We start from the raw sequence: 230,686 nt of genomic DNA, 5'->3' as shown, positions 1-230,686 counted from the left end.
TGCCAATGCGGGTTTCGTCGGCGCGCCGATCAACCTGCGCGGGGCCATTCAATACATCAAGTTCGACCAGCCGACGCTGCCGCCGATGGCGTTCACGATGTTTTGCCTGAAGTACGAAAACGAGTGCAAGCCACATCGCATGGTGTTCAGGGGCGGTCGCCTGAAACTGACGCCGGAGCGCGTGGCACAGCTTCAGGACGTGAACCAGCAGGTGAACGCAGCGATCCGACCCGAACCCAATCTGGAGGGGCTGCGCGGTGAAAAGTGGCTGCTGCACCCGACCAGCGGAGACTGCAACGACTACGCTGTGACAAAACGTCACGACCTGATCCAAAAGGGCTGGCCGGCCCGCTCGGTTTTGCTCAGCGAGGTCGTGACCACCTGGGGCGAGCATCACCTGGTCGTCGTAGTGCGAACCTTTTCCGGCGACCTCGTGCTGGACAATCTCACCGGACACATCCTGCCGTGGTCGAAGAAGCCCTATCGTTGGGTGCGCATTCAGACGCCGAAGAACCCGAACTATTGGGCGTCGCTCGGCGATCGCAATGTCTGACGTTGAGGCCGTTATCGTGAGGACTGGCTGATGCTTTGCGACAGCCCAAGTCCCACGATGACCGAAAGGCACAGGATTGCCGCCGGTCGCAGCAGTCCAGGGCCGGCAAGGGCCTCGACAAGCGCAAAGCAGAGGCAGGCCGCGGCAGCCGCCGGGAAGAACGAATCGCGGCCTCGCGTCAAGGCGCCGAAGAACAAACGCAGCAGAAGAGCCGCCGCAACCGCGATCACGGCTACGAGACCGATCCAGCCCATATCGGCAAAGACCGCGGCGGCGGCCGAAGGCGCGGCCAGCGATTGACCCGCGTCACTTTGGTAGATCCGCGCCAGGGCTGCAAACCCGCCAGCGCCGCCGCCGAACCAGCGTGTATCGGCCAGCATCCGCTCGAGCGCGGATTTGGCGTCCCCGGCCAGTTCTGATGAGAGCCGCAACAGGACAGAGCCGGAGCCTTTCTCGAAGATGAAGGCAAGGACGATGCCGACTCCGATCAGGGCGGCAGCCGCGAGCGCTGAGGCTGCGAGCGGTGAAAGGTCCAGGCGACGAATGATCAGGACCAGCAAGAACAGCACGATACCGAAGCTCATTGTGACCGCGCTGTTGGTGCTTGAAAATCCATAGACGGCCAAGGCGGTGATCAGCGCGCCGACCAGGCCGTAGAGGCCGATCGCGATCGAACGCGACAAGGCGTGACGTGTCTCCGCCCGCTCGGCTGCCAACTGCAGGAGCGCGAGATTGAGTATCAGACCAAAGCCGCCGAGGGGAGCCGCAAGGCTGCCGGTTGAGCCGTCCGCGAGTGCGGGCGAGATGCGGAGATCCAAGACCAGAGCCGACAGCGTGGTGACCCCGCTCAATACGAACAAGATCAGCTCGGCGCGGCGGCGGTCGCGTGCGACGACGATGGTCACGCCGAGCAGCGATAGCGCGGCAAGCGCCAGGAACAGGGCATTCAGCGTCAGGCCGAAATCGGCTGTGATAGAGCCGAGCGGCAAGCCGCCTAGCGCGTCATGGGCGCTGGTCCAAATCGGGTGGGCCAGGGCAAGCCAGACCGGGAGAAGTTGGGCGGCAATGCAGATCGGGATGACAATCAGAACCCAGCGAATCCAAGCGGTCGCCCGCAGATAATGGTCGTAGTCGGCCTTTCCTGCATTGAGCGAGGCGGCCAGCAGGCTTAACGCGGCAGCCGCCATCCCGAGCTCTGCACCAGAGGTGGCGCCAGCGATTTCAAGGATGGAGGCAGAAACGACGGAAAGAATGAGGGCGAAATAGGCGAGAGACAAACGGCGCGCTCGAAGAAATGCCTGAACCAGCGAAAGGCCACCATACAAGCCGTTAGTCCGTTTTCAAGCGGCGCCCGCCATCACACCCTGCCCCGACGCGCAGATCATGGCGGATGAAATCAGCGCGCGGTCTTCAACGGGCGCGCAAACACGCGAGAGGCACGTGCTGCGGCGAGCCAAAAACGTGCAAGCGATCCGAACAGATAACCGCCTTGAAGCGCGAGAGCACAGAACGCGAAACCTTTCAGGCCGTCGAAAAATGCGAGGTGAGCAACCAAGCCGACCGGAATCGCGGCAAGCCCCATCGCAAGTGTCAGCGGCAGCAGCACCATGACTCGAAAGCGCTGCCCGAGCACCGCACCGACAAGAAAACTGAAGATCAAGAGCCCAGCCATCCGAAACACTCCCGTGTTCCGGACATTAGGTTCCAGACCCCTAAGGCTCGATTAAGTTGCAAGAGCAGATTGTTCGCTATTGGCTGCAGCTTGCGAGCAGCGAAGCATAGGCCTCGCGAAGCCCGCCGAGTGTAATCACGCCTTTGATTTCGCTGTCATTTTCCTTCACGCTGACGGCAAGCGAGGGCGTCGTCTGCCACTTGCCTGCGGCAAAGGCCGATACCTCGTCCGGCAAAAGGACGGCGGTGCCGGCGCCCGCCATGCTGGCTTCGAAGGTCAGCGAGCTGCCGCCGGCGGCAATCGTCACCTGAGGGCGGCTCCGCGGCGGAAACGGGCGAATGAGGGCGATCAGCACGTCGATCTTGCCCTTGGGCGCGCAGCGCACGATGAGGCCGGCGAAGTCCAGATCGGACTGAACCGTGTCCGCCGTCTTCATGATGGCGGCAAAGCTCTCGCCGTCTTTGGTCCCTTGGGTGCGCGTGAACTTCCAGCCAGAGGGCGAGGCGACCTGAACCAGGGGCGGCCCCGGGCAGGCGGTTTCCGAACTCATCGCGAGGCGACAGCCAGCTTCCAACCGCAAGGGCTCAACCGGGCCGGTCGTCCCCCTCAGAAACAGTCCGATCAGTCCGATGGAGAAAACAGGCACGTCCCGGTGGTCCATCGCGCGGGGGAGGGCTTCCTCGGCGTGAGGTCTTCCTATCAGAGACCGGCGACCTTTGGGAGCCGCGCACACTTATGACGTGGTCTGCTCGCCATTCAGGCAAACGAGTTACACCAAATGGTCACAATGGCTTGACGGTGGTTCCCCTAAGTTGCAATGGAGCAACACCCGCCAACATACAGCGGCGTTAACCCCGCTCAACCGCCCCGACAGCTTGCCGCACCGCCCGCGAGCCCGTACCAATTTCGCCAATTGGGAACTATTGGGCGCGCTTCATGCAATCCTTTGCCAAGACTCGTATTTTTAAGCCGGCATTTTTGCTGGTCGCTCTGGCGCTTGGCGCGTGCTCCACCAATCCGGGTTCGGGTCCTCTGACCGATGACGTTAACAACCACGTCCAGACGGCCAATGCCCCGGAGTATGAGCTGGTCCCGCTTAACCCGGCCACGGTCAAGATCCTGCATAGCCATGAGCCCAAGGGGCTCGCAGGGGCGTTCACGGACAAGCGGCCGCCGGCCAGCATCGTGTTTGGCATCGGCGACGTCGTCAGCGTCACCATCTTCGAAGCCGCGGCCGGCGGCCTGTTCATCCCGGCTGAAGCCGGCGTCCGGCCCGGCAACTTCGTGACGATTCCCGATCAGACGGTGGACAATGACGGGTTCATCACCGTCCCCTATGCCGGCCAGGTCAAGGCGGCGGGCCTTACGGCGGTGCAAATCCAGCGCGCGATTGTGGAGAAAATCGCCAATCGCGCCATCGAGCCGCAGGTCGTTGTGGCGATGGCCTCGCAGCGGACGCAGCTCATCAGCGTGCTCGGCGAAGTCAATGCGCCGACCCGTTTCCCGGCGAGCGCGGCGGGCGCGAAGGACAAGGTGCTTGACGCCATTACCCGCGCCGGCGGCATCAGGGGCCAGGGCTTCGAGACCTGGGTCATGCTCGAGCGCCAGGGCCGGCGCGCCACCGTGCCGTTCGAAAACCTGGTCATGGCGCCCGAGAACAACATCTACGTGCGGCCGGACGACAGCATCTACGTCTATCGTGAACAGCAGAAGTTCCTGGCGTTTGGGGCCAGCGGCCAGAGCGGCGAGTTCAACTTCGACGCTTGGCGCATCAACCTTGGCGAAGCGGTCGGCAAGGCCGGTGGTCTCTTGGACGGGCAGGCCGATCCGGCCGCCGTGTTCCTCTATCGTCGCGAGCCGCGCGAGGTCGCAGCCCAGCTTGGCATCGACGTCAACAAATATACGACGGACACGATCCCGGTCATCTTCAACGTGAACTTCCGCGATCCGGGCGGCTTCTTCCTCGCCACCAAGGTCATGATGAAGAACGGGGACGTCATCTACGTGTCGAACTCGCGCAACGTCGAAGTCACGAAATTCCTGACCTACCTGCGGGTGATCATGGCGACCGGCGCCGATGCGGTGAACCTCGCCAACGATACGCTGATCTTCCGCAACAACATCAAGACCGCCCCGTAAGATCGGGCGATACGAACGACAAGGAAATGGCACCGGGGCTTTGTCTCGGTGCCATTTTCGTTGAGGGGCGGTTCGTAACTCAAAGGAAACCACATGCAAGGCTGCCAGCGGGACCGCGCGCTTGTCGTGATTGCCGCAGCGCTTTGGCTTGGCAACGGGACGGCGTCGGCTCAAACCAGCCTTGGCGTGCGGCACCGGATCGACGTGATCGTGTCAGCGGAGCCGAACGCGCCGATTCTTGAGCATCTGCCCGGTGCGAAGGGATCGCTCTCCTTTACTGTGCGTCTGTCAGCCAACTCGAAGGAGAGCCGGTTTTTCGGCATGCTGCGGCCGTCCTTTTCCGATATCGTAGCCCCAGACACCGCGGGCCAACCGCTGGTGAAGCAAACGAAGATCTGGGAGGAGGAGACGTGCCATCAACGTCGGGGCTTGCCGAAAGTCACGGTTACGCAGCTGACCGCGAGCTTTGGCGAGGGGAGGGACAAGGTCGAGATTTCCGCGATCAACCGCCACATCGGGCTTCTGGTGCCGCCGGACGAACTCAACCCCGGGATCAAACTCGAGCCGGCCAGCGATGACGGCGGGCCGTTTTTTGCCTTTCGGGCGCAAACCCGAAACAGCCGTTTGAACGTGGATTTGAAGATCTATCCGATCGATTGCTTCCTCTAGCTAAAGCAAAGCTCGCCCCCTGAACGACGATGCGCTTTTGGTCTCCCAACATCCGCTGGTCGTGGAGCTTGCCTGCGACCTTTGTCCTATTCTTCGTCGTGGCCGGTGCGCCGTTTCCCTTCGGCTCGACCAACGACCTCTCGATTGCGTTCTGGTGCCTGTGCCTAGGCGTTGCATTGGTGCTTGCGCCTACGCGCGAGCTGCGTGGCCCGCATCTGTGGATCATCGCCGGCATTGGTGTGATCATCGCCGGTTATACCTTTGTCCTGCATGAGCAGCTGTCCGACCATCCTTTCGTCGCGCCGTTTAACCCCATTTGGAAGCAGGTGTCGGATCTGTTGGGCGTGCCGATCGCGCCGTCAGCCTCCATCGTGAAGAACGAGGCGTTCTTTGCGCTGGGCGCGCCGCTTGCGAACATCCTTGCGATCCTGCTTGGGATCATCATCGGTGCTCAGCGCGAGCGAGCTCGCCGCATGGTCTGGGTGATCGCCGTCTCCGGCGCGGTTTACGCGCTCTATGGTGTCGCCTCGTTCCTGATCGAGCCCACCATGATCCTGTGGCGCGACAAGACCGCGTATCTCGGCAGCGTCACCGGCACCTTTATCAACCGCAACACGGCGGCGGCCTATTTCGGCTCCTGCGCGGTGATCTGGATGCTGCTGATTCTGGAGGACGTCCGCCGTCGCATTCCGGAGCGCCACATCGACTGGAAACGTCTGCCGCGGGATCTTGTGGAGATTCCTCCGCGGGAAATCCTGCCGCAGCTTCTAGCGCTGCTGGTCTGCTTGATGGCAATGTTCATGACGACCTCGCGCGCCGGCGTCGGCCTGTCGCTGCTCGCCATGATCGTGTCGTTCACCGCATTTTTGCGCAAGGACCTGCCACAGCGCACCGGCATCTGGATTTCGCTGGGCTCGGGCGTGGTCGTTGCGCTTGGCCTCTTGCAACTGCTCGGCGGACGCGTCTCGAGCCGCTTCGATAGCCAGGGCCTGGTCGATGAGGGGCGGGTGGAGGCGTGGAAATCCACGCTCAAGATCATCGCCGACAATCCGTGGTTTGGGACGGGAATGGGTACCTTCCAGTGGGCCTTCCCGCCCTATCGCAGCCCCAACATCTCGATTCGCGGCATCTGGGACGCAGCGCATTCGACCCCCCTGGAGTTAGCTTCCGAGGTCGGCATCCCCATGGCACTTTTGGTGGCGGCGGCTTGGGCTATCATGTTCGCGATTCTCGCAAAGGGCATATTCGGACGACGGCGCGACGTCATCATCCCGCTCGCGGCCGCGGCGACCGCTGCGCTGTCGCTCTTGCATTCGTGCCTGGACTTCACGCTCCAGATCCCGGGCTACAGCATTCCGTTCTTTGCGCTTTTCGGTGCCGGTTTGGCCCAGTCCTTCCGCTCGGGCGAGGTTCGGCCGGAGGTTGAGGCGCAGGTTGCAAAAGGCCTTCGGGGCGCACCGGATAGAGCGAGGAAAAGGGCCTCGCGACGCAGGCCTGATGTTCATAAAACCGTCTATTTTTGAAGCAGTTGCCGCCTTAACGGAGTTTTTAGAATAAATGGACAGCCGAGGGTTGTTCGGCTAGGTTCCGCGTTGCACGCGTCATTTGCCCGCGGCAGGGGGCAAGCTGATATTTTGGAGGTCTATTATGCGCGCACTTCGATTGGCGCTTCGGTTGGCTGCGGCCGCGGTTCTGACAGCTGCGATTTCAACGGCCGCGAGCGCTGCCGTTTATCCGCCGCAGCGGCAGCTGCCGGCCCAGACGATTTCCGATTTCAAGGCCTCCCCGAACAGCCTCCTGCAGCAATATCCGACCGGCGGCGCGCAGATGATCTCGCGCGTGCGCGACCTCGGCGCTTCCGACCCCACGACGGTCCCGGGTTTGATTGCGCTCCTGAAGGATCCCGCGACCACGAAGGACCAGATGCGCGCGATCGTCACCGGCCTTGCCCAGCTCGCCCGCATGGCCGCCCAGAGCGACGCGGCCTTTGCCGATGAGATCCAGCGCGGAATCGCCGGCACCAACAGCGCCGACGTGATTGCCGCCTACCAGGCCGCAATCGGCGACGTCGAGATCGCCGCGACCGGCGGCTCCGGCGGCGGTGGCTCGACCGGCGGGGGCATTTCACAGGGTGGAAACAACAATGGGCAGGGATCGTTCGGCAGTTCGTCTACCCCGAACGCGCAGGGCAACCTGCAGCCAGGTCAGGTCGGCAGCTTGACAAGCGTTAGCCCGCGCTAAGTCGGCTAAAGCTGCCTCATCAGATCGTCACGACAGCGGCGCCCTTGAGCGCCGCTTTGCTTTGGAGCCGTTAAGGTTCATAGAAGGTGTAACGCGCGTGTTGCGCCGCGCTCATCAACGACGTTCAATTTTAGGTGGCATTGTGCTAGCTTCCGGCATGAGACGTTGGGCACGAGATTTGCTCCGAACGCCGTGGGGCTTTTGGGCGGGCTTCAGTGTTAAACGCCCGATTGATTTCAGGAATCGATAGATGTTGCAGGTGAACAAGCCGACCTCGGAGATCAATCGGGATCTCGGTGAGATCGACGGCGCTCGCTCCCAGATGCTGACCTCCTATCTCGACATCACCCGCCGCCAGTTCCCGACCATGGTGGCGATCGTGTCGGCCGGCCTGATCCTCGCGCTGCTCTATCTCTTCACCGCCGCGCCGCAATTCACCTCGACTGCGACGATGGTGATCGACACCCGGAAGGTGCAGCTGTTCCAGCAGCAATCGGTGCTCGGCGATATCGCAATCGACTCTGCGACCGTCGAAACCCAGGTGGAAATCCTGAAGTCCGAGAATATCAGCCTCGCCGTGATCCGGGATTTGCATCTGATCGACGATCCCGAATTCACGGGCAGCGGTGGCGGCCTGCTTGGTGCGATGATCGGCTCGGTCACCGGGGGCCATGTCTCCTCTGAATTCGAGCTGACACGAAAAGCGCTCCAGCGCTTCGAGCACAACCGGACGGTCAAGCGGTTGGGTCTCACCTATGTCATGGAGATCGGCTTTACCTCGCGGGATCCTGCCAAAGCCGCACGGATCGCCAATGCGATCGCGGATGCCTATATCGTCGATCAGCTTGAGGCGAAATATCAGGCGACGCGCCGGGCCAGCGTCTGGCTCCAGGACCGCATCAAGGAGCTGCGCACGCAGGCCTCCACGGCGCAGAAGGCGGTGGTGGATTTCAAGATCGCCAACAACATCGTCGATAGCGGCGGCCGGCTGATGAACGAGCAGCAGCTCGCAGAGGTGAACAGCCAGCTGGTGCTGGCGCATGCGTCTACCGCCGAGGCCAAGGCGCGCCTCGACCGCATGAACGACATCCTCAAGCAGGATATCCCGGACGCCAACGTCACGGATGCGCTGAAGAACGACACGATCGTCAAGCTGCGCGCCCAGTATGTCGACATGGCTTCCAAGGAGTCCATCTGGTCAGCGCGATACGGCTCTGACCACCTCGCCGCCGTAAACCTCCGCAAGCAGATGGCGGAGATCAAGAAGAACATTACGGACGAGCTGAGGCGGATCCAGGAATCCTACAAGAGCGACTACGATATCGCGGGGACCCGCGAGGAGAGCATCAAGGCGAGCCTCGCCAACGTCGTCTCGGAATCGCAACTCACCAACCAGGCGCAAATCCAGCTGCGTGAGCTTGAGAGCAACGCGCAGAGCTACCAGGCGATGTACGACAATTTCCTGCAGCGTTACATGGAAAGCGTGCAGCAGCAGTCATTCCCGATCACGGAGGCGCGCGTGATTAGCGCGGCAACAACGCCCCTGGTGAAGAGTTCTCCGAAGAGCATGGTTATACTTGGTGCTGCTTTGCTCGGCGGATTGATGCTGAGCTTTGGTGCGGCCATGGCGCGCGAGCTCACCGACAAGGTGTTCCGGACCACGACGCAGGTTGAAGATGTGCTGGGTGCCAGCTGCATCGCGATTCTGCCGACGCTAGACGCCGCAGCTTCATCCATCCTCCCCGGCAAACTCGGCAGAAAATCAGACAACCCGCAGCCCAACCTCTTACGCTACGTCGTCAACACTCCGCTCTCCCGCTTTGCGGAGGCCGTGCGTTCGCTGAAGGTGGCAGTGGATCTCAATTCCATTGTGCGAGAGAATCGGGCGCTGGCAGTCACCTCGACCCTGCCGAGCGAGGGTAAGAGCACGCTCTCGAGCAATCTCGCGCAGCTGATGGCGCATAGCGGCGCCCGCGTCATCCTGGTGGATGCCGATTTGCGCAATCCCTCGCTGTCGCGCGCACTGGCGCCGGACGCAGAGATCGGCCTGGTCGACGTCATCGCGCAGAAGGTGCAGTTGGACGATGCGCTCACAGTCGATCCCGAAACCAGGCTGTCAATGCTGCCCGCTGGCAGAACCTCGAAACTGCTGCATACCAACGAGATCCTCGCCTCTAAGCAGATGCGCGATCTCGTGGCGCTGCTCCGCTCGAAATACGATTACGTCGTGCTGGACATGCCGCCGATGGCGCCGGTGGTGGACGTGCGCGTCACCTCTTCGTTCGTCGATTCCTATGTCTTCGTGGTCGAGTGGGGCAAGACCAAGATGGACGTCGTCAAGCACAATCTGCGCAATGCACCGGCGATCCAGGACAAGTTGCTTGGGGTCGTTCTGAACAAGGCCGACACCAAGCTGCTGGCGCGCTACGAGTCCTACCACGGTCGCTACTACTACCAGAAGTACTACGCTCGTTACGGGTATGTGGAATAGCGGCCGGATGGCGCTGCAAGCGTGGAAGCGCGCGCCGATGCTGCTGCTTGGCGTGGTTAGTGTGCTCTGGTCGTTGGACGCGTTGCCGTCGTTCTGGCGAGTGATGCCGGCTCGCGAACTGTCGAGGCAGATTCTACTGGATGACCGGTTCAAGCCTGGTGTGCTGAGTAAGGTGCTAGTGCGGATCGAACAGCAGTCCGCTCCGATCCTTTTGCCTTCTGAGCTTGCGCGAGCGGAAGCCTTGGTGCGCCTGCGTGTTGCCGAGGAGGCAACGGAGCGGGCGAGTTCGGAGGAAGCTGATCGCGAAGTCGCCTTGGCCGTGGAGAAGGTGAGGTCCTCTCTGTCGCTGAATCCTACGGATTCCTTTCTTTGGCTGATGCTCTATTCGGTGGAGACTACCCGCAACGGTTTCGATCTCAATAGCATCAGCTACCTCGAGCAATCCTATGCGCTGGCTCCGCGGGAGGCTTGGATTGCGCTCCGGCGCAACAAGTTGGCGCTCGCGATCTTTCCGAAGCTCAGTGAGGTGATGCAGGTAAAGGCAGTTTCGGAATTTGCCGGGATGGTTGATGGCGATTTCATTGAGGATGCGGCGATGAATCTAACGACGGTGGGTTGGCTTCGTCGGGACCGCCTTCTGGCGAGCTTAGAGCGCGTGGATATCATTCAACGCAAGTCGCTCGCGAAAAGACTGGTTGGTGATGGCTTGAAGGTCAGGGTTCCTGGCGTTGAGATCGATGAGAGGCTATGGCGGTGATCATCAAAAGTTATTACCGATCGGTTCGTGCAGCGGCCATTTATTTCGCTTTTCTGCCGTTATTGGCAGCCCAAGCGCAAACAACAGGCCAGAGCTCGTCTCGGCTTACGCTGCAGGGCCCGGCCGAACAGTCTGACAAGCCTGTGGTCCGCGACGCACTGGGACGACCTTGTCTGGACGTCGAAGCCGCTGCTCGCGTCCACGTCGTCAATCCGACCCTAGTCGATCACGTTGTCAGCCTAAAGAATAGCTGCCCGCGATCGATAAGTGTCAAGGTTTGCTATTTGAACTCGGACAAATGCAACGCTTTTGATGTGGCCCCTTACAAGCGTGTCGACACGATTCTTGGAACGATAAGCGGAATAAAAAACTTCAAGTATGTCCTTTTGCAAAAATAGTTGTGTTGGGGCAAGTTGCCTGCAAGCCGATTTGCTCTCCTGCTTTCCGGACTTGAACATCCGTTGAAAGCTGGCGCTTGACCGCGATGCGTTGCTCCGGCGGATCGACGTATTTCGCCTCTAAGCGTTGCCCGAGAGGGACGGTGTTGTGCATGCAGGCTTGGAGAGTGGATTTGCGCAGAGAAGCGCACCACAACCAAAGAGGATAAATCACAATATCGGAATGAGCTGTTGAGCAAAATCATAGTGCAACGTTCAGAGAACCAGGTAATTCTTCCCTGTCGCTGCGTCGCCTCCCTCAACTGATATGCAACGCACCTATCGCAGGAATCTCCAAGTGGCTCGCGCACGATCGCGGCGAACTGTGAGAGGCGGACAGCGGCGGCTTACGCTGCTCATTCTTGCTGCCATCGCGGTTGCTGGCGCGGCGATCCTGACGCTCACGCGGGAGCCGCTGCCTGTGACGGGGCGGATGGAGGGGGCCGCGCAACTAAGTCTGCTGCTGGATGGCCCATTCGGCGCGCCGTTCGCTGGGGAAATGATCGCTGAAAAGCAAGGATACCTCGCTCCCAACGTCACGCTGCGCGCCGATCCAAACGATCCCGATTTTGTTGCGACAGTCGCACGCCAACATGCCATTGGCGTGACGAGCGGCCATAAATTTCTGCTGGCGGCCTGGCGCGGCGTCCCGGTGACCGCTTTCGGGGCAAGCTTTCTCGATACCTCGGTCGCGATCTTCACGCTCGAAAGCTCGGGATTGCGACGCCCGGCCGACCTCGTCGGCAAGCGGCTAGGCTATCGCAGGGCAAGCGAGGGAGACGTCATCTTTGATGCCATGATGGCCCAGCTCGGCTTGCCGAGGAGCCAGATCACGAAAGTGGCCGACCGCGACACGTTCGACGCCCTGCGTACCGGTCAGGTGGACGCGATCATCGCCGGGCTCGGACAGGAGCCGTCCGAGCCCGGTTATGTCCGACTGAATGTCATCAAGCCACAAGACTACGCGATTCACGTCCCGGGAATGGTGTACTTTGCGAGTTCGGATTTGGTTCATGATCGCCCCTCAGCCATCGCGCAGGTGCTCGGAAGCCTCATTAAGGGCTGGCAATTCGTCTATAGTGACTATACGCGCAGCGTACCGGTTCTCGTTGGCTTTGACCCGGAGCGGCTGAACCCGGACCGTGTCAGATTCGAGCTGCAGCAACAGCGCGGCCTGGTCCTGCCGCCGGGTGGGCGGATCGCCGACTACGACGAACGCCGCTGGAGAACTCTCCGTGACATTCTGATGTTTGCCAAGCTTGGGCAGGAAGAGGTGCCCCTCGCCCAGTCGGTCAACTACCAATTGTTGCGGGATGTCTATCGTCGCGCGCCGGATCCTACCGCACCCCGAGCGGGGAGCGGCGAGAACTAGGTCGGACATGCCACAGTTCCAGGCTATTTCGCCTCAGGGGACGATTTGGTCAGGTGCTACGGTTGCCTAATGACCCGGCGGGTTGGTAATCTGCCTTTGTCTAATGTGACCTGATCTCTGGGTTTGTCTCAGAGTTCGATCGCCGTTAGGCCCATTCGGTTTGGAATCAAGCGGGCCATCAGCGAGTTCGGTTGGGGCAAGGGAGCTTTACGAATGTTGCAGACGTTCGCGCGGGTTGGTCTTCTGGGATTGGCTGCATCTTTCTGTGCAGCGAGCGACGCAAGCGCTGCTATGCAAATGTCTGCGAGTGCAGCTCTGCTGACAGGCGAGAGCCGGGCAACGCCTGTCACGTTCTGGGCGCAGCCTTATCCTTACCGCTATGTGCCGTCGCGCCGCTGCCCGCTGGTGCGTGTTGAAACGCCGTACGGCTGGTACATGGATCGCGTCTGTGCGCCGGTAGGCCCCGTCCTCCGCCGCGCGTACTGATCGTCGAGCCCTGCACGATTAGCCACTTATCGAAGCAGCAAACTCTGCTACGCGCTGAGGCAATCTCTCGAGGCAAGCAAAGCCGCTAAGAAGACCCGTTCGCTCCACCGACTTGCTTGGCGGTGGGGCCGTGCGTTTGCGGGCGCCATCCGCGGAGCCTCGCCACCAAATTCGGTGCTTATTTGGATGAGGGGCCGGACCCCGAATCTATAGATTGCACTTCCGGAAGCGGATTAAGCCGGCGGACGCTCTTGGGCGCCTCTCGATGTGATTAACTCTCAATAGTACAAGCCCCTGCTTCAAATGTGATTTAGATCGATAGTAGCCCTCTCATAAAAGTAATGGGCACATACCGCGAACGGAAATAACGCTGACCACAAATGTGCCACCCATCATGGGAATGATACTACTCGCTAGATCTTGCTAGCGATCTGGCATGGGGGCAGGCAACCAGCGAAAGGGCCTGCGTTGAGCGATACGTCCAAAGTTACTACCCTGGCGTTGTTGAACCTCATCCGGCTGCTGGCTGCCGAATTGGTTGCCGGAGAGCATCGGGATGACTGCACCAAGTTGATCGAGGCGATGGATAGACAGTTGACCGCGACGCCCTTGCCGCGAGGTATCGATGTCAACGACGCTCGTGCCGGCATAGAGGATGCGCGAAAGCTTCTGCGCCCCTACATCAAGCACGTTCGAGATCAGGCCCAAGCCGTGCGAGCTCGCGATCAGGCAGCGCAGCTCGAAGGTAATCAGGTCTCGACGGCTTTGCCGAGATCGAAATTTCTCCAATAGTGCAGCAACTCGTGGCCCTGTTCGAATGAGCGAGGCTCGATCGGACGGCTAGAGGCTTGCGCTGTCGATCGCGACTGTCAGACCGATATTCGGCGTGCTCGTTGCAATTCTTCGACGATTGAAGTCGACGACGAAATGGGCTCGCTCCGATCATCCAAGGGCTCCTGACTTCCAAAGGGCGTGTTTCCTCATCCTGCGCTTAACGAGCGATATTATCGTTACTACCCAAGGTTGTTTGGCTTGGCAAGACCGTCAGGTCGCCGGCAGACGGGGGGCGTGCATCGCTTGCTGGACTGCCGCAAGTATAGGCTCGCTCAGTCCGGCAAGCTCCGTCGAGATGGCGTAACCTCGGGGCAGCGTGCCAGCAGAGAAGGCACGGACGTAAGCGAGCCGCGAAGCAATTGGACCGCAGACCGTCTCTCCCAGTTCGCCTAGCGCCTCCACGATTTGCTGGCCTTCCAGCGTTCGGGGATCGACCCGATTGGGAACGAGAAAGGTCGGGACGTCGGCGTCGCGTTTGCTGCGGGCGAAGGCGATGGCCGAAATCGTTTCCTCCGTGGCGCTCAGGTCGAGCCCCGAAGGTGTACAGGGCAGAACGATGATGTCAGCGACCGCGACCGCAGCGCCAACCGCGTATTCGTGCGGCGGCGTGTCAATAATGGTGACGCTCCCCGGCGATGAGCTGATGAGCTTGGCCCAGCGGGCTGCCTCACCATAATGCAGCGGCACCTCGGAGACCCGAAAGGGAAGCCGTCCAGGCGCGGCCCACTCCGCGGCGGATCGCTGTGGATCGGCGTCAATAACATCCACCAAGATGCCGCGCCGGTGCAAATCGCCCGCCAAGCTTATCGCGATGGTCGTTTTGCCCGCCCCGCCTTTCCGCTGGACGATTGAGATCACCGAGCGCATATGCCTTTTCTCTAGTCGAGCAGAGCGCTCTTTCCGCCGATCGTCTCCCATCAATCCAACGAATGATTTTCTCATTCAAGTCTCGGTAGGTTGCGCAGAAATTTTGACAACGGAGTGTTGCATTCTTGCCTGTCCAGGCTTCGTCCGGGGCGAGTCGGGAGCGGAGAGCGATACCGCATCACAGCAAACGACTCGCCAAACGTTTAAGTTGTCTCTATAAGGCGAGCTCAATTTTTCCTTAATTCGGTTACAGCTGAGTCATTCTTGTGGCTGACACTACCGACTATCGGCTGTCCCGAGAAGTAGGGGGCGGGGCCAGGGGCTCGGGCCTGCGGCTTGGCATTCCCGGCTACTTGGTTGGTCCTGCGGTATTTTTCGCCGATCTTTGCCTGTTGATCCTTGCGAGCGTGGCCTCTGCGGTCGGCTACCATCGCATCATGCTGCAGGAGGTCGGAGATCTCACGACGTTCATGGGCCTGGCCTGCGCCGTATCCTTTTATCTCACGATATTTCTGACCTACCGCGGCAACTATTCCGTGCGACGGCTGATGCAGCCCGTTCTCCAGTGCCGCGAGGTCACGATGGCGTGGATCGCGGTCTTTCTCATGCTTGTCACGCTGGCCTTTCTGCTGAAGGTCGGTCCCAATCTCTCCCGTGGTGCGACCATCGCGTTCTTCCTGACCGGCTGGAGTGCGCTGGTCGGCTGGCGCGCGCTGCTCAGCGCGCAGCTGCACCAGGCTCGCGCCATGCGCGTCATCGCGCCGCGGCAGGTGGTGGTCGTCAGTGATCGGCGCGTCGAAGAGGCGCGTACCTACCTGCAGGATCTCGCCTTTCACGACTACGATGTTGCGCGGTTTCTGGTTCTCCCGGCGTCAGACGACTTTGACGAAATCGGTCGCGAACTGATCGACGCTGCTGGCCCGGAGCATCGCATCGACAGCTACTTTCTGCTCATGGATTGGGGCAGGCCCGATCGCATCGGTCGGCTTGCGGAAATCCTGCGTGCGGTACCGCTATCGGTGCGGCTCTTTCCAGATCCCAAGGTTTCGCGCCTTCTTGGACGGCATGAATTGTCTGTCGGAGGCGTTTGGGCGACCGAGATCCAGCGCGCCCCGCTAAGCTTCGAGGAGCGTCTGGCGAAGCGCACGCTCGACATCGTGGTCTCGGCCGCGCTGCTCATTCTGGCGTCGCCATTGATGCTGGCGTCTGCGCTGCTCATCAAGCTTGGCTCAAGAGGACCTGTGTTCTTTACACAGGCCCGGACCGGTTTCAGCGGAGTGCCGTTCAGGATTTTCAAGTTTCGCACGCTCACCACGATGGATGATGGTCCCACGGTGAAGCAGGTCTCGCGGAATGACGATCGTCTGACGCGTGTGGGGCGCTGGCTGCGACGGACCAGCATCGATGAGCTGCCGCAGTTGATCAACATTCTGCGTGGCGAGATGTCGTTGGTGGGACCGCGGCCCCACGCTGCGGCGCATACGGATTATTACGGACAACTCATCGCCAACTACGCCTATCGGCATCACGTCAAGCCTGGCCTGACAGGTTGGGCGCAGGTCAACGGCTTCCGCGGTGAGACCACGCTCTCGCAGATGAAGGCGCGTGTCGATCACGACCTCTGGTACATCGACAATTGGAGCTTGTGGCTCGACGTAAAAATCCTGCTCAAGACCTGTGTCGTCCTGCTCATATCCCCCGCTTATTGAATGCGGCTAATTGTTGGTATTTCCTAGCAAATCAACCTAGAGATGCGTTTTGGCTGCGCTTCGAATAGTGAAGGTTCCGCGAATCGTATGTGCGCTATTCGGTTCAAAAGCAATGCTTGCAAATTAAGCGAGTTGCACGCGTGTGCGGCAGCGTCCGATTGCAGTCCCTAATAAGCCACGGAGAACAAAAGGAAATTTTCAAGATCGCGGTGCACAATTCTACAGGTTGACTCCGAAACCTTTACCCGGGTATGTAACCAGTAGTTAAGCATAGCTCGTGATCAACCCTCCCCTTTGGTGCAAGGGAGGCACTGGTGAGTCCGAGAGCCGACATTGTGGAAATGAACCGGGGGTTGTCGTAACCTTCGGTGGAAGGGACAGTAACATGTCTACCTATGACTATACCGAAGCTCAATTTAATGCGCTCATTGGACCCCATGTCGATTCAACGACGCTTACTGAAATTGATAACTATCTGATATCAAAGGGATTCTTCCCGACTGCCGGTGATACAATCCGAGTTGAGAGCCTGAACGGCTACAAGGCAATTGACCCGAGCGCGAATGTCCTCATCGAAGGCGACACACCTGCCGCCATTACGACCGACTCCAACGACGCGCTGATTGTCATCGAACCGGGTGGCAATCTGACGCTGCGCGGCACGCAGAACGTCGGCATCGTGGTCGCAGATGGTGGGCCCGCCAAAGTTACGCTGCTCGATAGCGGCAGCGATGTGGTCTGGGGCTCGACGGATAACGATACGATCACCGCAGGCGGCGGCAACGACACGATTCATGCTGGCAATGGCAACAACGTTCTGATCGCTGGCACCGGCAATAGCTCGATCTACGCCGGCACCGGCAACGACCTGTTCGTCGACAACAACGGTGGTAACAACCACTTCTTCGGCGGCGGTGGCGACGACACGATGTTTGGCGGCTCGGGCAACGACACGCTTGAGGCATCGGGTACCGGCCACAACTACCTCCAGGCCGGCAGCGGCAACCAGACCCTGATCGCCGGCAATGGTGGCGACACGCTGTATGGTGGCGCCGGCAGCGACTCGCTGGTTGGCGGCACGGGCAATGATCAGATCGTTTCGCTCGGCTCTGGCAATAACACGCTGATTTCTGGCGGTGGTGACGACAAGCTCCAAGCCACTGGTGGCAACAACTTGTTGCTGGGCGGTTCTGGCAACAGCACGCTGATCGCGGGCACGGGCAGCGATACGCTCACCGGCGGCACCGGCAACGAGCACTTTGTGTCGGAGCAGGGTGGTAATACCACCATGACCGGCGGCGGCGGCAACGACACGTTCGAAGCTTACGGCACCAGCAACGTGTCAATGACCGGTGGCAGCGGCAACGATACAATGTACGCTAACGGCAGCGGCAACGACACGCTGGTTGCCGGCTCCGGTGCAACCGTGATGTACGCGGGCGGCAGCTCGGGAACTGACACCTTCACGCTCAATGGCAGCGACACCTTGTTCGGCGGATCTGGCATCGACGTCATCAATATCAGCGGGTCGGGCAACCAGGCTCATCTTGAGGGGGCCTCAGTTGCGGTCGCCACTATCACCGGCGGCGGTGCCAATACGGTCTGGGGCGGCTCAGGCAGCGACACGATCAATGGCAGTGCTTCCACGGGCAGCAACCTCTACATCACGGGCACAGGCAGTGCCTCGATCACCGGCGGCTCCGGCAACGATCAGTTCGAGGTCACTTCGATCACGAACAGCACGATCGATGGCGGCGCGGGTTCGAACGTGGCCTTCATGGATGGCCTCAACTCGACGGACGTCACGATCAGCACGACGGCGGGGGTCACCACCATTACTTCTGGCGGCAACACGATGACCTTCACCAATGTGCAGGACATCATCTTCAACGACACCGACTACAAGCCGACCTAACCCCCATAGCGAAAGATACCGCAGCGAACGCCCCCGGTTTCGGGGGCGTTTCGTTTTTTGCCAGGATGATTGCTCCGAGCGCCTTCGCGCTCAACCGTGGGCGCCGGGCGGATCCCGGTGCCGCCCTACTCGGTGAAGTCGAGCCCGCCGTTGCGTAGCTCCCCGAGGATTTGAGGCTTGTCGGCATGTGGCATCAAGGCCAGCGCATAGAAGTCGTAGCAATTGCCCTTGATCACCAGCACTTCATCGAAGCGGGCCTCCAGGAGCAGTCGTGCAATGACCTCTGCCGTGAAGCCGCTGTTGTGAGCCATGTAGAGATTGCCCTTCTCGATCGACGCGGCGTGGCCGTAGATCATGTCGAGTGCGGTAATCGGCCCAAGCGGTGATTCGTAGGCGACTTCCTCTCCGCGCCCCTGTGCGACAAGTGCTGCAATCGGTTCGAGATCCGGCGAGGTGATGAGCGCAAAGCCGTGCAGCTTGAGCACGCGGACGATGCCGCGGAGCGCAGAGCGGACATCGTGCGGATGAAGGTGCTCGAGACTGTGCGAACAAAAGACCGCATCAAAGCTCTTGTCCGCGACGGGACTGAGATCCTCGAGTGAGCCCACAATGTCCGGGGCGACTCGCGGGTCGACGTCCATTCGCACTTCCTGCCAGCCGCCGTTCCGGAAGGTACGCTGTAGCCGCTCGGGATTGACCGGCCCGCTTCCAGCGTTGAGGACCTTCTTTACCATTGCATCAAACCTACGAAATGAATGGCTTCTGCAGCCAGTCGTCTAAAACACGTGCGGTTACACACTATTCCTGAAACTCTGGTGTCGAACCGCGGCGGACCTCATGCCGGTCGAAAAACCGCACTGCCCGGTGCAGCTAGAGAAAGTTGCGTTGAATTTCAACGGCATCGGTCAGAATCCGGGTGGGAGTTCAACAGCGAAGGGAGGCAGATTGACACGGGGCGACCGGTCTCGTGGCGGCCAGGCCAGTGCCGAAAATGGTACCGCGTCCAGCGAGAGGTTGGGGTTGTAATAGGGGTCCTCGAGAAGATGTTCGCCCCATTTGTTACGCAGATTGCGGAGCTCGCGCTCGAAGCGCGCGGCCTTGTCGCCGACCTGATCGCGCCCGCGGCTTGCCGATTCATGATGGTAAAGCCGCGCGGCTGGCGTCCATATGACGCGCTTGCCCCGGCTGCGTAAGCTCAAGCAGTAGTCGACGTCGTTGAAGTTTATGGGAAAGCGCACCTCATCGAGCCCGCCCGCGTCGAGGTAGTCGCTACGCCGGGTCAACAGGCAAGCCGCCGTGACTGATCCGCATTCGCGAGCAACCTTCAGCATGTCGCCATAACCGGGATCGCTGGCGAGCCGGTCGTTGCCGATATGTTGTGCGGCGAAACTCGCACCGAGCGTTACGCCGGCGTGCTGGATCATGCTGCTCGGCCACAGCAGCAGCGCACCGACGGCGCCCACGTCGGCCTCTGCAAGCCGGCCCTGCATCTCGGCAAGCCAGGCGGTGTCCATCGCCCTGATATCGTTGTTCAGCAGCAGCACATCGTCGCTATCGCAGGCTTCCACCGCGAGATTGTTGAGCCGCGCGAAGTTGAAGGCGCCGGGGACAGCGAGCACATCCGTACCGCTGCGTTTCAGTGTTACGAGATAGTCGATCATGTCGGCGTCACTCGAGTCGTTGTCGACGACCAGAACACGCGCTCGCGCTTTGGTCAGTGCCGGCGCGATGCTGGAAAGGCAGGTTGCGAGCAAGTCCTTGCGGTTACGGACCGGGATGATGACGGTGAGCGTGCGTGGCTTGGGCTTCCTGGTCACCCAGGCTGCCGGCAACAGCGCGCCGCGCTGAGCCTTCGTCTCCGCCGCGATGCCGCGCGCGGCAAGATGGGTAAGGCTTGCCTTGGCTAGCAGACGGCTGTGCACAACCACGTCCAGCGGTGGCATTCGCCCGAGCGGGATTGGGACATGGACGACCTGTTTGTTGCGCGACGCGTTGCTGTCGTCGAATTGGCTGTTGAACACACGATAGAGATTCGTTGGCCTTGCCGCGAGCGCGGCCAGAACCGTTGCGCGGTCCATGGCAAAGAGCTGCGCGCAATAACCCTGCTCGAGCATCCGTTCATAGTCGAAGGCGGGAAGAGCCAGCGGCCATGGGCGAGCATCCTCACCGGAGATCTCCAGATCGCAATAGACCGAACGAGCTTGCGGGATCGTCACAAAGCCCTGCGCGAGCCCCTCCAGCGCAAGCTGGTCGAATACTGTGCCGGTCGGCGCGAACACCACGATCTCCGCATCGCGGCCGTCACGAGCGAGAAAGTCGCGCAGCTCGTCCGGATCAAAGCTTCCCGGTCCCTCCAGGGATGGGAGAACGGCCGCGACCCAGTTGCCGTGCTGTTGCCGGTCGAGGCTCTCCAGCGAGATCTCCTCATTGCCTCCGGCGACGAGTACCACGGCCGTGGGACGATCGACGGTCACTATCGGAGAAGGCGACTGAGCTCTTTCATCCCAGCGTTTGCGCCAATCTACATAGCTCGTGAAGGGGGCAGATGCCGGCAACAGCCGATCGAGCATCTGGCCGCGCAAGCGCTCGGATTCCGTCTCGCTGAAACCTGCAAAGAACCGTTCGACTGTATCAGGAAAGGCCACGAACGTCACAGGCGCGACCGTCAACTGCAGTTCATCCTCGGTGATGAAGTGGACGCGGCGGACCCGTCCATCCGCGTAATCGCCCGGCAGATGAAGGTCGAAGGCTTTGACCAGATTGGCATTGTCGATACCGCCAATGTGACTGAAGCCGCTCGCCCGCGCCTCCGCGATCGGCTCGCCGTCGACGACGGCCCGCACGATCGGCGATTCCGTTGCCGGGCAACGCACCCATCCGCGAAACCGCAAGCCGCCCATCCATTCGACAGCTCCAAGGCCTCGGCTGTCGGTCGAGACTTCCGCGGCCTCTCCGAGCTGAATTGAGGTGCCGATCGCGTCGGAGCCATTGGCAAGGCGGACCTCGGCAAGCAGGCTGTCGCTCAATAGTTCGGGCGTCAAAGCGAAGGAGAAGCCGTAGCAGGCATCGCCAATGGCCTTCGCGGCGAGCTTAGGAACGTAAGCCTCCGCGCGTGCAAGTCGGACAGGCAGCCCATCGAGGAGGAGCTCGACCACGAACCGGCGAGTCAGGTCCTTCGGGTCGTAGATGAAGCCCGAAAAGCCGGTCTCCTCGGTGCGCGCAAATTCATGGCGCAGCTCCCCTGGAAAAGGGGACGATGCGGCGGCGCTGACGCCAGCGGAACGGCGCACCTTCACCATCGGCCAGCCATCCAGCCCAAAAGGTCTTCTGCCGTGGTGGCTGCCTCATTCGAAGGAGCCATCGGCAAGTCGGCACCATGAGGGCGGACACTGCCAAACGTCCAATCGAAGAAGGCCAGTGGAACATCGACGTCGCTGAAGGCTGTCATGATCAGGGGATGGCCAAACGAAGGGATACGCCGGACAATCAGGAGGCCACCCAGACGATGCAGTGCTGCCATGTCACGCAACTCCTCCGCCTGGACGCGCCCCGTGACGGTCACATTGCCGAGTGCCATCAGCGCCAGGTCGTCGAGCGTTTCGCCCAAGACGACGATTCTCGCGTCCGGGCGCTGCTGCCCCAGGCAGCGCACAAGGTCGCGCAGGAAGGCGAAATCGCCGGCCCTGTGCCCAACGGGAAGCAGGCCGAGCGTCTTCCCGCGCGAGGCTACGGTTTTCGGCCGCATAGGACTGCGGCCGTCTGAACGAGTGACGCGCCGTACCCGCTTGGCGAGGCTTGAGGGGAGGCGGCGACGCAAGAAGGCCTCGGCCGTCATATCGGGCGCGAGAATGCGGCCGTCCCGCGTCAGCAGGTCGACCCAGCTCTCGATCGCATTGCCTCCGCAATCGCAGGTCTTGCCACGCAAGAGCGCAGCGCAGAGGCGGCCCGTTTGATCAAGGACGCCGCGACGGCACAGCAATGCGCCATCGGTGACCAGAAGGTCGAGCGTCGTACCGTCGCCGATCAGATCTCGCACACACGTCGTCGGCATGTTCGCAGGATCCGCCAACACAACGCGCGATGGGGCGATCGCGGCGATGGCCTCCGCGAGGTCCGATTGCTCGGCCGGAAGTGTGAAATCGAGTGACTGCGGAAAGTCGTTGCCGGCATCGCGCAGCGCGAGTGTCGTGCCATCCTGGTTGAAGAGCGCGAGAAGCGCCAGTTCGTCGGCACGGCCTGCGAACTGCGCTGCCACATCCGCTGCGGCGCCCGGGCCGGAGAACACGATGGTCGTTCGTTTGCGGTGGCCGATGAGTTCGCGTTCGATGGCGCTGCGGCTAGGCTTCAGCGGATCGAGCGCTTTGAAAGTCGCGCTCTCGCTGCGATAGGCGGGAAAGCGCAGGCGCAGCCTTATGAGATTGAGCACCACCAGGGAGCGCTTTTCAGCTTTGAACGAAGCCGATCCGGCATGACCGACATAGACTGAGGCGGCGCAAACGTTGCGAAAGCCCTGCTGGCGCGCGCGCAGGCAGAGATCGACGTCCTCAAGATAGCCGCGATGGTAGTGGTCGGATAATCCCCCGACGGCTTCGAGACATGGACGCGTGATATAGAGGCAAAAACCGATGCCGTCGGGCATGTCGATCAGGCGGCCGGCATTCGCGCGCGCTGCGATCGCATCGAGATGCGCGACCTCTTCGACAGGGGGTAAAGGATTGGCGGTGAAGGCGAGCGGCAGGCTGGTGGCTTCACCATTGTTCGACAGCGGCGTCACGGTGCCGATGTCGGGCGCTGCGTGTGCGGCCTCGCTCAGCCGTAGGGCAAAACCCTTGGGCACGATGGTGTCGGCGTTGAGCAGGATCACGTCACCGGAAGGCGTGGCATGCAGCGCGCGGTTGACGGCGCCGATGAAGCCGAGATTGTGGGCGTTGCGGATCAGTCGAACTTTGGGTTTGCTTGCGATGGAATCAAGCAACGCCGCGATGCGCGTGTCGGGCGTCGCATCGTCGACCAGCACGAGCTTGATCCGATCGTGATCGGCGACAGCTTTCATCAGGCATTCGAGGCAACGACGCGTCGCTTCGAAGTCATCGTAGATGGGAACGATGATGGTGATTTCGGCGGCCGGGCCTCTCGTCGGGAGGAGGTTCTTTTTTTTCGGTGCCCGATGCGTGTCCGGACGGACCGCGAGCGGTGCCGGAAACACGCTTTGCACGACGGTGCGCCGGCCAAGCCTCAAGCTCACCACTCGGCGCGTCGTCGAGGTTGGAAACGCAACACTGAAACTTGCCGCATGCTCGGCTTTGCTGGTCAGGACATGCTGCGGATCGCTCGCAACGGAATGAGTGACGGCTCCTCCATCATTCTCGATCTGCAAGCTTATCTGCCCGCGGCCCTGCCAAGCGGCCCAGCCTGTGATCCCGTCGCCGACACGATGGATCGCACCAAGTGCAGTCTCGCCGCGGGCTTGCAGATGCCGCACTGCTTCGCCGATCACGGTCATGTCGCGGTCGAGATCGATCAGACGGCGCGCAGCGGCGGTGCGTTGCTCGTCGTCGCCCCATTGCATCAGGCGTCGGTTGGCGGCGAGGTCATCCGGCGCGAGCTCGAGCGCCTTGCCGACGTCCTTGAGCGCGGCGGCCGCAAAGCCGGATCGATGAGCGATCTCGGCGCGCAACGTGTAGTGGCGCGCCTGGGCTACTGGAAGAATACGACAGCGTCTGTCGGCAAGGTGAAAGGCTTCGTCGAGTTCGCCGCGGTTGAGGCTTGCAATGGCGGCCCGCTCCAGCGCAGCAGGATGTTGCTCCGCATCGAGGAGAGCTGCAGGTCTTTCGAGCACGGCGCCCATCGGCTAGCGCTTGCGGCTCGCCGCGGCCCGCTTCGGCCGTGCGGCGCGGCCAGGGGCCGCGATCCTGTAGAAATCGATCAGACGCGGCAGGCATACCGTTTCGAGGTCGTAGCGGCTGACGACGGTCTCCCGCGCCGCACGGCGCATGCCGGCAAAGCGCCGCGGATTGGCCAACGCTTCGATGACGCGCTGGGAGAGCTGCTCGATGTCGAAGAAGGGCACCAGGATGCCGTTGCTGCCGTCGATGATCTCGCGCAGGGGTGTCGTGTCCGAGCCGATGACCAGACAGCCGGCGCTCATCGCCTCCAGCAGTGACCAGGACAACACGAAGGGATAGGTGAAGTAGATATGAGCGCTCGAGATCTGGAACGCCTTGAGGAAGTCCTCTCGGCTCAGATCGTCGGTGAAATGAATGCGGCTGCTGTCGACCTTGCCTTCGACCTCGCGGAAGAAATAGGAGCGCCAGCTGTGGCCCTCCGGGGGCGATAGGCCATAAGGCGTGCCTGAGCCGCCGACGATCAGGATCTGCGCCTTCGGCCGCGCCTTCATGATTGCCGGCAGGGCCCGCAGGAAGCAATGGAAGCCGCGTAACGGCTCGTGGCTGCGGGTGGCAAAAGTGACGACCTCATCCGCTTTCGTCAGCACCTTGCCCGAGCGCAGCGTCAACGCCGCGTCGTCGCTGGGGCGGATCGTCTCGGTGTCCACGCCGTCGTGGATCACTTCGATCTTGCTCTGGAAAGCGGCGGGATAGGTGGAGCGCTGCCAAAGGGTCGGCGAGAGGCCGGCGTCGGCGTCGTCGAGCGCCAGCAGGGTTGCGGCGTTTTTCAGGTGAATGCGAACGTGACCGTCGACGCCCATGTTGGGGAATTCGGCATCGAAGCCGACGTCCTGGCCCTCGGACCGGTAGTAGAATTCGCAATAGGCGACGATCCGCGCCGCGGGAAACAGCGGTCGCAGGGGGAGCATCTCGCCCCAGCCGGGATGCGCGACGACGAGGTCCGGATCGAAGCCCTGCTGCTTCAGATTGGAGGCCGAATAGAGCACTTGCTCGGCGCGCCGGCACTCGGCCTCGAAGCGCCGCGCAAAGGGATGCGCCGCCGCCAGTTCCCCATCGGGGATCATGTACTTCTTCAAGGACACGCCCGGCAGGGCGCGCGCCGTCGGCGACCCGATCGCCGCCATCTGGATGTCGTCGCGGCCGGAAAGCGCTTTACACAGCGGCAGAAACTGCGCAGGAAAATTATTATGAACAAAGAGAATCTTCTGCATGGGTCCTTCGCGCTCGCCTGCAACCTCAAGTCTTAGCACCTGAATCGCGGCCGTGCAGGGCTGATGTAATTTAACGGTAAAATGTGTTTGCTAACCCACAACTGGTCCGCATATTGCCTTTTAGTCTGCGATGTCGCTATGGTGCGGGCGTTTCCGGGGGCAACAAATGAAATCGACAACGCTGCAGAAGACGCTTGATCTGCAGAAGGGCCTATTCCTGATCCGTTACGAGTCGGCGGAAGACGCCGCGCAGCCGCCGAAGGTGAGCCTCTCGGTCGATGCCAGGAGTGCTGGCGCGGTTGAATTCCTTTTGCCCCCTGATGTCGCGGAGCCGGTTCTTTGGTCGCCGGGGGGCAATGTGGTCGTCCGGTTGTCCGCTCCTGCTCGCCTTCAGGTTGAGCTGAGCGCGAGGTCGGCGGGCGGTTCGCTTGGCGCCCGCATCCAAACGGCTCAGCTTTCGACCGATCCGCTCGGCCTTGCGGCCCTCGACGAGGCGCCGGTCGATTTTGCCGGTCTTCGTCTGCTCGGTCACCTCGCCGGCCGTGGCGACACCTTTGTGGGTCTAGGAGATTGGCTTGGCGGCCCGATGGCACCGACCCGCATCGAGGGCCTCGGCATCGACTGGGCAGAGCGCCCGCAGAATTTCGCATTGCGCCATTCGGTTCGTGTCGGTGGAGCGGGTGAGCCGAAGGCCACCGAATTTGTTGAGGCCGGAGGATATTCGGGAACGCGGGGGCGGGCGTTGCCGCTGGTTGGGGCAACTTTCGAAGTGCATGGTTCTGGTGCCCAGCATTACGAGATCACGGCTGACGCCATTTTCCTGGGGTCGCCGCAGATGAAAGTCTCCGGCCAGCGTGTTGTGGTCTCGGGTCCAACCGGTCGAGAGCCCTTGGTCGGATTGCGGCTCCAGATTGCCTCGACAAGAGTTGCGCCCGTGCCTTTGGCGTCTCCTGCCCGATCTGCGCCGGCTGCAACCGAGCCGGCATCCAAAGAGCCGGTCCGCAATGGCAGCGGGCGCGTCCGCGTCTTCCGCAGCCGGGCGGGGGCAAAGGGTTAAAATCCCAAGGAAATTTCTTGCGCTGCGGCATGTGTCGCGAGGGGGCTCGGCGCGGGCTAGAATGGGGGCGATTTGCCCAGAGCTCAAACCGAGAATTGCCTCTTTGTTCAGCCGTTTATGATGTTTCGAATACTATCAGAGTGGGCCTGCTCGCAGAACGGAAGCATTTGGTTTTCGGCACGCAAAGGTGTTAAGGTCTCGCTAGATTGCTTCGCAGGCGCACAATTAGGGATGCGCGGGGCGGATTGGTCCGTGGGGATTGATTCCTGCGGATTGCACAAGCAGAGGTTGGCATGACGGTCGATGTTTCATCCGGCAAGGCTACGGATGACTTTCTAACCTCGGTTGAGAACCCCGAGCCCACGGGTCTCGCGGCGCTGGTGATCGTGGCGCGGCAACATGGTCTGCATCTGACTGTCTCGCAACTCGTCCATGAAAACGTACTGAGCGGCGGCGAGGTTGCGCCCTCTGAGATCATCAAGTGTGCCAACAATTCGGGGATGCGGGCGAAGCTCGTCCACCTCGACTGGGACGGACTGAGCCACCTGAAAAAAGCGTTGCCGGCGATCGTTTGCCTCAAGGACGGCAGCAAGATGGTGCTGCTGCGCCTGGAGGGCGACGAGAACAGCCCGCGTGTCGTCCTGCGCGATCCAAATGTCGGCGAAGACGCGCTGCTCGTGATCGATCGTATCAGGTTCGAGGATGTCTGGACGGGCGAGGTCGTGCTCGTCAAGCGCGACTATGAAATCTCCGACGAGACGCAGCCATTCAGCTTCGGCTTTATCACCGCGTTGATCTTCCGCGAGCGTCGGATCGTACGGGATGTCGCCGTCGCCGCGCTGGTGCTCGGTCTGCTCGCCCTGGCGCCAATCATGTTCTGGCGGCTGCTGTCGGACAAGGTGATTTATTACAAAGCGTTCAACACGTTCTACGTGTTGTGTCTTGCCATGGTGGTGATCGTCGCCTTCGAAACGATGTTCTTCTTCTTACGACAGTATCTCGTTCACAATCTGACCGCGCGGCTCGATGTCAAGCTGTCGACCTACGTTTTCGAGAAGGTCCTCAACCTTCCGATTGATTATTTTGAGCGCAACCAGATCGGCCTGATCGCGCGCGACATGCGCGAAATCTTCAGAGTGCGGACGTTCCTGATTGGACAGCTGTTCGGGACCGTTCTGGATTCCACCACGCTGATCTTCTTTCTGCCGGTGATGTTCTTCTTCAGTCCGCTGATGACCTTCATCGTTCTCGGCTTCTCGGGACTGATTGTGGGCTGGCTCATGCTGATGCTGCCCTACTACCGGAAGAAGTCCGCGGCTGTGCTTGCCGCCGAAGGCGCGCAGGGCGCGTTCATGGTGCAGAACCTGAGCGGCATACGGACCGTGAAGTCTCTGGCGCTTGATGCGCGCCAGAAGCATATGTGGGATGTCCACGTTGCCCGCGTTGCGAAAGCAAGATTGGCCGAGGGATTGGCGGGGGTGACGATCCAATCGGTCGTGAAGCCGTTGGAGCGCCTGACCGTCAACGGCGCGTATGCCGTTGGCGTGTATCTGGCGATCACCTCGTCAGACCCCTTCTATATTGGTGCGTTGTTCGCTTTCCTGATGCTGTCCCAACGCGTCGCGGCGCCGCTGATGCAGATGGCGCAACTCGTCAATCAGCTGGATGAAGCTCGAATGGCGGTCGGCATTGTCGGCAACCTCGTGAACCAGGAGCCTGAGGAAGGGCGCTCGGGACACGGGGTGCAAACCCCGCTGCAAGGGCACGTCGAATTTGCGAACGTGACGTTCAAGTACAAGGGCGCGGTGTCGCCGGCGCTCAATGGCATTTCGTTTGAAATCCCGACGGGCACCACGCTGGGTGTGATGGGCAAGAGCGGGTCGGGCAAGACGACGATTACGCGTCTGTTGCAGCGGCTGCACTCCGAGTATGGCGGGCTGATCAAGATCGACGGCATCGACGTGCGCGAATACGATGTCGATCACCTCCGTCGCAACATCGGGGTCGTGCTCCAGGAAAACTTCCTGTTCAGCGGCACGATCCGCGAGAACATCTCTGCAGCCAAGCCTGATGCCACGTTCGACGAGGTGGTGCGGGCGGCCCGGCTGGCCGGTGCGGAAGAATTCATCGACAAGCTGCCGCGCGGCTATGAGACCTACATCTACGAAGGCTCACCCAATTTGTCCGGCGGCCAGCGCCAGCGCCTTGCCATCGCGCGCGCCCTGATCGTCAATCCGCCGATCCTGATCCTGGACGAGGCGACAAGCGCGCTCGATGCCGAGAGCGAGGCGATCGTGAACGCCAATATCTCGCGGATCGCGCACGGCCGGACATTGATCATCATCTCGCACCGGCTGTCCTCGCTGGTCGATTGCGATGCCATCCTCGTGCTCAATCGCGGGTCGGTGGATGACATCGGCAAGCACGAGGAGCTGCTGGCGCGGAACGAGATCTACGGCAGCCTCTGGCACCAGCAGAACAGTCACGCCATGGCGGCGGCGCGCCGGCCGCGCGCGAGCGTTGGAGGGCCGACCCTTGTCTCGTAATTCCACGGCGCTCACCACCGTAAGGCAGTTTCAGTCCGAGACCGATGCGATCCGCGAGGCTGCGGAGCCGCTCGTCGCGCGCGCGACCCTGTGGGTTCTGCTGGCCTTTCTGGCCTCGCTCGTCGCAATCATGTTTCTGACCCGGCTTGATCGCGTCGTGTCCAGCGTCGGCGGCAAGGTCGTGCCGCTGGACCAGATCAACGTGCTGCAGGCGCTCGATCCATCGATCATCAAGACCATCGACGTGCGCGAAGGCGAGCAGGTTCAGGCCGGGCAGTTGCTCGCAACCCTCGATTCGACCTTCGCCTCGGCCGACGTCACCCAGTACAAGCAACAGGTCGCAAGCCTCGAGGCGCAGGTTCTGCGCGACAAGGCGGAGCTCAGCGATTCAGTGCTTGTTTTTCCGGATCGGCCGGACGCCGAGTTCAGGAACTACGCGACCCTTCAGAAGGCATTGTACAACCAGAGGAAGGCGCAATACGCGGCCCAGGTCTCGAGCTTCGATTCCAAGATCAGCCAGACCGAGGCGACGATCCAGAAGCTCCAGAAGGACGATGAGCGCTATGCGCAGCGCGCCGAGATCGCCGGCAAGATCGAGGACATGCGCTCGACGCTCGCCGAAAGCGGCAGCGGGTCGAAACTCAATCTCTACCTCTCGCAGGACACCCGCCTGGAGCTCTTGAGGACCATCGACAACACGCATAACAGCCTGCTCGAGGCGCAGCACCAGCTGGACTCGCTGAAGGCGGATCGAAAGGCTTTCATCGAGCAGTGGAACGCGCAGCTCAGCCAGGATCTGGTGACCACGCAGAATTCGCTTGATGCGGCAAAGGCGAACTATGACAAGGCCGTCAAGCATCAGGATCTGGTGCGCTTGACCGCCGAGGAGCCTTCGGTGGTGCTGACGCTGGCGAAGCTGTCGGTGGGCTCGGTGCTGAAGCAGGGCGATCCCTTCATCACCTTGATGCCGCTGAAGACGCGGCTGGACGCCGAGATCAAGATCGCCTCGCGGGACGTCGGGTTCATCAGGCCCGGTGACGCCTGCACGCTGAAGATCGATGCCTTCAATTATGCCGAGCATGGCACCGCGGAAGGCAGGATCCGCTGGGTCAGCGAGGGCGCCTTCACGACCGATGACAACGGCCAGCCGGTCGACGCGTACTACAAGGCTCGCTGCTCGGTGGACAGGACCAATTTCGTTGACGTGCCGGCGAATTTCCGCCTGATTCCCGGCATGACGCTGACTGGCGATGTCCATGTCGGTACGCGGTCGGTCGCAATGTATCTGATCGGCGACATGCTGAAGGGCCTGGGCCAGGCCATGCGCGAAGCGCAATGAGCATGGCGGCGAGCATGCGCAGGCCCGGACTTTTGCATCGCCTGAAGCCATGGGCCGCGCTTGGCCCCGAGGCGCTCGTTCAGCGCGGCGCCGCCGCCCATGAGCGCGGCGCCTATATGGACGCCTTCGAGGCCTGGCGGCGCGCCGAGCAAGCCGGCTCCGCCGGTGCAGCGTACAGGATCGGCCTGCTCTATGTGCACGGACAGGGTGTGGTGCGCTCAATCCCGGATGCCGTGGCCTGGTACGAGAAGGCCGCCGAGGCGGGGCATGTCGAGGCTCAGCATCAGCTGGGCAGGATCCTGCTTGACGGCGCAATAGCGGGGCTTGGCGGCAACTCACCGGAAGGCTGGCGGCAGGCCGTCGAGACCAAGGCAGGCAATCAGGTCTCAATCGCAAACGTGATCTTCCCACGCGGCCTGTCGGTCGAGAAGCAGCCGGAGCGCGGCTTTGGCTGGGTCGCCAAGGCTGCCTCGGCGGGCAAACCGGAAGCCCAGGCGCTGCTTGCGGATCTCTATCGGCAAGGGCGCGGCTGCGCGCAGGATCTCGCGGCAGCGCGGGAGTGGTACGAGAAGGCTGCCGCGCAGAACCTTGCCGCCGGTGAGTTCGGCCTTGGCGACGTCTTCTATCAGGGCCTCGGGGTCCCTAAGGATCCCCAGCTCGCCGTGGACTGGTATCGCAAGGCCGCCGCACGGGGTCACGTTCGCGCTCAGGTCGCGCTCGCCTTCCTGCATCTGAACGGCTCGGGCGTCGCGCAGGATCGGGCCGAGGCGGCGCGCCTATTCAACGAGGCCGCGCAGCACGAGGATGTCACCGCGCTCTACAACATCGCCCTGATGCATCTTGCCGGCGACGGCCTGCCAAGGTCCGTCGACAAGGCCGAGACCGCGCTGCGCAAGGCCGGGCGGCGCGGGCATCTGCCGTCGATCCTGGCGCTCGGCGAGTTCTACTCCAAGGGCCTCGCCATCGAGCCGGACCTGCGCGAGGCTGCGTACTGGTACAATCAGGCGGCCGAGCGCGGCGATGTCCAGGCGCAGTTCTTCACCGGCCGCTTCCATGCCACGGGCCAGGGGGTGGCCCCGAGCGTGCGCGAAGCCGCCAGATGGTTCTTGCGCGCGGCGGAGAACGGGCACCCGACCGCGGCCTATAACGTCGCCGTCTTCTATCTCAAGGGAACCGGCATCGCCCAGGATATCGGCGCGGCGATCAAATGGTTCGAGTTCGCCGCCAATGCCGGCATCCCGGCGGCGCAAGTCCAGCTCGGCCAGCTCTATTCCACCGGCCATGGCGTCGACCGCGATCACAGCCTCGCCGAGCAGTGGCTGGAGAAGGCCGCGCGCGGCGGCGATCCCGAGTCAAGGCTCGCCTATGCGCTGTTCCTGCTGCAATCGGACAAGAGCACTGAGGCCATCGCGCGCGCCACGGACCTGCTGGCGCAGGCGGCCGAAGCCGGCCACGCCGCAGCCAGCTTCCAGCTCGGCAATCTCCATGCCGGCCGCTTCGGTGGCACGCCCGACTGGCCGCAGGCCGCAAAATGCTACGCCCGCGCGGCCGAGGCTGGCCTGCCGGACGCAATGCTGGCCCTCGGCCATCTCCATCTCGATCCGGCCACCGGTCTTGCCGATGCAAAAGCCGCCGCCGCCTGGTTCGAGAAGGCGGCGCGGGCCGGCCAGCCGCTCGCCCAATTCCAGCTAGGGGTGATGTATTGCACCGGCAACGGCGTCGAGATGAATCTGGAGAAGGGCGTGTTCTGGTACGAGGCCGCCGCCAAGCAGGGCCACCTGCTCGGGCAATTCAACCTGGCCGTGATGCTCTCCAAGGGGCAGGGCTGCACCCGGGATCCCGAAAAGGCATTCGAGTGGTTCGAGAGCGCCGCCGAGCACGGCATGGCGGCGGCGCAGCTTAGCGTGGGCGATGCGCTCTATTCCGGGACCGGCGTGGCGCAGGATCTTGAGACGGCCAGGGCCTGGTATGAGAAAGCGGCGGGGCAGGGGAATGAAGTGGCGCGGCAGAGATTGGCAGCGATCGCGTCTTCGCAGAACGATAACATTGCTGATGGCTGACACAGCGCGAAGTTGAGCGGCTAGCCGGCATTGCAGCTCACGGACTGGTGGATGACTCTTGGGCGAGCCGATGCAAGTTCGGGCAGCATGACGCCGCTTTATGAGCAGAGTTAAGGTTAGCTTTCATGTGCGTGACAGCAACGTTGCTCTAATGTAGTGATTGCGAATAAGACCGAGACTCGATCAAAGATTGTATGGAAATGGCTGACTTCCTGTCAAAGCTCGCCCGGGATGCCGGGCAAAAAGAGCCAAGAGCCAAGCGCGTAGGTGTCAGTAAGGTTCAATCAAAAAGCGCTTCGAAACCAGGCGCGGCCAACGAAACTACGTCGGATGCGACGGCGCAAGCCGAGCCGCTGAAAGCCGAGTCGCCGAAAGCCGAGCCGGTGGTCGAGAAGTCGGCTGAAGATCTCTCTGCGATCAGGCGCTACCTCGAAGCGCTGGGGCTCTTCGACGAGACGTTCTATTCCGTAACCTATCCCGACGTCGTGGCGGTCGGTGCAAATCCCTTCGAGCACTTCTTCCTCTACGGCTTCAAGGAGGGACGAAAGCCCAATCCCATCTTTGATCCGATGTGGTACGTCACGACCTATCCGGATGTTCAAGAAGCTGATGTTCAGCCGCTGTTGCATTATGCAAGGCACGGTGAGCCCGAAGGTCGCCGTCCAAGCGCTTACTTCCAGCCCGCGTGGTACCGGGAAAAGTACGCCATTCCGGCGACTGACAGCCCGCTTGCGCACTATCTGAAGAACCGGATCGGCCCTTTCAGCCCGATCCCCGAATTTGACGCGCAGTATTATCTCGAGACCTACAAGGACGTCGCCGAGGCGGGCGTCGATCCTTTCGAGCACTTTATTTTTCACGGCTACAAGGAAGGCCGCAATCCTTCTGCCGAGTTTGATACCAAGTTCTATATTCAGCGGTACTTCAAGGGAAAGACCGATCAGAACCCTCTCTTGCACTACCTGGAGCATCGGCACGAAGAGGGCATCTTCCCGTCGCCGCCCGAGAACGAAGCGACCATTCCGGCGGAGATCAAGCGCTTCACCAAGCCGAGCGCGCTGTTCGAAGAGTTGCGCCCGCTGCCGCCAAGCACCAAGCCGCGTGCGAAGGTGCTGGCCTACTACCTCACGCAATTCCACGCCTTCCCCGAGAACGACAAATGGTGGGGGACGGGCTTCACCGAATGGACCAACATCAGCCGCGGCGTGCCGCGCTTCAAGGACCATTACCAACCCCGCGTTCCGCGCGACCTCGGCTTCTATTCACTGCTCGATCTCGAAAACATGCGCAGGCAGGTCAAGCTCGCGCAGGCCGCCGGAATTCATGGCTTCGTCTATTACTACTACTGGTTCAACGGAAAGCGCCTGATGGAGCGTCCGCTGGAGCAGTTCCTGAAAGCGCGCGACATCAACATGCCGTTCTGCCTGATGTGGGCGAACGAGAACTGGACGCGCCGCTGGGACGGCATGGAGAGCGAGGTCCTGATCTCGCAGGATTATCTCGACGACGATGACGAGCGCCTGCTCGGCGACTTCTGCCGCCACTTCAATGACCGCCGCTACATCCGGGTGCAGGGCCGCCCCCTCCTGATGATCTATCGTCCGCGGCTGATCCCCGATACCGCCAACGTCATTGCGCGATGGCGAGCGGTCTTCAAGAAGAAGTTCCGCGAGGATCCGATCATCATCATGAGCCAGAGCTTTGATGATTTCGATCCGACTGTGATGGGCCTCGATGGCGCGATCGAATTCCCGCCGCACAAGATCACCAAGTTCACCCCAATCGTCACGTCCGAAGCGAAGATCCTGGACGACACCTTCTCCGGCCAGATCTACGGCTATGACGATGTCGTCAAATACTCGGTCGACGAGCCGCGGCCCAACTTCCCGTTGATCAAGACCGTCGTTCCGAGCTGGGACAACGACGCGCGCCGGCAGGGCACAGGTCTCGTCATCCAGGGCTCGACCCCGCAGAAATACGAAACCTGGTTGTCGACGCTGGTCGAGGAGGCGCAGCGCCACACTTTCTTTGGCGAGCCCTTTGTCTGCGTCAACGCCTGGAACGAGTGGTGCGAAGGCGCCTATCTGGAGCCCGATCTGCACTTCGGCTCGGCCTATCTGAACGCGACCGCGCGCGCGGCGACCGGCCTGACGCGGGACCTCTCGCAGCCCAAGATTCTGCTCATCGGCCACGATGCGTTTCCGAGCGGCGCCCAGCACCTGCTGCTCAACATCGGCAAGACCCTGCGCAGCGCCTTCAACATGGAGACCGAGTATCTGCTGCTGGCCGGCGGCGCCATGGAGGCGGAATACCGTGCCTCGGCGCCGCTGACGGTGCTGAGCAAACTCTCGGATCTCCCGGCCGCCCTCCAACACTTCAAGGACAAGGGTTTTTCGGCGGCGATCATCAATACGACCGCAAGCGGCCGCGCAGTCAAGCTTGCCGCCGAAATGGGCTTCCGCGCCATTTCGCTGGTGCATGAGCTGCCGCGGATTCTCCGCGAGAAGAATCTGGAAGACGACGCGCGAATGGCGATCGGCAACGCGCAGAAGGTGGTCTTCGCTTCGGATTTCGTTCGCGACAAGCTGGCCGACGCGCTCGAACTCGATGCGAGCGACGAGCGTTTACTGATCCGTCCGCAGGGCAGCTACAAGCAGATCGCGGAAGCGCCGGATGAAGCTGCCGCCATCCGTAAAGAGTTCGGCCTTGCGCCGGGCGACAAGATGGTGCTCGGCGTCGGCTATGCCGATCTGCGCAAGGGTTTTGATCTCTTTCTTCAGGTCTGGAGGCTGGTCCGGCAGGACAATCCGCACGTTCATTTCTGCTGGGCCGGCGGCATGGATCCCGGCCTGCAGGAATGGCTCGGCCCCGAGATCGAGCGCGCCAGGGCGACCGGTCGCTTCCATTTCGCGGGCTACCGCTCGGACATGCAGGGTCTCTATTCAGCCTCGGATATCTACGCCCTGACCTCGCGCGAAGACCCGTTCCCGACCGTTGCGCTGGAGGCGCTGAGCATCGGCGTTCCCGTGGTGGCCTTTGCGGATTCCGGCGGCATTCCCGGCTTCCTTCAGAAGGAAAAGGTCGGTCAGGTCGTGCCCTATTGCGACGTGCCCGCGATGGCGGATGCGGTCTCGCATTTCCTGCAATGGCCGCCGTCGGGCTCCGATCGCGAGCGGATGGCCGGTCTCATCGAGGCGAACTTCGCGTTCCCCGATTACGTTCGCGACCTGCTGCGGCTCGCCGTTCCGTCGCTGCCAACGATCTCGGTTGCCGTGCCGAACTACAATTACGCGCACTGCCTGCCCGAGCGGCTCTACACCATCTTCGACCAGAACCATCCCGTCGAGGAAGTCATCGTTCTCGACGACTGCTCGAAGGACGACAGCATCTCGGTCATCATGAAGGTGGCCGAGGAGCGCCAGCGCGACCTCACGCTCGTGGTCAACGAGGAGAATTCCGGCTCGGTCTTCGCGCAGTGGACCAAGGCGGCCGAAATGGCCAAGGGCGAGTTCCTGTGGATCGCGGAGGCCGACGATCTCTCCGAGCCGACCTTCCTCTCGAGCCTGCTTTCGCTGATGAAGGGCGACCCGAGCATCGCGTTCGGCTTCACCGACTCCAAGTCGATCGACGCCGAAGGCCAGCACGTGTATGCGAGCTACAAGCCCTACTACGCGAGCATCGAACCCGGCGCGCTTTCCAAGACGGAAGTTTTCGACGGGCGCGAGTTCGTCGCGCGCTTCCTCGGCGTGAAGAACACGATCCTCAACGTCTCCTCCGTGCTGTGGCGGCGCGACGCCCTGCTGCGGGCGCTGGAGGCCTGCCGCAGCGACCTCAGGGACTTGCGTATGGCCGGCGATTGGCGCATTTACCTGGAGTGTCTGGCCGCACCCAACGCCAGGATCGCCTACGTCGCCGATCCCCTCAACGTTCACCGCCGCCACGCCGCGAGCGTCACGCACTCGCTGAAGGCGCAGAAGCACATCGAGGAGATCGACAGCATGCACCACGTCGCGCGGGAGCGGTTCGGGTTCTCGAAGCGCGAGACGGCGGGGCAGGAGGCGTATCTTGAGGAGGTCTCGGCGCAACTGCTGGGAGGGGCCGCGGAGGCGGAGAGATCAAAAAAGTCGATAAATTCAGCGTCGCGTGCGCCAGCTAAGACATAATCTTTCCGAATACACTTAGGATAACGGGGACAGAAATGTTTGTACCTTCTGCCGAATCTCTGATGAGCGCACTCAGCGCCAACAAATCGGTTCTGGATGGGAATGGGCAGGTCAAAATACCCGCTCGACTCTTGAAGCTATTGTTGCAGGTCGCGCTTGCCGCAGCGGATTTCGATGAAGAGAGCTACCTTCGCGAAAATCCGGATGTGGCCAAGGCTATCTTACGCGGCGAAGTTGAGAGCGCACATCTTCACTATATTGGCTTCGGATATTTCGAGGGTCGACGCGGTGCCGGTCCCGTTGTGGATGCTGACTGGTACCTGAGCAAATACCCCGACGTTGCGGCGGCAGTGAGGGAAGGGCGAATAAAGTCCGCCGAAGCTCATTTTCACGCTATCGGCGGGGGAGAGGGTCGTAGCCCTGCTCTGGAATACGAATCCGACGCAGCTCAGTGGAAGTCAGCGATTAGGGGCTTGTAGCGGAAGAATATTCTTGCTGACTAAGGGCGAGTCGCTGAAAAACGATCACCGGGCGAGGACGAGAATAGAGCCGGGGTACTCCGGATTACGAAACAGAACTGCCGGAGGAGAGGCCTGTGAATATTTTCCTGCTTGGAGCAACACCCAGTATCTCAGCGGAGCCTGGAGAAGATCCGACCTCCAAGCTGACAAAAACCGGAGGTAACACGGGCAATCAGATGATTGCCCATGGCCTGTTGAGCCAGATTGACTACCAGAACATTGCTTGGGACTACCGCATCGATCCCAAGGAGGTGCGCGAGCGCTTCGATATGATTGTGATCGCGGCAGCGAATTTTCTGTTTCCGAAGTTCGATTTCGGCGGCATGGCGGATTATATCGAACGCGCCGATCTGCCCGTAGCAATCGTCGGCTTGGGTGCTCAGTCGAACAACTACGATCCGAACATTGAACTCATGCCGGGAACCGAAAGGTTCGTTAAAGTCATCGCTGAACGCGCCGCAAGTATCGGTGTGAGAGGTCCCTACACGTTGGACGTCCTCGCTCGTCGCGGCGTGCATAATGTCACTGTAACCGGCTGTCCATCTTACTATATGAGCGGGGCCAAGGGGCCCGTGATTGCAAACCGGCCGATGGAGGGTTTCAAGCGGATATCGATCAACGCATCACGAGATGTGATCGGCCATTCGTTCGACAAGGACAAGATGCGGCGGATTGTTCTTGAAATCTACAAGGCCGGGATCGCCTGGAATGCCGATTTTATCGCCCAAAGCGAGCTGGCGGAGATTCGGATTGCGGACCGTGAGCCAGGAACAGGGGTAGAGGAATCCTTGAATGCGATCTGCACATTTTTGAAAGACGTTGTGCCGGATGATGATGCGCGAGCCTGGGCAAGCTCGCACGTGAAAGTTTTCTTCGATGTTGATGAATGGCTAAAGACTATCGAAGAATACGACTTCGTTTTCGGTAGCCGTTTCCACGGCTGCATGGTCGCACTGCAGCGCGGTGTTCCTGCCGTTGTTGTCTGCCATGATACCCGGACAGAGGACATGTGTCGTTTCCTGGCCATCCCGTATGTGACCATCATGGATCTTGAGCGTGTCGACGTGAACGCGCTGCACGCAATAGTAGATCGCGACGCGCTCACGCGGCGTTATCGCGAATTGTATCCAGCCTACGTGGAATTTCTTAAGTCCAACAGACTCAAGCCAAAGAGTTAAGATACCGCGTGATGCGGACGACGGTTGTTCGATTCGAAGCTAGGGAGCGCCGGAGTTGAAGCAGGTCTAGTTGCTTGGTTGCTGCTTGCCGTTTTGGCGGAAGGGTCGAACTGGCCAAGAGAGCCATTAGCTCAGATCTGAGGGAGTGGATGTTTCGTCCCAGCTAGCACTTCGATCAGATCGGCCCTTATGCCCATGTCGATATCATGGATTTGTACGAGTATAACGTTGAGACCTGAAAAACTCAGGTTCGGTAGAGATCACTCCACGAGTCTCCTCTAAAGAGATCGAGGGGCGACAAATTGCTGTCCCAAATATCTAAACGATGTCAGCACATCGCTTATAGCCACTCCTATGTCGTCCAACTAGGAAGCGCATCCTTTTCGTCTGTCCACGGATATTGGAACGCGTATCCACCATTGCAGTGGATCGATCTGTGATCCCATTGTTCCGACGGAATCTTCCAACTGTCTGGATAATCGGCGAGCGACGTATAGTGCGTGACGTAGGATTTACGCGTCAGTTCCGGGTTCTTAATAGCAGTTCCCGCGTGGGGCATGTTACCGTGCCAAATTAGAACGTCGCCCTTCCTCGGGCAGAAGACAACAGGCACGATCCCAGCTGCTTTGACTCGCTCTTCAAGATATTTTGCGAATTCCATTGAATTCTGCATGCTGTCGGCACCCTTGATGATGTCACCATTACCCCAATTGAAAAAGCCGGAGATCGCGATTTTGTGCGCTCCTGGGTAATATTCTAGGGGGCCAGCTTCAGGCGAGATATCTTCGAGCGGAATCCAAGATGCGGCAATGTATGCCAATCGCTTCTGTCGACACACAAACGGATAGTCGATGTGAATTGGCTGCTGACTGCCGCGCCAAAAGGTCAGGCTTTGCGTCACTGCGGCGGGCGCCTCGAAAACAATTTGAAGGAATTGGGAGACCGCTGGGACGAGGCTTAACTGCGCTGCATACTTCGAAACAGTGTGAAGGTGATTAAATTTAACACCCGGATCATTTAGCTTATCAGGTGCGACGGCTCTGGTGTAGGTTTGCTTGCCTTGGAGTTCGATCGAGATGTTCCGATCGTGACTATGCGTACGAATGTACTCTATTTCTTCCTCGAATTGGTCCAGAAGACTCTTTTCAACGGCGTTCTCAAATACGACAAACCCATTCTCTTGCCAGAATAGCAGCTTCTGCTCGACATCGAACGGAGCGGCAGTCTTCTTGTTTGAGAGATATGCGCGGACGTTTGCCCCAGGGCGGTCGATCCACGGAAGTTCTTGGGTCCATTGATTGGTCGGGAGTGTTTTCACAATCATCTCATGGGTGCAAAACTGATTTAGTTCTACCTGTAAAGATTGGCTAGTTCAACAAACCTGCAGAGGTTCACTGTTCGATCCCACATTTAGGATTAGGGGTCGAGCGACCAGGGGCTAGTACATCATGCAAAACTTCCAGACGTTGCGTGTTGCAGGGTACCGTTGGCACGAGCCAGCCCCCCTCGTCATTTTCATTCCAAGCATACATTAGGATGGTCGGTGCCCTGTGGTCCCCTTGCCTCGACACAAACCGAATAGCCTGTCTCAGATGCTCAGCTATTTGGTCTCCGGTGGGAGTATCAAAGTGGAATTCCGTGCCCACGCCCGGCTTTTGACTGTGCTCCCAAGGCACGGGGTGCTCAATTCTTGGTCTGCGGTCCCATCCCGTGACCACCGTGGGAACGACCGGAAGTCCATAGCGTGACATTGATTGCCATCTCTGCTCGACCAAGTGTGTCAACGATGCGTAGTCCCCGGTGCCCCGCGGGTCGCTGATCGTGTAAGCGCCGGTAGCATCTCCCCCCAGGAGTGACCAGTAACCGATTTCTGAGGATGTTCCTGCGAGGACAATGTAAGGATTGCCAATTCCGGATGCGACGCACTGTGCACGGAAGATCTCTATTTGACCTCGCATTTGCTCGCTGCTTCCCCATCGCTCGGTGACTAATTTTTGGTCGATGAATCCGAGATAGTAGAGGGGCCGCCCATCGAGCACCCGCACATATTCCGGACGCTTCATCAGCGAAATGTGCTCAGAAATCAGTTGCGCCGGTTGGCTCGAAGTTCCCCAACGATTAAGTTCTGTGAACATGCAGAACTTGATCCGATCTTTGAATCGGCTCGCCAAATACTTAGAGAGTGCAGCCGACATCGGGTCCTCATTGCTGTATGCAAGGAACGCCCAATAGTCGAGCCCAGCAAAGCTCGCTTGGCGAATCTCTAGGTCCATCTCTGCTTGGGAGATCGGTGGCAGCGTTGGCTCTCCGCCGGGATGAACCTCAGCAAAGAAGGGAAGACGCCAACGGTACTTCTCTGGTCGTAACGACGTTTGCACGGCATTGGTCGTCACGGACCCGGGCACGTACCATGCATCCCATCTAATCGCGCCGACGAGCGGTCGTGATCCCTGGGACTGCTGGGAGTGAGCTGCGCGTTGCCAAATAGCGGACGCTGTAAGCGACGCGAGCACATTGCGACGAGTGAGGCTCCTTGGAACCTTCATAGTACTTACTCTGAGTGAGCTCCTAAGCAGATCATTGGAGCATGTCCAAGTAACCAAAAGAGTGAATTGATGCCGTGCGTCCTGTGAGACGCCTTCCTCCAGAACACGTCATCCGCATCAACGGCATACATCTGCTCCGTGATCACTCGCTCCGCGCGAAAATCTAAGTGGAGTTACCTCTGTGACCGGAATTGGGTCTCTTTGCATCGTTTGATCCAACGGGCTGGGGGGATTTTTCCCCGATTGCGTCTTCCTGCTAATTTATCTATAAAAATCAATGTGTTGTGAGGGTTGAGCGCTCGAAATGCGCCCAAGCCTCGACCCCTTTGCATGGGGTTGTTTTTCAATTTTTGATGGCCGGCCCTTAGAGCGGGTTAGTTTTGGGCGGCTACTTGCTCAATCCCACCCGCGTCGCCTGATACCCCCGCTCCAGGATCGCCTGCCACCACGGCTTCTGCTCGATGTACCAGCGCACCGTCTTCTCGATGCCGGTCTCGAAGTTCTCCTCGGCCCGCCAGCCGAGCTCGCGCTCGAGCTTGGTGGCGTCGATGGCGTAGCGGCGGTCGTGGCCGGGGCGGTCGGTGACGAAGGAGATCAGGCGGCGGTGCGGGCCGTCGATGCTCGGGGCGAGGTCGTCGAGCAGGTCGCAGATCGTCTCCACCACATGCAGGTTGGTGCGCTCGTTGCGACCGCCGACATTGTAGGTCTCCCCTAACTCGCCGCGCTCCAGCACGAGGCTCAGCGCCTTGGCGTGATCCTCGACGAACAGCCAGTCGCGGATGTTCTTGCCGTCGCCATAGACGGGCAGCTTCTCAGCCCCCAGGCCCTTGATGATCATGTGCGGTATCAGCTTCTCCGGGAAGTGATAGGGCCCGTAATTGTTGGAGCAGTTGGTCACCAGGGTCGGCAGCTCATAGGTCTCCCGCCAGGCGCGTACCAGGTGATCGGACGATGCCTTGCTCGCCGAATAGGGCGAGTTGGGCGCGTAGGCCGTGGTCTCCGTGAACAGGCCGTCATCACCGAGCGTGCCGAACACCTCGTCGGTCGAGATGTGCAGGAAGCGGAAGCGCTCGCGCTTCTCGCCCGCGAGGCTGCGCCAGTGGCGCAGTGCTTCCTGGAGGATCGTGAAGGTGCCGACGATGTTGGTCTGGATGAACTCGCCGGGGCCGTCGATCGAGCGGTCGACATGGCTTTCGGCGGCGAGATTCATTACCGCGTCGGGCTGATACTTTTCGAACAGTTCTCGCAGTCCCGGGCCGTCGCAGATGCACTGCTGCTCGAAGGCATAGTGCGGATTGCCTTGCGCGCCGGGCAGCGAGTCGAGATTGGCGGCGTAGGTCAGCTTGTCGATGTTCACCACCCGCGCATGCGTATCCCGCAGCAGGTGCCGCACCACGGCCGAGCCGATGAAGCCGGCGCCGCCGGTGACGAAGATCGTGGAACCCTTGAAGCGCATGCGTGCCTCCGGAAAATGGATCAGCGCGCGTAGGAGCGCGCGACGGATTTCAGATATTCGCCATAGCTGCTCTTGGCAGATTTCTCGGCGACAATCTCAAATTGCCGCAGCGAAATGTAGCCTTGGCGTAGCGCAATTTCCTCGGGGCAAGCGATGCGCAGGCCCTGGCGCTGCTCCAGGATCTGCACGAAGTGGCTGGCCTCAACCAGCGAGGCGTGCGTGCCGGTGTCGAGCCACGCAAAGCCGCGGCCGAGCACTTCGACGAAGAGATCGCCGCGCTCCATATACGTCCTGTTCACATCGGTGATCTCGATCTCGCCCCGTGTCGACGGTTTTACGTTGGCCGCGATATCAAGCACGTCATTGTCGTAGAAATAGAGCCCTGTCACCGCGACGTTGGATCTCGGCTGCTTCGGCTTCTCCTCGACCGAGAGCGCGCGCCCGGTCGCATCGAGCTCGACGACGCCATAAGCCTGCGGCTCGTTCACGACATAGCCGAACACGGTTGCGCCCGTCTTGCGGAACGAGGCGTTCGACAGCATGCTCGGCAGTCCGTGGCCGTAGAAGATGTTGTCGCCGAGGATCAGGGCGACCGAATCCGAGCCGACGAATTCACGCCCGACGATGAACGCATCCGCCAGCCCGCGCGGCGTTTCCTGTGTGGCGTACTCAAACCGCAGACCGAAGTCCGCGCCGTCGCCGAGCAGCCGCTGAAACAGCGGTTTGTCCTGCGGGGTCGAGATGATGAGAATGTCCCTGATCCCCGCCAGCATCAGCGTCGAGAGGGGATAATAGATCATCGGCTTGTCAAAAACCGGAAGTAGTTGCTTCGAGACCACGGTCGTGACCGGATAGAGACGCGAGCCGGTGCCCCCGGCGAGAATGATCCCCTTCATAACCCCTCACAGAAATTTACTATTCAAAGGTGTAGCAGATAGCGTGCACTGCACAAGTTTGTTTGTTATAGAGCTAGAGTAAATTGATGACGCCGAGGCGTAGGCGCTGCAGATGAATGTAGTTTCGACAGATCTTCCTGAAGTCCTGATCATTGAACCGAAGCTGTTTGGCGATCAACGCGGTTTCTTTTTGGAAACCTACCAGTTGCAACGTTACGTAGAAACGGGCATACATCGTCCTTTCGTTCAGGACAACATGTCCCGCTCGGCCCGCGGCGTGCTGCGCGGTCTGCACCTGCAGAACCCCTTGACCCAGGGCAAGCTGGTCAGCGCGCTCCGCGGCCGCGTGCTCGACGTTGCGGTCGATGTCCGCGTCGGCAGCCCGAATTTTGGGCGGCACGTTGCCGTTGAATTGAGCGAAGACAACCGGCGTCAGTTATGGGTGCCTCGCGGCTTCGCCCACGGCTTTGTCGTACTCTCCGAGACGGCAGACTTCTTCTACAAATGCGATGACCTCTATAGCCCCAAGGATGAGGTCTCCATCCGCTGGGACGATCCCGCGATCGGCATCAAATGGGGCATCGACGATCCCTCGCTCTCGGCCAAGGACGCGGCCGCCCCGTTGCTCGCCGACGTCAAGAATCTTCCAGTCTACGGGCAAATCTGATGCGAATTCTGCTGACTGGCACCGCCGGACAGGTCGGTGGAGCGCTGCTTCCTCTGCTGCGGGATCAGTATACGGTCCTTGCGCCGGCGCGTGCAGAGTTCGATCTGTCAAAGCCGGAGTCGCTCGCCAGCAAGCTTGATGCGCTCAAGCCCGATCTCATCATCAATCCGGCGGCCTATACCGCCGTCGACAAGGCCGAAGACGAAAGCGCGCTCGCTTTCCTGATCAACGGCGACGCGCCGGCGGTTCTGGCGCGCTGGGCCGCAGCGCGCGGCGTGCCGATGGTTCATTTCTCCACCGACTACGTATTCGACGGCAGCGGTCGCGAGCTCTGGCGGGAGGAAGATCCAACCGGTCCGCTCTCGGTCTATGGCCGCAGCAAGCTTGCAGGCGAGAGCGCCGTTCGCGCGGCCGGTGGCGCCCATCTGGTGGTGCGAACCGCATGGGTCTATGCCGCGCAAGGCGCAAATTTCATGCGCACCATGATCCGGCTCGCCAGCGAGCGCGACTCGCTGCGCGTGGTTTCGGATCAGTGGGGAACGCCCACGACGGCGCGCACCATCGCGTCGGCCCTCGTTGAAATCCTGAGGAAAGGCCAGGCAGACCTGCCCGATGTCTTCGCGCGCGCGAAAGGACTCGTCCACCTCACCAATTCGGGCTCGACCAGCTGGCATGGCTTTGCCAGCGCCATCGTCGAGGGGCTGCGGTCCAGGGGCGTGCCGCTGAAGGTGGCCGACGTCGTCCCGATCGCCACCAAGGACTACCCGACCAAGGCCGCGCGCCCGGCCAATTCCCGTCTGGATCTCACGCGCCTCAAGGAGGCCTATGCGCTTCTGCCGCCAGCGTGGGACATTGCTCTTGCGGCAGAACTAGACGCCTTCGTGACCTCCGAAGAATGTGGTGGCCGTTGAGAGCAGAGCGTGCGCGAGGAGCTGGATGCCTTTCTGGAGGCGGTTGGTGCAGCGCCTGGGCAACAGTCGGGCGTTCAAAGGGCCTGACGGCACGAGTCGCTGACGAACTCGTGAAATTAATCTTTTGAACTTGGTAAAAAGTCGTACAGACTTACGTGTCGGATAAGGAGATTGTCGGGAGGCGTCCGGGGTGCCGTTTCCTGCAAGACTTTTGAAGCGTTCATTCTCATCGCCTGACTGGGACTTTTCGAACACGGAATGCTTTTCTGAACAGACGGGGCCTGCGGGGGCCATCAGCTTAATTTGATCCTGGATGACAGCACGTGTGCTTTCCGCGTGTCACAACCATGTTGCTGCCATCTAGCTATGAAGAACTGGCGCGAGCTTTGCTGAGTCACGCAAAGCGAGCACTGATGTGATTAGGGGCGTCTTAATGAGTGGCAGAACTGTGCCAGAGCGGATCAATGAATTCCTCGTCCGCTGTGCCGGACGGGCCTATTGCGATCACTGCATCCAGGAACGCCTTGGGCTGCGTTGGCGTCAGCAGGTGCAGCTCGTCACGGCCACGCTTGGCGTTACCTCCAGCTATCGCCGCAGCATGTCGGAATGTTGCACCTGTCAGGAGACAAAGCAGGTCACAAGCTTTCTTGCGCCGAGCCTGCCTTCGCGTCCGAGCACGACATTGTCCCTGCGTGGTACGGCACACAGAAACGGAAAGCGTCCGGTCGAATCATCTCGCTCGCAACGGAAAGCTGAGGACAGATCTGTGGACCTCTAATCAGCGTCGTGGTTAGCCGGCTGGGATCGGCGAAGCGGGCATTTCCATTTTTGAACCTACGGCCGTTAGAATACGCTTAAGAGCCTAAAGCGGCGACGGAGCCTCATTCTCCCGCACGCTTCAAGCTCCGGCTTTGTCGGCAATCGGCACTCGTCGCCCCCAAAACGTCCGCTCGATGCCATAGGCGAGGAGGAGCGGGCCGATGCAGAACAGGAAAAAATCAAGGATTTTATAACCGCCGTCCCGGGCCCACTGAAGCAAGAGCCCGACCATCCAAAAATATGCGCAGTAAAAATAAATCGAAATCCGCGGTTGGCAGAACCGCCGAAACATTGCTCCGAAGAACCATCCGCACAAGCTCAACGTAATGACTACGCCCGGGTAGCCGAAGCTGATCCAGCCATCTCCGACGAGCGAGGTGGTTCGAGAGGTGAAGTGACCGTAGGCGTCGAGATTGACCCACACTACGGGCGAGCCGACCGGCTTGTCCGGCCACAGTATCCGCGGGATCGGTTGGGTGAACATTCCGAGATACTGTGTAAAGTATGAGTAGGTTCCGCTGACGGCGGGTACTTTGGCAATGACATAGGTGAGGAAATCAAAATTGGCGAAATCGGGGTGGGCGCCGAACGAGGACTTTGCAATGTCGAAGTCGAATTCGACCTCGCCGGTGGTCAGAAACTTGATCAGGCTGTCGCGATTCTGGCCGATCATGACGAACAGCGCAAGAACGACCGCCATCCCGGAGTAGTGGACCCAGGTGAAGGCGCGTCGTTTGTAGATGTAGAGCGTCATCATGCTGGCGACCAGCCCCGAAATCACAATCTCCCATCTCTCGCCGAGCTGGAGTGCAATCAGCGCGCAAAAGGATATCGCTAGGTAGGACCACCACCGCGCACGCGTCACATGGATCAGGAGCGCCGCGAATGGAAAGGCGAAATTGCGGGCATTGACAACATAGGCGGTGGTATCGGCAAACAGTTTCTGGCCCGTAGCCGGATCAACAGTCATGTTGATCTGGCCTAATTCCAGAAGCACTCCCACGCCATAGGTCTGGCGCATGGTGAGGGCGAGGAGGAAGGAATAGAGGATCAGCGGGAGGAGTGGCGCGAAGGCGATCAGGAACGAGCGCGCTTCGGACTGCGTGACGCGGATGTAGTTGAATGTCGGTTGGATCGGCTTGAAACCGAGCGACGCAAGGTAGGCCAGGATAAAACTCAGCAAGCCAAGGTCGGTCACGAAGAGGGTTCGCAGGAAGACCTCGTCCGTCGGCATGTACCTCATGAACTCGAACTCGGACCGTATGTCGAACAGGTAGACAACCAACGGCCGCTGCACGAAGACCATGAAATGAAAGGCCAAGTACAACATTAGTCCGGAATAGATGTTGAGGAAGCCTCGTGCGCTCAGTCCTGCAACCAGAGCGACAAAGAAAACTATGTGAGCTACGAGAGCGATTTCGATCATCTGATTTGTCTTGGACCCTGCGATGGAGGGCGCTCAAAGCCAGAACCCGCCTCAGGGTAGTGGAATCTCGCCTGCGAAGTAATTAAAGTTTCCGGTCTGGCCAGTGTTCGTGATAGGGAATTCCAGCTGCTTTTCCGCGATCGACCGGCCCTGATCGATGATCGTCATGACTATGGGACCTTCGGACATTTCGAACGCATAGTGGTGGACACCTGCCGGCATCGTTGCCGACCGTCGATGGCCTCCCACGGTCACATCGACCGTTAGAGGCCGAGGCAAAAAGGTCGTCACGCAAATGCAGTCTACGAGGTCTTCCCAGCCCTTGGGGCGCCCTTGCTCGTTGGTGTCGGGAGAGGCTATGCCGTAGGCAGACTTGGGATGGAGGCGATAGAAATAGTAGATTGATGGATGGTCGATGCGCGGGCGCCGCGATGACTTGAACCAATCGATATAATAGCGGCTCGCCTTCAGGAATGCCTCGTGGCTCAGAAGTGGACCCCAGTGGTAATTCCATAGATCCTGACGCCTGATGTCGCCATAGGGCGCGACATAGGTGGATTCGCCCCAATCATTCCACGTAACGATCTCGATCCAGTCTGCCCCCGATTCGATGGCGGCCGTCCATTGTGTCGCCATGCCCTCGAAGCCTCCGCTCTCGAAAACGCGAAAATTGCCGCGCAGGCCTCGATAATATGGGCTGATGCCAATCATCGAGAGTTTGCCCGCAAATTTGCTCCGCGCGGCCACCAGCGGTCCGTCTGTCGGTGGTTTTGCGTAGCCGAGATCGGGGCCGAAAACGAAATAGCCATTGATGTCGGGATGGCCGCGAAAAAGGCTGTCGAGGAATTGCGCCGTCGGGCGGCTGTAGTTCCGCGACCAGACTCTGTCCGTGAGATACTGGTAGTTGGGGACAAGGAATGGCCTTACTCCAGAGGAAGACAGCCGCTCCCTCAAGGCCGCGCCCCATTCTGGCGTGCCCGAATAGGTGCTGACCACTGGACGGCCTTCAACCTGCAGATAGGCGGGACTGGCCGAAAGCTCGATCAGCATCGTTGCGCTGTCACTGACGGGGGCATCGTCGAAGGACAGAAAGAGCTTGAACGATGGGGCAGACCGTTCTGCGGCTGCAAACATCCGCCGACTGATATCAAGATAGTGAGGCTCTCGTGACCAACCCGGCACATTCAGGGCAAACCCATCGAGTCCATAAGTTCTTGCTATAGCGATTTCGTGCTCAAAGTCCTCGACGGTCGCGCCGAGCCCATTCGTAGGGCAACAAACCATGTAGTGGGCGAAGACCATTTTGGGCAAAGATAGCCGATCTTCCGCGCAACTCGTTTGGCTTAGTGCTATCCACGCAGAGACCGTCGCGAAGAGCAGCCGGCCGACAGTGCTCAGCATGATCGTTACCTGGTAAGGGTGTTGATTGCCAGTGAATCGCGGCGGAGTTCGCCAGGGGCCAACGGTTTGAGGGCTTGATACGAATCTCCTAGTCTTTAGGCAAGCAGGGACGCCGTAGCGGCGAATTGGATGTGGGCCTCGGAAAACGCAATATCGTAATCTCAGCCGCCTTCCCACCGCCGCTCCACGGCTTGTCGAAGATCTCCCATTCGATTGCTTCGGATCTCGCCAAGCTGGCGGATGTTCATCGTTTTGACCTGTCGTCGCGTTCTCTTGCGCGGTCTCCGGTCTATCATTTGCGAAGACTGTGGGCCGTCCTTATCGCAGCCGGTGGCATCCTGCGCAACGGCCTGCGCCCAAATCCCTGCCTTTACATTCCCGCAGATGGTGGGTTGGGCCTTGTCTATACGCTTTTCCTGACGGCGCTTGCGCGGGCTTCTGGCCAGGCCATCTTCATTCATCATCATAGCTTTTCGGCGATCGACCGACGGCAGCTATTGATGTCAGTGCTCGTTTCGGTTGCCGGCAGGCGTGCGACCCATATATTCCTATGCCAGCTAATGCAGCGCCGATTTCGCGACAACTACTCCGGCGAATGGAGGGGGGTGATTTCGTCGAACGTGGTGCATGTTCCCGCCACCTCGGAAATGCCCTCCCGCGCCACCGGCAGGATCACGGTTGGTCTGCTGAGCAATCTGACACAGGAAAAGGGACTTCATCTGTTTCTCGACCTGCTGCGGGCTTGCCAGCGCCGCGGCGTGCCGGTCAGGGGCCTGCTCGCAGGACCGATAGAGAACTCCGCGGATGCAGTCATGGTCGAAGCTGCGCGGTCGGAAATTGGCGAACACTTGAGTTACCTTGGCCCCCTCTATGGGGCCGAGAAGAACCGTTTTCTTTCCGAGCTCGACATATTCGTCTTTCCGACGAGGTATCGCAACGAGGCGCAACCCAATGCCGTTTTCGAGGCGATGTCCGCGGGGGCAGCCGTTGTGGTTTTTGCCAGGGGCTGTCTCGGGGAGGATGTCAGCTCCGACTGCGGGGTTCTCGTCGAGCCATCGGCCGATTTTATATCGGCTGCCTGCGAGCAGTTTGCACGATGGAACGAGGATCGAGCAGCACTCGCAGCCGCCAAGACGGCTGCACGCCAGCGATTTGCCGAGTGCAAGGCTGCTGCCGTCGAAGGCTATCAGCAATTGCTTCTCGCAATCGCCGATCGCGAACCGCCCGCTCGCTTGTAGAGCTCCTTCCCTCTCACATTGAAGGTCTGGCAGGGTTCCTTGCCGCGTAGGTTTGACGATAGGCTGCTGTTATCTGCTGCACTGTTGTCGCCATGTCCGGGAAGGTCTCGCGGCTTGCGATTGCACCCTGTCGAAGGCTCTGCTGGAGCGACCGAGAAGAGTAAACTTTCGAAATTGCTTCGGCAATTGCTTCAGCCGATCGTGGCGGAACGACAAATCCGTTCACACCGGGGGTGATCACGTCGCGAGCTCCGACGTGCTCCGTTACGATCGCCGGAACGCCGCAGGCAAGAGCTTCGGTTACCACGAATCCGAAACCATCTTGAACCGAGGGCAAGACCAAAAGCGAGCTTTCCTGATAGAGACGAACGAGATCGCTGCGTCCGAGAGGACCAAGATAGGTGAATTGCCCTTCATAGCGCTTGAGAACCGTCTTCATCTCCCGCCTCATGGTGCCCACGAAGATCAACTCGGCGTTCGCAAGCTTGAGCGCCTTCCAGGCCTCGAGCAGATAGACGTGTCCCTTGATTGGATTGAGTTCTGCAACGCAGAGCACCCGAAAGGGTAAGTCCTTTGCAGAGGTTTGCGCAGGAACGAACGTCTCAAGGTCCGTAGGCAACTGGATAATATCGATGGCGTCCGCCGAAAAGCCTGCGGCAACGAAACTGTCGCGAACCAACCCCGAGAGGCAGAAGATCCTATCGCAAAGCTCGATCTCCGCGAGAGTGTTGATAGTATCAGCGAGGTAGGGGCCAGGCGCGATCGATAAACGCTCAAGTTCGATCCGCATTTCGTGTTCGAAGAACGCAGGATGGCATACGATGGGGTGCCCCAAAATGACGGCGCCCTCCCGTTTGGCCCGTTGCAAAAGGCTCAAAGCTTTCCCTTGGACGACGGCGTGCAGTACTTCACAGCGCTCCCAGGCGGCATGTGCGGCCGCAAGCCATATCGAGTCGTAGAAAGGATATATCGTATTTGCGAAGGCGTGATTCAGGTATCGGGCATGAAACTGAAGAAGATACTCTTTCAAGAAGAGATTCCGCGCCTGGGATCGATCGATTTGAAGACGCGCGGCGTTGCTCGACAATCGCGAGGCGTAATAGACGCGGCCCAGATCCGCGATTTTGTTCAATTCGGGAATGAGCTGAAGCTGCTTGAAATCACCGCAGACCGCAACATTGACCGTCGGTCCGGCGACGTCAGCCATTCTTGCGCCCGCGGCTGGCGACTTCGATAAGTCTCGCTTCGAACTCGCTCAGAATGGTTTCCTTGTGCCAGCGCGCGCATGCCAGCGCGCGGGCGTGCTCTCCCATGCGCATTCGCAAGCCGTGGTCTTTGGCAAGCTTCAAAATCGCTTCGGATAGTGCCTGTTGGTCAGACGGCGGCACTGCAATGCCGGCGCCTTCAATTTCGGTCGCCAGCTGAGTGCCAGGGTATGCCATCGCGACCGCTGGTCTTCCGGAGGCCAGAATAGGAGCGAGCTTGGAGGGTAGCATAAAATCGGAGACCTGGGCCCGTTGGGGTATCAAGTGGATATCTGCGGTCGCAAGCAATTCTTGCATTCGCTCGTCTGGTTGCAAGTCGAGGAACCTCACATTCGATAGGGGAGCCGCGATCTTGACAAGATGCTTCAACAACGCCCCGCCACCACAAAAAACGAACACGACCTCAGGCGCCTTGGCCTGGAGCTCCGCCGCGGCCTGCGCAAGACTCTCGATGCCCTGCTTGGCTGCGATGCTTCCTGCATAGAGAGCAACGATGTGGCGATCCGACAAGCCGAGCTGCTCCCGGAATCGGGTCTGTCGATCGGCTGGACTGATTGCATCCGTGTCGACCCAATTCCGGAATTTTACGGTACTTTCGGGCGCAGCGCCCTTGGTATGCAGCCGATCCATCATGCGAGGCGAGATCGTCGATACCCGATCAAACTTGCGCAAAATGACAGATTCGACGGACATCGCCGCACGCCGGAGATTGCTGCCTGTGAGCATGCCAAGTTCAAAGGCGGCATCAAGCTCGAAGTCTTGAACGTGGAGCCAGCTTGGAGTCCTAAACATTCGCGAAACCGCCAGAGCCATGGGCGCGATAAGAAACGAGGGTGTCACGGCCAGCAGGACATCCGGCCGCAATTTGCGTGCCGAGGCCATCAGCTTGGGGACGCTGGAAATTGCGAAAGAGGCATGGCTCAAGATCCGGCCGCGCTTGCCGGTGGGTACAACCCGGGGCAAATAGAGCGGGCAGCGGCGGACCTTGACCTGGTTCCTGACTTCATGCCGGTAGGACCGGTTGTCGTAACCTTCGGCAAGCACCCAATTGGGGTAATAGGGGTGAGCCGTCACAACTTCGACCGTGTGACCGCGCCCGGCTAACCACTCGCAGAGTTCGCTGGAATATTTCCCGATTCCGGTCAGCTCAGGAGCGTAATTGAGGCCGTACGCCAAAATCTTCATGAAAAAAGGTCAAATTGGGCAGCGCCACCTGCACAAGAAACACCCCTCAGCCTTAGGTTGTGCGGTCAGGAACACCTGGTAAACGCGCAGTAAAACAGGATTCCGGATGGCCCCCACCTGCCGACGACCAAAGGGTCAGCGTAAGCACATCTTTAGATGGTATGTTCCATGAGCGAAAGGCCCATTTTAGAGCATTCCGAACGATTCGGATGGGTGGTTACCAGCAGCCGCAAGAGCGTTTCCAAGATGCCAGATGCAGACAGCGTTCGCGTTCAGGATCTTTCCAGGTATGCAAATCCCAAGGGGCTCCGCGGCCGGTCGGCCCCGTTTGTCCAGTTGTGGTGGATCGTCGAGGCGCTGCTTTTCCGGCCGACGCCGCAGATCTTCTTTGCTTGGCGAAGACTTGTTCTGCGGCTCTTTGGCGCCAAGATCGGCCCAGGTGTACTGATCCGGCCATCGGTGCGCATAGTCTATCCCTGGAAAGTGTCGATCGGAGCGAATTCCTGGATCGGGGACGACGTGCATCTCTACAGTCTTGGCGAAATCGAGATCGGTCATGACGTCGTCGTGTCGCAAGGGACTTATGTGTGTACGGGTTCGCACGATCACCGGACCCCTGACTTTCCAATCTTCGTCCGTCCCATCGTCATCGAACCCGAGGCTTGGGTTGCTGCACAATGCTTCATCGCCCCGGGGGTCAGGATTGGTCGTGGCGCCGTCGTGCAGGCCCGTGCCGTCGTGATGCGGGACGTTTCCGCCGGTACAATCGTGGGCGGTCACCCCGCCGCTGTGATTGGCTCCCGGCGTCCGGATGGGCGCCCGTAAACTGTGGTTCGCATCGGTCATTCATTTCCAGCCAAGCTGCCGCGCCATCTGCGCAAGTATCCGATGACCAGAGAGCACGCCGCCGATTTCGGGCAGAAGGAGACAGATCCCAATTGTCCCTAGGCGTCCGGTCCATGGCAGCAGGATCGCGGCGCCTACGATGCCAAGGAGAAGGCCCGTTGCGTAGCCAAACGAGATCAACCCGACTTGATTGAGAGCGCTTGCCGCAAGGAGTGTCCCGTCGAAATAGCAGCCCAGTAGCGCGACGACCGCGAGCGCGATCATGAGCTCCCAGTTCAGCGGGATATGTCCTCCAGTCCACCGCGGGATAATCGTAGGCGCTAGAACCAACTCTGCCACCAGCAATACCGCAGCGAGCAAAGTCGCATTGCGGAGCATTCCCCGAACCAGCTGACGAACACTTTTCGTTTCGCCGATGGCCCACAAACGACCGATTTCCACCTGGGTCGCTTGCGAGGTCATGGTGGCAAGATTCCTGGCCGTCTTCGTGTACGTGGCCAGAACGCTGAAGGTCGCCAGCGCCACCGGCCCCAGACTGTGCGAGACCAGCAAACGTGGCATGTAGACGCCCAGAATGTTGACGCAGACGTAGATCAGAAAAAAACCCGCAGCCGACCGCCAGATGCGGGTCAGGAATCCAAGATCGAAGTTCGCCAGCGAAAATGAAAGCCATGCCACTCGGCGAAGTGCCCAGACCAAGTGAAGCGTGACGTTCAGCATGGCTCCTGCGAGCATGATTGCGGCGACCGCGAGAGGACCTGCTCCAACACGAAGCATGAATCCGATGCAGACGAGCTCGATCGTCTTGGAGATTGCTGCAATTGCATTCGGCACAGCGGCGCCTTGCGCGGCCGAAAGAGTGCCGGCGAGGGGCTCGCTCAGAAATGTGATGAGTGTGGCTCCTGCAAGGATGACGACCAGAGGCCCCGGCGTAGGCATTTCATCGAGCACTATCCCTGCGAGCGCTCGTAGGTCGACAAGGGCAAGGAGAAATCCTAGAACGATTAGGCCCGCTATGATGCTCGCCAAAATTATGAGGAGCGATGTGACGACGATACACGATGCCTTGCTAAACTCGTTCCGCGTTGATTGCAGAATGACTTCGGCGGCGGCTGCTTGTCCAACTCCGAGATTTGCGATTGCTGCAAAGCCGGCCAGGGCCGCGAGCGCGAGCCATTCACCGTATGATTGGGCCCCCCAGCTAGACAGAAACAAGGGGACGAGAATGATTTGTTCGGCGACCCGAATGGTTCGCGCGAACAAATAGGCAGCGAATGCGCTGCGAATCCGTCGCCGGACAGCGGCGAAGTTAAGGACGACGGTTGTCACTGCGCTTTGTCCCCGAAGCCTCTTACGATATTAATCCAAATTCGGCAAAACTCAGAGAAGCTAAGCGGGAGTCTGATAGGCTAGCTACGCTGTCGCTAGTTGGTATGTCTCTAACAGATCGCAATGGTGGTCGAGAAATCGCAATTTCGATGGTTAATTTGGTTCCGTCTCATCTGCTTGCTCTTGCTAAGAACCTAGTGGCCCCCGCGGGTCGGAGCCCGCGGCGCGTTAGATCTGGTCTGTACAAGGACATCGTGCTCGATCTCGACTTGCGTTCACAGACCCAGATGGTGCTGGGACTTTGGGAGAGGGAGACCTACTCTTTCGTGCAAACTGCCGGGGCAAACGTCCAATGGTTGATCGATATCGGCGCCGGTAGTGGAGAAATGACGCTGCACTTCCTACGCCAGCCCCACTTGATCAGGGCGATCGCAGTCGAGCCGGACCCGGCGGAGGTGGATGCGTTTCGACGCCACCTGAAACTCAATGGATTTTCTGAGGATTCCTGCCAAATCGTTAATGGCCGTATCGGCAGCGGTGAAGGAATGGTGCCGTTGGCGGACCTGATTAACCTTCTGCAGGGTCGGGGCTTCATCAAGATCGATGTCGATGGCGCCGAGATGGAGGTTCTCGAGAGCGCAGGAACCCTTCTCGACGAGGGAAATGTTGCCATGTTGATCGAAACCCACTCGGATCAGTTGGAGACCGACTGCATGGCGTGGCTGCTCAAACGCAACTACAGGACATCGATCATCAAGAATGCCTGGTGGCGACGCATTCTGCCGGACGGGCGGGTGATTGCGCACAATCGCTGGCTGTCCGCCATCCGGTAGATCACCCGACGTGGATCATCCTTGCATAAGTTAAGTCTTACAGGCGCTGCGGGCCATATGGCAGCAGCTGTCCTCGGCGTAGGCTAGCGATGGCAGACCGTTTGGCACGGTTGGAGCGGCCCGGCTGCGGCGCCGCTGGTTTTTAACGCCTATGCGTTGATTCCGAATTCGTATGGTCAAGCACAATCCGACCAGCGAACACAGTGGAGCCGCTGCCATTGTGGCTCGAGCTGCCTTGCGCGCAGAAAGCAGGGCAGCGGCCGGGCTTTTGATTGTCCGGATAGCAAGATCTCGGAGCGTAATTCCCGATGTGGAGGGTTGACCCAGACGGCCGATATGGCCAGATGGGCTTCATACAAGGAAACAGCGCTCGGGCTATCCGCCAGACGTGTTTGATGGGAGCCTGGCTTGGGATGAGAAATCGAGTCGACTTGATTACCGGCGTCACCGGACAGGGCGGCCTATCTCGTCGACAACGGCATCTTGGCCTCAAACGGCATCCTGTTCAATCACGAAAGCCGGTCCTCGGCGAGACCTTCGTCACCCGCAAGATCACCCGTGGCGTTGCCCGCATCGAGGTCGGCTTGGATGCTCGTCCAGGAGATGGTAGCGAGCGATCGAACCGAGGCGAGACGGGAAGTCGCAAATGGCAAACGTTCCCTTTGAGCTGAAGGGCAAGAGCGTCTACGTCGCCGGCCATCGCGGCATGGTCGGCAGCGCGCTGTCGCGCCGGCTCGCGCTGGAAGACGTGAAGCTCTTCACGACGGAACGGAGCGAGGTCGATCTGCGCAACCAGGTCCAGGTGTTCGATTGGTTCGCCAGAACCCGCCCGCAGGTGGTTTTCATCGCCGCGGCCAAGGTCGGCGGCATCGTCGCCAACGACACGCTGCGGGCCGAGTTCATTTACGACAACATCGCGATCGCCGCGAATGTCATCCACGCCGCGCATCTGCATGGCGCGGAGAAGCTGATGTTTCTCGGCTCCTCCTGCATCTATCCAAAGCTCGCGGCCCAGCCGCTGCGCGAGGATATGGTGCTGACCGGCCCGCTCGAGCCGACCAACGAGCCCTATGCGATCGCCAAGATCGCCGGCATCAAGATGGTGGAAGCCTATCGGAGCCAGTACGGAAGCGACTTTATCAGCGTGATGCCGACCAATCTCTACGGCCCCGGCGACAACTACCATCCCGAACATAGCCACGTGGTCGCCGCCCTGATCCGCCGCTTTCACGAAGCAAAGGTCTCAGGCGCTGCAAACGTCGTCGTCTGGGGCACCGGGACGCCGCGGCGCGAGTTTCTCTATGTCGACGACATGGCAGATGCCTGCGTCCATCTGATGAAGACCTATTCGGGCGCGGAGCTCGTCAATGTCGGGACCGGCGAGGACATCACGATCGCCGAGTTCGGCCGCGTTGTCGCTGGTGTTATCGGCTATCGCGGCGAGATCGCCTTCGACACCTCGCACCCCGACGGTACGCCGCGCAAGCTGCTCGACGTCAGCCGTCTGGCGAGACTTGGGTGGCGCGCGCAGACATCGCTCGAGGACGGCATCAGGCGCACTTACGAAGCTTATTTGTCTGAGCAGACGGCCGCCGCTCACTAGCGTCAGTTTCTAGGGGCGCTCCTGGGACCGGCAACAGGCGAGCGAAGCGACCGCCTCGCGGCGGCCCGAAATTGGTGCGAGCAAAGGGCCACGATTTTTGGGCGTGGCTCGAGTCCGGCGGCAAGACGCCACTTTGCCAGGGGATCGATGGGACCGGCGGACCATCGTTCGGCGGTGGGCGGAAGTCGTGGCAGGCGAGTCCAACTCAACTGGGAAAGAGGATAACGACAACGTTGCACTGCCGGCGGAGGATGCGGTTCGTGCGCCCTGAGCTGTCTGGCGGGTAATCAGCAGATCAGATCCGCTTCGGACCGAGGCCGACAGATTGGCGTTATTCGGTGACTTCAGCCTTAGAGCGTTAGCCGATCAGATTGCAAATAGCCGGCGGCGGCGAAGTAGTTCCTAGACTCTGCGGGCGTGTAGGTGTCGACGATGCGCCCGATCGCATCCCAAAGGCCGCCGATGGTCCGTTCGGCGGCCTTTCGCAAGTGTGCTTTGAGCTTGGCGAAGGCGTTCTCAATCGGATTGAGGTCGGGGCTGTAGGGCGGGAGATAGAGGAGCGTGGCGCCGGCCGCCTCGATCATCTTGCGTATGCGTGGTCCTTTGTGGCTGGACAGGTTGTCCATGATGACGATGGCGTGTTCCGGCAGCTCGGGGACGAGCACTTTTTCGACATAGGTCTCAAAGGCGTCGCGGTTGATGGGGCCATCGAGCACCCATGGAGCGATGATGCCGTTCGTGGTGAGGGCGGCTACGCAGGTTGTCGTTTTCCAGTGACCGTGAGGAATGCTGGCCCGCAGGCGTTCACCGCGCCGGCAGCGGCCGTGTGTTCGCGCCATGTTGGTCGATGCCCAAGTCTCATCAATGAAGACGAGGCGATCCCGGTCGAGCTTGTCCTGGCTCTCGCGCCAAGCCTCGCGGTCCTTCAAAACGTCCGGACGGTTCTGCTCTGCGGCATGGGCAGTCTTTTTTTGCGCGTGATCTTGTGACGTTCGAAGAAGCGGCGGATCGTGCCATAGCCAAAGGATAGGCCTTGTTTGCTCAAGCTGTGCCGCAATTCCTCAATGGTGATATCGGGCGACGCCTCGAGCAAAGCTATGATCGCCGCCTGGTGAGCATCGATCCGGTGCGATTTGCGATCACCGCCTTGAGCCTTTGGCAGAGCATCGCCTTGCTCCCGCTCGCGCGTTCGCCAACGGCTTACGCTGGCCGGGCTCACTCCAAATCGCTCAGCAGCCTGCCGGCCTGAAACGCCGCTCTCAATACAGCTAAGAACACGTTCGCGAAGATCCATCGACAACGGTTTCGCCATGCTCGCCGGCCTCCGGTCCCGGCCAACAGCTTGAATCAGGAAACCGCTGATTTGGGAATCCCCAACGATTCAGTAAGATGGGCTACCGCTTTAGACGCGCTCGAACAAGATGTCGAAATAGGCGCCACCAGACGCACGCTTCGCAAACCGATCCTCGCGGTTCACCCGAAAACCAAAAGATTTCAGATAGGAGCATAACTGGTCAACGGTCGCACAATTTCGATACGACTCGAAGTCCGCTGCTTCGGCCTTAATAAATTTGAACTGCCCCAGGAGTTCTTCCGCGCCCCGCAGAACCAGCAACTCCGATCCCTGAGTGTCCAACACAAGGGCATTGTATTGACCAGGATCGATCCTCCACATCTCAAGAGCCGTTTTCAACGTCGAAGAATTGATCGTTATGTCGCGGACGTAATGCACATCCGGCCAGATGTCCTTGTGGCCCCGCAAATCCAGAATAGATGATGACAGGCCATCATTATTCGAGACATGGAAAGTGTAGGATTTGCCATCCGTATCGGCGATCAGCGCATTGATTGCTCGCTGCTCAGGTAAGGAACGGATGTTTTGTCGGAGCGCTTCAAATTGTTCCGGAATAGCCTCTATCCACACAACCTTCAGCTTGTGTCGGGCATAGAGGTCGCGTTCTTGGCCAGCATTTGCGCCGACATGAATCACGCCGGAACATAGTTCCAGATAGGAGTTGGGATCGCCGTAAAGGCGGCGGTAGATGTAGCGGTGCAATCGACCGGCAAGGTGGAGCGGCGCCGTGAGCATGACGAACTCGCCTGTTCTTGTCGCCCGAACAGCCCAGAGGGACAGTTAACCCTCCGCACGAAAACAGGTCAACCAGCTCTACGCATAAGCAAGCCAGTATTCCCAATCGTCGAAAAGAATTGACGGCAACGCGGCAAGCCGGTGCAAGATCAACTGAAGAAGGCCAGAAAGTACAAGAAGGTATGGTCGCGATCGCGCGCATAAATTCGAGCGTTCGAGCAGCGAGTCGGGATGGCGACTCGCAAATGTGGCGGCGTGGAACCCCGCGGGCGCCGGTCGCATCTTTGCAAACCCCGATGAGCGATGGGCTTGACGGGGTCTATGGCGCGGCGCCGTCCGGAGGTGTCGATATGGAAGGGGCAGGCGACACGCGATTGCCCTCGTGAAATAGCCGGAAGTAAGCGCCCGCGATGAGCGCTCACTTCTTTTGTCTCGCTTATGACAATGGCTGGGGCCTACACCGCCGGATTACTCGTGTCGCGTGAAATAGCGGAAGCCGTGTTGCTTGATCAACTCGTCCCGCTTCGCCGATTCAACATCTTCCTTCATCATCTCCCGAACCAGGCTTTCGAAGGAAGTCTTCGGCTCCCAGCCGAGCTTCTGTTTCGCCTTGGTGGGGTCACCCAGAAGGGTGGCGACTTCGGTCGGTCGGAAATACCGCGGGTCCACAGAGACAATGCACTTGCCAGTTTCTGCATCGTATCCCTTTTCGTCCACTCCCGTGCCTTCCCAGCGGATACGCACTCCAACTTCGCGGGCCGCGACATCGACGAATTCTCGCACCGAGTGCTGCACGCCGGTAGCGATGACGAAATCGTCCGGCGTCTCCTGCTGCAGCATCAACCACTGCATCTCGACATAGTCGCGGGCGTGGCCCCAGTCGCGCAGTGCATCGAGATTGCCGAGGTACAGGCGTTCCTGCAGTCCCAAATGGATCCGCGCCATGGCGCGGGTGATTTTTCGGGTGACAAAGGTCTCGCCGCGGACGGGAGATTCGTGATTGAACAGGATACCGTTGCAGGCATACATGCCGTAGGCTTCACGATAGTTCACCGTGATCCAGTAGGCGTAAAGCTTGGCGACGGCGTAGGGGGAACGCGGGTAGAAGGGCGTTGTTTCCTTCTGCGGGATCTCCTGCACGAGGCCATAGAGTTCGGACGTCGAAGCCTGGTAGAAACGGGTCTTCTTCTCCAGGCCGACGATCCGGATCGCCTCTAAAATCCGAAGTGCGCCCAGCGCATCTGAATTCGCGGTATATTCCGGTTCCTCAAACGAAACCGCAACATGGCTTTGCGCGGCGAGATTGTAGATCTCATCCGGCTGCACCTGCCCGACAATCCGAATGAGGCTCGACGAATCCGTGAGGTCGCCGTAGTGCAACCGGAACGCCGGGTCCGGCTCATGCGGATCAAGATAAAGATGATCGATACGATCGGTGTTGAAAAGCGAAGTCCGGCGCTTGATGCCATGGACTTCGTAGCCCTTCTCAAGAAGCAGTTCGGCCAGATAGGCACCGTCCTGTCCCGTAACACCGGTTATGAGTGCGCGTTTTCTGGTCATGCAAGTCTCGTCGATATTGGCAGGTGTTCTTAGCCAAAACCTTTGGTCGGGGCTACCCGAAACAGAGCGAAATTTCCGAGCGGATTGGCCGCTAATGTTAACAGACCCGACATTTTGAAGGCCAAAGTAAGCTCAGACCTGCGGCAAGTAGCGGCAAGGCGAGCGTGTCGGGTGAGCAAGCGGCGGCGGCCAGATCTGCTAACGCCGATCCTGCTCTCTACGCGAAAAGGCAGTGCTCATTGCAGGCGCGCTTCTCAATTTTGCTTGCCAAGAGTTTGGCGCGACGCGAGCCAGCATTATGCCCGACGCCGCTCCCGCAACCTTGGTCATTGCATCTACCAGGCGACGTAGCTGTGATTAAACCGGCACTTGGCCGAGTGATTCCGATTCACTAGTCCAAGCCTACCTAGGTATGGCCACCTCATACCCGTGCGCAATGGCGCCAATCGCGTGCCTGGTGCTACCTGTAAATCCAGAGTGATGAAAAGCAACGGAACCGGTCCTGCAAACCGGCAGTTGCAGGGGAGGGTCGGCGGCGCCGCCCGCCTCGCGTTGCCGCTCAATTGGTGTCGATTGCCACGGTTGGCTGCAGAGAGTACGCCATGAGAAACATCGCCGATCTCCTAATGCGGATTTGGCAAGGGAGCCAGCCCGCGTCCAATACTCAGGTTGCGGCTATGGCCGAAAACCGAGATCGATCCAGCATGGCTGATTTTGTCCGGATCCTGCAGTCCTACGATCAAGACCAGTCCGGCAGGAGTTAGGGGCGACTGCGTCAGTCCGTGATACGATTGTCCGAGCAAAGCAAAGCTCAGGACTTGAGACCGCACCGCGTCCAGTTTCTTGTGTCTGCCGCGTCTGTTCGGGTCAAAAGCGCCGATGCAGGATTGTGGTAGATGGTTTCCCCGCTGACAGCGGACCGCCGAGCGACTTCGCCCCAAGGGCTAATAGGCGACCTCGTTACTCCGTCTGCAACATGGACAACTGAACGTCCATCTCTGCCTCACCCGCGGCCGCAAAGGATCGGCGACAATGTTAGCAAGTTAGCCGTTTAATGGGCAGAATGACAACTGCCTCTTGCAGCCTCAATAGCTGATTTTGCCTGGCGCTTGTCGTGGTCTTCGGCTCTGTTGCCCCACTAGGCCGGCAAAGACCAGCGCGACGACTGCGACCGAGATGACGATGATCGCGCCTGAAAATGCGTAGATGGTCGGCGAGGCACCCGAATTCATCGCGGCGAACATATAAAGCGGAAGCGTGTTTTGGCGACCGGCGAGGTAGTAGGCGCGCGCCTGCTCGTTTAGTGAAAGGAGAAATGCAAAGACGAAGCTTGAGATGAGATTGGTGCGCATAAGCGGCAGGGTTATGTCGACGAAGGCCCGTATCGGCCCGGCGCCGAGGTCGCGGGCGGCCGCGATGGTGCTGGGCCTGACCGCCGACAGGCCGATGAGCGAGACCACTGCGGCGAACGGCAGCGTCCACAGAAGATGTCCGATTGCTATGGTGACCCAAGAGGGGGCGAGACCGACAACTCTCAGAGTCGCCGACAGGCCGAGGCCCTCAATCGTACCCGGGACGAACATGGCCGAGAGAATGACGAGGAGGAATACGCCGCGCAGGCGCTTCATCTCCCGGTAGGCGAGCGCAGCAGAGAGGCCGATCGGCGTCGCCAGTGCGGCTGTTGCGAGCCCGACCAGCGCGCTTTCCTTGAGAGCCCCGGCGAGGCGGCTATCGTCGAGAAGCGCGAAATACCATTTGAGGCTATAGCGGCTCGGCGGAACGAGTCCAAGCTGCGCATCCGGGTTCAGCGATGCAAGCAGCAGGTACAGTGCCGGCGCATACATGATTGCCAGGCTCAACGCCGTGATAGTAGTGAACAAAAGCCGGCCGCCGCTGGTGCGTCCCGTGACGATTGCATCGAAGCTCATATGCCGAGGCTTTCGAACAAGCGCGACAGCCTGAGCGCGCGATTTGCGATGATGATGAGGACGGTAAGCAGAGTAGTGACAACCGTAGCGATTGCGAAGGCGAGGGGAAAATTCACCACTCTCAGTACATCGTTGATCATGATGGAAATGGACGAAGCCCCAGCCCCTCCAAGAAGCTCGATCTCCATCGATGCGCCAACGGCGACGACGAATACGAACAGGAAGCCCGCCACGATTCCTGGCAGGACGAGCGGTAAGACGATGGTTGCGAGCACGGTCCAGAAGCCTGCACCAAGGTCCTGGCTTGCACGAATCACTGAATGTTCGATCCGCGCGAATGCCAGCACAATGGGAACTATCGCGAATGGCAGATAGGCGGCGACCATGCCCAGCACGACCGCAAAATCGGAGAACAAAAGCCATTCGACTGGAGTCGCCACAATTCCAAGGCTCATTAGTGCGTTGTTGATAATGCCCTGCCGACCAAGCACGAGGCGCCATGCAAAGGCGCGCACGAGGCCGCTCGTGAAGAATGGAATGGTGAACAGTGCGAGGAGGAGCGCAGCCCGGCGCGGTCCGCTCAACAGACCGATGACCGCCGCGGCCGGAACCGCGAGCAGCGTGGAAGCCGTAGCCGTCAGTGCGGCGAGGCCCGCCGTGCGCAGAAAGACGGTTGCTCGTCCGTTCTCGAGGAGGGCCGCATATGACGCGAACGACCAGGCGGGCTTGATCCAGTAGGTGTCGGGATCGAAGCTCCAGAAACTCCACGTCGCGATCAGTACCAGCGGAATGAAGCCCACCCCAACAAAGACCGCGAGCGACGGGAGCGCGAGGAGGAAGCCCGCCGGCCGCCAGCGGACTCCCAGGCTTTCGTCAGGCCCCGGTTCGCGAGGCACTAAGCGTTCCTCAACCTCTGCCACCATGTTTCATAGAGCTGGAAATTGTCCGGCCGGGTGTTTTGCCAATAGACCTTGCCGGCAAACTTTTGCTTCACATGCTCGGCCAGTTCCCGGACGTCCGCCGGATCGAAAGCATTCGCATGAGTCGTCGCGTAGGCGACGTTGTTGTCGGTGGGAACGACATAGCCGCGCAGCAGGCCGAGTTTACAGCCGTAGAATCCCGAGAGAAGGGCATTGACCAACTGATGGGCCGTCTTTGTACGCCCACGGACCACCGCGCCCTTCAACAGGATGGTATTGTTAGCCCATCCCTCGTAGCCTTCCTTCGGCACGGCATAATAGCAATCAACACCCCGCTTCCGCGCGGCATAAACAATGGGTTCCCAACCGGTCATCACCCACACCTCCTGGTTGGCCACGAGCTGGAGACCCTGTTCCCAACCGTTCCAGAATGTTCGGAACTGGCGCTCCCGCTTGTGCTTGATCAGGAATTCCATGACCAGCCCGAGCTCGTCAGCGGTCAGGTTGCCGGGCTCGGCGATCTTCGCATTCTCTGAGTTCTTCAGATAAATGGCGGCAAAGGTGACGCTGTTGATCCAGGCGTCTTCCATTGCGGTCTTGCCTTTCAGCTTCGGATCAAAGATGACGCCGTAGCTGTCGACGCTGCCAGCCTTGTCCCTTATGGCAATGATGGAATCGGCATTGATGACGGTCGGAATTCCATAGATCTTGCCATCGTGGGTTAGGTAAGGAATGTCCTTCGCCCACTGCCACACGCTCGCATAATTTGGGATTTGCGAAATGTCCCAGGGCGCAATCAGACCGCGTTTCGCCAGTTCCTTTTCGCTGCCTCCCTGCAGGCCTCCGACATCATAAATGTCGGTTGCGTTGCCGGCCGCCAGCTTGGCAACGACCGGCCCCGGGTCATTGCCGTTATCGGTGAAGTCGACTTTGACGCCGCTGTCGTTTGCGATGGTCCTCCAGCCGTCGTCGCCGATATCGAGCGTGCCGGTTGCCCAAAAATTGATCTCATCTAACGCTCGGGCGGCGCGCGGTAGGCCCAAACTTCCGACTGCCAGCGCGCCAGCACCAAGAACACCGTTCTGAACCAGCTGGCGCCGTGTCAATTGGGCGAATACACCCGGTGGAGAACCATTCCCGATGCTGTGCGCCATTGTCCAAGCTCCTCGGGAGCTTCCCAGCTTGATGCATATCATAATTCAGGCGCCTTTGCAGAGGCGGCGCTCGGCGGATATCAGGGCTCGACCAGCGTGTCCGGTAGCAACAGCGGCTTCATGGGTTCCCAAACAATCTCGATGCTGCTGCCTGATGCGGGTACCGCGACACCCGGATCTGCGGAGATGAGAAATTTGAGCGCTTGACCATCAACCAAGCGGCTCTCAACCTCGACGTCTCGGCCCTTGTAGGCGGTGGAAATGACCGTGAGCGGCCCGAGATCACTTCGCTCTTTTGGGTGTGCGATCCTGATCCGCTCGGGTCGGAGGACCAGCACATAACCGTCCGCCGGGTCACGGCTGACGGGCGGTTCGCAGCGGATATCTCGTCCAGCAACGCGCGCATGCCAGTCGGCAATGCCGGAGTCGACGCGCTCTGGCTTCAGTATTGCGTCGAACCCAATGAACCGCGCGACGAAGGCATTGGCCGGTCGTTCGAAGACGTCGCGTGGCGTACCAATCTGTTCGATGCGGCCCGCTCGCAAGACTACGATTCGATCGCTTAGAGACAGAGCCTCATCCTGATTGTGAGTGACGGCAAGGATGGTCGCGCCGAGCCGTCGGTGCAGACGACTGATCTCGCCGCGCAGTTGCTGACGCAATCGCTCATCGAGCCCCGTCAACGGCTCGTCGAGCAGAAGAACCGCAGGGTCAAGCACCAGCGCTCGGGCCAGCGCCACGCGTTGGCGCTGGCCTCCGGAAAGCTGGTGTATGCGGCGTCGTTCGTAGCCTTCAAGGGCAACGATAGCGAGCATCTCCGCGGTGCACTTGCGCCGCGTGGCTGGGTCGACGCCGCGCACCTTGAGACCATAGCCGACGTTCTCGGCAACAGTCATGTGCGGAAACAGGCCGAGGTCCTGAAAGATCGTGTTGCATGGCCGCTTGTTGGGCGGAAGCGCCGTCATGTCCGTACCTGTGAAGAGAATACGGCCTGCGGTCGGCTGCAGGAAGCCACCGATCATTTGTAATATCGTGCTCTTGCCGGAGCCGGAAGGCCCCAGCACCGTGACGAAGCTTCCCTCCGTCACCTCCAACGAAATGTCGGACACGACAGGTTTGTCGTAGACCTTGGTTACACGATCGAGCGCTATGGCGGCTGGCGAACTCATCCGGCCTCCTCGTTCGCCAGAAAACCGAAACGGTCAATGGCTGACGTTGCGCGCGTGTGCAGTATCCAGCAACCCGACCGGCAGAACGAATTGGACGCGCGCGCCGGTCTTGCCGTCTGACGATGCCGAAAGTTGACCGCCGTGACGCTGAACGATCATGCGGCAGATCGCGAGGCCCAATCCCATTCCATTCGCTTTGGTCGTGACGAATGCATCAAATATGTTGTTCAGACGTCCAGGATCAATCCCAGGTCCTGAATCCTCAACTGCGACCACGATTGTGTTGTGGTCCCGGGGCTGTGTGCTCACCCGCAGCAGGCGTGATTTATCCGTTGTGGTGGCCATGGCATCGATTGCATTGTTGACCAGGTTGAAGACGACTTGTCGCAACTGACCCTGATGCCCGTCGACCAGCGGCAGATCGGACGCAAGCTCGGTTTCGGTCGCGACGCCGTGATCCCTCAACTGGCCGTGAAGCGATTGCAGCACGCCACGTGCAATCTCGTTGACATCGACCGGTCGTCTGCTGTGATCGACTTTCTTAAACAGGGCGCTGATGCTGTCGAAGACCTCGCTCGCATGACGGCAGTCGGCGATGATCCCATTCAGAATCGCCCGCAACTCGTCAAGATCGGGCGGCGTCATTTCAAGAAATCTTATTGCCGCAAGGCCGCCTATCGCGATGGCCCCCAGGGGTTGGCGTACTTCGTGGGCGATGGATGCTGTCGCCGCCTCGACATTCAGCAGTTTGTTGTCTCGTTCGCGCTGCAGCGTCTCAACCGCCTCGCGCAGGGCGCGTTCGGTCCGTCGCAGGTCCGTTATGTCTGTCGAGATGCCGCAAATTCCCTGGACTTCGCCGTCGTCTGAAATCAGCGGCACCTTCTTGGACAGGAGCAACCGGTCACCTGCAGGTGTCTTCGACATTTCCTCGGATTCCGACAGCTTGCCCGTCATCATGGCCGCAACGTCATTGGCTCGATACTGCTGAGCGATTTCTATCGGAAAGACGTCAAAGTCTGTTCTGCCGAGGCACTGCTCCCGAGTCACGTTGCACAGCAGCTCCATGCCTCGGTTGAGGAAGGTATAGCGACCATCTTTGCGTTTGGCGTAAATGCTCGCGGCGCTGTTTTCGAGGACGGTGTGCAGGAGCAGATGGTTTTCTCGCAACGTCTCGTAGAGCGTTTCGATCCGCTGCCTCACATCTGCAAAATGCTTGCGTGCCTTTGGCTCCGCGAGATCCGCCTCAAGAGCATCAATCTCTCGCTTCAGTGCGGCATAGTGCGCTTCAAATTCCGGTTGCAACATTGGGACGCTCGCGCCAACCGGTTTCACGACCTCATATCGAAGCACCCACCGGAGTCCGCCTTGCGGCCGCCACGATGACGCTGATGCTTAAAGGTAGAAAGTTACTACGATTTTGGCGAATATTCAATCTGGCGCGCGGATCGGCACGGAGGTTTTGCTGATGGTAGGTTCGTACCAAGACTCAGCCGCATTGCGAGCCTGCGTGATTGGTTGTGCAGCGGACGAAGGTAGGGTCGCGACGCCCATTGGCGAAGAATGATTGTTTTGCAACCGCGCGCCCACATGTGCAAAGCCGATTGGTCCACAATCGCCGGTCCGCGGCGCGAGGGTGTGGGTTGGGTGGGAGGGGCGGGTGCGAGGCGCCAATAGCCCTGATGAGCCAGCGCTTCGCTCTGCGGCAACTCTGGCCTCGTCGACTCCCAGCCTTGTACAAATACCACCAGTGTTCTAAAACAACCCAGCAATGGCAAAAAAAGCTCTCATTGCGATTGTCGACGACGATCAATCAATTCGCCGCTCAACGACAACGCTCATGACGGCGTTCGGATTCGCGGCTCGGGGTTTTGCGTCGGCTGAAGAGTTTCTGCAATCGCCCGAACTCGGCGAAACGTCCTGCGTCATTTCCGATGTTAACATGCCAGGCATCGGCGGTCTCGAGTTGCAGAGCCGATTGGCGTCCACACATCGTCGAACACCTGTCATCTTTATTACCGCTTTTCCGGATCCTCGAATCCAGGAGCGGGCGCTCGCGGGCGGGGCCATCTGCTTTCTCACGAAGCCTTTCGACGGAGAGACACTCCTTCAATGTGTCGACCGCGCCCTCCACCAGTCCAACAGTTGAGCGCATTTCTCACGGGCATTCTGGCGAGCCGAGCGCCACACTCAGCAAGCTCTCGGGCGGGCCCCGAAGAGGCCACGCTTGGTCAACAGCGCCGTTTGGACGGTCGTCCGCTTCCGGTCTACCCCGATAAGCCGACGAATTAGCGCTTCACCCGGCCCTCGCGTTTGGGGCACAGAAGCCGACATACGGTTTCTACCGATCGATGAATAAAGGTTTGGCGTATTCCTCGCCATCACACGGATTCCGCTATTTAAGCCGGACAGTCTCCCGCCAAAGCGTCCAGATCCAGCCAACGAAGGTCGCGACCAGCACGGGATAGGCGTAGGTTGGCATCGGTGCGGACGTTGGCTGTAGCGGCTCACCCCAGAAAATTCTCGCCGCAGTGACAATAAACAGGATCGCGCTCACGATGCCGAGGATTCGGATCGGCATCGCGAATAGCTTTGGAACGCTGACAAGGAGGAGCGCCGTCCCCCAAAGAGCGGTGCCAGCGGCAAACGCCGGGATGCTACCGGTAAGACCTGCCGCCGGGGCCGAAAGCAGGATCAGCCCCTCGCCGATGGCAAAGACCAGAAAGCCGCCGGCCACAACGTCATTTCCCGTTCGAAAGTATTTTGTGGCGAGCATTGCTGCGGCCATCACAAGTCCCGCGCCGTCGATCGCCCACAGGATTCCCTGCACATTTTGTCGCGTTACCATGGCCCCTGCCATGCCCAGAGCCCCACCAAGTGCAAGGCCCACGGCAGCGATAACATTGATCGAACGATGCATGTTGTCCTCCCCGGCCGTCCAACAAAACTATGCTGCCGATAATGGGAGAACAAGGGTTGATCAATGTTGCAGTTGGGTCAAACGCGCTGGTCGAGGACAGCGGCACCGATGTCCGGTCCATCCTCTCCAGCGCACCTGCGCCTTCCGACCATCTTCGCCTTCGGACCATCAGACATGAGTTGCGATGAGCGCCGATTTCAAAGCCGATTGAGTTAAGATCCGGGCGGGATTTCAAACGCAAACATCGACAGAATTACATCGGGGGAAAGTACGAACGGTGTGGCGCCTTGTACCCCGACCAGAGCGACGAGACGGGCCGACGCTCTGCTTTCAGTGCCCGCACCTTCTCGACCGATTGAAGATGCGGATCATAGATCGCGGCCGGATAGACATCAGCCAAGATACGGAGTCGGTCTCCCACGAAGCGAGCAGGCCGCCGACGCGCTGACCGCCATTGCGAACTGTAGCGTGCAAGGACACATCGTTCTGCGAGTGCGGTGACGAACGTGAGCCAAGCCTCTATGACTTCGGGAAATCGGCAGGCAGTTGTCCGAAACGTGCCAGCACTTTCCCGATGGCGGATGGTTGGCCAGTTGGTGATGAGGGAGGCCTAGGTTGGCGGCGAGGTCGAGGACCATTTCTCGGCCGGCGCGGTGCTGATGGGTGCCTGCACTCGATCTTGCTGCGCTTGCACACCAGGTCCAGGCCGGAAGGATGGCGCGCCAATCACCAAATTAAGAACGCACCGGCTTTTCCGGACAGCGAAATGCTGTAGGCTACGGATTGCGTGGGCTCAGGCTCGGCACTTCAATAAAATGTACACGGGAGGGACCTATGGACTTTCGAAAGCTTGCGGTAGCGGCCGCGTCGGCTGTCGCCTTGTGCGGGTGGTCCGGTGTCGCCGGTGCCGGCCAGTATGATGGCATTACGATCAACATCCTGACGCGCCCGGGACCCGTCATCGCCGGCGCAGTGTCCCAGCACGGCAAGGAATTCGAGAAGCTGACGGGTGCCAAAATCATCGTCAATGAGGTGCCGTATGCTGAGATCTTCCCGAAGGTTCAGCAAGACTGGTCCACGGGAACGAATTCCATTGATGTTGCCGTCTTCGCCGCCGGCTGGGGCGTCGAGCTCGCAGCGGCAGGGTTGCTCGAAAACCTCGATCCCTACATAGCGAAGGACGGGAAGATCGACCTCCAGGACATCGCTCCCTATTTCCGCGAATTTGCCCAGAAGATCGGCGGGCATACGATGGTGATTCAGGTCGATGGCGACTTCCAGATGGTCTATTACCGGAAGGACATCCTGGAAAAGAACAACCTGCAGCCGCCCAAGACCTGGGACGACTATCTCGCCATTGCCAAGGCGATCAACGGCCAGGACATGAGCGGCGACGGCAAGCCAGGCTATGGCTCCTGCATCTTCAAGAAACGGAACGCGCAGAGCTATTTCGCCGTACAGACGATCGCTTCGACGATCGTTCAGACCCAGGGTACGGCCCAGGGCTTTCAGTTCGAAAACGCCACAATGAAGCCCCTTGTCAACAATGCCGGCTGGAAGAAGGCCTTTGAACTCTACAAAGAAACAAGCAAGTACGGACCGCCTGAAGAACTGAACATGGACATCGGCGACACCCGTGCCTTGTTCAAGTCGGGCCGCTGCGGCCTCCTGATCGAATGGGGCGATCCGGGTCCGCTCCAGCTCGAAGACGACGCAAAGGTGATCAAGAACAAGCTCTACGCCACCAATGTCGGTTCGAAGGAAGTTTTGGACCGCAAGACCGGCAAGCTTGTTCCTGTCAGCAAAGAGTCGGCACCGAATGCGATCGATGGCATCAACTATGCTCCGTTCTCGGCCTTTGGCGGCTGGGGCGGTGCCGTCAACGCCAAGTCCGATCCGAAGGTAAAGCAGGCGGCCTACGACTTCTTGTCATTCATGAGTCAGAAAGAGCAATCCAACGTCGACGTGACCCTGGGCTGGACAGGCTTCAACCCTTACCGCCTCAGCCAGCTCAAGAGCACGGACCTTTGGGTGAAATCAGGCATGGATGAGGGCCTTGCCAAGAACTACATGGGCGCCATTAATGATGCCCTTAACAACCCCAATATGTCTTCGGACCTCAAGATTCCCGGTGCGCAGCAGTACACCGCCGTCGTGCTCGACACCGAGCTGGCGCGATATATGGCTGGCGAGATCACGGTGGACGAGGCCTTGAAGAACATTGAGGCCGGTTGGGAAAAGATCACCAGAGACTTCGGCCGCGACGAGCAGATCAAGCAGATGGCACTCGCTGTCGGACCTGCAAAGTGAGCGAGCCTGATGTCTGATGGGACCGCTACGAGCCAGCCGGGGATTTCCCCGGCTGGACTTTCTCGGGGTGAAAGCTGGGGCGAGTGGTTTGACCGCCAGTCGAGAACGTTTTTCATCGCTCCGGCCGTTACACTTGTCCTGCTCTTTGCGATTTTCCCAACCTTCTACACGATCGTCTTTGCGATCAGTCACGTAAGGTTCTCGGCCACCGGTCTCAAATTCCGGACGGTTTGGTTCGAGAACTTCGCGGCCCAATTTACCGGCAACCAGCAGGTCCACTTCCTTGGCCGCTTCACGAGCATGAGCACCGCCGGCTGGGTATTCAGCCTCGTGACTGCTGGCGCTCTGCTGTGGTGGCTTTATCGCGCCTTTGTCAGCGGAGCAACCTGGGTCGGTTTGGCCGGGCGGGTGATAAGCGCTGCAATGGCTATGTTCATTGCACTTCTATTCGCCGCCACCCTGCTCTCAGGTAATCAGTGGGGCACGCTGCTCAATACCCTGTTCTATGTTGTCGTCGGCTGCTCCATCCAATTCGTCATCGGCCTCATGCTAGCGTTCCTGTGCTCGCAGCCCGTTATCGGCAAGAATTTCTTCCGGGTCCTGTTCTTCATCCCCCTCATGATTACCCCGCTCGGTGTGGGCTATGCCTTCAAGATGATTCTGGATGTGACCAAAGGTCCGTTCCAGCCATTCTGGAAATTGGTCGGTCTCGGGAATTGGGCGTGGTCAACCGATGCATGGGCCGCTCGCTGGTTTGTTATCCTGGGGGACTCCTGGCAATGGATCCCCTTCATCTTCATCGTTTTGCTGGCCGCTCTGGAGAACGTGCCCAAGGATCATGTCGAGGCCGCTCAGGTCGACGGTGCCTCCAGTTTCCAGATCTTCCGCGAAATCACCTGGCCGCAGATTCTTCCAGTCGCGGCAACCGTCATGCTCATTCGCATGATCGAGGCGTTCAAAATCGTGGATCTGCCAAACATCATGACAGCCGGAGGGCCCGGGATAGCAACCGAGTCAATGACACTGCATTCTCTGTTTCTTTGGCGCGCCAATGATATGGGCGATTCTGCTGCCGTGGCATATCTTCTCCTGATATTGACCGTCGTCGTGTGCTCCTCGTTCTTCAACTATGTGGTCCTCAAACGGTTACGCAAGGCGCGGGCATGAGCGGGGCGACTTACAAGATTTTCAGGAAGGACCGGTCCTTCAGACAGCGGCTGTTCGAGCCGCCTGCCGTTGGCAAGATGTCCCTTTTAGCCAACCTTGTGGCCTGGGCCATCCTGTTGTTTTGGTCGCTGTTTGTGCTCTTTCCGATCTATTGGGTGGTCATAACGGCCTTCAAGGATGCCGCGACCGTCAATAACGGGCCGTTCTTTATCCCTTTTGTCGATTTCCAGCCGACGTTAAAGGGTTGGACTGCGCAATTCGCAACAGACCCCTATTGCGATGCCTATTCCGTCGGCCGCCAGCTTGTCCTGCTGGTCTACAATCTGTTCGTCTTCATTCTTTCGCCGATTATCAAGATCGAAAAAATGGAGCCGCAGATTTGCAAGGTCTACCTGGCCTACATGAATTCCTTTGTGATCAGTATCGGCGCCACCGCGCTTTGCATTGCGGTCGGGTCCATGGCTGCATACGCACTGGCGCGCATTAGCTACAAGCCGAAGTTCGGGAATATCGTGATGTTTGTGCTGCTGGCCCTGTCGGCCATCGTCGGTTCAAATTATTTCGATGTTCATTGGGCGATTTCAGGCTCCGTTGCCCTCGCCCTATTTTACCTTCTTGCCCGCACTTTAGGGCGGCGTTTCAAGTCCACGCTCGGAAATGACGACATTCTGTTCTGGATCGTATCTCAGCGCATATTGCCACCGATCGTTGTCATTATTCCGGTCTACATGATGTTTCAGTCGGTCCGCATGATCGACACGCACTTCGCACTTATCATCGTCTATGCGGTAGCCAATCTGCCAATCGTCGTTTGGCTCATGCATGACTTTTTCGCGAATCTTCCCGTTGAACTGGAGGAATCGGCACAACTCGATGGCTCATCACGCTTCGAAATATTTTGGGACATCGTGTTGCCCTTGACCCGACCGGGGCTGGCTGCAACCACCCTGCTGACGCTTATTCTCAATTGGAACGAGTATCTCTTTGCGATCTTCCTCACGACCGCTCGGGCCCAGACCATGCCGATCATGGTTGCCGCCAAGAACACGGGCGAGCGGGGCATTCTTTGGTGGGAGATGTGTGCCATTATCATGATCATGATCCTTCCGGTGATCGTCATGGCTGTCGTGTTGCAGCGCTATATCGCCAGGGGCGTCTTGCTTGGTGCGGTTAAGGGATGAGCGGATGAACAAGACGATTTCGGGCGCCGCTCACCAGGTCCCGGTCCGTTTCGACAAAGTGCGGAAATATTTCGGTACCGTGAAGGTACTCGAGGAATTCAATCTGAACATCGCGCCGGGCGAATTCCTGGTGCTGCTCGGCGCTTCCGGCTCGGGAAAGACCACCGCGCTCCGCATTCTCTCCGGCCTCGAGACGGCCACGGCCGGCCGCGTGCTGATCGGCGACCGCGACGTTACCGACATCTTGCCGAAATACCGCGACATCTCGATGGTGTTTCAGTCCTACGCGCTCTACCCGCACAAGACCGTGGCCGAGAACATTGGCTTTCCGCTCAAGGTTCGCCGCGTTCCCGAAGCCGAGCGTGCCGCTGCGATCAAGGAGGCTGCCGCTCAGGTTCAACTCCAGACCCTGCTCGACCGCTACCCCCGAGAGCTATCCGGAGGCCAGCGTCAGCGGGTTGCGCTGGCGCGGGCCATCATCCGCCGCCCGTCGGTGTTTCTCATGGATGAGCCGCTTTCTAATCTCGATGCCAAGCTTCGTGGTCACATGCGCGCCGAACTGAAACACATGCAGCAGGCGCTAGGCATCACGACGATCTATGTCACTCACGACCAGATTGAAGCCATGACCCTGGCCCACCGGGTCGCGATTCTGGAAAAGGGAGTTCTACAACAGCTCGATACGCCGGTGAACACGTACAACGATCCTGCCAACCTGTTCGTCGCCCAATTCATCGGCTCACCGCCTATGAATATCATCCATGGAGCTCTGGACGGCAGGGACTTCATAGGCCACGGAGCCCGGCTGATGTCACCGGTGTCAGGCAAGATCGCCAAGGCCGTCCTCGGCGTGCGGCCTGAAGACTGCACGATCGTTGAGCACGACAAGGGCGATCTGAAGGGAGAAATTTACGCCAACGAGCTGATCGGCGACCACACGCTTGTGACGGTCAAAGTCGAAAATGACTTCATCGCCGTTAAGGCCCCCAAGCAGTTTGCCGGCAGGCAGGGCGAGCGCATCGGTGTCTCGCTGACGCCGTCACGCACATTCGTTTTCGATGCTGAAAGTGGCCTCCGTGTCCGCTGAGCGGACGCATTGTATGATCAATACCTTGCGGATCTGAGTTCGTATTTTCGAATATCCCGCCTTATTGAGACGACCACCATTTCTTTTTTTTCAGGCACTGACAATCCCGACGTGACCATCGTCGTCCTTTGTTGGGGGATGAGCAGACATCGGGCGAACGGGCAAAAAGTAGTGCGAGTGACCGGATCATCTCAGACTTTAGTCGTGATGGATCCTGCAGGCCGGTGAGGCCCCTTCACGCCACAACCTGCAAGACCTAGTTATTGTTTATCTTGAGCATGCCGATAGGTCTCGATGTCTTAAGCGAGAGGTCTTCCGATGACCATCACCCTCAACCACACCATCGTCCCTGCCCGCGACAAGAGGGCAGCGGCGCAATTTTTTGCGCGCATCTTTGGCCTCCATGCTGATCCGAAAGGCGGCCATTTCGCGCCGGTACGTATCAACGAAACGCTCACGCTCCTTTTCGACGACGACGAGGAGTTCGAGAGCCATCACTACGCCTTCCACGTCGACGATGCCGAGTTCGATGCCATCTTTGGTCGCATTCGCGAGGCGAAGCTCGCCTATGGCAGTGCACCGTGGAGCCTTGACGACGGTAAGCTCAACGACTGGAACGGCGGCCGCGGCGTCTATTTTCGCGACCCTGACGGCCATGTGCTCGAACTCATGACCGTGCCGCAGTGAGCTTCAACCGCTCCGCTGCAGCGATAAGGTGTTCGAGAAATTGTCCCTGTGAGTGCGCGAGTCAGGTCCCGACCCTTAGACTTCGTCAGGGCCGCTAACGCGCTTGGCGGCACCAAGGTATGGGCGCCGTAGCGGGCGAATAAGGATCTTTTCTGGATCAGGATGCCAATAGCGCCAGGAGCCTTGCTTCATAAACTGCCGCTTCACCATCTGCCGCGTGCATCGAGGCGCAGCGGATCGTACCCCGACCAGAGCGAAGAGACCGGCCGGCGCGCCGCTTTCAGGGCACTCACTTCCTCAACCGATCGAAGATGGGGGCCGTAGATCGCGGGCGGATAGACATCATCCCAGAAGACGGATCCCGTTCCGTAAACAGATGCAGACCTGCGCGCCGGGGAGATCGAAAGATCCGCAGCTGAGGCAACGCCGGCCGCGAGGATTGGCGCGCTGGCACAGAGGAATGCAGTCAAAGCAAGGGCGCGACGCTTCACGGGAATCTCCTGCTTAAAATGGCTCAAGTCCGGATAATGCGGTCTCCTACAGAAGGTTGCAAGGCTCGAGCAAGGACACAGTTGCTCAAATGTTCGGACGGTCTGCTTGAGAGAGCATCGCCAGCCGATCTTCACGGGCGACAATTTGAGGCTGATGTACAATTAACTATCGCCGCCATTTGCAGGACCATTGCTTCATTTCAACCAAAGTTGTTTGGAGCAGGCACAATGGCATCCTTTCACCTTGACTCCTCCGTCACTCAATCAGCTACACGCGCCGTTCCCAAGACTGCTGTTCTCACGTGTACCGCTACCAGTGCCCCCGACGTTTATGCTCACGCCATTTTGGTCGTCGTCGGCGACATTCGACAGTTCACGCTGCATGCCGGAGATAGCATGGTGGTCCCGGACGCCGCGACCGTGACGATCTGGTTATTCCGGAAAAACCCCGGCAAGAGCACCTGGACCGCGGATTTTGATCTCACCTAGCGATCGACACGCATTGTCGTTTTCTCAGCCAGGCCGGCAACGTGTGCCCGGCCCCAGTGATGAGGGCGGGGCCCAAGCGAGACGCTGGATTGCAAACACGGATGGGGCGACCTGCAGTTGTAGTCCCCGTCAGACGGCGAGCATGCTGCTTCCCTGGATACTCATCAGCGTCAGATTGCCCGTCGCGTAGGCACCGGTGTCGATATTGGCTCGATTTGCCAAAAGTTCGGCGCTGCGTACCGGCGTGTGACCGTGCACGATATACTTGCTGAAGTGTTGCTCGCTCTGCAGGAACTCTTCGCGGATCCACAACAGATCGCTTTCCCGTTGCTCGGATAAGGGCACGCCGGGTCGAACGCCGGCGTGAACGAAAAAGAAATCTCCACACGTGAAGGACGGCCGCAGGTTGCGCAGGAATTCGACGTGCTCGGACGGTATCGCGCGCGCCAGTTCGTCCAATAGGGTGGTCGGGTCGTCCTGCTCCGAGCCCAGGGCAAGCGACGAAACCCCATAAGACATCAACGTTTGGGCCCCACCAACGCGAAGCCAATCCGTCAGCAAGGACGGGTCGCGCAGAACATTGACCAGGAAGGCTTCATGATTTCCCTTCAGGAAAACCGCATTACCGCGGCGGCTCCGCTCAACCAGGATGTCGAGGGTCGATCGAGTATCCGGGCCACGATCGATGTAGTCGCCCATAAACACTTCGACGGCGTAGCATGGTCGGCTTTGGGCTAGATCGGCATCGATTACGCGCAGCATCGGCTCGAGCAGATGCGCGCAACCGTGAATGTCTGAGATTGCATAAATTCGCACGCCATCCGGGAGCTTGGGCTTGCGCTTTGCCGGGCGTGATCGAAGGAAGGACATCATGGGGGGCGCAAACGCTCTAAGTCCGTGATCGGGCATTGACCGGCAGCGAGCGAAGCAATCCCTTTCGAGAGTGTTAACGCCGGAACAGGTTCCGGCGGAAAGTAATTTCGAAAGAAGGCAATATTGCTTCGCAACCAATATTTCGGGCAGTTCCACCAGCGCTAGACAGCGTGGTTGACTGATTGCGGCGTCACACTTCGAACGCGAAGTTCCGCAAAATAACATAGGATAACATGAGGGGGACGGAACTAACGCAAACTGCGGCGTGCCTCCGCTCGTGATCCTGTCAGGGTGACAACCAATTCGTCATCAGGACCGCGAAACGAGATTCAAGAATCTGCGAGCGCATCTGCGCTGCAAACTTTTTGCGTGCAACGCCACAATATCGCTGCGATCAATTAACACCTTTCGTTGTGAAAGTTGCAAATCATCAACATCGCGATGAGTGTCACGCGATCTCGCCACGTGGAGGTTCGAATGGCTGTTGCGACTTACGGCTCTGATGGAGCGCAATCAGTCTCCTCGACGCGTGGCACGGTTCTTCAGAGGCCCTTTCAGGTCTTCGTCATCGCCGCCGACTTTTTGCTGATCCTGCTCTGCTACGCGCTCGCCTCCGCATCGTATAACGCGGCGCTTGCGTCGGGCGCTGACAGCACCTCGGTCGGAGCCGGATTGATCGTGGCCTCGGTTTTCGTCGCGATCGGCTACTTTCAGGGCGTTTACGCGACCCATCGCTTGCTCGGACTCGTCTGGCAGCTGCGCAAGGTGCTCGTCATTTGGCTGGTGTCGCTGACTATTCTTGCGGTTGCCGCGTTTCTGTTGAAATCGACGGACAACTTGTCCCGCGGCATCGTCATCATTTTCGCCGCCATCGGCGCCGTTGGGCTGATCAGTCTCCGCTTTGCCTGGCAGTTTGCCCTCGGCACGAGCTTAGCGAAGGGGCGATTGGTCGATCGCAAGGTCGTGCTGCTCAGTCTGAAGCCACTGGACTTTACCGCAAATCGTTTCAAGGACCTGCGCCGGAATGGGTTCGATGTCGTGCACCATTTCGTGCTTGGCAACGATAGCGGCGATAGCGCGTGGGAGAAGCAGATTCGGGACGTCATCCGGCAGTCGCGCGCGACCGATGTCGATGAGTATCTTCTTGCGGTCGACTGGAATGAACTGCCGTTGTTGCAGAAACTAGGACAACATCTTCGCGTGGTGCCGCAGCCGATTCGTGTGCTCCCAGATAATTCGATCGCCGATCTTGTGTCGCGCCCGTTCTTGCCGGTCAGCGGCACCGTGGCGATCGAGATCCAGCGACCTCCGCTCACCGTGTTCGAGCGTCTGCAGAAGCGCTGCCTTGATGTTGGCATCGCGGCCTTCGCTCTCGTCACTTTGGCGCCGCTGCTGATGATGGTCGCCGTTCTGATCAAACTGGATTCACCGGGTGCTGTCATCTTCCGGCAATCGCGCCGAGGCTTCAACGGCAAGCCCTTTGAAATCTGGAAGTTTCGCAGCATGACGGTCTGCGAAAACGGTCAGACGATCACCCAGGCAACGAAGCATGACGCGCGAGTGACGCGGATCGGGCGTCTCCTCCGCATGACGAGCATCGATGAATTGCCTCAGCTCTGGAATGTGCTGCGGGGCGATATGTCATTGGTCGGGCCGCGCCCGCACGCACTCGCGCACGACAACTATTACGACGAGATTATCAGCAACTACGTCTACCGGCACCATATGAAGCCGGGGCTGACGGGCTGGGCCCAGGTGAATGGCTTTCGTGGCGAAACGCCGACCATCGACCTGATGGAGAAGCGCGTAGAATATGACGTTTGGTACGTCAGCAACTGGAGTATCTGGCTCGACGTGAAGATCATGACGCGCACGGCGGCTGCCGTAATGTTACAGGAGGCCTACTAGCACCTGCGCGAATCGTCCGGAGAAGCAACCAAGATCGTTCGTGGGCCTTGCGGTTCACCTCCTTATGGCGGCGGTCGAAGCGCTCGCCTCTTCCTCCAGAGTCGCATGATCGCATCACGTAGCGCGATCAGCGGGAAGACGAGGACGCAAACGGTTCTCAATCCGCGTGATACGATAGCATGGCGAAGGGAGAGCAGTTGGTCGTGACCAAACCGGTCTTGATGATTGTCGATATGATTGTCGATCGGCGCCGGTGCAAGCGTTGCTCCGGACGCGTCGAGCCGCGAGCCCGACTCTCGGGGAGGAATCACGATCAGCACGAACAGAGCGTTGAGCAGTAGCCAGACGCTCAATATGACAAGTATCGTCAACATCCCGTTCTTCCGAAAATGCAAAGATCAAGTATGGGGTAAAAACTGCCCTGGGCCCTACGGTGATCTTTATCAATTCGGGCGAAAGTCGGCTACGAGAATGATCGTCGATTGCCGACCGTGCGACTACGGTCTACGTGACGTTTCGTGCCTTCGGCGGCAAGCGCTTTGCCGATCGCCCGCGATCACTCGGACGTCAAGGGCGAAGCACAATCTTGTCGGAACCAGCCGCAGACCGCGCCTGAGAGTGAGCTAAGCGGTTAACGCTATTATGACCAGGCGAGCAGCAAATGTATTCCGCCACATGAAGCCTGGCCTGACCCGGCTGGGCCCAGGTCAACGGCTTCCGCGGCGAGACGCCCCCTGATGAGAGGCGCGCGGAGTTTGGCGTCTGGACGTGCGCAACTGGAGCATCCGGCTCGACATTCGGATCATTTTCTTGACCGCAGCAGCGCGAAGCGGATTGGAAGGGTTCGCGCCATGCAGTGTTAGGCTGACGACCATACCGCGATCAACGGCGCAGCGTCACAAGGAATGACGGATCGATCGATTCAACAGCGTCTTCCAGGAAAGCCTTGCCGAGATCTGATGCCCGCCGATAAGCCGACACGAGTGCCGATTTCGACAGAGGTCGTCGGGTCAAGATCAGCTGAACATCGTTGCGCACCAGGTCCTTGATGTCCGGAATAGCAAGCGCATCGAAGCGGCTCGCTATGTCGATCCGCACCGGCATCATTCGTGCGTCGTTTGGTGCGACAAAATACGCCATCTTCAGCGCCTCGACCACGACGGGATCGTGCGGGTCGCGTTGGGTCTGAAGCAGCGCCAGCGCCAACCACAGTTCGGGGTTGTAAGGCGAAATTGAGAGCGTCCGCCTGACCCTGTCGACGGCATCGACATGCTTCGTCGATCGTACGGTCCTCGGCTCTTGCTGGCCTGACTGGATCGCCTGCAAAGCGGCGATCAAGGCGTGATTGCTCTCCAGATCCGATCCAAAGAGAGAGAGCGCTGCCAGCGAGGAGGGCACATTTCCAGTCCAGCGCGAGCTGATCTTGGCTGCATCGGCAGGAAATGTCGTGGGCTCCAGCGCCATCACCTCTGCTAGTGCCGAGACCATCGCATAACATCCGATGATCAGTGCCAACGCAGACAGGAGAATGCGAAATCTGCTTGAGGAGGTCATTGTCGGTGGACTAGTTCGATGTTGTAAGGCAACCTTATGGCGCGAGCCTGCTGTCGCCCAGCGGCTGGCGCACGCTGGTCCGGCCCACGGATTGTGCAAGTCCAAGTCCGACCAACACCGCCACGATGGTCTGGATCGCCGGGCTTGAGAGGCTTGAATCGAGGAAGCTCTCGCAGAGCACAACCAGAACGCCGGCGGCCGCGGCGGCCGCGAAAAAGAAATCGCGCCCTCGCCGAACGGCGCCGCGAAAGCTAACGAAGAAGAGCTGGGCGGCGCAGGCTGCCAGGATCACGATCGCCAATCGCCCCGACTCGATAGCGATCAAGATCGCGGTGGAAGGAGGTACCGCCGGCGCTCCGGCGCCAAACTCCTGATAGGCTATCGAAGTCAGCCCAAATGTTCCGATGCCATTTCCCAACATCGATGCATCAGAGAGCAGATGCTTTGCCGGCGCAACCGCTTCCGGGCTGAGGCTGACGAAACCAAGGAGGCCCAAACTACCGGCTTGAGAGTGTGGCACCGCCATGATGCCCGCAATTACTGCAACGACTGAAAACAAAATCGCCGACGGCCAGGAGCGAAATCCCAAGCGGCGGACAGCGGCTATGAAAACGAGAACAGTTAATCCCCAGACGGTGACCGCCAACAAAGTGTCTCGTTCGAGGGTCGCCATTGCGGCGAACGCCACGGCAATTCCGAGCAGGCCGGAGAGAACTCCAACCCACAGCTGGAGCGAGGCCAGATTGTGGATGTCCCGTTGGTGCAGGTGTTGTTCGACTGCCCAGGCAACGAGCGCGCCATTTGCCACTACTGCGAGCGCAGTTGCTGCCGGAAACGGGCTCGTAGCGGCGCCTGTCTCGGACATCATGACGGCGAACAAGTCGAGTCGGCCGAGCAGGACTTCGATCGACATGAAAGTCGTTACTGCGCACAATACGAACAGGATCGTTTCGGCCCTGTGGCGATCCTTGGTGATGATGACGGTCGACACCACCAGAGACGCGTCAACCAGATAGCGAAACAGGCTTTGCAACGTCGCGCCGGGGTCGACGCTGATGCGGCCTGGTAGTGATGGTTGGTTCAATGCGATCGAAGTCGCCGGCCAGATCGGGTTGGCAAGCAAAGAAGTGGGCACCGGAAAAATTTGCAATGCCATCCAGACGACCGGAAGCAGGAGCACGGGCAAAAAGTGCTTGAGCAACTGCGCTGCAGATGTGAGTTCGGCCTCCGGCCCCCTTGCAGCCATGGCCAAAATCAAGGCGGCAACAAACGCAACCATATACTGTGCGAAGGCGTAGTTTACGATTGCCTGGATCGGAGTCGCGACGAGCAGCGCGATCAGGAGGCAGTGAGCAATCGACAAACCGTGAGACTTTGAAGCGGGAATGGAGCTCACCGTGACAAGAGGCTGACGTTGGTGCCTATCCCGTAGGCGTATATGCGACTCTAACGCGGTCTTACTCATAGCGCTGATCGTTGACAGTGTGACTCATCACTGGTCCCTGGCACGCTCCCGGGCCGAACGTTGTCGATTTGCGGGATTGAGGGGCATGGCTGAATTATCGGGCATGGCAGTTTTGCAGCAGGTAACGTAGGGCCGCAGCCAGTCCGGTGATCGGGACCGCTCCGTGGATCGCAGTTGGCGTGGTCCCGATCTCGACCGCCAGCTCGTTTGCGTTCTGCCAGTCGCTGGCAGCAAGCTTCGAGGCGTTAGCGGGCAGCAGCAGCGCCACGCCACCCTGAAGCACGGTAGCCTGAAACTCTGCCCGCTTTTCTCCTGTCATCAGGGTTACGTTCGGTTGCGTCGAGCGGGACAGTGGTTCGAGAACGATGAGCACCATTTCGATGCCGTCCTTCCCGCATTGGAGGTTCAAGCCCGCTAGGCGCGCATCGGATTTGGCGCTATCGACGACGTGCATCACTGAAATGGCGTCGGCGCCGCCGTCAGGATTTCTGCTCTTGACCAATCGCCATCCGCCCTCAAGCTGTGTGGATTGGCTGCCGGTCTCGACCTGCCTGAAGGCCTCTTCGTCACAACGTCGACGCTGCTCGGCGTCGACGCCAGACGCGCAGTTCAGAATGCCCGGACGCGGCGGCGCCGCTCGACCCGAACCATCGGTCAACACCAGGAGTCCTGCGCAGAGCAGGAATATGCGTATCATCATAAATGGAGACGTAGTCCCCGCTACCGTCAAATTCCTCATGTGTTACTCAACGGTCCTATCACAGCATGATCCATTGCACCGCATAACTTGTCACCGTCGGGGCGATCGCGGAGAACCAAGTCTGGACGTCAATCGACGTAACCATATCTCTTGTAGTAGCGATTACGATAGTAGGCTGCGCCGTACGTGTCGTAGCGGCTCATCACCGACACGTTCACCTTGTTAAGGACTGCACCGAGCAGGCGCTCGCGCACAACCGGTGTTTCACTCAGCACGCGCTCGACGATATCCACCTTCGACTTCGCCCATTCGATGACGAGGATATAGGAGTCAGCCAGCCCTCTGGTCGCCCGAACGTCGACGACCGGCGCCAGCGGGCTAAGATCGAGCACGATGCGGTCGTAGTGCTGACGTAGCTCTTGGAACAGCTTTTCCATCTGCTGGGAGGCGAGCAGGTCGCTCGAATTCGAGAAGCGCGATGTGATCGCACAGGGAAGAAAATGCAGATTTGTCTGCGGGTCGATCCAGACCACGTTCCTCCAGTCGGCTTGGCCGACGATGACGTGGATCAAGCCAACCTGCGCAGCCGGCGTAAACCTGGCGGTGAGGCTTGGATTGCGAATGTCGCCGTCGATCAACAGTGTACGACAGCCGCTTTGCGCCAACGTCTGTGCCAGCGCTTCGCTGATGGTCGACTTGCCCTCGTTCGGAAGGGCGGAGGTGATGCCCAGCACCTTATTGGATGCGGAACCGTAATTTGCAAGGTCGCTGGCCAGCTTGATTGATCGAAATCCTTCCGCGAAGCGCGAAAACGGGGCGTTGATCACGTACCGCCCCACGCTCTCGGCGGTCGAAAGCAGGCGGTCGCGATGCGGCTGCGGCTGGCTGGAACCCGGCTCCGGCCCCTGGAGTGGCAACGTCGTGCCGAATCCGCCGTATTTCGGTGGCGCCTGCTGCGGTTTGGGCCTGCCGCGTTTACCAAACCGCCAGGCCTTGCCGGGGAGCGCGGAAATAGCGTTGACGACACCTTGCTCGATGACTGGAATTGAGGCGAGGCAGCTGGTCTGCACGAACTGCTCGACCTGGGAAGCAGTTCGGAAGACGCGATCCATCATGTCCAGCAAGATCGCGACGATGCCCGCGAGAACCGATCCGCCCACGAACGCTGCAAGCAGGATGAGTGTCGTTTTTGGCGACGTCTTGTTGGGAAGGGTCGACGCGGCCTGTGTGATCACCCTCGCTTCGGTAATGGGAAACGACTGCTGCTGAACCGAAACCATGTACAGCTGCAGGAAGTTGTCGGACAGCGCGCGGGCGCTCTGCGCGTTGCTTTCGAGATCCCTCAGAACGATTTGGGCTTGGCTGGTATTATTCGACACCGCGATCGTATCGTTCAAGCTCTTCTGGCTGGACTCTTCTCGCGCCTTGGCGATTTCAAGGTCGCTCTTGTAGACCTCGGCCGTACGTCGCAGTTCATCAATAATCGAGCGTCGGATCTCGCGCATCTGGTTGCGCAAATTGACGACAGCCAGATGCGTCGATCCATATCGGTTCGACCAATCCGCCTGCTTGGCGTTGTAGTCGAGATAGGTCTGGCGCAATTTGGTGATGACCGGGTTGGCCATCGTCTCGCTCACGGTCGCAAGGTCGTTCAGAATGACCGTGGAATCCTCGGTGTCCGCATTCAATATCGTGGTGATGCGTTCGAGCTTGGCTTGCGCCTCGGCCCGCTGGCTACGGGCCGTTGTCAGCGAAGTGTTGATTTCAGCGAGCTGCTGCTCGGTGAGCAGTCTCCCGCCTGCGTCGACGATATTGTTCTTGGCCTTGAAATCGGCGACGGCGCGTTCGGCGGTGGATGCTTGCGACCGCAATTCCTTCAATCGGTCCTGCAGCCAGACCGCCGCTCGCCTGGACGCCTGATATTTCGACTCCAGGGAGTCCACGATATAGCCGTCGGCCACCGCGTTGGCGATCTGCGCGGCCTGTTCCTGCGACAACGCCTGAAAGGCGATCTCGATGACATAGCTCACGCCGACGCGTTTGATGCTGAGACCGCTTGCAAAGCGAGCGAGAGCTCCGCGCAGCAGTTGTTCTTCCGTGGGCGGCTTCGATTCCGAAAAAAGTCGGTAAATCGCATCGCTGATGCTGCTGAGCACTCCGCCGCCGTCGCTCATGAACTCCGGCGACTCGACTAGCTTCAGGTCCTTGATGACCTTGGAAGCGATCGCTTCGGACTTGAGGAGTTCGACCTGACTATCGACCATCGCCGAGTCGATGGGGTTGTCGCCGCCGCCATTCGTCTGCGCTTGCGTCTGCAGGCCCTGCATCTTGCGGCTATCGATCATCAGGATAGCCGTTCCCGTGTATCGCTTCGGCGCCGTGAACACATAGACGCCGGCAAGGCAGATGCACAGGAGCAACGTGAAGATCATCACGGGGTACTGTTGGCTGATCAGCGCAAGCGCAGAGGAAATCGTCTGCTCCAGCGATTGAGCCTCTGGGGCAGTGGGTTCGATTTCGCGCGATGTGATTTTTGTTTGAAGCATCCGGCTCGCCTACGTGAACCTATTGTGACTTGCGATGTGCGATATCAGCCTGGCCGTGCCGCCGCGCCGAATCAGTGAACATGTAGCGCGGGTCGAACTGCCTGACCGTCAGCAAGAGTTCGACAGAGCGGGATATGGTGGTCGAGGTGGTGGCTCTCGCGAGTTGACGGGTGCCGCCGACAACATCGATGGAATAGCTAGTTGAATAGTTTGACACGTTATTGGCCAGGGAAGGTTCGGCAACGCTGGGCGCGACTGTCGGTTCCGCTCGCCGCAAAGTCGTCATAATGCGCATCTCCGCCAAGCCCGCCTGACACCACCTTCAGGATGGTTTGCACTGCGTTGGAAGATCATTTGTCCGCCGACAGGATAGAGATCGAGCAAATCCCTGCCGACGGGATGGAACAGCGCCGACTAACCGCCAAATTCTGCGATGCAATATCGGCCTGAGTATGACCAAGCGAGCAGGAAAGACCGCAATGGGTAAACGCAGATCATGTCTCGGCGCAGCGATCGGGGACGAACGAGTGCGAAGGAAGCCCAGTTTGAGAGCCATCCGCTGCGGCGGCAAGCGTCTGTTCCGAAGTTCCACGGTTGATTGATGGAAAAACAGGCAATCCGTCGAGATCTCAATCAAAATCCTTGATGGAGGATTCTCGCTTCCATTCTGCAAGCGAGCTTGCCAGGTCGTATTCGAATTTGAATCCGCTTGCGAGCAGGCGCTTCGGCAGAATGTTCGTAGAAAACCACAACTTTCTGATTCGGTCGCGATTGATGCCGGTCTTGATGCCGACGGCGTGCAGGATCTCGAATGGAAGCACGGCGAGATTCATCAACCATACTGGAATCGTTATCGTTGGCTTGGTGTATTTGGCAGCTTGGGAGAACGCCGAACAAATCTCGCTGATCGTGTAGCGGTGCTCATAGCAGAAATTGTAGATCGATAGGCTGTCGTTGCGGGACGCCATGAACAACATCGAGGAGACCAGGTCCTTCACGTAGCCGCACGACTTGATCGTGTCGGTTCGGCCCGGATAGATGAAGGCTCGCCTTTCGAGAAGCCGCGACAATCGCGTGAAATTGCCCCGTTCGTAGCGCCCATAGATAACAGCGGGGCGAACGATGGTCAGCCGCCTGTCCGGGGCCTCCGACTGCCACAGACGATGGATCGCTTCGGCCGAGAGTTTGGAGCGTCCATAGGCGCTGACCGGCGCCGGTGTCGCATCCTCGTCAAGCGGGGCTTCGGTCGGGCCGTAGATCGATATCGAGCTGGTGAAGATGATATTCCGGTTGCCCGTCTCCTTGGCAAATCGGCAAACATTCACCGCGCCCAGCACGTTTGTATAGTAATAGTCGCCCTCGGGATGGCCGGGGGTTACGTGGATTGCAGCCAAATTGAAGATATCGGCAGGCATTGCGCCTCCGAGCTTTGGATCGATCGCCTCACGAATATCATGATGAACATATTCGACACCATCGACGCGCGCCCTTGGCTTGCCGATATCGACCGAGACGATCCGGTCGTAGCTCCTGGAAGCGACCAATCGCGTCATCAGATGAGTGCCGATGAAGCCCGCGCCGCCGAACACGATAGCCTGGGTAGAATTGGACATGCGCTTAGGGGTCAACGTGGGTGAAGTTGCTGGATCATGTGGGGCGAATTTCCGTCGGGGTGCTGAGTGACCGAGGACGTGAGACAGGCTACCGCAAAGTCGCATAGAATTCGGGCTATGCCGCTGGGGGGCAATGAGGCGGGCGATCGTCGATCATTCGTCTGCCAGAACCCTTTGCGAGCGGAGTTAGAGGTTAGACCTGGGCGCCGGTCTCCAGCATCTCGATGAGGCCAAAGCCGGCAATATGATGAAACGACACTTTCTGGCCCCCAAACAAGACCGCCGGCGCGGGGGAACCCACGGGAACGATTTCGACACCGGACGCCGCTAACGACTCGAGCACCAGTTCAGCATTTGGGCACGCGTAGCACAAATGATAGATCATGGAACCGGTTCGCTGTACGAGCTTGTCAATCGGAGAGGGGCCGTCACTCGGCCAGATAACTTCGACATCCGGCATCAGGGGATGATGCCGCATGGCGAGGTTGACCCTTTGTATCGGATCAAAGGCAGAGTTTCCCGCGGTGTAGCCGATCGAAGCCAGGTACAGAAACGCGGCTTCCGGAGAAGCGACCGCGAGCCCCAGATGATGGAAGGCCAGTTCAGCTGGTGCAGGAACGACACGGCCCACTTTCATGCCCTCATGCTTTCTTCTCGATTAGAGCGGCGAACTCTCCGACATTCTTGAGGTTTCCGATTTCTGAAGCGGAGAACTTCACGCCGAACGCCTTCGAGACCGCGAGTACCAGGCGGATATGGGACAGGCTGTCCCAGCCATCGACGTCGTCCGCCGTGGTCTGCGGCGTGACATTCAATTCGTCCTCGTCGAACACCTCCCGAAAAATGGCGGTGAGCTTGCTATAGAGCTGAGACTTTTCCATTTGTTTTATCTCTCGTGATGGTGACCGGCCGTGTTCGGGCCGCGCATCGCGTCTCAATTGGATTTCGGGGCAGCCAATACGCGTTCAGAAGACTGGAGGGTTGCAACCGGTGGTTCTGTATCGTCCTTTTCCTGGCAGACGAATGAGTTCAGCGCCATGGCGAGCCTGGTTGACCATATCTGGGCCAGGTGCCGCTTGGCGTGGACCTCGTCGGAGTAGTCCAGGTTCTCGTCGAGATCATCCATGCTCAGCGAGGCAAAGTTCGGGCGGCGGCTAAATTCCTGAACTACGCCCTTCAGGGCTTCCTGGTAACCTCGCTGGTAAGGACTGGCATCCCGATGCCAGGCGGGGATCGGCAGATCCACAAGCAAGACCTTCTCATCGGAGTCCAGCAGCGCAGCGATGGTCTCCTTCAGCACGTCGACCTGCGCACGGGAAATCTCATCCTTGCCTCCCATGCTCACTTTCCAATACTCCAGAGCCTCCTGCTTCTCCCGCTCTGACATAACGACGCTCTCGCGCTCGTCATCGGTGCGCTGCACGGAGGTCCGTCCGGTAAGGACCAAATTGACGCTGGCTCTGGTTTGGCGCGCGAGCTTTTCGAAAAGCAGGAACGGACGCAACGCCGTCACGCCCCAGTCCAGCCATTTCGGCGGCAACACCGCGACGGCTCCATCCGGCGTGCGGCGGTAGAAGCCATATCGGTATAGCTCGATATCGACGTCCGTTTCCCCGCGATGGCGGTCGCCTTCGGCGTACTTCACGTCTGAATCGACAAACATGCCGAACCAGGTGCCAATGACGAAGGTGTTGAGCCGGCGATTCTGCTCATTCTGCACCTCATGCACCAGATCGATCACCTGCTTGACCTCGGAAATGTTGGCGCCGCCCATCCCGAGATTGCTCACGCCGGCACAGCTGAGATTCGGTTGCACCATCGCCTGTCGGAAACCGACGCTGGTGTTTGACGCTCCGACGAGAATAACTTTCCTACCAGGGTTATCCAGAACGCTGCGGCCGAGGACAACATATTTCGGGACAGTCATGTAAAGGGTTCGTTCTGCGGCCTGGAAATCTCGCGGACCGCCTCCTGGAGGGTCTTGAAACACCAGGAACGATGCGCCGCCGAGCAGCACGTAAAGAATGGTGAATGACAACAAGGTCAGCGCGGTCTGCCGAAGGATGTGTTTCAAGTCAAAACGCCTTGTAGACGAAGTCCGGAGCCTTGTGCAGCAGGGTGGCGACGGCGACGATCGCCATCATCTTGCTTGCCAGGGTCAGGTTCCTGACGATCTCCCCACTCTGGATCGCCGACAGAGAAATCGGGATGTGTACACGTGCCCTGATCAGGTCGAGGGCCAGAGCAGTTATTGCGAATGCCGCAATCAAGACGACGAATGTGCCCAGTACGCCGGCGACACCGAGGCGCACCAACAGGTCGGTGAATTGAGGCAACTCCGTGACCCACAGACAGGTGAGAGCGAGTGCGAAGTAGCCGACCGTCAGGCCTCTGGCAAAGTAGATGTAGGCGGTGGATTCGGTAAGCGCCCGATAGCGCTTTTTGCCAAGGCGCTGGACGCAGGCCTCCTGCCAGAGCTTGTTGATGCTCGCGCCTGCTCCCATCAGGAAGCCGTAGATGACGAATACCGCCGTGGTGCCGTGCCACACCCCCATGACCAGGAACGTGATGAAGAATGCCAGGACGCCGAGGTAAGCGGTCAGAGTACGAGAGGGCAGCCGTGCCATTAGAAACATTAGAAGCGGGTTGAACAGATAGAACTTGAACCATTGTGACAGCGTCATGTGCCACCGCTGCCAGAATTCGAGGAAGCTGCGCGCCGTGAACGGTTTGTCGAAGTTCTCGGGCAATGACTGTCCGAGCAGGCGCCCGATACCGATGACGATGTCCATGTATCCGGAGAAATTGAAGTAAAGATAGACGGTGTAGAACGACGCGGCCATGGCGTAGACCGCACATAGCTTGAAGAAGGGCACAGGTGCCGCCTGCAACAATTGCGGGCTGAGAAACGTGAAGGCGTAGTCGGCGGTGGCGGCGATAATGACGAATTTCACGTAGCCGGTGACAATTCTGGAAAGCGCGTCATAAACGCTGGATTCGTCAAGCTTTGCCGCAGCTTTTCCGTCCGTCTCGCTGAAATCCTGATAGCGCTGGATAGGGCCGGAAACGAAACACAGGAAATTGCAGGCATAGCGAAAAAACGCGAACGGACCAATTCGCTCGACCAGATCTCCCGACCGCACATCCGCCATGATGTGCAATATCCGGAACAGGATGTAGGACAAGCCGACGGTCAAATAGGGGAACGGCAGGTGTCCAAGACCATCGAAGAAAGAGAAGCGCTTCAGGAAGATATAAGAGCAGAGTACGGCAACGACGCCGAATGCGAACACGACAGACGATTGGCGGAGATAAAGCACGCGCACGCAAGCATAGCCGAGCGCCAGGAAGGCGAACAGCGGCAGCACTTGTGTGAAATCGCTCAGATAGCTAGCAATGAATATGGCATTTGCGGCCGCAATGACCACCCGCCGATACGGAACTGACTCACTGATGTGGAAAGCAATGACCGTCGCCGTGACGAAAGCGAGGAATATGGGCGATGTGAGACTCATCGATGGGAAACTCGGGGCTGCCTGAAAGTGTGCTGCAAGATTGATTCCAATCACGCCAACGCAAGCTGCGACTCTTCCCGTTCAACCGTCATCGGCAATTCTTCCAACTCGACGTTTGTATCCAGCTCCCAACGACTGCTCGCGTCATTGCCGTCATCGATGCGCGTGAACCCCAACCTTCCGTAGTGTTCACGGACCATCTCGTTGCGATCGGTTGGAAGATAGAGGCCTTCGATGGTTTCGATGCCTGCGGCTCGCGCACGGTGTACGATCTCAGCCAGCACCGCCTGCTCCACGCCACGACCTAACACGCGGCAGCTCATCAGCCAGCTATCAATCGTCCATCGTGCGGAACCGATTGCCCGGCAAATGACGATACAAATGAGGCCGTTGTCCCCGAATTTGTCGATCAGCCTCGCGTGAAGCGTCATGACGGCTGGATCTATCTCGAGTTGCTCGACCTGGGATTCGGTGTACCGCCGCGTCGTCAAGTTGAATTGATTGCTCTTGTTGATGAGCTGTGTGAGGCGGGCGCGCGTCGTTCGATGGAAGGAGCCGAAGACGATACGCATTTCCAGCGATCGAAGATAAGACTGGAGGTCGGTTGTTTGACCCTGCAAGCTAAGCCGGCGCGCGTTGGCCTGATACATTTCGGCGCGCGCGCGGTCTTCTTCGGAGAAGTTGATCGCTTCAAAATACCCGGCCGCAGCCAACGTGCGCGCGTAGGTGGCCGGGTCACTGTCAAGTTCGGGAACGGCAACCTCCGGAAGCTCCTGCCGGATAAGGCCGCGTTCGACCGGATTGTCATCGAGGAAAACGCAGGAATCCAGCCCGAGCGCGAGTTCTTTCGCGATCGCGCGAATGTTGGTCGCTTTGTCGTTCCAATTGGCCTGGAAAACCGCGATATGCTCTTCCTTCAGGAGCATGTCCGGGTGTTCCTTGAACGGCCTTCTGGCGACGCTGTCAGTATTCTTTGAACTTACCGCCAGCACGATGCCGCGCGCGCGTAGCGCGAGCGCGAGCTGCTGCACGGAAAGATGGGCTTCACCGGTCGCGTCGCCTTGGGCGATCTGGATGCCCTCCAGTCCGTCGTCTCCGATAACGCCGCCCCAGACCGTGTTATCGAGGTCGAGTACCAGACAACGGCGGCTCTTACCGCGCATCGCCCCGATGATCCGCGTAACGTGTTCGGCGTAAAGCGGCACAAAGGCGTCAGCGAACGGCAATTTCGCTAGATTCCACAAGGCAGGGGAATGCCAATCCGCCAGCCCGACCGTCTCAGCGATGCCTGCAACATCAAGCAGCCTGTCGCTCGACTGCAGTATCGAATGGCAGATCATCCGATTGATACGATCGACTAGATTCCGGGTCGTTCCCGTCAGCGCGCGGTCAAAGGACCCGAACAACCCTTCGGGAGGCGGCGCCAACGTCTGGACGATGCACGGCGCGCCGCTGTTGCGCGATATGCCGCCGCGGATCGAATCGAGAAGTGCGATCGCGGCATCCGTTGATTCCTTTGCAAGCTGCTCGTTGCCCGGAGAGGGATGCAGCGCGAGTCCGCGATGATCGAGGGCGACCAGGACCGCATCGGGCCGCGCCCTGTTCACGGTTGACTCCGGCGTCAATGCATCCTGCAAAAACTGATCATACGCTCCCGTGATGCATTCGAGCGCGAAGCCGTGGCGCGCAGCCGTTGCGACCAGGACCGGAACGATAAGATCGAGCGTGCCGTTACCGATCAGGCCGAGGCGAAATGGAACCAGCGGGGCAAGCGTTCGTCCGTTTTGTTGCGCTGAGCTGATGACGCGACCCAAGCGGGCCAATTGGTGTTCATCCAGAGCGTGCGTCGCCAACAGCCTGATTTGCCGTCCCAAATCGCTAGAACTGTTTGCTACTTCTCTGCAACGTGACACAAAATCAGCGGGCGGCTTTGGAAGCCACGCTAGCTGCCGATACAGTTCCACAGACATGATCGCCCCACTTGTTTTTTGGCATTGGCTGTCGACGGGGTCGTACTAGCTGCCGCTGCAAGAGCTGTGCCTGCGAAGGCTGGATTGCTCGACATGCCTGGCGTAGTGCCGAAAGTTCCTGCCACGGCTCATCAATGAAACGAAAAATCGGGCAGGAGTTAGTTGGCTATCCAATGATCATGCTGCGATAACAAGATCGTTACCCGCCTGGCGCGTGCGACGACCTCATCGGTTCCATCCGGATCGTCGGCGGAAACGGCGGCGCGATAGTGGCGCGTTCGTCGAGAGAACGATTGCATTGCTCATGATGAGATCTGAGGAACGATCAACCGCGGCTGGATCGGTGTGCTCAATTGAGCTCGCGATATTCAAATTGAAAGGACATCGACCCAGCGGCGATTCCCAGTTCCCTCTGCAGTTTCTGGTAGCCTCCTAGCGGAACGACAATGCAGTCTCTGCTGCCGGCATAGCAAACCTGAACCCGGATCGATTGACCGCAAATGTTTTTAACCAGAACCATCTGGTCGATGATCTTGGGATTGTTGGTTTGTGGTCGTGTCAGTGGATAAACGGATATGCAGAGCTTCCCGTCCGGCGTCTTGTGATTTGGCGCGTAAGTGCCCTCCATGGGTTGAATCGAGCTAGACGGGCGAGTGGAAATGCCGGAGCCGCCATACATCGGTGCGGATGTGCGCCCGAAGCCGGAAATTTGAGCATCGGCCGTCGTTGCAAGTAGCGATGAAACGACCGCTGCGCATATCGCCACGTACCCATCTGATCGCGTCGATCGGTCGTCACGCATCTTCACTGCTCGTTCTGCATAGTTGTTCGGTCAGGACGAACCACATCCGACATATGATGATGGCTGAGGCCGGCTCTCGACAGGAAGCCGCACTTGTCGGCGGCAGGATAGAGCTACAGTTACGGCAACAGAATGACGAAACAAATTGTTCCCTCGACTGCAGGCGACCGAATCCAGCCTCTTCCTTGCAACTGAAAACCCGTGCTAGAGACTGCACTCTTGATGGATCTCGATATATTGAGTGTCCGGTCATCGACCATCTGTCGACTGTGACATCCTGTCTGCCGTCATATGGCGTATCCACAACGCGAGTATTCCCGACGTCCAATGCTGAAGGAGATACCAAGACAGGCTATGTTGCGGGGCGCCGAACCGGCCACCATACCGAGTCTTTCGGTCATCATTCCGAATCACAACTACGCTGCGTACGTGGGATCCGCGATCCGCAGCGCACTGGACATACGATGGCCGAAGGTCGAAGTGATCGTCGTCGACGACGGTTCAACGGACAATTCGCTCGAGGTCATCAACGAATTTGCAGACGAGGTCACGGTCATCAGCCAGCCGAACGCCGGGCAGATGCCGTCCTGTGTGAACGGCTTTCGCAAATCGTCCGGCGACGTCATCATATTTCTCGACTCGGACGATGTCCTGCATCCGGATGTGATGACGGAGATTGCATCCGTCTCGTCGAAAGCTGCGAGCAAATATCAGTTTCAGATGCGTGTTATCGACGCAAAGGGGCAGCCGACCGGAAATGTCCTACCGCAGTACTTCTCGTGTCCGGCCTCAGATGACATCCGCAGGTGGATGACAACGACCGGTGCCTATCCGACGCCACCAGGGTCTGGAAATGCCTACCCGAGATGGTTTGTCGAGCGTGTCTTCAGCTTTGAATCCGACTTTGTCGACCGGGCGCCCGACAGTTATCTCTTGGCGGCGGCTCCCGCCTGTGGCCATGTCGTGACGATCACCAAGCCTCTGGCAGATTATCGCGTGCACGGCCTCAATCATGGGGCCTTCCTTCAATTGGACGATACTCGCTTTGCCAGAGAGATCGACCTCACGCGGCGGCGCTACGAATTTTTTCTGGAGGTGGCGCAGACGATGAACCTGCCCGTGACGCAGCATGCTCTGAACAGGAATCTGACATACCTGTGCTTGCGTACGGCGTCATACCGCTTGCGGCCTGACATCCATCCCATCGCGCGAGAGGCGTCGATTTTCATCCTGGTTGATGCGCTTAGGGCATTCTTTTACCCGCAGGGCTTTTCGACCTCACAAAGCGCTTCGCTGCTGCTGTGGATCCTTTGCGTGTTAGTCAGCCCATCGCGTCTCGAGCGCAAGCTTGTAGGCTGGCGATATGTACCCGCGGAACGGCCAAAATGGATAAAGTCAATGCTCAGCCAACTTCGCGTCCTCCGATAAGGGCGCGAAACGAATTCTATTCCGGACGAACATACACAATATTCTCGCCATCCAGGATCATGTCGAAATCTCTCCGACCCATGGCCTTCTGAAGCGTTCGACTTGTTCGCCGGCCAGGCATCAGCCAGTCGTGCGGCTCTATGATTATCATTGTTGTGCGATCAATCCACTCGGTGTTTTCCGAGAAGAGCTCCTGTTCAAAGCCTTCGATATCGATTTTGACAATGAGCAAGACGCCGTTCGGTACCATCGCCAGCGCGTCGTCAACGGTGAGCACGTGTATTCCCGTCTCGGAGCGGCTTGTCCGTGCGCCCCAGGACAATTGCGAGTTTGTGACCGTGACGAAGCCGGGGGCTACGCCGATTGCAGCCTGGACTACGTACGTATTGGGGCGATTGCCAAGATTCTTTCGGAGGATCCTGACGTTGTTCTCCTCAGGCTCAATGGCAACGATGGAGGCCTCGGGTAAAGCCTTCCGAAACCAAAGCGAGGCCGCGCCGATATTGGCGCCTGCGTCAATGATTACAGGCTTGGCGCCCCGCTTTAGGATTGCTGAATACGAAGCCTCGAGTCTGGCTCTGACCGCCGGATAGCAATAGGCTGCATATTTCGACGAACCGAATATATCCCGAAACGTCGACACATCGCTTTCGCGAGGACGAAGGTAAACACTGCCAATCGAAGGAAGGAAGACTCGCGATGCATTCGCGCCAGTTATCCGAGCGACGTGGCGTAAGAGAATCCGTGGACCGAATAGTCTTACGTCCTCGATATTAAGACCAACATTGTACCAAAAGCTCATCGGTCTGGATTCCTGGTCAGTCTCCGCTGAAGTGGCGCGATCATGCCATCTTCATCGGTCTCATTGCCCCGCGGTGCAGGGGCAAACGGGTTGCGGTTACCGGCCGCGCAACGCCGGAGCGTCGAAGCCGCTTCTGCGCCAACGTCAACAACCAAACGATCACCGCGAACTCAGGCTTCAAGAGTTGTCCGCTAACAAGCCAGGTGAACAGGAAGTAGTTGCAAGCTTCGACCCGCAGGTCGCTCGAATGCAGCCGAAGTACGAAAACTGACAAAACAAGCATAAATCCCAGCAACCCGTACTCGTAAATGAGTTTCGCCCAGGTCGGATCATTCACCTCATACTTGACCTTGAGCAGACCGATTTCCCGCAGGTAGCTGCCGGCCCCGTTGCCGAGCCACGTCGAAAAGAAGCCGTCGTCGAAGCTGTGCGCGATCATGTCGAGCGGTGCCACAAAGCGGGCATACGCACTCGTATTCGGCATCGTGAATTCGTCGAGGCGGTTTAGCCAGACATCCAGATATGGAATGTCGGCGCTGTAAAGTGTGAACAGTACCACGACCACGCCGACCAGACATGCAACGAAGACTGGAATGCGGGCTAGCGACCGTGGAAGCAGAATCCCGGCCATGATTCCGATGACGCCCGAACCGGAGAATGAACTGACCAACCCGCCGGCAAGAATGCCGAGAACGTGCCATCTGGCTTTCGTGCAATATTCGAGGATGATGGCGAGAGCCATCACCAAAGACAGAGTCGAGGATTCGCGAAGGAAGAAACCGTTTGCCTTTATCAAGCCGGCGCCTTCGCGGCTATAAGTATATGCCCCCTCGCTCCGTATCGCATCGGGTAGCACAAAGTGAATATTCGTGATGAAGGGGCTCTTCACAGCATTTACCGCGACGATCTGAATAATGGAAATCACAGCGATCACGGTCGCCGCAGACACGAACGTGCGCTGGATGTAGTCCTGCACCGGCTGCGGATCATGGACGCTCTTCAAGCGGAAGCAGAACGGCACGTACAAGGCGGATAGGAGCAGAAGCGAGGTCCACGTGCCCGAGGTGTCGGAAAACGACATGCGGAAAGCCGCGAGGGCGATCGCGCCGACGAGCAGCAGCAACGACCAAAGGCTCAGCGATACATAGCCTGAGACGAGGAGATAGGATGTAAACAATGCGTAAGAGAGGAGATCCGCCGAGACCGGGAAAGTACCCATGTTGTAGGCAATTTGCGACAAGAAGAGAGGAGATATCACCGACACCCAGACTACGGCCTTTCCCTTTCTGTCCAGTTCCATCTCCATTCGTGCGGTCGATGTTTGGCCGACAGGAGACGGTTCATTCATAGGGAGATCAAAGGTCACCGTATGCTGCCCTTTCGGTCAGTTGTGCTGGCATGCTTGGGTGCAATTCAGTCAAATATCTTTATTCGGAAGCGCCCAGTATCAGGTTCAGTGAAGATTGTGGCTATTGTCGTTCCGCAAGGGCAAGAAACCTAGTCCGCAATCAACGTTATGTCGACGCAAAAGTGTCGCAATATTCGCATGTAGTTCCGATCGGCGACTTCGATCAAACGTGGACGGGAGACTGGAGACTTCAGTGATGATTGTCGGCTGGCCCAAACAAGTCTTGAGTGTTGTTCCGATCATCCTGGTGGTCGCGTCGGCTGGACCAGCGCGCAGCGCCGGCTGGGAGCTGGTGTTTTCGGATGAGTTCAACGGCGACAAGCTTGATCGAACCAAATGGGCGACCCGATACATCTACAACAATGAAACGATGGACCGGTTCAACGACGAAAAGCAGCGCTACCGCGACGGCCACGTGGTGTCCGGAGGTATGCTGAGCCTGACCGCAAAAAAGAATGAGGGGACGGACACGTTCGACTCTGCGATGATCCGAAGCCACCAGACATTCTATTACGGTTACTATGAAGCGCGGGTCTTTCTCCCCAATGCGCGGGGATCGTGGCCGGCATTCTGGCTCGAAGCCGATTACGACATCGACGGGAAATTCTGGCATCCACCGGAGATTGACATCTTCGAGTACGTCATCAACGGCGTGGAGGACAAGCCGAATATGCTGCACTCGAATGCCATGAGCAGGGACAAATGGACGCCGCAGTCCTACACGTATGCGGACAGCTCTTTCGTGCTCAAGTTCCAGGACATGGTCGGCAAGGACGACCTGAATAAGGATTGGCACATTGCCGGCTTCGTTTGGGCACCCGACCGCATTTCGTTCTTCTGGGACGGTCGCCTCATCTACACGCGCACATACCAGTGGCTCAGGAAGGACGGTCAACTCGGGCCGCCAGCGCACGTCGATCTCAATTTCGCTGTGGGCGGAGCAGGCTGGGCGGGCCGGCACGGCGTCGATGACGCTGCTTTCCCGCAGACGTTCAAGATCGACTATGTTCGTGTCTGCCAGTTCACGGCCTCCGAGCGGGGAGGTCGAAAATGCGGCCCGAGCGACGTGACGCCGGATCCGAATGATTTTGGCTATACGGCAGCGCTCAACGATATGCCAAAGCCGACATTCCGCAGCGTTACGCAGGTGGTTGCGGATAAGAAGCCCAATGCGGGGGTATTGTCGCTGAGCACAACCGATCCGCTCAAGATCGAAGTTCCAATCAAGATTCCCGATGACTATCCGACCGATCGAACGCTTCACGTGTACGTCTTCGACGAAACGACCGGCGCCATGGTCGCATCGGCAAAGAAGCCGCTGCAACAGATCTCTCGCAAAGATGGGGAGGATGGCGCGAGCGTGATCGAATTTGCGCTGCCGGCCGTGGCGCGCGAAGGAAACTACCTGCTGGGCAGCAAACTGACGGCTGAAGTCGCGGGCGAGGTCGGCCCCAAAGAAGTTCCCGTTACTTGCGACACCATGGTGGTCCAACCCAAAAAAGCCAGATCTTGTCGTCTATTGTCGCTGCATGTGCGCCGCTGATCGGTCAGGGCGCATCCAGCGTGAGCACAACTCGGCATGATCTTGATCGAGCCGGGTAGCGCTGCGGGCACGCTATCAGAAGGTCGGTCCGAATTTTGCTTTAACGGTGGGTGAGCCCGTCATGCGCGTTTGCCTACCACAATCGGTGTTTCTCAATGGTTGTCGTTCATGAACTCTAAGGTTCGGGCCGTCAGGCAAATCCTCCGTGGCGCATTGCGCGGGTGCCCGAGCCGGCTTTGCGATCATCGCACCTGGCGGAGTGAACATCCGCACGCATGGATGATGGCTGTCGAGGAAGAGGTGCTGGTGCGGAAGGCGCCGGCTCGATTTGGAGGTCGCGACGCAGGGTTCGGTGAAAGCGTTGACAATAGAATGCCCGAGCTGGGCGTTCTCAGCATGAGCAACGCCCGCATCCTCGGGCCCGACGGATGGCTCGTGACGGAGGACGGATCGCTGCTCTACGAGAGCACCTGGTACGGATCGTCGTTCTCACGCCATCCGCGATCGATTGCCTACGGGACGCCGCTGCCGCTGAGCGGCACCTGTCTCTCGCTGGCGAGTGACTTTGCCGGGGGGAACTATGGGCACTTCCTGCTCGATTGCCTGGGACGCCTGGCACTCTTTCAGAAAAGTGGCCTGTCGCTCGATGATGTCGATCATGTCTATCTGCCCAAACCGATGCCCGGAACAGCAGCCAAACTCGTCCACCGGCTTGGAATTCCGATGCACAAGTGTGTGTGGGCAGGTCAGGGCGACGTCCAGGCGGATCTCGTGATCGGCACTTCGTTTCCGGGCTTGCGACGAAACTATGCGCCTTGGCTTACGGATTTCTTTCGCTCGCAGGTAGCCAAGTCGCCGCTTCGTCACGACAGGCGCGTATACGTTCCGCGCAAAGGCCAAAGGAAAGTCGCCAACGAAGAAGAGCTGATGCCTGTGCTGAAGAAGTTCGGTTTCCAGATCTACGACTTCGACGACGTTGAGGATGAGGCGACCTTTTTTTCCGAATGCTCGATTGTCGTTGGCCCGCATGGAGCAGGCCTGACAAATCTCGCATTCTGCTCGCCGGGTACGAAAGTCCTGGAGCTGATACCGTCAGACCACGTCCATCCCTACTACTACACGATCGCAACATCCGCTGGCGCGGAATATTCTTACATCGTGGGAAACAGCGAGGGAACGCGCCCACAGGGAGCATTTGGGCCGAGCCCATTCGATTTCGAGGTTGCGCCGGACATCTTCGAGCACGCACTGGAAACCATCTGCCAATGAACGAGCATTGAAAATGGTCGATGTTGGTGCGCATGCGGGATTCCCTTTGTCGAAAAGGTCAATCGCCATCGGAGCTGCCTGGATCGGCGTGAGCCGCGTGGTGGTTGCCAGTCTTGCCTTCCTCAATACGCTCATATTGGCGAGAATGCTCACGCCGGAAGATTTCGGTCTGGTTGCTGTCGCGACGGCCATCATTGCAATTTTGACGTCGATGACCGAGCTGTCCCTGACATCGGCGCTCATTCACCACAAGGATCCAAGCGAAGATCAATTCCACGCCGCGTGGACGTTGAACGTGGCCCGCGCCTGCTTGCTCGCACTCTTGCTGTCGGCGCTTGCCTATCCGGTGTCACTGTCCTACGGCGATGGCCGTTTGATTCCGATCCTGCTCGTCCTGAGCTGTTCGATCGTGATAACCGGCCTTCGAAATCCGATGCTCGCAATGATGCAGCGTCAACTCGTCTTCTGGCAGGAATTCGTGACGAGTACCAGCCGGGCGCTCGCAACTATCCTTGTTTCCTCCGGCATCGCCATTTGTTTCAGGAGTTACTGGGCGTTGATCGCCGGAGCCGTCGTCGCCAACCTCGTCGATGTCGTCGCCTCCTATCTGATCCAGCCGTTCCGGCCAAAATTCCGGATAAGGGGCAGCCGCTCCCTATGGTCGTTCTCTGTGTGGCTATCGCTCGGACAGGCGGTCAGCACGCTGAACTGGCGATTCGATCAGATCATCATCGGATATTTTCTCGGAAAACCTACTCTGGGTCGATATGTGCTTGGCAGCGATCTGGCCGCCACGCCGACACGAGAAGCAACAAACCCGCTCGCCGGGACGCTGTTTCCCGCATTCGTGAGGCTGAGGGGCGACAAAGCGGCGCTTCAACGTGCTTATCTGTCGGCGCAATCAATGCTGTGTGCGATCGCCTTTCCGGCGGGGTTCGGCTTCGCGTTGGTAGCCGATCAATTCGTTCCGCTCGCGCTGGGTGAGGCGTGGGCAGGCGCGACAATCGTGATCCAGCTGCTCGGTGGTGCAATTGCGTTGCATACCCTCAGTGCGACCGTCCAACCCCTGGGTTTGGCTCTTGGACAGACGCGCAAGTTATTTCATCGCGACGTTGCGATCCTGATCGTGAGGTTGCCTGTCATTGTTGCGGGCTTGTGGGTAGGAGGGTTAGTTGGCCTGCTTGTCGCTCGCGTGGCGGTTACGCTCGGCGGTGTCCTCTACAACATGGTCCTGGTCCGCGAGTTGATCGACACTTCCGTCTCCCGGCAGTTCCTCGTGAATCTGCGGACCGCTTTGTCCACCTGCACGATGATCATTGTCGGTCTGCTGACCAATTGGACTTTCATCACATCTTTTGGCCATGAGTCCCACGTCTATGTTCGTTTGATCGTTGTTGTTCTCGTGAGCGCTCTTACCTATGTCGGGTCACTGTTTGCATTATGGCGGGCTGCTGGCTCACCGGTCGGGCCCGAGCTCGAGATCCTGCGAATCCTCGGCGCAATCGCCGACAGGCTTTGGAAACTAGGGAATCGTCAATGACAACCGCGGAGTCGGGTGAGCAATATATGAATGAAGGGTCGAAGCGCCGCGTTGCGCTTATTACGGGTCTCACAGATCGGGACGGTGCCAATGGCAAGCGCTCCGTTTGACCTGGCCGGCAAGACTGTCTTCGTCGCCGGCCATCGCGGGATGGTTGGCTCCGCGCTGGCGCGTCGGCTCGTGAAGGAAAACGTAGAGCTGCTGACGGTGTCGCGGAGCGAGGTCGACCTGCGTGATCAGGCCGCCGTCGACGAATGGTTCGCTGCAAGACGTCCGCAGGCGGTGTTCCTTGCTGCCGCCAAGGTCGGTGGCATCGTCGCCAACAATACGCTGCGCGCCGAGTTCCTCTACGATAATCTGGCGATCGCGACCAACGTCATTCACGCCGCGCACGTCAATCGATGCGAGAAGCTGATGTTCTTTGGCTCCTCCTGTATCTATCCCAAACTCGCGGCGCAACCGCTGCGCGAAGAGTCGATGCTTACAGGCCCGCTGGAGCCGACCAACGAGCCCTACGCGATCGCCAAGATCGCGGGCATCAAGATGATCGAGGCCTATCGCAGCCAGTACGGATCAGACTTCATCAGCGTGATGCCGACCAATCTTTATGGCCGCGGCGACAATTATGATCCCGAATACAGCCACGTCGTCGCGGCGTTGATCCGCCGCTTCCATGAGGCCAAGATGTCCGGGGCGAAGAACGTCGTGGTGTGGGGCACCGGCACGCCACGGCGCGAATTTCTCTTTGTCGACGATCTTGCGGACGCCTGCGTCCACCTGATGAAGAGCTATTCGAGCGGCGAGCTCGTGAACATCGGCACGGGCGAGGACATCACGATCGCCGAGTTCGCCCGCATGGTTGCGGGAACCATCGGCTATTCCGGCGAGATCAGCTATGACACCTCGCGGCCCGACGGTACCCCGCGCAAATTGCTCGACGTCAGCCGGTTGATGAAACTGGGTTGGCGGGCCAAGACCTCGCTCGAGGATGGGCTCAAGCTGGCCTATCAGGCATATCTCAAAGAAGGCCGGCGGACGGCGGAGTAGGGAACGCGGCCCGTCGCTGCGAGCCAACGGCCGCACATCCGTGCCCGATGTTGGCAGCTGGCCCGGCTACATCGGCGCGCCACGTGGTGATCATTCCGGAGCGAACCAGCATTTCGGAAGCACGACGTCATCCCTGTTTGCGACGTTCCTCCTGTCGAGATCGTGAGGGAATCTCCTCGCCGGAGTCCGGCGAGAAACGCGATCCTTGCGCAAGAATGAGAATTCCATGATCGGCGGGATCTCGAAACCCCTGTATTCGACGGGTTTGAAGTAATTGTTCGGATGAATGTGTACGACGTCGAAGTGCTTGGTAATCTTCTTGAAAACGGCTCCGATCAGTTTGAGACCGATGGGATTGAGAATTCTGTCCAAGGAATGGAACTCAATGACTATGATCCGGAAGCGCATCAGGTACTCCCAGCTCGTTTCAATGAGAACCTCGTATTCGCCGCCTTCAATGTCCATCTGGAGGATGAGGTCGCCAGCCTGAGGGCCCTTTCTCGACATCCAGTTCTCTAAGGTCATGAACTTGCCGTTGTCTTCGTTCCCGAGGAATTTTTTTTCGAAGTCCAGCAGGTCGTTCTGGATCGCAGGTGCATCCACCGAGAAATCGGCGAGGAAACACGGGATGCCGCGTTGGGAAAGTCCGAGCTCGAAATCAGAGACGTTGTAGACGCCCGGGGAAAAGCAACCGACGCATCCATCCAGGTCGTCCGGAACCAGATAGCCGCCATCGGCCGATCCGCCCAGTCGAATCAATTTCTTGTCCGTCGTCACGGGGAAGAGGTCCCGGAGGAACTCCCGGAGCTCGTCCTCCTTTGACGCGCCGGATATCATAACGTCGTTATCGAGCAGGCGTGCCTTTACGTAGTCCTTCAACAAGCCAATCATGCGGTCGACTCCGGGCTCACTAACGCATCTGGGTGTGGTTTGCTGCAACAAGCGGCATTCCTGGTAGGGCCTTTGCCCATGTTCGTTGCGATGAACACATTTGCCTGCCTTAAGACTTCGTTAGAGTCGATTTTTGTCATGAATATGTGCGGTGTTGTCGGTAATCGGCAGCGTTGCCGAGACTTGCCTTTGGCTGCTAAGGCGACCTATCCGCGCTCTGGAGCCCGGTCAGCTTCCGCGCCGGCGAGGGACCTCGAGGGAGACACGAGAGCGTGATAGAGGCGGAAGTCGGTGGACCGCGAAAGATCGAATCTGACGCGGGAAATTCGGCAGCGCAAACGGTCTGGCGTTCTCGCGGGCGGTGCGCTGACCCGTGGTTCACTCAACCGTAGCGCGTATCTCGCTGCAGTGGCGGAAGTGGATTTGGCGAATGCGAAATGTTGGCGATGCATCAGAAGCCGTTCGATGCTGTGATGCGACGGGTACCGAAGAGTTCAGGACGATGGCCGAAGGTCCCATAAAGGATTCTCGTACGCTCATTGCGGAATTGCAGGGCGAGATCGACAAGATCATTGGGCCTCATCTGGAAGGCGCCGGAAACTTTGCGCTGGTCGACTTCCCCAACCATCCAAACGTGGGCGACAGCGCCATTTGGTTGGGTGAGGAGACCTATCTGCAGAGGAAGCTCGGCAGAGGCCCGTCCTACGTGTGCACCTACGACACCTTCGCAAGGGAGGAGTTTGAGAGAGCCGTTCCTGTCGGACCTATCCTGATCCATGGCGGCGGCAATTTCGGTGACCTGTGGCCAAGTCATCAGGAGTTTCGGCTGAGGCTTCTATCGGAGTTTCCGGATCGCCGGATCATCCAGTTGCCGCAAACCATTCACTTCTCCTCGAAGGCAAGCCTCAAGCGGGCCGCGGAAATCATCAACTCCCACAAAAAGTTCCGGATTTTGGTCCGCGACGCCCAAAGTCTGAACGTCGCGAGAAAGGAATTCACGGCGCCCGTCGATCTCTGTCCGGACATGGCGTTCTGCCTGGGGGCGCAGAGCTCGCGAGCGGAAATAACGAGGAAATTGTTGCTGCTGCTTCGAACCGATCACGAGAAGGTGGAGCAGGAGCGCTCTCGTCCGCTTCCGAGCTTTGCAGTCGTGGAGGACTGGCTCACGGAACGGCGAGGCTTGGCGAAGTGGTTGTTTCTCAGGGCGGTGCTTGAGACGTCCCTTCTTCCGTTCAAGGGCAGGATGCCGTCCGGGCTCGATACGCGTATTCGGTGGTTTCACCTTTTGGCGTCGAGCCGTGTGGCTCGCGGAATGGAGCAAGTTGGATCGTCGGCCTATGTGATCACGGACCGGCTTCACACGCACATCTTTTGCGTGTTGTTGAACGTGCCGCACTCGGTCCTTGACAACAACTATGGAAAGATCAGTACGTTTGTCGATGCCTGGAGCAGGCCTTTCGAAAAGTTGAGCCGGCCATTGAGCACGAGTGTGGACGAAGCCGTCGCAAGCTTTCTGAAAATCGGCAAAAGCGGTCCGTCACCGTCGGATCAAGGATGACGGTCGGTCATCATCTTCCGTCCAGGCGGCTCGCCGCATCATGCGCGTCTACGGTTAACGTGGCCGTCCTCGTTGCCGTCTGGCCTGCGTTGTTTGTGCAGGAGATTGTCAGGTTGCTGACCCCTGTTGCCGTTGCCGCGCCGGTGATGAGTCCGGTGGAACTGTCAAAAGAGAGACCCTGCGGCAGTCCTTTGACGGACAGCACCTTCGGCATCATGACGCCGACGTCGCACTCAGCGTAGATATCGTGGCGGTAATCGTCGCCCGCGGTGGCTGAAAGGGCACCTGTCGTCACTCGTGGGCCGCGGTTGATGGAGAATCGCAAAGGCTCCATCGTCGAGCCGTCGGCCTTGTAGCCATAGACGACGACGTGAGACCGCCCGGCATTGCCCCTGCCGGTGGTGAAGTCCGCCTTGATCGTGCGCGACGCCGGGTCGTACGAAATTCCCACCGGAAATTGCGTAAACGTCGTCTGCTCCGTCATGCCCGGTTCGGAGCTTTCATAGGGCACGACCTGGACGAATTCCGTAACGCTCGCATCACCCCAGAGGGCTTTGGCGCTCGGCAGCACAACCTTGCCGTTGCCGCCATAGTCGACATTAAGGTCTGCAACCGAAACCAGCGGCCTCCAATGCGTAACGCCTGTTGTCCGCCAGCCGCGGATCCAGTCGACATCGAGATAGGCCCCGGCTGCCGAGCCAGCCCACGCCTCGGCGTGATACGCTTCGCCCGCGAACGTATTGTTGAATATGTGTGACGTCAGCAGCACAAATGAGGGCATATTCTTGGTATTGGAGTCCACACCGACGAACTGGGCTCGAAGCGCGCCGTCGACATACAGCTGGGTGTTCCCTCCGTTTCGAAAGACAAAGCTGAAGACATGGAACGTGTCGTCCATGTAGTTGAATGGTCCGGCGCTGTTGTCGGTCGAGATTGTCCCCGAGGTGTGGACGATGTTGCTGAAGTGCATGCCTTGGGAGTTGCACTCAAGATCCCACTCATTGCCGGTCGGATTGAGCACAGGGGTGACTGAGTAGGTCCAGAATGACGGATGAAAGCCGGCCGGATTTGTAAGCCTGGAGCTGAGCCTGGCACGAATCTCGATGATCACGGCGTTGGTGGTCGGATAGTATGCAAATGCCCCCGCGGTATGGATCATCGCGGAGAGGTGTGGGCGGTCGCCTCCGTTGATGGACCGGTCTGTCGGCGTAAGGAACGCCTGCTCGTGCGCTGTTGCCTTGCGCGCTCCGAGCCGAAGCACCGAGCGGGAAACCGACATGTTGTCGAAACCAACCGCGACGCCGCGGTTGCCGTCTTTATAGCCTGTCGTCAGCGGGTCGGCATCGAAGGCTGTCCCTAGCGACGTGGTATTGCCGCGGATGCCCGGATGATAGGCGCCAGTCGGGAAGAACTTGCCGCGAGGATTTGCTGGGCCAACAATGTCGAGTCTGTCAAAATCATCACCCCAGGACAGCGTATAGCCCGCATAAAGCCCACTGCCATTCTGGCCGACGACGGCACCACCGACCACCTCGGCGCTTCGCCTCAAGGGTTGGATGGATTGCAGCCATTGCCGCAGACCTTCACGGCTCACGCCCATATAAAGTGCCGAGCCACCGATAACCAACGATGCGGCGAACAGTAATGCCATGGGGCCGTTGGTTCGACGCTTTGATGGCATCCGTGCCTCTCTTGGCTTGAGACCGTTGCGCCAAGCGCCCGATTGCGGACCGGTTTGGCGTGTAGCCGTGGAATTCGCCGTGCTGAGGGAATAGGAATGTGAAAACATGGCCGACAGCAAGGCAGATCCCAGCGGGTGCCTCGTCCTTGTCAACAGAGACAGGTTCGCGTTAATCGTTTCGAGTTCATGTGCAATATGGTTCCAAGCAACAGCGCCGGACTGACTATCCAATGAGCGGCAATCTCAGAATTGTGGCGATCAGCTTGGCTGGTTCCCATCGCCGCGAGCGTGCGGGTGCAAACCTGGATGCGCTTGGTATTCCGTGGACCTTCTTTGATGCCTTGCGTGTGCCCGCCGAGGGGCTCCCACAATATGACGAAGCGCTGGCCATCCGCTTTTGGGGCAGGGGCCTTTCTCGAGCCGAGATCGGCTGCGCTGCGAGCCATATGAGCATCCTGGCGCAATTGGCGGCGTCAGACGCGAACGAGTCCTGGGCTCTCGTGATGGAAGACGATGTCGTTCTCGACGATGGATTCAGCTTTCGATCGCTCCCGGATATCTGCAAGGCTGCCGAGATCGGCTATCTCCGGCTGTATGGGCGACACATGGCGCCATGCAAGCACGTCGCCTGGCTGGATCAGCGGGAGTTGGTGCGGTTTGAGCGCGCGCCAATGGGAACGCAGGCGTATCTGATCTCCAGCCGCGCTGCGCGTCGATTCATCGACAGCGTGACGACGATCCATCGGCCAGTCGACTGGGAGATGGACCGGTTTTGGGCAAATGGCCTCTACAACTATGCCCTGTTTCCTTTCCCGTGCCTTGAACTGGCGTTGCCGTCGTCGATTGCAAAGGCGGCAGAGTCTGTCCGCGCGCCGACGGCGATCGACAGAGCGGTATGGTTTGCGTGGAAATCAAAGGAATATGTTCTGCGCTTGTCGGAAAATATTCGTCTTCGCCAGTCCGACAAACGGATTCGCGCCCGCCTTGCCGGCGCAACCAGTCTTCACGGGCAAATGCCCGAGACAATTCGCAGGATCAAAAGCGTGTAATTGACGCCTGGAGGCGTGCGACGAGGAGGGGCGCCTTTGCGCCGTCGCGCACTCAGGCGTGCTTGCGCCGGATGACGCTGCCGAACCTCAGGAGCGGCTTGAGGAGTTCTGCCCTGTTGAACCGGAGCATGATCAGCCGATATGCAAGCCAGGAAGGGCTCAAGAATAACGCAGTGAACCAGACGATATGAGACGCTGCGGTGCTCCATCCTGTCGTGCTGGTCGCGGCTAGCCATATCCCACGGCGCAGAAGTGAACCTGACGTGTCCGCGTCCTGTCCGACATACCCCAGTCCCAATTTACGCGACGCGAGGCGATAGTTGACAAAGACGATCTCGTTATCGATTGGCCTCGTAGCTTGCACGTGCATCGACTTCCTGTCGCAATGCGCCTTCAGGATGTCGAACTCGGCAACGCGAAACCCGATCTGCCTGCGGAAATCGGGAAAGCGCTGCGCGCGGCCCCTCGCGTCATTCCGACTGATATTTCTGCCGTGAAGCCGATATTGCCCCAAGGTTGCCTGCACCGTGACCACGTTCCCATAGAGAGGCGCGATCGTGTTGAGGGCACCATCGTATCCGACTGGCGGATTGAGAGGGACGACTTGGCGAAGAAACTCCCTGGAATACGCATTTCCCGACATGACTGGCCAGATATACGTTCCCGACTGGACGAATTCTGTGCGCACGTCGTCTGGCGTGTAGGATTTGGGAAACGCACAAAACGAGCGCCCAAGTCGCCTGCCCGCGCCATCGATGATTTCCAGATTGAATTGAACTTTCGAGACGCCCTCGCGCCAATGCGCAGCGACGTTTTCCACCGCCGTCGGCAGCAGGATATCGTCCGCATCGAGGAATAGCAGCACATCGCCCGTCGCTTCGCGGTACCCGACCTCGAATGCTGCGATGTTGCCTTGATTTGCCTGAAATATGGCTCGAATCCTGTCACCATAGCCGGCGATAATCCGGCGGGAACCGTCGATCGAGCCGTCATCAACGACAACGATTTCATTTGCTGGACGCGTCTGATTCAACGCGCTGTCGATTGCCAATCCGACATACCGTTCATAATTGTAGACTGTTATGACGATGCTGATCTTCAACGTGTGTCGCTCACGAAATTCGCAGGTGTCAGGAGAGGCTATCAATCCATGCCTTGATGGGCCAGAAGTAATTCAAGGTTCGCAACGCATGGTTGGTGAGGCAATCGCATGAAAATCGCTCTGATCGATCCGTCTCTGTTTACCTGGCCGTACGATCTCAAATTAGCCAAAGGATTGACCGATATTGGGCATGCAGCCAGCATTGTCGGGCGCCAGCATGGGCAGAAGCCTTCCGTCGATGAAGACTTGTTTCTGGATCGGCATTTTTATCCAGGATTGCAGTCGCGCTTTTTCAAGAAACTTCCGCGCAACGTGCAGCTCGGACTGAAGGGCCTCAGCCACGCTGAATCAATGACACGGTTGATCAGGCGCTTCAGGAGAACGCCGCCCGATGTGATCCATTTCCAGTGGGCACCGCTGGCGATCGTTGACAGCCAGTTCATTCCCAAGTTCAGAAGGGTCGCACCAACTGTGCTGACCGTTCATGACTCGAATCCGTTCAATAACAATCCGAGCTCGCGGATACAACGAATTGGCGCGTTCAGGATTCTGCATTGCTTCGACCATCTTATCGTTCACACGACTGTTGCACGCGATCGCCTGCTGCGCGTTGGTATTCCGGACGAGAAAATTTCAGTTATCGCGCACGGATTGCTGACGGATCATATCGCCCGACCGGCCGACGAGCCTTCGGCCGCGGACGGTCGCTTTCAAATACTGCTGTTCGGCAAGATTAAGCCCTACAAGGGCGTCGACGTCATGCTTCACGCGCTTGCGCTGCTTCCCCGAGAGGTCAGGGCGCATTGCGTGGTGAAGGTCGTGGGCTGGCCGGAAATGCCGATGGAGCCGCTATTTGCGATGGTGAAGGACCTGCAGCTCGAAGACCATGTCGAATTCGACCTGCGATTCGTTCCGGAAGATGAAGTGACCTCGCTGGTCGCGCGCGCTGACATCCTGGCTTTTCCGTATCGGGATATCGATGCGTCGGGCGTGCTGATGCTGGCGATTGCGGCGGGACGTCCGATTGTGGCGTCGAACCTTGGAACGTTTTCGGAATGGCTGAGCGATCAGGCAGAGGGGACGCTCGTTCCTCCAGATGATCCGGCGGCATTGTCCCGGTCGCTCGAGCGACTGATTTGCGACTCCGATTATCGAAACGCCAAGGGGCAAGCGATGCTGGATCTGCGCGACGCCGTGCCGACGTGGACCTCGATTGCCCGCCTGACCGAGGCCGCCTATGCGAAGGCGGGCCGGCGTGTGAAGCCGCCGGCCAGCGTACAGGTTCTGCAGGATCTACGAAACTGAAGGGGTCATCTGCCAGGTTGTCTGGCGGATCGACAGGATGCCCCAGAAAAAGCCAAGCGCCCACGCGAAGTGCATCACGACAGCGGCCGGCAGCGCGAGCAGCCCGCAGAACGAGCGATGCTTTGCGACGATCTTCATTGCGGTCAGCGCCAATATCGCCAGATAGGCCGCCGGCAACGTCAACAGCACCGGTGCCACCGGAGACAGCACGATGGCGCAAATCGTCAGTGCAACATGAGTGGGTACCAGGAACTGGCGCAGTCGCAACGATCCGGGATGCCGTCTCACGGTTCTCGATCGACCGCGACCGTAGTTGAAGTATTGCCTCGCCAGGCTCAGAAAACCCGACCGCGGTCGATATGAAAGGCGGATGTCCGAATCCAGAAATATCCGGCCGCCCATTGCGCGTAGTCTGCAGTCAAACTCTGCATCTTCATTGTGAGTGAAGGTTTCATCGTAACCGCCGGCCCTGCGGAACGAATCGATGGTCATGGCCGCATGATGTCCGTGGTCGACAAAGCCGCTTTGCTTTCCGCCGCGATGTGCCGATCCGCCCGAACCGACCTTTGTGTCCGAGACCCAGGCGACGGCCCTCTGCAGGCAGCTGTCACCACGCGAGTCCATAGGGACCACGACCGAGTCCGCCTGGCGCTCGTCCAAGGTCTTGAGGAGGCTCGAAACATAATCCGCCGGATATCCGCAATGGGCGTCGCACCGCACCAGGACCTGTGCCTCAGCACCATAGGCCCGTACGGCCAGATTGACGCCGGCGCTCTGCAATCGCTGGGGATTGTGCAACAAATGGACGCCCCCGATTTCTTTGGCGAGCAAGCGGACAATGTCAGGCGTCCCATCGGTGCTGCCGCCATCCGCGACCACGATCGTGCGATCCTCGCGGAGACTATCCCGAGCCAGGTTGCGGACAACGGACTCGATATGGGAAGCCTCGTTCAATACTGGTATGACGATCAGGGCTTTTCTGGACACGGTTTAGCCGACACTTGCCGTTGCTTGCTCAATGTTTGCTCAATCCGTCGGCGGGCGCGGGGAATGTTCGTTCCATGATGCACGCCAAGGGACGACTCGACGGTCAGCCAAAAGAATGGCCAACTCGTGGCCTCTTGACTTGGTCTCTTCATGCCTCGGCAAATCAGCGAGCGTGCTTACAGATTGTACCTTGGATATGTGCTTGGTCGATCGCCTGAAGATCGGAAGCGAACCTGAATGGGAGAGGTGCGTGAGAATTGTTTTTGTGGTGTTCGCGTCGTTGTTTGCCGTGTGTCATCCCGCATCGGCTGATCCGATGACGCTGGATTTTTCCTGGCGCGGCGCACGTGGTTGCGTCACGCTGTTCCCGAATCCCGAGATCCGTCTGCGCAACGTTCCCGCGGGCGCCACGTCGATATCGTTCACGCTGACGCAAGGCGCCCGAGAAATGGGAGGTCAGGACGTTCCGGTTCCGAGCAACGGCATTTTGCCCTTTGGCGCGATCCGGACTTTCGGTCCATGCAATCCGGGTCTGTATGAATGGACTGCCTTGGCGAAATCATCGACAGGGCAAGTTCTGTCGAAAGCACACCAAGAACGGTTCTATCCCGCAGACGAGCCCGCAATGGAGAATGATTCGACAGCGATGCCGCCGGCTGCGGGCAGAGCTCGCGACTTGCAACCGACACCGGTACGCGAAAGAGCGAGAAGTCCGTCGGTTTGTTCTAGCGGTTGCTGACGTCAATTGCAGCATGCACAACGAGCATTTCGAGGCTTGGCAGCGCGCGTTCCGAAGTTCCACCCGCGTGGCAACATGATTGACCGTACCAATTGAGGCCACAATCAGTCTGGATAAGAATTAAGTGGAATTGGACAGGTCGGCGGAGAGTGGGAATAAGATCGTACTTTCGTGACTAGGAGTAAAACATTGTTGGCACGAAGGAAGCAGTTTCTTTTAAGAAATGGCGCCGGGGTTTTTGTTCGGCTCTCTTTCGAACTGATACAGGCCGTGAAGCGTATCACCGGAGCGGGAGCTCGGTTGGAAGCCGCGGCGGTCTCAGATCATCGATTTCATTGTCGAGACTGCGCTCAGGTGGAGCGATAGCGGCCCACTGGCATGATGTCGCGCATATGGCCGATAGCCCATTCATTGCAGGGATTGGATTGGGAAGAGGCGTGACGCATGTCTCCGTGGCGTCGGCGTCCGCTGTTGCGGAAACGGCGTTGAGCGAGGGCATGACGGTGTTTTGGCGCGCCAATCAGCCGATCGGCCATGTGCTGATGCATCAAGGCCAGATAACGGACGCCAAGATAGAGCATATCGACGACACGTTTCTGTCAGCCGTCGACGCCAAGGTGCGAATCTCGACGAAGGTGGGCCTCTCGGCGAGCGTGGTGATCTGTACGCGCGACCGTCCGGACCAGCTGAGCAAATGCTTGTTGTCGCTGCCGCGGCAGACCTATCCTCCACGAGAAATCATTGTGGTGGACAATGCATCGCGCGATCAGCGGACGCGGGATGTCGCGTTGGCCGCTGCAGTGACCTATATTCGCGAGGATAGACCCGGTCTGGATATTGCGCGCAATACGGGCGCGCTTCAGGCAACCGGCGACATTGTCGCCTATACGGACGATGATGTGCTGCTTCACCCGCGTTGGCTGGAGCAACTGACATGTGCGTTTGACTCTCCCGAGATCGGCGCGGTGACTGGACTGGTGCTTCCGGCCGAGCTCGCGACCGAGGCGCAACGGCATTTCGAGACGTATTGGGGATTTGGCAAGGGCTATCGCGAACAGGATTACGACAGCGCAGTCTTCCGATCGCATCGCGGACGGGTCGTGCCCGCGTGGGACATTGGCGCAGGAGCGAGCATGGCGTTCCGGCGCGAAGTGTTTCAGGCGGTCGGGCTCTTCGACGAGCGATTGGACGTCGGTCAGGCCGGCTGCTCCGGCGACTCGGAATACTGGTATCGATTGCTCGCGGGCGGCTACACGTGTCGTTACACTCCGGCGTCAGTCGCATTCCACTTTCACCGCGAGACAATGGATGGCCTGGCCAGCCAAATCTATCACTACATGCGTGGTCATGCGGCGGCACTTTTGGTGCAGTATGAACGAACGGGAATCTCGGCGAACCGACGTTTGGCTTACTATCACAAGCCGCGTTGGTATCTCTATCGGCTGCTCCGGAAATTAGTGGAAGAAGACAGTATTCGCGACCGCTTCCTGAAGGAGGAGCTGACGGGATATCTCGCGGGATTGCTGTTCTATCATCGCCGGAGGTTTCGCAGATGACGGCCCATCCGCGTACGTCGGTCGTGATCGCCGCCCGTGATGCCGAAGAGACCATTGCTGAAACACTCGGCAGCCTGCTCGCGCAAAGCGTCTCCGACTGGGAGGCTCTTATCGTGGATGATGGTTCGAACGATGGCACGGCCGCGATCGTTGCTGAACATGCGGCGCGCGATTCCCGATTTCGGCTTCTGAACTGTGATGGAGCAGGCGCTTCAAGTGCTCGTAACAAGGGAATCTCAAACGCGAGAGGCGAACGAATACTCTTCCTCGACAGTGATGATTGGATCGATCGATCCTTCCTCGCCAGGATGAATGCTGCGCTGGATCTCAATTCCTCGGCGGTGGCCGCCTATTGCAACGGTTGCCGGGTCATGCCTGACGGCGGCGAGACTCCCGTTCGCGTCGACCCGACAATCCAGGACAACGCATTTGAGCGTTTCGCTCGCACGTGCGCCACGTTCATCCATACCGTGCTTGTCCTCAAGAGCGCGGTTGCAAAGGTCGGTGGCTTTGAGACGAGCCTCCGTACGTGCGAAGATTGGGATCTGTGGCAACGGATCGCTCGCTGCGGCGGCAGGTGGATCCATGTCGATGAGAAATTGAGCTACTATCGAATAAGCGACCGCTCACTGACGCAGGACGTCAAACGGATGCTGGCCGACGCGCAGGTTGTCATTGCGCGCGGATTTTCGAGCGATGATCGCGTCGGCGAGCCGGCCCCCGCACACCAAGCCGGAGCCTCAATTGCATACGGCACCGCCGCGGCGGCGTACGCGTATTTCGTGCTCTGGTGCGCCGGATTTGATTGCGGCCGCAGGAACGCCAGCGATCCATCTCTGGAAGCGCTCAGCGACATTCCGAAGACTCAGGCGTCGGCGGACGATATCACCACCGTCCTGCTCGATGCCGTCATGGTGGGGGCAAGAACGGTGCCTGCCAAGTTGGCTGAACGCTGGCCGCAATACGGGAACGGGGTAACCAGCCTCATCTCAGCAATCGCTCGTGCGTGGAACGACCGCGCGGCGGGGCGAAAGTGTCAATACAGATTTGAGCGGAAAGTGCTCGACTATGACGACCTTTCGGCGCCCAGGGTCCTCACATTGACACTAGGCACGCGCGTTGATCTTCGCCACATCAGCACCATCAGGCCAATCGGGACCATTGATCGATTGTACGTCTATCTCTGCGATGGCCCGCGCATCCTGACGCTGGTCGATATTGGTGTCCTCGGCACTGTCGGCCGCCGCTTCTGGATCACGCTGGCTGCCGATGGCCTGGTTCATTTGCAGATCAAGGACCAGATCGGAAACCTGGTTCGGGCAAAAATCGCGCTCCACAAGCGGGCCGGACGGCTTCGATCCTTCGTGCGAGACGGCCGAGACACTCACCGGGGGCGGCTGCGCGAGTTGGACTCGCGGGCTTCACGCGAGGCGCGGTCGCTTGCCATTTCAGGCATCCCCGCTTCCAGCAGTCGGATGCGAGGCGCCGAAAGGTCTCAAGAGCCCGGACGCAAGCAATTTTGGGAGGGGCTCTTCGAGCAGGAAGATCCCTGGAACTACGGTTCGCCGTATGAACAGGAAAAGTACATCCGGCAGCTCGAGCTGCTTCCAGACCAACCGGTGGAGAACGCGCTTGAGCTCGCGTGCGCGGAAGGACACTTTACGCGGCAATTGGCCCGCAGGGTCAAACGCCTCCGAGCCGCCGATATTTCGACGAAGGCGCTCGATCGTGCTCGGGTCCGGTGCAATGGGCATCAGAATATTGAGTTCGCTCAACTGGATTTAGCCACCGATCCGCTGCCGCAGGACATCGATTTGATCGTCTGCTCCGAGGCCCTTTACTACCTTGATGACGAGGCCGAACTGGAATTGGTCGCGAAGCGACTGGCCCAGGCGCTACGTCCTGGCGGTTACCTTGTGGCGGCCCATGCCTTTGTGCTGAAGGACAACATGTCCCGAACGGGGCTCGACTGGGAGAGTCCGTACGGGGCGGAGACGATCACGCGGACCATCCAGGGCGTACCCGGACTTGCGCTCGACGCGTCGATCGAGACCGAACTGTACCGTATCGATCGGTTCAGGCGTTTACGCTCGGGCGAAGCGACCCCCGATGCGCAGGTGAAATGTGCGGCCGTCAACGCGCCGATCGAGGTCAAGGTTGCGCGATCCATCGTGTGGGGTGGCGCGGCCGCGCGCCGGTTTGACGTCACGCAATCGGAAAGACGCGCGCATGCTCCGGTCTTGATGTACCACCGGATTGCGGCTGAAGGACCAGGTGAACTGGCGCGCTACCGCGTGTCTCCAGATGCGTTCCGGCAGCAAATGCTATGGCTTCGCCGCAATGGTTACCACACGATCAATTCGGATCAGCTCGCCTGGTTCGTGGCAAACGATCATCCGTTCGTCGGCAGGCCGGTGCTGATCACCTTCGACGATGGCTACGAGGATTTCGCCGAGCATGCATGGCCGATTTTGCAGGCAAACGATTTCTCGGCGGAGGTGTTCGTTGCGACCGACTTCGTGGGAAAGCGGGCGGAGTGGGATGCACCGTTGGGAGAGCCCGCTTCGCTGCTCGATATGACCGGGATTGCCGCGCTTGCCGCCGAGGGCGTCTGCTTTGGGAGTCATTTGGCTAGCCACCCGCGGAGCGAGGCACTCGCGACCTGGAATCTCGCCGAGGAACTGACGCGATCTCGCGCACAATTGGAACAATGGCTTGGGCGACCGATAACGTCGCTTGCCGCGCCTTTTGGCGCCACCGATCAGCGGCTCGAAATTCTGGCAGCCGAATGCGGTTACAAAACCCTGTTCAGCACGGTCAGCCGGGCCGCCACACTGAAGGACAATTTGTTAAATCTGCCGCGAATTGAGGTCAGGGGCGAGTTTACGCTGGACGCATTCGCGCGTTGCCTGGAGCAATATCAATGAGTACGGGGACGCTCCTGGTCAGCGTGGTCATTCCCGCCTTCAACGCCAGTGCAACGATCGACGAGACGCTTCGCAGCGTCAGATCGCAGTCGCATCGGGAGCTGGAGATCATTGTCGTGGACGACGGCTCCACTGACAACACGGTGGCGGTCGTTCAGCGGCATTTGGCTCAGGATTCCCGAATAACAATAGTAGAACAGCATAATGCAGGGGTTGCGGCCGCTCGGAATGCAGGCTGGCAGGCGGCGCGCGCGGACTTCGTCGCGTTCATTGATGCCGATGATCTCTGGACGCCCCGCAAGATTGAGCAACAGCTTCAGACCTTGCTTGATGGAGGCAACAGGACTGGTCTCGTCTACAGCTGGTATGATTGGATCGATGCCGACAGTTGCGTAAGCGCCAGGTCCGATCCTGTGTTCCATGCGGGCGAGGTCCTGGACTATCTCTGTCAGGGAAATTTCATTGGCAACGGCAGCTCGGCACTGGTTCGCCGGGAAGCCCTCATAGCTGCACGAGGCTTCGAAAGTGGGCTCAGGGCATCGGGTGCTGAAGGCTGCGAAGATCTACTGTTCTATTGCCGTGTCGCGGAGACGTACCAGTTCGCGGTTGTGCCCGAGTACCAGATTGGTTACCGCTACCTGCCGAACAACATGTCAAGCAACATGACTCGGATGTTCCGGTCTTGGATGCTGGTCGCCGATGAGATCATGACGCGGCATCCCGGGCGCTCGGCGCTCCTTGAGCAGGGCTTCAGAAACTATGCGCGTTGGCTGCTACGGAGGGCTCTGACGGGCGGTCGATTGTGGTACTTCGCTTCGATCATTGGGCTCCTGTGCAGACGGAATCCCTTGCTGGCGCTAAGGATCCTTATCCACGATGTGCCGCGGGATATCGTGTCGGAAATGCGATGGAAATGGCGTCATCGGCGTCGCAGGGTGGTTCGACGCCCGGTTTCGTCGTTTGCTATCGGCGATCCAAATCAATCGCCATGACAGAGAACGCAGGCAATACGACAAGACCTAGAGCTGCTCGCCGCGCTGCATTGGCCGAACTGTTCAAGCTGCTCAAGCTTGCGCCATTGCCCCGATGGGTGACGCCAGCGCTGATCGTCCTTGGCTTGGCTGCATCGTTGGCGGAGACGGTCGGAATTACCCTCGTGCTCCTGTTCTTTTATTTCGCCATGGGGCAGGTGGAGCTTGCGACGTCCACCGGCGGCCTCCTGGGCGAAGCGCTCCGGTATGCGGTGAACTGGTTTCACAGCTCGACCGAAACTGCTGTCGTGCTGCTCCTTCTGATTGTCGCGCGTGGTGCTCTTTCCTTCATTAATACGCTCATTAGTGCGCGTGTTGGTGAAAAGATCAACGAAGCCGCGCGCAACCGCGTTCATCTGCAGTATCTGTCGACCGCGTATTCGTTCTTTCAACGCCATGACGAAGCATATCTCATGGAGGTGTTGGGAACCGAGACATGGGTGATCTCCGGAGCCTACGCCAGCCTTACGCGCATTATCGTGAGTTCGTGTTCGATTTTTCTCTTCGCGTCGTTTCTGCTGGCGCTTTCGATCAAGGTAACCCTCCTCGCCATCGTTGCCTCAATGCTTGTATCGGCCGGATTGCGTCATCTTTCGTTGCCGATGCAGCAGTTGGGCGCCGGCGTTAAGATGGTTCATCAAAGACTGGGAGAGCATATGCTGATGACACTCCAGGGTATGCGCACGATCCGCGCATATGGCCAGGAGGAGATTCACCAGAGACGCTTCGAGCAGGCGTCGACGCAGGCCCGACAGGTCGCGCTGCGGCTTGCGCGTCTGTCCGCTCTCGTCTCGCCTCTGACGGAGGTGGGGTATCTAGTCGTGTTGTTTCTCGTTATTGCCTTCGCCGATATGTGGGGAATCGGATTCGCGACGAGCTTGACCGCGGTCGCGCTGCTCTATCGATTGCAGCCGCATATGCGAGACCTGGAAGGGAACCTGCTGTATATGGCGCAGATCGAACCCCAACTCCGGTCCATCCGGAACATGCTGTCGACGGATGACAAGGAGTACCCGAAGGCTGGGCACGTGGCGATGAGTACGCTGCGGGAGGGCATCTCATTTCGCAACGTGACGTTCCACTATGATGCCGGAGCCGAGCCCGCCCTTTCGGATGTTTCGTTTGACATTCCTGCGGGAAAGACCACTGCGCTCATTGGAGCAAGTGGCGCGGGCAAGACCACGATCGTGAATCTTCTGCTGCAGCTCTATTCTGCCAACGAGGGTGTCGTACGGGTTGATGGTCGACCCATCGAAGATGTTCGCCGGACCGACTGGCTCGGCATGCTCGCGATTGCGGGCCAGGATGTCGATCTGATCGAGGGCACCGTGATCGAGAATGTTCGGATGGCCAAGAACGATGCCTCCGAGGAAGAGGTTCGGCAGGCGTTGCGGATGGCAGGCATTTCAGAGGTCGTCGAGGCCCTGCCCGACAAATACGACACGTGGATAGGACAACATGGGCTGCGGTTCTCGGGCGGTCAGCGTCAGCGTCTTGGACTCGCACGAGCGATTGTGCGCAATCCGAAGTTCCTCATCCTTGACGAAGCGATGAGCGCGCTCGATCTGACGCTCGAGGACAGTATCCGATGCGCGATCCAGAAGCATTTCAAGAGCCGAACCTTGTTGCTCATAACGCATCGCCTGGAGTCCGTGCGCGATGCGGACCATGTGGTGTGTATTGAAAATGGCCGAGTTCGCGCGGAGGGACCTCCGGCGATAGTCCTGGCGCATTCGAGGGGCGAGCGTACACGGAACTTCGCGAGCTGAAAATCGATCAGCGCCGGCGCCGAGTTCCCCTTCCAACAGCCGGCATGGTGCCCAAAGCGAGGCCGGGTTCCGCGTGCGCTCATTGGTGATGGGCCGTGCATTGAACTTGCCTGGTTGAGCCGCGCCGACTTCACATGAGCTCGTAATGTTACGGCGTCTCTTTCCGTTGCCGGCAGATTCCCCCTTCATGCTTCAAATTGTGTCGAATCCGTAAGGCCGATTTGAAGGTCGGCGTAGTTCGCTACTACGCAAAGGGAGCACGGCACTCATCATGACCATAATCAATGGAACCGCAGATTCTGACGTCCTGTTCGGCGGCACAGGCAATGATCTCTTAACCGGGAGAGCAGGCAGCGATATCTTTGTTGTCTCAAAGGGCTACGGTTCCGATACCATCAGCGACTTTCAAGCGGGCATCGGTGGCGACGTCCTGCGGGTGCAGAATTACGGTTTTGCCACGTTTACAAGCTTCATGTCGGCCGCAAAGCAGATCGGCACTGACGTGATCGTCACGCTCTCGTCCACTGAAACGCTCACATTACAGAACATTGCGCTTTCCTCGTTCACGCCAGCAAACGTTGTCCTCGACAATCCGCTTCCAGTAAGCGCTGCGCCGAATACCCCTTGGACTACGGTTGGTACCGGGGGGACGCTCACGGGCGGTGCGATGAACGACTCGCTGCAGGCGATGGGCGATGGCGTCACGTTGATTGGCGGCGCGGGCGACGACTCCTACTTCATGTACAATCACGGCACGAAGGTGGTGGAGCTCGCCGGTCAAGGCATCGACACCATCTATGATGGTATGATCGACGGCTACAGCCTCGTTAACGCGCCGAACGTCGAAAATCTCACTCTGGGCGATAAATACGACTCTCCCGCCGCCGGCAACGATCTCAACAACATCATCATCGGCAACGCCGGCAACAACATGATCGATGGCGGTAAGGGCAACGACGTCCTCACCGGCGGGGGCGGCAGCGACACGTTTGTCATCAGGGCCGGCAACGGAAATGACATCATCACCGATTTCCAAACTGGTGCCGGTGGGGACGTCCTGCAGGTCAATGGCACGAGCTTCAAGACGCTTACCGACGTCACGGCCGCCATGCAGCAGGTCGGCACGGATGTCGTTCTATCGCTTGGAAACGGCGAAAAAATTACCCTTGAAAACACGGTCGTTCAGAATTTCGTCGCCGCCAATGTCAATATCGTCACCGCGCCAACGGGATTGGTTCAAACATTCGGCGACGACTTCAACTCGCTCTCGGCCGGCCAGGATCCGCATCTTAACTGGAAAACGAACTACGCCTGGAGCGGCGCTGCAAGTTACTCGCTAGCGGGTGAGCAAGAGGTTTATGTCGACCCGAGCTTTGCAGGTCTGCCGGGGACGCAGGCCTCTAGTCCGTTAGGTCTCAATCCGTTCTCCATCCAGGACGGCCATCTGGTCATCACCGCAGCACCGATTCCATCGAGCGACGCAGCCTATGTTGGCAATCATGTTTTCTCGTCCGGATTGATCACGACCGAGAACAGCTTCGTCCAGACGTATGGCTACTTCGAGATGAAGGCCTCGCTGTCCGGCACTCAGGGCGCATGGCCTGCTTTCTGGATGTTGCCGATCAACACCCACGGTCTCAAGACGGAACTGGATGTGCTTGAAGCACTGGGCAAAGATCCTGACCAGGCTCATTGGGGCTTTCTTTCGTCCACCACCTCAAATCAAGGATATTGGGCGAATACGGCGAACCTGACGGCCGGCGACCATACCTTCGGTGTGGAGTGGACGCCGTACACGCTGAGCTACTTTGTCGATGGAGTCGAGGTCGGGCAGGTCGCCACTCCATCGGACATGAACACAGCCATGTACATGATCGCCAATCTGGCGATGGGCGGAAGCTGGGCCGGCAACGCAGATCCAAGCGCAACCGCGCAAATGAACATCGACTATATCAAGGCCTACCAGCTGCCGGAGTATACGCTCGCCAGCTATACGCTTCTGGCCAGTGGAACTCCAACGAACACCATCGCGGGTACGGCAAGTGCCGACACGTTGACTGGGACCAGCGGCAATGATCTCCTCGGCGGCGCAGGGGGCGCCGATATGATGACCGGCGGGCTTGGCGACGATACCTACATCGTCACCGATCCCGGCGCCAAGGTGGTCGAGAGCTATGGCGGCGGGGTGGATACCGTCCTTTCTTCCGTCACGTACAAGCTGCCCGATTACGTTGAGAATCTGACGCTGACCGGTTCGGCCGCGATCGACGGCACGGGCAATTCGGAGTCCAACATAATCGTCGGCAACGATGCGTCCAACGTGATCACCGGTGGTCTCGGAAATGACATTTTGACCGGCGGCGGTGGCGCCGACACCTTCGTGATCAACTCGGGCGATGGTTCGGACATAATCACCGACTTCACGCCGGGATCGGCTGCGGGGCACGACGTCATTCAATTGAACGGTTTTGCGTTCACTTCACTCAACGACATCAAAGCGGCGATGACGCAGGTCGGCAACGACGTGTACTTCGCGTTGACAAGCCAGGATACGCTGGTTCTTCGCAACACCACGATTTCGGCGTTCACCAGTGATGACTTCCAATTGCCGGGAGCTTTGCCGGTAGGGGGAACCATTACATCCTGGATCAATGGATCGACCAGCAGCCATATTGTCTACGGTACCGCTGCGAACGACAAAATAACACCGGTAAACAGCGACGACACAATGGTCGGATGGTCCGGTGACGATACCTATGTCGTCGGCAGTCCAAATCAAAAGATCATCGAAAATCCGGGCGGTGGCATCGATAGCGTCGAAGCCTGGGTGTCCTATACGCTGCCGGCAAATGTCGAAAATCTGACGCTGATGAAGGGGGGGCTGACCGGCATCGGCAACACGCTCGCCAACCGGATGGTAGGCTCCAGTGGCAACGACGTCCTCAATGGAGGCGGCGGGGACGACTGGCTCTATGGAGGTTCGGGCAACGATACCTTTGTTTACGGTATCGCGAGCGGCCACGACACCATAGCGGACTTCCACGTCTTCACGAGTTCGACTGCAGAGCACGACAAGCTGATCCTGAAGGGCTACGACGCGAGCGCGTATCTGACGAATGTGGGCGACGAGTGGACCGTTCACTACGCAGGGGGAGCCGACAGTTTCCGAATTGCCGGAGTGACACAACTGTCGTCGTCGGACTACTCGTTCGTCTCTCCTACTGGCGCCTCCATGACCATGGCCGGACTTACGGCGCCGACGATCTCGCTCGCTTCTCCCGGCACGCTGGGCACCGGGGGACTGACCAACGCAAATCATTTGATCTTGACCGGATCCGCACAGGCTGGCGTTACGATCAAGGTGTTTGACCAGACATCCCAGATTGGTGTGGCGACCGCTGACAACAACGGTGGTTGGAGCTTCACCACTGGCACGTTAGCGGACGGAAGCCACTCGTTTACGGCGGTCGCTGCTGATGGAGTGGGTGATCTCAGCGCTATATCGACCAGCGTGAATGTTCTCGTTGATGCAACCGCGCCAGCCGCGCCGAGCATCGCTTCGTTTTCGCCAGACAGCAACATCGTCGGAGATGGCATTACGAACGCCAATCAGTTGACTCTGACTGGCGCTGCAGAGGCAGGCAGTCAGGTCGAGATATTTGATGGATCGACGCAGGTCGGCATCGCGGCTGCTGACGCCAGTGGCAACTGGTCGTTTGCGACCAGCACGCTGGTCGACGGGATCCATGCCTTTACCGGCAAGGCCACGGACACCGCCGGCAATGTCAGCGCTTCGTCAGGCGGGTTGAACGTCACGGTCGATACACTTGCACCGGTTGCACCGATCCTGACCTCAGGTACACCTGCCGCTTCAAGCGCCATGGTCGTTTCCGGGACGGCGGAGGCGGGAAGCACTGTCAGGCTGTACGAAGGCGCGACCCAGCTCGGCACGGGCACGGCCGGAGCCAGCGGGGCTTGGAGCATCACCACGGGATCGCTCGCGACGGGCCAACATGGCCTGACCGCGACCGCAACCGACATCGCCGGCAATTTGAGCCAGCTCTCGAATGTCTTCAGCGCTGCCATTGGCGCGGTGATCGAAGCCGCCGGCGCGACAACGCTCACCAAGGTGGGAAGCAACTTCTACCTTTCGACGGCCGGGTCATCGGTTGTGTTGAAAAATGGCGGGACGGCGGTTGTCGCAGGGCAGCTTGGCGCATGGGTGCCTGTGGGCGCGGAGGCTTCATCGAGCGGTTATCTCGTCGCTTGGAAGATTTCCTCCACCGGCCAGTTCGCGATCTGGAATACCGACGGCAACGGCAATTTCGTATCCAACTATTTGAACAAGGTATCTGGAACCGACTCGGTGCTTGAGTCGAGCGAGACCCTCTTTCACCAGGATCTCAATGGCGATGGCGTGATCGGTGTTCCCTCGACCGCCACGGCGGCGGCGTCTATCGCGACAACAATTGCTGGAACGACAGTCGAGGCATCCGGCTCAACGAGCCTGGTTGCGGTCGGACAGAATTTCTCGTTGGTCTCGATGGCCGCCGGAACTGGACCAACGTTGAAGTATGGCGGCGTCGCGGTCGTACCGGGACAGTTCGGCGTCTGGACCCCCGTGGCGGCAGAGCAGACGTCCACAGGCTATGACGTGGCCTGGAAGATTCCGGCCACCGGCGAATTTTCGGTATGGACCACCGACGGCAACGGCAATTACTTATCGAACCTGCTGAACAAGGTATCCCCGACCGACGCGTCGCTCAAGGCGGCGGAAACGACGTTTTATCAGGACCTCAACGGCGACGGCGTAATCAATACGTCGTCGACCGTCCTCGAGATTTCCGGAAACGTCGCATTGAAGCTCGGCAATATGACGCAGGCCGCGACGATCGACGCAGGCGCCACACTCGAATTGTCCGGCGCCGCTTCCGGATCGATCACCTTCAAGGCCGCGACGGGTAACCTGACGCTGGACCATGCGGCGGAATTTACGGGGACGCTGATCGGTCTGGCCGGTGACGGCACCAGCGCCAATTCCAACCATCTCGATCTGAAGGACATCGTGTACGGTGCAGGGACGTCGGCTTCGTTTTCGGGCAGCACGGCCGGTGGCACGTTGACCGTGGTCGACGCCCAAAATCACACGGCACATATTTCGCTGGTTGGTGATTACACCAAGTCGAGCTTCAATCTCTCGAGCGACGGAACGGGCGGCACGCTGGTCATCGATCCCCCGAAAGCCAGCTTTGATTTCGCGCCGGCTCCGACGTCACAGTCTCCAGCAACGGCACCGGCCGCCACTGCGGCGCGCCTGGGAGGCGACGGATTTGCTTTCGCGCAGTCTGCCGCTCCGAAGGACGCCTATGAGTTCGTTAACGAGGCATTCCATGAATTGGCCAGGGTCGCGCACCTCGCGGAGACCAGTCGCACAGATGCCGACTTCGGCCATCATCAGGTCGACGTCTTTGACGCGGTGGCCGCGATCGATGCCCATCTGGCGGAGTTGCATAACTTCATCCTTCGCTGACCGATAAGATTGTGAAGCGGATTGTCCAAACGAGGATATCCGGGTCCGGGACGATAGCCCGAACAGGCCAAGATCCCGACCGTTGAAAAGAGCCTGAGAACGAGCGTGGACAGGTAAAGCGCCCAATAATTCCTCAAGATGATCACGGCGACGATCCCTGCGACAACAGAAGCGGTTGGCGCTACGACATCCAGAATCGCCAGGGCCTTGAACCGGCACTCTCTGGCAACAACCACGATCTTGCGACCTAGCACGACGCGATCACCTGCGGCCCGGAGATCCTTCCACGTCAGGACACCGGAGTAGCCATGGAGGCTGTGGAGAAATTGATCCGCGAGACGGATCATTTTTTCCGCGTCCATCCCCGGGTCAAGGACAACAACAGCTTCTACGCCTATCCGCACCTCATGCTCTCAAATCCATGGATGTACCGCGAATTCAACAAGCTGACCATGGACGACGTTGTTGTTGCCTATCACTACGTAGTGGAATCAGCATGCCTCGGTCTTGCGGACAGTAAACTTGTGCGCGACGTTCGGCAGCGAACGGACTATCGAATTGAGACAAGATAGCGATGACGAGATCTGGGTGGTCTATGACGGCGAATGCCCGTTATGCAGCCGTTATGTTCTGCTGTACCAGTTGCGGGAGCGGGGGCGGCGGGTTCACCTGATCGACGCGCGATCGGATCATCCGATTGTAGGCAATATCCGCGCGCGTAACCTCGATCTCAACGAGGGCATGGTGGTTCGCTGGCGTGGGCAGTATTACTATGGGGCCGAGGCAATGCATCTGCTGGCAACGCTTGCCGGCGAGGCGACTTTTTTCAACCGGATCAATCGGCTCGTGTTCTCCCGGCCCCGCCTCGCAAGGGCACTTTATCCGTCACTCGCGCGCGGAAGGAAGCTCCTCCTTCGGCTTCTTGGCCGCAAGCTGATCGGTGAGATCTGATCAGAGCGTCCTCCATAGCGAGACACAAATGTGCGGATCATCCCCAGAATATCAGCCGACGACTTCTGTGCGGCGTGGCTTGAGTCAGCACGTCACAAGCGGAATGGGAACTATGACCGGCGCTGTACCGGCTGGAAGATCCCGGCAAGACATGGCGGGAACCGATCGTGAGGCCCAGACAGACGCTCTGTCGGCGATATCCATCCGCGGCGCGCGATTAAGCAGGTTTGAAGGCTGATCCGGGAGGACGCGATGCCGTACGATGCGAAGAAGTCCTCTCCTAGGCCGGTGATTTGATTAGAATGCGACCCGTGATTCAGGCAATGGCGGGGATGCCTCCGACTGCACATGATCGAGCACCGAGAGGTTCTCCACGAGCAGCCGGGTCAGCAAGCTCGCGAAATAGACGACCTGCATTACCACCGCGCTGACGAGGAATGCTGTCGCGCCGGTTACCAAGCCCTGCTGCGCGCCCAAATACCACGCTGGAACCAGGATTAGCATTGTTGCAGGAATCAGGGTGAACGCGCGGAAGAAGCGTCCCAGAAGAAGGCCCGCCACGCCGCTTGCTACTATCAGCAAGACCAAAATTCACCCTCCTGCATTTGCGGCGTCAGAGATGTCCTGGAAAGGATCTCGCCGCATTCCAACCACAGAATGGCTAGAAAGATAACACTTTCCGACTGCGTCTGCTAGTCAATTGCTGGGCGCTCTGCTCGACGTACGGCATCGTTTTTTGGCTTGAAAGCGCTATGCAACATTATTGATGTTCGGTTCCATCCTCGCCCCGCTGCGCGTCGGCTGTCGCCCGGCATGCCACGCAGCGAGATCAGCTCTGACTGAGTGGGCGGGAACGAAACTGATCGATGCGCAAGTGATGTTGGATGCAGCGATCGGTGCAAACGCGCAGCGGGATGTCGCGCGAAGCATTGGCTGCTTTCACCTATCCGCATCACTTGAACAGTCCGCCGGCACGACTACGCTTCCTGCACGAAGGGAGCCCAGGCGAGCTCGAGCCGAGATTGGCAAGGGCTGGCGGACACGGCGAAAGACTTCCGACCAAGCCGATAGAGCGGACTAGCCTTCCTGCCTGCGCCCCTGCAGCAATGCGACCAATTCCTGAAGGCTCTGTTCGATGGTTGCGGGCTGCAAAGATCCGGCCTCCGGCTGAGGCCGGTGGTGAGTCTGGACCAGATGCAAATTTGCGGCGGCAGGTCTCGCGGGTTTGGCTGGCTTTGACTGGTGAATGAATATGTCCTGAAACGAGCGCGTGATGTCGTGGTTCGACCGCTGCCTTTCAGGCATCGGCGGTTCAGACGCGGCATGTCGCGCCCGCGTGATGTCATCCGGAGATTGCGAAATGTAGGGTTGGAATTTCAGGTATTCTGCGTGCCGTTTGCGGGAGACCAGCCCACGCGTGCCGTAGCCGGCAGCGAAGCCAATCGCGAGCAGAACAAATATAATAACGAGCCCTACCATCAACTATACGCGCTCTCATGATTCTGCCCCAAAGCCAGCCTGCTGCCGTCTATATCCTGTAATTGACTATTTGAAGGCACGGTGTTCGCCGTGTCTATCTTGGGCTGCGCTCGTTTTGGAATTGTGTCCTGATGCGACTTGATGTGTCAGAGCTGTCGATCGACGGACCGTTCAATCTGGCCGGTATCGTTAAGTAGCAAACCACGAAATGCTGAGATCGCCGATCTTGTCGTTACAATCTCCAGATTCCGTCACCATAGCAGAAAGCGGCGCGCAGAAGATCGGAGCGGTCAACGGTCTTCGTGGACTCGCGATCATGATGGTGATCGTCTTTCACCTGTTCGTTCCGTTTACATCCAGCACGCCGTCGTTTCCCGGTGAGCTTGATCCGAACGGCCTTCTTGCCATTGTCGCGAAGCACGGCTTCTTGGGCGTAAATATCTTTTTTGTGCTCTCTGGATTCGTTCTGTACCTTCCCTATCGCACGAGAAAGAGAGCGATCACTCGGTTGGCGGACTTCCCGGATTTCTATTGGCATCGCGCTAGCCGGTTGCTTCCGCTTTACTACATCGTCGTCCTCGTGACGGTTGCACTCCATTCCAAGTCACCCGCTGGATCGCACGCCTGGTATCTGGAGCTCGGCGGACTTCTATCGACACTTTTCATTTTTGTGCCGCACGGGTTTATGCCCCCCTCCAATCCCGTGTTGTGGTCCGTTGCTGTTGAAATCTGGTTTAGCCTTTTGTTTCCGTTGCTGGTCCTTATGATCGCGCGATGGAGTCTCGAAAGGCTGGTGCTGTCCAGCGTGGTTATCTGCTCAGCCTTCGTGGTGCTCGGCCATCTCATCGCAGTCGATCGGATCGGCGTATTTCGTCCGTTTGTGGGCGGCATCTTCGGGTCGTGCTACCAGTTCATTTTCGGGATGTTGGTTTGCGATCTTTACGTCAAGTCCAGGGACAGCGTCCCGCTCAGGCGATTCCATTGTCGCATGCTTCTGCCCGGGGTCCTGCTGATGATCGCCGCCATATATATCAAGGACAACGGCCCCTGGGCCGTGAGCATTCTCTACGCGACGATGTTTTGCGCCGGGTTTTCCATGGTGTTGCTCGCGGTCCTGTCCGGAGCGTGGTCCGCAAATCGCGTGTTCGAGGCATGGGCAATTCAAGTGGTCGGATGTATGTGCTACAGCATTTACGCATGGCATTCGTCCATCATGGTTGAGATGATCCCGCCCGATACGTCATCGTTGAAAGACACGCTTCGATTGTCGTTGCCATATCTCGCAATCGTGATCGCCCTAAGTGCTTTGAGCTATCGCTATATTGAGTTTGGCCATCAGCGCGATTGGAGAGCCTTATTCTTGTTGCGTAGCCAGAAGTCCAACGAGCTCACCCGGGCATCCGGTCGCGATCATGCCGGGTCTAAGCCTGTAGCATCGTCCTGAAGGTCCAAGCTGCGACCTGCATGCCGGCGACGTACCAGGTCTGGCACCTGTTGTCGTCCGGGTTGCATCGACGAATTTTGTACGGACGGTCCGTGCGCGCGGTGTGCCTTGCCATGGCGCCGCCACGCAAGTTCACGCTAGTATTGGACCGAGAGCTTCTCGGGGATAAGAGACATGAACGAAGACATTCACGTGGTTCGAAGCGGAGCGCTGAGCGCGACCATCAAGGCGCAAGGGGCCGAGCTGTGCTCCCTGAAGCATGAGACAGGCCTCGAATTCATCTGGCAGGCGGGTGCGGAATGGCCCCGCCATGCGCCGCTTCTGTTTCCGATCGTCGGCCGGCTCAAGAACGATGAGCTGCACTATGGCGGCAAGGCCTATCGGCTGACCCAGCATGGCTTTGCGCGCGACCGGCGCTTCACATGGCTCGAGCGATCCTCGTCGCGTTGTGTACTCGAACTCACCGACGACGCGGCGACGCGCGCGCTCTATCCCTTCGCCTTCCGGCTGACCGTGACCTGCACGCTCGACGGCGCGGGACTCGAATTCGGCTTCACGATCACCAATACAGGCGAGGACATCTTGCCGGCCTCGCTCGGCGGCCATCCGGCGTTCAACTGGCCGCTCGAACCTGATATGCCGAAGGAGCGCTATGTGCTCGCCTTCGCGCAGGACGAGCCGCATCCCGTCCGCCGGCTCGAAGGTGGACTGCTGCGTGAGGCGACAGAGCCGAGCCCGGTCCGCGAGAGGGTGCTCGGCCTGTCCGAATCCTTGTTCGCCGCGGACGCGGTGATCTTCGATCGCCTCAACGGCACCTCGGTCCGCTACGCGGCCGGGCAGGGAGCATCTCCGGCTCCTTGGGTGGAGATGTCCTGGAGCGGCTTCCGCGAGCTCGGCGTCTGGTCCAAGCCAACGGGCGCGCCGTTTCTCTGCATCGAGCCATGGCGCGGCTATGCGAGCCCTGCGGACTTCGACGGTGCGTTCGATGAGAAGCCAGGGCTGATGCATATCGCGCCCGGCGCGGAGGAGACGCTGTCGTTCCGGATCAGGGTCGGGATCAAGTAGTTCGAGAGAGGCCGGATCCGCCGCGCGGCTCGCTTCGCACTTGCGCTAGGCATTCGCCGTGCGGTGTTCTCTCACCGCTGATATTGTTTGCGCACGCCGAGGCGCGTACTATCGCGCCATGTTCGCTGGGGCTTTCAAATGCTTTGTGAATGAAGGTTCACATCGCGACGCATTGCGTTGCGAGCCCATCTGCACGGCTGGCTCCTGCTTGCACCGTTTTGATGACGTCGAACGTGCAGGGAAAGGCTGACGCCATGGCCGGCTCCGTATCCCAGGACTTGCATCGCCCGGATCGCATCGTCGTCGTCGAGGACGAGGCGGTGACCCGCGCCATGCTGGTTGGCTATTTCAGCAAGAACAATTTCAACGTGGTCGGTGCCGGCTCCTGCGCGGAATGCCGCCAGGCGCTACGCGTCCGCACCGATCTTGTCTTCCTCGACGTCCAGCTGCCCGACGGTGACGGCTTCGAACTGGCCAAGGAAATCCAGGCGCTCAGCAATGCCGGCATCATCTTCGTCACGCGCCGCGACACCGACGCCGACCGCATCCTCGGGCTCGAGGTCGCCGGCGATCATTACGTGACCAAGCCTATCAACCTGCGCGACCTGCTTGCGCGTGCGCGCAGCGTGCTGCGGCGGCGCTCGATCGATCGCAAGGCGGCGCGCTGCCACAACTCGATCGCATTCGGCGACTGGATCATCGATCTGATGCGCCGGGAGCTGATGGACGGCGACAGCAAGCCGGTCCCGCTCACCCGCGCCGAGTTCGATCTGCTCGCCGCCCTCGTCGGCGCTGACGGCCGGCCGCTCAGCCGCGACTACCTCATCGAGGTCGTCAGCAACCGCCAGACCGAGGTCGATGTGCGCACGGTCGATGCGCTGGTGGCGCGGCTGCGCCGCAAGTTGATTGGCAGCGGAACGCCCGTGATCGCAACCGTCACCGGCGTCGGCTACAAGCTCGCGATCACCGAGCGACTCTAGGCAAGACGCGGCGCCTGCTAGACTAGCCCGTCCGTTGACCGCTCGCGTGCGCCCGCACACGATGATGGAACCCGCGTTGCGGTTGTGCTCAACAGTTCTTGAAATGTGTGGTAGTTCACACTACCGGGGCGGCAGATCGGGCCAGTGTTTGCCGCGTCGATGGCGGCAGGCTTTGCCGCGGCATCGATCCACACCAGCCCATGGAGGCAACATTGAGCCACGCTGCAGACAAGGAAGATATCGTCCGCAAATTCCTGGCATCGCGAGCGTTCGACTTCGCCGCGTTCGGAAAGTTCGTCGCCGAGAACGGCGCGAGCCTTGCCAGCGGCCGCGACGGCGAATTTGGTTTCGTCATCGGTCACCGCGTCATCCGCTATTGCATACCGCCCCAGGTGGAGGTGACCGAAGAGATCGATCCGGCCGTCCTCCGCAACGAAGTCACCGGCCGCTGACGCGAGCCTGATCCCCTAGCGCGGCTTTGGTCCGCCGTGGCGCGACAGCTCCGCGGCCACCCATCGGGAGGCGGTATGCAGCATCCACAGCAAGGCAAGGTCGCGCTAGATCACAAACGCGACGGCGGGCTCACGCCGGATCCGGACTTTCGCCAGGACTTTCGTGAGGACTTTCGCCAAGACCTGCGGCGACGTCTGCGTCTAGCGATGCGGATTGCCGCGCGCACGGTTCAGTTCCTCGGCGAGCACGGGTTTGACGGCTCGGATCTGCCGGAGGGCAACTTCGCCGCAGAGAAGCCGCTCGCGGAAACGGCCATGCTGCTTCACATCGCAGGCCGGCATGCCTCAGATGCCGGCATTCGCCACGCGATCGACGCGCTGCTTGGCGAACTCCTGCCCTGCGCGCGCTCTCAGCAGATGCGCTGGGATGTCGCGCGCTATCCGTCGGTCTGCCTCCAGCTCGCGACCCCGCACATCATCCTGAGCACGTTCGGTCATCCCGACGACGCCTTCGACACGCTGCTCGCGCAAAGCTGGTCGGCGTCGGCGCGGCCGGGCCATGAGGTGGTGCCCTATCGCGAGCTCGAGATCGGCTGGCTGCTGGCGCTTTGGCTCGACGATCCGCCCGGACCCGACTTCGCGCAAGTCGCGCGCAAGACCGCGCTCGGCAACGCGATCGATCTGCTCAACGGCACGCGCGAGGATGCCTATGCGCACACCCATGCGGTGATGTATTTCACCGATTTCGGCAACTGGCAGGTCAGGCTGCCGCGCCCGAAGGAGGAGTTCCTCGATGAATCGGCGGCCGTGCTCGCTCGCGCGCTGGTGGTCGAGGACTATGACCTTGCGGCCGAAGCGCTGATGGCTTGGCCGCTGCTCTCGTCCGCCTGGAGCCCTGCCGCAGCGTTCGGCTTCCGCGTCGTGGCCTCGCTCGAGGACAAGGTCGGTTTCCTGCCGGCGGGACGGTCGGCGGCGAGCCAGCTGCTGCGCCTGAGCGGTCACGACAAGACAAAATGCGCGCTCGCGACGTCCTATCACACGGCCTATGTCATGGGCATGCTGTGCGCGGTTGCGCTCAAGGCCGGCATGACCTCGCCGTTCGCGATCGCCGGCCGGTGCTATCCGAGCACGCTCGCGGCAGATCTCTACGCGCGCATTCCAAAGGCCGGCGCGCATTGGGAGCAGCTGTTCGAGGACTTGGCGGCGGACGAGCAGGCCGCACTTGTCCCCTTCCTGCTCGAAGTCGCGCTGATGCAGGCGAGCCGCAGGAGCGAGGCCGCCGAGATGGCTGATCTGCTTCGCCTCGCCGTCACCCACGGCATGGCCAACACGACGCTCTGCGCCCAGGCAGCCGAATTCCTGGCGCGGCTTGGTGTGCTCGTCGGCGGACGCTGAAGCGTCAGCGCGCGGATGCGGCCTGGCCGCCGGCGAGGTTGTCGTCGACGGCATAGAGACTGCAATCGGCCGCCCATTTGCCGCAGGCCGCGAGCGCGTCGCGCTGCGCGGCGTCGGTCGTGGCGCGGCCGGAACGCCAGCCGAAGGCGCCTTTGGACGCGACCGCGAACGCCTTGTGCGGATTGAAGCTGGCGAGATAGCGCGAAAACTCGTCCTTGCCCGAGCCTGAGAGCTGCCCTGGCACCGGCAGCGGATCCGGCAGGCTCACCGTCTCGCGGCTGCCCAGCCCGCGCTCGCGCAAAAATGCGTCGACCGGCGGCGTCCAGAGCGGGCGCGTCACGGTTGAATAGAGATAGTGGCCGTCATCGCCAAAGGCGGGCGCATCAATGAAATTGGCATTGCCGCCACTGCTGCGAAACGCCTCATAGAATCGATGCGCCATCGCAGGTGCGAAGAACTGGTCGTTTGCGGCATAGACCCACAGCATCGGCACGCGCGAAGTCTTGCCGAAGGTCGCGAAGGCCTGCACGAGGTCATCCGGATTGCAGACGAAATTGTCGCTGGAGGAGCCGCGGCCGCCGGCAAAGTTGATCGCGGCGACGAGCCCGGGCGGGGCCTGCGCAGTCAGTGCCACGGTGGCAAGGCCGCCCGCGGAATGGCCGACGGCGATCATGCCGGCTGTCGTGACGTCGTTCCGTCGCGCCATCGCATCGATCGCCGCGCGCAGGTCGGCGACCGCAACGGCGGTGGCCGGCAGATAGGCGGCACGGGCGCAGGGGCCGAGGCTGTCGACCCGGTCGCCCGGCGAGGTGCCATAGCCGCGCCGTAGCACGATCAGCGCGGCAAATCCGCGCCGGGCGAATTCCAGCGCAATGGCATAATATTTGTGCGCCGACATGGTCGTCCGGTCGTCGAAGTGCCGCGGCGTGCCATGGCTCAGCAGGGCAAGCGGATAGCGCTTGGACGCGGCGGGCCGCACCAGGAAGGCCTCGAGCCCCTGCGGTCCTGCCGCCGCCATCGGGATGCGGAGATCCTCGGTGTAGAACTTGGCAGCATTCGCGTGAGCTGCTACGCCTGCGATTGCGAGCAAACAGAGCACGGGCACGAGCCGGCGCGCGAGGTCCATGGGCGGGATGATGCTCCGTGACCGCACGAGACCATAGCAGAGCCGCACGATCCGGCGAACCGGCGTTCACCGGATTTGCCAGCCGCCGGTCTCAATCGCTCACTTCAGCGTCGCCAGATAGGCGATGACGTTGCCGCGATCGCCTGGGTCCGGCAGCCCCTTGAAGAACATCTTGACGCCGTGGACATCGCCACGGGGGTCAGCGAGGTAGGTGTCCAGGGCGGTCGGTGTCCAGGCCTCCTTGTTGGCCTTCATCGCCTCCGAATAGGCGAAATCGGGGACAGCTGCGGGCTTGCGGCCGACGACATTCCAAAGACTTGGGCCAACCTTGTTCACCCCGATCACGACCGCGTGGCAGTTTGCACAGGTTCGTTCGAAAACAACCTTCCCGGCGGTCGGATCGACCTCCGCGGCGAGAGCTGACGACGCGACGCTCGCCAGCATGAGGGCAAAAATCTGACGTCCAATCATCTCGAATCTGCTCCCCTTGGGATCCGCCGGGAAACTCCCGCAACTCCCGGCACTTCAACAGGAAGCAGCCTGCCGATGCGGCGCGGCAGCGTCTTTGTCCTGCATCAATCGACATCCGGCACCAAAGTACGAGATCGCCCATTGACCCCTGGCGATGGATCGTCCCGCGGTGGATGGGCGTTGTCGGTTGGTCGTCGGCTGGTGTGTGGCTCTGGCCGGTCCGGCAATCGGCTTGGCGATGGCTTGCCCGATGGTATGGTGACGCAGTCGTTTGAAAATTGCGAGGAGTTGCAGTGGCAGAAGTCGATCCCGCGGCGGGTAAGCCGGTTGCGCCGAGCGCGCTTGCCAATGTTCCAAGGCTTGTCACGGCCTATTTCGCCAACAGGCCTGATCCGGCCGACCCGGCGCAGCGGGTGGCATTCGGAACGTCGGGGCACCGCGGCACCTCACTGAAGAATTCGTTCAACGAGGGTCATATCCTCGCGACGACGCAGGCGATCTGCGACTACCGGCGCGAGAAGGGGCTGACCGGTCCGCTGTTCATCGGCATCGACACCCACGCACTCGCCGAGCCTGCGCTCGTCAGCGCCGTCGAAGTGTTCGCCGCCAACGGCGTTGACATCATGGTCGATCGGGCTGGAGGCTACACGCCGACCCCGGCGGTCTCGCATGCGATCCTGTCCTATAACAAGGGGCGGACGAGCGGTCTTGCCGACGGCGTCGTCATCACGCCGTCGCATAATCCGCCGGAGGACGGCGGCTACAAATACAATCCGCCGCATGGCGGTCCCGCTGACACAGACGTCACTGGCGTAGTCGAGAAGCGCGCCAATGCCTTGCTCGCCGATGGCCTCAAGGGCGTTGCGCGCATGGACTACGCGAAGGCACGCAAATCCTCGTCCGTCCACGCGTTCGATTTCGTCACGCCTTACGTCGCCGATCTCGGCAATGTCGTCGATCTCGAGCTCGTCAGATCAGCCGGCGTCAACATCGGCATAGATCCGCTCGGCGGCGCGGCCGTGCATTATTGGCACCCGATCATCGAGCGCTACGGCCTGACGGCGACGGTCGTGAACGAGGCGATCGACCCGACCTTCCGCTTCATGACGGTAGATTGGGACGGCAAGATCAGGATGGACTGCTCCTCGCCCTACGCCATGGCGAGCCTGATCCGGATGAAGGACCGCTTTGACGTCGCCTTTGCCAACGACACCGATGCGGACCGCCACGGCATCGTGACGCCGACCGGCGGATTGATGAACCCCAACCATTATCTTGCGACCGCGATCGCCTACCTGTTCGCGAACCGGCCGCACTGGGGCGGGGACGCTGCGATCGGCAAGACCGTGGTCTCGAGCTCGGTCATCGATCGTGTCGCCAAGAAGCTTGGCCGCAAGCTGGTCGAGACGCCGGTCGGCTTCAAATGGTTCGTCGATGGCCTCGTCACCGGCTCGTTCGGCTTCGGAGGTGAGGAGAGCGCAGGGGCCTCGTTCCTCAAGCGCGACGGTACGGTGTGGACCACCGACAAGGACGGCATCATCCTCGGCCTGCTCGGGGCCGAAATCCTGGCGAAGACCGGCCGCGACCCGAGCCAGCTCTTTGCCGACCTCACCGCCGAGCTCGGCGTGCCCCATTATGAGCGGATCGACGTCGCGGCGACCGCGGCCCAGAAGAGCGTGCTGAAGTCGGTGACCCCCGAGCAGCTCGGGCTGAAGGACCTCGCCGGCGACCCCGTCCGCGCCACCCTCAGCAAGGCCCCCGGCAACGGCCAGCCCTTCGGCGGCATCAAGGTCGAAACCGATTTCGGCTGGTTCGCCGCACGGCCCTCCGGCACCGAGGATGTATACAAGATCTACGCCGAGAGCTTCCGCAGCACCGATCACCTGCACCGCATCCAGCAGGAGGCCCAAGCGGGATTGACGAAGGCGTTTGGGGCCTAGCTCGGCGAGCAGCTTCGTATCATCGGCGACAGAAGTGCGCCTCTCTCCAGGCGGGAGGTGCGCTCCGGCGCGCTTCTGCAAAAATCGAAAAACAACCCCATGCAAAGGAGGGGCGGTCCTGCCTTCCAGGACATCGCTTTTTTTTGGCGATGCTGGGAAAGGCTGGACGGATTTACGACAACTGCCAAGCTCGACGTCTAGTGTATACAATTCTTAGATAAGAGGTATTTTGTTACTTATATTTTCCCGCTCACGCCTGATAATGTATACAGAACGTATTCATACAAGCCTTGGGAGAGAGACCTGTGACAAAACCCTTCCCCATGAATGCCTGGTACGCTGCCGCCTGGGACGCCGAGGTCAAGCAGGCGCTGCTGCCGCGGACGATCTGCGGCAAGCATGTGGTGATGTACCGGAAAGCCGATGGCGGCGTGACGGCGCTGGAAGACGCCTGCTGGCACCGCCTGGTGCCGCTCTCCAAGGGCCGGCTGGAAGGCGACACCGTCGTCTGCGGCTATCACGGCCTGAAATTCAATCCGCAGGGCCGCTGCACCTTCATGCCCTCGCAGGAGACCATCAACCCGTCAGCCTGCGTCCGTGCCTATCCCGCCGTCGAGCGCCACCGCTTCATCTGGCTGTGGATGGGCGATCCCGCGCTGGCCGATCCCGCGCTGGTGCCGGACATGCACTGGAACGACGATCCGGCCTGGGCCGGCGACGGCAAGACCATTCACGTGAAGTGTGACTATCGCCTGGTGGTCGACAATCTCATGGATCTCACGCACGAGACCTTCGTGCATGGCTCCTCGATCGGCAACGAGGCGGTCGCCGAGGCGCCGTTCGATGTCACCCATGGCGAGAAGACCGTTACGGTGACGCGCTGGATGCGGGATATCGAGCCGCCGCCGTTCTGGGCCAAGCAACTCGGCAAGCCCGGCCTCGTCGACCGCTGGCAGATCATCCGCTTTGAAGCCCCGTGCACCGTCGCCATCGACGTCGGCGTGGCGCCGGCCGGCACCGGCGCGCCGGAAGGCGACCGCTCGCAGGGCGTCAACGGCTTCGTGCTCAACACCATCACGCCCGAGACCGAGAAGACCTGCCACTACTTCTGGGCCTTCGCGCGCAATTATCGCCTTGGCGACCAGCGCATCACGACCGAGATCCGCGAGGGCGTCTCCGGTATCTTCCGCGAGGACGAGGTGATCCTCGAAGCGCAGCAGCGCGCGATGGACGAGAACCCCGATCGCGTCTTCTACAACCTCAACATCGATGCCGGGGCGATGCGGTCGCGGCGGCTGATCGACAAGATGGTCGCGAAGGAGACCCAGCCGCAACATCTCCAGGCCGCGGAGTAGGTCATGGCCGAGCGCGAGGTCGATCGCTCCGTCTCGCAGACCGTGAAGGCGCAGCTCGCGCTGCGCGACCAGATCCTGTCCGGGGCCTTGCGTCCCGGCGAGCGCATCTCCGAGCTCCAGGCGGTCGAGACCACCGGCGCCTCGCGCACGCCGGTGCGCATGGCGCTGGTGCGGCTGGAGGAAGAGGGCCTGCTGGAGGCGATCCCCTCCGGCGGCTTCATGGTGAAGGCCTTCTCCGAGCGCGACATCCTCGATTCCATCGAGCTGCGCGGCACGCTGGAGGGACTCGCCGCACGCTTCGCCGCCGAGCGCGGCGTTTCCGCGCGCGAGCTCGAGCCCTTGAAGGAGTGCCATGCGGCGATCGACGAGCTCCTGCGCCAGATCCCGATCTCGGTCGATGCTTTCTCGTCCTATGTCGCGCTCAATGCGCGCTTCCATGCGCTGCTTACGGAATTGTCGCGCAGCCCGCCCCTGATCCGGCAGATCGACCGCGCTTCCGCGCTGCCGTTCGCTTCGCCCAGCGGCTTCGTGATGGCGCAATCGGCGCTGCCCGAGGCGCAGCAGATTCTGATCATCGGGCAGGAGCATCATCGCGTCGTGATCGACGCGATCGAGAACCGGGAAGGCGGGCGCGCCGAAGCCATCATGCGTGAGCATGCGCGGCTCGCCGTGCGCAATTTGCGGCTTGCGCTGCGCAACCGGACGAATCTGGACCTGCTGCCGGCGCTCGCGCTCGTCAAGTCCGCAACCGAATAGGGCAGTCATGCGATTCATCGAAACCTGGACTCCGGCGACGCTGGTCGAGACGCGCGATCTTTCGCCGAGCATTCGCGAATTCCTGATTCTGCCGGATCAATTCGACGGCGCCGCCTATCCTGTCGGCAGCCACATCAACGTCACCGTGAGCATCAACGGCCAGCCGGAGACGCGGTCGTATTCGCTGGTCGGCGAGGCTGATCCCCGTGGTTTCCGGATCGCGGTGCGCCGCGCCGAGGATTCCCGCGGCGGCTCACGCTACATGTGGTCGCTCCAGCCCGGCGCGCGGCTCGACGTCACGTTGCCCTCGTCGCTGTTGTCGCTCGACTGGAGCCGCAAGCATTATTGCCTGGTCGCCGGCGGTATCGGCATCACGCCGATCGTCGGGGCCGCGCAGGCGCTGGTCCGGCGCGACGCCGGTGTGACGCTGCATTATGCGGTGCGCTCGCGCCACGACGCCGCCTATCTCGATCATCTCGCCGAGTTGTTGGGTGATCGTTTGGTCGTCCACGCCAGCGACGAGGGAGGGCGGCTCGACCTCGACGCGCTGTTCGCCTCATTGCCGCCGGAGGCGCTGGCGCTGTTCTGCGGCCCCATGCGCATGCTGGACGCCGCGCGCCATGCCTGGCTGGATGCGGGGCGTCCGCTCTCCGATCTGCGCTACGAGACCTTCGGCTCCAGCGGCTCGCTGCCGACGGAAGCGTTTCGCGTGCGCCTGAAGGGCTCGGACGTCGAGTTCGAAATCCCGCGCGAACGCTCCATGCTGGACGTGCTCAACGCCGCCGGCCACGAGGTGATGTACGACTGCAAGCGCGGCGAATGCGGTCTGTGCGCGATCGACGTCGTCGATATCGAGGGCGAGATCGACCATCGCGACGTCTTCTTCAGCGACCATCAGAAGCAGGAGAACCAGAAGATCTGCGCCTGCGTCTCCCGCGCGCGGGGCACCATTACGGTGGACACGCTGCACCGGGCGGACGCGATCTGACCAAACCAGGGCGCGTCCTCATGAATACGTCGCGTGCGTTTTGCCGTTGGCAACGCCTTGAAATTAGGGGGGCAGGAATGCTGCTGCTTTCTCAAGCTGGTCAGCGGGCACGGCTTCATCCGACCGCGCGAATACGACGCGGGAGGTCACGGATATTTCTGCGTCAGCCTTGCCGTCCTGGCCAATCAGGATGAGTCCGGCGCCGCCATTGGCTACGTTCAGGATGACCTGCTCGCCGCCCCACGTCTTGATCGGCTCCATTCCAATGATCAGAAATTCTCCCATGGGCTGGTCAAGATATTGAAGCCTCAATTGTGGGCCGGTCTCTGGGGCCGCAAGCCTAAAGCCCAGCTGCTTAGCGCGCGCGTAAATTGCAGCCAAAGTCACGCTATCTGTCGTAAAGCCGAGTTCGGCCGCCGATACGGTAACGAGCTCAACGTTCTTTTTTGTCGAACTGACGACGAAGGCCGGTCGTGCAAGAATTTCCGCAGCCAGCCCTCCGACGTTGCACCCGCTCGCATCCAAAGCGTTACGAAGGGCGAATGAATTTGCAAAAGTCCCGAGCGTAATCGTCTTCCACGCCGGGACATTGGCGGCTGAACTGACCAGAACTTCCGGCACACGCACCGAGGGAGCTTTCCTCAGCTTCAGCTGGTTCTGCAATACATCTCGTGCGGTGCATTGAGCTCTGGCTTCACTCGCGAATTGGAATATGCAAGCCGCGCAGAGCGCCACGCTCAGGAGATGACGGCAACGATGATATGCTCGTGTTAGACAACGTTGTAGCGGGTGGCAATCGACTTCACGATGAAAAATTTGCTCCACAGCAACCTCCCTTGCGCGAGGCGCGTACCAATGATCACACAATTGCTTTCAATATCTGTTGGCCCTGCATCATAACGGGCCTCTCAAAGTACTTGCGAGCTTAACACGCAGGCTCAAGCGTGGACATCGCAATATTGTGGGCTGTTGGGAGTCCTGACCCCGACAACTGTATTGACCGAATTTGCGAGGGCGCGAGCGCCGGTACCGCTCGTTCGGTGGTAAGTTGCACCCTGCGATGATGTCTGTGAGCAGCCAGCATGCTGTTGAAGGCAGTCGCTTCGCCATTATGCAGTCGCGCGTGATCAGGTGATTAATCCACCTCGCGCGATTCAAGTTGCCCGCTGCCCGCGCGTCCAAGTCAGAGACCCGTGAGTGAGGCCGCCGCCGAAGCGAGATGTACGCTTCGACGCGAAGGGCCACAAGCGGATCAGAAAAGTCGGTGAGTGAGAAAATGGGGAGAGCCTCAGCGGGAGAGAACGTATCTGTCCTGACAGTGAGAGCCAACGATGCTTGCGGTAGCGACTTTTTGAGTCGTGACTGCTTGCCAGTCAGTGAGTTTCGCACTCGGCATGCAGTTAGCCTAGGCAACACTACTGTTTCGGCGCGTCGAAATGCATGCCTCAAGTCACCTGGGCTATGGTAGACTAGCTCAAGGCGCGGTTGGAGAATTGCGAAAATGCCAATCAAGCTGCCCATTAGTGAAAGGGAATTACGGCGCGCTCGTCAAATCCTGAGTTCATGGACGCCTAAGCGGCTCTCAAGCGACGAAGCTGACATTATTGTAAGGATGATTGCACAGGGCATCGCGGAGGGCAGAAGATACGGTTTCGTGGAGGCAGAAGCCGAAGAGCCAGCTGCCGGCAGGAACCACCTCCAAGAGCTGAAGGACGATCTCGGCGCCAAGTTGTAACTGTGTGTGAGCATGTTTTTCGGCGAGCCGGTTTTGATCGGGCGTCTGCTTGCGCTCGCTTGCTTGTCGATCGAAGGGATCGCGCGTTCGGGAATCCGGAGATTGCGCAATGAGTACGGCCTATAGTGCAGCAGGGTGGGACAGAAGGCTCGCTTCTGCGCGGCGCGTCGTCAACTTCCTGGAGACATGTTGGGATGCATTTCAAGAACGGCGCAAACGCGAAAGACTGCGCGCCGATCTATTCGATCCTAATGACAGGGAACTGATGGACATCGGCATTTCGCGCGGCGAGATCGATTTTGTCGCTTCGAACCGAGGCATCGACCCGCGAGGTGTCCGATCGAATCCTCCAATAAACGTTTGATATCCGAAGCCGGGGATGACGGAAATTGGATACGACCGGACGTGCCAATTTCCCAAGGCTCGACCTCGCGCAGCTGTCGTCCTCCCGCCGTGAACAGACCCGTGCGCCCGGCTCAATTAAGCACGCCGCAAAAAATGACTTTGTCCCTTGTCCCAGGACCGTGTCATGCAACCAAAAAGATCTCACCCGAGTCGGTTCGAGCGGCCGATGTCCTCATTTCGAATTCAGCCTGATTGGTATGAGGAATACTGGTTAAGCCCGAAGAAGGCCGCACCGTCCATTGGAGGAAGATGGCGCCGTTCCAGCTTTTATTTCTCTATTCTGTCTTGTACGGACATCCCGACATGTGCACGAGCATTGGGCTTCGCCGGTAAGGTACAGGCTCTACGCGGCGTAAGTCGCTCTTTGCTTCTTCGGGTCGAGCAGAGCCAGCACCTGATCGGCCGAGGCCGGGCGGCTGATGAGATAGCCCTGGACTTCGTCGCAGTTGGTCTGGCGCAGATATTCGAGCTGATCGGCCGTCTCGACGCCTTCGGCGACCACGCCGATCCGCAGGTCCCGCGCAAGCGCGATCACCGATTTCACGATCGCTGCGCAGTCGGGCTGCGCCAGCATGTCGCTGATGAAGGATTGGTCGATCTTGATGCGGCTGAACGGCAGCTTGCGCAAATAGGTCAGCGACGAGAACCCGGTGCCGAAATCGTCCAGCGCCACCGTGACGCCGAGTTGCAGCAGCGCGTTCAGAATCGATGACGCCGAACCGTATTTCGACAGCAGCATCGATTCGGTGATCTCGATCTCCAGCCGGTGAGGGGCGACGTTGGCGTCGGCCAGCGCCTGCACGATCGTGTGAAGGATGCCGGTGTTGTGGAATTGCGCCGCGGAGAAATTTACCGCGACCCTGATATGGTCGGGCCACTCCGCCAATGTCGCGCAGGCGCGCCGTATGACCCACTCGCCAATCTCGTGAATGAGGCCGGTTTCCTCCGCGATCGGAATGAACTCGCTCGGCGGCACCAGTCCGCGCACCGGATGCTTCCAGCGCAAAAGCGCCTCGAAGCCGGTGATCCGGTTGTCCCTGAGATTGAGGAACGGCTGAAAGACCAGGAACAACTCGTCTCGCGCAATGGCGCACTCCAGATCCGATTGTAGCGCCTTGCGGTCGCGCGCCGACTTGTCGTCGGCGGCCTCGAAGAAGCAGATCGTGCCCGGTCCGGCTTTCTTGGCGCGATAGAGCGCGGCGTCGGCATGCTTGAGCAGGTCCAGCTGCTTGTCGCCGTCCCGCGGCGCCAGCACGATGCCGACGCTGGTGGCGCCGATGATCTCGCGGCCCTCGACCAGGATCGGCTCGGCGAAGGCCGCGACGAATCGCTCCGCGATCTCGAGGGCGTCTTCAGCCCTGGTGAGATTGGTCATGACCAGCGCGAACTCGTCCCCGCCGATGCGCGCGACGTGCTCGGCCGCCCGCGTGCAGCGTTGCAGGCGGTTGGCGACCTGGACCAGGAATTCGTCGCCGGCCGGATGGCCGAACTTGTCGTTCACCTCCTTGAAGCGATCGAGGTCGAGCAGCAGCACGGCGAACTCCTCGCCGGACAGGGCCAGTCGCTTCAGGGCGGCATCGAGTGTCTCGTTGAACGCGAAGCGGTTCGGCAGTTGGGTCAGCGGATCCTGTCGGACCGATCGTTCCGCTTCGAGCTGCCGCATGATGCGTCGCATGAAGGTGAAGGAGTTGACGAACACGCCGCGCAGCAGCACGGATCCGTAGACCACGACCAGGACCGCCATCAGCAGATAGGCGGGGTCGCCGCCGCTGCCGAGACAGATCCCGATGCCGAGGAAGAGCGGAGTCGTGAACGCGATGGCCGCGATCGGGATGGTGGCGAAGGCGAGCGCGCCGCCGGCCAGCATTCCGGCGCACAGGCAGGTGATGATGAGTTGGCCGCCGGTGGAGGCGTTGGCGAAGAACGCGACCGGAACGATGCCCCAGGCGGAGCCGAGGATGAATGCGTTGCGCACCAGCCGGTGCATGGCGCGGCGGGATACGAATTGCGGCTTCGTGATCCGGCGCGCGCTGTGGGATTGCACGCCGAACAGGATCGCAGCGCCCGCGACCGCAATCGCCCAGACCACGGCGAATTTCCAGTCCGGCGAATGCCAGAGCGCGATAGCGAGCACGGCCGCATTGCAGGCATTGGCCAGCATGATGCCGACTGAATAGCCGAGCACGAGAGACATCTGCTCCGCGCGGATGTGGCCGGCGACAGCATCGTCGGTTGCGGGTCCGCCGAACGCGGCGAGGTCGCCGGCGAACAGCTTTGTCAGATAGGACGTCAGTCGGGACCGCATTTCACAGCCTGCAGCATGGGCCGTTCAGTTCGGCTCAACCCGCAGAATTCACTGTAAACCTTTGACGATCTATGAATTACCGCCCGCGCCGGCATCGCTGCGGCACGAGGCGCATAGGGAACCACCGGTATCGGTAACAAATCGATACAAATGCCGCGTCCCCGGTTCCCGCGTCGAAGCAGCGGTGGCCTGCGCTGGAACAGCCGACATCGCCAAGGCGGGCGCGGAATATGCCCGCGCGTTCAAGTCGCTGATCGAGGCGCTGCGTCAGCGGCCATGAGTGTGCTATGGACCTTCGATCCGAAACGCCTGTGGCCAAACAAACAATAAGAACCGAAGAACCATGACCGCCCAACTGCCATCTTTCCAGTCAGATGATCCCGAGTTCGACTACGTCATCGTCGGCGCCGGCTCGGCCGGCTGCGTGCTCGCCAATCGATTGTCGGCGAACGGCAAGCATTCGGTGCTGCTGCTCGAAGCTGGCCCGAAGGATTCCAACATCTGGATCCACGTGCCGCTGGGCTACGGTCGGCTGTTCAAGGAGAAGAGCGTCAACTGGATGTACCAGACCGAGCCGGAGCCCGAGCTGGGCGGCCGGCAAGTGTTCCAGCCGCGCGGCAAGACGCTGGGTGGCTCGAGCTCGATCAACGGCCTGTTGTACGTCCGCGGCCAGCATGAGGACTACGACCGCTGGCGTCAGCTCGGCAACGCCGGCTGGGGCTATGACGACGTGCTGCCCTACTTCAAGAAGGCCGAGAACCAGGCGCGCGGCGCCGATCAGTTTCACGGCGCCGGCGGGCCGCTGCCGGTCTCCGACCTGATCCTTTCCGATTCCTTGTCGAAGGCCTTCATCAGCGCGGCGGTCGAGACCGGCCTGCCTTACAATCCCGATTTCAACGGCGCCTCGCAGGAAGGCGTCGGCCTGTTCCAGACCACCACGCGAAAAGGCCGTCGCGCGTCCGCGTCCGTTGCCTATCTCGGTCCCGCGAAGAACCGCAGCAATCTGACGGTCGAGACCTCGGCGCTCGGCCAGCGCATCCTGTTCGAGGGCCGCCGCGCGGTCGGCGCCGAATATCGGCAAGGTTCGGTCGTGCGCCGCGCGCGGGCGCGCAAGGAGGTGCTGGTCTCGAGCGGCGCCTACAACTCGCCGCAGCTCTTGCAGCTCTCCGGCGTCGGCCCGGCCGACCTCCTGCGCAAGCACGGCATCGATGTCGTGCTCGATGCGCCGGGCGTCGGCCACGATCTCCAGGATCATATGCAGGTCCGCATCGTGATGCGCTGCTCGCAGCCGATCACGCTCAACGATACCATCAACCATCCGATCCGCCGCACGCTGACCGGCGTGCGCTACGCGCTGTTCCGCCAGGGCTGGCTGACGATCGCGGCCGGCACGGCCGGCGCCTTCTTCAAGACCAGTCCGCGGCTTGCCACGCCCGACATCCAGGTTCATTTCCTGCCGTTCTCGACCGACAAGATGGGTGAGAAGCTGCACGATTTTTCCGGCTTCACCGCCTCCGTGTGCCAGCTCCGCCCCGAGAGCCGCGGCAGCCTGCGGATCAGGAGTGCTGATCCGACCGTGCCGCCGGAAATCCGCATCAACTATATGTCGACTGAAACCGACCGCACTACCAATGTCGAAGGCCTGAAGATCCTGCGCAAGATATTGCATGCGCCGGCGCTGAAACCCTTCGTGGTGGAGGAGGTCGATCCAGGCCTGAAGGTCGCGACCGATGCGGAGCTGCTGGAATTCTGCCGCCAGCGCGGCACCACCATCTATCACCCGACCTCGACCTGCCGTATGGGCAATGACGCGCTCGCCGTGGTTGATCAGCGGCTCACGGTGCGGGGGATCGAGGGCTTGCGCGTGGTCGACGGATCGATCATGCCGGATCTTGTGTCGGGCAATACCAATGCGCCGATCATCATGATCGCCGAAAAGGCCTCGGACATGATATTGGAGGACGCGCGATAATCGCGCTGTCCGAAAAGGAGCATACGGCTTGGCTATTCGATTGCGGATCGGCACGCGCAAGAGCGCGATGGCGCTGGCACAGACGGAAGAGATCGCGCGCCGCCTGAGCGCCGCCGTGCCCGACATCGACGTCGAGATCGTCAAGTTCGACACCACGGGCGATCTCGATCAGACCAGCAAGCTGTTGCCCCATGGCGGCAAGGGCGGCGCCTTCGTCGCGCAGATCCGCGCCGCGGTGCTGTCAGGCGAGTTACAGGCGGCGATGCATTCGCTCAAGGATATGCCGGGCAATGAGGACACGCCGGGCCTCGTGATTGGCGCCACGCTGTCGCGCGATCCACCCGGCGATGCGCTGGTGCTGCGCGACGGTGTTTCGCTCGATGCGTTCAGGCAGTCGCGCGGCAAAGGTTTCAAGATCGGCACCAATGCGGTGCGGCGCGCGGCCTATGCGCGGCGGCTGTTTCCCGACGCCGAGGTGATCCACTTCCGCGGCGCCGCCGACACGCGCGTGCGCAAGCTCGACAACCGCGAGATGCAGCGGTTACCGGATGGCGGCGCGGTCGGTCCCGCCGATGCGCTGATCATGGCCCGCTCGGGTCTCGATCGCGTCGGGCTCGCCGATCGCGTCGCATACGAGTTTACGGCGGCGGAGATGCTGCCTGCAGCGGGGCAGGGCATCGTCGCCGTCGAATGCGCCGCACGGGATTGGCAGACCAGGCAGATTCTTTCGGCGATCGATGACCCGACGGCGCACGCCTGCGCCGATGCCGAACGCGAGGTGTTGTGGGTGCTCAACGGGCACTGCAATTCGCCGGTCGCGGGCTTCTCGACGATTGCAGGCGACCAGATGTCGCTCGCAGCCTCGGTGCTCGATCCTTCCGGCAACACGATCATCGAAGCATCGCGTGCAGGTCCCGCAAACCGCCCGCGCGAACTGGGCCGGGCGGTCGGCCTCGATCTGCTCGCGAAGGGGGCCGCCGACATCATCGAGCGCAGCCGGCCGCGCTAGCCGCGCACGCGCTTCAGCATCTGCTCGACATGGGCGATCGGGGTCTCCGGCTGGATGCCGTGGCCGAGATTGAAGATCAGCCGTCCCTTCGCGAAATTCGCAAGCACCTCGTCGACGGCGCGATTCAGCGCATCGCCGCCGGTGATCAGCACCAGCGGGTCGAGATTGCCCTGCACGGCGACGCGTGATTGCACGCGCTCGCGGATGAAGGCCGGCTCCGCCGTCCAGTCGATGCTGACGGCGTTGACGCCAGTTTCTTCCACATAGGCCGGCAGGAGCGCGCCGGCGCCGCGGGGAAAGCCGATGATCTTCGCATCCGGTACCTTGGCGCGCACGCCCTCGACGATGCGCCGCGTCGGCTCGATCGACCATCGCGCAAATTCGGCGGGCGGCAGCACGCCTGCCCAGGTGTCGAAGATCTGGAGCGCATCGGCGCCCGCGGCGAGTTGTCCGAGCAGATAGTCGACGGAGCTTTCGACCAGCGTGTCGATGATCTTCGCGAACGCCTCGGGATGGCGATAGGCCATCATCCGCGCCGGCGCCTGGTCCGGCGTGCCCTGGCCCGCAACCATGTAGGTCGCCACCGTCCACGGCGCGCCGCAGAAGCCGATCAGCGCGGTCTTCGTATCGAGCGCGCGGCGCACGATACGCAGCGCCTCGAACACCGGCTCGAGCTTGCCGAAGTCGGCGCGCGGCGACAGCGTGCGGACCTTGTCGGGATCATCCAGCGGTTCGAGCCGCGGACCCTCGCCGACCTCGAAGCGCACGGAACGGCCGAGCGCGTAGGGGATCACGAGTATGTCGGAGAAGATGATGGCTGCATCGAAGCCGAACCGGCGGATCGGTTGCAGCGTCACCTCGGCTGCGAGCTCGGGCGTGAAGCAGAGATCGAGGAAGCCGCCGGCCTTGGCGCGGACCTCGCGATATTCGGGCAGATAACGGCCGGCCTGCCGCATCATCCAGACCGGCGGAACGGTCTGCCGTTGGCCGGAGAGCACGTCGATGAAAGGCTTTGCGGAGGAGGGCGGCACGAACGATCCCTGGGACATGTTGCGGTTCCTGATACACCGCCGCTCCCGCCGGGCCAAGCGGAACAGCGGAACCCCTCGGCAGGCGGCGAGTTGACGGCCAATGGAGGAACTCATGGCTGAGAAATTCAACCCCGCGCCGCACGACAAGCACGCCGACGATCCGCGCGAGGCGCTCGCCGCCGATCGCGAAACCCATGCCCGGCTCGATACCGGTCTGGTCGATACCTTCCCGGCATCCGATCCTGTCAGCGCCGCCCAGCCGACGCCATCGAAGGCCGATGCGGAGGCCGATAGCCCCTCGCTGTGGGACAAGGTCAAGGCGATCTTCAGCTAAGGCCTCCTGCAGGCCGATTGCCCTCTCGCCACGCTAACCAGCCGTTAGCGATCAGATGGTCGTGAGCACCGTAAGACTACGTAAAACGGCGTAGTTTGAGGCGAATTGCGCCGCGCTTTTCAGCTTTCGATAACAGAAGCAGCGGATTTTCCGGGCATCGGAGAATCCTGTTCGCATGAATGTCATGAGTCAAAGAGCCGGCTTGAGCCGCCTGCCGTTGCGGGCGGCGGCATTCGTCGTGCTCACCTGCACAGCCATCCTCGGCATCAGCGGTTGGCGCGAGTGGAGTTCGCGCGATGCATTGCTGCGCGGCGCCGAGAACGAAATGGCGAACCTCGCGCGATCGCTGACCCAGCATGCGGAGGACAGCCTCGAGTTGCTCGATTCCGGTGTCGTCGGCGTCGTCACTCGCCTGGAAATGGACGGCACGGACCCCACCACCATCGCCAAGCTTCGCAACCTCCTCGAAGCCCGCAAGAAGGCGATCGAGCGCATTCAAAGCCTCGCCATCATCGACGACAAGGGCAACTGGCTGACATCCGCCGGTGCCGTCACTACCACGCTCAGCGACGACGAGTTCTTCAGGCATCACCAGTTCTCGCCGAAGCGGGAGGCCTATGTTGGCCGCCCGATCAAGAGCCTGGTCGACGGCGAGTGGGTGGTCACGCTGTCGCGCCGGTTCAACAAGCCCGACGGCAGCTTTGGCGGCGTCGTGCTCGCGACCATCGGTGCGAACTATCTGACACATTTCTACCAGCAGTTCCTGATCGGTCGGAACAGCTCCATCACGCTGGTGCACGGCGATGGCACCATCATCGCGCGCGATCCCAGCAACGACAAGTTCGTGGGGCGCAGCGTGGCCGACGGTCCGCTGTTTCGCGAATCGAAGCTGCAGCCGAGCGGGGCCTATCAGTTCAAGTCGCTTCTGGATGGCGTCGAGCGCGTCAGCTTCTACAAGCGCGGCGGTCGCTTCCCGCTTCTCCTGGTCGCGACCGTTGATCGGCAGGAATTGCTGGCGCCCTGGCGGGCGGCGGCCGTTTCGCGCATGCTGTACGTTCTCGCGCTGGTGATGCTGATCGCAATCATCGGCGCGGTGCTGGTCCGGCATTTGCAGCGCGGCGAACGCATGGCGGCGGCGCTCGCGGCCAGTGAAGCAAATTTCCGCCTGATCGCCGAGGGCTCCGGCGACATGGTGACCCGGATCGGGATCGACCATATCGTCAGGTATGCCTCCCCTTCATCCAAGCGCGTTCTTGGATGGCGTCCCAACCAGCTCGTCGGCCATTCCGCACTTGCCGGAATCAATCCCGCCGACCTGCCCGCCGTGGAAGAGACGATCAATAGGCTCAATCGTGGTGAACTTGACGAGGTGCGTACGATCCAGCGGCAAAGGCATCGCGAGAAGGGTGAAATCTGGGTCGAATCGACCATGCGGGCAACGCGCAGAAGCGACGGCAGCATAGACGGCGCCATTACGGTCTCGCGCGACGTCACGGAGCAGAAGGAGCTGGAGGAGCGCCTGGAAGCGCTGGCGACGGAGGACAGCCTCACCGGGCTCGCCAACCGCCGCCGCTTCGACGAGCGGCTGGACGAAGAATGGGCGAGGGCCTATCGCGACCGCTCGAGCCTCGGTCTGTTGATGATCGATGTCGATCACTTCAAGGCCTATAACGACGAATACGGCCATCCCGCAGGCGATGCGTGCCTGCGCACGGTGGCGACGATCATCGCGGCAGAGGCCCAGCGCGTCAGCGACCTCGCCGCGCGCTATGGCGGTGAAGAGTTCGCCGTGCTGCTGCCGAACATCGATGCGGCCGGCTGCGCCCGGATCGGCGATCGGATCCGCCAGGCGATCCGCGCCGCGGGCCTCGTACGTGCCTCCAATGATTCCGCGGGCTGCGTCACCGCTTCGGTCGGCGGTGCGATCTGCCGCCCGTGGCTGGAGCGAACCGGTGGGCCGGGAGCGCTCGTCGAGGCCGCCGATCGCGCGCTCTATGGCGCCAAGCAGGACGGGCGCGACCGGTTGGTGATGTCCGTCGAGGTCTTCAATCAGCTGCCGATGGCCTCGGGGCAGTAAGAGGCCCGCGCGTCAGTAATGCGGCGGGCGCTCGTTGGCGGGGCCGGGGGCGTTGGCTTCGGCCTCCTGGAGACGTTCGTTCAGCGCTGCGATCTGCCGCGTCAGCGCGTCGATCTGCTTCCACTGCGCGGTGATGGTCTGGTTGAGCTGCTCGATGGTGTCGTCCTGGTAGGCGAGCTTGGCTTCGAGCGTGTCGATGCGTTCGCTGAGCGTCCTGATCTCATTCATCGGCGGGGGCGTCCTTCTGCCGCTCGCGCAAGCCATGGCCGAGCGCCACGCGCTCGTCGAACACGAAGCACTCGCCGCGCCATCGGCTTTGCGCCTCCGGCACATCCTCGAGATACCTGAGAATGCCGCCCTTGAGGTGATAGACCTCGGCGAAGCCGCGCGCGAGCAGATGCGCGCTCGCCTTCTCGCAGCGGATGCCGCCAGTGCAGAACATCGCGATCCGGCGATGCTTTGCGGGATCGAGCTGCTGCGCGGCAAAGTCCTTGAATTCGCCAAAACTCCTGATGCCTGGATCGAGGGCGCCTTCGAACGTGCCCATTGCCACCTCGAAGGCGTTGCGGGTATCGAGCACCAGCGTATCGGGCTCGGCGATCAGCGCATTCCACTGTGCCGCATCGACGTAAGTGCCGACCTGACGCGTCGGGTCAGCGGCGGCGTCACCGAGCGTGACGATCTCCTTTTTCAGCCGCACCTTGAGACGGCCGAACGGCATTGCCTCGCTGGTCGAGAATTTCAGTTCGAGATTATCGAGCCGGCCACCGAACATCTCGCCATGTGCGAGCTCATTGGCAAAGGCATCGATCGCCTCCGCGGAGCCCGCGACCGTGCCGTTGACGCCCTCCTGCGCCAGCAGCACGCTGCCCTTGATGCAGAGGCCGGCGCAGAACGCGCGCAGCGGCTCACGCAGCTCGCGGTAGTCTGCGAGCGGCGCGAACTGATAGAAGGCGGCGACTTTGCAAGCCGTGTTCTTGGAAGTCATGGCGGCTCGTTTAGCAGGCGGCAGCCGCCCGGAAAACCCGCAACTCGCGAGCCCATTCGCGCAGCGGATGGCAGCCATTTCGGTGGTATGCCAGCATTGCCCCGCGGGGTCCGAATGTGTCATGTAGACCCGGATTTTCGAGAGGGCGCGAGGTATGCGCGCCTTCGGCAAGAGAGCAGAACAGGCCAGGAGAGCAGAACAGGCAATGAGAAGCTTCCATTTTCCCGGCAGGTCCACGGTCCACGCCCAAAACGCGATGGTGGCGACCTCGCATCCGCTGGCCGCGCTGGCCGCGGTCGAGGTGCTGCGCGAGGGCGGCACGGCGGCGGACGCGGCGGTCGCGGGCAGCCTGCTGCTCGGGGTGATCGAGCCGCAGTCGACCGGCATCGGTGGCGACTGCTTTGCGCTGATCCAGCCGCGCGGCGAGGGCAAGATCACTGCCTATAACGGCTCGGGCCGGGCGCCGAAGGCCGCCAATGTCGAGTGGTATCTCGAGCGCAAGATCAACTCCGTGCCGCTGACCTCGGCGCACGCGGTCTCGATCCCCGGTGCGGTCGACGCCTTTGCCACCGTGCTGCGCGATCACGGCAAGTTCGGCCTCGACCGTCTGGCGCAGCCGGCGATCAAGGCGTCGGAGGAGGGCTACGTCGTCGCCCCCCGGGTCGCCTTCGACTGGAAGAACCAGTTCGAGAAGCTGAAGAAGGGCACCAACACCGAGCGCTATCTGCTGCCGCACGGCAAGCCGGCCCTGGCTGGCGACGTCATCCGCCAGCCCGAGCTCGGCAAGACGCTGCGCGCGATCGCCAGGGACGGTCGCGATGCCTTCTACAAGGGCCCGATCGCCGAGGACATGGTCGAGACGCTGCGCTCCATCGGCGGCCTGCACACGCTCGACGATTTCACTGGTCATACGACCGAGGTGACCACGCCGATCGGCACGACCTACAAGGATTACGACATCTGGCAGTGCCCGCCCAACGGGCCCGGCATCACCATGCTGGTGATGCTGAACATCCTGTCCCGGTTCGACCTCAAGAAGTTCGCGCCGCTCAGCGTCGAGCGCTTCCATCTCGAGGCGGAAGCCGCGCGCATTGCCTACATGATCCGCGAGATGCATGTCGCCGATCCCGCCCATATGAAGATCGACGTCGCAAAAATCCTCGCCAAGGAATTCGCCGACGAGTACATCGCAAAGATCCGCATGGATGGGCTGCTCGACTTGCCGAACGTCGCGCCGCCGATGAATCCGTCGACCATCTACATCGCCGTGGTCGACAAGGATCGCAACGTTTGCTCCTTCATCAATTCGATCGCGCATTCCTTCGGCTCGGCGATCGTGTCGAACAAGACCGGCGTGCTGCTGCAAAATCGCGCCGGCGGCTTCCGTATCCAGCCGGGTCATCCGAACTGCATTGCGGGTGGCAAGCGACCGCTGCATACGATCATTCCCGCACTCCTCACCAAGGCGGGCCGTGCCGTCATGCCGTTCGGCGTGATGGGCGGGCAGTATCAGCCGGTCGGCCAGACGCACGTGCTCACCAACATCCTCGACTATGGCTGCGACGTGCAGGAGGCGATCGATATGCCGCGCGGCCTACACTACGAGGGCGTCTATCAACTCGAAGACAGCGTGCCGGCTGCAATCGTCGACGGCCTGAAGAAGCTCGGCCACAAGACCACCAACCTCGTCGGCCCGCTCGGCGGCGGGCAGGCGATCTGGATCGACTGGGACAAGGGCACGCTCACCGGCGGTTCCGATCCCCGCAAGGATGGCTGCGCACTCGGCTATTGAGCGAGATGCCAGGCGAGGTTCCTCGCGCGTTCAGGAAAAGTTGACGGAGGAACGGAGCTCATCGCCCCCGGTTAAGGGGCGATGAGCGGCGCTGGCTTGCGCTGCTTCCTTGGAAGTGGCGGAGGCCGATATGTCCGACAATCCAGGTTCCGGTTTCGATCGTCGCGCCTTCATGGCCGGCACAGCCGCGAGCACGCTCGTTCCGCTGACCGCGCGCGGGGCAACGCAAGAAACGAGCTCCGCGGCCGCGCAGGATCCGACGCTGCCGGTCGATGTGACGTTGCGCGTGAATGGCGAGGACAAGCATCTTCGCATCGATGCGCGCACCACCGTGCTCGATGCGCTGCGTGAGCATCTCGGCCTCACCGGCAGCAAGAAAGGCTGCGATCACGGCCAGTGCGGTGCCTGCACCGTGCTGATCGGCGAGCGGCGCGTGGTCTCATGCCTGACACTGGCGGTCGCGGCGCAAGCCGAGAACATCACCACCATCGAGGGCCTCGCGAATGGCGACGGGCTGCATCCGATGCAGCAGGCCTTCATCGACAACGACGCCTTCCAGTGCGGCTACTGCACGCCCGGGCAGATCATGTCCGCGGTCGCCTGCGTGAAGGAGGGGCACGCCGGCAGCGACGAGGACATCCGCGAATATATGAGCGGCAACATCTGCCGCTGCGCCGCTTATCCCAACATCGTCGCGGCCGTGAAGCAGGCCGCGCCCGACATCATGAAAGGCTAGGCGCATGCGATCGTTCTCCTATCAGAGAGCTACCGATGCCGGCGCCGCCGTTTCGGCTCTCGCCTCGTCCACGTCCGACAACAACCCGCTGACGCTGGCCACCGCGCAGCCGCTCGCCGGCGGCACGACGTTGATCGACCTGATGAAGCTCGACGTGATGCGGCCCGCAACCATCGTCGACATCAATCCCCTGGCCCGGAGCTGGTCGGCGATCGATCTCGGAGGTGACAATCTGCGGCTTGGCGCGCTCGCAAAAATGTCCGATGTCGCCGGGAACACAGAGGTCCAGCGCAGCTATCCGGTCATCGCCAGTTCACTGAAGCTTGCCGCGAGCCCGCAATTGCGCAACATGGCCACGCTCGGCGGCAACGTCATGCAGCGAACGCGCTGCAGCTATTTCCGCGACATCTCCTACGAGAATTGCAACAAGCGCAATCCCGGCGCCGGCTGCGCGGCGATGGACGGTTTCAACCGCATGCATGCGGTGCTCGGCACCTCCGATCAATGTATCGCGACTTATCCCGGCGATTTCGCGCAGGCTCTGATCGCGCTCGACGCCATGGTCGAGATCACCGGGAAATCCGGCACGCGTAGCCTGCCATTCGCGCAGTTGCACAAGCCGCCCGGTGATTCGCCGGAGATCGAGACGACGTTGCAACCGGGCGAACTGATCTCTGGTTTCGCGATCTCCGGGCGCTGGCCGCGCTCGGTGTATCTGAAGGCGCGTGACCGGCAATCCTACGAATTCGCGCTGTCGTCAGCGGCGATCGCGCTCGACGTGCAGGACGGCGTGATCCGCGACGCCCGCATCGCGCTCGGCGGTGTCGCCACCGTGCCGTGGCGCGCCCGCGAGGCGGAGGCGCTGGTGAAGGGCCAGCAGTTCGATGACGGCCTCGCCCAGCGTGCCGCGGATGCAGCGTTCGCGGACGCGAAGGGCCGGCGGCACAACGCCTTCAAGATCGCGCTCGGCAGGCGCGTGGTGGCTCGCGCGCTCCAGCAGGCCGTAACGATGGAGATCTGACATGACCACTGCCGCTCCCGAGCCGAAGGCCAATATGGGCCAGCCGGTGCCGCGCTATGATGCGCTCGCGAAAGTCACGGGGAAGGCGGCCTACGCCTCCGACATGCCGCTCGCCAACCCCGCTTATGCCTTTCTGGTCACCAGCGCGATCGCCAGGGGCCGCATCGACAGTTTTGAGCTCGACGATGCCAAGCGGGTGCGCGGCGTGATCGAGATTTTCACACACCAGAATATGCCGAAGCTGAAGGAATCGAAGTTGTTCTCCAACGGCGGCCATGCGGGCACCACGATCCAGCCGATGAAATCGGCCGACATTGCCCATGATGGCCAGATCATCGCCGTGGTCCTTGCCGAGAGCTACGAAGCCGCGCGCGAGGCGGCCAATCGCGTCAAGGTCAACTACACCGCTCTGATGCCGGCCGCGACCTTCGACTCGCAAGGCACGACGGCTGCCGCGGCCAAGGGACAGGCCGCCCAGTTCAAGGAAGATCCCAAGGTCGGCGACTTCGCGAAGGCCTTCGACGAGGCCGAGGTCAAGCTCACGGCATCCTACGACACGCCGACGCAGCACCACAATCCGATGGAACTGTTTTCGACGAGCTGCCTCTGGATGGGCGACAATCTCCTGATCTACGAGCCGAGCCAGTATGTCTATGGCTTGAAGAACGGCGTCGCCGAGCAGCTCGGCATCGATGCCGACAAGGTTCGCGTGGTCAATCCTTACGTCGGCGGCGGCTTCGGCTCGCGCGGCTCGATGACGCCGCGCACGGCGATCATCGCCAGCATCGCGCGCCGGCTGAACCGTCCCGTCAAGCTCGTGCCGACGCGCGACCAGGGCTTTACGATTGCGACCTACCGCGCGGAGACGCGGCACCAGATCCAACTCGGCGCGAGCCGGGACGGCAAGCTCGTTGCGCTCCGTCATGAAGGCGTGGAGCTCTCCTCGCGCGCAGATCCCTATTGCGTCGGCGGTACCAAGACCACGACTCGACTCTATGCCTGCCCGAATGTCGACAGCCTCGTCTCGATCGCGCGGGCCGATCGCAACACGCCCGGCTTCATGCGCTCGCCGCCGGAGGTGCCGTATCTGTTCGCCTTGGAGAGCGCGATGGATGAGCTCGCTGTCAAGCTCGAGATGGATCCGGTCGAGCTTCGTCGCGTCAACGACACCACGAACGAGCCGATCGAGGGCAAGCCTTACACCTCGCGATCCCTGATGGCCTGTTTCGACGAGGCGGCGAAAGCCTTCGGCTGGTCGCAGCGCTCCGCTTGGCCGAAATCGATGACGGATGGCGACTGGCTGGTCGGCTATGGCTGCGCCGCGACCTGCTATCCCACCCAGATGGGGCCGTCGGCGGCACGGGTGCGCCTGCAACGCGATGGCCGCACGCGCGTCGAGATCGCCGGCCACGAGATCGGCACCGGCGCCTACACGGTGATCGCGCAGACCGCGGCGGAACGGCTCGGCGTGCCCCTGGAGAAGGTTGCCGTCTATATCGGCGACAGCGACCTGCCGCCGGCACCGGTGGCGGGCGGCTCGAATTCGACCGCCAGCACCTGCTCCGCCGTGATGATGGTGTGCGACAAGGTTCGCCAGCGGCTGTTCCGCGCGCTGATGCCAAACGAGAGTCTCACCGACAAGGCCAAGGAGACGGTCGGCATGGGCCAGACGCCGGCGAAGCAGGCCGCGGCCAGCCGCCAGGGGCTCGATCGCGAAAAGGCCTTCGATGCGCTCGGCATCAGCGTGGTCGAGGAATATGGCGAGTGGAAGCCAGATGGCGCGCCGTCAGATGCCTTCGAGGCCATGCACAGCGGTCATGTCCGGCTGGTCGGTGGCCCCAGCCTGAAGGGTGGCATCGCCTATGCGTTCGGTGCGGAATTCGTCGAGGTGAGGGTGAACCGCTTCACCCATGAAATCCGCACGCCCCGACTGGTCGGCGCCTTTGCCGCCGGCCGCATCATGAACCCGCGCACGGCGCGCAGCCAGCTGATGGGCGGGCTGATCTGGGGCATGTCCTCGGCGCTGCTGGAGGCCACCGAGATCGACGAGCGCACCGCGCGCTACGTCAACGACAATCTCGCCGACTATCTCGTGCCGGTGAACGCGGATGTGCCCCATGTCGAGGTGATCATGTTGTCCGAGCAGGATGATCACATCAATCCAGCCGGCGTGAAGGGGCTCGGCGAGCTCGCCAATGTCGGCACCAATGCGGCAATCTGCAATGCGGTCTATCACGCGACCGGCCAGCGCATCCGCAAGCTGCCGGTGCGGCTGGAGAATATCGAGGCCTGATAAGGCTGGCCATGCTGCCAGCGTTGCGCTAGACACCTCCCGCTTCAAACGGAAGGTGTCTTATGCAGCGTGTCCAGCGTGCACTCCTCACCCTCATGTCGGCGCTCGCGATCACGGTGATTGGCGCAGTGTCGGCGTTCGTCTCCACCCCGGCATCGGCCCAGACCGCAGGAAAAACCATGACCACAGCTTCAGGCCTCGAGATCATCGACAGCGTCGTCGGCACCGGCGCCTCCCCAAACCCCGGCCAGATCTGCGTGATGCACTACACCGGCTGGCTCTATGAGAAGGGCAAGAAGGGCAAGAAATTCGACTCTTCCGTCGATCGCAACGAGCCGTTCGAGTTTCCAATCGGCAAGGGCCGCGTGATCGCCGGCTGGGACGAGGGCGTTGCCACCATGAAGGTCGGCGGCAAGCGCACGCTGATCATTCCGCCGCAGCTCGGCTACGGCGCACGCGGCGCCGGCGGCGTGATCCCGCCGAATGCGACGCTGATGTTCGACGTGGAATTGCTCGGGGTGAAGTGACGAACTCTCCGACTCGTCATGGCTGGGCTCGTCCCGGCCATGACGGAAGGGTCATCGCAAACGAAAAGACCGGCCTTGCGGCCGGTCTTTTCGTTTTCAGTCCTGCTCGCCTCACTCCGCCGTGCGCTTGGCGTTCGCCGCGGCGCGATCGATCGCTTCCTTCGCGGCGTCCTTGGCATCGCCCATCGCCTGCTGGCCCTTGCCCTTGACCTCCTGCACGGTGCCTTCGCCCTTCATGCGCTCGGAACCGGTCGCCGCGCCAATGCCCTGCTTGGCCTTGCCGACCGTCTCGTTGGTGGCGCCCTTGATCTTGTCGCTCGTGCTACCCATAAAAATCTCCTTCCACCTTGATTGCAAGAACAACGCCACGCGCCTAAGAGCGTTCCGATTTTGGTCTGGCTTGATGCCGCGGCTTTGGTTAGCTTGCCGCGCAGGGAACCAATGGAAAGCAGACACATGAGCGGCCATGACCACACGCACTCCCAGCATCACGATCATGACGATCGCTGGAAACATGACGGCGTGCGGGTGATTCCCGGCAATCAGCTCGATCCCAATGTTCCCTCGACGCCCGGCATGGACCGCAAGGCCGCGATCAATTTCGCGCGCGTCGGGGCGCAGAAATTGTGGGCCGGCACCGTCAGCATCAAGCCCGACGCCAAGACCGGCGCGCATCATCATGGCCATTTGGAGAGCATCATCTATGTGGTGAAGGGCAAGGCCCGTATGCGCTGGGGCGATCATCTCCAGTTCACCGCGGAGGCCGGCCCCGGCGATTTCATTTACGTTCCGCCTTACGTGCCGCACCAGGAGATCAACGCCAGCCCCGACGAAGTCCTCGAATGCGTGCTGGTGCGCAGCGATGGCGAGGCGGTCGCGATCAATCTCGACATCGAGCCGGTCGAGAAGCCGGAGACGGTGCTTTGGATCGACCCGGTGCACCGCGATCCGAACGAGACGAAGTGATCTGATCTCTCTCCACACCGAGTTCGCGGCGTGCGCGTCCAATACATTTGGTGTCATCGCCCGCCTTGTGCGCAATTGCGCACTGGGCGGGCGATGACAGTATTCCAGAGACTGTGCGGGGATACGGAGAAGCTGCGGGGTAATGGATTCCCCGCCTGCACGGGGAATGACAGCGGTGGACGAGGAGCATCGTTGGCAAAAAATTGCGTGCGGCCTGTCGGGTCTCCGGCCACTCCGTCGTCCTCGGGTCGGGACCCGCCCGAAAGAGGAGTTTTGCCCCATGTCCAAGGTTACCCCCTGCCTCTGGTTCAACGGCGATGCCGAGGAAGCTGCAAATTTCTACGTTTCCCTGATGCCGGATTCGAAGATCCTGAAGGTCCAGCGCAACGTCGGCGACAATCCGTCCGGCAAGGAAGGCTCAGTGCTCGTCGTCGAGTTCACGCTAGGCGGACAGCGCCTCGTTGCGCTGAATGGCGGGATGAAGATGGAGTACACCCACGCGCTCTCGCTGCAGATTGATTGTGAGGATCAGGCGCAGGTCGACAGCATCTGGTATGCCTTCCTCGCCCATGGCGGCAAGGAAGAGCAGTGCGGCTGGCTCAGGGACCGCTGGGGCGTGGCCTGGCAGGTGGTGCCGAGGGCGATGTTCCAGTTTCTCTCGAGCTCCGACCGGGCCGCCGCCAACCGCGTCATGCAGGCCATGCTGAAAATGGTCAAGCTCGACGTCGAAGCGCTGCGGCAAGCCTATGAGGGCAAGTCGGCGGCGTGATGCGTGCGCCCGCGACACGACTTCCGCTGTCATCGCCCGACTTGATCGGGCGATCCAGTACGCCGCGGCGGTTGTGATGAATCGCGCTGTCTCTGGAATACTGGATGCCCCGGTCAAGCCGGGGCATGACAGCGGAGATGTTGGCACGAACGAGCCAACTCTCAATAATTGATCCGCAGGCCCACGCCGCCATGGATGGTGTTGCCGACCGGCTGCGGGCCGAGCGTGCCGTTGGCGAAGAGGTCGACGATCCACCCCTGCGCGAAGCGGAAGCCGAGGCGGCCGCCATATTCGAACCAGCCTTGATTGCCGATGGTTGGCACCACCGTGCCGTTGCCGGTGACGGTGGCGACGATGCCGGAATGCGCGCCGAACGACTGCACCCAGCCGCCGTTGACGTTGGCCTCGAGCGTGCTGCCGATCAGATGCGTCCACTGCCCGCCGAGCTTGACGAGGCTGGTGCGGTCGGTGCCACCCGCGATCGTCGCGTCGAACGGGTTGAACGCGACGGTCGGATCGCTATAGCCGGACACCCGCTGCCATAGCTGCCAGAACTCGACGGAGGCCGCGACCTCGTCGCGCGGCGAGAGCCGGCTGATCCAGCCGGCACGGCCGTAGACGGCGTAGTTCGAGCTGTCGGTCGTGCCGGTGACGCTGACCGCGCCGAGGCTCGTCTGATAGCTGCGTGTGTAGCGCACCTTCTCCCAGGGCGTGAGCACTGTGCCGATGTCGAAGAACGGGCGTGACGCCCCCCAGTCGGTGAAATCGTAGCGCAGCGCAAAGGCGCCGATCGGCGCGCTGGTGACGTGGTAGCCGCCCTCATTGTATTGCGTGTAGGCGAGGCCCGTGAGCAGGGATAGATTGCCGGTGAGCTCCTTGCGACCATGGACGCCGGCGGAAAACGAGCCGGCCGAGCCGAACGCGCTGACGCAGTCGCTGCAATTGACCTGCTCGTTGACGCCGAGCAGCACCGAGCCGAGCACGCGGTTGGTGATCATCTGGTTGAAGCGCTGGTTGGCGAGATCGCCGATCGAGCCGCCGCTGGAGTCGGCTCCGGAGACGGTCGGGTTCGCCCCTGGTGTCGTTGATGGAGTCGGCGACGGCGAAGGACTCGGTGAGGGCGTAGGCGTCGGGGTCGGCGAGGGGCTAGAACTCGGGCTGGGTGTCGGCGTCGGCGAGCATTCGGTGCAGTTCTGGGCGGCAGCCGGCTGAGCCGCAAGGAGCGCGAGCGACGCCACCGCGACCAGCGCGGCCGCGAGGACGATGCTGCGAGTCCGGAGCTTCGCCATCGTCACCGTCCGCACAGCACGCCGTCGTCATGGACGGCGGGCGTGATGGTCGGCGAAGCGTCGGCATATTGGTTGACCGAGCACAGTCCGGCCGCCGCCGTGCAGGTCGCGGCAAAAGTCCAGGGCGGTGTGCTGGTCTTGGTGATGGTGGTCCGGCCACCCGTCGAGGTGATGATCGCGGTGTCGCCCGGTTGCGTAAGCTGCACGCACTGCAAGCTCAGCGTGCAGACATTGGCCGCGCCGTCCTGCAAGACGACCACGGAGCGGCTGCGCTGCGAGAGGATGTCGAGCGTGGTGCCGCGCACGCCGATGGTCGCGAGCGGCGTCGTGATCTTGTAGGCGGCCTTCTCCGAATGTCCCGTGACGAAACGGAACGCGCCCGTGGTCATGCTGATCGCGACGTCGCGATAGCTGTGCTCGTCGTTGAAGACGGTGCGGTCGAGCTTGAGGGTGGCGCTCGGCCCGAGCGACAGGTTGGTGCTGTCGGCCATGACGAAGCGCGCGGCGCTGTCGGCGCCGGTGCGCACGGTCTCGTCGCGCAGCATGCTGTCGCCTACGTTGATCTGCGTCGCCGTCGCCGCGACGCGAACCACATCGTTCTGGATCACCACGGCTTCGCCAACGCGCGTCTGCGCTTGAGCGGCGGAGGCCGCACAAGCGAAGGCTGTAAGCAATGCAGGAAAGAAAACGGGAAGGCGCAAAATCATTCTTCAGCCGATCAATGTATCCCGTATCGTACCGGATCGCGTTCGCTTGTGATGTGCTATAATTGTCACAAGCGACGCAGGACGAGCGTCGTGGTTAGTGACAGTAGCGGCAAAATGCGTTCAAAGCGCTGAGCAAGGAAATTTTTGTCGGCGGTGAGCCAAATTTGCCACGCAAAGCATCCCCACAGCGACAGCGCGAAGTGACTCCTGTGCCGCCGATGTCGCGGCGCGCAGTGATCGCCGTCGTAATTTTCCTGGTCGCGCATCTCGTGCTCCTGATCGGCGTCTCGACGCCGGACAAGTTCGTGTTCGACGAGGTGCATTACGTGCCGGCCGCGCGGCAGATGCTCGAGCCGGTTGTGCCCAGGCCCGTGCTCAATCCGATGCATCCGCCGCTGGCAAAGGAGCTGATCGCGCGGTCGATCGCGACCTTCGGTGACAATTCGCTGGGCTGGCGCTATCCGGCAACGCTGTTCGGCGCGCTCGCGGTCGTCGCAGTCTATCTTTGCGGTCTTGCGCTGTTTTCGGCGGAGGGCCCCGCGATCGCGGCGGCGCTGATCGCCTTCTGCAACCAGATGCTGTTCGTGCAGTCGCGCATCGCGATGCTTGACATCTTTGCGCTGGCCTTTGGCCTAGTGGCGTCGGCGGCCTTCATGCACGGCTTTCGGAGCGAGCGGCCGCACCGGTTGTTTGCGCTGGCCGGCGGATTGTTCGGTCTTGCCGCCGCCTGCAAATGGAGCGGCCTGTTTCCGCTCGCTGCCTGCATTGTCATCGTCGCGGCGATCCGTCTGATGCAGAGCTGGCGCACGCTGTTTGCCGACGCGAAGCCGACCGACTGGTATCGCCCCGATCTCTGGCCGGATTTCAGGGCGCAGCATGTCGCGCTCTGCTTCGGCCTGTTGCCGGCAGTGTTCTATCTCGTCGCGTTCGTGCCGCTCTACGGACTATCGCCATCCGATCTGATCGAGGCCCAGCGGCGCATCTTCGCCGACAACACCACGACCGCGATCGCCGGGCATACCTATATGAGCTCATGGCCGTCCTGGCCCTTCCTCGTGCGCCCGGTATGGTTCCTGTTCGACAAGGTCGGCGACGACAGCATCTCCGCGGTCGTCCTCCTCGGTAATCCCCTGGTGCTGTGGCCGGCGTTGCTCGCGCTGGCGGTCGTGTTGCGCGACTTCATCGTCACGCGGCGTTGGGATGCGTTCCTCATCTCGGCATTCTATTTCGGCCCGTATCTCGCCTGGGCACTGCTGCCGCGTACGCTCGGCTTCATCTACTACTATCTGCCGGCCGCAACCGCGTCCTCGCTCGCACTGGTCTATGTGCTGCGACGTGAGAAGCTTCCGCCCTGGGTGCTGTGGGCCTATGTCGCGGTCGCAGCCATCGGCTTCGCCGCCATGCTACCGATCTCCGCGGCCTTCGTCGGCACCTCGATGCAGACCTTCAACCGGCTGATGATCTTCCAGAACTGGATTTGAAACTCGCCCGCCGCGGGCGCGGCAGGCGAGTTGCCGAATTGGACGCCGAGATCACTTCGAGGCAGACGTCTTGGTTTCCATGTTCACAACCTGGACACGACGGTTGACCGGGTCGGCACCGTTCGCGGCGTCTTTCAGCCGGGTCTTGCCATAGCCGACGGTGACGAGATCGCTGCCGTTGAGGCCGTAGTTCCGCACCAGATACTTCTTGATGGTGTCGGCGCGCCGCTCGGAGAGATCCTGGTTGAAGGGATCGCTGCCGATCGCGTCGGTATGGCCGGCGACAACGAAGGTCGAGCCCTTCAGAGCCGGATCGGACAGCGCCTTGCCGAGTGCCTGCACCGACCCCATCGAAGTCGTGGCGATGTTGGCCGAGTTGTAGTCGAACTGGATCTCCAGATCGATCTTCGGCTTGTTCGTTGCGAGCTCGGCGATCTGCTCTCGCTCGCCCATCGAGAGCGAACGGGTCTGCCGGTTGCGCACGGTATTCAGGAAGCTCGCCTCCTTGCCGCGATCCGCGGTCTCGGTCTGCGGACCGGCAGACAGGCCGCGGGTCAGGGGCTTCGACTTCAGGGCATCCAGGATCTGGTTGGCGGTGACGTTGTTGTCGCCGGCGAATGCCAGGCCCGCCGTCAGCGACAGCGCGGCCGAGATGGTAATCGCCTTCAATCCGAAAAACTTATCAAAGCGGGTCATTGTCGTATGTCCTAGCTGGTACGCCTGATGGCGATTTGGTGCTGCGAGCCTAGGTCACGTTCAAACACCCCGATGTGATGCGTATCACATTCAGAAGTGGCCTCATGTCTCTACCCATTTTAGCGCCGGAGCCGGTCGGCATCCAATTGCTCGTTCGATTACCGGCAGCGACCTGCCACCAAGAATGTTCGCGTCCGTTGGTCGGGCAGCACGACTGTCTCTTCGAGTCGTTGATCGATAGCCGATTTTTCTGATCGTATCTTACGGCCCGCATCGCGCTCGCTGGACTCCACGCGCCAGCGGGTACATTCTCTCTGCATTGCTCGTCACCAGCCATTGTTGTAGCTGCGTTAGCAGCCGGAAAGATAGCCGTCGCAACGTCTTCCAGCTCGGTTCGAGCACCTGAAATCCCCGCGTGATCCAGATCACAGTGCTTTCTCGTGGAATGGATCAGATTGCTCCGATCGGATCGACTCAGGCGGATCCGAGGGCAGCGAAGAAGTTTGGATCAGGGAAGAGTGATCATGCGCTTCTTGATCGCAGCAATTTCAATCGCAGCATTTCTCGTCAGCGGGGACGCAGCCTTGGCTGACAAGCGCGTCGCCTTCGTGGTCGGCAACTCCGCCTACAAGAATGTCCCGCAGCTTCCCAACCCGGCGATCGATTCCAAGGCGATGGCCAGGGTGCTGCGCAATGTCGGCTTCGATGTCGTCGAGGGCTCCAACCTCACCCGCGATGCCATGACGGCAAAGCTCCTGGAGTTCGGCAAGAAAAGCGAAGGCGCCGATGTCGCAGTGTTCTTCTATGCCGGCCACGGCATCGCCGTGAACGGCATCAATTACCTGTTGCCGATCGATGCCGACCTGAAATCCGAGATGGACGTCAAGCTGGGCGCGGCGATCAACGTCGACGTCACGCTCGAGCAGACGATGGCGGATGCGAAGGTGAAGCTCGTGTTCCTGGACGCCTGTCGAGACAACCCGTTCGCGGCAAAGATTCGTTCGGCCAAGGCAACGCGCTCGATCAACGTGCAGACCGGACTGGCGGAGATGAAATCGGGCGAGGGTACGCTCATCGCGTTTGCCACCGGCCCTGGCCAGACCGCTCTCGATGGCGAGGCCGGCACCAACAGCCCGTTCACCCGCGCCCTCGTGGCCAACATTGCCCAGCCCGGCCTCGAGATCCAGCAGGCGATGACCAAGGTCCGCGCCCAGGTCAGCGACGAGACCAATAAGGGGCAGTTGCCCTGGGGCCATACCAACCTCACCGGCAACGTCTATCTCAATCCGGTTGGCGTGCCAGCCACCGCCGCGAGCGACGGCTCGAGCGTGTCGGCATCGGCTTCGACCAAGCAGGGCTCGGACGTCGAGCTCGAGTTCTGGCGCTCGATCAAGGATTCCAACAAGGTGGAAGAGCTCAACGCCTATCTCACCAACTATCCGAACGGCACGTTCAAAGCGATTGCCCTCGCTCGCATCGCGGCGTTGCAGGACGGTCCGTCGAACACCACGCGCAACCTGTCGGCCGGGGTCGATCCTGCGACCTTTACCGAGGAAGCCAATCAGGTCACCGAAGACCAGATCGGCCTCGACAAAGGTCAGCGCCGCGACGTGCAGCGCCGCCTCACCGGGCTCGGTTTTGACGTCAAGGCGACCGGCAAGTTCGACGACGAGACCCGCTCTGTGCTCAAGCGCTGGCAGGCGGCACGTGGCTATCCCGCCACCGGCTATCTCAACAAGCTTCAGCACAGAGCCCTGCTATCGGAGATTGTCTCGACCCGCGCTGCCTCCTCCGAGTCGGCGGACGAAGAGCCAACGCGCCGTCGCTCCTCCGGTGGTGGTGGCCATCGCTATTATGGTAGTGGCGGCGGCGGTGGCGGCCCGATGGGCGGCCCCGGAGGCCTCTTCGGTGGCATGATGGGCGGATTGTTCGGCCGCCGCTAGTAAGCAAACGGGCGAAGCGAAGGCGGCCCGATCCGGGCCGCTTCTTCGTTTCGGCCCCTTGCTGGACGATGGTCGCAAAGCCGTCGCCGGGCAGCCCGGCTGCGAACAAGAAATCGGCCAGATGGGCGCCTAGCAAACGGCGTCACCCCTGAAGAAGCGTCAGCCCAGCGGAAGGGAGCCGGTTCCGACCAGTGCCAAGGCCGAGTGAGTATCAGTCCTATCGGGGCGGCCCGCCGGATCGGACGACTTCGCAGAGTTCTATGCCCATCTATATCGGCGCAGCGATGATCGCGGTCGCGATCCTGCTGTCGACATTGATCACGGGTCTCACCAATCGCTATGTCGGCCTGGAAGGCGTGACCGAAGACAATATGTGGCTGGTCGACCGCCTGACCGGCAGCGTCTATCGCTGCCAGGCGACCGATCGCGGCAAGGCCGCCTGCGAGCCCGATATCGCGACCGGCAGCCTCGGCGACCGCCCCAAGGGATCGAAGCGAGGGCCTTGAGGTCATCAGCCTTTGCGCTGCAGCAATGAAATTGTCTTCTCCGCGAAACGCTCCTCGCAGACAATACGTAGTTGCGAAGGCCGGCATGACGCCGGTTTCGTTTTACGGAGGAGACTTTTGATGAAGACTTTGCTGACGGCCGCAGCCTTTGTCGCACTCGCGCTTTCGCCAGCTTCGGCGAAGATGATGGCCTGCACCAGCGCCAACATGGGCGCCACGCTGACGACGGTGGCGGCCATGCCTGATAGCCCGACCAAGATGGGCATGAACAAGGAAATGGCGATGGCCAATACTGACATGAGCAACGGCAAGATGCCCAGCGCCTGCAAGCACTACATGAAGGCGCAGATGACGAAGTAGCACGGGCGTTCGTTGCCCGGTCGGCCGCGCTGTCAGCAGACGGCGGCGCGGCTTTTCTTTGTCGTTGCTTCTTTGCCTCCTTGCGAATCCCGCTACATTGCCGCTCGCAATGTCCCGCACACCCAAGACACTCCCGCTTCAGACGTCGCAAGCCCGGCAGATCTGGCTGCGCGCGCAGCGGCTCGATACCCGCGAGCCCTTTGGCGCGGGCGCGCAAGCGGTCACTGACGCGATTACCCATCTCGGCTATGTGCAGATCGACACCATCAACGTCATCGAACGCTGTCATCACCACATTCTCTACAGCCGCATCCCGTCCTATCGCCGCGCCGACCTGCGCCACGCCCAGAGTGTCGACAGGAGCGTGTTCGAATACTGGACCCACGCGCTGTCCTACGTGCCGACGAGCGACTTCCGCTTCTTCCTGCCCGCGATGCGCGAGCACCGGCGCGACGGACACAAATGGTACGCATCGGTGACACCGGCCGACATGCGCAAGGTGATGCGGCTGGTGCGGGCCGGCCCGCTGACGATCCGCGACATCGAGGACGACGTTCTCACGGAGAAGGAGCATCTGTGGCAGAGCCGCAAGCCCTCGAAGCGGGCGTTGCAACTCGCCTTCTACACCGGCGTCGTCACGATCAGCGAACGCCAGGGCATGCTCAAGACCTATGAACTGATGACGCGACATTTCGGCTGGGACAAGCTGCCGAAGCCGGCCTCTGCGAAGGACGGGACCGCCTATCTGCTCGACCGTGCGCTGCGCGCTCAGGGCGTCGTGAGCCTCGATTCGATCTGCCATCTCGACGCGCCAAGCAAGCAGGCGGTGGCGCATCTGATCGCATCGCGGGTCCGACGCGGCGAGCTCGTCCCGCTTGCCTTGGAAGGCGCGGGCAAGCAGGAGCATTGGGCGGCGCCGTCGGCGCTGGAGCCGGGCGAGGGCGCGCCGCCGGATCTCGTGCACATCCTCTCGCCCTTCGATCCCCTGATCATCCAGCGCAAGCGCACCAACCTCATCTTCGGCTACAATCATCTGTTCGAGGCTTATGTGCCGAAGGCCAAGCGCAAGCTCGGCTATTTCGCGCTTCCCGTGCTGGTCGGTGACGAGATCGTGGCGGCGCTGGACCTCAAGACCGACCGGCAGAACAAGATACTCCTGATGCAGAAATGGACCTGGGTCGGCAACGGCAAGAAGACGGCCGGCCGCAAGGAGCTGAAGCGCAGGGTTGAAGAGGAGCTCGATCGTTTCGAGCGTTTTCAATTGGCGGAGCAGGATGCAGCTTCGTAGCCCGCGTAAGGGTGGGTTAGCCTTGCTGCGCCATAAACGCTCTAACTCCTCATCCTGAGGAGCTTGCGAAGCAAGCGTCTCGAAGGATGTTGGCCACAGGCGGGGCCTCATGGTTCGAGACGCGCTTCGCGCTCCTCACCATGAGGGTCTTGTGACACATTAGAACTAACCCACCCTCCGCATCGCAACGACCCGATCGAGCCAAGTGCCCAAGATAATGCCGACGAAGTAGGCCACGATATTCCACAGCGAGAAGATCCGCCCCAGCAGCAGCGCGCCGGCGGTTGTGAGGCGGAATGCATCGAGCCAGGGCGTATGCACCAGCCGGGACAGTTCGACGACGATCGCGATCGCCGCCGCGATGCCCGCTACTTGCGTCCGCGTCAGTTGTGGCAGCAAGGCGCCGACCAGGAGAAACACCATGGTCGCCCACAACAGCGAGCCGCCATATTTGACCACGAAGGCGGAAAGCCCGAGCGGAAAGCCATACCGGCGCAAGAAGAGGCCGCAGGCGATCACGACGAGAGCGAGGGCGGCACGGACCAGCGATAGCTGCAGCGGCGCAACAGGGTTGGTCGATTGCGTTCCGTGCATTGCTCGTTCCATTGACTCTTTTGCCGCGATGCTCAAAACCGCCATCAGCCCGAGAAAAACAACAACCAAGGGGACGCCATGAGCCAGACCACCACCTTTGCCGGTTCCGCAGGCACTGCCAAGAACAATAACAAGAGCGCAATCGAGACCTCGACCATCCGCGCCATCTCCTGGCGCCTGATTCCCTTCCTGGTGCTGGCCTACTTCTTTTCCTATCTCGACCGCGTCAATCTCGGCTTCGCCGCGCTGACCATGAATGCGGAATTGAAGTTCACGCCGCTGATCTTCTCCTGGGGCGCCGGCATCTTCTTCATCGGCTATTTCATCTTCGAGGTGCCGAGCAACCTGGCGCTGGAGAGATTCGGCGCCAGCCGCTGGATCGCCCGCATCATGGTGACCTGGGGCGTGATCTCGGCGCTGATGGCGCTGGTCAACGGCGTGACGAGCTTCTACATCCTGCGCTTTCTGCTCGGCGTCGCCGAAGCCGGCTTCTTTCCCGGCATCATCCTCTATCTGACCTATTGGTACCCGGCCGAATATCGCGCGCGCTTCCTCGCGGCGTTTGCGATTGCGGTGCCGGTCTCGACCGTGATCGGCGCGCCGATCTCCGGCCTGCTGCTCGGGCTCGATGGTGTGCTGGGCTTGCAGGGCTGGCAGTGGCTGTTCATCATCGAGGGCGTGCCTTCGGTGCTGCTCGGCATCGTCACCTGGTTCTATCTCACGGACAAGCCGGAGAAGGCAGACTGGCTGTCGACCGAGCAGAAGGCGTGGCTCAAGGCGAGGCTGGACTCGGAAATCGCGGCCAAGCAGGCGGTGAAGTACCTCTCGCTCGGCGAAGCCTTGTCATCGCCGAAGGTAATTGCGCTGAGCCTGATCTACTTCGGCTTCGTCGGCGCGCTCTATGGCATGCAGTTCTGGCTGCCACAGATCGTGAAGGCTTTCGGCCTCACCAACGCGCAGACCGGTTTTGTCACCGCGATCCCGTATCTCTTCGGCACCATCGCGATGATCCTGTGGGCACGGCATTCCGACGCCGCGCGCGAGCGCGTGATGCATGTCGGCGCCCCGCTGCTCCTCACAGCCGTCGCGCTCGGCGTCTCCTCGTATCTCACCGACCCCACCATGACGATGGTGGCGCTGACGGTGGCCGCGATCGGCGTGTTCTGCTGCTTCGGCGTGTTCTGGACCCTGCCGACCGCCTGGCTCTCGGGCACGGCCGCCGCCGGTGGCATCGCGCTGATCAACTCGATCGGCAATCTCGCCGGCTTCGGCGGCCCCTACCTGATCGGCTGGGTCAAGCAAGCCACCGGCCAGACCGCGACCGGCCTCCTGGTTCTCGCGATCCTGCCGCTGATCGCCGGCATCCTGGTGTTCGTCGGCGGCCACGAGAGCAAGCACGAATTTGCCGACCACGGACGGTGAAGGGACTTTGTGGAGTGGGCAAAGCGAAGTCTACCCACCAATCGTTTTGCACATGGACGGTACCAGCGGTGGGGCACGGCGCTGACGCGCCTTTGCTGCAGCCGTTTTGCGACCAGACGTCGCATCCGCCGCCAACCCCTGAGAATTCTTACTACTCCTTAACGCTCACGTTTTTCTGATGACTGACGATTATTGACTTTTATCAGTGATTATTCGACATTTCTCGGGAATACAGCCGCAGGAGTGTCCGATGTTCGTCCGGTCGATTTTATCGAGCTATTCCAGGCTCTTGGCAGGTGCTTCGCTGGCCCTGATGGCCGTGGCGCTGGCCGGATGCAATGACACTGTGGCGCAAAAGGCCGAGCCACCGCGGCCGGTTCTGGTCGCAACCGCCCATTACGAGGCTGACACGCCGGAGCGGAGCTTCGTCGGCACCATCAAGCCCCGGATCGAAAGCGACCTTGGGTTCCGCGTCGCCGGCAAGGTAGCCAAACGCCTCGTCGAAGTCGGGCAGACCGTCGAGGAGGGCCAGCCGCTCGCGACCCTCGATGAGGTCGATCTCAAGCTCCAGGCCGAGCAGGCCGTGGCCGAGCAGACGGCCGCGACCGGCGTGCTGGCCCAGGCCGCCGCCGCCGAGCAGCGCGCCAAGGATCTGAAGGCCAAGGGCTGGACCACAGACGCGCAGATGGATTCGAGCCGCGCATCGGCCGACGAGGCCCGCGCGCGCCTGGACCGCGCCGTGCGCTCGGTCGAGTTGACCAAGAACTCCCTTTCCTATGCGACGCTGGTTGCCGACGCCCGTGGCGTTGTCACCGCAACGCTGATCGAGCCCGGCCAGGTGGTCGCCGCGGGCCAGGCTTCGATCCGCGTCGCCCGCTTTGCCGAGAAGGAAGCGGTCGTCGCGATTCCTGAGACGCTGGTCGGACGCGCCAAGTCGGGCGTCGCCAGCGTCACTCTTTGGTCGGAGCCCGACAAGAAGTACACGGCGAGGCTGCGCGAGATCGCGCCTGCCGCCGATCCGGCTACACGCACCTATCTCGCAAAGTTCTCGATGCCCGATGCCGACGACAAGGTCGCGCTCGGCATGACCGCGACGCTGACGCTGTCGGACGCCGCGACCGAGCGCGTCGCGCGGCTGCCGCTGTCGGCGCTGTTCAACGAAGGCGGCAAGCCCTCCTTCTACGTCGTCGACGACAACGGCGCCGTCGCGCTGAAACCAGTCACGGTGAAATCCTACGAGAGCAATGACGTCGTCGTCACTGGTGGCGTGGAGGAGGGCGCGAAGATCGTGGCCCTCGGCGTGCAGAAGCTCGATCCGAGCATGAAGGTCCGGATCGTGTCGTCGTTGTCGTTCTAGTTGCAGAGCATGATCCGGAACAGCGTGCAGCGGTTTTCCGAAAAGATCATGCTCAACCGATAAAGGAGTTCCGTCATTGCGAGGTGAGCTTCGGCCGTCGCGCGAATGCGGCGTAAGGAGCGGCGAAGTGATCCAGAACCTGCCCAGCCCCTTGGATCGCTTCGCTACCTCGCAATGACGGGTTCAACAGGGTTGGTTGTCTTGTTGTTGGCAATTGGGTCATCTCTGGAGAGAGTGCGATGAAGCGCTTCAACCTTTCCGCCTGGGCCGTCAGTCATCCGACGCTGGTGCTGTTCCTGATGCTCGTCCTCGGCGTCGCCGGCTTCTTCTCCTATCAGAAGCTCGGCCGCGCCGAGGATCCGTTCTTCACGGTGAAAGTGGTCAACGTCTCCGTGATCTGGCCGGGCGCGACCGCGCAGGAAATGCAGACCCAGGTCGCCGATCCCATCGAGAAGAAACTCCAGGAGCTGCCATATTTCGAGAAGGTGCAGACCTACTCGAAGCCCGCCTTCACCGCGCTGCAGGTGACGTTCCGCGACTCCACGCCACCGAAGGACGTGCCGTATCTCTTCTATCTCCTGCGCAAGAAGCTCGTCGACGTGCAGGGCCAGTTGCCGTCGGGCATTCTCGGGCCCGTCGTCAATGACGAGTTCTCCGACGTCGATTCCATCCTCTACATGATGACCGGCGATGGCGCCGACTATGCGCAGCTCAAGAAGACCGCCGAAGGTTTTCGCCAGCACCTCCTTAAAGTGCCCGGCGTGACCAAGGTCGACATCTATGGCACGCAGGACGAGCGTATCTATGTCGAGTTCAGCCACGCCAAGCTCGCGACCCTCGGCATCACGCCGCAGGCGCTGTTCGATTCGCTCGCCAAGCAGAACAACGTGACCCCGGCCGGCACGGTCGAAACCTCCTCGCAGCGCGTGCCGCTGCGTGTCACAGGTGCGCTCGACGGTGCCAAGGCGGTTGCCGAAACTCCGGTCGAGAGCAACGGCCGCGTGTTCCGTCTCGGCGACATCGCCACAGTCACCCATGGCTATGTCGATCCGCCCAGCTTCACCGTCCGCCAGGAGGGCAAGCCCGCGATCGGCATCGGCGTCGTCACGGCCAAAGGCGCCAACATCCTCGAACTCGGCAAGGACGTCGAGAAGGCGACTGCGGAATTCATGAAGGCGGTGCCGCAGGGCATCGACGTCGAGCTGATCGCCGACCAGCCCAAGGTGGTCGAGCATGCGGTGGGCGAGTTCGTGCATTCGTTCATCGAGGCGCTCGCGATCGTCTTGTTCGTCTCTTTCGTTGCGCTCGGCTGGCGTACCGGCATCGTGGTCGCGCTGTCCGTGCCGCTGGTGCTCGGCATCGTCTTCATCGTCATGAACTCGATGTCGCTCGACCTGCATCGCATCTCGCTCGGTGCGCTGATCATCGCGCTCGGCCTCCTGGTCGATGACGCCATCATCGCGGTCGAGATGATGGTTGTGAAGATGGAGCAGGGCTGGGACCGCATCCGCGCCGCGTCCTTTGCCTGGGAATCCACTGCGTTTCCGATGCTCACGGGAACGCTGGTCACGGCCGCTGGCTTCCTCCCCATCGGTTTTGCCAATTCGGCGGTCGGCGAATATGCCGGCAGCATCTTCTGGATCGTGGCGATCGCACTGGTCGCCTCCTGGTTCGTGGCGGTGATCTTCACGCCCTATATCGGCGTCAAGCTGCTGCCCAACGTCAAGCTGCACCACACCCACGATCCACACGCGGTCTACGAGACGCGCATGTACCGCGGCCTTCGCGCCATCGTGCAATGGTGCGTCAACCACCGCATCACGGTGGTGGTCGCGACCGTCGGCGTCTTCGCCGCCTCGATCGTCGGCTTCGGCCACGTGCAGCAGCAGTTCTTCCCGCTGTCCGAGCGGCCCGAGCTGTTCCTCCAGCTCCGCTTGCCGGAAGGCACCGCATTCAACGTCACCGAAAAGGCGGTGAAGGATGCCGAGAAGCTGTTGAAGGATGACCAGGACATCGCGACCTACACGGCCTACGTCGGGCAGGGCTCGCCGCGCTTCTGGCTCGGCCTCAATCCGCAGCTGCCGAACGAGGCCTTTGCCGAGATCGTCATCGTCGCCAAAGGTGTCGAGGCGCGCGAGCGCATCAAGGCGAAGCTCGAGAACGCCGTTGCCGACGGCGCGCTCAATGAAGCCCGTGTCCGCGTCGACCGCTTCAATTTCGGTCCACCGGTCGGCTTCCCCGTGCAGTTCCGCGTGATCGGCCCCGATCCCAACAAGGTGCGCGAGATCGCCTATCAGGTGCGCGACGTCATGCGTCAGAACAAGAACGTCAAGGACGTCCAGCTCGACTGGAACGAGCAGTCGCCGTATCTCAAGCTCGTCGTCGACCAGGATCGCGCACGTGCGATGGGCCTCACCCCGCAGGAGGTCTCGCAGTCGCTCGCGATGCTGATCTCGGGTGCGCAGGTGACGACCGTACGTGACGGCATCGAGAAGGTCGGCGTGGTCGCCCGTGCGATCCCGTCCGAGCGGCTCGATCTCGCCCATGTCGGCGATCTCACCATCACCTCGCGTAACGGCGTCGCCGTGCCGCTCCAGCAGATTGCCAAGATCGAATACTCCCACGAGGAGCCGATCCTGTGGCGGCGCAACCGCGACATGGCGATCACCGTGCGCTCCGACGTCGTCGACGGCGTGCAGGCGCCCGACGTCACCAGCCAGATCACGCCGAAGCTGCAACAGATCAAGGACAGCCTCGAGCCGGCCTACCGCATCGAGCCCGGCGGCGCGTTCGAGGAATCAGCCAAGGGCAACGCCTCGATTTTCATCCTCTTCCCGGTGATGGTCATGGTGATGCTGACGCTGCTGATGATCCAGCTCCAGAGCTTCTCGCGCCTGATCCTGGTGTTTCTCACCGCGCCGCTCGGCATCGTCGGCGCATCCCTCGGGCTCAACGTCGCCAACCAGCCGTTCGGCTTCGTGGCACTGCTCGGCCTGATCGCGCTTGCCGGCATGATCATGCGCAACACGGTCATTCTGGTCGACCAGATCGAGACCGACGTCTCCCACGGCCTGACCCGGCGCGAGGCGATCGTGGAAGCGACCGTCCGGCGCGCGCGCCCGGTGGTGCTGACCGCGCTCGCGGCGATCCTTGCCATGATCCCGCTGTCGCGCTCGGCGTTCTGGGGCCCGATGGCGATCACCATCATGGGCGGATTGTTCGTTGCGACCTTCCTGACGCTCCTGTATCTGCCGGGCCTCTATGCCCTGTGGTTCCGCAAGAGCCTCGACGAGGCTGGAACGGCCGAGCAGCCGGAAGCTGCACCGCAGCATGGCACCGATGCCGAACCCGCATTTCCGCTTGCTGAGGCTGCTGAATAGATGAAAAGTGAGTTTGACGAGTCCCGACAGATGACACTGGTTTCGGAACATATCGAAGGCGACACCCGGGAGCGCATCCTCGAGGTGGCCGAGCGGCTGTTCCGCCAGCTCGGCTACCAGAAGACGACTGTCGGCGACATCGCCAAAGAGCTCCGAATGAGCCCGGCCAACGTCTATCGCTTCTTCGAATCGAAGAAGGCGATCCATCAGGCGGTGGCGCGGGGGCTGATGGGCGAGGTCGAGCTGGAAGCGCAGCGGATCGTGCGCGGGCCGGGTCCGGTGCGCGACCGCTTCCGGCAGCTCCTGACCACCATCCATCGCATGAACACCGAGCGTTATGTCGGTGATTCCAAGCTGCATGAGATGGTCGAGATCGCGATGCAGGAGGACTGGGACGTCTGTGTCGCCCATATGGAGTGCATCGCTTCGATCATCGGCCAGGTGATCGCTCAGGGCGTCGCCTCCGGCGAATTCGAGGCGCCGGACCTGCAACTGGCCTCGCTCTGCGCCTGCACCGCGATGATGCGCTTTTTCCACCCCCAGATGATCGCCCAATGCGCCACCAAGCCGGGCCCGACCATCGACCAGATGATCGATTTCGTCATCGCAGGCCTGTCCCCGCGTAGCTGACGCACTCGTCAGTTGACCATTCTTTCATTGCAAGCCAAGCAGGCGCAGCCCGGATTGCGCTTCGCTCCATCCGGGGTTACCAGGACCAGGAAAGGCCTGCGCGTGACCGACAAAGACCTGCACTACTACGAGCCCGCCAAGGGCCATGGCCTCAAGCACGATCCCTTCAACGCCATCATCGCGCCACGGCCGATCGGCTGGATCGCCTCGCGTGACGCCAAGGGCCACGTCAACCTCGCGCCCTACAGCTTCTTCAACGCTTTCTGCTACACCCCGCCGATCATCGGCTTCTCCTCCACCAACTGGAAGGACACCGTCGGCAATATCGAAGCGACAAAAGAGTTCGTCTGGAATCTCGCCACCATGGACCTGGCGAAACAGATGAACGCAACGGCCGCCCATGTCGGCCCCGAGGTCGACGAATTCAAGATCGCGGGGCTCACCGCCATGCCCGGCAGGCTCGTCAACGTGCCGCGCGTCGGCGAAAGCCCGGTCGCCTTCGAATGCAGGCTGTCCGACATCGTGCGCCTCAAGGGCGCCGATGGCCGGCACGCCGATGCCTGGCTGACGCTCGGCGAGGTCGTCGCCGTCCACATCGACAAGGCCTTCATCAAGGACGGCGTCTACCAGACGGCCGCAGCCCGTCCGATCGTCCGCGCCGGCCGGCGCGGCGACTACTTTGAGATCAAGCCGGAAAACATGTTCGAGATGGTCAGGCCGGATTGATCCGGGCTAGGGTTGGCTCTTCGAGTTCAACGGAGGGGCCTGCACTTGCCAGCGATTCCGTTTTTCAAGGACGCAACGCCACGCGAAATCCGCCTGATGCGTTTCTTCGTCGCCGCCAACGGCGCCGTCGTTGTGTTCTGTGCGGTCTATCTCGTCCGGCACTATTTTGACGTGGGCTTGCGCCGGCCGTGGCTGATGCTGGCGCTGCTCGCCGGCTATTTCGTCGCCGATTTCGTCTCAGGCGCCGTGCATTGGGGGATGGAAACCTGGTTCGACGAGCGCATGCTCGGCCGTGCCGTGAGCATCGCGCGCGAGCATCATACCCATCCGAGCCACGTCCTTCTCTATGGCTTTCTCGAACGGTCCAGTTTCGGCTCGGCGCCGAGCGCTATGGTGTTCGGTCCGATCGCGGTCGCGACTTCGCTGCTTCCTGTGACCGCGCTCACCTACGCGTCGATGATGGTCTGGTTCGTCGTCTGTCTCTGCATGCTGTTCGGCATGCACTTCCACAATCTCGCCCACAGGCCGGCCCGCTTCGCCATCCTGCGCCTTGCACAACGTCTGCATCTGGTGTGCCCGCCGGCGCATCACTGGATCCATCACCGGCAGCAGACCATCCACTATTGCGTCGTGAACGGCTGGGCGAATTATCCTTGCGATCGTCTCCAGCTGTGGCGCGCATTGGAGCGGCTGATCTCGGCGCTGACCGGCGCCGAGCCACGCGCCGATGATCTGGCCTGGCAAATCGAGTTTCGGCAGACTGGAATCCTCACGGCTCCGCGGCGGAAGGGAAGCGAAGCCGAGCCGGTTGCGGACACGCAGCCGGCTCGCTATGCAGGGCGGCTTGCTGCGGGAGGCATGCCGTGACCGACACGACCACGCCGAATGCCGCGATCGAACCGCGCGGCGATCTCTGCATCCGCACGCTCGCGATGCCCGCCGACACCAACGCCAATGGTGACATCTTCGGCGGCTGGCTGCTCAGCCAGATGGACGTCGGTGGCGGCGTATTCGCCTCGAAGGTAGCGAAGTCGCGCACCGTGACGGTTGCGATCCAAGCGATGAATTTTCGTAAAGCGGTCTATGTCGGCGATCTCGTCTCGGTCTATGCCACGCTCGTGCGCGTGGGACGCAGCTCGCTCACCGTGCATCTCGAAGCCTGGGCGCTGCGCCGCGGAGAACAGCATCCGTTCCTCGTCACGGATGGCAACTTCACCTATGTCTCGATCGACGATCACGGTCGCCCGCAGACCGTCAGCCGCACCGTGCCGCCGGTCGCGACGTAAGCGCACGGCGCCTTAACGCATGTGGTGATCGTGCGCCGCGGATGTCGCGGCTTCGCCAAGAACGCGTCACAAAACGGATGAGGTCGCAGCGTACTCCATTGCGTGTCGATTCGGGGTGGAAACGGCCGCAATGCCCATAGGAACCTTTGGGCAGAAACACCGTTATTTGCCCGCACTGAGGAATCACGGGCAATGCCGGACAGCTACATCATCGAAGTCAATTCGCAGACCGCAGGTATCGTCGTACGCAACCCGGAAGGATACCGCTTCTTCGCTTCCTCACACCGCTTCAACCGCCTCGAAGGTCAGGTCTTCCGCAACGCCCGCGAAGCCGAACGCGCAGCGCGACGCCTCGTCAATGGCGATTTGAAGGAAGCGGCGTGATTGGTCGCGCCTGGTGAGTGTTAAGGCCGCTTGTCATTCCGGGCGCGTGTAGCGCGAGCCCGGAATGAGCGCGAATCAGGTCACAACTTCGTCGCCGCGCGCGACAGCAGCTTCCAGTCGTCGCCCTGCTTCTGCCAGTTCATCAGGATGTGCAGGTTGGTCGGCACTTTTTTCCCATCGGCCGCCATCTCCTGCTCGGCGATCCAGTGGAAGCGCACGATCGCGGCCGGGCCCACGACCTTGATCGTCGGGTCCTTGTATTCGATCGACAGGAATTTTGATTTCCCATCCGTGGCGTTGGCGATGAAGGTCGCCTTGTCCTCGACCTTGCCGCTGGAATGGCTATAGCTCAATTCGTCCGCGCAGAGCGCACCGAGCGCCTCGGGATTTGCCGCGATCTGGGCGAGACGAAAAGCCTCGACCTTTTTCGCGACCGCCTCTTCGTCCGCTGAGGCGGCGAGCGCGGGAGCCGCGCCGAGAGCGGCCATTGCAAGGGCCGAGACGGCCAGTCCGCGCCGATTGACGGTCATCGTTTCCTCCTTTTCGCTCTTGCAGGTAGTGTCGCAGCCGCGCGCGATTTTGTCGAGCATCCTCGTTCGTCGTTCCGGGCACGCGCCTTATGGCGCATCCCGGAATGACGAACGAATTTTTCTCCGCTATTGGTGCGTCCCGACAAACAGGAATCATTTGAAATGTCGCAAGCCAGGGGCCAGGCGCTGCTGTTCGACATCGACGGCACGCTCGCCGACACCGACGCGCTGCATCGTGAAGCATTCAACCAGGTCTTCGGCCCGCGCGGTCATGTGTTCGACCACGCCCGGTTTTCGAAGGAGTTGCAGGGCTTCTCCAATGCGTCGATCGGGGAGCGGTTCTTGGCCGAGGAGGCGCCGGAGCGGCGCGCGGCCATCCTCGACGAGAAGGAGCAGATTTTCCGCACGCTGGTGGCCGGGCAGATCAAGCCGGTGCCGGGCCTGATGGCGCTGCTCGACAAGGCGGAGGCGACCGGCATTCCCATGGTCGCCGTCACCAATGCGCCGCGGCTGAATGCCGAGATGCTGCTGTCGGGTCTCGGCATCATGGATCGTTTCAAGGCGATCGTGATCGGCGACGAACTTCCGCACGGCAAGCCGCATCCGCTGCCTTATCTGGAAGGGTTGCGCTTCGCCGGTGCCGCTGCACATGCCTCGATTGCATTCGAGGATTCCCGTTCCGGGATTCAATCGGCCGCGGCCGCAGGCATCCCGACGATCGGCATGCGGACGTCGCTCAGTCACGACGATCTGGTCGCTGCCGGCGCCGTCGCCTCGGCCGGCGCCTATGATGACGAGGCGTTGATGAAGCTGGTCGCGGGCGTCATGAAGTGGTGAGGGCAGGCCGCCGGCGGCAGTTCGTTAACTTTACCGTGCTCTCTCGTTGACCTCGGCGTCGAACCGCCGCACCATGCAAAACTCTGATGTGAGGTTGCCGCCCGTGACCGGATTGACCCATCGCCAGACCGAAATCCTCAACATCGCCCGCGCCTCGGGCCGGGTGATGGTCGAGGAACTCGCGCGCCGCTTCGAGGTGTCGGCGCAGACCATCCGCAAGGATCTCAACGATCTCTGCGAGCGCCGCTCGCTGACCCGCATCCATGGCGGCGCCATCATCGCCTCGGGCGTCGAAAACCTCGCCTATGAGGCGCGGCGCTTCGTCGCCGCCGACGAGAAGAAAGCGATCGGCGCTGCGGCGGCTTCGCTGATCCCGAACGGCTGCTCGCTCTTCATCAACATCGGCACCACGACGGAAGAGGTGGCAAGCGCGCTGACCTCGCACGAGGACCTGCTCGTCATCACCAACAATCTCAACGTTGCGATGCTGCTTTACCGCCATCCGCGCATCGAGGTGGTGGTCGCCGGCGGCACGGTGCGGCGCGCCGACGGGGCGGTGGTCGGCTCGACCGCGACGCAGCTCATCGGCCAGTTCAAGGTCGACTATGCCATCATCGGCGCGTCCGCGATCGACGAGGAGGGCGCGCTGCTCGACTTCGACTATCGCGAGGTGCAGGTGGCGCAGGCGATCATTGCAAATGCGCGCAGCGTCATGCTGGTCGCCGACTCCACGAAGCTGAGGCGCAGCGCACCGGTGCGTATCGCCCATATCAGCCAGATCCAGACCTTCGTCACCGACCAGGAATTGCCCGAGCGCCTCGCCACGATCTGCCACAGCAAGGGCATCGAGGTGGTGGAGGCGATGCCGAAAGGCTTGCCTGATGACGACGCGGCGACAGAGCCCGCACAGGATTCCGCCCCGGAAGCAGCGCCGGTGGTGCGGCTGAGGTAGTCACGACCCCTGTCCACCTTTTCCACTGCGCTTCGTGTCAGTCGCTCATGGAGGCGGCGGGGCTGCCTACTGTTTCATCCTGTTGCCCAGCAAAAATCGTCGGTTTGCCCACGAAAAAAGTTCCAGTTTCGCTTTCTTTCGTCTTGCTTTCGTTTTTGGTTCTGATCTAATCGAAACCGAAAGCAAAATCGCCCAAGCGAATGGGCAATTGCCGGGGGATGCGTCTGTTGGAGCGTATTTTCGACCTCGCCATTATCGGAGGCGGTGTTAACGGTTGCGGCATCGCGCGCGATGCCGTCGGCCGGGGCAACACGGTTTTCCTGTGCGAAATGAACGATTTGGCGAGCGGGACATCGTCCTGGTCAACCAAGCTGGTCCATGGCGGCCTGCGCTACCTCGAATACTACGAGTTCCGCCTGGTCCGCGAGGCGCTGATCGAGCGCGAGATCCTCTGGGGCGTCGCGCCCCATATCATCCGTCCCCTGCGTTTCGTTTTGCCGCATCACGCCGGCCTGCGTCCGGCCTGGCTGCTCCGCCTCGGCCTTTTCCTCTACGACCATATCGGCGGCCGCCACCTGTTGCCGGCGACCCGTTCGGTCGATCTGACCAAGGATGAAGTCGGCCGTCCGCTGATCCCGAACCGCTATTCGCGCGCGTTCGAATATTCCGACTGCTTCGTCGATGACGCTCGCCTCGTCGTGCTCAACGCGCGCGATGCCGCCGACAAGGGCGCCGAGATCCGCACTCGCACCCGTGCCGCCGAAATCCGCCAGTCCGACGGCGTCTGGACCGTCAGCATGGTCGACACCATCACCGGCGCACGCTCGATGATCCGTGCCCGCGCGCTGGTCAACGCCGGCGGCCCCTGGGTCGAGGACGTGCTCGGCCGTGGCGCCGGCGTGAATGCCAGGGCAAAAGTGCGCCTGGTGCAGGGCTCGCACATCGTCGTGAAAAAACTCTACGGGCACGACCGCGCCTACATGTTCCAGAATGCGGACGGTCGCATCATCTTCGTCATTCCCTATCAGGACGACTTCACGCTGATCGGCACCACCGATCGCGACTATGACGGCGACCCCGCCAAGGTGAAGGCGACGCCGGAGGAGATCCAATATCTCTGCACCGCCGCTAGCGAGTATCTGGCCAAGCCGGTGACGCCCGACGAGGTCGTCTGGACCTATTCGGGCGTGCGTCCGCTCTATGACGACGGCGCGAGCGAAGCCAAGGCCGCGACCCGTGACTACGTGTTCGAGCTCGACACGCCCGGCGGCGCGCCGCTGCTCTCGATCTATGGCGGCAAGATCACGACCTACCGCCGCCTCGCCGAAGAAGCGCTCGAGCGCCTCGCGCCCTATTTGCGCAGCGCCAAGGCACGCGAGGGCTGGACCGGCAAATGGCCGCTGCCCGGCGGCGACATGGACGTGTCGGCCGTCGACGCGCTGATCGCGGACCTCCAGCGCGGCTATCCCTTCCTTTCCGTCGAGCATGCCCGCCGCCTGGCGCGGGCTTATGGCACCCGTGCCATCAAGCTCCTGGGCGACGCCAAATCGGCGGCCGATCTCGGCCAGTCCTTCGGCGCGACGCTGACGGAACGCGAGGTTCGCTATCTCTTGAACAACGAATGGGCAGTGACCGCCGAGGATATCGTCTGGCGGCGCTCCAAGCTTGGCCTGCGACTAAGTGCCGATCAGATCGCGGCACTCGACGACTGGATCGCCAGCCATGCCGTGTCGCAAAGTCCCCTGCTCGAAGCAGGAGGACGCTCATGACCGTCACACTGGATCACGTCAGCCGTTCTGTGGACGGCGTTCCGCATATCAGCGACGTTTCGCTGACGCTCGACGGCGGTACGCTCAACGTGCTGCTCGGACCGACGCTGTCGGGCAAGACCTCGATCATGCGGCTGCTCGCAGGGCTGGATAAGCCGACCACGGGCAGGGTGCTGGTCAACGGCAAGGACGTCACCGGCATCGACGTGCGCCAGCGCTCGGTCGCGATGGTCTACCAGCAGTTCATCAACTACCCCTCGCTCACGGTCTACGAGAACATTGCCTCGCCGCTGCGCGTGCAAGGCAAGCCGCGCGAGGAGATCGAGAAGCGCGTCGCGGAAGCCGCAAAGCTGCTGCGGCTCGAGCCCTTCCTGAAGCGCACGCCGCTCCAGCTTTCCGGCGGTCAGCAGCAGCGCACCGCGATCGCGCGCGCGCTTGTGAAGGGCGCCGATCTCGTTCTGCTCGACGAACCGCTCGCCAATCTCGACTACAAGCTCCGCGAAGAACTGCGCGCCGAGCTGCCGCGCATCTTCGAGGCTTCCGGCGCGATCTTCGTCTATGCGACGACCGAGCCCTCCGAAGCGCTGCTGCTCGGTGGCAACACCGTCTGCATGTGGGAGGGCCGTGCGCTCCAGATGGGCGAGACCTCCAATGTCTACCGGCGCCCGCAAACGCTCCGTGTCGCTCAGGTCTTCTCCGATCCTCCGCTCAATCTGGTCGGCATCGAGAAGAAGAACGGGCAGGTCGCTTATGCCGGCGGCAGCTCGGCACCGGCCTCCGGCCTTTACGCCGGACTCGCCGACGGACCCTATCGCGTCGGCTTCCGTGCCCACCAGCTCGGGCTCGCCGATGGCCAGACCGATCGCCACGCCTTCCACGCCACAGTGACGGTGACCGAGATCACCGGTTCGGAGAGTTTCGTGCATTTGACTCGCGACGGATCGAACTGGGTTGCGGTGCTGCACGGCGTGCACGAGTTCGAGCCGGGGCAGACGCTCGACGCCGTGCTCGATCCGCAGGATGTCTTCGTATTCGACGCGGCCGACCGCCTGGTCGCTGCGCCCAGCTCCACTAATACGTGAGGGAGGTGCGCCATGGCCCGCATTGACCTCGTCGATCTCGCGCACTCCTACGGAGTCAATGATGCCGCCCCGGAGAGCTTTGCGTTGAAGCCGGTGACCATGACCTGGCGGCAGGGCGGCGCCTATGCGCTGCTCGGGCCTTCGGGCTGCGGCAAGACCACGCTGCTCAACGTCATCTCCGGCATCATCACGCCCTCGCGCGGAAAAATCCTGTTCGACGGCAAGGACATCACACCGCTGTCAACCCAGAAGCGCAACATCGCCCAGGTGTTCCAGTTTCCGGTGATCTACGACACCATGACGGTGGGGGAGAACCTGGCGTTTCCGCTGAAGAACCGCGGCGTGCCGAAGGCCGAAATCGAAAAGCGTGTGACCCAGATCGGCCGCCTGCTCGATCTCGAGCCCTATCTGAACCGCAAGGCGACGCGGCTCACGGCGGACGCGAAGCAGAAGATCTCGCTCGGCCGGGGCCTCGTGCGCAACGACGTCGCCGCCGTGCTGTTCGACGAGCCGCTGACGGTGATCGATCCCGAGCTGAAATGGCAGCTCCGCTCGAAGCTGAAGGCGCTGCACCGCGAGCTCGATCTCACGATGATCTACGTCACCCACGATCAGACCGAGGCGCTGACCTTCGCCGACACCGTGGTGGTGATGCATGACGGCCGGGTGGTGCAGAGCGGCACGCCGGCCGAGCTGTTCGACAAGCCCGCGCACACGTTCGTCGGCTACTTCATCGGCTCGCCCGGCATGAACATCATGCCGGCGGAAGTGAAAGGCCGCGAGGCGCGGATCGACGGCCATGTCATCGCGCTCAATCGCAGCTACGACCATCTGCCCGCCGGGGCCAAGATCGAGATCGGCGTGCGCCCGGAATTCGTCGACGTGGTCGCGCCGTCGCCGGGACTGCTCACCTCGAAGATCGACCGGATCGACGATCTCGGTCGCATCCGCTTCGCCCGCGTGCGCGTCGGCGATGCCAAGCTCGCTGCCCGCGCGCCGGGCGGCTTCACCAGCTCCGACGGCTCCGCCGGGCTGAAATTCGATCCATCCCATGTCCACGTTTATGCGGACAGCCTTCTGGTGGAGGGAGCCGCCTGATGGACAAGACCGTCAATCAAAAAGCCTGGTTCCTGGTCCTGCCGGTGTTCCTGGTCGTCGCCTTCTCCGCGGTGATCCCGCTGATGACGGTGGTGAACTATTCGATGCAGGACACATTCGGCAATAACCAGTTCTTCTGGAACGGTGTCGGCTGGTTCAAGGAATTGCTCGATCCCTCGACCGATCTCGGCGGCCGCTTCCTGGCCTCGCTCGGCCGCAACCTGTTCTTCTCGCTCGTCATCCTCGCCATCGAGGTGCCGCTCGGCATCGTGATCGCGCTGTCGATGCCGCGCGATGGCTGGACGGTGGCGGCCTGCCTCGTGATCCTCGCACTGCCGCTGCTGATTCCGTGGAACGTCGTCGGCACGATCTGGCAGATCTTCGGCCGCCCCGACATCGGCCTGCTCGGTTACACGCTGAACAGCCTCGGCATCAACTACAATTACGTCGCCAACGATCTCGATGCCTGGGTCACCGTCATCGTCATGGACGTCTGGCACTGGACCAGCCTGGTTGCGCTCTTGTGCTATGCCGGCCTGAAGTCGATTCCCGACGCCTATTACCAGGCGGCGCAGATCGACGGCGCCTCGCGCTGGGCGGTGTTCACCGCGATCCAGCTTCCGAAGATGAATCGCGTGCTGCTGATCGCGGTGCTGCTGCGCTTCATGGACAGCTTCATGATCTACACCGAGCCGTTCGTCGTCACCGGCGGCGGCCCCGGCAACTCCACGACCTTCGTCTCGATCGAACTCGTCAAGATCGCGCTCGGCCAGTTCGACCTCGGCAAGGCCGCGGCCCTGTCGCTGGTCTACAATCTGATCATCCTGATCGTCTGCTGGGTGTTCTACACCGTGATGACCAACGCCGGCGTCGAGCGCAAAACGCAGGCGGAGAAAGAGCCCGCGGCGGAGCGCAAGCCCGCCGGTGCGCTCCAGCCCGCGCATGCGCTTCAGCCCAAGGAAGGAGTGGCCTGATGCACTCGATCCCCGGCCGACGCGTCATCATGGCGCTGTTCCTGATCTTCCTGCTGTTGCCGATCTACTGGCTCGTCAACATGAGCTTCAAGACCAACGGCGAGATCGTCTCGACGATGACGCTGTGGCCGCACGCGCCGACGCTGCAGCACTACAAGCGCATCTTCACCGACGAGAGCTGGTATTCGGGCTACATCAACTCGCTGGAATACGTCGTCCTCAATACCCTCATCTCGATCACCGTGGCGCTGCCGGCCGCCTACGCCTTCTCGCGGTACCGCTTCCTCGGCGACAAGCACCTGTTCTTCTGGCTGTTGTCGAACCGGATGGCGCCGGCCGCGGTCTACGCGCTGCCGTTCTTCAACCTCTATTCGGCGATCGGGCTGTTCGATACGCCCTGGGCCGTTGCGCTCGCGCACTGCATCTTCAACGTGCCGCTCGCGGTGTGGATCCTCGAAGGCTTCGTGTCCGGCGTGCCGCGCGAGATCGACGAAACGGCCTTCCTCGACGGCTATTCCTTCCCGCGCTTCTTCGTGAAGATCCTGATCCCGCTGATCGCGAGCGGCATCGGCGTCGCCGCCTTCTTCTGCTTCATGTTCTCCTGGGTCGAGCTCTTGCTCGCGCGCACGCTGACCTCGGTGCAGGCCAAGCCGATCGCGGCAATCATGACGCGCACGGTGTCCGCGGCGGGCATGGACTGGGGCCTTTTGGCTGCCGCCGGCGTGCTCACCATCATTCCGGGCGCGCTCGTGATCTGGTTTGTCCGCAACTATATCGCGCGCGGCTTCGCGCTCGGCCGGGTGTGAGGAGGCTCTGATGGAATCCATCGCATGGATGGCCTGGACCATACCGACCGCGATTTTCTTCGGCGCGCTCGCCTGCACGCTCGCGGTGATGACGTATCTTGCCGCGGCCTATCCCGAGGCGGAGCGCGTCGGTGCCTTACGCATTCCGACCACGCGCGGCGATCGCCTGTTCATCTCGCTGATCGCGGCCGCTGTCATCCATCTCGCGTGGATCGGCCTCGTCGGCACCGACACGATCGGCACGCTGCCGATCGGGGAGGAAGGGTTTGAACTGTCGAGCCTGTGGCTCGCATCAGGAATTTCGCTTGTCACGGCCGCGCTCATATTCCGCACGGTCTGAAGCTCGCGAAGAAGACCAGATCCGGGGGTCAACCCGGGCCTGTTAGAGTTTGTCGCTGCAACGGAGGAACAACATGCGACAGTTTAGGAGAAGGAAAGGTCCATTGATCAAGATCAGCTTTCTAACCGTATCTAGTGCCGCGGCTATCATTGCGGCTGCATTCGCGACTTCGGCGCCGGTTCGCGCCGCCGACGACGCCACGATCCAGAAATGGATCGCGGAATTCCAGCCCTCGACCCTGTCGAAGGACGACCAGAAGAAGGAGCTCGAGTGGTTCGCCAAGGCCGCCGAACCCTTCAAGGGCATGGAGATCAACGTCGTCTCCGAGACGATCGCGACTCACGAATACGAGTCGCAGACGCTCGCCAAGGCGTTCACCGAACTCACCGGCATCAAGCTCAAGCACGACATCATCCAGGAAGGTGATGTCGTCGAGAAGCTGCAAACGCAGATGCAGTCCGGCAAGAACGTCTATGACGGCTGGATCAACGACTCCGACCTGATCGGCACCCACTTCCGCTACGGCCAGACCATCGTCCTTTCGGACTACATGAAGGGCGAGGGCAAGGACGTCACCGACCCGATGCTCGACGTCGACGACTTCATCGGCAAGTCGTTCGGCACGGCACCAGACGGCAAGCTCTATCAGTTGCCAGACCAGCAGTTCGCGAACCTCTACTGGTTCCGCTACGACTGGTTCACCAACCCCGACTACAAGGCCAAGTTCAAAGCCAAGTATGGCTACGAGCTCGGCGTGCCCGTGAACTGGTCCGCCTATGAGGACATCGCCGAGTTCTTCACCAACGACATCAAGGAGATCAACGGCGTCAAGGTCTATGGCCATATGGACTATGGCAAGAAGGACCCCTCGCTCGGATGGCGTTTCACCGACGCCTGGCTTTCGATGGCCGGCAACGGTGACAAGGGCATTCCGAACGGTCTGCCGGTCGACGAATGGGGCATCCGTATGGAAGGCTGCCGTCCGGTCGGCTCCTCGATCGAGCGTGGTGGCGACACCAACGGTCCGGCCGCGGTCTACGCGATCAGCAAGTATCTCGACTGGCTGAAGAAGTATGCCCCGCCGCAGGCCCAGGGCATGACCTTCTCCGAGTCTGGTCCGGTACCTGCCCAGGGCAACATCGCCCAGCAGATCTTCTGGTACACCGCCTTCACCGCCGACATGGTGAAGCCCGGCATCGCCGTGATGAACGCGGACGGTACGCCGAAGTGGCGTATGGCTCCGTCTCCGCACGGCTCGTACTGGAAGGAAGGCATGAAGCTCGGCTACCAAGACGCCGGCTCGCTCACGCTGTTGAAGTCAACCCCGGCTGACCGCCGCAAGGCGGCCTGGCTCTATCTCCAGTTCATCGTGTCCAAGTCGGTGTCGCTGAAGAAGAGCCATGTCGGTCTCACCTTCATCCGTGAATCCGACATCTGGGACAAGTCGTTCACTGAGCGTGCGCCGAAGCTCGGCGGTCTGATCGAGTTCTACCGCTCGCCCGCTCGCGTGCAGTGGACCCCGACCGGCAACAACGTGCCTGACTATCCGAAGCTCGCGCAGCTCTGGTGGCAGAACATCGGCGACGCGTCGTCCGGTGCGAAGACGGCGCAGGCCGCGATGGACTCGCTCGCTGCCGCACAGGACTCCGTCATGGAGCGTATCGAGAAGTCGGGCGTGCAGGGCGCCTGCGGTCCGAAGCTCCACAAGAAGGAGTCGGCCGAGTACTGGTTCGCGAAGGCCGAGAAGGACGGCACCATCGCGCCCCAGCGCAAGCTCGCCAACGAGAAGCCGAAGGGCGAAACGATCGACTACGACACGCTGATCAAGTCGTGGCCTGCCACCCCGCCCAAGCGCGCGGAAGTGAAGTAAGGCGTACCAGCCCACGCCATCCGCAACACGAAAGGCCGGGAGCAATCCCGGCCTTTCTCTTTCGTTGGGTCGCATGACGCCTCCGCACCATCATTGCGAGCCACCGGGTCCGCGCGTAGCGCGGCCCGATGACAGGCTCCGCGAAGCAATCCAGATTCTTTTCCGCGGTGGCAGTCTGGATCGCTTCGTCGCTGTCGCTCCTCGCAAGGACGAGCCGGTAGCACGCGCGTCCCACGCTCTCACTGTCATCGCCCGCGGAAGGCGGGCGATCGAGTATTCCAGAGGCGGTGACGACTACGGAGAAGCCGCGGCGTACTGGATTCCCCGCTTTCGCGGGGAATGACAGTGGATGTTGCAGTCACGTATGGCGCGGCGCCCTGTCATGTTGTCCTCGGCTTTCGCCAGGACGACATCGGCTTGGTTCCCGGCCGTCCTAACCCAATCCACCCCACCCGCTTGACTCCGCGCGGCCTCAAATTCATAGTTAGCATAATGCGATCGAAGTAATCGCATAGCAATTACCACGGACAGGCGGTCGGGGCCACTGGCGGTCCCCATCCGGGAGGCCGGTTGATGGCATTGATCGAGGCGTTCAAGCGCTTGCTGGGCGACACGGCCGTGCTGACTCGCGAGGAGGACCTCGCGGGCCTGATCGAGGATTGGCGCGGCCGCTTTCGTGCCCCGGCGCTGTGCGCCGTGCTTCCGGCGAACACCGAACAGGTCGCGGCCATCGTCCGCCTCTGCGTCGAGAACGGCACGCCGGTGCTGCCGCAGGGCGGCAACACCAGCCTGTGCGGCGGCGCGACGCCCTCCGAACTCTCGATGCCGCCGGTCATCATCCTTCTGACCCGCATGCGCGCTATCCGGTCGATCGATCCCGTCAACAACACCATGGTGGTCGACGCCGGCTGTGTGCTGGCCACCATCCAGGCCGCCGCCGCAGCGGCAGACCGGCTTTATCCCGTGAGCCTCGGCGCCGAAGGCTCCTGCCAGATCGGCGGCAACATCGCTACCAACGCCGGCGGCACCGGCGTGCTGCGCTATGGCAACACGCGTGACAACGTGCTCGGCCTCGAGGTCGTGCTCTCCGACGGCTCGATCTGGGACGGCCTCTCGGCGCTGCGCAAGAACAACACCGGCTACGACCTCAAGCATCTCTTCATCGGCTCGGAAGGCACGCTCGGCATCATCACCGGGGCCGTCTTGAAGCTGCATCCGTTGCCGAAGGCGGAAGCCGTGGCGTGGCTCGCCGTCGACAATCCGCAACGCGCGCTCGACATGCTCGGCCTGTTTCAGGCCGCCTGCAACTCGCAGCTCTCGGCCTTCGAGTTGATGAACGCCAGGCAGATCGAGCTTGTGCTGGAGAAACTGCCGGGCCGCCGCTGTCCGGTGGAGCGGATCGACACCTGGCACGTCCTGGTCGAACTGTCCGACACCGGCAACGCGGAAGAGCTTGCGGCCACGATGCAGGCCGTGCTCGAGCGCGCGCTCGAGGACGGCATCATCAGCGACGGCGTCGTCGCGGCGAGCGAGGCGCAGTGCAAGGCGATGTGGCTGGTACGTCACAGCGTGTCGGAAGCCAACAAGAAGGCGGGCGTGGGCCTGACCTCCGATACGGCGGTGCCGGTATCGGCCGTGCCGGCCTTCATTGAGGGAGCGATGGCGGCCGTGCGCGCCATCGTGCCGGATCTGCCCTTCGTGATCGTCGGTCATATGGGTGACGGTAACATCCATCTGATCCCGTTCTTTGGCTTCGCCGAATGGGACGCGCTTGATGATCGCGATGCTGTCGCGCAAAAAATCCGCCGTGCCATGAACGACGTCGCAAGCTCGCTGCGCGGCACCTTCAGCGCCGAGCACGGGGTCGGACGCACGCTGACCGGCGAGATGTCCCGCTACAAGCAGCCTGTCGAGCTCGCGCTGATGCGCGCCGTGAAACAGGCGTTCGATCCAAAGGGCCTCTTCAATCCCGGCCGCGTTCTACCGTGACCAACAATTGCAACATCACACAGAGGGGACTGACATGAGCCATCTTCCGAAGATCATCACCTCCCGCCGCCGCCTGCTTCTCGGTGCCGGCGCCGGTGCCGTCGCGCTCGCTGCGCCGGCCGTCTGGTCTCCGTCGCGGGCCGCAGGAAAACGCATCGTGGTGCGTGACGACGGCGGCATCTACACCAAGGCCTATGGTGCGGTGTTCTATCGTCCGTTCACCGAAGCAACCGGCATCGAGGTGGTCGGGGTGCAGGCCAATGCCGAGCCGGTCGCGCAGATCAAGACCATGGTCGATACCAAGAACTACACCTGGGACATGGCCAAGATCAGCTGGCCCGCGATCCTGCTGCTGACCACCGGCGGCAAGCAATATCTCGAAAAGCACGGCCTCGAATCCGAACCCGTCATCAAGTCGATCCCGGCCGAGTTCATGTCGCCCTACGGCGTCGGCACCAACGTCTACACCACCGTGCTGGCTTACCGCACGGACGCCTTCAAGGGCCGCAAGGCGCCGCAATCCTGGGCGGACTTCTGGAACGTGGCGGAGTTTCCGGGACGCCGCGCCGTGCGCAAGCATCCGTTCGACACGATCGAGGAGGCGCTGATGGGCGCGGGCGTGCCGACCGCGCAGGTCTACCCCTGCGATCTCGACAAGGCCTTTGCTTCGCTCGACAAGATCAAGTCGAGTGTGGCGGTGTGGTGGACCAGCGGTGCGCAGGTCGAGCAGATGCTGACCTCGGGCGAGATCGATCTGTTGCCGACCTGGGTGTCGCGTCCGCAGGCAGCCCAAGCGGCCGGCGCTCCTGTCGAGATCGTCTGGAATCAGGGGATCTGGGGCGGCGACAACTGGTCGATCCTCGCCGGCACGCCGAATGCGGATGCCTGCCGCGAGTTCATCAAGTTTGCCTCCGATCCGAAGCGCCAGGCGGCGCTGATGGAGTATTTCCCCGCGGGCCTCACGCAGCCGGAGGCCTTCAACTACGTCAAGCCGGAGCTTGCCAAGAACTGTCCGACCTATCCGGACAACATCAAGGCAGGCCTGAAGATCGATGCGAAGTTCTGGTACGACAACCAGGCCGCGGTCATCGAGCGCTTCAATAGCTGGATCCTGGCTTGAGCCTGAAGCGTCGCGAATTGGAGCTGGGCATGACATCGTCGAGCTTGCGCGTCAAAGGACTGACCAAGCGCTATGGCGACTTCGTCGCGCTGGCATCGACCAGTCTCGACGTCGCGAAAGGGGAATTCCTCACGCTGCTCGGCCCTTCGGGGTCGGGCAAGACCACGCTGCTCAGCCTGATCGCGGGGCTCGCGCACCCGGACGAAGGTCAGATCCTGGTCGACGATGCCGATGTAACGCATAGCCCGGCCTATGACAGGGACATCGGCGTCGTGTTCCAGAACTACGCGCTGTTTCCTCACATGACGGTGGAGGACAACATCGCGTTTCCGCTGAAGATGCGGAAGGTCGCCGATGCCGACGCGCGCCGGCGCACAGCGGAGGCGCTGGAGACGGTTCGCCTGCCGCATGTCGCAAAACGCTATCCGCGCGAGCTCTCGGGCGGTCAGCAGCAGCGCATTGCGCTCGCGCGCTGCATCGTCTACCGGCCCGCGATCATCCTGATGGATGAGCCGCTCGGCGCGCTCGACAAGAAGCTGCGCGACCAGATGCAGCTCGAGATCAAGCGCATCCATCGCGAGCTCCGCACCACGATCATCTACGTGACCCACGATCAGGAGGAGGCGATGACCATGTCGGATCGCATCTGCCTGATGAACGCAGGCGCGATCGAGCAACTCGGCACGCCGGAGGACCTCTACTTCCGCCCGCAATCGGTCTTCGTCGCGGACTTTCTCGGCGAGTCCAACCTGCTCAGCGCCACGGTCCGGCAGGTCGATGCGCAGGGGCTCGATATCGTGCTGGCCGACCAGACGGCGGCCTCGCGCGCCGTCGGCAACGGCGCGAGCTTCACGGCCGGCGAGCCGATCAAGCTCATGGTCCGGCCCCAGAACCTCCACGTCGCGGACGCGGCGAACGGCAAGCTCACCGGCAGGCTGGTCGACGTGATGATCAGCGGCAGCATGACGCGGCTTTACATCGCGCCCGAAAAGGCCGACATGCCGCAACTCGTCGCGGCCTATCCCACGCGATCGAGCGCGGCGCCTTACGAGATCGGCCAGCGCGTCTCGCTCGGCTGGAATTCCGCGGATGCCGTGGCGATCCGCGACGGCAGGGGACACTGACGCCATGGCATTGGCCAAAGCGCCTGCGATCGAGCCGGGACAGCTCCGGACCGCGACGCGCTCGCGCGCCCGGTCGCAGGCCTGGACCTGGGCCGCGATGGGCGGCCCGCTCGTCCTGCTGCTGGTGCTCTTCCTGATCTATCCGGTCGGCCAGTTGCTGCTGCTCAGCATCTACAACGACAGCGGATTCACGCTTGCGCCGTACCGCCAGCTCTTCGCTTCATCCGTCTATGTCGATGTCCTCCTCATCACCCTGAAGATCTCGCTGGTGACGACGCTGGTGTGCGTCGTCACCGGTTACCCGATCGCCTATCTCATTTCTGTCGGCAAGGAACGGAAGGCAACACTGCTGTTCTGGGTGCTGCTGTCGTTCTGGACCAGTTTTCTGGTCCGCGCATTCGCCTGGATTGTGCTGCTCGGGCGCAACGGCGTCATCAACAAGCTTCTGTTGTCGCTCGGTATCATCTCGAGCCCGGCGAGCCTCCTCTATAATTTCGGCAGCGTCCTCGTCGGCATGGTGAACGCGCTGCTGCCGCTTGCCGTGCTGACCATGCTCTCGGTGATGGAGAACATCGACCGTAACCTGCCGCGTGCAGCCGCAACGCTCGGGGCGCGGCCGGGGATGGCGTTCTGGAAGATCTATTTTCCGCTCTCGCTGCCCGGCGTCGCCGCGGCTGGCATCATGGTGTTCGTCACCGCGATCGGTTTCTTCATCGTGCCGGCGCTGCTTGGCGGACGCCGCGAGACCATGATCACGCAATTGATCATCGACCAGGTTCAGCAGACGTTGAACTGGGGATTTGCCGGCGCAATCTCCGTGCTTCTCCTGATCGTCGTGCTCATCGTCTTTGCGGCCTATGACCGGCTGCTCGGCCTGTCGACCATGACTGGGGCGGCAGAGCCCCGCAACGTGGCGCCCTCGCGCCTCGCAGGTCCCCTCCAAAGGATCGGCGACGCCGTACTGACGCTGCTCGGTGTGATCTCCGATCGCATTATTCTCGCGCTGCCGTCACGCCGTCGCGAGCGCAATCCGGACCAGGCGGGCCTCGGCTTGCAGGCCTTCGTCTGGACCATGCTCATCGTCATCAGTGCGCCGACGATTTTGATGATCCCGCTGTCGTTTGGCACCGGCGGCCTCAACTGGCCGCCGCAGGGATTTACGCTGCACTGGTATGAGACCGTGCTGCATTCGCCGGTATGGACCCAGGCGTTTCTGCGCTCGCTGCTGGTTGGTCTGGGGACGGGCGGGCTCGCCATGCTGATCGGAACGCCGGCGGCGTTCCTGCTGGTGAGGAGCAACATCCCCGGCAAGGCCGCCTGGCTCGCCTTCATCCTGTCGCCGATCGTCGTGCCGCGCATGATCATTGCGGTCGGCATGTTCTACGTGTTCGCGAGCATGGGCCTCGTTGGCAGCGCCTTTGGCCTCATTCTCGGACATACCGTCGTCGCGGTGCCCTACGTCGTCATGACCATGATGGCGGTGCTGCGCAACTACGACACGCGGCTCGACCATGCCGCGCAAAGCCTTGGCGCACGTCCCTTTGCGACGCTGCGCTACATCACCTTTCCCATTCTCGGCGCGGGCATGTTCTCCTCGTTCCTGTTCGCCTTCGCGACCTCGTTCGATGAACTCACCATCGCGCTGTTCGCGACCGGCGGCCTCAACGCCACGCTGCCAAAGCAGTTCTGGGACGAGGTGACGCTTCAGGTCTCGCCCGTGATCGCCGCCGTCTCCACCTGCCTGTTCATCTTCATGGGGCTCCTGATTTTCGTCGCCGAACGCCTGCGTCGGCGCGCTGCCGCAAGGTAGTCATCCCGCGTTCTAACCAGAGGTTCTCCTTATGCTCACTGCAAATCGTCTTCGCGGCCTGCTCCCCGCCATTCCGACCCCGGTCAAGACCGACGATACGATCGATGCCGAGGCGGTCTCGGCGCTGTTTGCCTGGCTGCTCAAGCAGGGCATCGACGGCGTGGTGCCGCTCGGGGGTACCGGCGAATATGGTGCACTGTCACGCGCCGAGCGCATCCGGATGGCGGATCTGTCGGTGAAGGCCATGGCGGGCAGGGGGCCGGTGATCGCGGGCGTGCTCGACACCGGTTTCCACGACGCTCTTCAGGCGGGCAAGGAATTCGCCGCCGAGGGCGTGGATGGCCTCCTGGTCCTTACGCCATATTATACCAATCCGACTCAGACCGGCGTCCGCGACTATTTCCTGCGCTATGCCGACGCCTCGCCGGTGCCCGTCCTGATCTACGAGATTCCCTACCGGACCCGGATCGCGATCGAGCCCAGGATTTTGCATGAGCTCTCGAAGCATCCCAACATCATCGGCATGAAGGCCTGCAATCTCGACATGTATCATTTCCTGCAGGTGGTGGCCGGTGTCGACGACAGCTTCACGGTCCTGAGCGGCGAGGACAGCCTGTTTCCGCTGCATCTCGCGGCCGGCGCCAAGGGTGGCATCATCGTCACCGCCTGTCTGTTGCCGCGCGCCTGGCGGCAGATCTACGAGACGGCAATTGCCGGCCGTACCACGGAGGCACTGGAGCTGCACCGCCGGCTGATCCCCTTCATGAACATGGCGTTTGCCGAGACCAATCCGGGGCCGATGAAAGCGGTGATGGACATGGTCGGCGTCGACGCGCCGCGGATGCTGGCGCCCCTGGTGCAGCCGGCGCCGGCGCTGGTCTCGGCATTCCGGGCCGAGCTCGGCAAGCAACTGGCGATCTCGGAAGGGATTGCGTGAGGCAAGGGACGGCAGATGACGGGCAGCGGCAAGGGTGGCACGAAGAAGGTGCGCAAGGCCAAGAGCACGGGAAAGGGCGCGGGGAAGAGTGCCGAGCTGGCGCGCTCGTCGCTGTTCGTCGGCTCGACCGAGAAGGCCTTTCAGGTCCTTCACGCCTTCGACGGGCCGCAACGCTTCATGACGCTTGCCGATATCGCGCGTGCGGCCAATCTCGACCGCAGCGCCACCCAGCGCCTGGTCTACACGCTGGAAGCGCTCGGCTACCTCAAGCGCATCGAGGGCACGCGCAATTACGGGCTGACCTCGAAGGTGCTCCAGTTCTCCCACAGCTATCTCAAGGCCAACGAGCTGATCGACCGGGCCTCGCCGCATCTGCTCGAGATCAGCCGCAATCTCGGCGAGACCTGCAACCTGCATGAGCTCGACGGTCACGAGGTCGTGTTCGTGGCGCGCTTTCCCGGGCAGCACCTCATCAACGTCGACATCGTGATCGGCAGCCGGTTGCCGACCTTCTTCACGGCGTCCGGCACGGCGATCCTGTCGGCGCTTCCGGAGGAGGAGCGGCTCGATCTTCTCGAGCGGACGCCGCTCGAGAAGCTGACGCCGTTCACGGTGACCGATCCGAAGGTGCTACTGGAGCGCATTCGCGTTGCTGCGCAGCGCGGCTATGCCGTGATCATGAACGAGACCGTGATGGGCGACATCTCCGTCGCAGCACCGATCATCGACGAGCATGGCCGCGCGGTCGCCGCCATCAACATCTCGGTGCCGACCACGCGCTGGACCAAGGAGCGCGCCGAGGCCGAGCTCGTGCAGCATGTCCATGTCGCCGCGACCTCGATCTCGAAGTCGAAATTCAACCGCTACGCCGCCTGATGCGGATGCTGCTGAATGCCGACGACTACCGCGGCCGCGCGCGAAAATTCCTGCCGCGCGGCCTGTTCGAGTATATCGAGCGCGGCACCGAGGACGAGGTCGCGCTGCGGCGCCTGCGCGCCTCGCTCGATGAGATCACGCTGACGCCATCGCTGCTGACCGGGCACGAAAGGCGATCGTTCGACACGACGCTCCTGGGACAGCGCCTCGCAGCACCGCTCGTCGTGGCGCCGACCGCGCTCGCCGGTCTTGTCGCGCATGATGGCGAGACCAAACTGGCGCGCGCGGCCTCGCGCGTCGGAATCCCCGTCTGTATCTCGACGCAGTCGGTGACGACAGTCGAAACCATCCGGCGCGGCGCGCCCGATGCGACGTTGTGGTTTCAGCTCTATGTCTGGCGCGATCGGGCACTGACGGCGAGGCTTCTGGAGCGCGCTCGCGCCTGCGACTGCGAGACCGTGGTCGTCACGGCCGATACGCCCGTTGCGCCGAACCGCGAGTACAACAAGCGCAATGGCTTCGGCATTCCGTTCGTGCCGAGCCTGCGCAGCACGATCGACGTCGCGCTGCATCCGCGTTGGTTCGTCAGCGTTCTCGCGCAATATCTCGTGGGCGAAGGCATGCCGACCTACGGACACTATCCGGACGTGTTCCGCACCGCCATCACCCGGCCGAGCATCGCGGAGGCCGTGCGGCTCGACCATCGCCTCAAATGGGACGACGTGCGCTGGCTGCGCCAGATCTGGCCGGGCAAGCTGATCGTCAAGGGCGTTTTGGCCGTCAAGGACGCGGAGACCGCGGCCGAGGCCGGCTGTGAGGCAATCGTGGTTTCCGCCCATGGCGGACGCAATCTCGACTGCCTGCCTGCACCGGCGGAATGCATTCAGGCCATCGCGTATGCAGTGAACGGACGGCTGACCGTGCTCGCCGACAGCGGCGTCCGTCGCGGCACGGACGTGCTGAAATATCTCGCGCTCGGCGCCGAGGCCGTCCTGCTCGGGCGCCTGCCGCTCTGGGGCCTCGCCGCCGGCGGCGAGGCTGGCGCGGAGGCCGTGCTGCGGATGGTCATCGGCGAGATGGATACAGCGATGGCGTTCCTCGGAGCGGAACGCGTGACGGAGCTGAAAGCGTCGCTTCGCTAAGACCAAGGCCGGGATTGCTCCGGGCCTTCATGTGCATGGTGTCTCCACGCCGTCATTGCGAGGAGCGGAGCGACGAAGCAATCCACTCTGTCACCGCGGGAGCATTCCTGGATTGCTTCGCTTCGCTCGCAATGACGGTGGATGAGCGCGAGCGAGCGCTACTCCGCCGCGTCCGCGGCCTCCAGCGTGGGATAGTCCGTATAGCCCTTGGCGCCGCCGCCGTAGAACGTGTTCTTGTCCCACTCATTGAGCGGCGCGCCTTTCTTCAACCGCTCGACCAGGTCGGGGTTGGAGATGAACGGCTTGCCGAACGCGATGAGGTCGGCAGCGCCGGCATCGAGCACCTTGGTCGCCAGCTCGAAATCGTAGCCATTGTTGGCGATGTAGGCGCCGGAGAAGCGCTTGCGCAGATCCGCATAGTCGAACGGCGCGAAATCGCGCGGGCCGCCGGTCGCGCCCTCCACGACATGGAGATACACGAGCTTGAGCGCATTGAGACCGTCGACGATGTGGTCGAACAGGGCTTGCGGATTGCTGTCGGAAATATCGTTCGCCGGCGTCACCGGCGAGATGCGGATGCCGGTGCGCTCCGCGCCCGCCTCGACGGCGACGGCCCTCGACACCTCCAGCATCAACCTGGCACGGTTCTCGATCGAGCCGCCGTATGCGTCGGTGCGCTTGTTGGCGCCGTCTTTTGCAAACTGGTCGAGCAGATAGCCGTTGGCGCCGTGGATCTCGACGCCGTCGAAACCGGCTTCCAGCGCATTCTTCGTGGCGCGCTTGAAATCGTCGATGATCGCCGGAATCTCGGCGAGCTCGAGCGCGCGCGGCTCGGAGACGTCGGCGAAGGTACCGTTGACGAAGGTTTTGCCCTTGGCGCGGATCGCGGAGGGGGCGACCGGCGCGCCGCCACTCGCCTGCAGCGCTGTGTGCGAGATGCGCCCGACATGCCAGAGCTGGATGAAGATGCGCCCGCCGCGCTCATGCACGCGATCAGTGACCTTGCGCCAGCCGGCGACTTGTTCTTTCGAGTAGATGCCGGGCGTGTCCTGATAGCCCTGGCCCTGCTGGGAGATCTGGCTCGCTTCGGTGACCAGGAGTCCGGCTGAGGCGCGCTGCCCGTAATAGTCGGCCGCAAGCGGGCTCGGCACGAAGGTCCCGGGCGCAGCGCGATTGCGCGTCAGGGGCGCCATCACGAAGCGGTTGGCCAGCGTGATCGGGCCAAGCTTAAGGGACTCGAACAATTTGGTGGGACGGCTCATGGGCGTATGCTCTCAGGCAGTGGCAGGTCAAGCAGACTTGTGCATCGCCACACGCCGTGCAAGGGCGAAGCCATACGCAAACTGCAGGCGAGCTACGCCGAGGCGGCAGTGAGGATGCCGAAAGAGGATGGTTCTTCTGCAGTTTCGTCCGCGGCAGCGGAGTTGATCTCCGTGCCACGGAAAATATGGATCACAAATTTCAGGTCATGCCGAGGAAGTCGCGTTTGCCGATCTCGACACCGTTGTGACGCAGGATCCCGTGCGCGATCGCGGCATGGAAATAGAAGTTCGGCAGGGAGACCGAGCTGAAGAATTGCTGCCCCTTCAATGTAACGGATCGGTCGGGGCCGGCCGGGAATGTGACGTCCTTGGCGTCGGCGCCGTCGAACTGCTCTGGCTTGAACGATTTCACGAAGTCGATCGTCTTCGCCAGCCGCTGTTTCAATTCCGCGAACGTCGTTTCGGTGTCCGGCATCGACGGCACCTCCGTGTGCGTGAGCCGCGCGCAGCCCTTGGCCGCGAAGTCGCTGACGAGCTGGATCTGCTTGCCGAACGGCAGCATGTCCGGGAAAAGCCGAGATCCGATCAACACGCCGGGTTCGATCTTCCTGGCCGCGCAATGGGTTTCCGCCTTGGTGAGCAGGCCGGTGAGACTGTTCAGCATCTGCAAATAGGCAGGGACGACGGCGTCGTAAAAGGACATGTGATGCTCTCTTCTCTTTGGGATGTCAGGAGGTACCCTGATCCCAAGACATGGGAGCATCCCAGAAAAATACAATCGGCGATCGGGCCACGGCAGCGCAAAAATTCCACCACACCAACTTGCGACGATATCATTCGCACCGCTCTCTCCGCCCGTCATCGCCCAGCTTGACCGGCCGATCCAGTGCGTAGGCCTCGACGTCTCTGAAATACTGGATGCCCGCTTTCGCGGGTCATGACAGCGAGGAGGTGTCTATCGCACCACGCCTGCCGGCTGGGCCTGCGCGGTGCCGCCGCGCATGCGCGCGAGCAGCTCGGCCGTCGGCCAGGAATCCGCGGGCAGGCCGTACTTGATCTGCATCGCCTTCACGGCACTGCGGCTCTGCTGGCCCAGCACGCCGTCGACCTTGCCGACGTTGAAGCCGGCACGCACCAGGAGCTGCTGCAATTCCTTCAGCTCGTTGAACGGCAGTTGCGCCACCGGCTGCGCCGGCTTGCGCATGGGTGCCGCGCCGGCAATGCGCGAGGCGAGATAACCGGCGGTGGTGGAATAGATCAGCGAATTATTCCACTCGGTGTAGGCCGCGAAATTCGGATAGGCCATGAAAGCGGGTCCCGTCCGCCCCATCGGCAGCAGTACGGAGGCGGCGAGATTGTCGTTCGGCAGCAGCCGGCCGTCGGGATAGGTCACACCCAGCTGCGCCCATTTCGAGCGCGGCTGCTGCACCGAGAGATCGGTCTGCTCCCAAGGCAGGTTCGCGGGCACCTTGATCTCTTCCAGCCACGGCTCGCCGCGCCGCCACTTCAACCCGTTGGCGATATAGTTCGCGGTCGAGCCGATCACGTCGGGTCCGCTGCGCAAGAGATCGCGCCGGCCGTCGCCGTCATAGTCGACGGCGTAGTTGACGTAGTGCGTCGGCAAGAACTGCGTCTGCCCGAGCTCGCCGGCCCAGGAGCCGATCATCTCGGAGGGCGTGAGATCGCCGCGGTCGATCACCTTGAGCGCTGCAACGGTCTCGCCCACGAACATCTCCGAGCGGCGGCAATCATAGGCGAGCGAAACCAGCGATTTCAGCGTCGGCAGATTGCCCATGTTGGCGCCGAAATCGCTTTCCAGTCCCCAGAATGCGGCGATCACCGCGGGCGGCACGCCGTATTCCTTCTCGGCGCGCGCGAACGCCGCCGCATAGGTCTTGATGTGCTGCTGGCCATTCTGCATGCGATAGGTCGCGGCCATCCGGCCGGCGAACTCGGTGAAAAGCTGGCCGAACACGCGCTGGCCGCGGTCGCGGTTGACGATGCCCTGGTCGTAGACGAGGTAGGGCGAGGCCTCGCTGATCGTGCGCTGCGACACGCCCGCGGCGATCGCTTGTTGCTTCACGTCGGCGAGGAAGCGGTCGAAGCTCGCGCCATTGTGGCACGAGGCCGCGCGCGCCGAGGGCGCAGCGGGCTTCGGCGCAACAGGCTTTGCGGGTGGCGGGAGCAGTTGGGCGGAAGCGGTAGGGGAAAGTGCGAGCAACGTGACGGCCGCGATCGCAAATCGGGTCTGGATCATAGGGGTTCCGGCGGAGGGAAGGGCAGTAGTGGTATCTGCCGAAGTTTAGGTGAAGTGAAGGCCTCACGCCATCCCTTGGGTGCCTAGCCGAACAGCCGGAGCAAGAGCGCCCTGCCGACCGGGAGCGCCCGGATGCCCCGATAGGCGCGCACATATTCGCCGGCATAGAACGCCCGGATCGCATGGACGCGTGTGTCCATGCCTTCCTCGAACCGCACCGCGAATCCGTCCGGCGTTCGCCGCACCACGACCGCCGCGATGGCACGGCCATAGATGCGGCATTCGATCGCGCTGCCGACCGCGGGCGGGTCGGGATCGATCAGCCGGGCGCCGGTGATGGAGAGATCGGCGAGCCGCGCGAGGTGCGACTTGCCGTCCTGACGGAGCAGGATCGCCTCGTTGCGAACGAAGCGCTCCGCCTTGCGCTTGCGCGGCTGCTCGATGCAGACGAAGCAGACCACGGTGAGGATGAGCGCGTTGTAGAGGCTCCAGCCCAGCGCCAGCCCGCCATAGGCAATGCTCTCGCCGCGCAAATGCAGGATGAAGGCATAGGCGATGCCCGCAAGCGTGACGACCAGCGCAGTGCCATAAAGCCGCAGCAGCGGCCATTCGACGAATTTCCTGCCGCGCTCGCCGCCCTTTGCGGTCACCCTGAACTTATGTCCTTTCGGTTTCAGCAAGCCCGTCGTAATCGCCTTGAGCACCGCGGGCGCTGCGACGAGCTGCGACAAGTCGGTCATCATGGCGAGTGCACGACCGTGCGACAGCCAGGTCATGGTGAGCCCGTGCCAAACATAGAACGGTAGGAAGAACTGCAAGAGCTCGGAGAGATCCGCCTGCACGGCCTTGATGCCGAACAGCAGGAACAGCCAGGGTACCACGAGCCCGAACATTCTGGCCGGATAGACCGCAGCCCAGCTCATGAAGGCGTCGATCAGCGACAGCCGGTCGATGAACGGAAGCTTCGATGTTCGCGACAAGGGGCCGCTGCGGCCGCGCACGATCTGCATGAAGCCGAGACACCAGCGGCCGCGCTGGGTGATGTATTCCTTCAGCCCCTCGGGCGCGAGTCCGATGGACAGCCGCTCGTTGAGATAGATCGTCTTCAGCCCGCGCTCCTTCAGGCGCAGCGTGACGAGATAATCCTCCGTCACCGAATCGGTCGGAAAGCCACCGATCGCCTTCAAGCCGTTGTAGCGGATCAGCGAGGACGTGCCGCAGCAGAACGCGACGCCCCAGGCATCCTTGGCCGGCATCAGGATGTCGAAGAAGAAGCGCTGCTCGTCCGGCCACACGTCCGTGGCGGCGAGGTTGGTCTGGATGGGATCGGGGTTGATGAAATGCTGTGGCGTCTGCACCACGCCGACCGATGCGTCGTCCATCAGGCTGACGGTTTTGGCGAGAAAATCGGGGCGCGGCACGAAGTCGGCGTCGAGGATGGCGGCGAAATCCGGCCGCTCTACGAGCTCACCGACGTGACCGAGCGCATGATTGATGTTTCCCGCTTTGGCATGGCGATTGTCGGGACGGGCGAGATAGCGGCAGCCGAGCTCGCCGGCGAGCCGCCGCAGCCACAGGCGGCGTCCGTCATCGAGCACCCAGACGCGATAATTGCCGTACTCCATTCCGGTCGCGCCGATGATGGTGCGCTCGAGGATCGACCGCTCCTCATTGTAGGTGCAGATGAAGACGTCGACCAGCGGGGCGGCAGGATCGCTGGCGCGGCCGTCGATCCTGGCGGAGCTGGAGCGATCGATCGTCCGGCTCAGGAACAGGAGCGACAGCGCCACCGCGATCATCGAGGCCGCCTCCGTCAGCATGAAGGGATAGCCGACCATCGCGTCCGCCGTCAGGCCGAGCGGCGGCAGCGTCTGTGTCACCCGCCAGTGGAAGTAACGCACGAGCAGGACGAACGACACGCCGGCGAGGCACGCGCGCGCCAGCGTGCGCTCGTGCCGGAGCAGCGGCACCAGCGCCAAGAAGGCACCGAGCGCGACCAAGCCGGGCGCCAGCGCCGCCATCATGGCGTGGTCTCGTTGCGGCCAAAGACGACGCGGCCGGTCCGTCCCACCGTGCAGCCGTGCGCGGCGGCATCGCCGATCGCCACCGTCACGCGATAGGGTTCCTTGCTCAGCGCATCGGGATTGATGGCGAGATTGGCCGGCGCGCCGGCGGCGCCGGTCAGATTGACGACGGTGCCGGCGATCGGCTCGGCGCCATCATTTGGCTCGAACGTGGCATGGTCGCCGAGCTGCAGGCGGTTATAGACGCTCTCGGTGACGTTGGCCGTGATGACGGCGCCGCTGCAATCGAGCACCTTGAGCAGGGGCTGGCCGGCCTGCACGTCCTCGCCCGGCGAGGTCATCATCTCCCAGACGCGGCCTGCGACCGGGGTCTTGATGTCGGCCTCGGATAGATCGGCGAAGCGGATCTCCTCGGTGTTGATCTCGTTGCCGAGCCAGGTGATCTCGGTATCGATGCGCGAAAGATCGGCCTTAAGATCGTGCGCGCGCTGGCGCATCTCCTCCTCGCGCTGCACCGAGCTCGGCCGGTCGTTGTAGCTGTCGCCGAGGAACGATCCGGCTTTCGCCGCGGTCAGCTCGACCTTTGCCGCATCGAGGCGCTTGTGTGCGCCGAGCTCGGTCTGCTGCGCCACCGAAAGCTCGCGCGTCAGCCGCGCGAGCTCGACGGTGGAGACGTTACCGGTTTTCGCCAGCGACGAGGCGCGGTCGGCGGCGGCGCTGGCCTCCTCCCGCCGCGCTGCGGCCGCCTCGATCGAGGTCTGGATCTCGGCGATGCGCGCTTCGAGCTGGAGCACGCGCCCGTCCCGGAACTGTGCGGCCTGCCGCGCGAGGTCCGCTTGCGCGGCCTGCGCCGTGGCGAGCTTGGCGGCGACGCTCGGCCGCTCGTTCTCAAGGCGCGACTTCTGCCGCCGGAGATCATCGAGCCGCGTGCGATCGCTGCGCGAGTTGGCCACACGCAGCACGATGGTGCCGGCCTCGAGTCTGGCCTGGTCCTTGAGCGGAGCGGCGGCGGCCACGCGCCCCCCGATCGGCGCGCGCAGCGTGACGAGGCGGGAGTTCAGCACGGCCTCGACGCTGGAATTCTGCCACATTGCGCGCAGCGGCAGCCAGCCGAACACTGCGACAATGGCAAGTCCTGCGGCGAATTTCACGCCGCGCCGCAGATGGAGCCAGCGCCGAGTCGGCTCCGGAGGCTCCGCCCGCGCATCCGGTCCGAGGCTGTGTTCCTCATGGGTGTGCAGCTCCTCGTGCAAGGTCTGTTGCAGGCTCTTGGCGTCACTTTTCGTGTTGTGAGCGGAGGTGTCGTCGACGGAAGCGGTGCGAGAGCGGTCCATCATGGGAGTCACCTTGCTGATGGGTGCAGGCGGAACCGGATAATGCCCAGGGACCGCTCGGCGTGCCCGGCTGGCGCCGATTAAGCCGAAGCTGCGCTTTCCAACTTTATAAACTACAGCGTGTGTTTTTTGGACAGATGCTGGTCAACTTTTAGTGACGGCGAAACGATGATCGCGCGCATCTCGCCGCGGCCGGGCGACGCACCAGGATGACCTTGCGCCGGCTCGCTGCTTTCCTACTTCGAGGGGCGCCGGCCAAAGGCGGTCGCCTTGGTAGGCCAAGGAGACGGCGATGAACTATTTCCGTACCGCTTTGCTGCTCGCAGGCCTGACCGCCCTGTTCATGGGCGTCGGCTATCTCATCGGCGGCGCCACCGGGGCCATGATCGCGCTGGTGATCGCGGCGGCGACCAATCTCTTCACCTACTGGAACTCCGACCGCATGGTGCTCTCGATGTACGGCGCCCATGAGGTCGACCGCGCCAGCGCGCCGGAACTGGTCGGCCTCGTCGCCGAGCTTGCGGGCCGTGCGGGGCTACCGATGCCGCGCGTGTTCGTAATGGACGAGGCACAGCCCAACGCGTTCGCCACGGGCCGCAATCCGCAGAATGCCGCGGTCGCCGTCACCACCGGCTTGATGCATCAGCTCAGCCGCGAGGAGCTCGCCGGCGTGATCGCGCATGAGCTCGCGCACGTCAAAAACCACGACACGCTGCTCATGACCATCACCGCGACGATTGCCGGCGCGATCTCGATGCTGGCGCAGTTCGGCATGTTCTTCGGCGGCCATCGCGACAGCAATTCCGGCCCCGGCATCGTCGGCTCGATCCTGATGATGATCCTCGCGCCGTTGGGCGCCATGCTGGTGCAGATGGCGATCAGCCGCACCCGCGAATATGCCGCTGACGATCTCGGCGGACGCATCGTCGGCCAGCCGATGTGGCTCGCATCCGCGCTGGTCAAGATCGAGAATGCTGCGCATCAGGTGCCGAATTTCGAGGCCGAGCGCAATCCTGCGACGGCGCACATGTTCATCATCAATCCGCTGTCGGGGCATGGCGTCGACAATCTCTTCGCTACCCATCCCTCGACGCAGAACCGTATCGACGCGCTCCAGCAGCTCGCGGCCGAGCTCGGCGCGAACGCGGCGCCATCGCTCGGCGCCAACGAAAACTATCCGCCGCAAAGTCCGTGGGGCCGCTCGTCCTCGCGCGGACCGTGGGGATGAGATGAGCTGACACCAATCGGTTCAGCCGCCGCAAGACGTGCCGTGATGGCGTCACGATTGATACGCGAAACCAGCCGTCCAACTCTGCATTGGTGACGGTAGTCGAGCTCAGCGTCAGGATGCGAATTTGGCGCTCATCTAGTCCAAAAGGACTCTTGCGCTTCGCCCCGCATTGATTCACACCAGTGCGACTCGCCTTTTTCGGCGAGTCGGCAAGGCCGGACGGCTTGCCCGGTGCGAGAATTGTTTAAACAGAATTGCCGGAGGTGCGCATGTTGCACATGAACCGGTCCGTGCGGGACGAGGCAGCGTCGCACGAGAGTTTTCTGGTAAATGCGGAAGGCGCGCTCCTTCTGACGTCCTTCGCACTTGCTGCAATCGGCTGGTGCTGTCTGCTCGCAATGTGGCTGATGAGAGCCCTCTCCTGGGCGTCTGACTGGGCGGCCTGAGGCCCGCGCAGCCGAGATTGTGACCGGCTTTGTGAGCTGGCGCACACAAGATCGTCCCCGCCGGTGCTAACACCGGTCCAGACCTCAAGCGTCTGAAAGGGGATGCGTGGCCGGCCTGTTGCCGGCGACGGCCGGCGATGACCAGATTAACCGCGCCATTGTTGATCGTGTCGGGCATTCTCGTCGGATTGTCGTTGCATACCGTCGTCAATTGCGGCGATGCCAACGAGCCCGACGTCTGCTCGGCCGTGATCGGCTTCAGCCCGTTCTGCGGCTCGCTGATCGCATTCGCCTATGAGGGGCGCGGCCGCATCGCGCTGCGGCACGGTGATGCCAAACGGGCGGTCGCGGATTTCGACCAGGCCATTCATCTCGACCCCAACCGCGCCGCCACCTTCCGCGACCGCGGCCAGGCACACCGGCAGAACGGCGAGCTCGATCTCGCGATCGCCGACTACAACCAGGCGATCGCGCTCGATCCGAAGCTGGCCGCGTCCTATTCCGAACGGGGCCTCGCGCTGGCGGCGAGGGGCGATCTCGACCGAGCGATCCTGAGCTACAACACCGCCATCCGCCTCGCGCCCAATGATGCGGGCACGCGCGTCAATCGCGGCCTCGCATTTCTCGCGAGCGGACGAGCCGAGGAAGCCCGCGCCGATTTCGAGGCCGTCCTCGCGCTTCCGGAGCGCCCCGACGGCGCCGCCCATCAGCTCGCCCGCGCCAAGCTCGGTGAACTCGGCGAGCCAAGGCCGACCAACATCTCCGCGCCGCTGCGGTGAGCTGGCGACAATATCTCTTCTCCCTCTCCCCGTTCTTTACGGGAAGAGGAGTTCGGATGAGGGGCTCTCTCCAGGGTGAGAGTCGGATTCGCCGAGGTTTCCCGCTCACCCGAAATCAAGCTTCGCTTGAATTCGACCTCTCCCCGCAAGCGGGCGGTGAAACGCGCAGCTATCTGGCTTTCTTCTTCGCGGGTTTCTTCTTGGCCGCTGGCTTCTCATTCGCCGGCTTCTTCTCCGCTGCCTGCTTCTTCTCAACCGTCTCGGCGGCTGCGCTGGCTGCGAGGCGCATCGACCTTGCGTAGCTGTCAGCGACGTTGTCGGCGGACATCTGCAAGCGCCGCGCGGCCGCGGTCGCCTGCTCCATGGTGGTCTTCGCCATCATCTTGTAGCGGTCGCGGGCGTCCTTGCCCTTGGCCTTGGCCGCCAGCCCATTGAGGCGATCCCGCCGCTCCTTGGCGCGGGTCATCAGGCCCGTATGCAGTTGTCTGGCCAGTTGCCGGATCACGCCATCCAGGTCGGCGTCCGCCATGTCTCTTGTCCTCTTCGCAAAGTCACACCAAATCGCGCGCGACTATGCAGATGCCGCTTGGCAATGTGAAGGGGCGGGCAGATCGCTTGCACAACTTCGCGCGAGGGCGTGGATCGGCCCCACGCTTCGGCGTAACATCGCCGCAGGCCACCAGGCCCCACATGCGAGCCGGAAGGAGGATCCCATGTATGCCGCCATCCGTCAGGCCAAGGCGAAAAGCGGGAGCGCGGAGGAGCTGGCGCGCCGCATCAAGGAAGGCGCCGTTCCGATCATCAGCGATGTCGACGGCTTCCGCGCCTATTACGTGGTCTATGCCGGCGACGACACGGTGACCGCGATCTCCATCTTCGACAAGTTCGAGCAGGCGGAGGAGGCGAACCGGCGCGCGATCGCCTGGATCGAGAAGGATCTGAGTTCGCTGCTCGCGGGCCATGCCAGTGCCGCCGCAGGCCCGGTGATCGTGCATACGCTGGCGTGACGTGCGGGGTATCTTCGCCTCTCCCCGCTTGCGGGGAAGAGGCGAAATTCAAGCGCAGCTTGAATTTCGGGTGAGGGCGACTCTCCGCGAGTCCAACTTTCACCGTCCCCGCGGAGACTCCCCCTCATCCCGACCCTCTCCCCGCAGGCGGGGCGAGGGAGCACGCCCCCTCACAACTCCCGCGCATTCGAGAACGCGAACGAGCTTACCCGTCTTGTCGTCTCATCCAGAATCAGCGTTCGCGTGATCGGTGGCTCGGCGCGCTGGGCGCAGTTTTCGCGCTCGCAGAGGCGGCAGTTGACGCCGATCGGCGTGCCCTCGGCCTTCTCGAGATCCATGCCGGCGGCGTAAACGAGGCGCGAGGCGTGGCGGATCTCGCAGCCGAGACCAATGGCAAAGCGCGGCTGCGGAAGAGGGTGGGGCGCAATGGGCCGGCGCACCATCTGCGCGATCGAGAAGTAGCGCGTGCCGTCCGGCAGCTCGATCACCTGCTTCAGAAGCCGGTCCGGCGTGTCGAAGGTCGAATGCACGTTCCATAAAGGGCACGTGCCCCCGAATTTCGAGAACGGGAAGGTGCCGGAGGAAAAGCGCTTGGAGACGTTGCCGGCATTGTCGAGGCGGAGCAGGAAGAACGGGATACCGCGCGCGTTCGGCCGTTGCAGCGTGGTGAGGCGATGGCAGACCTGCTCGAATCCGGCATTGAAGCGCTGCGCCAGCACGTGAATGTCGTAGTTCAACGCATCGGCCGCCGCGAGGAACGGCTGGTACGGCATCATCACGGCGGCGGCGAAATAATTCCCGAGCGTGATGCGGAACAGGCGCCGCGGCGCATCGTCCAGCGGCCCGGCGCGGCCGATGATGGTTTCGAGATGCTGGGCGCATTCGCCGAGCCCGAGCTGGAACGCAAGCTGGAACGTGCGGCCGGGCGGATCGACGAGCTCGGAGATCAGGAGCTGGCGGCGATGGCGATCGAAGCGCCGCAAGGTCTCGCGCATCACGTCGACGGGCATGATGCGGGTCTGAACCGAATGTTTTTCGCGCAAGCGTGCCACGAGGGCTGCGTAAAGCCCTTCGGCCGGGACGTTCAATTCGTCGCGCAGGCTTTCTGCGGCCTGCTCGAGCTCCGGAAAATAGTTGCGGTTGGTCTCGATCAGCTCGCGCACGCGCTCGACCGGATTGGCCTCATAGCGCGTGCCGACGTCGCGGTCGGCCATCTGCGCGGCCGCCAGCGTCTCGCCCTGGCGCGCCTCGGTATAGGCGGCGTAGAGCCGCTGCAGCGCATGGGTGACGCCGGGGCAGAGCTCGGCGAGGTCGCGCAGCTCCTGCTTGGGAACGTCGATCTGGCGGAACAGCGGATCGGAAAAGATCTCGTTCAGCTCGGCGAAGAAGCGGTCCTCGTCGGCGGTGGCGAGGTCGCGCAGATCGAGGTCGTAGGTCTCGGCCAGCCGCAGCAGGATCTGGGCAGTCACCGGGCGCTGGTTGCGCTCGATCAGGTTGATGTAGCTCGGCGAGATCCCGAGCCCCTCGGCGATCTGGGTCTGTGACAGCCCTAATTGCTGCCGGATCCGGCGGAAACGGGGACCGACGAACAGTTTCTTCCCGGATTCGGCGGGCATGTCTCAGATCTCCTGACGCATCAAGGACAGCCTTGCTGACCTATATTTTTTACTAACTTTACAAAATAACACCTATTACATGTTCTGATGTTACATGACATCACCAATAAAAAACAAGCCATCTATACGAAGTTTCTGTTTTCGCGTTTAGCTCCTGACACGCATCTCGCAATGCATTGTCAAGAATGTCGATGGCTATCCATCGGCCATCGTCAGCGAAAGGATAGGCACATGAATTACCAGCCCCGCGGCATCAACGCGCTTCAGCGCCCGGCCCCGTATCAGAGCGAGATCGAGGCAGCCCAGGCGCTCCTCAAGAACCAGCCGACCTGGAACGGCGTGTCGGCCGAGGCCGTCGCCCGCATGCGCCTGCAGAACCGCTTCAAGACCGGTCTCGACGTCGCCCGCTACACCGCGGCGCTGATGCGGGCCGACATGGCGGCGTATGACAAGGACCCGACCAAGTACACCCAGTCGCTGGGCTGCTGGCACGGCTTCATCGCCCAGCAGAAGCTGATCTCGGTCAAGAAGCACTTCGGCGGCAAGACCGATCGCACCTACCTGTATCTCTCGGGCTGGATGATCGCGGCGCTGCGCTCCGAGTTCGGTCCGCTGCCCGACCAGTCGATGCACGAGAAGACCTCGGTGCCGGCGCTGATCGAGGAGCTCTACACCTTCCTGCGTCAGGCGGACTCGCGTGAGCTGAACGACATCTTCCGCAGCCTCGACAAGGCGCGCAAGGAAGGCGACAAGGCCAGGGAGAAGGAGCTGATCGAGAAGATCGACAACTTCCAGACCCATGTCGTCCCCGTCATCGCCGACATCGATGCCGGCTTCGGCAATGCGGAGGCGACCTATCTGCTCGCCAAGAAGATGATCGAGGCGGGTGCCTGTGCGCTCCAGATCGAGAACCAGGTCTCGGACGAGAAGCAGTGCGGCCACCAGGACGGCAAGGTTACCGTGCCGCACGAGGTCTTCCTGGCCAAGATCCGCGCCTGCCGTCACGCCTTCCTCGAGCTCGGCGTTGACGACGGCATTATCGTGACCCGCACCGATTCGCTGGGTGCCGGCCTCACGCAGCAGATCGCCGTCAGCCACAAGCCCGGCGACATCGGCGACCAGTACAACAGCTTCCTCGATTGCGAGGAAGTGACGCCGGAGAACGCCAGGAATGGTGACGTCATCATCAACCGCGACGGCAAGATGATGCGTCCGAAGCGGCTGGCCTCCAATCTCTACCAGTTCCGCGCCGGCACCGGCGAAGATCGCTGCGTGCTCGACTGCATCACCTCGCTGCAGAACGGTGCTGACCTGTTGTGGATCGAGACCGAGAAGCCGCATATCGAGCAGATCGCCAAGATGGTCGATCGCATCCGCAAGGTGATCCCGAACGCCAAGCTGGCCTACAACAACTCGCCGTCCTTCAACTGGACGCTCAACTTCCGCTGGCAGGTCTACGATGCGATGAAGGAAGCCGGCAAGGATGTCAGCAAGTACAACCGTGCGGAGCTGATGAAGGCGGAATACGACGACACGCCGCTGGCGATCGAAGCCGACGAGCGGATCCGGACCTTCCAGGCCGATTCCGCCAAGCGCGCCGGCATCTTCCACCATCTGATCACGCTGCCGACCTATCACACGGCCGCGCTGTCCACCGACAATCTCGCCAGGGAATATTTCGGCGAGCAGGGCATGCTCGGCTATGTGAAGAACGTCCAGCGCGCAGAGATCCGCCAGGGCATCGCCTGCGTGAAGCATCAGAACATGGCGGGCTCCGACATCGGCGACGATCACAAGGAGTACTTCGCCGGCGATGCTGCCCTGAAGGCGGGCGGCGCCCACAATACGATGAACCAATTCGGCTAACGGTTGAGGAGACTGACAATGACCAAAGGCAGCAATTTCTGGGTGATCGGCGGCGAGTTCGGTTCGATGAACTTCCACAAGCTCGTGGAAGGCTCGGCCCAGGTCAAAGGCCCCTTCAAGTCCCGTAAGGAGGCCGAGGACTGCTGGCGTGAGGTGTCGGAGGAGAACCGCCACAAGGCCGGTGTCCGCTTCTCCATCGTGGAAGAGCCGCACCGCGCTCCGGCAGCCTAGAGCGTGATCCGGACCCTACTGCTGGCGGCCTAATAGAACCTCATAGAAGAAGACGTCCAAGGACGGACGGTCCCATCCGGGCTCTGCCCCGGGTGGGATCGTCTGTTTTTGGGACAGGGAAAACTCCCCTCCGGAGACGTAAGTATCTGGAATTATACGGCCTTTGCGGAGATCATGGTTGCTGATAGGTTAACGGCGCCAGTCGAGCTACGAGGCCGAAAATGTCAGAGCCCGAGATTAGCGGGATCAATCCCAGCCAGCCGCGCCCGGTGCGGCTGCGCGATGCGCTGCTGAAGGCGCGGATCGAGGCCGCCGACCGGACCGGCGTCGTGGTCGACCTGCGTGATGCCGAGGTAGCGCGGCTGGAGATCCTCAACGACGCGCTCGAAGCCTTGTTCGCTCAGGTGCCGGAGCAGATCGACCTGTTCGATCGCGGCATCAGTCAGGGCGACACGCCGCGGCTGTGGATCGACGTCGTCGCCCACATCATGATGGGCCGCGACAAGCGGATGTACCGCTTCGTCCAGGACACCCGCTTCGGCCGCATCGTCCTCGCCGAGTCGCATGACACGGCGGCGATCGTCGATGCGGTGACGGATTACGTCGCCCGCCGCATGATCGAGCGCGAGCACGCGATGGTCGTGCCGCCCGAGCCCAAGGCGGCCGAGCCGGAGAAGCCGCGCCGCTCCCGCATCTGGCCCTTCCTGCTCGGATTCATCCTCGGCGCCGCCGCTCTGTTCGGCGTTGCCGTGCTTGCGGCGTTGCAGAGCTGGTGAATATCTCTCAACTCGTCCTTCCGGGGCGCGCCGAAGGCGCGAACTCGGAATCCATTTATCCGCATGCGCCGTGGCCCGATGGATTCTCTGATGCGCAATTGCGCGTCATAGCTCGCGGCTGATGCCCACCCTGGACCGACGGTCGTGCAACTCAAACCAGCCGCACGTGCTTGATCTGCCGAACCTGCAACCCATGATCCAGGCTGCGCACCGTCTGCTCGCAGCGCCAGCCGGCATTGTCCTTTTCGATCGCGAACAGATTATACGCCGCCGCAGGATAACGCCCATGCGCCAGCGCCGAGGCCGATGGCACACCCACCGCTGGCACGTTGCCGTTGGGGCCTTCGAACCACATCGTCGAATGCACGTGATCGTGCCCGTGCAGGATCAGCTCGACGCCGTGCAGCCTGATCAGCGCGAGCAACGCATCGGAATCGGTCAGCCGCTTGTGGCGCGCCTTCGACCTCAGGGGATGATGCACGAGCAGGACGCGAAAGACGTCTTCGGTCGAAAGCCGCGCCAGCACCTCTGCGAGCGCTGCGAGCTGGTCGCGGCCGAGCGTGCCCGTCGCCATCAGGGGCGCCGTCGGCACCGCCGTCGACAGGCTGATCAGCGCGGCCGGTCCGCGCCGGCGTACGGCGGGAAAGAAGCTTGCCGCAGGCTCGTCGCCGGCAATGTAGTTCAGGAAGGTTTCGCCAAAGCGCTGGCGTGTCGCACTGACATAGGCGTCGTGATTGCCGGGGATCGCGGTGACGCGATCCGGCGGACCGACGCCTTCGAGCCAGTCCAGCGCCGGCGCGAATTCCGCTTCCAGCGCCAGGTTGACGAGGTCTCCCGTCACCGCGATGTGGTCGGGGCCTTGCGCGTTCATGTCCGTGACCAGCGCGTCGAGCACCTCGCGGCGCTGGTACTTGTGGCGGTTGCGCGCCCAGTTGACGTAGCCGAGCGCACGCTTGCCGGCGAGCTCGATCAGCCGGGGCCTCGGCAGCGGCGGCAGATGCGGGTCGGACAGATGCGCGAGTGTGAACGGTGCCATCAGATGCGCGTTTGCCTCGCTATTCCCGTGCTGTAATGGCAAGGTCTGCCTTGCGACGCAAGAAAAGCTTGCATGCGAGTTTTATCAGGGAGCCTGATGGCGGGACGTCTGGACCAGATGCGACGGAAATACGAGTACCTGCTGCGGCGTATCTTCCACTCCTACTTCCTGGTCGCCCGCGGCATGACGCTCGGCGTCCGCGCCGTGGTGCTGGATCGGGACAATCGCGTCTTCCTGGTCAGGCACAGCTATGTCAGCGGTTGGTACCTGCCGGGCGGCGGTGTCGATCTCGGTGAAACCATGGAAGGTGCGATGCGGCGCGAATTGAAGGAGGAGGGCGACATCGACCTCACCGGGGAGGCGGTGCTGCACGGCATCTTCCTCAACAGCCACGTCTCGCGCCGCGATCATGTCGCGGTCTATGTGGTCAGGGAGTTCAACCAGGAGCAGCTGCCTGAGCCCAATCGCGAGATCATCGAATGCGGGTTCTTCGCAAGCTCGGCCCTCCCCGAGGGCACCACGCCCGGCACGCGGCTGCGGATCGCGGAGGTGCTGGAGGGGCGGCCGCAGATTACGACGTGGCGATGACGGGCGGCTATGCTAGTAGGGCGGCGCGTTCCCTGGGGGCGCCGTGGAAACCGGATGAAGAGCCTCAAAATTACCTTCGGTCTGATCGGCCTTGCGATCCTCGCCAGCAACATCGTGACGATGTCGCGCTGGAACGAGGCGCGCGGCGTCTATGACGACATCTGCTATCTGCGTCAGGCCCACCTGTTCCAGCGCTTCGGCATCGGCGGGCTCGACACCAATGCTGCGCTCGACGACGACGGTTATTTCGAGAGCAAGCTGAAGGAGATCGGCTTTTCCGGATGGAAGGAGCCGGGGCGCTGGCCTTGCCACACCCCGATGCCAGGCGACAAAATGGTGCTTCAATATCCGCCGGGCACAGGCGCGCTGCTGGCGCTGTTTCCGGCCAGACACCAGGCTGTGCCGCTCTATGTCGGCGCGAGCCTGATCGTTTCTGCCCTTGCGCTGCTCGGCATCCTCGCGGCGCGGACGCTGCCGTTGACCGTGGGAGCAGGTAGCTTCGGCGCGCTCGCGATCTATCTCATGATCAACCCGGCCAAGGCGAGCTATTCGATCGCGCCGACCATGGCGGTCTGCGCCGCCGCGGGATTTTTGACCGCATGGTGGCTGCTGAGGGCGCGGCAGAGCCTGTGGCCGATCATGCTGGTCGGCCTCCTGTTAGGGCTCTCCGTCAATTTCCGCCTGCCCAATGCGCTGCTCGCGGCCGGTTATTTCCTGTTCCTCGGCATTCTCTTCGTGCAGTCGCGCAGGCTCATCACCTTCGCGCAGGGCCTTGGCTTCAGCGTTGCTTTCCTTGTCGGGACGGCGCCGACATTGATCGCCCAGGCCATCAACGCCGGCAGTCCGCTGGCCACCACCTATGGCAGCGCCGACGTGGTGGCGCCCGCCTTCAGCCTCACCGTGCTCGGCCAGTATCTGCGCGACATGCAGTTCGTGTTGATCGTGCTTGCGATCGGCGCGACGGCCTGGCTGCTGCGGACGGGGGAGGGCGGCGTGCGCCAGGTCGCGCTCGTTGCTGCCGGCAATCTCCTGGTCAATCTCGTCTTCTTCCTGAGCCACCCGGTCTTCACGCCCTATTACGTCGTGCCGATCGCGATGCTGACGCTGTGGAGCACGGCCTTCGCCGCGCTGATGCAGCCGATGGAAGCCTCTGAAGCGGCGCCGCTGCGTCATGGGGCCGCGAGTATTGGAGCGCTGTCGCCATGACATCGACGGAGCTTCGCGTCGCCGTGCTGGTGCCCTGCTACAACGAGGAAGCGGCGGTCGCGACCGTCGTCGCCGATTTCCGTAAAGCCCTGCCTTCGGCCGAGATCTACGTCTACGACAACAATTCGCGCGACCGCACGGCGACCGTTGCGCGCGAGGCCGGCGCGATCGTGCGCAGCGAGCGGCGGCAGGGCAAGGGCCACGTGGTGCGCCGCATGTTCGCCGATGTCGAGGCCGACGTCTATGTGCTGGTCGACGGCGATGCGACCTATGATGCGCCGAGCGCTCAGCGTATGATCGACAAGCTCCTCGACGAGCATCTCGACATGGTCGTCGGTCTCCGCATCGATCAGGCACAGGCCGCCTACCGGCTCGGCCACCGAACCGGCAACCGCATGCTGACAGGCTTCTTGTCGTCGACCTTCGGCCAGGCCTTCAAGGACATCCTGTCCGGCTACCGCGTGTTCTCTCGCCGGTTCGTCAAGTCCTTCCCGGTGCTCTCCGACGGCTTCGAGATCGAGACCGAGCTTGCGGTCTACGCGCTCGAGCTGTCGCTGCCGGTCGCCGAGGTCGAGACGCCCTACTATGCGCGCCCCGAGGGCTCGTTTTCCAAGCTCAACACCTGGCGCGACGGTTTTCGCATCGTCGGCACCATGGTCAAGCTCTACCGCTCCGAGCGGCCGCTGCGCTTCTTCACGATGATCGGAATTCTGCTGGCGGTGGCGTCGATCATCCTGGCGATCCCGATCGTGATCACCTTCATCGAGACCGGCCTCGTGCCGCGCTTTCCGACCGCCTTTCTGTCGATGGGCCTGATGATCATGGCGCTGCTCGCAGTGTCGTCGGGGCTCGTGCTCGACACAGTCACGCGTGGCCGGCGGGAAATGAAGATGCTCGCCTACCTGTCCCAGCCGGCACCGAAAACGAACTGAAGTTGGGTGCAACTCCCATGGACCTCCACATTCGCAGATGCTACTCCGCTTCTTGTATTGACGCGTTTTCTTAACGCGAACCGGTGCCCACTTCGCTCGAAAACGCTGTGATAATATGAACGATCTCTCTGTCACCATCCTTCCCGAGGCCGCAGGCGATGCGCAGGCGATCGAGCGGCTGCATGAGCGCACCTTCGGGCCCGGACGCTTCGTGCTCAGCGCCTACCGCATCCGCGAGCATGTCGACCATTTGCTCGAGCTCTCCTTCACCGCCCGCATCGGCACGTTGATGGTCGGCTCGGTGCGCCTGTTGCCGATCACGATCGGCGACACCAAGGCGCTGCTGCTCGGCCCGCTCACGGTCGAGCCGCCGTTCCGCGGCCGTGGCGTCGGCCGCTTGCTGCTCGAGCGCGCCCTGAAGGACGCGAAGGCGCAGGGCCACGCCATCGTGTTGCTGGTCGGCGACGAACCGTATTACAGCCGCGTCGGCTTCAAGCCGGTGCCGAAGGGCCGCATCACCATGCCAGGCCCGGTCGACGCCAGCCGCATCCTGGTGTTCGAACTCATCGACGGCGCGTTCGAAGGCGTGTCGGGCCCGGTCGGTCCCGACTGGAGCAAGGCACGGGGGTAGGTGAACGGCCTGGGTGCCAGCAAGACCTTCCTCCTGGACGTCTTGAACTTCTTTCAATCGCGCGTGCATGGAGCGGACGCGAATTCGGGCCAACACCGTCTGCCGCACCTCCGCAGAGTGTAAGCGGTCACCGGGATAGCACCTGGACGAGCCTTGGATTGAAGACTGCGTCTCACTGCCGTGGAGACATTCAGCCGCCAGCCCGGTCATGGCCCCGACCGCATCTGCTGGGTGCACCGGCTTGTTGCGCCAGGACGATACTCGCCCGCAACACTACGGTGTCCGTTTCTGATCTCCGTAAAACGGTTGTAAAGCATTGTCTGCTAGTTCCGGACGGACGACTAGCCGGAAACGATTTTTCCGTGGGCGCTTCCCGATCGAGGACGGCCTATCTATCCCGGCCCCACAAATTGATGACCAAGGTAGATATCGGCACGAGATTCTTGTCATGACGGACCAGGCACGCTCCGCCTTCATTTCCAACGAAGAGCTCTCGTTGCCGTCGCGAAGCCCGGCGGACATCGCGCCGCACAAAGGCGCGAGAGGCCTGCAGGACGAGCTGAGGGAGCGCTGGTCGCCTCACGATGAAGAGCCCGAACACGAGCAACGTGCCGACAGTTCAAAGACAGCCCAAACGGGCCGGATTGTCCGACGCAGTTTGCGGGTCGTCGCCGGACTTGTAATCGTTGCGGTATTTGGCTGGATGCCGCTGCGCGCGATGTGGCAAGCCTCCAGTGTGGAGGCCGTCGTCAACTCACGCCTTGTAACGCTCAGGTCGCCGATCGATGGCCAGGTATTTTCCCGTCTCGACCTGTCTCGACAAATGGGGCCGGTGAGCGAAGGCGCATTGGTCCTTCGCATCGTCAATCCGCGCGGCGACCGAATGCGGCTTGACGATTTGCGGCGACAATTGGCCCGCCTTGAAATCCAGCGGCCGAGCCTGTCCGCAAAGCTCGACGCCGTGCAAGCGGCACGGCAGGACCTCGCCCGGCAGGCGGCGCAGTTCAGGGACGGTCGCATCCTTCAGCTGCAAGCACGGATCGCGGAGCTGCAGACTTCCATCGAAGCTGCCGCGACGCGGCTGGAAGAGTCGACCGCAGCCGTTGAGAGGGCTTCATCGCTGGCCAAATCGGGCAGCGTTTCCACGGTCGAACTCGCCCGAGTGACGCGCGAGCAATCAGTCGCGCGACAGACTGAACTCGGGGCGCGCAAGCGACTTGAGGCGGCCATGGTGGAGCTTGCGGCAGCCAGAAACGGCACGTTCCTCGGCGACAGTTACAATGATCGGCCAAGTTCGGTTCAGCGCGAGGAAGAGATGCGGCAGCGCGCTGAGGATCTCAAAGCGGACCTTGCGCAAGTCGACGCCGAGATCAACTGGCTCGCTGGCGAGATCGTCTCCGAGCGGACGCGTTACGTCGAGCGTTCGGAGGCCGATATCAGGTTGCCGGCAACGGGCCAGGTATGGGAGATGATGACGTCGACTGGTGAGGATGTCCGAGCAGGCCAACCACTGCTGAAGATACTGGATTGCACGCAGGCCGTGGTCACTGCGAACGTCACCGAACGGGCCTACAACCGGTTGCAATTGGGTGACCAGGCGACATTTGAGCCCAGCGACGGCGGACCGGCGATCGACGGAACGGTGACAAATCTCACGGGCGCGTCGGGCGCTCCGGCCAATCTCGCGATCAACCCTGATGCACTCAGCAAAGAGCCGTACCGCGTCACGGTTACGCTTCCCCCCGTGAATGCCGTGGCAAATGGCTGCACAGTCGGACGAACCGGGCGCGTCGTATTCTCCGGATCAGGTTCGAAGCCATGACAGCGGCCCTTGTGCCGGCTTTCATTGCGCTGGGCGCCTGCATGGCAGTTCTGCCGCTGCTGAACCGCGACAATGTTTTTGCCCGATCCCTGATGACGGGCATGTCGTTCATTCTGATGGCGCGATACTTCTACTGGCGCCTCACGCAGAGCCTTCCCGAAGTGGCAATGACCGCCGACTGTCTGGTCGGCTATCCCTTCATGCTCGTAGAAGCCGCCTCGCTGATCGGCGTTGCCACCTCCCTGCTGTTTCTGAGCCGCACGATCGATCGCTCCACCGGCGTGAAAGCGATGGATCCGCGACCGAAGGAGCACCTTCCCCTGATCGATGTCTTCATTTGCACCTACAACGAGGAGAGAGCGATCCTCGAGCGCACGATCATCGGCGCCACGGGCATGAGCTACGGCAACTATCGCGTCTGGGTGCTCGATGACGGTCGGCGCCCTTGGCTGAAGGACCTCGCCGGGGAGCTCGGGTGCCGGTATTTGACTCGCGCCGACAATCGTCACGCCAAGGCCGGCAACATCAACAACGCTCTGCAACAGGTTGGGAAACTCGAGGAGCGCCCCCATTTCATTTCGATCCTGGATGCCGATTTCGTGCCCAGGCCGGATTTTCTGACCAGGGCGATGGGTGTCGTCACCGACGATTCGATCGGGGTCGTGCAAACACCGCAGCACTTCATCAATCCCGATCCGATCCAGACCAACCTTGCGGCCGCGGAAGTCTGGCCCGACGAGCAGCGCTTCTTTTTCGATATCCTGATGCCGGCAAAAGACGCATGGGGTGTGGCCTTCTGTTGCGGCACATCATCCGTCATCCGGTACGCCGCGCTCACGCAGATCGGAGGGTTTCCGACGGATTCGGTGACCGAAGACTATCTCTTGTCCTTGCGGCTCAAGGAGCGCGGTTTCCGTACGGTTTACCTGAACGAGCGGCTTACACTCGGATTGGCACCAGAGGGACTGAAAGAGTACATCACGCAGCGCGGGCGCTGGTGCCTCGGCTTGGTTCAGATCGTAAGGGGGCGCAGCGGCCCGTTTTCCGCCCGCTCTTCACTTTCGGTCATCGACCGGCTCTCGCTCATCGATGCTTTCCTTGCCTGGGCAGCCGTGTACGGCATGAAGGTGCTGGGGCTCATCGTGCCCTGGCTGTTCCTGCTGTTCGGGATCAGAGCCGTGCATGCCGACTTGTTCGAGCTGCTGCAATACTTCCTTCCGTTCTACGTCTGGAATGCGTTCACGATGGCCTGGATCTCACGAGGACGCGCACTCGCCATCATGACGGACGTGTCGCAATACATTGCGGCGCCAGCCATTCTCAAAGCGGTTGCCACCGGCCTGGCGCGACCGAAGGGGCACAAGTTCAAGGTTACGGCAAAGGGTGGAGATCGCAACCGGCGTTTCATCGAGTGGCCGCTATTGCGGATCTATGGCACCGCATTGGCCATTACGTTGGCTGCCATCGCCTATGCCTTTATCATTCACCTGCGCGGCGAAAACATCGCATATGGCGGGCTGGCACTCGGCTGGAGCCTCTACAATTGTGTGGTCCTCAGCATCGTATGCTTCGTCTGTATCGAGCAGCCGCGACAGAGGAAGGCAGAGCGATTTGCCCGCGATGAGCCCATTCTGATCGACGACGGGAACAATGTGCGACTGTTCCGCCTCGCTGACATATCCATAACCGGAGCGCGCTTCACCGATCACGCGCCCCCGCCAATCGGCGCGCAGGTCGGGTGCCAGGTCTATGGACGCAGCATCGTCGCAACCGTAGTGCGTCGGACGTACGATGGGTTTGCGGTGCGCTTCGATGAAAGCGTGGGAGCTCGCGTGCAGGCCGTGCGCGCATTCTACGCGGGCGAATATGTTCACTCGTTCCGTGGCGTTCGCGCCACGCCCGTCGGCAAGGCGCTCCTCATGCGCATGTTCGGGTGAAAAAGCGCGATGACGATTCATCCTAATCTCATCGCGCTTTAGCCCAGTCAGGAAGCGCGGCGCCTCGAGGTCGCCGCGGATGTGGCCATCGAGCCGATCCCCTGCGGCTCTAGAACTTGAAGTTCGCAAACGCCCGCACGCCGATCCCGGGCAGCAGCACCTCGTCCTTGGTGTAGGAGACCGAGTTGCGGATGTTCTCGTTGAGCAGGTTGTTGCCAACGAGACCGACCAGCATTTCGCGCGCACCAAAGGCGTTCGGCTCGAGCTTGGTCTTGTAGCTGACCTCTGCCTTGAGGAGATTGTAGCCCGGCGTCGGTGTCTCCGCGATCCCTGCGATGTTGTTCTGCGGGAAGGCGTGCAACAGGTTGACGCGCATGAGCCAGTTGTCGTCGCGCCAGAAAAGGCCGCCGCCCATCCGCAAAGGCGGTATCCGCGGCACGTTGGTGCCGTCGGTAAAGGTGGCGCGGACCACGTCGCCCTGGGTCTCGATGCCCCAGATCCCGCCCTGGAAGGGGCCGACGTCGAGCTGTGACTGGAATTCGCCGCCGCGGAAGTTCGCATTCGCCTGCGAATAGACCGCCTGATTCAACTCAGCGCCGGCCGTGCCGCACGAGGCAAAATCGTCGCCGCACATCACGCCGGTGAGCCGGCGATAGATGAAATTGTCGAAGTGGGTGTAGTAGGCGGTCGCCTCGAAGCGGAACGGCCCCGTGGCCTTGCGCAGGCCGATCTCGACCGACTTCGCCGTCTCGATCGTGAGGTTCGGATCGCCGATGTCGAAGGTAGCAGTGGCGTCATGGGCGCCGCGCGAGAACAGCTCCGCCGGCTTAGGCGCGCGCTCGACATATTGCGCGGTGATGCTGCCGACCATGCCGCCCGGAAGGTCCTGCAACAGGCCGATGCTGCCGCTCTTGGGCGTGAACGACGGATTGCGAACGATGCTCGTTTGCGCAGTGCCGTCGGCCAGGAAATCCGGCGTCGAACCGTGCAGCTCGACATGCTCGATGCGGCCGGCGATCTGCGCCCTAGTGTGGTCGCTGAATTTGAATTCGTTGAAGACGTAACCGGCGACGCGGTAGTTGCGGTTCGAGTCCCACAGGCCGTTGAACAGCGTACCTGGATTATCCGGACTCGGTGCGGTCAGCTCCTGATGGCCGGCCTGGAAACCGAATGCGGTCGTCACTTCGGCGAAACGCACATTGAACGGCATCAGCTGCGTTTCGACGCGCATCTCCTCTTCGCGGTTGGTGAAGGTCTGCCGCACACCGTCTGTCGCCGGGTCAGCGGGGTTGGCGAGCCCGAGCTCGTTGTGGCGATAGTTGGTGGCGCCCATCCACAAGCGGATGGTATCGATTCCGGCGGCATCGGGGCGATACTCCCCTTTGACGTTGATCTTGGTCTGATGCGCGTCGATGCGGGTCCGATGATCCGCGCCATCGATGCCGGGGATCTGATAGAGCGCATCGTTCTCTGTGATCGACGCGCCGATGAAGCCGCCCGTGAAGACATAGGAGCCGCCGATCGACGCGCCGTCGCCTTGCGTCGCCGAGTTCGGTTGATGGCCGCCGACCGGCCGTGTCTGGTCGAACAGATAGGGGTAGCTCGGAATCGAATAGTCGGACGTCTTGCGGCCGTAGACGTCGGCATGGAATGCGAAATTGCCGCCGCCGGTATCGAGCAGGAGCCCGCTTTCGACGCCGCGATCGACCGAACTGAACGAGGTGCGGGTCTCGGCCGTCAGGCAAGGCGAGGTTTCAGCTGTGGCGAGTGGCGCCTTGGCCGGCATGCCGTAGGTCTGGAACGAAGGCGCGCAGGTGGGCAGGGCATCGGGGATGCGATTGTTGGTCGCGCTCACCACGCCGCCGATCGAGGTCGAGCCGTAGCGCAAGGCGGCGGGGCCGCGCACCACTTCGATCTGATTGGTCGCGAGCGGATCGATCGGAACGAAGTGATCTTCACCGAGATCGGAGGCCCCGCCCGCATTGGTGCCGTTCTCGACGATGCCGACGCGGTTGACGTCGAGGCCGCGGATGATCGGCCGGCTCGACGCACCCGGCGCGAAGGTCGAGCCGGTGATGCCGGGTTTTGCGAACAGGAGATCGCCGAGCTGTCCGCCGCCGTCGCGGCGGATCTCCTCGCTGGGCACGACGGTGACCGTTGCGAATTGGTTGGTGACGACCGGGAGCACGCCCTGCTGAGGCGCTGCGGGTGCCGGCTCCGGCGGATGCTCGCGATTGCGGGCGGGGACTCTGCGCGCGACGCGCGTCGTCGGGCGCGCCGGCACGATTGCCCTGCGCACGATCGGGCTTGGTGCCGTCACGGTGACGGGCGGCAGCTCGGTGGAGGGCTTGTCCTGTGCGATGGCGGGTGTCGCGGCAAGGCCGAGCATGAGCCAGCTCGCTCCGCCGAGACGCTGCGCGCGTCCTGGATGAGATGTCATTGTTGTTCTGCTTCCAATCAGGCGCCGGGCAACACCTGTGTGTTGACAGGCGGCGACCTGCCGTCTTGATCTGACGGACTTCGACCTCAACTGCTCCCGGGTGCTCGTCCGCGCGTCAAAAGCGAACGAGTCCAGGCGTGCTCAATGCTGGAGAGATCAGGAGGCGGGAGGGGCGCGCGGCTGGAACGCGCGGCCGGCCGATTTCAGATGGATGAATTCGGCGTCTGTGGTGCGGTAGAGGAATTCGACCGCCTGCGGCAGATGCAGCAGCGGCGGCGTTGCGAACACCACGGTGCTCGCCATCGAGACGACGGCGCAGATCGCGCAATTGTCGTCGCCCTGCTGGTCGTGGTCCGGGTTGGCCGGCGACTGCTTCTGCAGCGCCGCGCGATCAACTGACGCGATGCCGTTGGCCTGCTGCGATGACTGGAGTAGCGGCGCAGCTTGCGCAAACCAGTGGCTGTGGCCGAAGGTCAGCGCAAATTGCACCAGCATCGCGAAGATCGCGAGCCGGGCGCCGTGCCTGATGTTCGACCGGAACCACTTCATCCGAAAACGCACCCCGCATCGGGAGGGCCAATCCCCCGGCCATCACGATGTTACAATGTAACATCGCAGGAGCGTGGCGCACATGTCAACAGCGGGAGGCGTGGCCGCTGTGGCCGGACTCCCGGCGTGATCTTCATGCAACGGAATTCGTAGAGGTCAGCGCCCTTCGCGCACCCAGGTCGCGGCAAACGCGCCGAGCAGCAACAGCAGCCCGATCAGCCCGGCGAAGATCGGCAGCACGCCGACCCCCTTCACCACGCTGGCATCGCGCATCCTGACCCCCATCCAGCCGTCGCCGTGGAAGATGGAGGCGGAGCGCACCGGCACGACGCGCGGCAGCTCGACGCTCGATCCGTCGACGACGCGCACCGCATCGCCCCCGGTCGCCTGCGTCAGCGGCTTCAGCGTCTCGGTGGTGGAGGTGACCTCCGAAAACTCCTTCGGATTGGTCGGGCCGACATTGATCAGCGCCTTCAGCGTGCCGTCGGTGGCCTGCCAGAGGCCGAGCTCGCCTGCCGGCAGGCTCGCGCGCCATTCGCCCGGGTCGCCGGCATTGAGCGTGAGATCGCGTGTCACGCCGGAGGGCGACGTCACCGTCACGGGCTGCACGGCGTCCGCCATCGTCTGGCGTACCACCACGAGATCCTTGCCCTGCACCTGAAGTCGCAGCGCCTCCTCGTCGAGATCGGGCTGCTTCATCAGCCAGTGCGACATGCGCCGCAGCAGGTCGAGATGCGGGCCGCCGCCCTCATAGCCGCGCGCCCACAGCCAGATGTGGTCGGTCAGCAGCAATGCGACGCGGCCGTCGCCGAAGCGCGACAGGAACAGCAGCGGCTTGCCGTCGGCGCCGGTCATCACCGGCGAGCCCGTCGAGTTGCGGGTGTCGACGGTGCGGAAGAAACGGCTCCAATGCGGCGGCTCCGATGCCGAGCCCTCCAGCCCGCGCGTGACGGGATGGCGCTTACCGGTGTCGGAGAGGTGCGCATAGAACGGCTTTTCGGTGACGCCGACCGGCTCGGCCGGCAGCACGGAATCCAGTGGCGTGCGCCAGATGCTGGTGTTCGAGGCATAGTCGGGACCGGCCGAGACCAGCACCGCGCCCCCAGAGCGGACATAGCGCGCGATGTTGTCGAAATAGGCTATCGGCAGCACGCCCTGGCGAGCGTAGCGATCGAAGATGATCAACTGGAACTCGTTGATCCTCTGCTGGAACAGTTCGCGGGTCGGAAACGCGATCAACGACAGTTCGTTGATCGGCGTGCCGTCCTGTTTCTCGGGCGGACGCAGAATGGTGAAATGCACGAGATCGACGCTGGCGTCGGACTTGAGCAGGTTGCGCCAGGTGCGCTCGCCGGAATGCGGCTCGCCGGAGACGAGCAGCACGCGCAGCCTGTCGCGCACGCCGTCGATCGCGACCACCGCACGGTTGTTGACCGGCGTCAGCTCCTTCTCGAGCGGCGAGGCCTCGATCTCGACGATGTTCGGGCCGGCATGCTTGATGTCGACGTCGACGCTTGCGGTCTGGCCGCTCGACAGCGTGCGTTCGCTGATCACCTCGCCGTCGCGGCGGATCGTGATCTTGGCGCGATCGCCGCTGACGCCCTGGTCGTCGAGGCGATAGGTGATGGTCTGGGTCTGGCCGACGATGCCGAAACGCGGCGCCGCGGTGATCGCGATGCGGCGGTCTCGCTCGTCCTTCTGTCCGGTGATCAGTGCGTGCACCGGCGCCTGGAAGCCGAGCGCGGCAGCATTCGGGGGAATATCGTGAACCCGGCCGTCCGTGATCAGGAAGGCGCCGGCGACGCGGTCGACGGGCACGTCGGAAAGTGCAGACGAGAGCGCGCCGAACAGTTTGGTGCCGTCGGTTTCGCCGTCGGCCTGTCCGGCCTCCACGACGCGCACCTCGAGGCCCTTGATCCGCTTCAGGCTGTCGACCAGCGCCTCCTGCGCCTGGGCAGCTTCGCGGGTGCGATTGCCAAAATTCTGGCTCGGGCTCTTGTCGACGACGACCGCGGCCACCGAGGTGAGGGGATCACGGTCCTCGCGGGTGAAGGAGGGGTTTGCGAGCGCGAGCAGGAACAGCGCCAGCGCGGCCACGCGCACGGCTGCGCCACGCGCCCGCGCAAGCAGCAGGAGAATGGCGATGACCACGATCGCGGCGAGTGCGATCCACAAGACGATCGCGGGGACAAGCGGCGTGAACGCGATGCCGTAATTCATGTCGCTCCTATTGCCCGAGCCGCTCGATCAGCGCCGGCGCGTGCACCTGGTCGGCCTTGTAGTTGCCGGTCAGCGTGTACATCACGATGTTGACGCCGGCGCGGAAGGCGAATTCGCGCTGGCGCGGCTCGCCCGACGTCAGCGGCAGCATCGGCTGGCCATCGGGGCGGATCGCCCAGGCGCCCGCAAGATCGTTCGAGGTGATGATGATCGGCGAGACGCCGTCGCCGCCACGTGCCGGGCGCTGCGCGCTCTCTTCCTCTTCCTCGCGCGGTAAGGTCTCGACCCAGGTCTGTCCGGTGTTGAAACGGCCGGGGAAGTCGCGCAGCAGATAGAACGTCTTGGTCAGCACGTGCTCGCGCGGCACCGGCTCGAGCTCCGGGACGTCGAGCGAGGACAGGATCTCGCGCAGCGCCTGCATGCCGGGTGTCTGCGATGCGCCGTTCTCGCCGGGGGGCGCTTCGACCGCGTCGCGGGTGTCGAAGATCACGGTGCCGCCCTGCTTCATGTAGGCGTCGACCTTGTTGATGGCGTCCTGCGGCGGTTTTGCCGCGCCCGGAACGATCGGCCAGTAGATCAGCGGGAAGAAGGCGAGTTCGTCGCGCGCCGGATCGACGCCGACCGGATCGCCGGCCTCGAGCGCGGTGCGCTGCGCCAGGAACAGCGTCAGCCCGGACATGCCGGCTTTCACGATGGAATCGACGTCGGCGTTACCAGTCACGACATAGGCCAGGCGAGTCTGCGAGACGGCTTTCATCGCGAAATCGTCGGCAGCGCCGTCGGCGCGCGATGGTGCGGGCGACATCAGGCTGGCGAACACCAATCCGATCGCGAGCATGGCGGTCGCCGCGCGCCGCCGCAACAGCGCGGCGAGGCCGCCGCCGAGCAACGCAACGATGATGGCATCGACTAGGAACAGCGCGAGCGAGGTCGAGAGCAGCCAGCCACGCAAATCGCGCGGCTCTGCGTTGGTATAGGTCGCGTGCCGGGCGCGAAGGCTTGCCGTGCTTAGCGGGGCGATACGGTCGGCGGCGGCGAGCGTGTTCACGGCCAGCGGTCCTTCCGCGGGGCCGTAGAAGCCGGGCGGATGATCGGGCGTGGCGCGGTCGCGGTAATCGGCCGACAGCGGCTTCGCGGTCGTCGGTGGCGGGCCGAAGGCGCCAAAGCCGTCGAGGATGTGCAGCGGCGCCACCGTCTCGGCGCTGGCCTCGCCGGCAACGCCTGGGCCGGGTTTGGAGGTGTAGCCGGACATATCGACGATCCGCCTCAGCATTTCGACGAAGGTGCCCGACATCGGCAGATCCGACCAGCGCATGTCGGCAGAGACGTGGAAGAGGCTGACCAGACCCTTGCCGCGATGCTCGCCGGTAACGAGCGGTGTGCCGTCTTCGAGCGAAGCCCAGCTCCTGGTCGCGAGCACCGCATCGGGCTCCGCGAGCACCTGCCGGCTCACTGTGACGTCCTTGGGGACCGGGACGCCGGCGAACGGACCGTCGGCGGTGAAGGCGGCGAGGTGCTGCGGCTTCTCCCATGTCAGGCTGCCGCCGAGCGTGCGGCCGCCCTTACGCAGCTTCACCGGCACGAGGTCGTCCTCGGCCTGCGCGAGGCGGGGACCTGCGAAGCGCACCAGCACGCCGCCCTGGTCGACCCAGGCGTTGAGGCGCTCGCGGATTTCGGGCGCGACGGTGCCGACATCGGCCAGAATGATCATCGGCAGCTTCTGGTCGAGGAATTGCGTGATGCCCTGCTGCGGCGCGCCCTTGTCGGCGAGGCGGACGTCGGCGAACGGCGCCAGCGCACGGGTGAGATAGAAGGTCGGCGCCAGCAGGGGCTGCGCGGTCTCGCTGGTCGCGCCGGAGACGATGCCGATGGCGCGGCGGCGCCAGCGCTTGTCGAGCAGTTGCACGGCGCCCGCGGAGCGCTCGCCGGAGATCTCGAGACGGGTGATGTCGTTGCGCAGCTCGACCGGGAGATCGAACGACGCCTCGGTCTCCTTGTCCTGCGGGCCGAAAGTGTAGCGGGCCTCACCGATCGGCGATCCCTTCTGGTCCAGCGCGCGCACGGTGCCGGCAGCAATGCCGCTGTCGGTGCGCAGCACCTTGACGACCATCTTGGCGGCCGCATTCTCCGCCGCGACCAGCGCCAGCGGCGAGGACGTGCCGCCTTCAAACACCGTCAAGCTGCGGTCTCCGATCGTCTTTGTCAGGCCTTGCAGGAATTCCTCGCCGCGGCCGGTATCGACGCCGTCGGACAGCCAGGCGATCTCGCAATCACCGGTGGCCTTCAGGAAACGATCAATCGCGGCGAGCGTCTCAACACGCTCGACGGAATAGGGCTTTGGCGCGAGCTGCCGCAGCGCAACGCGGGCTGCGCCGGCCGGCATCAGCGTGATGTCGCGGTTCGGCTCCGAGAGCGGCACCAGCGCGACGGCGCGGCGGTCGTTGTCGGCATTGGCGATCAGCTCGTCCGCGGCCTTGATCCTGCTGTCCCAGTTTGAGGCCGCGCTCCAGCCGTCGTCGAACATGATCATCAGCGGCGCCTTGCTGCCGGCAAGACCGGTCTGCGGATTCCAGATCGGGCCGGCGGCTGCGAAGATCACCAGCGCGGCTGCGAGCAGGCGCAGCGCCGTGAGCCACCAGGGCGTGCGCGAGGGCGTCTCTTCCTTCGGCGCGATGTCGAACAACAGGCGCGTCGGCGGGAACTCGATGCGGCGCGGCCGCGGCGGCATCACGCGCAGCAGCCACCACAGCACCGGCAGGCTGACGAGCCCGATCAGGAGCAGCGGTTCGGTGAAGGCGAGCGGCAGGCTTCCGATCATGCGGCGGGTCCCGCTTTGACGGTGGTCGAGCGCACGCCCGATTTGCTCACCTGCATGCCGGCATGCAGGAACAACAGCAGTTCGGCGGCGGAGCGATCGGTGACGTGGGTGGTGAACAGCCAGTCGAGCGTGTTGGTCTCGCCGCGGATCTGGTCGCGGTGGAGTGCGAGCCGCGCGGTGTAGTCCAGGGCCCAGCTTTCGGCGCGTCCCGCTGTGATCGCGCCAAAGCCCTCGGGCTCGACGAATTCGACGCGGCCGGAATAGGGGAACGTCTCCTCGGCGGGATCGACGATCTGCACCAGGGTGCCATGGGCGCCGGAGCCGGAGAGCCCCGCGAGCATGCTCCTGATCTCGGCGATCGGCGACCAGAAATCGGACAGCACCACCGTCTCGGCGAGCGCCGAGGGCACGAAGGACGGCGGCAGGCTCGGCCGTTCTGCATCGTCATGCAGCATCGCCTGCGCCATCTTGTCGATGACGCGGCTGCTTGCGGTGGGATTCATCAGGCCGGGAATGCCGACGCGTTCGCCGCCGGAGACGAGCAGTTCGGCCAGCGCGAATGCCACGATCAGCGTGCGCTCGAGCTTGGAGTCGCGTGCCTGCCTGGATGCAAACGCCATCGAGGGCGAGCGGTCGGGCCAGATCCACACCGTGTGCGCGGCTTCCCATTCGTGCTCGCGGACATAGAGATGGTCGTCACGCGCCGAGCGTCGCCAGTCGACGTTCTGCGCCGGCTCGCCGGAGATGAAACGACGATATTGCCAGAAATTTTCACCGGGGCCGGCGCGGCGGCGGCCATGCAGGCCGTGGATGACATTGGCGGCGATGCGGCGGGCTTCGAGGACAAGGTGTGGCAGCGATGCGGCGAGCGTTCGGCTTTCGCCATCGGCACGTCGGATCGCAATGATCTCCTTCGCTATGTGCCCGTTCGCTGCGGCCATCAACCGATCCGTGTCTTCAATTGCCGGATCACGTCCGGAATCGTGCGGCCCTCGGCGCGGGCCGTGAATGTCAACGCCATGCGGTGCTTCAGCACCGGCTCGGCGAGGTCGAGCACGTCGTCGATCGACGGCGCGAGGCGGCCGTCGAGCAGCGCGCGTGCGCGCACGGCCAGCATCAGCGACTGGCTGGCGCGGGGACCCGGTCCCCAGGCGATCAGCTTGCCGGCTTCGCCACCTTCGGGGCCGGGACGGGCCGAGCGCACCAGCGACAGAATGGCTTCCACTACGGAATCACCGACCGGCAAACGCCGCACCAGCCGCTGGGCCGCGATCAGCGCATCCCCCGTCATCGATCCCTTCGCCAGCGTCTCCTCGGCGCCGGTGGTCTCGAACAGGATGCGCCGCTCGGCGTCGCGATCCGGATAGTCGACGTCGATCTCCATCAGGAAGCGGTCGAGCTGCGCTTCGGGCAGCGGGTAGGTGCCTTCCTGCTCCAGCGGGTTTTGCGTCGCCAGCACATGGAACGGCTTCGGCAGATCATGACGCGCGCCGGCGACCGTGATGTGCTGCTCCTGCATCGCCTGCAACAGCGCCGATTGCGTGCGCGGGCTGGCGCGGTTGATTTCGTCGGCCATCAGGAGCTGCGCGAAGACGGGACCAGCGATGAAACGGAACGAGCGTTTTCCCGCGGTGCTCTCATCGAGCACCTCTGATCCGAGAATGTCTGACGGCATCAGGTCGGGCGTGAACTGGATGCGCTTGGCGTCGAGGCCGAGCGTAACGCCGAGGGTCTCTACGAGCTTGGTCTTGGCAAGACCGGGCACGCCGATCAGCAGCGCATGACCGCCGGAGAGGATCGTCACCAGCGTGTTCTCGATCACGCGGTCCTGGCCAAAGATGACGGTTGCGATCGCGTCCTTGGCGGCGCGAATCTGTCCCGACACCTGCTCGGCCGAGCGGACGATCACGTCCTCGAGTTTTTCGACACTTTCCGCCATCCGTCAGCTCCTTAAGCCGTTCACGCAGCCTGCTCGCGTCGTCGTCTCATCACATGCCAGCTCTTGGCCTCATGCTAGACTTGCAGGAAGGCCCTGTATTCGCTGAATTAAGCTATCCCCACCTTATCGGCTTCGGGATATGTACGGCATCACGAAGTGGCGACCTTGCACACCGGATGATTCCGGTGTGGAACCGCTCACCGAGGTACAACGTAGACCTGCACCAATCGTGCCAAAGACAGAGTCAGGGCAAACCATGGCGAACCAAGGGCAGAGCAAAAATCGGGGCCTTGACGGCCTGACCGCCGCCGCCAGGAACGCCGGTGCTGCCCAAAAAGGGCTGCCCCCGGTGCATCTGTGGAATCCGCCGTTTTGCGGCGATCTCGACATTCGAATCGCCTCCGATGGTACGTGGTTCTACATGGGGACGCCCATCGGCCGCCCGGCACTGGTGCGCCTGTTCTCGACCATCCTGAAACGCGAAGGGGACAAGCACTTTCTCGTCACGCCTGTGGAGAAGGTCGGGATTCGCGTCGACGACGCACCGTTCATGGCGGTCGAGATGCAGACGGAGGGCGAGGGCAACCATCGCGTGTTGAGCTTCCGCACCAATGTCGACGACTGGGTGAGGTGCGATGCGGCGCATGGCTTGCGCTTCGAGCAGGCGGCCGACGGCGGGCTGACGCCGTACTTGCACGTGCGCTCTGACCTTTGGGCCAAGGTGACACGTGCGCTCTACTACGATCTGGTTGACATGGGCGAGGAGCGGATGGTCGATGGCCAGCCGATGTTCGGTGTCGAGTCGGCCGACGAATTCTTCGCCATGGCGGATGCTGAGCAGGTGAGGGCCGCGCTTTGACCAAGCCGTTTCTGAAGGACGAACCTGCCCGGTTGGGCGCGGCGGATTTTTTCGCCCGCTCCAAGGCGCGGCTGACCTTCGACGTGCCGCCCGCCCTCTACGATCCCAACATCGTGCCGATGTCTGGTGATCCCGGCACCGACAAGATGCTGCAGATCATTGCGCGCGAGCAGCCGGTGCGCCCCGCGGCGGTCCTGATTCCGGTCATCGATCGGCCCGAGCCGACCGTGCTGCTCACGCAGCGCTCCGCGCATCTGAATGACCACGCCGGGCAGATCGCCTTTCCCGGCGGCAAGATCGACGCGATGGATGCCTCTCCGCGCGATGCGGCGCTGCGCGAGGCCGAGGAAGAGGTCGGCCTGTCGCGCGATTTCGTCGAGCCGGTCGGCTATCTCGATCTCTATGGCACCGCCTTCGGCTTCCGCATCCTGCCGACGGTTGCAAGGGTGCAGCCGGGATTTGAACTGGCGATCAATCATTCCGAGGTTGATGACGCCTTCGAGGTGCCGCTATCCTTCCTGATGAATCCGGCGAACCACCAGATGCACAGCAAGGAATTCCGCGGCATGGAGCGCTTCTACTATGCGATGCCGTTCGCGGAGCGGTACATCTGGGGCGCGACCGCCGGCATATTGCGTGTGTTGTATGAGCGGATCTATCTGCCATGATCCGGCCGGCGCTGACCGAGATCGGAATCTTCCTCATTCCCTTCGCGGTCTATGCGTTGTTCCTGGTCGCGACGCGCTCGGGCCTGTTCGTGCAGTCGTCCTGGCCGGTCTACGCCATCGCCCGTCTCGTGCTGGTCGCGCTGGTGCTGGTGATCGCGAGCCTGGTCGGACTTGCGCATTTCACCGGCGCCTCGCCGAACTCGACCTATGTTCCAGCACATGTCGAGAACGGCAGGCTCGTGCCGGGCGTCGAGAAATAGGGGCTGGCAGATGAGAGCGGAGCCCCTGCTTGCCGATGCCTCCTGGCTGACCTCCGGGGGGACCGCGCATGTCCTGCGGCTGTTGAACGCGGACGGCGAGGAGGCGCGCGTGGTCGGCGGCGCCGTGCGCAACGCGCTCCTCAAGCTGCCGCCGGGCGACATGGACATCGCGACCACCGCATTGCCGGAGGAGGTGATGCGGCGCGCAAAAAGCGCCGGCATCAAGAGCGTGCCGACCGGCATCGACCACGGCACCATCACCCTGGTCATCGACGGGCACCCGTATGAGGTCACTACGCTGCGCGAGGATACCGAGACCTTCGGCCGCAAGGCCAAGGTTGCGTTCGGCCGTGACTGGGTGAGGGACGCCGAGCGGCGCGACTTCACCATGAACGGGCTCTCGGTCGACGCGAAAGGCGTCGTGCACGATTATGTCGGCGGGCTTGCCGACGTCGCCGCACGGCGCGTGCGTTTCATCGGCGAT

At 61.5% G+C, this 230,686-nt stretch carries 190 protein-coding genes and 1 pseudogene (2 of these 191 cut by a window edge); 116 read left to right on the top strand and 75 right to left on the bottom strand.

The window, feature by feature from the left end; genetic code table 11:
- Positions 1-553, top strand: partial view of a transglutaminase-like cysteine peptidase gene (locus tag QA640_RS34675; protein ID WP_283037293.1) — the 3' portion only. The gene continues 71 nt to the left of window position 1, outside the view; 553 of the gene's 624 nt are visible here — the last part of the coding sequence; its start codon lies off the left edge, out of view; its stop codon occupies positions 551-553.
- 11 nt (positions 554-564) lie between these two features.
- Here QA640_RS34675 and QA640_RS34670 read toward each other — a convergent pair whose 3' ends face one another.
- From QA640_RS34670 to QA640_RS34660, 3 genes are all read right to left on the bottom strand, one after another.
- Positions 565-1,740 carry a hypothetical protein gene (locus QA640_RS34670; RefSeq protein WP_283037292.1) on the bottom strand — a complete coding sequence of 392 codons (1,176 nt, stop codon included), beginning with the start codon at positions 1,738-1,740 and terminating at the stop codon, positions 565-567.
- Between the two features lie 209 nt (positions 1,741-1,949).
- Complete coding sequence (locus QA640_RS34665) at positions 1,950-2,225, bottom strand: hypothetical protein (protein WP_283037291.1); 276 nt, start codon at positions 2,223-2,225, stop codon at positions 1,950-1,952.
- 76 nt (positions 2,226-2,301) lie between these two features.
- Positions 2,302-2,871, bottom strand: coding sequence for a hypothetical protein (locus QA640_RS34660; RefSeq protein WP_283037290.1), 570 nt, complete (start codon positions 2,869-2,871; stop codon positions 2,302-2,304).
- Positions 2,872-3,161: 290 nt separating this feature from the next.
- Between QA640_RS34660 and QA640_RS34655 the strand changes: the two genes are divergently transcribed.
- The 9 genes from QA640_RS34655 to QA640_RS34615 all read left to right on the top strand — a co-directional run bounded on the left by QA640_RS34655 (position 3,162) and on the right by QA640_RS34615 (position 13,609).
- A complete protein-coding gene (locus QA640_RS34655; protein WP_283037289.1) occupies positions 3,162-4,364 on the top strand; it encodes a polysaccharide biosynthesis/export family protein in 1,203 nt (400 codons plus the stop codon).
- Between the two features lie 126 nt (positions 4,365-4,490).
- Complete coding sequence (locus QA640_RS34650) at positions 4,491-5,033, top strand: hypothetical protein (RefSeq protein WP_283037288.1); 543 nt, start codon at positions 4,491-4,493, stop codon at positions 5,031-5,033.
- Positions 5,034-5,062: 29 nt separating this feature from the next.
- On the top strand, positions 5,063-6,556 hold the full coding sequence (locus QA640_RS34645) for an O-antigen ligase family protein (RefSeq protein ID WP_283037287.1): 1,494 nt from the start codon (positions 5,063-5,065) through the stop codon (positions 6,554-6,556).
- A gap of 124 nt (positions 6,557-6,680) precedes the next feature.
- The gene (locus QA640_RS34640) at positions 6,681-7,274 is read left to right on the top strand and encodes a hypothetical protein (protein ID WP_283037286.1); all 594 of its coding nucleotides are present in this window, start codon (positions 6,681-6,683) and stop codon (positions 7,272-7,274) included.
- Positions 7,275-7,524: 250 nt separating this feature from the next.
- On the top strand, positions 7,525-9,765 hold the full coding sequence (locus QA640_RS34635) for a polysaccharide biosynthesis tyrosine autokinase (protein ID WP_283037285.1): 2,241 nt from the start codon (positions 7,525-7,527) through the stop codon (positions 9,763-9,765).
- A gap of 7 nt (positions 9,766-9,772) precedes the next feature.
- On the top strand, positions 9,773-10,522 hold the full coding sequence (locus tag QA640_RS34630) for a hypothetical protein (RefSeq protein WP_283037284.1): 750 nt from the start codon (positions 9,773-9,775) through the stop codon (positions 10,520-10,522).
- Positions 10,513-10,920: a hypothetical protein gene (locus QA640_RS34625; protein ID WP_283037283.1), complete on the top strand. Its 408-nt coding sequence runs from the start codon at positions 10,513-10,515 to the stop codon at positions 10,918-10,920. The genes QA640_RS34630 and QA640_RS34625 overlap by 10 nt, the downstream gene beginning before the upstream one ends.
- Positions 10,921-11,392: 472 nt before the next feature.
- A complete protein-coding gene (locus tag QA640_RS34620) occupies positions 11,393-12,331 on the top strand; it encodes an ABC transporter substrate-binding protein (RefSeq protein ID WP_283037282.1) in 939 nt (312 codons plus the stop codon).
- A 954-nt stretch (positions 12,332-13,285) separates the two neighbouring features.
- Entirely contained in the window at positions 13,286-13,609 is a 324-nt protein-coding gene (locus tag QA640_RS34615) for a hypothetical protein (protein ID WP_283037281.1), read from the top strand.
- A 252-nt stretch (positions 13,610-13,861) separates the two neighbouring features.
- On the opposite strand, the gene QA640_RS34610 is transcribed toward QA640_RS34615, so the two are convergent.
- Entirely contained in the window at positions 13,862-14,518 is a 657-nt protein-coding gene (locus QA640_RS34610; RefSeq protein WP_283037280.1) for a ParA family protein, read from the bottom strand.
- A gap of 266 nt (positions 14,519-14,784) precedes the next feature.
- Here QA640_RS34610 and QA640_RS34605 point away from each other — a divergent pair, with 266 nt between their 5' ends.
- Together QA640_RS34605 and QA640_RS34600 are read left to right on the top strand one after the other, a co-directional pair.
- Entirely contained in the window at positions 14,785-16,227 is a 1,443-nt protein-coding gene (locus QA640_RS34605) for an undecaprenyl-phosphate glucose phosphotransferase (RefSeq protein WP_283037279.1), read from the top strand.
- Between the two features lie 385 nt (positions 16,228-16,612).
- The gene (locus tag QA640_RS34600) at positions 16,613-18,142 is read left to right on the top strand and encodes a hypothetical protein (RefSeq protein ID WP_283037278.1); all 1,530 of its coding nucleotides are present in this window, start codon (positions 16,613-16,615) and stop codon (positions 18,140-18,142) included.
- Positions 18,143-18,267: 125 nt separating this feature from the next.
- Here QA640_RS34600 and QA640_RS34595 read toward each other — a convergent pair whose 3' ends face one another.
- The 4 genes from QA640_RS34595 to QA640_RS34580 all read right to left on the bottom strand — a co-directional run bounded on the left by QA640_RS34595 (position 18,268) and on the right by QA640_RS34580 (position 25,259).
- Positions 18,268-18,876 carry a methyltransferase domain-containing protein gene (locus QA640_RS34595; RefSeq protein WP_283037277.1) on the bottom strand — a complete coding sequence of 203 codons (609 nt, stop codon included), beginning with the start codon at positions 18,874-18,876 and terminating at the stop codon, positions 18,268-18,270.
- Between the two features lie 171 nt (positions 18,877-19,047).
- A complete protein-coding gene (locus tag QA640_RS34590; protein WP_283037276.1) occupies positions 19,048-21,441 on the bottom strand; it encodes a glycosyltransferase in 2,394 nt (797 codons plus the stop codon).
- On the bottom strand, positions 21,435-23,981 hold the full coding sequence (locus QA640_RS34585; protein WP_283037275.1) for a glycosyltransferase: 2,547 nt from the start codon (positions 23,979-23,981) through the stop codon (positions 21,435-21,437). The genes QA640_RS34590 and QA640_RS34585 overlap by 7 nt, the downstream gene beginning before the upstream one ends.
- Before the next feature lie 12 nt (positions 23,982-23,993).
- Complete coding sequence (locus QA640_RS34580; RefSeq protein WP_283037274.1) at positions 23,994-25,259, bottom strand: glycosyltransferase; 1,266 nt, start codon at positions 25,257-25,259, stop codon at positions 23,994-23,996.
- Between the two features lie 166 nt (positions 25,260-25,425).
- On the opposite strand from QA640_RS34580, the gene QA640_RS34575 reads away from it, so the two are divergent.
- The 7 genes from QA640_RS34575 (at position 25,426) to QA640_RS34545 (ending at position 38,123) form a co-directional block, all read left to right on the top strand.
- Positions 25,426-26,316, top strand: coding sequence for a hypothetical protein (locus QA640_RS34575; protein ID WP_283037273.1), 891 nt, complete (start codon positions 25,426-25,428; stop codon positions 26,314-26,316).
- Between the two features lie 293 nt (positions 26,317-26,609).
- Positions 26,610-28,862: a peptidase domain-containing ABC transporter gene (locus tag QA640_RS34570; RefSeq protein ID WP_283037272.1), complete on the top strand. Its 2,253-nt coding sequence runs from the start codon at positions 26,610-26,612 to the stop codon at positions 28,860-28,862.
- On the top strand, positions 28,852-30,201 hold the full coding sequence (locus QA640_RS34565; protein WP_283037271.1) for an HlyD family type I secretion periplasmic adaptor subunit: 1,350 nt from the start codon (positions 28,852-28,854) through the stop codon (positions 30,199-30,201). Before QA640_RS34570 ends, QA640_RS34565 begins: the two co-directional genes overlap by 11 nt.
- 14 nt (positions 30,202-30,215) lie before the next feature.
- The gene (locus tag QA640_RS34560; RefSeq protein ID WP_283037270.1) at positions 30,216-32,261 is read left to right on the top strand and encodes an SEL1-like repeat protein; all 2,046 of its coding nucleotides are present in this window, start codon (positions 30,216-30,218) and stop codon (positions 32,259-32,261) included.
- 200 nt (positions 32,262-32,461) lie between these two features.
- On the top strand, positions 32,462-36,424 hold the full coding sequence (locus QA640_RS34555) for a glycoside hydrolase family 99-like domain-containing protein (RefSeq protein WP_283037269.1): 3,963 nt from the start codon (positions 32,462-32,464) through the stop codon (positions 36,422-36,424).
- A gap of 35 nt (positions 36,425-36,459) precedes the next feature.
- Entirely contained in the window at positions 36,460-36,903 is a 444-nt protein-coding gene (locus QA640_RS34550) for a hypothetical protein (RefSeq protein ID WP_283037268.1), read from the top strand.
- 116 nt (positions 36,904-37,019) lie between these two features.
- Complete coding sequence (locus QA640_RS34545) at positions 37,020-38,123, top strand: polysaccharide pyruvyl transferase family protein (protein ID WP_283037267.1); 1,104 nt, start codon at positions 37,020-37,022, stop codon at positions 38,121-38,123.
- A gap of 352 nt (positions 38,124-38,475) precedes the next feature.
- On the opposite strand, the gene QA640_RS34540 is transcribed toward QA640_RS34545, so the two are convergent.
- The 4 genes from QA640_RS34540 to rfbA form a co-directional block, all read right to left on the bottom strand.
- A complete protein-coding gene (locus QA640_RS34540; RefSeq protein WP_283037266.1) occupies positions 38,476-39,441 on the bottom strand; it encodes a phytanoyl-CoA dioxygenase family protein in 966 nt (321 codons plus the stop codon).
- Between the two features lie 73 nt (positions 39,442-39,514).
- Positions 39,515-40,516 carry a hypothetical protein gene (locus tag QA640_RS34535; protein ID WP_283037265.1) on the bottom strand — a complete coding sequence of 334 codons (1,002 nt, stop codon included), beginning with the start codon at positions 40,514-40,516 and terminating at the stop codon, positions 39,515-39,517.
- Between the two features lie 541 nt (positions 40,517-41,057).
- Positions 41,058-42,125: a dTDP-glucose 4,6-dehydratase gene (rfbB, locus tag QA640_RS34530; protein ID WP_283037264.1), complete on the bottom strand. Its 1,068-nt coding sequence runs from the start codon at positions 42,123-42,125 to the stop codon at positions 41,058-41,060.
- A 20-nt stretch (positions 42,126-42,145) separates the two neighbouring features.
- Positions 42,146-43,021 carry a glucose-1-phosphate thymidylyltransferase RfbA gene (rfbA, locus tag QA640_RS34525; protein ID WP_283037263.1) on the bottom strand — a complete coding sequence of 292 codons (876 nt, stop codon included), beginning with the start codon at positions 43,019-43,021 and terminating at the stop codon, positions 42,146-42,148.
- Between the two features lie 112 nt (positions 43,022-43,133).
- Here rfbA and rfbC point away from each other — a divergent pair, with 112 nt between their 5' ends.
- Together rfbC and rfbD are read left to right on the top strand one after the other, a co-directional pair.
- Entirely contained in the window at positions 43,134-43,688 is a 555-nt protein-coding gene (rfbC, locus tag QA640_RS34520; RefSeq protein ID WP_283037262.1) for a dTDP-4-dehydrorhamnose 3,5-epimerase, read from the top strand.
- On the top strand, positions 43,688-44,599 hold the full coding sequence (gene rfbD, locus QA640_RS34515) for a dTDP-4-dehydrorhamnose reductase (RefSeq protein WP_283037261.1): 912 nt from the start codon (positions 43,688-43,690) through the stop codon (positions 44,597-44,599). The genes rfbC and rfbD overlap by 1 nt, the downstream gene beginning before the upstream one ends.
- 898 nt (positions 44,600-45,497) lie before the next feature.
- On the opposite strand, the gene QA640_RS34510 is transcribed toward rfbD, so the two are convergent.
- Together QA640_RS34510 and QA640_RS34505 are read right to left on the bottom strand one after the other, a co-directional pair.
- Entirely contained in the window at positions 45,498-46,844 is a 1,347-nt protein-coding gene (locus tag QA640_RS34510) for an O-antigen polymerase (protein WP_283037260.1), read from the bottom strand.
- 51 nt (positions 46,845-46,895) lie between these two features.
- Positions 46,896-48,245: an endo-1,3-alpha-glucanase family glycosylhydrolase gene (locus QA640_RS34505; RefSeq protein WP_283037259.1), complete on the bottom strand. Its 1,350-nt coding sequence runs from the start codon at positions 48,243-48,245 to the stop codon at positions 46,896-46,898.
- A 131-nt stretch (positions 48,246-48,376) separates the two neighbouring features.
- Between QA640_RS34505 and QA640_RS34500 the strand changes: the two genes are divergently transcribed.
- Positions 48,377-49,483, top strand: coding sequence for a glycosyltransferase family 4 protein (locus QA640_RS34500; RefSeq protein WP_283042972.1), 1,107 nt, complete (start codon positions 48,377-48,379; stop codon positions 49,481-49,483).
- A gap of 13 nt (positions 49,484-49,496) precedes the next feature.
- Here QA640_RS34500 and QA640_RS34495 read toward each other — a convergent pair whose 3' ends face one another.
- Together QA640_RS34495 and QA640_RS34490 are read right to left on the bottom strand one after the other, a co-directional pair.
- Positions 49,497-50,690, bottom strand: coding sequence for a glycosyltransferase (locus QA640_RS34495; protein WP_283037258.1), 1,194 nt, complete (start codon positions 50,688-50,690; stop codon positions 49,497-49,499).
- The gene (locus tag QA640_RS34490; RefSeq protein WP_283037257.1) at positions 50,683-51,933 is read right to left on the bottom strand and encodes a WcaI family glycosyltransferase; all 1,251 of its coding nucleotides are present in this window, start codon (positions 51,931-51,933) and stop codon (positions 50,683-50,685) included. The genes QA640_RS34495 and QA640_RS34490 overlap by 8 nt, the downstream gene beginning before the upstream one ends.
- A gap of 168 nt (positions 51,934-52,101) precedes the next feature.
- On the opposite strand from QA640_RS34490, the gene QA640_RS34485 reads away from it, so the two are divergent.
- On the top strand, positions 52,102-52,758 hold the full coding sequence (locus QA640_RS34485) for a WcaF family extracellular polysaccharide biosynthesis acetyltransferase (RefSeq protein ID WP_283037256.1): 657 nt from the start codon (positions 52,102-52,104) through the stop codon (positions 52,756-52,758).
- 21 nt (positions 52,759-52,779) lie between these two features.
- Here QA640_RS34485 and QA640_RS34480 read toward each other — a convergent pair whose 3' ends face one another.
- Positions 52,780-54,108 carry a hypothetical protein gene (locus QA640_RS34480; protein WP_283037255.1) on the bottom strand — a complete coding sequence of 443 codons (1,329 nt, stop codon included), beginning with the start codon at positions 54,106-54,108 and terminating at the stop codon, positions 52,780-52,782.
- A 254-nt stretch (positions 54,109-54,362) separates the two neighbouring features.
- On the opposite strand from QA640_RS34480, the gene QA640_RS34475 reads away from it, so the two are divergent.
- From QA640_RS34475 to QA640_RS34465, 3 genes and pseudogenes are all read left to right on the top strand, one after another.
- Entirely contained in the window at positions 54,363-54,941 is a 579-nt protein-coding gene (locus QA640_RS34475) for an FkbM family methyltransferase (RefSeq protein ID WP_283037254.1), read from the top strand.
- A gap of 477 nt (positions 54,942-55,418) precedes the next feature.
- Positions 55,419-55,531, top strand: a pseudogene (locus QA640_RS34470) (GDP-mannose 4,6-dehydratase); the annotation flags it as partial.
- 56 nt (positions 55,532-55,587) lie between these two features.
- The gene (locus QA640_RS34465; RefSeq protein WP_283037253.1) at positions 55,588-56,544 is read left to right on the top strand and encodes a GDP-L-fucose synthase; all 957 of its coding nucleotides are present in this window, start codon (positions 55,588-55,590) and stop codon (positions 56,542-56,544) included.
- A gap of 350 nt (positions 56,545-56,894) precedes the next feature.
- On the opposite strand, the gene QA640_RS34460 is transcribed toward QA640_RS34465, so the two are convergent.
- From QA640_RS34460 to QA640_RS34425, 8 genes are all read right to left on the bottom strand, one after another.
- Positions 56,895-57,856 (bottom strand): IS630 family transposase gene (locus QA640_RS34460; protein WP_283037252.1). Its coding sequence is split into 2 segments (ribosomal slippage): positions 56,895-57,520 and positions 57,520-57,856, totalling 963 coding nucleotides; the frame shifts between segments, so codons are not numbered across the junction.
- 90 nt (positions 57,857-57,946) lie between these two features.
- On the bottom strand, positions 57,947-58,633 hold the full coding sequence (locus QA640_RS34455; protein WP_283037251.1) for an FkbM family methyltransferase: 687 nt from the start codon (positions 58,631-58,633) through the stop codon (positions 57,947-57,949).
- 468 nt (positions 58,634-59,101) lie between these two features.
- The gene (gene gmd, locus QA640_RS34450; RefSeq protein WP_283037250.1) at positions 59,102-60,193 is read right to left on the bottom strand and encodes a GDP-mannose 4,6-dehydratase; all 1,092 of its coding nucleotides are present in this window, start codon (positions 60,191-60,193) and stop codon (positions 59,102-59,104) included.
- A 1,085-nt stretch (positions 60,194-61,278) separates the two neighbouring features.
- A complete protein-coding gene (locus tag QA640_RS34445) occupies positions 61,279-62,121 on the bottom strand; it encodes an ABC transporter permease (RefSeq protein ID WP_283037249.1) in 843 nt (280 codons plus the stop codon).
- Positions 62,118-63,044, bottom strand: a complete 927-nt coding sequence (locus QA640_RS34440; protein WP_283037248.1) for an ABC transporter permease — start codon at positions 63,042-63,044, stop codon at positions 62,118-62,120. The genes QA640_RS34445 and QA640_RS34440 overlap by 4 nt, the downstream gene beginning before the upstream one ends.
- A complete protein-coding gene (locus QA640_RS34435) occupies positions 63,017-64,195 on the bottom strand; it encodes an extracellular solute-binding protein (protein ID WP_283037247.1) in 1,179 nt (392 codons plus the stop codon). Before QA640_RS34435 ends, QA640_RS34440 begins: the two co-directional genes overlap by 28 nt.
- An 80-nt stretch (positions 64,196-64,275) precedes the next feature.
- Positions 64,276-65,364, bottom strand: a complete 1,089-nt coding sequence (locus QA640_RS34430) for an ABC transporter ATP-binding protein (protein WP_283037246.1) — start codon at positions 65,362-65,364, stop codon at positions 64,276-64,278.
- Positions 65,365-65,397: 33 nt separating this feature from the next.
- Positions 65,398-66,669, bottom strand: a complete 1,272-nt coding sequence (locus QA640_RS34425; RefSeq protein WP_283037245.1) for an ATP-binding protein — start codon at positions 66,667-66,669, stop codon at positions 65,398-65,400.
- Between the two features lie 463 nt (positions 66,670-67,132).
- Here QA640_RS34425 and QA640_RS34420 point away from each other — a divergent pair, with 463 nt between their 5' ends.
- Entirely contained in the window at positions 67,133-67,510 is a 378-nt protein-coding gene (locus QA640_RS34420) for a response regulator (protein ID WP_283037244.1), read from the top strand.
- Positions 67,511-67,756: 246 nt separating this feature from the next.
- On the opposite strand, the gene QA640_RS34415 is transcribed toward QA640_RS34420, so the two are convergent.
- Positions 67,757-68,281, bottom strand: a complete 525-nt coding sequence (locus QA640_RS34415) for a hypothetical protein (protein ID WP_283037243.1) — start codon at positions 68,279-68,281, stop codon at positions 67,757-67,759.
- Positions 68,282-69,115: 834 nt separating this feature from the next.
- Between QA640_RS34415 and QA640_RS34410 the strand changes: the two genes are divergently transcribed.
- From QA640_RS34410 to QA640_RS34390, 5 genes are all read left to right on the top strand, one after another.
- Positions 69,116-70,591 carry an extracellular solute-binding protein gene (locus QA640_RS34410; RefSeq protein ID WP_283037242.1) on the top strand — a complete coding sequence of 492 codons (1,476 nt, stop codon included), beginning with the start codon at positions 69,116-69,118 and terminating at the stop codon, positions 70,589-70,591.
- 9 nt (positions 70,592-70,600) lie between these two features.
- The gene (locus QA640_RS34405) at positions 70,601-71,758 is read left to right on the top strand and encodes a sugar ABC transporter permease (RefSeq protein ID WP_283037241.1); all 1,158 of its coding nucleotides are present in this window, start codon (positions 70,601-70,603) and stop codon (positions 71,756-71,758) included.
- A complete protein-coding gene (locus tag QA640_RS34400; RefSeq protein WP_283037240.1) occupies positions 71,755-72,939 on the top strand; it encodes a carbohydrate ABC transporter permease in 1,185 nt (394 codons plus the stop codon). The genes QA640_RS34405 and QA640_RS34400 overlap by 4 nt, the downstream gene beginning before the upstream one ends.
- 130 nt (positions 72,940-73,069) lie before the next feature.
- Entirely contained in the window at positions 73,070-74,026 is a 957-nt protein-coding gene (locus QA640_RS34395) for an ABC transporter ATP-binding protein (protein ID WP_349253654.1), read from the top strand.
- Positions 74,027-74,344: 318 nt separating this feature from the next.
- Complete coding sequence (locus QA640_RS34390) at positions 74,345-74,713, top strand: VOC family protein (protein ID WP_283037238.1); 369 nt, start codon at positions 74,345-74,347, stop codon at positions 74,711-74,713.
- Positions 74,714-74,916: 203 nt separating this feature from the next.
- Here the strand turns inward: QA640_RS34390 and QA640_RS34385 are convergent, their stop codons facing one another.
- Positions 74,917-75,366, bottom strand: coding sequence for a hypothetical protein (locus QA640_RS34385; protein ID WP_283037237.1), 450 nt, complete (start codon positions 75,364-75,366; stop codon positions 74,917-74,919).
- Between the two features lie 456 nt (positions 75,367-75,822).
- Entirely contained in the window at positions 75,823-76,566 is a 744-nt protein-coding gene (locus tag QA640_RS34380) for a metallophosphoesterase family protein (RefSeq protein WP_283037236.1), read from the bottom strand.
- 477 nt (positions 76,567-77,043) lie between these two features.
- Between QA640_RS34380 and QA640_RS34375 the strand changes: the two genes are divergently transcribed.
- The gene (locus tag QA640_RS34375) at positions 77,044-78,474 is read left to right on the top strand and encodes an undecaprenyl-phosphate glucose phosphotransferase (protein WP_283037235.1); all 1,431 of its coding nucleotides are present in this window, start codon (positions 77,044-77,046) and stop codon (positions 78,472-78,474) included.
- Positions 78,475-79,356: 882 nt separating this feature from the next.
- Here the strand turns inward: QA640_RS34375 and QA640_RS34370 are convergent.
- The 12 genes from QA640_RS34370 to QA640_RS34315 form a co-directional block, all read right to left on the bottom strand.
- The gene (locus QA640_RS34370; RefSeq protein WP_283037234.1) at positions 79,357-80,127 is read right to left on the bottom strand and encodes a hypothetical protein; all 771 of its coding nucleotides are present in this window, start codon (positions 80,125-80,127) and stop codon (positions 79,357-79,359) included.
- The gene (locus QA640_RS34365) at positions 80,063-81,391 is read right to left on the bottom strand and encodes a hypothetical protein (protein WP_283037233.1); all 1,329 of its coding nucleotides are present in this window, start codon (positions 81,389-81,391) and stop codon (positions 80,063-80,065) included. The genes QA640_RS34370 and QA640_RS34365 overlap by 65 nt, the downstream gene beginning before the upstream one ends.
- A 196-nt stretch (positions 81,392-81,587) precedes the next feature.
- The gene (locus tag QA640_RS34360) at positions 81,588-82,151 is read right to left on the bottom strand and encodes a hypothetical protein (protein WP_283037232.1); all 564 of its coding nucleotides are present in this window, start codon (positions 82,149-82,151) and stop codon (positions 81,588-81,590) included.
- Between the two features lie 170 nt (positions 82,152-82,321).
- Complete coding sequence (locus QA640_RS34355) at positions 82,322-84,625, bottom strand: polysaccharide biosynthesis tyrosine autokinase (protein ID WP_283042971.1); 2,304 nt, start codon at positions 84,623-84,625, stop codon at positions 82,322-82,324.
- A 133-nt stretch (positions 84,626-84,758) separates the two neighbouring features.
- Positions 84,759-85,025, bottom strand: a complete 267-nt coding sequence (locus QA640_RS34350; protein ID WP_283037231.1) for a hypothetical protein — start codon at positions 85,023-85,025, stop codon at positions 84,759-84,761.
- Between the two features lie 343 nt (positions 85,026-85,368).
- Complete coding sequence (locus QA640_RS34345; RefSeq protein WP_283037230.1) at positions 85,369-86,352, bottom strand: NAD-dependent epimerase/dehydratase family protein; 984 nt, start codon at positions 86,350-86,352, stop codon at positions 85,369-85,371.
- Positions 86,353-86,545: 193 nt separating this feature from the next.
- Positions 86,546-86,989 carry a VOC family protein gene (locus QA640_RS34340; RefSeq protein WP_283037229.1) on the bottom strand — a complete coding sequence of 148 codons (444 nt, stop codon included), beginning with the start codon at positions 86,987-86,989 and terminating at the stop codon, positions 86,546-86,548.
- Positions 86,990-86,993: 4 nt separating this feature from the next.
- Positions 86,994-87,233 carry an acyl carrier protein gene (locus tag QA640_RS34335; RefSeq protein WP_283037228.1) on the bottom strand — a complete coding sequence of 80 codons (240 nt, stop codon included), beginning with the start codon at positions 87,231-87,233 and terminating at the stop codon, positions 86,994-86,996.
- Positions 87,234-87,286: 53 nt separating this feature from the next.
- Positions 87,287-88,426, bottom strand: a complete 1,140-nt coding sequence (locus QA640_RS34330) for a hypothetical protein (protein WP_283037227.1) — start codon at positions 88,424-88,426, stop codon at positions 87,287-87,289.
- A gap of 1 nt (position 88,427) precedes the next feature.
- On the bottom strand, positions 88,428-89,867 hold the full coding sequence (locus QA640_RS34325; protein WP_283037226.1) for an MBOAT family O-acyltransferase: 1,440 nt from the start codon (positions 89,865-89,867) through the stop codon (positions 88,428-88,430).
- Positions 89,868-89,917: 50 nt separating this feature from the next.
- Positions 89,918-91,720, bottom strand: coding sequence for an HAD-IIIC family phosphatase (locus QA640_RS34320; RefSeq protein WP_283037225.1), 1,803 nt, complete (start codon positions 91,718-91,720; stop codon positions 89,918-89,920).
- Positions 91,721-92,186: 466 nt separating this feature from the next.
- Positions 92,187-92,639, bottom strand: a complete 453-nt coding sequence (locus QA640_RS34315) for a hypothetical protein (protein WP_283037224.1) — start codon at positions 92,637-92,639, stop codon at positions 92,187-92,189.
- Positions 92,640-92,966: 327 nt separating this feature from the next.
- Between QA640_RS34315 and QA640_RS34310 the strand changes: the two genes are divergently transcribed.
- Positions 92,967-94,067: a glycosyltransferase family 2 protein gene (locus QA640_RS34310; RefSeq protein ID WP_283037223.1), complete on the top strand. Its 1,101-nt coding sequence runs from the start codon at positions 92,967-92,969 to the stop codon at positions 94,065-94,067.
- A 16-nt stretch (positions 94,068-94,083) separates the two neighbouring features.
- On the opposite strand, the gene QA640_RS34305 is transcribed toward QA640_RS34310, so the two are convergent.
- Together QA640_RS34305 and QA640_RS34300 are read right to left on the bottom strand one after the other, a co-directional pair.
- Positions 94,084-94,710, bottom strand: coding sequence for an FkbM family methyltransferase (locus tag QA640_RS34305; protein WP_283037222.1), 627 nt, complete (start codon positions 94,708-94,710; stop codon positions 94,084-94,086).
- A gap of 199 nt (positions 94,711-94,909) precedes the next feature.
- Positions 94,910-96,235, bottom strand: coding sequence for a hypothetical protein (locus tag QA640_RS34300; protein WP_283037221.1), 1,326 nt, complete (start codon positions 96,233-96,235; stop codon positions 94,910-94,912).
- 238 nt (positions 96,236-96,473) lie between these two features.
- On the opposite strand from QA640_RS34300, the gene QA640_RS34295 reads away from it, so the two are divergent.
- From QA640_RS34295 to QA640_RS34280, 4 genes are all read left to right on the top strand, one after another.
- On the top strand, positions 96,474-97,820 hold the full coding sequence (locus tag QA640_RS34295) for a glycoside hydrolase family 16 protein (RefSeq protein ID WP_283042970.1): 1,347 nt from the start codon (positions 96,474-96,476) through the stop codon (positions 97,818-97,820).
- Between the two features lie 279 nt (positions 97,821-98,099).
- Positions 98,100-99,089 carry a glycosyltransferase family 61 protein gene (locus tag QA640_RS34290; RefSeq protein ID WP_283037220.1) on the top strand — a complete coding sequence of 330 codons (990 nt, stop codon included), beginning with the start codon at positions 98,100-98,102 and terminating at the stop codon, positions 99,087-99,089.
- A gap of 13 nt (positions 99,090-99,102) precedes the next feature.
- Positions 99,103-100,629, top strand: a complete 1,527-nt coding sequence (locus QA640_RS34285; protein ID WP_283037219.1) for a lipopolysaccharide biosynthesis protein — start codon at positions 99,103-99,105, stop codon at positions 100,627-100,629.
- Between the two features lie 90 nt (positions 100,630-100,719).
- A complete protein-coding gene (locus QA640_RS34280) occupies positions 100,720-101,676 on the top strand; it encodes a GDP-L-fucose synthase (protein ID WP_283037218.1) in 957 nt (318 codons plus the stop codon).
- A 90-nt stretch (positions 101,677-101,766) separates the two neighbouring features.
- Here the strand turns inward: QA640_RS34280 and QA640_RS34275 are convergent, their stop codons facing one another.
- Positions 101,767-102,567 carry a hypothetical protein gene (locus QA640_RS34275; RefSeq protein WP_283037217.1) on the bottom strand — a complete coding sequence of 267 codons (801 nt, stop codon included), beginning with the start codon at positions 102,565-102,567 and terminating at the stop codon, positions 101,767-101,769.
- A gap of 502 nt (positions 102,568-103,069) precedes the next feature.
- Between QA640_RS34275 and QA640_RS34270 the strand changes: the two genes are divergently transcribed.
- On the top strand, positions 103,070-104,125 hold the full coding sequence (locus tag QA640_RS34270; RefSeq protein ID WP_283037216.1) for a polysaccharide pyruvyl transferase family protein: 1,056 nt from the start codon (positions 103,070-103,072) through the stop codon (positions 104,123-104,125).
- A 10-nt stretch (positions 104,126-104,135) separates the two neighbouring features.
- On the opposite strand, the gene QA640_RS34265 is transcribed toward QA640_RS34270, so the two are convergent.
- Positions 104,136-105,776, bottom strand: coding sequence for a putative Ig domain-containing protein (locus QA640_RS34265; RefSeq protein ID WP_283037215.1), 1,641 nt, complete (start codon positions 105,774-105,776; stop codon positions 104,136-104,138).
- A gap of 260 nt (positions 105,777-106,036) precedes the next feature.
- Here QA640_RS34265 and QA640_RS34260 point away from each other — a divergent pair, with 260 nt between their 5' ends.
- A complete protein-coding gene (locus QA640_RS34260) occupies positions 106,037-106,855 on the top strand; it encodes a glycosyltransferase family 25 protein (protein WP_283037214.1) in 819 nt (272 codons plus the stop codon).
- A gap of 52 nt (positions 106,856-106,907) precedes the next feature.
- Here the strand turns inward: QA640_RS34260 and QA640_RS34255 are convergent, their stop codons facing one another.
- Complete coding sequence (locus tag QA640_RS34255; RefSeq protein WP_283037213.1) at positions 106,908-107,957, bottom strand: glycosyltransferase; 1,050 nt, start codon at positions 107,955-107,957, stop codon at positions 106,908-106,910.
- A gap of 108 nt (positions 107,958-108,065) precedes the next feature.
- Between QA640_RS34255 and QA640_RS34250 the strand changes: the two genes are divergently transcribed.
- A complete protein-coding gene (locus QA640_RS34250; protein ID WP_283037212.1) occupies positions 108,066-109,262 on the top strand; it encodes a glycosyltransferase in 1,197 nt (398 codons plus the stop codon).
- On the opposite strand, the gene QA640_RS34245 is transcribed toward QA640_RS34250, so the two are convergent.
- Positions 109,251-110,249, bottom strand: coding sequence for a glycosyltransferase family 2 protein (locus QA640_RS34245; RefSeq protein ID WP_283037211.1), 999 nt, complete (start codon positions 110,247-110,249; stop codon positions 109,251-109,253). The two genes, QA640_RS34250 and QA640_RS34245, sit on opposite strands and share 12 nt — an antisense overlap.
- A 202-nt stretch (positions 110,250-110,451) precedes the next feature.
- On the opposite strand from QA640_RS34245, the gene QA640_RS34240 reads away from it, so the two are divergent.
- The 8 genes from QA640_RS34240 (at position 110,452) to QA640_RS34205 (ending at position 124,752) form a co-directional block, all read left to right on the top strand.
- Positions 110,452-110,988, top strand: a complete 537-nt coding sequence (locus QA640_RS34240; RefSeq protein WP_283037210.1) for a hypothetical protein — start codon at positions 110,452-110,454, stop codon at positions 110,986-110,988.
- Between the two features lie 437 nt (positions 110,989-111,425).
- Positions 111,426-112,544: a glycosyltransferase gene (locus tag QA640_RS34235; protein ID WP_283037209.1), complete on the top strand. Its 1,119-nt coding sequence runs from the start codon at positions 111,426-111,428 to the stop codon at positions 112,542-112,544.
- A complete protein-coding gene (locus QA640_RS34230) occupies positions 112,541-115,471 on the top strand; it encodes a trifunctional glycosyltransferase/class I SAM-dependent methyltransferase/polysaccharide deacetylase (RefSeq protein WP_283037208.1) in 2,931 nt (976 codons plus the stop codon). Before QA640_RS34235 ends, QA640_RS34230 begins: the two co-directional genes overlap by 4 nt.
- A complete protein-coding gene (locus QA640_RS34225; protein WP_283037207.1) occupies positions 115,468-116,463 on the top strand; it encodes a glycosyltransferase family 2 protein in 996 nt (331 codons plus the stop codon). Before QA640_RS34230 ends, QA640_RS34225 begins: the two co-directional genes overlap by 4 nt.
- A 50-nt stretch (positions 116,464-116,513) precedes the next feature.
- Positions 116,514-118,271: an ABC transporter ATP-binding protein gene (locus tag QA640_RS34220; RefSeq protein ID WP_283037206.1), complete on the top strand. Its 1,758-nt coding sequence runs from the start codon at positions 116,514-116,516 to the stop codon at positions 118,269-118,271.
- Between the two features lie 271 nt (positions 118,272-118,542).
- The gene (locus QA640_RS34215; RefSeq protein ID WP_283037205.1) at positions 118,543-123,801 is read left to right on the top strand and encodes an Ig-like domain-containing protein; all 5,259 of its coding nucleotides are present in this window, start codon (positions 118,543-118,545) and stop codon (positions 123,799-123,801) included.
- 308 nt (positions 123,802-124,109) lie between these two features.
- Positions 124,110-124,373: a hypothetical protein gene (locus QA640_RS34210; protein ID WP_283037204.1), complete on the top strand. Its 264-nt coding sequence runs from the start codon at positions 124,110-124,112 to the stop codon at positions 124,371-124,373.
- Positions 124,374-124,389: 16 nt separating this feature from the next.
- On the top strand, positions 124,390-124,752 hold the full coding sequence (locus QA640_RS34205) for a DCC1-like thiol-disulfide oxidoreductase family protein (RefSeq protein ID WP_283037203.1): 363 nt from the start codon (positions 124,390-124,392) through the stop codon (positions 124,750-124,752).
- A gap of 297 nt (positions 124,753-125,049) precedes the next feature.
- On the opposite strand, the gene QA640_RS34200 is transcribed toward QA640_RS34205, so the two are convergent.
- Positions 125,050-125,340 carry a hypothetical protein gene (locus QA640_RS34200; protein ID WP_283037202.1) on the bottom strand — a complete coding sequence of 97 codons (291 nt, stop codon included), beginning with the start codon at positions 125,338-125,340 and terminating at the stop codon, positions 125,050-125,052.
- A 489-nt stretch (positions 125,341-125,829) separates the two neighbouring features.
- Positions 125,830-126,234: a hypothetical protein gene (locus QA640_RS34195; protein WP_283037201.1), complete on the bottom strand. Its 405-nt coding sequence runs from the start codon at positions 126,232-126,234 to the stop codon at positions 125,830-125,832.
- 205 nt (positions 126,235-126,439) lie between these two features.
- On the opposite strand from QA640_RS34195, the gene QA640_RS34190 reads away from it, so the two are divergent.
- The 5 genes from QA640_RS34190 to QA640_RS34170 all read left to right on the top strand — a co-directional run bounded on the left by QA640_RS34190 (position 126,440) and on the right by QA640_RS34170 (position 131,567).
- Positions 126,440-127,675 carry an acyltransferase gene (locus tag QA640_RS34190; RefSeq protein WP_283037200.1) on the top strand — a complete coding sequence of 412 codons (1,236 nt, stop codon included), beginning with the start codon at positions 126,440-126,442 and terminating at the stop codon, positions 127,673-127,675.
- A gap of 174 nt (positions 127,676-127,849) precedes the next feature.
- Positions 127,850-128,740, top strand: a complete 891-nt coding sequence (locus tag QA640_RS34185; protein WP_283037199.1) for an aldose 1-epimerase family protein — start codon at positions 127,850-127,852, stop codon at positions 128,738-128,740.
- Between the two features lie 254 nt (positions 128,741-128,994).
- Entirely contained in the window at positions 128,995-129,720 is a 726-nt protein-coding gene (locus QA640_RS34180; RefSeq protein ID WP_283037198.1) for a response regulator transcription factor, read from the top strand.
- Positions 129,721-129,932: 212 nt separating this feature from the next.
- Positions 129,933-130,172, top strand: a complete 240-nt coding sequence (locus tag QA640_RS34175) for a hypothetical protein (protein ID WP_254097319.1) — start codon at positions 129,933-129,935, stop codon at positions 130,170-130,172.
- A 75-nt stretch (positions 130,173-130,247) separates the two neighbouring features.
- Positions 130,248-131,567, top strand: coding sequence for a hypothetical protein (locus QA640_RS34170; protein ID WP_283037197.1), 1,320 nt, complete (start codon positions 130,248-130,250; stop codon positions 131,565-131,567).
- A 4-nt stretch (positions 131,568-131,571) separates the two neighbouring features.
- Here QA640_RS34170 and QA640_RS34165 read toward each other — a convergent pair whose 3' ends face one another.
- On the bottom strand, positions 131,572-132,693 hold the full coding sequence (locus QA640_RS34165; RefSeq protein ID WP_283037196.1) for an alpha/beta hydrolase: 1,122 nt from the start codon (positions 132,691-132,693) through the stop codon (positions 131,572-131,574).
- Positions 132,694-132,792: 99 nt separating this feature from the next.
- On the bottom strand, positions 132,793-133,164 hold the full coding sequence (locus QA640_RS34160) for a c-type cytochrome (RefSeq protein WP_283037195.1): 372 nt from the start codon (positions 133,162-133,164) through the stop codon (positions 132,793-132,795).
- Between the two features lie 293 nt (positions 133,165-133,457).
- On the opposite strand from QA640_RS34160, the gene pgm reads away from it, so the two are divergent.
- The 4 genes from pgm (at position 133,458) to QA640_RS34140 (ending at position 138,203) form a co-directional block, all read left to right on the top strand.
- Positions 133,458-135,104, top strand: a complete 1,647-nt coding sequence (gene pgm / locus QA640_RS34155) for a phosphoglucomutase (alpha-D-glucose-1,6-bisphosphate-dependent) (protein WP_283037194.1) — start codon at positions 133,458-133,460, stop codon at positions 135,102-135,104.
- A gap of 305 nt (positions 135,105-135,409) precedes the next feature.
- Positions 135,410-136,459, top strand: coding sequence for an aromatic ring-hydroxylating dioxygenase subunit alpha (locus QA640_RS34150; RefSeq protein WP_283037193.1), 1,050 nt, complete (start codon positions 135,410-135,412; stop codon positions 136,457-136,459).
- Positions 136,460-136,462: 3 nt separating this feature from the next.
- Positions 136,463-137,215, top strand: a complete 753-nt coding sequence (locus tag QA640_RS34145) for a GntR family transcriptional regulator (RefSeq protein ID WP_283037192.1) — start codon at positions 136,463-136,465, stop codon at positions 137,213-137,215.
- A gap of 7 nt (positions 137,216-137,222) precedes the next feature.
- A complete protein-coding gene (locus QA640_RS34140; RefSeq protein WP_283037191.1) occupies positions 137,223-138,203 on the top strand; it encodes a PDR/VanB family oxidoreductase in 981 nt (326 codons plus the stop codon).
- A 63-nt stretch (positions 138,204-138,266) separates the two neighbouring features.
- Here QA640_RS34140 and QA640_RS34135 read toward each other — a convergent pair whose 3' ends face one another.
- The gene (locus QA640_RS34135; protein ID WP_283042969.1) at positions 138,267-138,944 is read right to left on the bottom strand and encodes a hypothetical protein; all 678 of its coding nucleotides are present in this window, start codon (positions 138,942-138,944) and stop codon (positions 138,267-138,269) included.
- A gap of 760 nt (positions 138,945-139,704) precedes the next feature.
- Between QA640_RS34135 and QA640_RS34130 the strand changes: the two genes are divergently transcribed.
- Together QA640_RS34130 and QA640_RS34125 are read left to right on the top strand one after the other, a co-directional pair.
- On the top strand, positions 139,705-139,938 hold the full coding sequence (locus tag QA640_RS34130; protein ID WP_283037190.1) for a hypothetical protein: 234 nt from the start codon (positions 139,705-139,707) through the stop codon (positions 139,936-139,938).
- A gap of 109 nt (positions 139,939-140,047) precedes the next feature.
- Positions 140,048-140,302, top strand: a complete 255-nt coding sequence (locus QA640_RS34125; RefSeq protein ID WP_283037189.1) for a DUF1127 domain-containing protein — start codon at positions 140,048-140,050, stop codon at positions 140,300-140,302.
- Between the two features lie 384 nt (positions 140,303-140,686).
- Here the strand turns inward: QA640_RS34125 and QA640_RS34120 are convergent, their stop codons facing one another.
- Positions 140,687-142,648 carry an EAL domain-containing protein gene (locus QA640_RS34120; RefSeq protein ID WP_283037188.1) on the bottom strand — a complete coding sequence of 654 codons (1,962 nt, stop codon included), beginning with the start codon at positions 142,646-142,648 and terminating at the stop codon, positions 140,687-140,689.
- A gap of 343 nt (positions 142,649-142,991) precedes the next feature.
- On the opposite strand from QA640_RS34120, the gene QA640_RS34115 reads away from it, so the two are divergent.
- Positions 142,992-144,620, top strand: a complete 1,629-nt coding sequence (locus QA640_RS34115; protein WP_283037187.1) for a choline dehydrogenase — start codon at positions 142,992-142,994, stop codon at positions 144,618-144,620.
- A 28-nt stretch (positions 144,621-144,648) separates the two neighbouring features.
- On the top strand, positions 144,649-145,629 hold the full coding sequence (gene hemC, locus QA640_RS34110) for a hydroxymethylbilane synthase (protein WP_283037186.1): 981 nt from the start codon (positions 144,649-144,651) through the stop codon (positions 145,627-145,629).
- On the opposite strand, the gene hemE is transcribed toward hemC, so the two are convergent.
- On the bottom strand, positions 145,626-146,660 hold the full coding sequence (gene hemE, locus QA640_RS34105; protein WP_283042968.1) for a uroporphyrinogen decarboxylase: 1,035 nt from the start codon (positions 146,658-146,660) through the stop codon (positions 145,626-145,628). The genes hemC and hemE overlap by 4 nt on opposite strands.
- A 112-nt stretch (positions 146,661-146,772) precedes the next feature.
- On the opposite strand from hemE, the gene QA640_RS34100 reads away from it, so the two are divergent.
- Entirely contained in the window at positions 146,773-146,994 is a 222-nt protein-coding gene (locus tag QA640_RS34100) for a hypothetical protein (protein ID WP_283037185.1), read from the top strand.
- Between the two features lie 175 nt (positions 146,995-147,169).
- A complete protein-coding gene (locus QA640_RS34095) occupies positions 147,170-149,071 on the top strand; it encodes a diguanylate cyclase (RefSeq protein ID WP_283037184.1) in 1,902 nt (633 codons plus the stop codon).
- Positions 149,072-149,083: 12 nt separating this feature from the next.
- Here the strand turns inward: QA640_RS34095 and QA640_RS34090 are convergent, their stop codons facing one another.
- Both QA640_RS34090 and QA640_RS34085 read right to left on the bottom strand, forming a co-directional pair.
- Positions 149,084-149,299, bottom strand: a complete 216-nt coding sequence (locus QA640_RS34090; RefSeq protein ID WP_283037183.1) for a SlyX family protein — start codon at positions 149,297-149,299, stop codon at positions 149,084-149,086.
- Positions 149,292-150,059 (bottom strand): rhodanese-related sulfurtransferase, encoded by a 768-nt coding sequence (locus tag QA640_RS34085; protein ID WP_283037182.1) that lies wholly within the window; start codon positions 150,057-150,059, stop codon positions 149,292-149,294. Before QA640_RS34085 ends, QA640_RS34090 begins: the two co-directional genes overlap by 8 nt.
- A gap of 205 nt (positions 150,060-150,264) precedes the next feature.
- Here QA640_RS34085 and ggt point away from each other — a divergent pair, with 205 nt between their 5' ends.
- From ggt to QA640_RS34060, 5 genes are all read left to right on the top strand, one after another.
- The gene (gene ggt, locus QA640_RS34080; protein ID WP_283037181.1) at positions 150,265-151,851 is read left to right on the top strand and encodes a gamma-glutamyltransferase; all 1,587 of its coding nucleotides are present in this window, start codon (positions 150,265-150,267) and stop codon (positions 151,849-151,851) included.
- A gap of 130 nt (positions 151,852-151,981) precedes the next feature.
- Complete coding sequence (locus QA640_RS34075) at positions 151,982-152,587, top strand: (2Fe-2S)-binding protein (protein ID WP_283037180.1); 606 nt, start codon at positions 151,982-151,984, stop codon at positions 152,585-152,587.
- Positions 152,588-152,591: 4 nt separating this feature from the next.
- Positions 152,592-153,608 carry a xanthine dehydrogenase family protein subunit M gene (locus QA640_RS34070; RefSeq protein ID WP_283037179.1) on the top strand — a complete coding sequence of 339 codons (1,017 nt, stop codon included), beginning with the start codon at positions 152,592-152,594 and terminating at the stop codon, positions 153,606-153,608.
- A gap of 1 nt (position 153,609) precedes the next feature.
- On the top strand, positions 153,610-155,901 hold the full coding sequence (locus QA640_RS34065; protein ID WP_283037178.1) for a xanthine dehydrogenase family protein molybdopterin-binding subunit: 2,292 nt from the start codon (positions 153,610-153,612) through the stop codon (positions 155,899-155,901).
- Positions 155,902-155,963: 62 nt separating this feature from the next.
- Positions 155,964-156,428 (top strand): FKBP-type peptidyl-prolyl cis-trans isomerase, encoded by a 465-nt coding sequence (locus tag QA640_RS34060; protein WP_283037177.1) that lies wholly within the window; start codon positions 155,964-155,966, stop codon positions 156,426-156,428.
- Between the two features lie 111 nt (positions 156,429-156,539).
- Here the strand turns inward: QA640_RS34060 and QA640_RS34055 are convergent, their stop codons facing one another.
- Complete coding sequence (locus QA640_RS34055) at positions 156,540-156,758, bottom strand: CsbD family protein (RefSeq protein WP_283037176.1); 219 nt, start codon at positions 156,756-156,758, stop codon at positions 156,540-156,542.
- 126 nt (positions 156,759-156,884) lie between these two features.
- On the opposite strand from QA640_RS34055, the gene QA640_RS34050 reads away from it, so the two are divergent.
- Together QA640_RS34050 and QA640_RS34045 are read left to right on the top strand one after the other, a co-directional pair.
- The gene (locus QA640_RS34050; protein WP_283037175.1) at positions 156,885-157,394 is read left to right on the top strand and encodes a cupin domain-containing protein; all 510 of its coding nucleotides are present in this window, start codon (positions 156,885-156,887) and stop codon (positions 157,392-157,394) included.
- A 280-nt stretch (positions 157,395-157,674) separates the two neighbouring features.
- On the top strand, positions 157,675-158,163 hold the full coding sequence (locus QA640_RS34045) for a VOC family protein (RefSeq protein WP_283037174.1): 489 nt from the start codon (positions 157,675-157,677) through the stop codon (positions 158,161-158,163).
- A gap of 161 nt (positions 158,164-158,324) precedes the next feature.
- On the opposite strand, the gene QA640_RS34040 is transcribed toward QA640_RS34045, so the two are convergent.
- Positions 158,325-159,452 (bottom strand): hypothetical protein, encoded by a 1,128-nt coding sequence (locus QA640_RS34040; protein ID WP_283037173.1) that lies wholly within the window; start codon positions 159,450-159,452, stop codon positions 158,325-158,327.
- A gap of 2 nt (positions 159,453-159,454) precedes the next feature.
- Entirely contained in the window at positions 159,455-160,159 is a 705-nt protein-coding gene (locus QA640_RS34035) for a FecR family protein (protein ID WP_349253653.1), read from the bottom strand.
- Positions 160,160-160,377: 218 nt separating this feature from the next.
- Between QA640_RS34035 and QA640_RS34030 the strand changes: the two genes are divergently transcribed.
- Entirely contained in the window at positions 160,378-161,640 is a 1,263-nt protein-coding gene (locus QA640_RS34030; RefSeq protein ID WP_283037171.1) for a phospholipid carrier-dependent glycosyltransferase, read from the top strand.
- A gap of 51 nt (positions 161,641-161,691) precedes the next feature.
- Here the strand turns inward: QA640_RS34030 and QA640_RS34025 are convergent, their stop codons facing one another.
- Complete coding sequence (locus tag QA640_RS34025; RefSeq protein ID WP_283037170.1) at positions 161,692-162,336, bottom strand: OmpA family protein; 645 nt, start codon at positions 162,334-162,336, stop codon at positions 161,692-161,694.
- A gap of 524 nt (positions 162,337-162,860) precedes the next feature.
- Here QA640_RS34025 and QA640_RS34020 point away from each other — a divergent pair.
- From QA640_RS34020 to QA640_RS34005, 4 genes are all read left to right on the top strand, one after another.
- Positions 162,861-164,279, top strand: a complete 1,419-nt coding sequence (locus QA640_RS34020; protein ID WP_283037169.1) for a caspase family protein — start codon at positions 162,861-162,863, stop codon at positions 164,277-164,279.
- A 260-nt stretch (positions 164,280-164,539) separates the two neighbouring features.
- Positions 164,540-164,785 carry a hypothetical protein gene (locus QA640_RS34015; protein WP_283037168.1) on the top strand — a complete coding sequence of 82 codons (246 nt, stop codon included), beginning with the start codon at positions 164,540-164,542 and terminating at the stop codon, positions 164,783-164,785.
- 120 nt (positions 164,786-164,905) lie between these two features.
- Positions 164,906-165,145 carry a hypothetical protein gene (locus QA640_RS34010; protein ID WP_283037167.1) on the top strand — a complete coding sequence of 80 codons (240 nt, stop codon included), beginning with the start codon at positions 164,906-164,908 and terminating at the stop codon, positions 165,143-165,145.
- Between the two features lie 109 nt (positions 165,146-165,254).
- Positions 165,255-166,433, top strand: coding sequence for a crosslink repair DNA glycosylase YcaQ family protein (locus tag QA640_RS34005; protein ID WP_283037166.1), 1,179 nt, complete (start codon positions 165,255-165,257; stop codon positions 166,431-166,433).
- 165 nt (positions 166,434-166,598) lie between these two features.
- On the opposite strand, the gene QA640_RS34000 is transcribed toward QA640_RS34005, so the two are convergent.
- Complete coding sequence (locus QA640_RS34000) at positions 166,599-167,027, bottom strand: DUF2809 domain-containing protein (protein WP_283037165.1); 429 nt, start codon at positions 167,025-167,027, stop codon at positions 166,599-166,601.
- A 78-nt stretch (positions 167,028-167,105) separates the two neighbouring features.
- Here QA640_RS34000 and QA640_RS33995 point away from each other — a divergent pair, with 78 nt between their 5' ends.
- The 8 genes from QA640_RS33995 to QA640_RS33960 all read left to right on the top strand — a co-directional run bounded on the left by QA640_RS33995 (position 167,106) and on the right by QA640_RS33960 (position 176,212).
- Positions 167,106-168,449: an MFS transporter gene (locus tag QA640_RS33995; RefSeq protein ID WP_283037164.1), complete on the top strand. Its 1,344-nt coding sequence runs from the start codon at positions 167,106-167,108 to the stop codon at positions 168,447-168,449.
- 250 nt (positions 168,450-168,699) lie between these two features.
- Complete coding sequence (locus QA640_RS33990; RefSeq protein WP_283037163.1) at positions 168,700-169,806, top strand: efflux RND transporter periplasmic adaptor subunit; 1,107 nt, start codon at positions 168,700-168,702, stop codon at positions 169,804-169,806.
- 239 nt (positions 169,807-170,045) lie between these two features.
- Positions 170,046-173,186, top strand: coding sequence for an efflux RND transporter permease subunit (locus QA640_RS33985; RefSeq protein ID WP_283037162.1), 3,141 nt, complete (start codon positions 170,046-170,048; stop codon positions 173,184-173,186).
- 30 nt (positions 173,187-173,216) lie between these two features.
- Entirely contained in the window at positions 173,217-173,816 is a 600-nt protein-coding gene (locus QA640_RS33980; protein ID WP_283037161.1) for a TetR/AcrR family transcriptional regulator, read from the top strand.
- A gap of 102 nt (positions 173,817-173,918) precedes the next feature.
- Positions 173,919-174,542, top strand: a complete 624-nt coding sequence (locus QA640_RS33975) for a flavin reductase family protein (protein ID WP_283037160.1) — start codon at positions 173,919-173,921, stop codon at positions 174,540-174,542.
- A gap of 45 nt (positions 174,543-174,587) precedes the next feature.
- Positions 174,588-175,409, top strand: a complete 822-nt coding sequence (locus QA640_RS33970) for a fatty acid desaturase CarF family protein (RefSeq protein ID WP_283037159.1) — start codon at positions 174,588-174,590, stop codon at positions 175,407-175,409.
- A gap of 65 nt (positions 175,410-175,474) precedes the next feature.
- On the top strand, positions 175,475-175,828 hold the full coding sequence (locus QA640_RS33965; RefSeq protein ID WP_283042967.1) for an acyl-CoA thioesterase: 354 nt from the start codon (positions 175,475-175,477) through the stop codon (positions 175,826-175,828).
- Between the two features lie 192 nt (positions 175,829-176,020).
- Positions 176,021-176,212, top strand: a complete 192-nt coding sequence (locus QA640_RS33960; RefSeq protein ID WP_283037158.1) for a hypothetical protein — start codon at positions 176,021-176,023, stop codon at positions 176,210-176,212.
- Positions 176,213-176,292: 80 nt separating this feature from the next.
- Here the strand turns inward: QA640_RS33960 and QA640_RS33955 are convergent, their stop codons facing one another.
- Complete coding sequence (locus QA640_RS33955) at positions 176,293-176,742, bottom strand: nuclear transport factor 2 family protein (RefSeq protein ID WP_283037157.1); 450 nt, start codon at positions 176,740-176,742, stop codon at positions 176,293-176,295.
- A 162-nt stretch (positions 176,743-176,904) separates the two neighbouring features.
- On the opposite strand from QA640_RS33955, the gene QA640_RS33950 reads away from it, so the two are divergent.
- The 16 genes from QA640_RS33950 to QA640_RS33875 all read left to right on the top strand — a co-directional run bounded on the left by QA640_RS33950 (position 176,905) and on the right by QA640_RS33875 (position 195,468).
- Positions 176,905-177,579: an HAD-IA family hydrolase gene (locus QA640_RS33950; protein WP_283037156.1), complete on the top strand. Its 675-nt coding sequence runs from the start codon at positions 176,905-176,907 to the stop codon at positions 177,577-177,579.
- A 103-nt stretch (positions 177,580-177,682) separates the two neighbouring features.
- A complete protein-coding gene (locus QA640_RS33945; protein WP_283037155.1) occupies positions 177,683-178,531 on the top strand; it encodes a DeoR/GlpR family DNA-binding transcription regulator in 849 nt (282 codons plus the stop codon).
- A 218-nt stretch (positions 178,532-178,749) separates the two neighbouring features.
- Positions 178,750-180,300, top strand: a complete 1,551-nt coding sequence (gene glpD, locus QA640_RS33940) for a glycerol-3-phosphate dehydrogenase (RefSeq protein WP_283037154.1) — start codon at positions 178,750-178,752, stop codon at positions 180,298-180,300.
- Complete coding sequence (locus QA640_RS33935; protein WP_283037153.1) at positions 180,297-181,382, top strand: ABC transporter ATP-binding protein; 1,086 nt, start codon at positions 180,297-180,299, stop codon at positions 181,380-181,382. The genes glpD and QA640_RS33935 overlap by 4 nt, the downstream gene beginning before the upstream one ends.
- Before the next feature lie 12 nt (positions 181,383-181,394).
- Positions 181,395-182,480 (top strand): ABC transporter ATP-binding protein, encoded by a 1,086-nt coding sequence (locus QA640_RS33930; protein ID WP_283037152.1) that lies wholly within the window; start codon positions 181,395-181,397, stop codon positions 182,478-182,480.
- Positions 182,480-183,454, top strand: a complete 975-nt coding sequence (locus QA640_RS33925; RefSeq protein ID WP_283037151.1) for a sugar ABC transporter permease — start codon at positions 182,480-182,482, stop codon at positions 183,452-183,454. Before QA640_RS33930 ends, QA640_RS33925 begins: the two co-directional genes overlap by 1 nt.
- The gene (locus QA640_RS33920) at positions 183,454-184,260 is read left to right on the top strand and encodes a carbohydrate ABC transporter permease (RefSeq protein WP_283037150.1); all 807 of its coding nucleotides are present in this window, start codon (positions 183,454-183,456) and stop codon (positions 184,258-184,260) included. Before QA640_RS33925 ends, QA640_RS33920 begins: the two co-directional genes overlap by 1 nt.
- A 10-nt stretch (positions 184,261-184,270) precedes the next feature.
- On the top strand, positions 184,271-184,600 hold the full coding sequence (locus QA640_RS33915) for a DUF2160 domain-containing protein (protein WP_283037149.1): 330 nt from the start codon (positions 184,271-184,273) through the stop codon (positions 184,598-184,600).
- Between the two features lie 73 nt (positions 184,601-184,673).
- Positions 184,674-186,470, top strand: coding sequence for an ABC transporter substrate-binding protein (locus tag QA640_RS33910; protein ID WP_283037148.1), 1,797 nt, complete (start codon positions 184,674-184,676; stop codon positions 186,468-186,470).
- A 573-nt stretch (positions 186,471-187,043) separates the two neighbouring features.
- Positions 187,044-188,459 (top strand): FAD-binding oxidoreductase, encoded by a 1,416-nt coding sequence (locus QA640_RS33905; RefSeq protein WP_283037147.1) that lies wholly within the window; start codon positions 187,044-187,046, stop codon positions 188,457-188,459.
- 34 nt (positions 188,460-188,493) lie between these two features.
- A complete protein-coding gene (locus tag QA640_RS33900) occupies positions 188,494-189,579 on the top strand; it encodes an ABC transporter substrate-binding protein (protein ID WP_283037146.1) in 1,086 nt (361 codons plus the stop codon).
- 29 nt (positions 189,580-189,608) lie between these two features.
- Positions 189,609-190,703, top strand: coding sequence for an ABC transporter ATP-binding protein (locus QA640_RS33895; protein ID WP_283037145.1), 1,095 nt, complete (start codon positions 189,609-189,611; stop codon positions 190,701-190,703).
- A gap of 4 nt (positions 190,704-190,707) precedes the next feature.
- On the top strand, positions 190,708-192,513 hold the full coding sequence (locus tag QA640_RS33890) for an ABC transporter permease subunit (RefSeq protein WP_283037144.1): 1,806 nt from the start codon (positions 190,708-190,710) through the stop codon (positions 192,511-192,513).
- A 31-nt stretch (positions 192,514-192,544) separates the two neighbouring features.
- A complete protein-coding gene (gene dapA, locus QA640_RS33885) occupies positions 192,545-193,450 on the top strand; it encodes a 4-hydroxy-tetrahydrodipicolinate synthase (RefSeq protein ID WP_283037143.1) in 906 nt (301 codons plus the stop codon).
- Between the two features lie 15 nt (positions 193,451-193,465).
- Entirely contained in the window at positions 193,466-194,326 is an 861-nt protein-coding gene (locus tag QA640_RS33880; RefSeq protein ID WP_283037142.1) for an IclR family transcriptional regulator C-terminal domain-containing protein, read from the top strand.
- Positions 194,326-195,468, top strand: coding sequence for an alpha-hydroxy acid oxidase (locus QA640_RS33875; protein WP_283037141.1), 1,143 nt, complete (start codon positions 194,326-194,328; stop codon positions 195,466-195,468). The genes QA640_RS33880 and QA640_RS33875 overlap by 1 nt, the downstream gene beginning before the upstream one ends.
- 158 nt (positions 195,469-195,626) lie before the next feature.
- Here the strand turns inward: QA640_RS33875 and QA640_RS33870 are convergent, their stop codons facing one another.
- The 5 genes from QA640_RS33870 to QA640_RS33850 all read right to left on the bottom strand — a co-directional run bounded on the left by QA640_RS33870 (position 195,627) and on the right by QA640_RS33850 (position 202,348).
- The gene (locus QA640_RS33870; RefSeq protein WP_283037140.1) at positions 195,627-196,730 is read right to left on the bottom strand and encodes an alkene reductase; all 1,104 of its coding nucleotides are present in this window, start codon (positions 196,728-196,730) and stop codon (positions 195,627-195,629) included.
- Positions 196,731-196,929: 199 nt separating this feature from the next.
- A complete protein-coding gene (locus QA640_RS33865; RefSeq protein WP_283037139.1) occupies positions 196,930-197,433 on the bottom strand; it encodes a DUF1993 domain-containing protein in 504 nt (167 codons plus the stop codon).
- A 252-nt stretch (positions 197,434-197,685) separates the two neighbouring features.
- Positions 197,686-198,987, bottom strand: a complete 1,302-nt coding sequence (locus QA640_RS33860) for a lytic murein transglycosylase (RefSeq protein WP_283037138.1) — start codon at positions 198,985-198,987, stop codon at positions 197,686-197,688.
- An 83-nt stretch (positions 198,988-199,070) separates the two neighbouring features.
- On the bottom strand, positions 199,071-201,011 hold the full coding sequence (locus tag QA640_RS33855) for a glycosyltransferase (protein ID WP_283037137.1): 1,941 nt from the start codon (positions 201,009-201,011) through the stop codon (positions 199,071-199,073).
- Positions 201,008-202,348: an HlyD family secretion protein gene (locus QA640_RS33850; RefSeq protein WP_283037136.1), complete on the bottom strand. Its 1,341-nt coding sequence runs from the start codon at positions 202,346-202,348 to the stop codon at positions 201,008-201,010. Before QA640_RS33850 ends, QA640_RS33855 begins: the two co-directional genes overlap by 4 nt.
- A 289-nt stretch (positions 202,349-202,637) precedes the next feature.
- On the opposite strand from QA640_RS33850, the gene htpX reads away from it, so the two are divergent.
- Positions 202,638-203,573 (top strand): zinc metalloprotease HtpX, encoded by a 936-nt coding sequence (gene htpX, locus QA640_RS33845; RefSeq protein WP_283037135.1) that lies wholly within the window; start codon positions 202,638-202,640, stop codon positions 203,571-203,573.
- 586 nt (positions 203,574-204,159) lie between these two features.
- Entirely contained in the window at positions 204,160-204,801 is a 642-nt protein-coding gene (locus tag QA640_RS33840; RefSeq protein WP_283037134.1) for a tetratricopeptide repeat protein, read from the top strand.
- 169 nt (positions 204,802-204,970) lie between these two features.
- Here the strand turns inward: QA640_RS33840 and QA640_RS33835 are convergent, their stop codons facing one another.
- A complete protein-coding gene (locus tag QA640_RS33835) occupies positions 204,971-205,330 on the bottom strand; it encodes a hypothetical protein (protein ID WP_283037133.1) in 360 nt (119 codons plus the stop codon).
- A gap of 184 nt (positions 205,331-205,514) precedes the next feature.
- Between QA640_RS33835 and QA640_RS33830 the strand changes: the two genes are divergently transcribed.
- Entirely contained in the window at positions 205,515-205,808 is a 294-nt protein-coding gene (locus QA640_RS33830) for an antibiotic biosynthesis monooxygenase (RefSeq protein WP_283037132.1), read from the top strand.
- 170 nt (positions 205,809-205,978) lie between these two features.
- On the opposite strand, the gene QA640_RS33825 is transcribed toward QA640_RS33830, so the two are convergent.
- Positions 205,979-207,424: a short-chain fatty acyl-CoA regulator family protein gene (locus tag QA640_RS33825; protein ID WP_283037131.1), complete on the bottom strand. Its 1,446-nt coding sequence runs from the start codon at positions 207,422-207,424 to the stop codon at positions 205,979-205,981.
- A 231-nt stretch (positions 207,425-207,655) separates the two neighbouring features.
- Here QA640_RS33825 and QA640_RS33820 point away from each other — a divergent pair, with 231 nt between their 5' ends.
- The 3 genes from QA640_RS33820 to QA640_RS33810 all read left to right on the top strand — a co-directional run bounded on the left by QA640_RS33820 (position 207,656) and on the right by QA640_RS33810 (position 210,297).
- Entirely contained in the window at positions 207,656-209,290 is a 1,635-nt protein-coding gene (locus QA640_RS33820; RefSeq protein ID WP_283037130.1) for an isocitrate lyase, read from the top strand.
- An 18-nt stretch (positions 209,291-209,308) separates the two neighbouring features.
- Entirely contained in the window at positions 209,309-209,521 is a 213-nt protein-coding gene (locus QA640_RS33815; protein ID WP_283037129.1) for a hypothetical protein, read from the top strand.
- 221 nt (positions 209,522-209,742) lie between these two features.
- Positions 209,743-210,297: a hypothetical protein gene (locus QA640_RS33810; RefSeq protein ID WP_283037128.1), complete on the top strand. Its 555-nt coding sequence runs from the start codon at positions 209,743-209,745 to the stop codon at positions 210,295-210,297.
- A gap of 151 nt (positions 210,298-210,448) precedes the next feature.
- Here QA640_RS33810 and QA640_RS33805 read toward each other — a convergent pair whose 3' ends face one another.
- A complete protein-coding gene (locus QA640_RS33805) occupies positions 210,449-211,333 on the bottom strand; it encodes a metallophosphoesterase (RefSeq protein WP_283037127.1) in 885 nt (294 codons plus the stop codon).
- A 96-nt stretch (positions 211,334-211,429) separates the two neighbouring features.
- On the opposite strand from QA640_RS33805, the gene QA640_RS33800 reads away from it, so the two are divergent.
- The 6 genes from QA640_RS33800 to QA640_RS33775 all read left to right on the top strand — a co-directional run bounded on the left by QA640_RS33800 (position 211,430) and on the right by QA640_RS33775 (position 218,449).
- Positions 211,430-211,921, top strand: coding sequence for an NUDIX domain-containing protein (locus QA640_RS33800; RefSeq protein WP_283037126.1), 492 nt, complete (start codon positions 211,430-211,432; stop codon positions 211,919-211,921).
- Between the two features lie 54 nt (positions 211,922-211,975).
- The gene (locus QA640_RS33795; RefSeq protein WP_283037125.1) at positions 211,976-213,127 is read left to right on the top strand and encodes a hypothetical protein; all 1,152 of its coding nucleotides are present in this window, start codon (positions 211,976-211,978) and stop codon (positions 213,125-213,127) included.
- Positions 213,124-214,059, top strand: coding sequence for a glycosyltransferase family 2 protein (locus tag QA640_RS33790; RefSeq protein WP_283037124.1), 936 nt, complete (start codon positions 213,124-213,126; stop codon positions 214,057-214,059). Before QA640_RS33795 ends, QA640_RS33790 begins: the two co-directional genes overlap by 4 nt.
- A gap of 115 nt (positions 214,060-214,174) precedes the next feature.
- Positions 214,175-214,690, top strand: a complete 516-nt coding sequence (locus tag QA640_RS33785) for an N-acetyltransferase (RefSeq protein WP_283037123.1) — start codon at positions 214,175-214,177, stop codon at positions 214,688-214,690.
- 448 nt (positions 214,691-215,138) lie between these two features.
- Positions 215,139-216,512 (top strand): HlyD family efflux transporter periplasmic adaptor subunit, encoded by a 1,374-nt coding sequence (locus tag QA640_RS33780; protein WP_283037122.1) that lies wholly within the window; start codon positions 215,139-215,141, stop codon positions 216,510-216,512.
- Positions 216,509-218,449: a glycosyltransferase gene (locus QA640_RS33775; protein WP_283037121.1), complete on the top strand. Its 1,941-nt coding sequence runs from the start codon at positions 216,509-216,511 to the stop codon at positions 218,447-218,449. Before QA640_RS33780 ends, QA640_RS33775 begins: the two co-directional genes overlap by 4 nt.
- 109 nt (positions 218,450-218,558) lie before the next feature.
- On the opposite strand, the gene QA640_RS33770 is transcribed toward QA640_RS33775, so the two are convergent.
- From QA640_RS33770 to QA640_RS33745, 6 genes are all read right to left on the bottom strand, one after another.
- On the bottom strand, positions 218,559-220,889 hold the full coding sequence (locus QA640_RS33770; RefSeq protein ID WP_283037120.1) for a TonB-dependent receptor: 2,331 nt from the start codon (positions 220,887-220,889) through the stop codon (positions 218,559-218,561).
- A gap of 156 nt (positions 220,890-221,045) precedes the next feature.
- The gene (locus QA640_RS33765) at positions 221,046-221,438 is read right to left on the bottom strand and encodes a DUF2946 domain-containing protein (RefSeq protein WP_283037119.1); all 393 of its coding nucleotides are present in this window, start codon (positions 221,436-221,438) and stop codon (positions 221,046-221,048) included.
- A 156-nt stretch (positions 221,439-221,594) separates the two neighbouring features.
- Complete coding sequence (locus QA640_RS33760) at positions 221,595-223,658, bottom strand: hypothetical protein (RefSeq protein WP_283037118.1); 2,064 nt, start codon at positions 223,656-223,658, stop codon at positions 221,595-221,597.
- Between the two features lie 7 nt (positions 223,659-223,665).
- The gene (locus tag QA640_RS33755) at positions 223,666-226,476 is read right to left on the bottom strand and encodes a DUF4159 domain-containing protein (RefSeq protein WP_283037117.1); all 2,811 of its coding nucleotides are present in this window, start codon (positions 226,474-226,476) and stop codon (positions 223,666-223,668) included.
- On the bottom strand, positions 226,473-227,417 hold the full coding sequence (locus QA640_RS33750; RefSeq protein WP_283037116.1) for a DUF58 domain-containing protein: 945 nt from the start codon (positions 227,415-227,417) through the stop codon (positions 226,473-226,475). Before QA640_RS33750 ends, QA640_RS33755 begins: the two co-directional genes overlap by 4 nt.
- Positions 227,417-228,415: a MoxR family ATPase gene (locus QA640_RS33745; protein WP_283037115.1), complete on the bottom strand. Its 999-nt coding sequence runs from the start codon at positions 228,413-228,415 to the stop codon at positions 227,417-227,419. The genes QA640_RS33750 and QA640_RS33745 overlap by 1 nt, the downstream gene beginning before the upstream one ends.
- A 256-nt stretch (positions 228,416-228,671) precedes the next feature.
- Here QA640_RS33745 and QA640_RS33740 point away from each other — a divergent pair, with 256 nt between their 5' ends.
- The 4 genes in view from QA640_RS33740 to QA640_RS33725 are tightly spaced (at most 10 nt apart) and all read left to right on the top strand, a layout consistent with a single transcriptional unit that may run on beyond the window.
- Positions 228,672-229,274, top strand: coding sequence for a DUF1285 domain-containing protein (locus QA640_RS33740; RefSeq protein ID WP_283042966.1), 603 nt, complete (start codon positions 228,672-228,674; stop codon positions 229,272-229,274).
- Positions 229,271-229,942, top strand: coding sequence for a CoA pyrophosphatase (locus QA640_RS33735; RefSeq protein WP_283037114.1), 672 nt, complete (start codon positions 229,271-229,273; stop codon positions 229,940-229,942). Before QA640_RS33740 ends, QA640_RS33735 begins: the two co-directional genes overlap by 4 nt.
- Complete coding sequence (locus QA640_RS33730; RefSeq protein ID WP_283037113.1) at positions 229,939-230,202, top strand: DUF6111 family protein; 264 nt, start codon at positions 229,939-229,941, stop codon at positions 230,200-230,202. The genes QA640_RS33735 and QA640_RS33730 overlap by 4 nt, the downstream gene beginning before the upstream one ends.
- Positions 230,203-230,212: 10 nt before the next feature.
- Positions 230,213-230,686, top strand: the beginning of a protein-coding gene (locus tag QA640_RS33725) for a CCA tRNA nucleotidyltransferase (protein ID WP_283037112.1). 783 nt of this gene lie beyond the right edge of the window; only the first 474 of its 1,257 coding nucleotides appear in the window; the start codon lies at positions 230,213-230,215; its stop codon lies beyond the right edge, outside the window.

The organism is Bradyrhizobium sp. CB82 (assembly GCF_029714405.1).
Taxonomy (GTDB): domain Bacteria; phylum Pseudomonadota; class Alphaproteobacteria; order Rhizobiales; family Xanthobacteraceae; genus Bradyrhizobium.
This window is presented reverse-complemented; position numbering and strand designations above follow the sequence as displayed.

What these genes read in the sequence shown, in the direction of transcription:
- QA640_RS34670 (WP_283037292.1), bottom strand. Translation starts at nt 1,740, where the DNA reads ATGGCGGCTGCCGCGTTAAGCCTGCTGGCCGCCTCGCTCAATGCAGGA.
- QA640_RS34665 (WP_283037291.1), bottom strand. Translation starts at nt 2,225, where the DNA reads ATGGCTGGGCTCTTGATCTTCAGTTTTCTTGTCGGTGCGGTGCTCGGG.
- QA640_RS34655 (WP_283037289.1), top strand. Translation starts at nt 3,162, where the DNA reads ATGCAATCCTTTGCCAAGACTCGTATTTTTAAGCCGGCATTTTTGCTG.
- QA640_RS34645 (WP_283037287.1), top strand. Translation starts at nt 5,063, where the DNA reads ATGCGCTTTTGGTCTCCCAACATCCGCTGGTCGTGGAGCTTGCCTGCG.
- QA640_RS34640 (WP_283037286.1), top strand. Translation starts at nt 6,681, where the DNA reads ATGCGCGCACTTCGATTGGCGCTTCGGTTGGCTGCGGCCGCGGTTCTG.
- QA640_RS34635 (WP_283037285.1), top strand. Translation starts at nt 7,525, where the DNA reads ATGTTGCAGGTGAACAAGCCGACCTCGGAGATCAATCGGGATCTCGGT.
- QA640_RS34630 (WP_283037284.1), top strand. Translation starts at nt 9,773, where the DNA reads ATGGCGCTGCAAGCGTGGAAGCGCGCGCCGATGCTGCTGCTTGGCGTG.
- QA640_RS34625 (WP_283037283.1), top strand. Translation starts at nt 10,513, where the DNA reads ATGGCGGTGATCATCAAAAGTTATTACCGATCGGTTCGTGCAGCGGCC.
- QA640_RS34620 (WP_283037282.1), top strand. Translation starts at nt 11,393, where the DNA reads ATGGAGGGGGCCGCGCAACTAAGTCTGCTGCTGGATGGCCCATTCGGC.
- QA640_RS34610 (WP_283037280.1), bottom strand. Translation starts at nt 14,518, where the DNA reads ATGCGCTCGGTGATCTCAATCGTCCAGCGGAAAGGCGGGGCGGGCAAA.
- QA640_RS34600 (WP_283037278.1), top strand. Translation starts at nt 16,613, where the DNA reads ATGTCTACCTATGACTATACCGAAGCTCAATTTAATGCGCTCATTGGA.
- QA640_RS34595 (WP_283037277.1), bottom strand. Translation starts at nt 18,876, where the DNA reads ATGGTAAAGAAGGTCCTCAACGCTGGAAGCGGGCCGGTCAATCCCGAG.
- QA640_RS34590 (WP_283037276.1), bottom strand. Translation starts at nt 21,441, where the DNA reads ATGGTGAAGGTGCGCCGTTCCGCTGGCGTCAGCGCCGCCGCATCGTCC.
- QA640_RS34580 (WP_283037274.1), bottom strand. Translation starts at nt 25,259, where the DNA reads ATGCAGAAGATTCTCTTTGTTCATAATAATTTTCCTGCGCAGTTTCTG.
- QA640_RS34575 (WP_283037273.1), top strand. Translation starts at nt 25,426, where the DNA reads ATGAAATCGACAACGCTGCAGAAGACGCTTGATCTGCAGAAGGGCCTA.
- QA640_RS34570 (WP_283037272.1), top strand. Translation starts at nt 26,610, where the DNA reads ATGACGGTCGATGTTTCATCCGGCAAGGCTACGGATGACTTTCTAACC.
- QA640_RS34560 (WP_283037270.1), top strand. Translation starts at nt 30,216, where the DNA reads ATGCGCAGGCCCGGACTTTTGCATCGCCTGAAGCCATGGGCCGCGCTT.
- QA640_RS34555 (WP_283037269.1), top strand. Translation starts at nt 32,462, where the DNA reads ATGGCTGACTTCCTGTCAAAGCTCGCCCGGGATGCCGGGCAAAAAGAG.
- QA640_RS34550 (WP_283037268.1), top strand. Translation starts at nt 36,460, where the DNA reads ATGTTTGTACCTTCTGCCGAATCTCTGATGAGCGCACTCAGCGCCAAC.
- rfbB (WP_283037264.1), bottom strand. Translation starts at nt 42,125, where the DNA reads ATGCGCTTCAAGGGTTCCACGATCTTCGTCACCGGCGGCGCCGGCTTC.
- rfbA (WP_283037263.1), bottom strand. Translation starts at nt 43,021, where the DNA reads ATGAAGGGGATCATTCTCGCCGGGGGCACCGGCTCGCGTCTCTATCCG.
- rfbC (WP_283037262.1), top strand. Translation starts at nt 43,134, where the DNA reads ATGAATGTAGTTTCGACAGATCTTCCTGAAGTCCTGATCATTGAACCG.
- rfbD (WP_283037261.1), top strand. Translation starts at nt 43,688, where the DNA reads ATGCGAATTCTGCTGACTGGCACCGCCGGACAGGTCGGTGGAGCGCTG.
- QA640_RS34510 (WP_283037260.1), bottom strand. Translation starts at nt 46,844, where the DNA reads ATGATCGAAATCGCTCTCGTAGCTCACATAGTTTTCTTTGTCGCTCTG.
- QA640_RS34505 (WP_283037259.1), bottom strand. Translation starts at nt 48,245, where the DNA reads ATGCTGAGCACTGTCGGCCGGCTGCTCTTCGCGACGGTCTCTGCGTGG.
- QA640_RS34495 (WP_283037258.1), bottom strand. Translation starts at nt 50,690, where the DNA reads ATGGCTGACGTCGCCGGACCGACGGTCAATGTTGCGGTCTGCGGTGAT.
- QA640_RS34490 (WP_283037257.1), bottom strand. Translation starts at nt 51,933, where the DNA reads ATGAAGATTTTGGCGTACGGCCTCAATTACGCTCCTGAGCTGACCGGA.
- QA640_RS34485 (WP_283037256.1), top strand. Translation starts at nt 52,102, where the DNA reads ATGAGCGAAAGGCCCATTTTAGAGCATTCCGAACGATTCGGATGGGTG.
- QA640_RS34465 (WP_283037253.1), top strand. Translation starts at nt 55,588, where the DNA reads ATGGCAAACGTTCCCTTTGAGCTGAAGGGCAAGAGCGTCTACGTCGCC.
- QA640_RS34455 (WP_283037251.1), bottom strand. Translation starts at nt 58,633, where the DNA reads ATGCTCACGGCGCCGCTCCACCTTGCCGGTCGATTGCACCGCTACATC.
- gmd (WP_283037250.1), bottom strand. Translation starts at nt 60,193, where the DNA reads ATGACCAGAAAACGCGCACTCATAACCGGTGTTACGGGACAGGACGGT.
- QA640_RS34445 (WP_283037249.1), bottom strand. Translation starts at nt 62,121, where the DNA reads ATGAGCTTCGATGCAATCGTCACGGGACGCACCAGCGGCGGCCGGCTT.
- QA640_RS34440 (WP_283037248.1), bottom strand. Translation starts at nt 63,044, where the DNA reads ATGGTGGCAGAGGTTGAGGAACGCTTAGTGCCTCGCGAACCGGGGCCT.
- QA640_RS34435 (WP_283037247.1), bottom strand. Translation starts at nt 64,195, where the DNA reads ATGGCGCACAGCATCGGGAATGGTTCTCCACCGGGTGTATTCGCCCAA.
- QA640_RS34430 (WP_283037246.1), bottom strand. Translation starts at nt 65,364, where the DNA reads ATGAGTTCGCCAGCCGCCATAGCGCTCGATCGTGTAACCAAGGTCTAC.
- QA640_RS34425 (WP_283037245.1), bottom strand. Translation starts at nt 66,669, where the DNA reads ATGTTGCAACCGGAATTTGAAGCGCACTATGCCGCACTGAAGCGAGAG.
- QA640_RS34420 (WP_283037244.1), top strand. Translation starts at nt 67,133, where the DNA reads ATGGCAAAAAAAGCTCTCATTGCGATTGTCGACGACGATCAATCAATT.
- QA640_RS34415 (WP_283037243.1), bottom strand. Translation starts at nt 68,281, where the DNA reads ATGCATCGTTCGATCAATGTTATCGCTGCCGTGGGCCTTGCACTTGGT.
- QA640_RS34410 (WP_283037242.1), top strand. Translation starts at nt 69,116, where the DNA reads ATGGACTTTCGAAAGCTTGCGGTAGCGGCCGCGTCGGCTGTCGCCTTG.
- QA640_RS34405 (WP_283037241.1), top strand. Translation starts at nt 70,601, where the DNA reads ATGTCTGATGGGACCGCTACGAGCCAGCCGGGGATTTCCCCGGCTGGA.
- QA640_RS34400 (WP_283037240.1), top strand. Translation starts at nt 71,755, where the DNA reads ATGAGCGGGGCGACTTACAAGATTTTCAGGAAGGACCGGTCCTTCAGA.
- QA640_RS34390 (WP_283037238.1), top strand. Translation starts at nt 74,345, where the DNA reads ATGACCATCACCCTCAACCACACCATCGTCCCTGCCCGCGACAAGAGG.
- QA640_RS34380 (WP_283037236.1), bottom strand. Translation starts at nt 76,566, where the DNA reads ATGATGTCCTTCCTTCGATCACGCCCGGCAAAGCGCAAGCCCAAGCTC.
- QA640_RS34375 (WP_283037235.1), top strand. Translation starts at nt 77,044, where the DNA reads ATGGCTGTTGCGACTTACGGCTCTGATGGAGCGCAATCAGTCTCCTCG.
- QA640_RS34355 (WP_283042971.1), bottom strand. Translation starts at nt 84,625, where the DNA reads ATGATCTTCACGTTGCTCCTGTGCATCTGCCTTGCCGGCGTCTATGTG.
- QA640_RS34350 (WP_283037231.1), bottom strand. Translation starts at nt 85,025, where the DNA reads ATGACGACTTTGCGGCGAGCGGAACCGACAGTCGCGCCCAGCGTTGCC.
- QA640_RS34345 (WP_283037230.1), bottom strand. Translation starts at nt 86,352, where the DNA reads ATGTCCAATTCTACCCAGGCTATCGTGTTCGGCGGCGCGGGCTTCATC.
- QA640_RS34340 (WP_283037229.1), bottom strand. Translation starts at nt 86,989, where the DNA reads ATGAAAGTGGGCCGTGTCGTTCCTGCACCAGCTGAACTGGCCTTCCAT.
- QA640_RS34335 (WP_283037228.1), bottom strand. Translation starts at nt 87,233, where the DNA reads ATGGAAAAGTCTCAGCTCTATAGCAAGCTCACCGCCATTTTTCGGGAG.
- QA640_RS34325 (WP_283037226.1), bottom strand. Translation starts at nt 89,867, where the DNA reads ATGAGTCTCACATCGCCCATATTCCTCGCTTTCGTCACGGCGACGGTC.
- QA640_RS34315 (WP_283037224.1), bottom strand. Translation starts at nt 92,639, where the DNA reads ATGCGTGACGACCGATCGACGCGATCAGATGGGTACGTGGCGATATGC.
- QA640_RS34310 (WP_283037223.1), top strand. Translation starts at nt 92,967, where the DNA reads ATGCTGAAGGAGATACCAAGACAGGCTATGTTGCGGGGCGCCGAACCG.
- QA640_RS34295 (WP_283042970.1), top strand. Translation starts at nt 96,474, where the DNA reads ATGATTGTCGGCTGGCCCAAACAAGTCTTGAGTGTTGTTCCGATCATC.
- QA640_RS34290 (WP_283037220.1), top strand. Translation starts at nt 98,100, where the DNA reads ATGATGGCTGTCGAGGAAGAGGTGCTGGTGCGGAAGGCGCCGGCTCGA.
- QA640_RS34285 (WP_283037219.1), top strand. Translation starts at nt 99,103, where the DNA reads ATGGTCGATGTTGGTGCGCATGCGGGATTCCCTTTGTCGAAAAGGTCA.
- QA640_RS34280 (WP_283037218.1), top strand. Translation starts at nt 100,720, where the DNA reads ATGGCAAGCGCTCCGTTTGACCTGGCCGGCAAGACTGTCTTCGTCGCC.
- QA640_RS34275 (WP_283037217.1), bottom strand. Translation starts at nt 102,567, where the DNA reads ATGATTGGCTTGTTGAAGGACTACGTAAAGGCACGCCTGCTCGATAAC.
- QA640_RS34270 (WP_283037216.1), top strand. Translation starts at nt 103,070, where the DNA reads ATGGCCGAAGGTCCCATAAAGGATTCTCGTACGCTCATTGCGGAATTG.
- QA640_RS34265 (WP_283037215.1), bottom strand. Translation starts at nt 105,776, where the DNA reads ATGGCATTACTGTTCGCCGCATCGTTGGTTATCGGTGGCTCGGCACTT.
- QA640_RS34260 (WP_283037214.1), top strand. Translation starts at nt 106,037, where the DNA reads ATGAGCGGCAATCTCAGAATTGTGGCGATCAGCTTGGCTGGTTCCCAT.
- QA640_RS34250 (WP_283037212.1), top strand. Translation starts at nt 108,066, where the DNA reads ATGAAAATCGCTCTGATCGATCCGTCTCTGTTTACCTGGCCGTACGAT.
- QA640_RS34230 (WP_283037208.1), top strand. Translation starts at nt 112,541, where the DNA reads ATGACGGCCCATCCGCGTACGTCGGTCGTGATCGCCGCCCGTGATGCC.
- QA640_RS34225 (WP_283037207.1), top strand. Translation starts at nt 115,468, where the DNA reads ATGAGTACGGGGACGCTCCTGGTCAGCGTGGTCATTCCCGCCTTCAAC.
- QA640_RS34215 (WP_283037205.1), top strand. Translation starts at nt 118,543, where the DNA reads ATGACCATAATCAATGGAACCGCAGATTCTGACGTCCTGTTCGGCGGC.
- QA640_RS34210 (WP_283037204.1), top strand. Translation starts at nt 124,110, where the DNA reads ATGGAGGCTGTGGAGAAATTGATCCGCGAGACGGATCATTTTTTCCGC.
- QA640_RS34190 (WP_283037200.1), top strand. Translation starts at nt 126,440, where the DNA reads ATGCTGAGATCGCCGATCTTGTCGTTACAATCTCCAGATTCCGTCACC.
- QA640_RS34185 (WP_283037199.1), top strand. Translation starts at nt 127,850, where the DNA reads ATGAACGAAGACATTCACGTGGTTCGAAGCGGAGCGCTGAGCGCGACC.
- QA640_RS34180 (WP_283037198.1), top strand. Translation starts at nt 128,995, where the DNA reads ATGGCCGGCTCCGTATCCCAGGACTTGCATCGCCCGGATCGCATCGTC.
- QA640_RS34170 (WP_283037197.1), top strand. Translation starts at nt 130,248, where the DNA reads ATGCAGCATCCACAGCAAGGCAAGGTCGCGCTAGATCACAAACGCGAC.
- QA640_RS34165 (WP_283037196.1), bottom strand. Translation starts at nt 132,693, where the DNA reads ATGGACCTCGCGCGCCGGCTCGTGCCCGTGCTCTGTTTGCTCGCAATC.
- QA640_RS34160 (WP_283037195.1), bottom strand. Translation starts at nt 133,164, where the DNA reads ATGATTGGACGTCAGATTTTTGCCCTCATGCTGGCGAGCGTCGCGTCG.
- QA640_RS34145 (WP_283037192.1), top strand. Translation starts at nt 136,463, where the DNA reads ATGGCCGAGCGCGAGGTCGATCGCTCCGTCTCGCAGACCGTGAAGGCG.
- QA640_RS34140 (WP_283037191.1), top strand. Translation starts at nt 137,223, where the DNA reads ATGCGATTCATCGAAACCTGGACTCCGGCGACGCTGGTCGAGACGCGC.
- QA640_RS34130 (WP_283037190.1), top strand. Translation starts at nt 139,705, where the DNA reads ATGCCAATCAAGCTGCCCATTAGTGAAAGGGAATTACGGCGCGCTCGT.
- QA640_RS34125 (WP_283037189.1), top strand. Translation starts at nt 140,048, where the DNA reads ATGAGTACGGCCTATAGTGCAGCAGGGTGGGACAGAAGGCTCGCTTCT.
- QA640_RS34120 (WP_283037188.1), bottom strand. Translation starts at nt 142,648, where the DNA reads ATGCGGTCCCGACTGACGTCCTATCTGACAAAGCTGTTCGCCGGCGAC.
- QA640_RS34115 (WP_283037187.1), top strand. Translation starts at nt 142,992, where the DNA reads ATGACCGCCCAACTGCCATCTTTCCAGTCAGATGATCCCGAGTTCGAC.
- QA640_RS34100 (WP_283037185.1), top strand. Translation starts at nt 146,773, where the DNA reads ATGGCTGAGAAATTCAACCCCGCGCCGCACGACAAGCACGCCGACGAT.
- QA640_RS34095 (WP_283037184.1), top strand. Translation starts at nt 147,170, where the DNA reads ATGAATGTCATGAGTCAAAGAGCCGGCTTGAGCCGCCTGCCGTTGCGG.
- QA640_RS34090 (WP_283037183.1), bottom strand. Translation starts at nt 149,299, where the DNA reads ATGAATGAGATCAGGACGCTCAGCGAACGCATCGACACGCTCGAAGCC.
- QA640_RS34085 (WP_283037182.1), bottom strand. Translation starts at nt 150,059, where the DNA reads ATGACTTCCAAGAACACGGCTTGCAAAGTCGCCGCCTTCTATCAGTTC.
- ggt (WP_283037181.1), top strand. Translation starts at nt 150,265, where the DNA reads ATGAGAAGCTTCCATTTTCCCGGCAGGTCCACGGTCCACGCCCAAAAC.
- QA640_RS34075 (WP_283037180.1), top strand. Translation starts at nt 151,982, where the DNA reads ATGTCCGACAATCCAGGTTCCGGTTTCGATCGTCGCGCCTTCATGGCC.
- QA640_RS34070 (WP_283037179.1), top strand. Translation starts at nt 152,592, where the DNA reads ATGCGATCGTTCTCCTATCAGAGAGCTACCGATGCCGGCGCCGCCGTT.
- QA640_RS34065 (WP_283037178.1), top strand. Translation starts at nt 153,610, where the DNA reads ATGACCACTGCCGCTCCCGAGCCGAAGGCCAATATGGGCCAGCCGGTG.
- QA640_RS34060 (WP_283037177.1), top strand. Translation starts at nt 155,964, where the DNA reads ATGCAGCGTGTCCAGCGTGCACTCCTCACCCTCATGTCGGCGCTCGCG.
- QA640_RS34055 (WP_283037176.1), bottom strand. Translation starts at nt 156,758, where the DNA reads ATGGGTAGCACGAGCGACAAGATCAAGGGCGCCACCAACGAGACGGTC.
- QA640_RS34050 (WP_283037175.1), top strand. Translation starts at nt 156,885, where the DNA reads ATGAGCGGCCATGACCACACGCACTCCCAGCATCACGATCATGACGAT.
- QA640_RS34045 (WP_283037174.1), top strand. Translation starts at nt 157,675, where the DNA reads ATGTCCAAGGTTACCCCCTGCCTCTGGTTCAACGGCGATGCCGAGGAA.
- QA640_RS34040 (WP_283037173.1), bottom strand. Translation starts at nt 159,452, where the DNA reads ATGGCGAAGCTCCGGACTCGCAGCATCGTCCTCGCGGCCGCGCTGGTC.
- QA640_RS34035 (WP_349253653.1), bottom strand. Translation starts at nt 160,159, where the DNA reads ATGATTTTGCGCCTTCCCGTTTTCTTTCCTGCATTGCTTACAGCCTTC.
- QA640_RS34030 (WP_283037171.1), top strand. Translation starts at nt 160,378, where the DNA reads ATGTCGCGGCGCGCAGTGATCGCCGTCGTAATTTTCCTGGTCGCGCAT.
- QA640_RS34025 (WP_283037170.1), bottom strand. Translation starts at nt 162,336, where the DNA reads ATGACCCGCTTTGATAAGTTTTTCGGATTGAAGGCGATTACCATCTCG.
- QA640_RS34020 (WP_283037169.1), top strand. Translation starts at nt 162,861, where the DNA reads ATGCGCTTCTTGATCGCAGCAATTTCAATCGCAGCATTTCTCGTCAGC.
- QA640_RS34015 (WP_283037168.1), top strand. Translation starts at nt 164,540, where the DNA reads ATGCCCATCTATATCGGCGCAGCGATGATCGCGGTCGCGATCCTGCTG.
- QA640_RS34010 (WP_283037167.1), top strand. Translation starts at nt 164,906, where the DNA reads ATGAAGACTTTGCTGACGGCCGCAGCCTTTGTCGCACTCGCGCTTTCG.
- QA640_RS34005 (WP_283037166.1), top strand. Translation starts at nt 165,255, where the DNA reads ATGTCCCGCACACCCAAGACACTCCCGCTTCAGACGTCGCAAGCCCGG.
- QA640_RS34000 (WP_283037165.1), bottom strand. Translation starts at nt 167,027, where the DNA reads ATGCACGGAACGCAATCGACCAACCCTGTTGCGCCGCTGCAGCTATCG.
- QA640_RS33995 (WP_283037164.1), top strand. Translation starts at nt 167,106, where the DNA reads ATGAGCCAGACCACCACCTTTGCCGGTTCCGCAGGCACTGCCAAGAAC.
- QA640_RS33990 (WP_283037163.1), top strand. Translation starts at nt 168,700, where the DNA reads ATGTTCGTCCGGTCGATTTTATCGAGCTATTCCAGGCTCTTGGCAGGT.
- QA640_RS33985 (WP_283037162.1), top strand. Translation starts at nt 170,046, where the DNA reads ATGAAGCGCTTCAACCTTTCCGCCTGGGCCGTCAGTCATCCGACGCTG.
- QA640_RS33980 (WP_283037161.1), top strand. Translation starts at nt 173,217, where the DNA reads ATGACACTGGTTTCGGAACATATCGAAGGCGACACCCGGGAGCGCATC.
- QA640_RS33965 (WP_283042967.1), top strand. Translation starts at nt 175,475, where the DNA reads ATGCCCGCCGACACCAACGCCAATGGTGACATCTTCGGCGGCTGGCTG.
- QA640_RS33960 (WP_283037158.1), top strand. Translation starts at nt 176,021, where the DNA reads ATGCCGGACAGCTACATCATCGAAGTCAATTCGCAGACCGCAGGTATC.
- QA640_RS33955 (WP_283037157.1), bottom strand. Translation starts at nt 176,742, where the DNA reads ATGACCGTCAATCGGCGCGGACTGGCCGTCTCGGCCCTTGCAATGGCC.
- QA640_RS33950 (WP_283037156.1), top strand. Translation starts at nt 176,905, where the DNA reads ATGTCGCAAGCCAGGGGCCAGGCGCTGCTGTTCGACATCGACGGCACG.
- glpD (WP_283037154.1), top strand. Translation starts at nt 178,750, where the DNA reads ATGCGTCTGTTGGAGCGTATTTTCGACCTCGCCATTATCGGAGGCGGT.
- QA640_RS33935 (WP_283037153.1), top strand. Translation starts at nt 180,297, where the DNA reads ATGACCGTCACACTGGATCACGTCAGCCGTTCTGTGGACGGCGTTCCG.
- QA640_RS33930 (WP_283037152.1), top strand. Translation starts at nt 181,395, where the DNA reads ATGGCCCGCATTGACCTCGTCGATCTCGCGCACTCCTACGGAGTCAAT.
- QA640_RS33925 (WP_283037151.1), top strand. Translation starts at nt 182,480, where the DNA reads ATGGACAAGACCGTCAATCAAAAAGCCTGGTTCCTGGTCCTGCCGGTG.
- QA640_RS33920 (WP_283037150.1), top strand. Translation starts at nt 183,454, where the DNA reads ATGCACTCGATCCCCGGCCGACGCGTCATCATGGCGCTGTTCCTGATC.
- QA640_RS33915 (WP_283037149.1), top strand. Translation starts at nt 184,271, where the DNA reads ATGGAATCCATCGCATGGATGGCCTGGACCATACCGACCGCGATTTTC.
- QA640_RS33910 (WP_283037148.1), top strand. Translation starts at nt 184,674, where the DNA reads ATGCGACAGTTTAGGAGAAGGAAAGGTCCATTGATCAAGATCAGCTTT.
- QA640_RS33905 (WP_283037147.1), top strand. Translation starts at nt 187,044, where the DNA reads ATGGCATTGATCGAGGCGTTCAAGCGCTTGCTGGGCGACACGGCCGTG.
- QA640_RS33900 (WP_283037146.1), top strand. Translation starts at nt 188,494, where the DNA reads ATGAGCCATCTTCCGAAGATCATCACCTCCCGCCGCCGCCTGCTTCTC.
- QA640_RS33895 (WP_283037145.1), top strand. Translation starts at nt 189,609, where the DNA reads ATGACATCGTCGAGCTTGCGCGTCAAAGGACTGACCAAGCGCTATGGC.
- QA640_RS33890 (WP_283037144.1), top strand. Translation starts at nt 190,708, where the DNA reads ATGGCATTGGCCAAAGCGCCTGCGATCGAGCCGGGACAGCTCCGGACC.
- dapA (WP_283037143.1), top strand. Translation starts at nt 192,545, where the DNA reads ATGCTCACTGCAAATCGTCTTCGCGGCCTGCTCCCCGCCATTCCGACC.
- QA640_RS33880 (WP_283037142.1), top strand. Translation starts at nt 193,466, where the DNA reads ATGACGGGCAGCGGCAAGGGTGGCACGAAGAAGGTGCGCAAGGCCAAG.
- QA640_RS33875 (WP_283037141.1), top strand. Translation starts at nt 194,326, where the DNA reads ATGCGGATGCTGCTGAATGCCGACGACTACCGCGGCCGCGCGCGAAAA.
- QA640_RS33870 (WP_283037140.1), bottom strand. Translation starts at nt 196,730, where the DNA reads ATGAGCCGTCCCACCAAATTGTTCGAGTCCCTTAAGCTTGGCCCGATC.
- QA640_RS33865 (WP_283037139.1), bottom strand. Translation starts at nt 197,433, where the DNA reads ATGTCCTTTTACGACGCCGTCGTCCCTGCCTATTTGCAGATGCTGAAC.
- QA640_RS33860 (WP_283037138.1), bottom strand. Translation starts at nt 198,987, where the DNA reads ATGATCCAGACCCGATTTGCGATCGCGGCCGTCACGTTGCTCGCACTT.
- QA640_RS33855 (WP_283037137.1), bottom strand. Translation starts at nt 201,011, where the DNA reads ATGATGGCGGCGCTGGCGCCCGGCTTGGTCGCGCTCGGTGCCTTCTTG.
- QA640_RS33850 (WP_283037136.1), bottom strand. Translation starts at nt 202,348, where the DNA reads ATGATGGACCGCTCTCGCACCGCTTCCGTCGACGACACCTCCGCTCAC.
- htpX (WP_283037135.1), top strand. Translation starts at nt 202,638, where the DNA reads ATGAACTATTTCCGTACCGCTTTGCTGCTCGCAGGCCTGACCGCCCTG.
- QA640_RS33840 (WP_283037134.1), top strand. Translation starts at nt 204,160, where the DNA reads ATGACCAGATTAACCGCGCCATTGTTGATCGTGTCGGGCATTCTCGTC.
- QA640_RS33835 (WP_283037133.1), bottom strand. Translation starts at nt 205,330, where the DNA reads ATGGCGGACGCCGACCTGGATGGCGTGATCCGGCAACTGGCCAGACAA.
- QA640_RS33830 (WP_283037132.1), top strand. Translation starts at nt 205,515, where the DNA reads ATGTATGCCGCCATCCGTCAGGCCAAGGCGAAAAGCGGGAGCGCGGAG.
- QA640_RS33825 (WP_283037131.1), bottom strand. Translation starts at nt 207,424, where the DNA reads ATGCCCGCCGAATCCGGGAAGAAACTGTTCGTCGGTCCCCGTTTCCGC.
- QA640_RS33820 (WP_283037130.1), top strand. Translation starts at nt 207,656, where the DNA reads ATGAATTACCAGCCCCGCGGCATCAACGCGCTTCAGCGCCCGGCCCCG.
- QA640_RS33815 (WP_283037129.1), top strand. Translation starts at nt 209,309, where the DNA reads ATGACCAAAGGCAGCAATTTCTGGGTGATCGGCGGCGAGTTCGGTTCG.
- QA640_RS33810 (WP_283037128.1), top strand. Translation starts at nt 209,743, where the DNA reads ATGTCAGAGCCCGAGATTAGCGGGATCAATCCCAGCCAGCCGCGCCCG.
- QA640_RS33805 (WP_283037127.1), bottom strand. Translation starts at nt 211,333, where the DNA reads ATGGCACCGTTCACACTCGCGCATCTGTCCGACCCGCATCTGCCGCCG.
- QA640_RS33800 (WP_283037126.1), top strand. Translation starts at nt 211,430, where the DNA reads ATGGCGGGACGTCTGGACCAGATGCGACGGAAATACGAGTACCTGCTG.
- QA640_RS33795 (WP_283037125.1), top strand. Translation starts at nt 211,976, where the DNA reads ATGAAGAGCCTCAAAATTACCTTCGGTCTGATCGGCCTTGCGATCCTC.
- QA640_RS33790 (WP_283037124.1), top strand. Translation starts at nt 213,124, where the DNA reads ATGACATCGACGGAGCTTCGCGTCGCCGTGCTGGTGCCCTGCTACAAC.
- QA640_RS33785 (WP_283037123.1), top strand. Translation starts at nt 214,175, where the DNA reads ATGAACGATCTCTCTGTCACCATCCTTCCCGAGGCCGCAGGCGATGCG.
- QA640_RS33780 (WP_283037122.1), top strand. Translation starts at nt 215,139, where the DNA reads ATGACGGACCAGGCACGCTCCGCCTTCATTTCCAACGAAGAGCTCTCG.
- QA640_RS33775 (WP_283037121.1), top strand. Translation starts at nt 216,509, where the DNA reads ATGACAGCGGCCCTTGTGCCGGCTTTCATTGCGCTGGGCGCCTGCATG.
- QA640_RS33770 (WP_283037120.1), bottom strand. Translation starts at nt 220,889, where the DNA reads ATGACATCTCATCCAGGACGCGCGCAGCGTCTCGGCGGAGCGAGCTGG.
- QA640_RS33765 (WP_283037119.1), bottom strand. Translation starts at nt 221,438, where the DNA reads ATGAAGTGGTTCCGGTCGAACATCAGGCACGGCGCCCGGCTCGCGATC.
- QA640_RS33760 (WP_283037118.1), bottom strand. Translation starts at nt 223,658, where the DNA reads ATGAATTACGGCATCGCGTTCACGCCGCTTGTCCCCGCGATCGTCTTG.
- QA640_RS33755 (WP_283037117.1), bottom strand. Translation starts at nt 226,476, where the DNA reads ATGATCGGAAGCCTGCCGCTCGCCTTCACCGAACCGCTGCTCCTGATC.
- QA640_RS33750 (WP_283037116.1), bottom strand. Translation starts at nt 227,417, where the DNA reads ATGGCCGCAGCGAACGGGCACATAGCGAAGGAGATCATTGCGATCCGA.
- QA640_RS33745 (WP_283037115.1), bottom strand. Translation starts at nt 228,415, where the DNA reads ATGGCGGAAAGTGTCGAAAAACTCGAGGACGTGATCGTCCGCTCGGCC.
- QA640_RS33740 (WP_283042966.1), top strand. Translation starts at nt 228,672, where the DNA reads ATGGCGAACCAAGGGCAGAGCAAAAATCGGGGCCTTGACGGCCTGACC.
- QA640_RS33730 (WP_283037113.1), top strand. Translation starts at nt 229,939, where the DNA reads ATGATCCGGCCGGCGCTGACCGAGATCGGAATCTTCCTCATTCCCTTC.